This window comes from Streptococcus mitis ATCC 6249 (assembly GCF_000146585.1).
GTDB lineage: Bacteria > Bacillota > Bacilli > Lactobacillales > Streptococcaceae > Streptococcus > Streptococcus mitis_AZ.
In genome coordinates this window covers 825,279-1,055,964 of sequence record NZ_GL397179.1, presented here as the reverse complement: position 1 = coordinate 1,055,964, position 230,686 = coordinate 825,279, and the positions used below count along the sequence as shown (strand labels likewise).

At 40.2% G+C, this 230,686-nt stretch carries 226 protein-coding genes, 2 tRNA genes, 1 other RNA gene, 3 pseudogenes, 1 CRISPR repeat array and 2 other annotated features (2 of these 235 only partly in view); of the genes and pseudogenes, 50 read left to right on the top strand and 182 right to left on the bottom strand.

Going from position 1 to position 230,686, the window contains the following annotated elements; all coding sequences use genetic code 11:
* The 3 genes from HMPREF8571_RS06945 to HMPREF8571_RS06935 all read right to left on the bottom strand — a co-directional run.
* Positions 1 to 1,127, bottom strand: partial view of a pneumococcal-type histidine triad protein gene (locus HMPREF8571_RS06945; protein ID WP_000700237.1) — the 5' end (the start) only. 1,411 nt of this gene lie to the left of the window's left edge; only the first 1,127 of its 2,538 coding nucleotides appear in the window; it begins with the start codon at positions 1,125 to 1,127; its stop codon lies beyond the left edge, outside the window.
* A 245-nt stretch (positions 1,128 to 1,372) separates the two neighbouring features.
* A complete protein-coding gene (gene ptsP, locus HMPREF8571_RS06940) occupies positions 1,373 to 3,106 on the bottom strand; it encodes a phosphoenolpyruvate--protein phosphotransferase (protein ID WP_000138129.1) in 1,734 nt (577 codons plus the stop codon).
* Between the two features lie 5 nt (positions 3,107 to 3,111).
* On the bottom strand, positions 3,112 to 3,375 hold the full coding sequence (locus tag HMPREF8571_RS06935) for a phosphocarrier protein HPr (RefSeq protein ID WP_000146948.1): 264 nt from the start codon (positions 3,373 to 3,375) through the stop codon (positions 3,112 to 3,114).
* A gap of 362 nt (positions 3,376 to 3,737) precedes the next feature.
* Between HMPREF8571_RS06935 and nrdH the strand changes: the two genes are divergently transcribed.
* The 4 genes from nrdH (at position 3,738) to HMPREF8571_RS06915 (ending at position 8,262) form a co-directional block, all read left to right on the top strand.
* Positions 3,738 to 3,956: a glutaredoxin-like protein NrdH gene (gene nrdH, locus HMPREF8571_RS06930; protein WP_000259240.1), complete on the top strand. Its 219-nt coding sequence runs from the start codon at positions 3,738 to 3,740 to the stop codon at positions 3,954 to 3,956.
* Positions 3,957 to 4,036: 80 nt separating this feature from the next.
* Entirely contained in the window at positions 4,037 to 6,196 is a 2,160-nt protein-coding gene (gene nrdE, locus HMPREF8571_RS06925) for a class 1b ribonucleoside-diphosphate reductase subunit alpha (protein ID WP_000523264.1), read from the top strand.
* Between the two features lie 194 nt (positions 6,197 to 6,390).
* A complete protein-coding gene (gene nrdF, locus HMPREF8571_RS06920) occupies positions 6,391 to 7,353 on the top strand; it encodes a class 1b ribonucleoside-diphosphate reductase subunit beta (RefSeq protein ID WP_000451379.1) in 963 nt (320 codons plus the stop codon).
* A gap of 141 nt (positions 7,354 to 7,494) precedes the next feature.
* Entirely contained in the window at positions 7,495 to 8,262 is a 768-nt protein-coding gene (locus HMPREF8571_RS06915) for a DeoR/GlpR family DNA-binding transcription regulator (protein WP_000917577.1), read from the top strand.
* Positions 8,263 to 8,326: 64 nt separating this feature from the next.
* On the opposite strand, the gene lacD is transcribed toward HMPREF8571_RS06915, so the two are convergent.
* The 18 genes from lacD to efeO all read right to left on the bottom strand — a co-directional run bounded on the left by lacD (position 8,327) and on the right by efeO (position 24,254).
* Positions 8,327 to 9,307, bottom strand: coding sequence for a tagatose-bisphosphate aldolase (lacD, locus tag HMPREF8571_RS06910; RefSeq protein WP_000244538.1), 981 nt, complete (start codon positions 9,305 to 9,307; stop codon positions 8,327 to 8,329).
* Position 9,308: 1 nt separating this feature from the next.
* Complete coding sequence (locus HMPREF8571_RS06905) at positions 9,309 to 10,238, bottom strand: tagatose-6-phosphate kinase (protein ID WP_000604293.1); 930 nt, start codon at positions 10,236 to 10,238, stop codon at positions 9,309 to 9,311.
* Between the two features lie 10 nt (positions 10,239 to 10,248).
* Positions 10,249 to 10,764 (bottom strand): galactose-6-phosphate isomerase subunit LacB, encoded by a 516-nt coding sequence (gene lacB / locus HMPREF8571_RS06900; protein ID WP_001216924.1) that lies wholly within the window; start codon positions 10,762 to 10,764, stop codon positions 10,249 to 10,251.
* 30 nt (positions 10,765 to 10,794) lie between these two features.
* A complete protein-coding gene (gene lacA, locus HMPREF8571_RS06895; RefSeq protein ID WP_000029277.1) occupies positions 10,795 to 11,220 on the bottom strand; it encodes a galactose-6-phosphate isomerase subunit LacA in 426 nt (141 codons plus the stop codon).
* Positions 11,221 to 11,512: 292 nt separating this feature from the next.
* Positions 11,513 to 12,409, bottom strand: a complete 897-nt coding sequence (locus HMPREF8571_RS11105) for an aldose 1-epimerase family protein (RefSeq protein ID WP_000234237.1) — start codon at positions 12,407 to 12,409, stop codon at positions 11,513 to 11,515.
* Positions 12,410 to 12,516: 107 nt separating this feature from the next.
* The gene (locus HMPREF8571_RS06885; RefSeq protein WP_000382522.1) at positions 12,517 to 13,992 is read right to left on the bottom strand and encodes a PTS galactitol transporter subunit IIC; all 1,476 of its coding nucleotides are present in this window, start codon (positions 13,990 to 13,992) and stop codon (positions 12,517 to 12,519) included.
* 55 nt (positions 13,993 to 14,047) lie between these two features.
* Positions 14,048 to 14,353, bottom strand: coding sequence for a PTS sugar transporter subunit IIB (locus HMPREF8571_RS06880; RefSeq protein WP_000590577.1), 306 nt, complete (start codon positions 14,351 to 14,353; stop codon positions 14,048 to 14,050).
* A 37-nt stretch (positions 14,354 to 14,390) separates the two neighbouring features.
* Positions 14,391 to 14,867, bottom strand: coding sequence for a PTS sugar transporter subunit IIA (locus tag HMPREF8571_RS06875; RefSeq protein ID WP_000521966.1), 477 nt, complete (start codon positions 14,865 to 14,867; stop codon positions 14,391 to 14,393).
* A gap of 193 nt (positions 14,868 to 15,060) precedes the next feature.
* The gene (locus tag HMPREF8571_RS06870) at positions 15,061 to 15,750 is read right to left on the bottom strand and encodes a sugar phosphate nucleotidyltransferase (protein WP_000643955.1); all 690 of its coding nucleotides are present in this window, start codon (positions 15,748 to 15,750) and stop codon (positions 15,061 to 15,063) included.
* An 11-nt stretch (positions 15,751 to 15,761) separates the two neighbouring features.
* A complete protein-coding gene (locus tag HMPREF8571_RS06865) occupies positions 15,762 to 16,640 on the bottom strand; it encodes a DMT family transporter (RefSeq protein ID WP_000791833.1) in 879 nt (292 codons plus the stop codon).
* 1 nt (position 16,641) lies between these two features.
* Positions 16,642 to 17,499, bottom strand: coding sequence for a phosphotransferase family protein (locus tag HMPREF8571_RS06860; RefSeq protein ID WP_000413081.1), 858 nt, complete (start codon positions 17,497 to 17,499; stop codon positions 16,642 to 16,644).
* A gap of 16 nt (positions 17,500 to 17,515) precedes the next feature.
* Positions 17,516 to 18,538: a ribitol-5-phosphate dehydrogenase gene (locus HMPREF8571_RS06855; RefSeq protein ID WP_000609921.1), complete on the bottom strand. Its 1,023-nt coding sequence runs from the start codon at positions 18,536 to 18,538 to the stop codon at positions 17,516 to 17,518.
* A gap of 4 nt (positions 18,539 to 18,542) precedes the next feature.
* A complete protein-coding gene (locus tag HMPREF8571_RS06850; protein ID WP_000638522.1) occupies positions 18,543 to 19,250 on the bottom strand; it encodes a 2-C-methyl-D-erythritol 4-phosphate cytidylyltransferase in 708 nt (235 codons plus the stop codon).
* 362 nt (positions 19,251 to 19,612) lie between these two features.
* Positions 19,613 to 19,783: a twin-arginine translocase TatA/TatE family subunit gene (locus tag HMPREF8571_RS06845; RefSeq protein WP_000512108.1), complete on the bottom strand. Its 171-nt coding sequence runs from the start codon at positions 19,781 to 19,783 to the stop codon at positions 19,613 to 19,615.
* On the bottom strand, positions 19,767 to 20,498 hold the full coding sequence (tatC, locus tag HMPREF8571_RS06840) for a twin-arginine translocase subunit TatC (RefSeq protein WP_000379847.1): 732 nt from the start codon (positions 20,496 to 20,498) through the stop codon (positions 19,767 to 19,769). Before tatC ends, HMPREF8571_RS06845 begins: the two co-directional genes overlap by 17 nt.
* Entirely contained in the window at positions 20,499 to 22,187 is a 1,689-nt protein-coding gene (locus HMPREF8571_RS06835; RefSeq protein WP_000252112.1) for an FTR1 family protein, read from the bottom strand.
* On the bottom strand, positions 22,162 to 23,376 hold the full coding sequence (gene efeB, locus HMPREF8571_RS06830) for an iron uptake transporter deferrochelatase/peroxidase subunit (RefSeq protein ID WP_000161918.1): 1,215 nt from the start codon (positions 23,374 to 23,376) through the stop codon (positions 22,162 to 22,164). The genes HMPREF8571_RS06835 and efeB overlap by 26 nt, the downstream gene beginning before the upstream one ends.
* A gap of 5 nt (positions 23,377 to 23,381) precedes the next feature.
* A complete protein-coding gene (gene efeO, locus HMPREF8571_RS06825; RefSeq protein WP_000732984.1) occupies positions 23,382 to 24,254 on the bottom strand; it encodes an iron uptake system protein EfeO in 873 nt (290 codons plus the stop codon).
* Between the two features lie 420 nt (positions 24,255 to 24,674).
* Here efeO and HMPREF8571_RS06820 point away from each other — a divergent pair, with 420 nt between their 5' ends.
* The 11 genes from HMPREF8571_RS06820 to HMPREF8571_RS06770 all read left to right on the top strand — a co-directional run bounded on the left by HMPREF8571_RS06820 (position 24,675) and on the right by HMPREF8571_RS06770 (position 34,328).
* Entirely contained in the window at positions 24,675 to 25,280 is a 606-nt protein-coding gene (locus tag HMPREF8571_RS06820) for a recombinase family protein (protein WP_001268840.1), read from the top strand.
* 163 nt (positions 25,281 to 25,443) lie between these two features.
* The gene (locus HMPREF8571_RS06815; RefSeq protein WP_000851064.1) at positions 25,444 to 26,928 is read left to right on the top strand and encodes an LPXTG cell wall anchor domain-containing protein; all 1,485 of its coding nucleotides are present in this window, start codon (positions 25,444 to 25,446) and stop codon (positions 26,926 to 26,928) included.
* A gap of 15 nt (positions 26,929 to 26,943) precedes the next feature.
* The gene (locus HMPREF8571_RS06810) at positions 26,944 to 27,849 is read left to right on the top strand and encodes a hypothetical protein (protein WP_000823825.1); all 906 of its coding nucleotides are present in this window, start codon (positions 26,944 to 26,946) and stop codon (positions 27,847 to 27,849) included.
* Between the two features lie 64 nt (positions 27,850 to 27,913).
* A complete protein-coding gene (locus HMPREF8571_RS06805; RefSeq protein ID WP_000348049.1) occupies positions 27,914 to 29,026 on the top strand; it encodes a hypothetical protein in 1,113 nt (370 codons plus the stop codon).
* Positions 29,027 to 29,323: 297 nt separating this feature from the next.
* Positions 29,324 to 29,542, top strand: a complete 219-nt coding sequence (locus tag HMPREF8571_RS06800) for a hypothetical protein (RefSeq protein WP_141553701.1) — start codon at positions 29,324 to 29,326, stop codon at positions 29,540 to 29,542.
* Between the two features lie 3 nt (positions 29,543 to 29,545).
* On the top strand, positions 29,546 to 30,640 hold the full coding sequence (locus tag HMPREF8571_RS06795; RefSeq protein WP_000885339.1) for a hypothetical protein: 1,095 nt from the start codon (positions 29,546 to 29,548) through the stop codon (positions 30,638 to 30,640).
* A complete protein-coding gene (locus HMPREF8571_RS06790; protein ID WP_000789649.1) occupies positions 30,637 to 31,230 on the top strand; it encodes a hypothetical protein in 594 nt (197 codons plus the stop codon). The genes HMPREF8571_RS06795 and HMPREF8571_RS06790 overlap by 4 nt, the downstream gene beginning before the upstream one ends.
* A 152-nt stretch (positions 31,231 to 31,382) precedes the next feature.
* Complete coding sequence (locus tag HMPREF8571_RS06785) at positions 31,383 to 32,555, top strand: Rep family protein (protein ID WP_001029773.1); 1,173 nt, start codon at positions 31,383 to 31,385, stop codon at positions 32,553 to 32,555.
* Positions 32,556 to 32,804, top strand: coding sequence for a DUF3173 family protein (locus HMPREF8571_RS06780; protein WP_001158655.1), 249 nt, complete (start codon positions 32,556 to 32,558; stop codon positions 32,802 to 32,804). It abuts the gene before it with no gap.
* 1 nt (position 32,805) lies between these two features.
* Positions 32,806 to 33,957, top strand: coding sequence for a site-specific integrase (locus tag HMPREF8571_RS06775; protein ID WP_000114667.1), 1,152 nt, complete (start codon positions 32,806 to 32,808; stop codon positions 33,955 to 33,957).
* A gap of 71 nt (positions 33,958 to 34,028) precedes the next feature.
* A complete protein-coding gene (locus HMPREF8571_RS06770) occupies positions 34,029 to 34,328 on the top strand; it encodes a YbaB/EbfC family nucleoid-associated protein (RefSeq protein WP_000981514.1) in 300 nt (99 codons plus the stop codon).
* A 37-nt stretch (positions 34,329 to 34,365) separates the two neighbouring features.
* Here the strand turns inward: HMPREF8571_RS06770 and HMPREF8571_RS06765 are convergent, their stop codons facing one another.
* The 7 genes from HMPREF8571_RS06765 to glmU form a co-directional block, all read right to left on the bottom strand.
* The gene (locus HMPREF8571_RS06765) at positions 34,366 to 36,129 is read right to left on the bottom strand and encodes a glycerophosphoryl diester phosphodiesterase membrane domain-containing protein (protein ID WP_000801712.1); all 1,764 of its coding nucleotides are present in this window, start codon (positions 36,127 to 36,129) and stop codon (positions 34,366 to 34,368) included.
* Between the two features lie 8 nt (positions 36,130 to 36,137).
* A complete protein-coding gene (locus HMPREF8571_RS06760; protein ID WP_000413619.1) occupies positions 36,138 to 36,731 on the bottom strand; it encodes a 3'-5' exonuclease in 594 nt (197 codons plus the stop codon).
* Between the two features lie 80 nt (positions 36,732 to 36,811).
* Complete coding sequence (gene rocS / locus HMPREF8571_RS06755; RefSeq protein ID WP_000021248.1) at positions 36,812 to 37,306, bottom strand: chromosome segregation protein RocS; 495 nt, start codon at positions 37,304 to 37,306, stop codon at positions 36,812 to 36,814.
* Between the two features lie 76 nt (positions 37,307 to 37,382).
* Positions 37,383 to 38,075 (bottom strand): 5'-methylthioadenosine/adenosylhomocysteine nucleosidase, encoded by a 693-nt coding sequence (locus tag HMPREF8571_RS06750; protein WP_000689810.1) that lies wholly within the window; start codon positions 38,073 to 38,075, stop codon positions 37,383 to 37,385.
* A 15-nt stretch (positions 38,076 to 38,090) separates the two neighbouring features.
* Complete coding sequence (gene macP / locus HMPREF8571_RS06745) at positions 38,091 to 38,402, bottom strand: cell wall synthase accessory phosphoprotein MacP (RefSeq protein WP_000517868.1); 312 nt, start codon at positions 38,400 to 38,402, stop codon at positions 38,091 to 38,093.
* A gap of 11 nt (positions 38,403 to 38,413) precedes the next feature.
* A complete protein-coding gene (locus tag HMPREF8571_RS06740; protein WP_000393789.1) occupies positions 38,414 to 38,959 on the bottom strand; it encodes an NUDIX hydrolase in 546 nt (181 codons plus the stop codon).
* Between the two features lie 9 nt (positions 38,960 to 38,968).
* Positions 38,969 to 40,348, bottom strand: a complete 1,380-nt coding sequence (glmU, locus tag HMPREF8571_RS06735; RefSeq protein ID WP_000073759.1) for a bifunctional UDP-N-acetylglucosamine diphosphorylase/glucosamine-1-phosphate N-acetyltransferase GlmU — start codon at positions 40,346 to 40,348, stop codon at positions 38,969 to 38,971.
* 155 nt (positions 40,349 to 40,503) lie between these two features.
* Between glmU and HMPREF8571_RS06730 the strand changes: the two genes are divergently transcribed.
* The 5 genes from HMPREF8571_RS06730 to lysS all read left to right on the top strand — a co-directional run bounded on the left by HMPREF8571_RS06730 (position 40,504) and on the right by lysS (position 44,985).
* Complete coding sequence (locus tag HMPREF8571_RS06730; protein ID WP_001227569.1) at positions 40,504 to 41,304, top strand: glycoside hydrolase family 25 protein; 801 nt, start codon at positions 40,504 to 40,506, stop codon at positions 41,302 to 41,304.
* Between the two features lie 104 nt (positions 41,305 to 41,408).
* Positions 41,409 to 42,251 carry a DUF368 domain-containing protein gene (locus HMPREF8571_RS06725; RefSeq protein ID WP_000493305.1) on the top strand — a complete coding sequence of 281 codons (843 nt, stop codon included), beginning with the start codon at positions 41,409 to 41,411 and terminating at the stop codon, positions 42,249 to 42,251.
* Positions 42,251 to 42,736: an aminoacyl-tRNA deacylase gene (locus HMPREF8571_RS06720; RefSeq protein ID WP_001085905.1), complete on the top strand. Its 486-nt coding sequence runs from the start codon at positions 42,251 to 42,253 to the stop codon at positions 42,734 to 42,736. Before HMPREF8571_RS06725 ends, HMPREF8571_RS06720 begins: the two co-directional genes overlap by 1 nt.
* Positions 42,733 to 43,356, top strand: a complete 624-nt coding sequence (locus HMPREF8571_RS06715) for a histidine phosphatase family protein (RefSeq protein ID WP_000780802.1) — start codon at positions 42,733 to 42,735, stop codon at positions 43,354 to 43,356. Before HMPREF8571_RS06720 ends, HMPREF8571_RS06715 begins: the two co-directional genes overlap by 4 nt.
* A gap of 138 nt (positions 43,357 to 43,494) precedes the next feature.
* The gene (lysS, locus tag HMPREF8571_RS06710) at positions 43,495 to 44,985 is read left to right on the top strand and encodes a lysine--tRNA ligase (RefSeq protein ID WP_000102444.1); all 1,491 of its coding nucleotides are present in this window, start codon (positions 43,495 to 43,497) and stop codon (positions 44,983 to 44,985) included.
* A 121-nt stretch (positions 44,986 to 45,106) separates the two neighbouring features.
* On the opposite strand, the gene HMPREF8571_RS06705 is transcribed toward lysS, so the two are convergent.
* The 5 genes from HMPREF8571_RS06705 to HMPREF8571_RS06685 form a co-directional block, all read right to left on the bottom strand.
* A complete protein-coding gene (locus HMPREF8571_RS06705; RefSeq protein ID WP_000823409.1) occupies positions 45,107 to 45,898 on the bottom strand; it encodes an amino acid ABC transporter substrate-binding protein in 792 nt (263 codons plus the stop codon).
* A gap of 15 nt (positions 45,899 to 45,913) precedes the next feature.
* The gene (locus tag HMPREF8571_RS06700) at positions 45,914 to 46,543 is read right to left on the bottom strand and encodes an amino acid ABC transporter ATP-binding protein (protein ID WP_000891737.1); all 630 of its coding nucleotides are present in this window, start codon (positions 46,541 to 46,543) and stop codon (positions 45,914 to 45,916) included.
* Positions 46,544 to 46,553: 10 nt separating this feature from the next.
* Positions 46,554 to 47,195 (bottom strand): amino acid ABC transporter permease, encoded by a 642-nt coding sequence (locus tag HMPREF8571_RS06695; protein ID WP_000120357.1) that lies wholly within the window; start codon positions 47,193 to 47,195, stop codon positions 46,554 to 46,556.
* Positions 47,196 to 47,344: 149 nt separating this feature from the next.
* Positions 47,345 to 48,574 carry a tetratricopeptide repeat protein gene (locus tag HMPREF8571_RS06690; protein WP_001065974.1) on the bottom strand — a complete coding sequence of 410 codons (1,230 nt, stop codon included), beginning with the start codon at positions 48,572 to 48,574 and terminating at the stop codon, positions 47,345 to 47,347.
* Positions 48,564 to 49,730: an AI-2E family transporter gene (locus HMPREF8571_RS06685; RefSeq protein WP_004240074.1), complete on the bottom strand. Its 1,167-nt coding sequence runs from the start codon at positions 49,728 to 49,730 to the stop codon at positions 48,564 to 48,566. Before HMPREF8571_RS06685 ends, HMPREF8571_RS06690 begins: the two co-directional genes overlap by 11 nt.
* A 144-nt stretch (positions 49,731 to 49,874) precedes the next feature.
* Here HMPREF8571_RS06685 and HMPREF8571_RS06680 point away from each other — a divergent pair, with 144 nt between their 5' ends.
* The gene (locus HMPREF8571_RS06680) at positions 49,875 to 50,888 is read left to right on the top strand and encodes a lactonase family protein (RefSeq protein ID WP_000665596.1); all 1,014 of its coding nucleotides are present in this window, start codon (positions 49,875 to 49,877) and stop codon (positions 50,886 to 50,888) included.
* A 35-nt stretch (positions 50,889 to 50,923) separates the two neighbouring features.
* On the opposite strand, the gene HMPREF8571_RS06675 is transcribed toward HMPREF8571_RS06680, so the two are convergent.
* From HMPREF8571_RS06675 to HMPREF8571_RS06630, 11 genes are all read right to left on the bottom strand, one after another.
* Positions 50,924 to 51,343: a F0F1 ATP synthase subunit epsilon gene (locus HMPREF8571_RS06675; protein WP_000068035.1), complete on the bottom strand. Its 420-nt coding sequence runs from the start codon at positions 51,341 to 51,343 to the stop codon at positions 50,924 to 50,926.
* A gap of 10 nt (positions 51,344 to 51,353) precedes the next feature.
* Positions 51,354 to 52,760 (bottom strand): F0F1 ATP synthase subunit beta, encoded by a 1,407-nt coding sequence (gene atpD / locus HMPREF8571_RS06670; RefSeq protein ID WP_000094371.1) that lies wholly within the window; start codon positions 52,758 to 52,760, stop codon positions 51,354 to 51,356.
* Positions 52,761 to 52,952: 192 nt separating this feature from the next.
* Complete coding sequence (locus HMPREF8571_RS06665) at positions 52,953 to 53,831, bottom strand: F0F1 ATP synthase subunit gamma (protein WP_000301206.1); 879 nt, start codon at positions 53,829 to 53,831, stop codon at positions 52,953 to 52,955.
* A 15-nt stretch (positions 53,832 to 53,846) separates the two neighbouring features.
* A complete protein-coding gene (gene atpA, locus HMPREF8571_RS06660) occupies positions 53,847 to 55,352 on the bottom strand; it encodes a F0F1 ATP synthase subunit alpha (protein ID WP_000996623.1) in 1,506 nt (501 codons plus the stop codon).
* A gap of 14 nt (positions 55,353 to 55,366) precedes the next feature.
* Complete coding sequence (locus HMPREF8571_RS06655) at positions 55,367 to 55,903, bottom strand: F0F1 ATP synthase subunit delta (protein ID WP_000358977.1); 537 nt, start codon at positions 55,901 to 55,903, stop codon at positions 55,367 to 55,369.
* Positions 55,903 to 56,397: a F0F1 ATP synthase subunit B gene (atpF, locus tag HMPREF8571_RS06650; RefSeq protein WP_000558543.1), complete on the bottom strand. Its 495-nt coding sequence runs from the start codon at positions 56,395 to 56,397 to the stop codon at positions 55,903 to 55,905. The genes HMPREF8571_RS06655 and atpF overlap by 1 nt, the downstream gene beginning before the upstream one ends.
* Positions 56,398 to 56,410: 13 nt before the next feature.
* Positions 56,411 to 57,124 (bottom strand): F0F1 ATP synthase subunit A, encoded by a 714-nt coding sequence (gene atpB, locus HMPREF8571_RS06645; protein WP_000392868.1) that lies wholly within the window; start codon positions 57,122 to 57,124, stop codon positions 56,411 to 56,413.
* A 34-nt stretch (positions 57,125 to 57,158) separates the two neighbouring features.
* Positions 57,159 to 57,359, bottom strand: coding sequence for a F0F1 ATP synthase subunit C (locus tag HMPREF8571_RS06640; RefSeq protein ID WP_001054555.1), 201 nt, complete (start codon positions 57,357 to 57,359; stop codon positions 57,159 to 57,161).
* Between the two features lie 231 nt (positions 57,360 to 57,590).
* The gene (locus HMPREF8571_RS11100; protein WP_080542779.1) at positions 57,591 to 57,902 is read right to left on the bottom strand and encodes a CHY zinc finger protein; all 312 of its coding nucleotides are present in this window, start codon (positions 57,900 to 57,902) and stop codon (positions 57,591 to 57,593) included.
* A gap of 14 nt (positions 57,903 to 57,916) precedes the next feature.
* The gene (locus HMPREF8571_RS06635) at positions 57,917 to 59,203 is read right to left on the bottom strand and encodes a peptidase U32 family protein (RefSeq protein ID WP_000169102.1); all 1,287 of its coding nucleotides are present in this window, start codon (positions 59,201 to 59,203) and stop codon (positions 57,917 to 57,919) included.
* A gap of 136 nt (positions 59,204 to 59,339) precedes the next feature.
* Positions 59,340 to 60,038 (bottom strand): GntR family transcriptional regulator, encoded by a 699-nt coding sequence (locus tag HMPREF8571_RS06630; RefSeq protein ID WP_000936197.1) that lies wholly within the window; start codon positions 60,036 to 60,038, stop codon positions 59,340 to 59,342.
* 140 nt (positions 60,039 to 60,178) lie between these two features.
* On the opposite strand from HMPREF8571_RS06630, the gene guaA reads away from it, so the two are divergent.
* Positions 60,179 to 61,741, top strand: coding sequence for a glutamine-hydrolyzing GMP synthase (guaA, locus tag HMPREF8571_RS06625; RefSeq protein WP_000036614.1), 1,563 nt, complete (start codon positions 60,179 to 60,181; stop codon positions 61,739 to 61,741).
* A 211-nt stretch (positions 61,742 to 61,952) separates the two neighbouring features.
* Here the strand turns inward: guaA and HMPREF8571_RS06620 are convergent, their stop codons facing one another.
* From HMPREF8571_RS06620 to HMPREF8571_RS06610, 3 genes and pseudogenes are all read right to left on the bottom strand, one after another.
* Positions 61,953 to 63,074 (bottom strand): hypothetical protein, encoded by a 1,122-nt coding sequence (locus tag HMPREF8571_RS06620; RefSeq protein WP_000734884.1) that lies wholly within the window; start codon positions 63,072 to 63,074, stop codon positions 61,953 to 61,955.
* A gap of 2 nt (positions 63,075 to 63,076) precedes the next feature.
* Positions 63,077 to 63,301: pseudogene (locus HMPREF8571_RS06615) on the bottom strand (type IIL restriction-modification enzyme MmeI); the annotation flags it as partial.
* Between the two features lie 226 nt (positions 63,302 to 63,527).
* Positions 63,528 to 64,868, bottom strand: coding sequence for a hypothetical protein (locus HMPREF8571_RS06610; RefSeq protein ID WP_000669585.1), 1,341 nt, complete (start codon positions 64,866 to 64,868; stop codon positions 63,528 to 63,530).
* 283 nt (positions 64,869 to 65,151) lie between these two features.
* On the opposite strand from HMPREF8571_RS06610, the gene HMPREF8571_RS06605 reads away from it, so the two are divergent.
* The 7 genes and pseudogenes from HMPREF8571_RS06605 to HMPREF8571_RS06575 all read left to right on the top strand — a co-directional run bounded on the left by HMPREF8571_RS06605 (position 65,152) and on the right by HMPREF8571_RS06575 (position 69,973).
* Positions 65,152 to 65,637, top strand: coding sequence for a helix-turn-helix domain-containing protein (locus HMPREF8571_RS06605; protein ID WP_000909945.1), 486 nt, complete (start codon positions 65,152 to 65,154; stop codon positions 65,635 to 65,637).
* 146 nt (positions 65,638 to 65,783) lie between these two features.
* Positions 65,784 to 66,104: a hypothetical protein gene (locus HMPREF8571_RS06600; RefSeq protein WP_000985761.1), complete on the top strand. Its 321-nt coding sequence runs from the start codon at positions 65,784 to 65,786 to the stop codon at positions 66,102 to 66,104.
* Positions 66,104 to 67,189, top strand: coding sequence for an AAA family ATPase (locus HMPREF8571_RS06595; protein WP_000201451.1), 1,086 nt, complete (start codon positions 66,104 to 66,106; stop codon positions 67,187 to 67,189). The genes HMPREF8571_RS06600 and HMPREF8571_RS06595 overlap by 1 nt, the downstream gene beginning before the upstream one ends.
* On the top strand, positions 67,189 to 67,800 hold the full coding sequence (locus tag HMPREF8571_RS06590; protein ID WP_000592630.1) for a hypothetical protein: 612 nt from the start codon (positions 67,189 to 67,191) through the stop codon (positions 67,798 to 67,800). Before HMPREF8571_RS06595 ends, HMPREF8571_RS06590 begins: the two co-directional genes overlap by 1 nt.
* Before the next feature lie 130 nt (positions 67,801 to 67,930).
* Positions 67,931 to 68,527 (top strand): replication protein, encoded by a 597-nt coding sequence (locus tag HMPREF8571_RS06585; RefSeq protein WP_001040931.1) that lies wholly within the window; start codon positions 67,931 to 67,933, stop codon positions 68,525 to 68,527.
* Positions 68,520 to 68,723: a DUF3173 domain-containing protein gene (locus HMPREF8571_RS06580; protein ID WP_001086263.1), complete on the top strand. Its 204-nt coding sequence runs from the start codon at positions 68,520 to 68,522 to the stop codon at positions 68,721 to 68,723. The genes HMPREF8571_RS06585 and HMPREF8571_RS06580 overlap by 8 nt, the downstream gene beginning before the upstream one ends.
* 14 nt (positions 68,724 to 68,737) lie before the next feature.
* Positions 68,738 to 69,973 (top strand): annotated as a pseudogene (locus HMPREF8571_RS06575) (tyrosine-type recombinase/integrase).
* A 145-nt stretch (positions 69,974 to 70,118) separates the two neighbouring features.
* Here HMPREF8571_RS06575 and ffh read toward each other — a convergent pair.
* The 5 genes from ffh to HMPREF8571_RS06550 all read right to left on the bottom strand — a co-directional run bounded on the left by ffh (position 70,119) and on the right by HMPREF8571_RS06550 (position 74,943).
* Positions 70,119 to 71,690 carry a signal recognition particle protein gene (gene ffh, locus HMPREF8571_RS06570; protein ID WP_000863603.1) on the bottom strand — a complete coding sequence of 524 codons (1,572 nt, stop codon included), beginning with the start codon at positions 71,688 to 71,690 and terminating at the stop codon, positions 70,119 to 70,121.
* Positions 71,691 to 71,707: 17 nt separating this feature from the next.
* Complete coding sequence (locus tag HMPREF8571_RS11495; protein WP_004240067.1) at positions 71,708 to 71,923, bottom strand: hypothetical protein; 216 nt, start codon at positions 71,921 to 71,923, stop codon at positions 71,708 to 71,710.
* Positions 71,924 to 71,925: 2 nt separating this feature from the next.
* A complete protein-coding gene (locus HMPREF8571_RS06560) occupies positions 71,926 to 72,258 on the bottom strand; it encodes a putative DNA-binding protein (protein ID WP_000402070.1) in 333 nt (110 codons plus the stop codon).
* A 141-nt stretch (positions 72,259 to 72,399) separates the two neighbouring features.
* Positions 72,400 to 73,596, bottom strand: coding sequence for an elongation factor Tu (gene tuf, locus HMPREF8571_RS06555; protein ID WP_001040723.1), 1,197 nt, complete (start codon positions 73,594 to 73,596; stop codon positions 72,400 to 72,402).
* 237 nt (positions 73,597 to 73,833) lie between these two features.
* Positions 73,834 to 74,943, bottom strand: a complete 1,110-nt coding sequence (locus tag HMPREF8571_RS06550; protein WP_000489820.1) for an AI-2E family transporter — start codon at positions 74,941 to 74,943, stop codon at positions 73,834 to 73,836.
* Between the two features lie 105 nt (positions 74,944 to 75,048).
* Here HMPREF8571_RS06550 and pbp3 point away from each other — a divergent pair, with 105 nt between their 5' ends.
* A complete protein-coding gene (gene pbp3, locus HMPREF8571_RS06545; protein ID WP_000720263.1) occupies positions 75,049 to 76,290 on the top strand; it encodes a D-alanyl-D-alanine carboxypeptidase PBP3 in 1,242 nt (413 codons plus the stop codon).
* A gap of 40 nt (positions 76,291 to 76,330) precedes the next feature.
* Here the strand turns inward: pbp3 and sdbB are convergent, their stop codons facing one another.
* The 9 genes from sdbB to HMPREF8571_RS06500 all read right to left on the bottom strand — a co-directional run bounded on the left by sdbB (position 76,331) and on the right by HMPREF8571_RS06500 (position 87,628).
* On the bottom strand, positions 76,331 to 76,876 hold the full coding sequence (gene sdbB / locus HMPREF8571_RS06540; protein ID WP_000755587.1) for a thiol-disulfide oxidoreductase-associated lipoprotein SdbB: 546 nt from the start codon (positions 76,874 to 76,876) through the stop codon (positions 76,331 to 76,333).
* A 12-nt stretch (positions 76,877 to 76,888) separates the two neighbouring features.
* Complete coding sequence (ccdA2, locus tag HMPREF8571_RS06535; RefSeq protein ID WP_025168452.1) at positions 76,889 to 77,596, bottom strand: thiol-disulfide oxidoreductase-associated membrane protein CcdA2; 708 nt, start codon at positions 77,594 to 77,596, stop codon at positions 76,889 to 76,891.
* A 126-nt stretch (positions 77,597 to 77,722) separates the two neighbouring features.
* Positions 77,723 to 78,583 (bottom strand): methionyl aminopeptidase, encoded by an 861-nt coding sequence (locus HMPREF8571_RS06530; RefSeq protein ID WP_000631560.1) that lies wholly within the window; start codon positions 78,581 to 78,583, stop codon positions 77,723 to 77,725.
* 15 nt (positions 78,584 to 78,598) lie between these two features.
* Positions 78,599 to 79,876 carry a CBS-HotDog domain-containing transcription factor SpxR gene (gene spxR, locus HMPREF8571_RS06525; protein WP_000033811.1) on the bottom strand — a complete coding sequence of 426 codons (1,278 nt, stop codon included), beginning with the start codon at positions 79,874 to 79,876 and terminating at the stop codon, positions 78,599 to 78,601.
* Positions 79,869 to 80,420 carry a GNAT family N-acetyltransferase gene (locus HMPREF8571_RS06520; protein WP_001028738.1) on the bottom strand — a complete coding sequence of 184 codons (552 nt, stop codon included), beginning with the start codon at positions 80,418 to 80,420 and terminating at the stop codon, positions 79,869 to 79,871. The genes spxR and HMPREF8571_RS06520 overlap by 8 nt, the downstream gene beginning before the upstream one ends.
* Before the next feature lie 15 nt (positions 80,421 to 80,435).
* The gene (locus HMPREF8571_RS06515; protein WP_001227100.1) at positions 80,436 to 81,695 is read right to left on the bottom strand and encodes a UDP-N-acetylglucosamine 1-carboxyvinyltransferase; all 1,260 of its coding nucleotides are present in this window, start codon (positions 81,693 to 81,695) and stop codon (positions 80,436 to 80,438) included.
* A 171-nt stretch (positions 81,696 to 81,866) separates the two neighbouring features.
* The gene (gene pyk, locus HMPREF8571_RS06510; RefSeq protein ID WP_001042802.1) at positions 81,867 to 83,372 is read right to left on the bottom strand and encodes a pyruvate kinase; all 1,506 of its coding nucleotides are present in this window, start codon (positions 83,370 to 83,372) and stop codon (positions 81,867 to 81,869) included.
* A 66-nt stretch (positions 83,373 to 83,438) separates the two neighbouring features.
* Entirely contained in the window at positions 83,439 to 84,446 is a 1,008-nt protein-coding gene (gene pfkA, locus HMPREF8571_RS06505) for a 6-phosphofructokinase (protein ID WP_000820875.1), read from the bottom strand.
* 80 nt (positions 84,447 to 84,526) lie between these two features.
* A complete protein-coding gene (locus HMPREF8571_RS06500) occupies positions 84,527 to 87,628 on the bottom strand; it encodes a DNA polymerase III subunit alpha (RefSeq protein ID WP_000561552.1) in 3,102 nt (1,033 codons plus the stop codon).
* A gap of 411 nt (positions 87,629 to 88,039) precedes the next feature.
* On the opposite strand from HMPREF8571_RS06500, the gene HMPREF8571_RS06495 reads away from it, so the two are divergent.
* Positions 88,040 to 90,322 carry a Xaa-Pro dipeptidyl-peptidase gene (locus HMPREF8571_RS06495; RefSeq protein WP_001211998.1) on the top strand — a complete coding sequence of 761 codons (2,283 nt, stop codon included), beginning with the start codon at positions 88,040 to 88,042 and terminating at the stop codon, positions 90,320 to 90,322.
* A 516-nt stretch (positions 90,323 to 90,838) separates the two neighbouring features.
* Positions 90,839 to 91,309, top strand: a complete 471-nt coding sequence (locus HMPREF8571_RS06490) for an arginine repressor (RefSeq protein ID WP_001043022.1) — start codon at positions 90,839 to 90,841, stop codon at positions 91,307 to 91,309.
* A 33-nt stretch (positions 91,310 to 91,342) separates the two neighbouring features.
* Here the strand turns inward: HMPREF8571_RS06490 and HMPREF8571_RS11305 are convergent, their stop codons facing one another.
* The 30 genes from HMPREF8571_RS11305 to ybeY form a co-directional block, all read right to left on the bottom strand.
* The gene (locus HMPREF8571_RS11305) at positions 91,343 to 91,507 is read right to left on the bottom strand and encodes a hypothetical protein (RefSeq protein WP_000502575.1); all 165 of its coding nucleotides are present in this window, start codon (positions 91,505 to 91,507) and stop codon (positions 91,343 to 91,345) included.
* 9 nt (positions 91,508 to 91,516) lie between these two features.
* Positions 91,517 to 92,827, bottom strand: coding sequence for a GTPase ObgE (obgE, locus tag HMPREF8571_RS06480; RefSeq protein ID WP_004240053.1), 1,311 nt, complete (start codon positions 92,825 to 92,827; stop codon positions 91,517 to 91,519).
* Between the two features lie 69 nt (positions 92,828 to 92,896).
* A complete protein-coding gene (locus HMPREF8571_RS06475) occupies positions 92,897 to 93,031 on the bottom strand; it encodes a DUF4044 domain-containing protein (RefSeq protein WP_000863864.1) in 135 nt (44 codons plus the stop codon).
* Between the two features lie 30 nt (positions 93,032 to 93,061).
* Positions 93,062 to 93,253: a PspC domain-containing protein gene (locus tag HMPREF8571_RS06470; protein ID WP_001074500.1), complete on the bottom strand. Its 192-nt coding sequence runs from the start codon at positions 93,251 to 93,253 to the stop codon at positions 93,062 to 93,064.
* 27 nt (positions 93,254 to 93,280) lie between these two features.
* Entirely contained in the window at positions 93,281 to 94,597 is a 1,317-nt protein-coding gene (locus HMPREF8571_RS06465) for a glycosyltransferase family 4 protein (protein WP_001219454.1), read from the bottom strand.
* Between the two features lie 8 nt (positions 94,598 to 94,605).
* Entirely contained in the window at positions 94,606 to 95,658 is a 1,053-nt protein-coding gene (locus HMPREF8571_RS06460; protein ID WP_000677634.1) for a glycosyltransferase family 4 protein, read from the bottom strand.
* Between the two features lie 102 nt (positions 95,659 to 95,760).
* The gene (locus HMPREF8571_RS06455) at positions 95,761 to 96,090 is read right to left on the bottom strand and encodes a metal-sulfur cluster assembly factor (protein ID WP_025168449.1); all 330 of its coding nucleotides are present in this window, start codon (positions 96,088 to 96,090) and stop codon (positions 95,761 to 95,763) included.
* Positions 96,091 to 96,104: 14 nt separating this feature from the next.
* Complete coding sequence (rpoD, locus tag HMPREF8571_RS06450) at positions 96,105 to 97,214, bottom strand: RNA polymerase sigma factor RpoD (RefSeq protein ID WP_000201893.1); 1,110 nt, start codon at positions 97,212 to 97,214, stop codon at positions 96,105 to 96,107.
* Between the two features lie 2 nt (positions 97,215 to 97,216).
* On the bottom strand, positions 97,217 to 98,977 hold the full coding sequence (dnaG, locus tag HMPREF8571_RS06445) for a DNA primase (RefSeq protein ID WP_000227878.1): 1,761 nt from the start codon (positions 98,975 to 98,977) through the stop codon (positions 97,217 to 97,219).
* Between the two features lie 196 nt (positions 98,978 to 99,173).
* A complete protein-coding gene (locus HMPREF8571_RS06440) occupies positions 99,174 to 99,932 on the bottom strand; it encodes an ABC transporter ATP-binding protein (protein ID WP_000125425.1) in 759 nt (252 codons plus the stop codon).
* Positions 99,929 to 100,795 carry an ABC transporter permease gene (locus tag HMPREF8571_RS06435; RefSeq protein ID WP_000637251.1) on the bottom strand — a complete coding sequence of 289 codons (867 nt, stop codon included), beginning with the start codon at positions 100,793 to 100,795 and terminating at the stop codon, positions 99,929 to 99,931. Before HMPREF8571_RS06435 ends, HMPREF8571_RS06440 begins: the two co-directional genes overlap by 4 nt.
* Positions 100,796 to 100,860: 65 nt before the next feature.
* Positions 100,861 to 101,856: a tryptophan ABC transporter substrate-binding protein gene (trpX, locus tag HMPREF8571_RS06430; protein ID WP_000792173.1), complete on the bottom strand. Its 996-nt coding sequence runs from the start codon at positions 101,854 to 101,856 to the stop codon at positions 100,861 to 100,863.
* Positions 101,857 to 102,285: 429 nt separating this feature from the next.
* Positions 102,286 to 104,982: a phosphoenolpyruvate carboxylase gene (gene ppc, locus HMPREF8571_RS06425; protein WP_000058162.1), complete on the bottom strand. Its 2,697-nt coding sequence runs from the start codon at positions 104,980 to 104,982 to the stop codon at positions 102,286 to 102,288.
* Between the two features lie 23 nt (positions 104,983 to 105,005).
* Positions 105,006 to 106,229, bottom strand: a complete 1,224-nt coding sequence (gene ftsW / locus HMPREF8571_RS06420) for a cell division peptidoglycan polymerase FtsW (RefSeq protein WP_000703342.1) — start codon at positions 106,227 to 106,229, stop codon at positions 105,006 to 105,008.
* A 185-nt stretch (positions 106,230 to 106,414) separates the two neighbouring features.
* The gene (gene prsA, locus HMPREF8571_RS06415) at positions 106,415 to 107,356 is read right to left on the bottom strand and encodes a peptidylprolyl isomerase PrsA (RefSeq protein WP_000728077.1); all 942 of its coding nucleotides are present in this window, start codon (positions 107,354 to 107,356) and stop codon (positions 106,415 to 106,417) included.
* Between the two features lie 67 nt (positions 107,357 to 107,423).
* The gene (locus tag HMPREF8571_RS06410) at positions 107,424 to 108,137 is read right to left on the bottom strand and encodes an O-methyltransferase (RefSeq protein WP_000230410.1); all 714 of its coding nucleotides are present in this window, start codon (positions 108,135 to 108,137) and stop codon (positions 107,424 to 107,426) included.
* Between the two features lies 1 nt (position 108,138).
* The gene (gene pepF, locus HMPREF8571_RS06405) at positions 108,139 to 109,941 is read right to left on the bottom strand and encodes an oligoendopeptidase F (RefSeq protein ID WP_000244104.1); all 1,803 of its coding nucleotides are present in this window, start codon (positions 109,939 to 109,941) and stop codon (positions 108,139 to 108,141) included.
* Between the two features lie 18 nt (positions 109,942 to 109,959).
* Positions 109,960 to 110,916 carry a competence protein CoiA gene (locus tag HMPREF8571_RS06400; protein ID WP_000495885.1) on the bottom strand — a complete coding sequence of 319 codons (957 nt, stop codon included), beginning with the start codon at positions 110,914 to 110,916 and terminating at the stop codon, positions 109,960 to 109,962.
* Positions 110,917 to 110,992: 76 nt separating this feature from the next.
* On the bottom strand, positions 110,993 to 112,141 hold the full coding sequence (locus tag HMPREF8571_RS06395; RefSeq protein ID WP_025168447.1) for a DUF1887 family protein: 1,149 nt from the start codon (positions 112,139 to 112,141) through the stop codon (positions 110,993 to 110,995).
* Between the two features lie 176 nt (positions 112,142 to 112,317).
* Positions 112,318 to 113,178 (bottom strand): SAM-dependent methyltransferase TehB, encoded by an 861-nt coding sequence (gene tehB / locus HMPREF8571_RS06390; protein WP_000413055.1) that lies wholly within the window; start codon positions 113,176 to 113,178, stop codon positions 112,318 to 112,320.
* A gap of 14 nt (positions 113,179 to 113,192) precedes the next feature.
* Positions 113,193 to 113,660 (bottom strand): SsrA-binding protein SmpB, encoded by a 468-nt coding sequence (gene smpB / locus HMPREF8571_RS06385; RefSeq protein WP_001051742.1) that lies wholly within the window; start codon positions 113,658 to 113,660, stop codon positions 113,193 to 113,195.
* A complete protein-coding gene (rnr, locus tag HMPREF8571_RS06380) occupies positions 113,623 to 115,977 on the bottom strand; it encodes a ribonuclease R (RefSeq protein ID WP_000653280.1) in 2,355 nt (784 codons plus the stop codon). The genes smpB and rnr overlap by 38 nt, the downstream gene beginning before the upstream one ends.
* Before the next feature lie 95 nt (positions 115,978 to 116,072).
* Positions 116,073 to 116,306 carry a preprotein translocase subunit SecG gene (secG, locus tag HMPREF8571_RS06375; protein ID WP_000282514.1) on the bottom strand — a complete coding sequence of 78 codons (234 nt, stop codon included), beginning with the start codon at positions 116,304 to 116,306 and terminating at the stop codon, positions 116,073 to 116,075.
* 39 nt (positions 116,307 to 116,345) lie between these two features.
* Positions 116,346 to 116,495 (bottom strand): 50S ribosomal protein L33, encoded by a 150-nt coding sequence (rpmG, locus tag HMPREF8571_RS06370; RefSeq protein ID WP_007519517.1) that lies wholly within the window; start codon positions 116,493 to 116,495, stop codon positions 116,346 to 116,348.
* Positions 116,486 to 117,694: a multidrug efflux MFS transporter gene (locus HMPREF8571_RS06365; RefSeq protein WP_001156296.1), complete on the bottom strand. Its 1,209-nt coding sequence runs from the start codon at positions 117,692 to 117,694 to the stop codon at positions 116,486 to 116,488. The genes rpmG and HMPREF8571_RS06365 overlap by 10 nt, the downstream gene beginning before the upstream one ends.
* Positions 117,681 to 118,286, bottom strand: a complete 606-nt coding sequence (gene coaE / locus HMPREF8571_RS06360) for a dephospho-CoA kinase (protein WP_000516184.1) — start codon at positions 118,284 to 118,286, stop codon at positions 117,681 to 117,683. Before coaE ends, HMPREF8571_RS06365 begins: the two co-directional genes overlap by 14 nt.
* On the bottom strand, positions 118,286 to 119,110 hold the full coding sequence (gene mutM, locus HMPREF8571_RS06355) for a DNA-formamidopyrimidine glycosylase (protein ID WP_001114624.1): 825 nt from the start codon (positions 119,108 to 119,110) through the stop codon (positions 118,286 to 118,288). The genes coaE and mutM overlap by 1 nt, the downstream gene beginning before the upstream one ends.
* A gap of 48 nt (positions 119,111 to 119,158) precedes the next feature.
* A complete protein-coding gene (gene era, locus HMPREF8571_RS06350; RefSeq protein WP_000143274.1) occupies positions 119,159 to 120,058 on the bottom strand; it encodes a GTPase Era in 900 nt (299 codons plus the stop codon).
* Between the two features lie 16 nt (positions 120,059 to 120,074).
* Entirely contained in the window at positions 120,075 to 120,470 is a 396-nt protein-coding gene (locus HMPREF8571_RS06345) for a diacylglycerol kinase family protein (protein WP_000378184.1), read from the bottom strand.
* Complete coding sequence (ybeY, locus tag HMPREF8571_RS06340) at positions 120,451 to 120,948, bottom strand: rRNA maturation RNase YbeY (protein WP_000275173.1); 498 nt, start codon at positions 120,946 to 120,948, stop codon at positions 120,451 to 120,453. Before ybeY ends, HMPREF8571_RS06345 begins: the two co-directional genes overlap by 20 nt.
* A gap of 104 nt (positions 120,949 to 121,052) precedes the next feature.
* Here ybeY and pavA point away from each other — a divergent pair, with 104 nt between their 5' ends.
* A complete protein-coding gene (gene pavA, locus HMPREF8571_RS06335) occupies positions 121,053 to 122,708 on the top strand; it encodes an Rqc2 family fibronectin-binding protein PavA (protein WP_000006737.1) in 1,656 nt (551 codons plus the stop codon).
* 200 nt (positions 122,709 to 122,908) lie between these two features.
* On the opposite strand, the gene HMPREF8571_RS06330 is transcribed toward pavA, so the two are convergent.
* From HMPREF8571_RS06330 to HMPREF8571_RS06290, 9 genes and pseudogenes are all read right to left on the bottom strand, one after another.
* Positions 122,909 to 123,640 (bottom strand): NAD-dependent protein deacylase, encoded by a 732-nt coding sequence (locus HMPREF8571_RS06330; protein WP_000357684.1) that lies wholly within the window; start codon positions 123,638 to 123,640, stop codon positions 122,909 to 122,911.
* 153 nt (positions 123,641 to 123,793) lie between these two features.
* The gene (gene deoD / locus HMPREF8571_RS06325; RefSeq protein WP_000022099.1) at positions 123,794 to 124,504 is read right to left on the bottom strand and encodes a purine-nucleoside phosphorylase; all 711 of its coding nucleotides are present in this window, start codon (positions 124,502 to 124,504) and stop codon (positions 123,794 to 123,796) included.
* Positions 124,505 to 125,064: 560 nt separating this feature from the next.
* Complete coding sequence (locus HMPREF8571_RS06320) at positions 125,065 to 125,874, bottom strand: purine-nucleoside phosphorylase (RefSeq protein ID WP_000143452.1); 810 nt, start codon at positions 125,872 to 125,874, stop codon at positions 125,065 to 125,067.
* Positions 125,875 to 126,430 (bottom strand): annotated as a pseudogene (locus HMPREF8571_RS06315) (DUF1697 domain-containing protein); the annotation flags it as partial.
* Position 126,431: 1 nt separating this feature from the next.
* On the bottom strand, positions 126,432 to 127,643 hold the full coding sequence (locus tag HMPREF8571_RS06310) for a phosphopentomutase (protein ID WP_000033092.1): 1,212 nt from the start codon (positions 127,641 to 127,643) through the stop codon (positions 126,432 to 126,434).
* Positions 127,644 to 127,666: 23 nt separating this feature from the next.
* Positions 127,667 to 128,350, bottom strand: a complete 684-nt coding sequence (gene rpiA, locus HMPREF8571_RS06305) for a ribose-5-phosphate isomerase RpiA (protein WP_000429268.1) — start codon at positions 128,348 to 128,350, stop codon at positions 127,667 to 127,669.
* A 105-nt stretch (positions 128,351 to 128,455) separates the two neighbouring features.
* Positions 128,456 to 129,385, bottom strand: coding sequence for a peptidase U32 family protein (locus HMPREF8571_RS06300; protein ID WP_000411184.1), 930 nt, complete (start codon positions 129,383 to 129,385; stop codon positions 128,456 to 128,458).
* Positions 129,386 to 129,511: 126 nt separating this feature from the next.
* Positions 129,512 to 130,192: an ABC transporter ATP-binding protein gene (locus HMPREF8571_RS06295; protein ID WP_000125738.1), complete on the bottom strand. Its 681-nt coding sequence runs from the start codon at positions 130,190 to 130,192 to the stop codon at positions 129,512 to 129,514.
* A gap of 13 nt (positions 130,193 to 130,205) precedes the next feature.
* Positions 130,206 to 131,261 (bottom strand): ABC transporter permease, encoded by a 1,056-nt coding sequence (locus HMPREF8571_RS06290; protein WP_000280288.1) that lies wholly within the window; start codon positions 131,259 to 131,261, stop codon positions 130,206 to 130,208.
* A 384-nt stretch (positions 131,262 to 131,645) separates the two neighbouring features.
* On the opposite strand from HMPREF8571_RS06290, the gene HMPREF8571_RS06285 reads away from it, so the two are divergent.
* Positions 131,646 to 131,930 carry a DUF3270 domain-containing protein gene (locus HMPREF8571_RS06285; RefSeq protein ID WP_001276164.1) on the top strand — a complete coding sequence of 95 codons (285 nt, stop codon included), beginning with the start codon at positions 131,646 to 131,648 and terminating at the stop codon, positions 131,928 to 131,930.
* 64 nt (positions 131,931 to 131,994) lie between these two features.
* Here HMPREF8571_RS06285 and HMPREF8571_RS06280 read toward each other — a convergent pair whose 3' ends face one another.
* The 22 genes from HMPREF8571_RS06280 to HMPREF8571_RS06175 form a co-directional block, all read right to left on the bottom strand.
* Complete coding sequence (locus HMPREF8571_RS06280; protein WP_004240038.1) at positions 131,995 to 133,332, bottom strand: sensor histidine kinase; 1,338 nt, start codon at positions 133,330 to 133,332, stop codon at positions 131,995 to 131,997.
* Positions 133,322 to 133,996: a two-component system response regulator CiaR gene (gene ciaR, locus HMPREF8571_RS06275; protein ID WP_000590635.1), complete on the bottom strand. Its 675-nt coding sequence runs from the start codon at positions 133,994 to 133,996 to the stop codon at positions 133,322 to 133,324. The genes HMPREF8571_RS06280 and ciaR overlap by 11 nt, the downstream gene beginning before the upstream one ends.
* 110 nt (positions 133,997 to 134,106) lie before the next feature.
* Entirely contained in the window at positions 134,107 to 136,653 is a 2,547-nt protein-coding gene (locus HMPREF8571_RS06270) for a M1 family metallopeptidase (RefSeq protein ID WP_001149133.1), read from the bottom strand.
* A 121-nt stretch (positions 136,654 to 136,774) separates the two neighbouring features.
* The gene (locus tag HMPREF8571_RS06265) at positions 136,775 to 137,215 is read right to left on the bottom strand and encodes an ASCH domain-containing protein (RefSeq protein ID WP_000188821.1); all 441 of its coding nucleotides are present in this window, start codon (positions 137,213 to 137,215) and stop codon (positions 136,775 to 136,777) included.
* Positions 137,184 to 138,059 (bottom strand): putative PEP-binding protein, encoded by an 876-nt coding sequence (locus HMPREF8571_RS06260; RefSeq protein ID WP_001245837.1) that lies wholly within the window; start codon positions 138,057 to 138,059, stop codon positions 137,184 to 137,186. Before HMPREF8571_RS06260 ends, HMPREF8571_RS06265 begins: the two co-directional genes overlap by 32 nt.
* Positions 138,037 to 138,537, bottom strand: coding sequence for an NUDIX hydrolase (locus tag HMPREF8571_RS06255; RefSeq protein ID WP_000403332.1), 501 nt, complete (start codon positions 138,535 to 138,537; stop codon positions 138,037 to 138,039). Before HMPREF8571_RS06255 ends, HMPREF8571_RS06260 begins: the two co-directional genes overlap by 23 nt.
* Before the next feature lie 43 nt (positions 138,538 to 138,580).
* Positions 138,581 to 140,611, bottom strand: a complete 2,031-nt coding sequence (locus HMPREF8571_RS06250) for a hypothetical protein (protein WP_000717714.1) — start codon at positions 140,609 to 140,611, stop codon at positions 138,581 to 138,583.
* Between the two features lie 11 nt (positions 140,612 to 140,622).
* Positions 140,623 to 141,321 (bottom strand): 3-oxoacyl-ACP reductase, encoded by a 699-nt coding sequence (locus HMPREF8571_RS06245; protein ID WP_000198450.1) that lies wholly within the window; start codon positions 141,319 to 141,321, stop codon positions 140,623 to 140,625.
* Entirely contained in the window at positions 141,314 to 141,550 is a 237-nt protein-coding gene (locus tag HMPREF8571_RS06240) for a DUF2829 domain-containing protein (RefSeq protein WP_000141907.1), read from the bottom strand. Before HMPREF8571_RS06240 ends, HMPREF8571_RS06245 begins: the two co-directional genes overlap by 8 nt.
* Positions 141,551 to 141,659: 109 nt before the next feature.
* The gene (locus HMPREF8571_RS06235) at positions 141,660 to 142,478 is read right to left on the bottom strand and encodes a hypothetical protein (protein ID WP_000749423.1); all 819 of its coding nucleotides are present in this window, start codon (positions 142,476 to 142,478) and stop codon (positions 141,660 to 141,662) included.
* A 146-nt stretch (positions 142,479 to 142,624) separates the two neighbouring features.
* A complete protein-coding gene (locus tag HMPREF8571_RS06230; protein WP_000832913.1) occupies positions 142,625 to 144,877 on the bottom strand; it encodes a glucosaminidase domain-containing protein in 2,253 nt (750 codons plus the stop codon).
* Between the two features lie 110 nt (positions 144,878 to 144,987).
* Positions 144,988 to 145,974 (bottom strand): dihydroorotate dehydrogenase, encoded by a 987-nt coding sequence (locus HMPREF8571_RS06225; protein ID WP_004240035.1) that lies wholly within the window; start codon positions 145,972 to 145,974, stop codon positions 144,988 to 144,990.
* Complete coding sequence (locus HMPREF8571_RS06220; RefSeq protein ID WP_001070109.1) at positions 145,937 to 146,737, bottom strand: dihydroorotate dehydrogenase electron transfer subunit; 801 nt, start codon at positions 146,735 to 146,737, stop codon at positions 145,937 to 145,939. The genes HMPREF8571_RS06225 and HMPREF8571_RS06220 overlap by 38 nt, the downstream gene beginning before the upstream one ends.
* A gap of 246 nt (positions 146,738 to 146,983) precedes the next feature.
* Positions 146,984 to 147,364, bottom strand: coding sequence for a VOC family protein (locus HMPREF8571_RS06215; protein WP_000157142.1), 381 nt, complete (start codon positions 147,362 to 147,364; stop codon positions 146,984 to 146,986).
* 97 nt (positions 147,365 to 147,461) lie between these two features.
* Positions 147,462 to 150,233: a J domain-containing protein gene (locus tag HMPREF8571_RS06210; protein ID WP_001028663.1), complete on the bottom strand. Its 2,772-nt coding sequence runs from the start codon at positions 150,231 to 150,233 to the stop codon at positions 147,462 to 147,464.
* Between the two features lie 13 nt (positions 150,234 to 150,246).
* Positions 150,247 to 151,911 (bottom strand): molecular chaperone HscC, encoded by a 1,665-nt coding sequence (locus HMPREF8571_RS06205; RefSeq protein WP_000635027.1) that lies wholly within the window; start codon positions 151,909 to 151,911, stop codon positions 150,247 to 150,249.
* 174 nt (positions 151,912 to 152,085) lie between these two features.
* Entirely contained in the window at positions 152,086 to 152,445 is a 360-nt protein-coding gene (gene rplT, locus HMPREF8571_RS06200) for a 50S ribosomal protein L20 (protein WP_000124834.1), read from the bottom strand.
* Positions 152,446 to 152,496: 51 nt separating this feature from the next.
* Complete coding sequence (rpmI, locus tag HMPREF8571_RS06195; protein ID WP_001125942.1) at positions 152,497 to 152,697, bottom strand: 50S ribosomal protein L35; 201 nt, start codon at positions 152,695 to 152,697, stop codon at positions 152,497 to 152,499.
* A 32-nt stretch (positions 152,698 to 152,729) separates the two neighbouring features.
* Positions 152,730 to 153,260, bottom strand: a complete 531-nt coding sequence (infC, locus tag HMPREF8571_RS06190) for a translation initiation factor IF-3 (protein ID WP_000848184.1) — start codon at positions 153,258 to 153,260, stop codon at positions 152,730 to 152,732.
* A 15-nt stretch (positions 153,261 to 153,275) separates the two neighbouring features.
* Positions 153,276 to 153,407 (bottom strand) — a sequence feature (ribosomal protein L20 leader region).
* Between the two features lie 73 nt (positions 153,408 to 153,480).
* Positions 153,481 to 155,721 (bottom strand): DNA internalization-related competence protein ComEC/Rec2, encoded by a 2,241-nt coding sequence (locus HMPREF8571_RS06185; protein WP_000946971.1) that lies wholly within the window; start codon positions 155,719 to 155,721, stop codon positions 153,481 to 153,483.
* Positions 155,705 to 156,358: a helix-hairpin-helix domain-containing protein gene (locus tag HMPREF8571_RS06180; RefSeq protein ID WP_000387309.1), complete on the bottom strand. Its 654-nt coding sequence runs from the start codon at positions 156,356 to 156,358 to the stop codon at positions 155,705 to 155,707. Before HMPREF8571_RS06180 ends, HMPREF8571_RS06185 begins: the two co-directional genes overlap by 17 nt.
* Positions 156,359 to 156,424: 66 nt before the next feature.
* Positions 156,425 to 156,994 (bottom strand): GNAT family N-acetyltransferase, encoded by a 570-nt coding sequence (locus HMPREF8571_RS06175; protein ID WP_000443765.1) that lies wholly within the window; start codon positions 156,992 to 156,994, stop codon positions 156,425 to 156,427.
* Between the two features lie 176 nt (positions 156,995 to 157,170).
* Between HMPREF8571_RS06175 and ald the strand changes: the two genes are divergently transcribed.
* A complete protein-coding gene (gene ald / locus HMPREF8571_RS06170; protein ID WP_000904705.1) occupies positions 157,171 to 158,283 on the top strand; it encodes an alanine dehydrogenase in 1,113 nt (370 codons plus the stop codon).
* Between the two features lie 49 nt (positions 158,284 to 158,332).
* Here ald and HMPREF8571_RS06165 read toward each other — a convergent pair whose 3' ends face one another.
* The 21 genes from HMPREF8571_RS06165 to HMPREF8571_RS06065 form a co-directional block, all read right to left on the bottom strand.
* Entirely contained in the window at positions 158,333 to 159,319 is a 987-nt protein-coding gene (locus tag HMPREF8571_RS06165; protein WP_000658168.1) for a PhoH family protein, read from the bottom strand.
* 80 nt (positions 159,320 to 159,399) lie between these two features.
* The gene (locus HMPREF8571_RS06160; protein ID WP_001232084.1) at positions 159,400 to 159,615 is read right to left on the bottom strand and encodes a YozE family protein; all 216 of its coding nucleotides are present in this window, start codon (positions 159,613 to 159,615) and stop codon (positions 159,400 to 159,402) included.
* 23 nt (positions 159,616 to 159,638) lie between these two features.
* Positions 159,639 to 160,217 carry a GrpB family protein gene (locus HMPREF8571_RS06155; RefSeq protein WP_004240034.1) on the bottom strand — a complete coding sequence of 193 codons (579 nt, stop codon included), beginning with the start codon at positions 160,215 to 160,217 and terminating at the stop codon, positions 159,639 to 159,641.
* A gap of 11 nt (positions 160,218 to 160,228) precedes the next feature.
* Complete coding sequence (gene cvfB / locus HMPREF8571_RS06150) at positions 160,229 to 161,083, bottom strand: RNA-binding virulence regulatory protein CvfB (protein WP_001095455.1); 855 nt, start codon at positions 161,081 to 161,083, stop codon at positions 160,229 to 160,231.
* A gap of 59 nt (positions 161,084 to 161,142) precedes the next feature.
* The gene (gene frr / locus HMPREF8571_RS06145; RefSeq protein ID WP_001262235.1) at positions 161,143 to 161,700 is read right to left on the bottom strand and encodes a ribosome recycling factor; all 558 of its coding nucleotides are present in this window, start codon (positions 161,698 to 161,700) and stop codon (positions 161,143 to 161,145) included.
* Positions 161,701 to 161,707: 7 nt separating this feature from the next.
* The gene (gene pyrH, locus HMPREF8571_RS06140) at positions 161,708 to 162,445 is read right to left on the bottom strand and encodes a UMP kinase (RefSeq protein ID WP_000002989.1); all 738 of its coding nucleotides are present in this window, start codon (positions 162,443 to 162,445) and stop codon (positions 161,708 to 161,710) included.
* Between the two features lie 83 nt (positions 162,446 to 162,528).
* Positions 162,529 to 163,863: a methylenetetrahydrofolate--tRNA-(uracil(54)-C(5))-methyltransferase (FADH(2)-oxidizing) TrmFO gene (gene trmFO / locus HMPREF8571_RS06135; protein WP_000083694.1), complete on the bottom strand. Its 1,335-nt coding sequence runs from the start codon at positions 163,861 to 163,863 to the stop codon at positions 162,529 to 162,531.
* A gap of 133 nt (positions 163,864 to 163,996) precedes the next feature.
* A complete protein-coding gene (gene rsmI, locus HMPREF8571_RS06130) occupies positions 163,997 to 164,875 on the bottom strand; it encodes a 16S rRNA (cytidine(1402)-2'-O)-methyltransferase (RefSeq protein WP_001166863.1) in 879 nt (292 codons plus the stop codon).
* 2 nt (positions 164,876 to 164,877) lie between these two features.
* Positions 164,878 to 165,195, bottom strand: coding sequence for a DNA replication initiation control protein YabA (yabA, locus tag HMPREF8571_RS06125; protein WP_000358227.1), 318 nt, complete (start codon positions 165,193 to 165,195; stop codon positions 164,878 to 164,880).
* A gap of 36 nt (positions 165,196 to 165,231) precedes the next feature.
* A complete protein-coding gene (locus HMPREF8571_RS06120) occupies positions 165,232 to 166,122 on the bottom strand; it encodes a DNA polymerase III subunit delta' (protein ID WP_000808201.1) in 891 nt (296 codons plus the stop codon).
* Complete coding sequence (gene tmk / locus HMPREF8571_RS06115; RefSeq protein ID WP_000033377.1) at positions 166,119 to 166,757, bottom strand: dTMP kinase; 639 nt, start codon at positions 166,755 to 166,757, stop codon at positions 166,119 to 166,121. Before tmk ends, HMPREF8571_RS06120 begins: the two co-directional genes overlap by 4 nt.
* Before the next feature lie 120 nt (positions 166,758 to 166,877).
* Complete coding sequence (gene proC, locus HMPREF8571_RS06110) at positions 166,878 to 167,675, bottom strand: pyrroline-5-carboxylate reductase (RefSeq protein ID WP_000689666.1); 798 nt, start codon at positions 167,673 to 167,675, stop codon at positions 166,878 to 166,880.
* A gap of 3 nt (positions 167,676 to 167,678) precedes the next feature.
* Positions 167,679 to 168,941: a glutamate-5-semialdehyde dehydrogenase gene (locus HMPREF8571_RS06105; RefSeq protein WP_000252664.1), complete on the bottom strand. Its 1,263-nt coding sequence runs from the start codon at positions 168,939 to 168,941 to the stop codon at positions 167,679 to 167,681.
* Between the two features lie 9 nt (positions 168,942 to 168,950).
* Positions 168,951 to 170,060 carry a glutamate 5-kinase gene (gene proB / locus HMPREF8571_RS06100; RefSeq protein WP_000875759.1) on the bottom strand — a complete coding sequence of 370 codons (1,110 nt, stop codon included), beginning with the start codon at positions 170,058 to 170,060 and terminating at the stop codon, positions 168,951 to 168,953.
* Positions 170,061 to 170,159: 99 nt separating this feature from the next.
* The gene (locus tag HMPREF8571_RS06095) at positions 170,160 to 171,059 is read right to left on the bottom strand and encodes an RluA family pseudouridine synthase (protein ID WP_000403182.1); all 900 of its coding nucleotides are present in this window, start codon (positions 171,057 to 171,059) and stop codon (positions 170,160 to 170,162) included.
* Entirely contained in the window at positions 171,049 to 171,510 is a 462-nt protein-coding gene (lspA, locus tag HMPREF8571_RS06090) for a signal peptidase II (RefSeq protein ID WP_000745677.1), read from the bottom strand. The genes HMPREF8571_RS06095 and lspA overlap by 11 nt, the downstream gene beginning before the upstream one ends.
* Positions 171,507 to 172,415 (bottom strand): LysR family transcriptional regulator, encoded by a 909-nt coding sequence (locus tag HMPREF8571_RS06085; RefSeq protein ID WP_001025720.1) that lies wholly within the window; start codon positions 172,413 to 172,415, stop codon positions 171,507 to 171,509. The genes lspA and HMPREF8571_RS06085 overlap by 4 nt, the downstream gene beginning before the upstream one ends.
* A gap of 239 nt (positions 172,416 to 172,654) precedes the next feature.
* Positions 172,655 to 172,948: a 50S ribosomal protein L27 gene (rpmA, locus tag HMPREF8571_RS06080; RefSeq protein ID WP_000916509.1), complete on the bottom strand. Its 294-nt coding sequence runs from the start codon at positions 172,946 to 172,948 to the stop codon at positions 172,655 to 172,657.
* Positions 172,949 to 172,964: 16 nt separating this feature from the next.
* Positions 172,965 to 173,309 carry a ribosomal-processing cysteine protease Prp gene (locus HMPREF8571_RS06075; RefSeq protein WP_000613698.1) on the bottom strand — a complete coding sequence of 115 codons (345 nt, stop codon included), beginning with the start codon at positions 173,307 to 173,309 and terminating at the stop codon, positions 172,965 to 172,967.
* 15 nt (positions 173,310 to 173,324) lie between these two features.
* Positions 173,325 to 173,639 (bottom strand): 50S ribosomal protein L21, encoded by a 315-nt coding sequence (rplU, locus tag HMPREF8571_RS06070; protein ID WP_000109141.1) that lies wholly within the window; start codon positions 173,637 to 173,639, stop codon positions 173,325 to 173,327.
* A gap of 33 nt (positions 173,640 to 173,672) precedes the next feature.
* Positions 173,673 to 173,852: a sequence feature (ribosomal protein L21 leader region), on the bottom strand.
* Between the two features lie 64 nt (positions 173,853 to 173,916).
* Positions 173,917 to 174,615, bottom strand: a complete 699-nt coding sequence (locus tag HMPREF8571_RS06065; RefSeq protein WP_004240011.1) for a YoaK family protein — start codon at positions 174,613 to 174,615, stop codon at positions 173,917 to 173,919.
* A 144-nt stretch (positions 174,616 to 174,759) separates the two neighbouring features.
* Between HMPREF8571_RS06065 and HMPREF8571_RS06060 the strand changes: the two genes are divergently transcribed.
* Both HMPREF8571_RS06060 and HMPREF8571_RS06055 read left to right on the top strand, forming a co-directional pair.
* On the top strand, positions 174,760 to 175,737 hold the full coding sequence (locus HMPREF8571_RS06060; RefSeq protein ID WP_000915910.1) for a Gfo/Idh/MocA family protein: 978 nt from the start codon (positions 174,760 to 174,762) through the stop codon (positions 175,735 to 175,737).
* Positions 175,734 to 176,816 carry a DEAD/DEAH box helicase gene (locus tag HMPREF8571_RS06055; protein ID WP_000850599.1) on the top strand — a complete coding sequence of 361 codons (1,083 nt, stop codon included), beginning with the start codon at positions 175,734 to 175,736 and terminating at the stop codon, positions 176,814 to 176,816. The genes HMPREF8571_RS06060 and HMPREF8571_RS06055 overlap by 4 nt, the downstream gene beginning before the upstream one ends.
* 24 nt (positions 176,817 to 176,840) lie before the next feature.
* Here HMPREF8571_RS06055 and HMPREF8571_RS06050 read toward each other — a convergent pair whose 3' ends face one another.
* Positions 176,841 to 177,218 (bottom strand): DUF1934 domain-containing protein, encoded by a 378-nt coding sequence (locus tag HMPREF8571_RS06050; RefSeq protein ID WP_141553700.1) that lies wholly within the window; start codon positions 177,216 to 177,218, stop codon positions 176,841 to 176,843.
* Positions 177,219 to 177,289: 71 nt separating this feature from the next.
* Between HMPREF8571_RS06050 and HMPREF8571_RS06045 the strand changes: the two genes are divergently transcribed.
* The 3 genes from HMPREF8571_RS06045 (at position 177,290) to HMPREF8571_RS06035 (ending at position 179,864) form a co-directional block, all read left to right on the top strand.
* A complete protein-coding gene (locus HMPREF8571_RS06045) occupies positions 177,290 to 178,597 on the top strand; it encodes an HD domain-containing protein (RefSeq protein ID WP_001003531.1) in 1,308 nt (435 codons plus the stop codon).
* Positions 178,598 to 178,606: 9 nt separating this feature from the next.
* Entirely contained in the window at positions 178,607 to 179,413 is an 807-nt protein-coding gene (yidA, locus tag HMPREF8571_RS06040; RefSeq protein WP_000023496.1) for a sugar-phosphatase, read from the top strand.
* A gap of 271 nt (positions 179,414 to 179,684) precedes the next feature.
* Positions 179,685 to 179,864 (top strand): hypothetical protein, encoded by a 180-nt coding sequence (locus tag HMPREF8571_RS06035; protein WP_001233349.1) that lies wholly within the window; start codon positions 179,685 to 179,687, stop codon positions 179,862 to 179,864.
* A 186-nt stretch (positions 179,865 to 180,050) separates the two neighbouring features.
* Positions 180,051 to 183,189: a CRISPR direct-repeat array (repeat unit 36 nt; unit sequence GTTGTACAGTTACTTAAATCTTGAGAGTACAAAAAC).
* 71 nt (positions 183,190 to 183,260) lie between these two features.
* Here the strand turns inward: HMPREF8571_RS06035 and csn2-St are convergent.
* The 10 genes from csn2-St to HMPREF8571_RS05985 form a co-directional block, all read right to left on the bottom strand.
* The gene (gene csn2-St / locus HMPREF8571_RS06030; protein ID WP_000783365.1) at positions 183,261 to 184,304 is read right to left on the bottom strand and encodes a CRISPR-associated protein Csn2-St; all 1,044 of its coding nucleotides are present in this window, start codon (positions 184,302 to 184,304) and stop codon (positions 183,261 to 183,263) included.
* Positions 184,301 to 184,624 carry a CRISPR-associated endonuclease Cas2 gene (gene cas2, locus HMPREF8571_RS06025; protein WP_001268300.1) on the bottom strand — a complete coding sequence of 108 codons (324 nt, stop codon included), beginning with the start codon at positions 184,622 to 184,624 and terminating at the stop codon, positions 184,301 to 184,303. The genes csn2-St and cas2 overlap by 4 nt, the downstream gene beginning before the upstream one ends.
* A gap of 4 nt (positions 184,625 to 184,628) precedes the next feature.
* The gene (cas1, locus tag HMPREF8571_RS06020) at positions 184,629 to 185,537 is read right to left on the bottom strand and encodes a type II CRISPR-associated endonuclease Cas1 (protein WP_000220251.1); all 909 of its coding nucleotides are present in this window, start codon (positions 185,535 to 185,537) and stop codon (positions 184,629 to 184,631) included.
* Positions 185,538 to 185,714: 177 nt separating this feature from the next.
* The gene (cas9, locus tag HMPREF8571_RS06015) at positions 185,715 to 189,119 is read right to left on the bottom strand and encodes a type II CRISPR RNA-guided endonuclease Cas9 (RefSeq protein WP_001013908.1); all 3,405 of its coding nucleotides are present in this window, start codon (positions 189,117 to 189,119) and stop codon (positions 185,715 to 185,717) included.
* A 220-nt stretch (positions 189,120 to 189,339) separates the two neighbouring features.
* A tRNA-Arg gene (locus HMPREF8571_RS06010) sits at positions 189,340 to 189,411 on the bottom strand.
* A 42-nt stretch (positions 189,412 to 189,453) separates the two neighbouring features.
* Complete coding sequence (gene rplS / locus HMPREF8571_RS06005; RefSeq protein ID WP_001068670.1) at positions 189,454 to 189,801, bottom strand: 50S ribosomal protein L19; 348 nt, start codon at positions 189,799 to 189,801, stop codon at positions 189,454 to 189,456.
* Between the two features lie 118 nt (positions 189,802 to 189,919).
* A complete protein-coding gene (crcB, locus tag HMPREF8571_RS06000) occupies positions 189,920 to 190,249 on the bottom strand; it encodes a fluoride efflux transporter CrcB (protein WP_000261959.1) in 330 nt (109 codons plus the stop codon).
* The gene (gene crcB, locus HMPREF8571_RS05995; protein WP_000712118.1) at positions 190,243 to 190,617 is read right to left on the bottom strand and encodes a fluoride efflux transporter CrcB; all 375 of its coding nucleotides are present in this window, start codon (positions 190,615 to 190,617) and stop codon (positions 190,243 to 190,245) included. Before crcB (HMPREF8571_RS05995) ends, crcB (HMPREF8571_RS06000) begins: the two co-directional genes overlap by 7 nt.
* The gene (locus tag HMPREF8571_RS05990; protein WP_000362354.1) at positions 190,614 to 190,880 is read right to left on the bottom strand and encodes a chorismate mutase; all 267 of its coding nucleotides are present in this window, start codon (positions 190,878 to 190,880) and stop codon (positions 190,614 to 190,616) included. Before HMPREF8571_RS05990 ends, crcB (HMPREF8571_RS05995) begins: the two co-directional genes overlap by 4 nt.
* A 115-nt stretch (positions 190,881 to 190,995) precedes the next feature.
* On the bottom strand, positions 190,996 to 191,439 hold the full coding sequence (locus tag HMPREF8571_RS05985; protein WP_001162125.1) for a flavodoxin: 444 nt from the start codon (positions 191,437 to 191,439) through the stop codon (positions 190,996 to 190,998).
* Positions 191,440 to 191,542: 103 nt separating this feature from the next.
* Here HMPREF8571_RS05985 and HMPREF8571_RS05980 point away from each other — a divergent pair, with 103 nt between their 5' ends.
* From HMPREF8571_RS05980 to HMPREF8571_RS05970, 3 genes are all read left to right on the top strand, one after another.
* Positions 191,543 to 192,487 carry a DHH family phosphoesterase gene (locus tag HMPREF8571_RS05980; RefSeq protein ID WP_000401784.1) on the top strand — a complete coding sequence of 315 codons (945 nt, stop codon included), beginning with the start codon at positions 191,543 to 191,545 and terminating at the stop codon, positions 192,485 to 192,487.
* A 100-nt stretch (positions 192,488 to 192,587) separates the two neighbouring features.
* Complete coding sequence (locus HMPREF8571_RS05975) at positions 192,588 to 193,388, top strand: MFS transporter (RefSeq protein ID WP_000414492.1); 801 nt, start codon at positions 192,588 to 192,590, stop codon at positions 193,386 to 193,388.
* Positions 193,389 to 193,547: 159 nt separating this feature from the next.
* Complete coding sequence (locus HMPREF8571_RS05970) at positions 193,548 to 193,790, top strand: type B 50S ribosomal protein L31 (protein WP_000710762.1); 243 nt, start codon at positions 193,548 to 193,550, stop codon at positions 193,788 to 193,790.
* 44 nt (positions 193,791 to 193,834) lie between these two features.
* Here HMPREF8571_RS05970 and HMPREF8571_RS05965 read toward each other — a convergent pair whose 3' ends face one another.
* The 7 genes from HMPREF8571_RS05965 to HMPREF8571_RS05935 form a co-directional block, all read right to left on the bottom strand.
* Positions 193,835 to 194,155, bottom strand: coding sequence for a heavy metal-binding domain-containing protein (locus HMPREF8571_RS05965; RefSeq protein WP_000587312.1), 321 nt, complete (start codon positions 194,153 to 194,155; stop codon positions 193,835 to 193,837).
* Between the two features lie 126 nt (positions 194,156 to 194,281).
* Positions 194,282 to 197,458 (bottom strand): carbamoyl-phosphate synthase large subunit, encoded by a 3,177-nt coding sequence (carB, locus tag HMPREF8571_RS05960; protein ID WP_004240005.1) that lies wholly within the window; start codon positions 197,456 to 197,458, stop codon positions 194,282 to 194,284.
* Positions 197,459 to 197,900: 442 nt separating this feature from the next.
* A complete protein-coding gene (locus HMPREF8571_RS05955; protein WP_000166857.1) occupies positions 197,901 to 198,980 on the bottom strand; it encodes a carbamoyl phosphate synthase small subunit in 1,080 nt (359 codons plus the stop codon).
* Between the two features lie 48 nt (positions 198,981 to 199,028).
* Positions 199,029 to 199,952 (bottom strand): aspartate carbamoyltransferase catalytic subunit, encoded by a 924-nt coding sequence (locus HMPREF8571_RS05950; protein ID WP_001293857.1) that lies wholly within the window; start codon positions 199,950 to 199,952, stop codon positions 199,029 to 199,031.
* Positions 199,953 to 199,972: 20 nt separating this feature from the next.
* Positions 199,973 to 200,494: a bifunctional pyr operon transcriptional regulator/uracil phosphoribosyltransferase PyrR gene (gene pyrR / locus HMPREF8571_RS05945; protein ID WP_000644748.1), complete on the bottom strand. Its 522-nt coding sequence runs from the start codon at positions 200,492 to 200,494 to the stop codon at positions 199,973 to 199,975.
* Positions 200,495 to 200,704: 210 nt separating this feature from the next.
* The gene (gene nth / locus HMPREF8571_RS05940) at positions 200,705 to 201,334 is read right to left on the bottom strand and encodes an endonuclease III (protein ID WP_000244437.1); all 630 of its coding nucleotides are present in this window, start codon (positions 201,332 to 201,334) and stop codon (positions 200,705 to 200,707) included.
* Complete coding sequence (locus HMPREF8571_RS05935; protein ID WP_000773192.1) at positions 201,335 to 201,877, bottom strand: YceD family protein; 543 nt, start codon at positions 201,875 to 201,877, stop codon at positions 201,335 to 201,337.
* 168 nt (positions 201,878 to 202,045) lie between these two features.
* On the opposite strand from HMPREF8571_RS05935, the gene HMPREF8571_RS05930 reads away from it, so the two are divergent.
* Together HMPREF8571_RS05930 and HMPREF8571_RS05925 are read left to right on the top strand one after the other, a co-directional pair.
* Complete coding sequence (locus HMPREF8571_RS05930) at positions 202,046 to 202,375, top strand: hypothetical protein (protein WP_000389553.1); 330 nt, start codon at positions 202,046 to 202,048, stop codon at positions 202,373 to 202,375.
* A 436-nt stretch (positions 202,376 to 202,811) separates the two neighbouring features.
* On the top strand, positions 202,812 to 204,371 hold the full coding sequence (locus HMPREF8571_RS05925) for an ATP-binding cassette domain-containing protein (protein WP_004239995.1): 1,560 nt from the start codon (positions 202,812 to 202,814) through the stop codon (positions 204,369 to 204,371).
* A gap of 190 nt (positions 204,372 to 204,561) precedes the next feature.
* On the opposite strand, the gene HMPREF8571_RS05920 is transcribed toward HMPREF8571_RS05925, so the two are convergent.
* The 3 genes from HMPREF8571_RS05920 to HMPREF8571_RS05910 all read right to left on the bottom strand — a co-directional run bounded on the left by HMPREF8571_RS05920 (position 204,562) and on the right by HMPREF8571_RS05910 (position 206,732).
* A complete protein-coding gene (locus tag HMPREF8571_RS05920) occupies positions 204,562 to 205,158 on the bottom strand; it encodes a CPBP family intramembrane glutamic endopeptidase (protein ID WP_000278247.1) in 597 nt (198 codons plus the stop codon).
* Positions 205,159 to 205,270: 112 nt separating this feature from the next.
* The gene (gene htpX, locus HMPREF8571_RS05915; RefSeq protein ID WP_000895761.1) at positions 205,271 to 206,170 is read right to left on the bottom strand and encodes a zinc metalloprotease HtpX; all 900 of its coding nucleotides are present in this window, start codon (positions 206,168 to 206,170) and stop codon (positions 205,271 to 205,273) included.
* Position 206,171: 1 nt separating this feature from the next.
* On the bottom strand, positions 206,172 to 206,732 hold the full coding sequence (locus HMPREF8571_RS05910; protein WP_000219838.1) for a LemA family protein: 561 nt from the start codon (positions 206,730 to 206,732) through the stop codon (positions 206,172 to 206,174).
* Positions 206,733 to 206,825: 93 nt separating this feature from the next.
* On the opposite strand from HMPREF8571_RS05910, the gene rsmG reads away from it, so the two are divergent.
* Both rsmG and HMPREF8571_RS05900 read left to right on the top strand, forming a co-directional pair.
* Complete coding sequence (gene rsmG / locus HMPREF8571_RS05905; RefSeq protein WP_000801958.1) at positions 206,826 to 207,539, top strand: 16S rRNA (guanine(527)-N(7))-methyltransferase RsmG; 714 nt, start codon at positions 206,826 to 206,828, stop codon at positions 207,537 to 207,539.
* Between the two features lie 309 nt (positions 207,540 to 207,848).
* Entirely contained in the window at positions 207,849 to 209,132 is a 1,284-nt protein-coding gene (locus tag HMPREF8571_RS05900) for a uracil-xanthine permease family protein (protein ID WP_025168446.1), read from the top strand.
* A gap of 40 nt (positions 209,133 to 209,172) precedes the next feature.
* Here HMPREF8571_RS05900 and HMPREF8571_RS05895 read toward each other — a convergent pair whose 3' ends face one another.
* The 9 genes from HMPREF8571_RS05895 to HMPREF8571_RS05855 all read right to left on the bottom strand — a co-directional run bounded on the left by HMPREF8571_RS05895 (position 209,173) and on the right by HMPREF8571_RS05855 (position 218,149).
* Complete coding sequence (locus HMPREF8571_RS05895) at positions 209,173 to 210,078, bottom strand: DMT family transporter (protein ID WP_000047993.1); 906 nt, start codon at positions 210,076 to 210,078, stop codon at positions 209,173 to 209,175.
* 8 nt (positions 210,079 to 210,086) lie between these two features.
* Complete coding sequence (locus HMPREF8571_RS05890; protein ID WP_000872235.1) at positions 210,087 to 211,022, bottom strand: serine hydrolase domain-containing protein; 936 nt, start codon at positions 211,020 to 211,022, stop codon at positions 210,087 to 210,089.
* Complete coding sequence (locus HMPREF8571_RS05885; protein WP_000115586.1) at positions 211,019 to 211,744, bottom strand: CppA N-terminal domain-containing protein; 726 nt, start codon at positions 211,742 to 211,744, stop codon at positions 211,019 to 211,021. Before HMPREF8571_RS05885 ends, HMPREF8571_RS05890 begins: the two co-directional genes overlap by 4 nt.
* 110 nt (positions 211,745 to 211,854) lie before the next feature.
* Positions 211,855 to 212,724: an aquaglyceroporin Gla gene (gene gla / locus HMPREF8571_RS05880; protein WP_000348111.1), complete on the bottom strand. Its 870-nt coding sequence runs from the start codon at positions 212,722 to 212,724 to the stop codon at positions 211,855 to 211,857.
* A 157-nt stretch (positions 212,725 to 212,881) separates the two neighbouring features.
* Positions 212,882 to 214,048 (bottom strand): ATP-grasp domain-containing protein, encoded by a 1,167-nt coding sequence (locus HMPREF8571_RS05875; protein WP_001108595.1) that lies wholly within the window; start codon positions 214,046 to 214,048, stop codon positions 212,882 to 212,884.
* Positions 214,049 to 214,060: 12 nt separating this feature from the next.
* A complete protein-coding gene (locus HMPREF8571_RS05870; protein ID WP_000546807.1) occupies positions 214,061 to 214,801 on the bottom strand; it encodes an esterase family protein in 741 nt (246 codons plus the stop codon).
* Positions 214,802 to 214,821: 20 nt separating this feature from the next.
* A complete protein-coding gene (locus tag HMPREF8571_RS05865) occupies positions 214,822 to 215,646 on the bottom strand; it encodes an alpha/beta hydrolase (RefSeq protein WP_001016809.1) in 825 nt (274 codons plus the stop codon).
* Positions 215,647 to 215,783: 137 nt separating this feature from the next.
* On the bottom strand, positions 215,784 to 216,998 hold the full coding sequence (gene thiI, locus HMPREF8571_RS05860) for a tRNA uracil 4-sulfurtransferase ThiI (RefSeq protein ID WP_001200100.1): 1,215 nt from the start codon (positions 216,996 to 216,998) through the stop codon (positions 215,784 to 215,786).
* An 8-nt stretch (positions 216,999 to 217,006) separates the two neighbouring features.
* The gene (locus HMPREF8571_RS05855; RefSeq protein WP_000638937.1) at positions 217,007 to 218,149 is read right to left on the bottom strand and encodes a cysteine desulfurase family protein; all 1,143 of its coding nucleotides are present in this window, start codon (positions 218,147 to 218,149) and stop codon (positions 217,007 to 217,009) included.
* 137 nt (positions 218,150 to 218,286) lie between these two features.
* Between HMPREF8571_RS05855 and HMPREF8571_RS05850 the strand changes: the two genes are divergently transcribed.
* On the top strand, positions 218,287 to 218,712 hold the full coding sequence (locus HMPREF8571_RS05850; protein ID WP_000073920.1) for a DUF6556 family protein: 426 nt from the start codon (positions 218,287 to 218,289) through the stop codon (positions 218,710 to 218,712).
* 44 nt (positions 218,713 to 218,756) lie between these two features.
* On the opposite strand, the gene HMPREF8571_RS05845 is transcribed toward HMPREF8571_RS05850, so the two are convergent.
* From HMPREF8571_RS05845 to HMPREF8571_RS05830, 4 genes are all read right to left on the bottom strand, one after another.
* Entirely contained in the window at positions 218,757 to 221,063 is a 2,307-nt protein-coding gene (locus HMPREF8571_RS05845) for a DNA translocase FtsK (RefSeq protein ID WP_001284603.1), read from the bottom strand.
* A gap of 86 nt (positions 221,064 to 221,149) precedes the next feature.
* A complete protein-coding gene (locus HMPREF8571_RS05840) occupies positions 221,150 to 223,102 on the bottom strand; it encodes a PTS fructose transporter subunit IIABC (protein WP_000701481.1) in 1,953 nt (650 codons plus the stop codon).
* Positions 223,099 to 224,010, bottom strand: coding sequence for a 1-phosphofructokinase (gene pfkB / locus HMPREF8571_RS05835; RefSeq protein ID WP_000640772.1), 912 nt, complete (start codon positions 224,008 to 224,010; stop codon positions 223,099 to 223,101). The genes HMPREF8571_RS05840 and pfkB overlap by 4 nt, the downstream gene beginning before the upstream one ends.
* Positions 224,007 to 224,747 (bottom strand): DeoR/GlpR family DNA-binding transcription regulator, encoded by a 741-nt coding sequence (locus HMPREF8571_RS05830; protein WP_000920675.1) that lies wholly within the window; start codon positions 224,745 to 224,747, stop codon positions 224,007 to 224,009. The genes pfkB and HMPREF8571_RS05830 overlap by 4 nt, the downstream gene beginning before the upstream one ends.
* A 161-nt stretch (positions 224,748 to 224,908) precedes the next feature.
* On the opposite strand from HMPREF8571_RS05830, the gene HMPREF8571_RS05825 reads away from it, so the two are divergent.
* Positions 224,909 to 224,996: transfer RNA gene (locus HMPREF8571_RS05825), tRNA-Ser, on the top strand.
* Positions 224,997 to 225,074: 78 nt separating this feature from the next.
* Here the strand turns inward: HMPREF8571_RS05825 and HMPREF8571_RS05820 are convergent.
* The 5 genes from HMPREF8571_RS05820 to HMPREF8571_RS11090 form a co-directional block, all read right to left on the bottom strand.
* Positions 225,075 to 226,400, bottom strand: coding sequence for an Nramp family divalent metal transporter (locus HMPREF8571_RS05820; protein WP_029689547.1), 1,326 nt, complete (start codon positions 226,398 to 226,400; stop codon positions 225,075 to 225,077).
* 315 nt (positions 226,401 to 226,715) lie between these two features.
* Positions 226,716 to 227,063: a transfer-messenger RNA gene (gene ssrA / locus HMPREF8571_RS11095) on the bottom strand.
* 58 nt (positions 227,064 to 227,121) lie between these two features.
* On the bottom strand, positions 227,122 to 227,757 hold the full coding sequence (locus tag HMPREF8571_RS05815; RefSeq protein ID WP_000290623.1) for an SGNH/GDSL hydrolase family protein: 636 nt from the start codon (positions 227,755 to 227,757) through the stop codon (positions 227,122 to 227,124).
* Position 227,758: 1 nt separating this feature from the next.
* Positions 227,759 to 228,586: an HAD family hydrolase gene (locus tag HMPREF8571_RS05810; RefSeq protein WP_000152908.1), complete on the bottom strand. Its 828-nt coding sequence runs from the start codon at positions 228,584 to 228,586 to the stop codon at positions 227,759 to 227,761.
* A 23-nt stretch (positions 228,587 to 228,609) separates the two neighbouring features.
* Entirely contained in the window at positions 228,610 to 229,929 is a 1,320-nt protein-coding gene (locus HMPREF8571_RS11090; protein ID WP_000415554.1) for a CapA family protein, read from the bottom strand.
* A 155-nt stretch (positions 229,930 to 230,084) separates the two neighbouring features.
* Between HMPREF8571_RS11090 and def the strand changes: the two genes are divergently transcribed.
* Positions 230,085 to 230,686, top strand: the 5' portion of a protein-coding gene (def, locus tag HMPREF8571_RS05795) for a peptide deformylase (RefSeq protein ID WP_001272948.1). Its footprint extends 10 nt past the window's final position; the window shows 602 of its 612 coding nt (coding positions 1-602); it begins with the start codon at positions 230,085 to 230,087; its stop codon lies beyond the right edge, outside the window.

Genomic DNA, 230,686 nt, shown 5'->3' with positions numbered 1-230,686 from the left:
GGACTTGGTTCTTCTGGTCTTGAATCCGGCACCCTATGGTTCGAACTGTACTGTAGAGGAATAATACGAGCGATTCGTTCTTCCAATTCAGACATCTGTGAATAAGGGATGAAATGGTAATGGTTCCCATGAGGCATAGCAACTCCTCTAGCTGTTCGACTTGTAATCTGTGCTGGGTCGAAGACAAGGCCATCAGATTCTACGTGTCGTTGGCTGAGCGGCAAGGCGTAAAGTTGTTTCAGAAGGCTATCAATATCCTCATCACTCTGACTTGCTTGGTTATCGTCGCTACTGTTGTTAGCTGTGTTCCTGTTCGTATAGCTGTTGCTTTGGTTATTATAGGATGGGGTCCATCTATCTACATCGCTGCTAGCACTGTTGTTATTGCTACGGCGATAAGTAGGCGTATTTGATTGGCCACTTCTACCAGATAGAAAGGCTTCTGCTGCAGCCAATTCGCTAGCTGATAACTCGCTCTTAGGAATGTAATGGTAATGGTCACCATGAGGAACGATATAGGCATCACCTGTATCTTCTATGATATCAGAGGCATTAAAGATATAACCATCATCTGTGGTGTAGCGTCCCTGTGAACGCGCCAAGGCTACCGCACCATCGTTTGCTGAAGTTCCTCCTTCACGATGCTGACTATGCTCTTGTTTTTGTCGATTGATTTCTTCTTTTGTACGGACATTATCCGCGTGGGCAGCATCCTTAAGGTAAACATAGTATTTTCCATCTACCTTGATAACATATCCACCCTTAACCTCATTGACAATATCCTCATCTTTTAGCTTATAGTTTGAATCTTTCATGAGTAATTCTTCACTAAAAATCGCATCATAAGGAACCTTACCATTGTAATAATGATAGTGGTCGCCATGTGAAGTGACATAGCCTTGGTCTGTTATCTTGATGACGATTTGCTCCGCATTGATGCCTTCTTTCTTGCTAACCTCATCAGGAGTCAGATTCTCTGTTTTTTGCGCAGCCTGTTTTCCATCTATATAGGAAACACGATTATTTTCTTTGACTGTTCTGGCTTGATACAGTCCCAACTCGTAAGAACAAACACTTAAAATTAAAGCTGCCGCAGAACCAGCTAGGTATTTTTTATTAATTTTCATCGAAACTCTCTTTCTTTTTTAATATTTCTATTTGCAATTCATTTCTAAATTGCAGAAACTCCTCTCTATTAATTAACTGGTTAATAGTTTACTCCTAAATTTGCAACTTGTCAAGAATTTTATGAACCAGTTAAGTATTTTTTATTCTTCACCGCTACTTTCTCTAGAATGGACTTTATATAAAAAAGATTTTCTTGAAAATTATTTAAAAAAATCCCTGCAACTGGGTTGCAAGGACTTTTTGATTAATCAAAATTAACGTATTCTTTTTGAAGTTCAAGAACTTCTTCCATTGTTGAGCATTCTGTAAGTGCACGGTTTGCATACTCTTCCATCTTAGCTGTATCGAGTTTCTTCATCAAGCTACGTGTACGAAGTACAGATGTTGCTGACATAGAGAACTCATCCAAGCCCATTCCGACAAGAAGTGGAACAGCTTGTTGGTCACCAGCCATCTCACCACACATACCAGCCCATTTACCTTCAGCGTGAGCTGCTTTGATCACATTGTTGATCAAGCGTAGGATTGATGGGTTGTATGGTTGGTAAAGGTATGAAACTTGCTCGTTCATACGGTCTGCTGCCATTGTGTATTGGATCAAGTCGTTTGTACCAATTGAGAAGAAGTCAACTTCTTTGGCAAATTGGTCTGCAAGCATAGCTGCTGCAGGAATCTCGATCATGATACCAACTTGGATATTATCTGCAACTGCAACACCTTCAGCAAGAAGGTTTGCCTTTTCTTCGTCAAAGACTGCTTTCGCTGCACGGAATTCTTTCAAGAGCGCAACCATTGGGAACATGATACGCAATTGACCGTGAACAGACGCACGAAGAAGGGCACGGATTTGTGTGCGGAACATAGCATCTCCAGTCTCAGAGATAGAGATACGAAGAGCACGGAATCCAAGGAATGGGTTCATTTCGTGAGGCATATCGAAGTAAGGAAGTTCCTTATCTCCACCGATATCCATTGTACGAACGACAACAGGTTTACCGTTCATTCCTTCAAGTACAGCCTTGTATGCTTCGTACTGCTCGTCTTCTGTTGGGAAGTCTTGAGAATCCATGTACAAGAACTCTGTACGGTAAAGACCAACAGCTTCAGCACCGTTGTCATTGACACCTTCAACGTCTTTTGGAGTACCAATATTGGCAGCCAATTCAAAGTGTTTACCATCAGCAGTTACTGTTTTAGCGTCTTTCAAGAGCGCCCATTCAGCTTTTTGCTTCGCATAAGCTTCACCAGCAGCCTTGAATTCAGCCGCTTGCTCATCAGTTGGGTTGATAATAACCTCACCTGTGATACCGTTAACAGCGAGAATGTCACCGTCTTTAACGATTTCAGTGATGTTGTTTGTACCCAATACTGCTGCAATTTCAAGCGTACGCGCCATGATAGCTGAGTGGCTTGTACGTCCACCAATGTTGGTTACAAAAGCTTTTACAAAGTTTTTGTCCAATTGAGCTGTATCAGAAGGAGTCAAGTCATGTGCAATCACGATTACTTCTTCATTGATAGAAGCTGGGTTTGGCAATTTTTTACCAAGGAGGTTTGCCAATACACGTTTTGTCACGTCGCGGATATCCGCAGCGCGTTCTTGCATGTATGGGTTGTCTTCCATGCCTTCAAAGATAGTGATAAACATGTCTGTTACTTCTTTCAGACCCGCTTCTGCATTCACTTTCTTGGCACGGATTGTTTCCTTGATTTGGCTGATCATTTCTGGGTCAGCAAGAACCATTAAGTGAGCGTCAAAAACTTGAGCTGCTTCTTCACCGAGCGTACCTACTGCTTTCTCGCGAATAACAGAAAGCTCGTCTTGTGATGCCTGTAGAGCGGCATCAAGGCGAGCTTCTTCTGCGTTTGTATCTTCGACTGTAATAGTCTCAAATGACAAATCCGGTTGAACGAGTAGATATGCTTTTGCAACTGCAACACCGTCAGATGCTGCGATTCCTTTAAGCATTTCTGTCATTTTCCTTATGCCAATCCTTCTTTTTCCATAGTTTCAGTGATAGCAGCAATTGCGTCGTCAGCATCTGCACCTTCAGCTGAAATTGTAACGTCAGCACCTTGGCCAACACCAAGACTCATAACACCCATGATAGATTTAAGGTTTACTGATTTACCTTTGTATTCAAGAGTGATATCTGAAGCAAATTTGCTAGCTGTTTGAACCAACAATGTTGCTGGACGTGCGTGAATACCTGTTTCTGCCACTACGTGGAAATCTTTAGAAGCCATAGTTTGACTCTCCTTTAGTTATTTCTTTTTTGGATTATATGTGATAACCCTTACAAGACTGTATTATATCACCTTCTAGATTATTTTTCAAGTGTTTTATGGACTTTCTTCTATTTCCTTTCAGATAACTTGCTGAAAATCTTCTATTTATCTTACCAATATACAGTATATAGTTTTTTTGTTTTGATAAACTTTGATAGTTCAATGAAAACCCAATTTTACACTATGACAAAACACTATATATTGTGCTTTGTTTTTGAAACTGTAACTTTTTAGCACAAGATTTAGTTTAAAAAGTTTGACAAAGTTTTTTTTTCTGATATACTAAGAAAGTAATCTATTTTGAAAGAGGAGTTACGAAAATGGTAACCGTTTATTCTAAAAACAACTGTGTCCAATGTAAGATGACCAAACGTTTCTTGGACAGCAACAATGTCGCTTATCGTGAGATCAATCTCGACGAGCAACCAGAGTACATCGATCAAGTTAAAGAGCTCGGTTTCAGCGCTGCTCCTGTTATCCAAACACCAACTGAAGTCTTTTCAGGCTTCCAACCAGGAAAACTGAAACAATTAGCATAATCTTAGTACATCATCCAGAAGAGATTGCTTCTAGGGCTAACTTAGAGGCCTTTCTTTTGTAATTAGATAAAGGAAATTTTATGGGATTAAAACATCTTGAGGACGTAACATACTTCCGTCTCAATAACGAAATCAACCGTCCTGTCAATGGACAAATCATGCTTCATAAAGATAAGGAAGCCTTGGATGCTTTCTTTAAAGAAAATGTGGTTCCAAATACCATGGTTTTTGATTCAATTACTGATAAAATCGACTACCTCATTGAACACAACTACATTGAAACAGCATTTATCAAAAAATACCGCCCAGAATTCTTGGAAGAATTGTCTCAATTTATTAAAGACCAAAACTTCCAATTCAAGTCTTTCATGGCTGCCTATAAGTTTTACAATCAATATGCCTTGAAGACTAACGATGGGGAATACTATCTTGAAAGCATGGAAGACCGCGTCTTCTTTAACGCACTCTATTTCGCAGACGGTAATGAAGCCGTTGCGATTGATATTGCCAATGAAATCATCCACCAACGCTACCAACCTGCTACTCCTTCCTTCTTGAATGCTGGACGTGCTCGTCGTGGAGAATTGGTATCTTGCTTCTTGATCCAAGTGACGGATGATATGAACTCTATCGGACGTTCTATCAACTCTGCCCTTCAACTTTCTCGTATCGGGGGTGGTGTGGGAATTACCCTCAGCAACCTTCGTGAAGCGGGTGCACCTATCAAAGGTTATGAAGGAGCCGCTTCTGGTGTCGTTCCAGTTATGAAACTCTTCGAAGACAGTTTCTCTTACTCTAACCAATTGGGGCAACGTCAAGGGGCTGGTGTAGTATATCTCAACGTCTTTCACCCAGATATCATCGCCTTCCTTTCCACTAAGAAAGAAAATGCCGATGAAAAAGTTCGTGTGAAGACCCTCTCACTTGGAGTTGTGGTACCAGATAAATTCTACGAATTGGCTCGTAAAAATGAAGAAATGTACCTCTTCAGCCCTTACTCTGTAGAGCTTGAGTACGGTGTGCCATTCAACTATATCGACATCACTGAAAAATATGATGAATTAGTAGCAAATCCAAATATCCGCAAGACAAAAATCAAGGCGCGTGATTTGGAAACGGAAATCTCTAAATTGCAACAAGAATCTGGATACCCTTATGTAGTCAACATTGATACAGCTAACCGTGCAAATCCTGTTGATGGAAAGATTATCATGAGTAACTTGTGTTCTGAGATCCTTCAAGTTCAAGAACCAAGCTTGATCAACGATGCTCAAGAATTCCTTCAAATGGGAACAGACGTATCATGTAACCTTGGTTCAACCAACGTGGTCAACATGATGACTTCACCTGACTTTGGTCGTTCTATTCGCGCTATGGTTCGTGCTTTGACTTTCGTTACGGATAGTTCGCACATCGTAGCTGTTCCTACTATCGACCACGGAAACAGTTTGGCTCACACCTTTGGTCTTGGTGCCATGGGACTTCACAGCTACCTTGCCCAACAACTGATCGAATATGGATCAGCTGAGTCAGTTGAATTTACAAGCATCTACTTTATGCTTATGAATTACTGGACCTTGGTAGAATCTAATAACATCGCGCGTGAACGTGGTATCACCTTCCACAACTTTGAAAAATCAGACTATGCTAACGGAAGCTACTTCGACAAGTATGTGACAGGCGAATTTGTTCCAAAATCAGACCGTGTTAAAGAACTCTTTAGAGATGTCTTTATCCCAACTGCAGCTGACTGGGCTGAACTTCGAGAAAAGGTTCAAGCAAATGGTCTTTATCACCAAAACCGTCTAGCTGTTGCTCCAAATGGTTCGATCAGCTACATCAACGATGTTTCTGCTTCTATCCACCCGATTACACAACGTATTGAAGAACGCCAAGAGAAGAAAATCGGTAAGATCTACTATCCAGCTGCTGGTTTGTCAACAGATACTATCCCTTACTACACTTCTGCTTATGATATGGATATGCGTAAGGTGATTGATGTTTACGCTGCTGCGACAGAGCACGTGGACCAAGGGCTTTCACTCACTCTCTTCATGCGTAGCGACATTCCAAAAGGTCTTTACGAATGGAAGAAGGAAAATAAACAAACGACACGTGACCTATCTATCCTTCGTAACTATGCCTTTAACAAGGGCATCAAGTCTATCTACTACGTCCGTACCTTTACTGATGATGGTGGAGAAGTTGGTGCTAACCAATGTGAAAGCTGTGTGATTTAATTTTTATCTGAGGCAACCACATTTTCTCAGACTACTGATTAAGTTACCCACCAGAAAAAAACTTGACAAGTATCTAAAATACTAGGAAAAATGAAAAGTCGGTCTTCCGACTTTTTGTGCGATACTCTTCTCAGACTATGATAAAATAGAGAAGATTCGACAATCGCATTATTACATACAGAAAGAGATTTCAAATGGAAACTTACTACAAAGCCATTAACTGGAATGCCATCGAAGATGTCATCGACAAATCAACTTGGGAAAAGCTGACGGAGCAATTCTGGCTCGACACTCGTATCCCCTTGTCAAATGACCTTGACGACTGGAGAAAACTATCAAACAAGGAAAAAGACTTGGTAGGAAAAGTCTTTGGTGGTTTAACGCTTCTTGATACCATGCAATCAGAAACAGGGGTTCAGGCTCTTCGTTCTGACATCCGTACACCGCATGAGGAAGCTGTTTTCAACAACATCCAGTTTATGGAATCTGTCCACGCAAAATCTTACTCTTCTATCTTTTCAACCTTGAACACCAAGGCTGAAATTGAAGAAATCTTTGAATGGACCAACACCAACCCTTACCTTCAAAGAAAAGCTGAAATTATCAACGAAATCTACCTCAATGGTACGCCTCTTGAAAAGAAGGTTGCCAGCGTTTTCCTTGAAACCTTCCTCTTCTACTCTGGTTTCTTTACACCCCTCTACTATCTCGGTAACAACAAACTGGCCAATGTTGCGGAAATTATCAAGTTGATTATCCGTGATGAGTCTGTTCACGGAACCTACATCGGTTACAAATTCCAACTTGGTTTCAATGAATTACCTGAAGAAGAGCAAGAAAAACTCAAAGAATGGATGTACGACCTGCTCTACACTCTCTACGAAAACGAAGAGGGCTATACAGAAAGTCTCTATGACGGTGTTGGTTGGACTGAGGAAGTCAAAACCTTCCTTCGTTACAATGCCAATAAGGCCCTTATGAACCTAGGACAAGATCCACTCTTCCCAGACTCAGCAGATGATGTCAACCCAATCGTCATGAACGGTATTTCAACAGGAACTTCCAACCACGACTTCTTCTCTCAAGTCGGAAATGGTTACCTCCTTGGTGAAGTTGAAGCCATGCAAGACGAGGATTACAACTACGGTTTGGACTAATTTGGCCAATCATTCAAAATATCATGGTTTGTTTAAAACAACCATGATATTTTTGTTTTATTGTTTTATTTTGTTTTTTTCTATTTGATATATTGAGCGTTTTATGGTAAGATAATAATAGTAGAAACCGAGGTGATAAGGATGCTAAAGCAAGAGAAACTAGATAATATTCTAGAAACGGTAAATACAAAGGGAACTATTACTGTAAAAGAAATCATGACGCGTCTGGATGTATCAGATATGACAGCTCGTCGCTACTTACAAGAATTGGCAGATAAAGATTTACTGGTCCGTGTGCATGGTGGTGCTGAAAAACTTCGTACAGGTTCTCTCTTAAACAACGAACGGTCAAACGTTGAAAAACAAGGCTTACAGATTGCTGAAAAACAAGAAATTAGTCGTTTTGCAGGTCGTTTGATTGACGAAGGAGAAACCATTTTTATCGGTCCAGGAACAACCTTGGAGTGTTTTGCTCGTGAGCTCCCTATCGATAATATTCGTGTTGTAACAAACAGTCTTCCAGTTTTTCTCATCCTAAACGAACGAAAACTAACAGATTTGATCTTGATTGGTGGGAATTATCGCTCTATCACTGGGGCTTTTGTAGGGACACTCACCTTGCAGGATTTGACCAATCTTCAGTTCTCTAAGGCTTTTGTTAGTTGTAATGGTATCAAGGATAAGGCTATTGCCACCTTCAGTGAGGAAGAGGGCGAAGTACAACGAATCGCTTTGAATAATGCCAATAAAAAATATCTACTGGCAGACCACAGTAAGTTTAATAAGTTTGATTTTTACACTTTCTACAATATCTCAGAGATTGATACCATCGTTTCAGATTCCAAACTGAACAAAGAAACCTTCGACCAACTTTCGAAACAAACAAAAATCATTCTTTCTAAACCATAAAACTATCCCCACCGATTGGTGGGGATTTTTGTAAGTATTAAAATTTCAGTCTTTAATGGTTTTATTACACGCGTTCTTTCCATGAAGTCGCTGTGGTTTGGAGAACCTTGTTGAGTTCATCAATGTTCTCGAAACCTGTTGTACGCAACCATTCACGAGCTGCTACCTCACCGTCTTTGATGTAGGCTTCAACTGATCCAGCCCATGTCGCACGGCCGCAAAGAACTCCGTTGAAGTTTGCGCCTGATTCGTGGGCAAAGACAAGTGTTTCTTGGAAGAGTTTTGCTGATACACCCGCACTCAAGTAAATGTATGGCAAGTTAGTCGCTTCATCTTGTGCTTTGAAGAAGGCTGCTGCTTCTTCTCGAGTATGGACGATTTCTCCATCACCAAAGCCTTCAACGTATTTGACGTTGACTGGAACTTCCACTTTCAAGACATCGATGTTGAAGCGTGGGTCTGAGAAGACCTTCATGGCACCGATAACCTTGTGTGGTTTTACTTTTGCGTATTCTGCAGAGCCTGCGTCAGCGATTTTTTCATCGTAAGCAAGGATTTCAAGGAAGAATGGAATATCTTCCGCCACACACTCAGAACCGATGCGTTCGATGTAGGCTTGTTTTTCTTGGTTGAGTTCGTCAGCGCTGTCTACGTCATAGTAAAGCAAGAACTTCACAGCATCCGCGCCTTGTTCCTTGATGCGTTTTGCAGACCAAACATCCAAGCAGTCAGGCAAGCGTTTGGTGCTTGTTGTATCGTAACCAGTTTTTTCATAAGCAAGGAGAAGACCAGCATTGGCATCAAGCGCTTTTGTAGCTGGAAGACCATACTCAGGGTCAAGGAGCATAGATGATGCGTATTTTGTCAATTCATCTGCAACCAATACTTTAAGTTCTTCCATTTGAGCAACTGTTGGCTCTTCTGTTTGGTATTGAGCCATAAGGCGTTTCAAAGCGCCACGTTGGTCAAAGGCAAGAGCTGAGATAATGCCGTTCTCATCAGAGAGTTTTTGCAAGCAAGCACGTTTATTTTCTGTTAAAACCATTTTATACCTCTTTTACTATTAATTGATCATATAAAGCTTGATAGTTGGCCATATTGACATGACCTGTCATCTTTTCTTGGGCATTGAGCATACCAAGGACATTGGCCTTGATGAGGAGTTCTGCATCCGATTCCTTATGAAGAAGTCCTGATGAAATACCTGCAACAGTAGAATCTCCAGATCCGACAGGATTGACTACCTGAATTCTTGGAATATCTATCTTGTAGAAAGTGTCCCCATGTTTTGCAAAAGCACCATTTGCACCAAGTGACACGATAATCCACTCAATCCCTGCAAATAAAGGTTCTTGAAGAACTTCTTTTAATTCATCCAAATCTTCTGAAACTTCTTTTCCAAGAAGCTGAGACAATTCTTCGTTATTTGGTTTGATAACTGTTGGTTTGTGTGGTGATTCAAGAACCGCCTGAAGAGCTGCACCTGAGCAATCCAGAACAACTGGTTTCTCTGCTTTATTAGTAAGCTCTACCAAGTTTGCATAGTAGTCAACTGGAAGGCCAGCTGGAAGACTACCTGAAATGGCTACGACTTCTACAGTGTCAAGAAGATTCTCAAAATGAGCCAAGAAATCTTGCCCTTCTTGTTCCAGAACTTCGGGTCCTTTCTCAAGAATTTCTGTTTGGTTGTCTCCGTGGAGAATAGCAATACAGTTACGAGTTTCACCTTGAATAGAGAAGAAACGTTTCGTTACTTTATCATCGATATGCCCTACTAAAAACTCACCAAGTTTACCACCGACCAAACCAGTAGCAAGGACAGAATCACCAAATTCTGAAAGAACTCGCGTAACATTAAGACCTTTCCCACCAGCCGTTTTGGTTACATCCACCACACGATTGACAGTATCAATCTTCAACTCATCCAAGGGATAGGAAATATCAATGGACGGATTCATTGTGACTGTTAAAATCATAGGTCACCTCTTAGTCGTGGTATTCACCGCGATCCCATTTTTCAAGGAATTCTGTAAAGAAGTTTGCATCTGCTTGATGAGCATTGTGAGTTTCAACATGCTCAATTTTAGCGATCAATTTTTTGTTTTCTTCAGATGGCTTGTATTCAGCATTGATGAAAGCTTCAATGATATCACACATGAGCAATTCACCAGTAATCTTACCACCAAAACCGATAACGTTGGCATTAAGTTCTTCTTTAGCATAGAGTGCTGTTGTCATATCACGAACCAAGGCAGAGCGTACACCTGGAACTTTGTTAACAGCGTTATTGATACCAACACCTGTACCACAGATACATACCCCAAGATCAGCTTGTCCGCTAACAACTGCTTCCCCTACTTTTTTACCAAAAATTGGGTAGTGTGTTCGCGCATGATCGTAAGTACCAAAGTCAATGACTTCATGTCCTTTTGATTTCAAGAATTCAGAAACCGCCATTTTTTCATTTGTTACGATGTGGTCACATCCGATTGCAATTCTCATTTTTAACTTACCTCTCTTACTGTAATCTAATTAACACATTTTGTTCAACATGTCGACACGAATTTGGTGACGTCCACCGTCGTATTTACCATTAACAAAACCTTTAGCGATGTTTTTCGCCAATTCGTCACCAACAAGTTGTGCACCCATAGTGATCATACGTGAGTTGTTGTGTCCACGAGTCATATAAGCTGAACGTTCATCTGAAACTTCTGCAGCAACCATTCCTTTGATTTTAGTTGCGACCATGAAAGGACCAGCACCATAAGCATCAATCACGATACCAAGATTTTGTTCTTCTTTGTTTACTTCTGCAGCAACAGCAAGAGTCACATCGACAAAGTCTTGGCCTTCTGCTGTAACATCCACTACGTGGAAGTTTTCTTTTTCTAGGAAGTCTTTCACAACTTCTTTCAATCTCAAACCTGCAGCATCTGCACCGATAACAATAGACATATTGTATACTCCTTTTTATTTTTCTAGGCTAGTAAAGACTTTTATAGTTAGCAGTTTACCTACAAAAGACTTTCTAGCAGTTTAGTGACAAATTTGATTGAACGAGATGAATAACACCTTATCCAAGTCCAGGAAATCAAGTTCCTAGAAACAAACTTTCTCCTCGAAAGAGAATATAACAAGTGATTATTTGTTTGTTACAAACATCATTTGTTGCTCACAAACATAATATACTCCTATTTTACGTAAAAGTCAACAGAAAATGTTTGTTTTTGTGTTATATTTTTTAAAATTATAAGATTTCGATCTCAAAACCAATCTGATCAACTTGACCTGGTTCCAAGAGACGAACATTCTTCTTGTCTTCTAAAAAATTTCCTTCTTCAAGTGAAGTTGATAAGCCTGACCAGGGTTCAAAAGCGATGAAAGGCCCTTTATTTAGGGTAGACCAAATAATGAGATTTGAAAACTCTTGGAAGTGTACTTTTAATCCCTTCTCATGCTTACGAGAACGAAGAGCAATTGTTCTAGATTGCAACTCATCGAGTGTCACTGCATCAACACTGAACAAATCGTAGCTGAGATTCACTTCCTTTTGAGAATCCAACCATGGACTTCTATCTTGGAAGTCTAAGAGTCCAGTTTCTGGGAAAGGACGTGGAACAGAGCAAGTCTCTTCTTGCTCAAACTCTAAATAGTAATCTTCATAAGTTTCGCCTTCTAGCAGAGGACAGTTAAATCCTGGATGACCACCAATAAAGAATGGCATTACTTTATTCGTTTCTTTGTTAAAAACTTTGTATTGAGTACGAACAGTCTTGCCAGTCACTAGATATGTGATTTCAAGGCGGAAATGATAAGGATAATTTTGATAAGTATTCTCATCATCTTCGATAGCAAAGGTTACACTATTTTCTGTTTGATCAACTAATTCAAATTCATTTTTACGGACCAAACCATGACGCGGAATGCTTCCTTTAGTTTCCGTTCCATCTGCATGACTGTAGATTGCTGTATCCTCTCTCAAAGAACCACAGATTGGAAAAAGTACTGGAGCCTGTCCACTCCAGTAAGTGGCATCTCCTTGCCACAAATACTCAATGCCTTCTCGGTCCTTGATTGACGACAGAGCACCACCTAAGGTTTTAAACTTGACCGTTAACTGGTCTGATTTTACTTCAATTACCATTATATTCTCCAACTATTTTTAGATTTTTATATGAAAAACTAGGTTGCCACTCCCAACATTGGAAATAAACAACCTAGTTTTCACAATTTACATTTTATAGGAGCGAATTATTTAGCATTTGCTGCGTATTCTTCGTTACGTTTGATCATTTGTTTTCTATACCAAGCAAAGATACCTACATAGAATACAAGGAAGGCTGCTGCACCAAGGATCGCTTTAATATCACCTGTTGTAGCATTACCGATTGCCCAACCAAATAGTTTTTCGATTGGTCCTTCAAGAGTTGAGTGAGTGATCAATTGAGTTTGGCTCACACCTTCTGGGAAGGCACCTACACCTTTAGCAAGTTCAGTTGCGAATGGAGCGATAAGAGTACCTGAAAGAAGGAAGAGTGGCAACAAGAGTGTTCCGAAGATGATCATACGGAGCAATTTACCACGAGTAACAACCAAGAGAGCTGGAGTTACACCCATGGCGATGATACCTGCAAGAGGCAAGATACCATTTCCTACGTTTGAAAGAAGCACTGCTTCAATCAACATGATTGGTGCAAGTACGTTGGCACAAGCCCAGATTTCAGCACGACCAGCGATGAAAGGCCAGTCAAGACCGATGTTGAATTTACGTCCTTGAAGACGTTTGGTAGCAACGTTTGTGATACCTTGTGAAAGTGGTTCTACGGCTGCGATGAACCAAGATCCGATAAGTGAGAAGAGCTCCAAGCAGACACCGGCAGTCAAACCAAGGCTCAACCAACCTTTAATAACAAGTTCCCATGAAGATGCATCTTCTACACCAGCAACTGGATGTGGAGTTCCCATCAAACCAATAACAATACCAAGAATGAAACCGATGAAGAATTTAGATCCCCAGAAACCGATTTTCTTGTTCAATTTTGCAGCGTCAAAGTCATATTTATCAAGACCTGGCAAAACTTTATCAAAGATCTTATCCAAGACCATGATAACTGGGTTCATCATGTAGTTCATGTGTGTTGAAGTCATTGGTGATGAACTTGGTGCGTTAAGAAGGTCGTCGAAAGTTGGTTTCATCAAGTCAGAGTTGATGATCTTCAAAATACCTACAAGTACTACTGCTGCTGTCGCGATGAAGAGTGAAACCCCTTGGCTTACACCGTTGTTGTCAGCATACCATTTGATCAGAAGACCAGTGATTGACAAGTGCCAGATATCGAAGATATCGACGTCAAGTGTGTCCGTTTTCTTCATTGCAAGCATCACAACGTTGACAATCAACATTACAAGCAAGAAGTAAAGTGTCCAAGCAGATCCCCAAGTGATCGTAGCAAGTGGTGCCCAACCAACGTCAGTGATGTTCAATTGAATACCAGTGTTTTCAACGAATTTCGCAAGAGAAGCCGAGAAAGCTCCGTTGAGCATACCGATAATGGCACCGATACCTGTAAGGGCGATGGCAAGCTTGATACCACCTTCAAGCGCTTTGGAGAATTTAACTCCAAAAAGTAGGGCCAATACTGTCAAAATGATCAGCATGATGATAGGGCCACCCATAGCCAAGATAGGTTTAAAGATATCGTTGGCCAGATTGATAATGACATCCATAATAGTTCCTCCCGTTTTTCTAAGTTATATGAATGTTAACAAGATAAAGAATAAATTAGCTTAGTCCGTGTTCTTTAATAGCTGCTTCAATATTGTCAAATACTGGAGCGCTCATTGCAGGAATACGGAACAAGATTGGTCCAGCTTCGATTACTGGAATACCTGGTTCAAAACCAAGATCTGTTGCAGCGATTGGAGTAAAGATATCGTAACCTTTCATAAGGTCTTCGTTCACATCTTTAACCATGACTGCATCACAGTGAACGTCATACCCACGGCTTGAAAGTTCTTCTTCTAGAGCACTTTTAATTTGGTGACTTGAGTTAACACCTGCACCGCAGGCAGCAAGAATTTTAATCATTAGGATTTCCTCCGATTTAATAATTTTAATGTACGATTTAAGCTGTTGCTTCAGAAATGTAAGTGTAGAGAGCTTCTGGTTCAGAAATTTTTGCCAGATCTTCTAAGTGACCATTTCCAGTAAAGAAGTCCATCAACTGAGCAAGAATATTGGTTTGACTCGAACTTGAATTGTTAATGATAAAGAAGAGTAGGGATACTGCTACTTCCTTATCAGGAGCAATCATATTGTGAAAAGTTACTGGTTTTTCTAGTCGAACAACCACCACTTTCTCAGCTAGATTATGAACAATATCTGTATGAGGAATCGCTACATTTGGCAAATCCTTACCCAGAAATTCCATATCTAAGCCAGTTGGAAATGACTTTTCACGCGTGATCAAGGCTTCACGATAAGTTGGAGTTACAATTTCTCGTTCTTCCAACAGGGTTGCTACCTGATCAAAGAGTTGTTCTTGATTATCCGCTTCTAAGCAAAACACGAGGTCTTTGTCAAAGAAATGATCTAATCCCATAACATTTTCCCTTCTTTCAATTAACTTTTATGCTATAAGTATAACACTATATGAAATCGTTGTCAATAATTTTTTGTTTTATTTTGTTCATTTTTTTGTAATTTTTGTTTCATTTAAAGAATACAATCAATATCAAACATTCTTGTTATGAAATACACAAAAAAAAAGAAGGCCCAAGCCTTCTTCTCTTTCCTTACTTAATAGTAGATAAAATCTCTTCTAACTTATGGTAATCTTTTACACTATCAATTTCATAGATGCTATTTCCCTCTAATTCTTCGACATAGACATCTAATTCTTTGATATTATCCTTAACCATGTTGTCCCAGTAGAGATCAACAAATTCACCACTTTCGTAAGCTTTGTCAATAAAGCCAACAATCTTCTCAGCAGTTGGTGCATCCCAGAATGAAACTCCGCTCAAAATGCGACCAGCCTTGCTGTCAACAATAATGTCTTGAACCTTGTAGTCATCACCGTAAACCAAGAACCACTCGTTGGTACAGTCTTCACGATAAACGCTAAAATAGGTAGAACGTTTAAGATCGTTTCGAAACATATTTTTGAAAAGATAGTTATCTGCATCGATAACATAGCTGTTAGCCAAATCTTCTTTTACTAAATAAAGTGAGTAAAAGTTATTGTAATCAGCATACTTGTCGTTAAAGACCAAACGGACACCATATTTTCCTTTTAGGTAGTCAAATTGTTCTTTGAGATAGCCGACAACAATGATAATCTCATCAATTCCTCGCTCTTTCAAAAATTCAATTTGGTATTCTACCAAAGGTTTTTGGTTGACCTTAACCAAGGCTTTAGGGGTATTTTCAGTCATAGGGCGCAGACGAGTTCCCAACCCCGCTGCCAAGATAATTGCTTTCACGCTATTCTCCTTTATTCTTTAATAATAATATAAACACCAGCCATGACAACAAGCGATGTAATAATGGTCACCATATCGAGTGGTGTACCTAAAAGCATTGCTGAGAACAATACTGTCCATACGACATAGCTTACGTTCAATCCAGTTGCTTTTGCAGGTTGTAAACGGTTGATAGCAATATAGTAAGCTAAGTATGAAATCATATTACATGCTGCAAAGACTAACATCAAGCCGAGCAATTGCCCATCTGCTACTTCTGCAAATGAATGATGAGAAAAGAGGACAATGATAAGGTAGGACAAGAATGAGGTTACTTGGCGGATTAATAAGGCTTCAATTTCACTTAAATCACTTTCCATAGCATAGGAGCTGAGAACACTTTCACTCCCCCAGGCAATGGCACAAACTAATGCACAGAGAATTCCAATATAAAATGAATTAACCTGCTCAACTTTGTAAGTCTGGGCAATAATACCAGCAATAATCAACAAAATACCAAACACAGTATTCTTAGACACCTTGTGTTTCAAAATGAAGAAGGCTAGCAAAACTGAAACTGCTGGGTAAATAGCTGATACAGATGAAGCTAGAGAACTACCGATATATTTAACCGCATAAAGATTGGCCTGCATACCTATAGGTCCAGCTAGCAAGGCTCCGATAATAACACTGACATTTCGAATATTTAGAAAGATTGACAAGCGAACCTTCCCTTCTCTAATCAAGAGAAAAGCTAATAAAATAAAGATACTCAAAAAGTCATGTGCTGCTGCCACCACAAAGGGTGATAGATTGGTAAAAATTGAAAAGATATAAGCACTGATTGTTAGGCCTAATCCCCAGAAGATACCTGAGAGAAGACCGAAAGAAACACCATTTTTATTCTTCATCCTAACCTCCATAATAAGTCAAACCGTCAACAGCTCTTTGGTAACGACTCACACCATAATCTCCAAAGTCAGCACCTTGAGCCTCTTTGTACACTGTCCACAAACTCCAGATGGTATCTTGCAAAATTTTATAGATTCGAATCTTTTCACGAGATACTGGAGTTTTATCACTCTCATAATAAGCAAGGAAATCTTCTTCTTCCTGATTTGTAAAGTCAGACTCCAAAAAGAGAGCTGCCAAGTCCCACATTGGATCATTCATAGAAGAGTATTCCCAGTCAATCAAATACAAGCGACCTTGAGGTGACTCGATAAAGTTTTCTGGAACCAAATCGATATGACAAGACTTTCTGTCAACACCCAAATCAGCCAATCTTTTCTCTAGCAAGAATACTTCTTTTCTCACAACTTCATAGTTGGCGTAAGGGATATTTCCCTCAATCAGGGCTTCATATTTTTTGATTTCTTCAAAAGGTGCAAATTCCCCTCTTAGTTCTTTGCCTGATGCATGAATGGTCTGTAGAATCGGTGCAATCTTTTCAAATTTGGTCTTAATTGAAGTGGAATCAAGCGTTGTTGCAGAATCAATGTACTCATTTACCTTGATTCCTGACTCAATATCAAAAAGATAATTCTTGACATCGAGATTCAAATCTTTCAACAATTCAAGATTGTATTTTTCATCTTGACGATTGATGAGTTTTTCAGTCCCTTTACCAAAAAATTTCACAATATACTGTTTGTTGGTTGTTTTAACCAAATAGTTTTGGTTGGTCATGCCTCCCAACTGTTCAACGCTGAGGACTTCCTCTTCATCAGATAGTAAAGAAGAAATTTTTTCTTTGATGAGTTTCTCCACAATTAACCTCCATCTTCTACACTTCCCACTTAAATACTGTTTTAAAAGCAGTATTAAGGTCTGTAGCAAAGACACGGTGAATGTCCTTGATTTCTCTCACGGGTTCTTCAACATAAAGGATATTCTTCAGACGATTCGCAAACTTTTTGACTTCCATCATTTGAATAGCCTTCTCAAAATCGACGCGTCCTGAACGAGATGAGCCTACTAATAACAATCCTTTTTCCAAAGCATCTCGCGTATTGATATTAACCTTGTACTCGCTCACTCCCATCATGAGAATGGTTCCCTGAGGTCGAATGTAACGAATCAAATCATTGATAGCTGGGCCTGTACCATCACCACCACAACACTCAAATCCATGATCAAAGGTCAAATCTTCTGGAATATTATCAGTAATGTAGCACTCTTTTGCAAAAGAGAAGAGCTCCAATTTTTCCCAATGGCGACCAATTACGATAATCTCTGCTTCTGGTAGAGTGTAATTGATAATATTGGCAACCACAAAAGCCAAACTACCATCTCCAATAACAGTGATTCGCTCCCGTTTGCTGTGGGCAAGATTTAAGAAACGATCCATGGCATGCATACCCACACTCACAAACTCGGTAATGGCAGCAACTGTGTCCTCAATGTCATTATAAGACACAACACGATCTTTTGGTAGAGAGACAAATTCTCTCATAAAGCCATCATAACCACTAGATAGAAAGTAGGTTCCAGTCATGTAGTTTTCGTAGAACTCTTTGTCGCTCTGCATCGGCGGTTGATTTGGAATCATAACTACCTTTTGACCGACTTCATAAGTCCCAGTTGGATCTGAAATAACAGTTCCACAAGACTCGTGAATCATAGCCATAGGAAGTTTTTTAGCCAATATCTTTGGATCACGCTTCCCTTGATAGTAACGTTGATCCGCATGACAAACCGCCATATAATTTGGACGAATCAGGATATGATTCTCCTGATCAATGTCCTCTTCTTGGTATTTTACATTGATAAATTTTGATTTGGTCAGTTGATAAATTTGATTAATCATAGCCTTAGTCTTTCTCAATCATGCTTTTCGCGATTTTCAAGTCCGTCACAGTTGTGATTTTAAGGTTTGAATATTCCCCTTTAGCTAGGGCAACGTCTTTCCCTTTGATAACAAAAATCTTACATGCATCCGTCAGGATTTCCTTTTCTTGATCAGATAGGGAACCATACAAATCCATGAAATCCTTGCAGCGGAAGGTTTGAGGTGTTTGACCTTGATAAAGGTGAGCACGATTTGGAATATCCGTGATAAACTGACCATTGGTACTTTCAACAATGGTATCAACCGCTTCTACTACTGTGTCAACCGCATCATGATTTTGGGCGAGTTTGATATTGTCCTGAATCATGCGAAGCGTGATGAAGGGACGAACTGAGTCGTGGGTAATCACAATATCTTCTGGAGTAATTGGACGGTAGGCATCAATGGCTTCTATAATCTTCTCGATACTAGCATTGCGATCAGCACCACCCTTGGTAATGATGATGCGGTCCTTGTGGAGAGAAAGATACTTTTCAACCAAGTCCTCAGCATGAGACACCCAATCTCCATGAACTCCAACCACAACTTTTTCAATACTTGGTTCTAAGACAAATTTTTCAATTGTGTGGATCAAAATAGGTCGATCACCCAACTCCAAGAATTGTTTTGGTAAATTACTGATTCCCATGCGTGTGCCAGTTCCTCCGGCTAGGATTCCTGCATAGATCATTTATATTCTCCTTTGTTTATTCTAAAAAACTCATTACTATCTATTATATCACAATCTATCTTTATCATGAAGAAAAGATAGAGCGCCATTTAGCCGAGTTAACTCACTATTTTGACCAAAAAGTGAACAATAGCAGCTAAATCTGAAAAGTTCATAACAAATTAAGAAAGAAAAATAGATTATCCTCTATATTCTCCGTTTAACGTTCGGTTAATATACAGTTCTTTAGAATATAATACAAACCTTAAAGAAAACTTAAACACATTTTTCAGAGTACAAAAATAAGCTAGGAAACTGTTCAAATTTGTCTCGATAGCTACAGTTCCTAACTTTCTTGTTTTTATGTATGATGACGGAATAGTTTACTTTTCCTGATCTTGGTCACCAGCTCCTTTAACTGCCTTTTTAAATTCAGACAGCATTTTACCAATTGATTCACCCAATTCTGGTAAACGTTTTGGTCCAAATATTAAGAGTGCACCTAGAACAATGATAATCAATCCTGGAGCACCGATATCACGTAAGATTCCCATTCTTTTCTCCTTTCATTTTTTTCTTTATTATCCTCTTGCTAATTACAATGCTAAGCTCATAGAGCGAGATTAAAGGGATTGTCATGGCTAGATCGCTAATAAAATCAGCTGGTGTCAAAATAACAGCGAGTACCAATAAAATAAAGTAGGCATAACGTCTATAGGTAACTAAGAGCCCTGGTCCAATCAAGCCGATCGATGTTAAAAAAGCGATGATGACTGGCAATTCAAAGATGAATGCCAAAGGGATAGTTGTTTGAAAAACAAAGTCTAAGTAGTTCTGCGCTGTTAATTGAGTTTCAAATAGTCCTTCCCCAAGTCCTAAAAGCACTTGAAGTAAGGCAGGCGTTACAAAGTAGAATCCAAAGGCTAGTCCAAGTAGAAAGCAAATAAAACTAGCTGGAATATAGGTAAAGATTGCTCTTGCTTCTTCGATTTTCAACCCTGGTTTGACAAAACTCCATATCTGATAAACTGTAAAAGGAAGCGTAATAGTAAAGGACATTAGGCTCGCTAAGCGAAAATAAATCCACAAAATATCATTTGGACCTAATACAATCAACTTTTGATTAAAGGACTGAGTTAGATAGTAGTAAAGCTGATCTGCAAACAATAAAGCTCCACAGAAAACTATAAAAAAGCAGGCTATAACAACAATGAATCTCTTTCTAAATTCTACCAGATGTTCAATAATTGTCAATTCTTTTGTATCCATCTACTTTTCACCCTGTCTCAATGTGACAGCCAAAACAATTATCAAAAAGACTAGCTGACTTCCTAAACCTTCCCAACTTGGATAGATACCCAATAGGTCGATAGTAGGGAAACCTGGCAATAAGTGGTTAGGTGCCATATTGGTCAGCTGGAGAGCATGTAGGCTAACACCTAGCATCTTGAAGGCAAGAGCATAAATCATCCACGTCAGTAGGAAGAAGACCTTATGAGGTAGGAAGAATTGACTGGCCTTGTTCATCAGAAATGCAATAATCAGCAAGACTAACAAAGCTAGAGAAATTCCTAGGATAAACTCAAAACGAGATATTCTCGGTAAAATTCCTACGTAAAAAAGAATGGTCTCTGCCCCTTCACGAAAAACAGCTAGAAAACTTAGAGCAAACATGGAAATGAATGAACCTGTCTTGGTCACCGTTTTCATCTGGGAATCCATAAAATCATTCCATTTTTTGACCGAGGATTTACTGTGAAGCCAGATTCCGATCAAAATCATCATCACTACCGCAAAAATCCCAACAACTCCTTCGATGATTTCACGATTAGCCCCCGATGTTACAGCAGGAAAGGCAATTTGGAGTATAAATGCAATCACTAGACTCGCAGCTATTCCTGATAGTGCTCCACCATATACCCACTTGAGTCCTTTGCGCATCTTGGCTGCTTTTAGAGTTGTGACCAAGGCCATGACGATTAAGAGAGCCTCTACCCCTTCTCTCAGGAGAATGAGCATAGCATCAAAGGCATTGTAACGTGCGCTGGTATTAATTTGTGATAAATCTGCAATCAGTTTTTCTAATTTTTCTTGATATTCCTTCTCACTTCCCTTGACCATAATCACAGGGCTTTCACTTTCAACTCGTGTATAGAGGGAAGGATTGGTAGTGCTAACAGAACCCTCAATCGTTGGCCAGATAGTGATGAATTCCTTCATACTAACTGCTCCTGATGCTTGGTCACCAGCTTGGAATTGTTCCAAAGCCTTCTTCAAAAGGGCAATACCGTCTTTGAGACTTAAATCAGAAGATGCTTCTGCGACTTCTTTTCCAGTTACAAAATCATCAATAGCCTTTTTTAAGTCCTCAAAGGAAGTCTGGATGGAGTTAAAATCAGTAGGCTCAGTTTCTATGCTACTACGCAAGAAGGAGATAGCTGTTTCAACACGTCCATAATGGGCCGTACTATTGTCACGAACAACACTTTCATTGATGGTCCAAGTGGAATTCATCTTTTTATAGGCTTCTCGAATTTGCTCTATGTCTTTGGAAGAAATTGCTTTATCCAAAGTCTCAAAACGTGGTTTTAGTCGACTGACAAGTTTTTCTTTCTCCTCATTCAGATCTATTGGATTTTGTTCTTTTTCAAAAGCTAGAAGGGCAGAAGAGATTTGTGTCAGATTTTCTTCACTAATCTCTCCTGACAGAGCAAGTTTCTCTTTGACAACCTTTCCAGCATCCGAATCAGCATGTTCTACTGTTTCAAAATCCGTCGCCATTTCTCTAACTAGAGCCTTAGCTTGTTCCTGATTTCCATTTTTTATAGCCTGAGAGGCATCCGTAATCTTTACAAAATAAGAACTTAAACTTTCCTTAGCACTAACAGGAAAGATAGCTAACAAGAGAAAAGACAAAGTCAAGAAACAAATACTAGTCTTCCAATAATTTCTGACCAATATAGCCTCCTTTCTCTACTCCACCAAAGCAGGCAAAAAGACCACTACCGATGTGGGTTACATACTCATTCATCTTGTCTGTAGCTCCGAGGTTGGTTTGAACCTTGACAAAATGATCTGGATCCTTTTGGAAAGAAATAAAGAGTAAACCTGTGTCAAATTGTCCAGTCTTTTCATCAATGCCATCTGAGTATGAATAGGATCGTCGTAAGAGTGGCTTCTCTACCTCTTTGGCTAATCGAACATGCGAATCATCTGGTAAAAGACTTAAATCTACTTCATCAAATTCATTCTTCTTACCAAAGGGAGCCCCACTTTCCTTGTAGCGACCAAAGGTATTTTCTTGCTCTTCAAGATTGGTTCGATCCCAAGTATCGAGAAACATCTGGATGCGGCGAACGGCCATATAGGATCCATTTTCCATCCAGTCCTTGCTATCAGCCCAGACAACTCGGTCAAAATCCTTCTCTTTAGTTACATTAGCAGTTCCATCCTTGAAACCAAAAAGGTTACGCGGTGTCTCAAGACGATCTCCGATAGCAGCGAAACCAGATTGGCTCCAACGGAGGGTCACCGCATTTCTCCCTTTACGGATAAGGTTACGAATAGCATGAAAAGCAACTTGCTCGTCATCTGCACAGGCTTGGATAACAATATCTCCCCCAGTATATTTTTCACGTAGTTGCTCTTTTGGGAAGGGAGGTAAATCCTTAAAAAGTTGAGGACGTTTTTGCTCTAATTTCATCTTTTTCAGGAAACTAGCAGATACACCAAAAGTCAGCGTTAAACGATGAGGATTTAGCCCCACGGTTTCTCCAGTGTCACTAGGTGGCAAGAGGGCATTCTGACCATCTTTTTTAACCAATTCCCCCTCGACCAACTTGGCACTATAATCCGTCCAATCCTTGAACAACTGGATAATCTTATCCTTATCTGTCGTATGCAAGTCCAAAACGACAAAATAGATATTTTTTTGCATGGGCGTACTAATCCCAGCTTGATGCTTTCCATAAAAAGCAATTTTTTCATTTCCGTACGAGATTTTTTCTTGCTTGTCTAACCTAGGTGCTAAAAAAGCGGAGGCACCGGAGAGACCTAGTGCTAGTCCAGCACCTCCAATACCCGCTTTTTTTAGAAATTCTCGACGGTCCATTTTTTTCTCAAAAAAATTTTCGTCTTTCTTTGTCATACTACTTATTCTCCATCAAGAAACTTGCCCATTTGTGATAGAGGTTCACCAAGTTTTGTCACGGCTTCAGCCAATTCCTTGGTGTCTTCTTTTGTTAAGTCTGTATAAAGTTTGTAGTGCTCCTTGTCTGTCATATGTTTGTCCAACAAGCTATTAACAGATTTGAAATCTGCTTCCAATTCTTTAACTAAATCAGCATCTGATTTTTCTAGTAAAGGTTTAAAGAGTTGGAAAATCTTCTCAGCACCTTCAATATTGGCACGGAAGTCATACAAGTCTGTATGAGAATAAATTTCTTCTTCACCTGTAATCTTGCTTGTCGCTACTTCATTAAGCAAGTCAACTGCTCCAGTCAACATAACCTTGTAGTCCACATCCACAGTTGCAATCTTAGCCTTCAATTCTTTGATATCATTGACTAGTTGATCGCCATAACTTTCAGTTCCTTTAGTTGTATTTTCTTCCCAAAGGATACGCTCGATACGGTGGAAACCTGACCAACCTTCCTCTGTCTTGTTTTCGTCCATATAGTCTGCTAAACGGAAATCAATCTTGACATCTGACTCACCAAAACTTTCGGCAATCGGTTCTGAACGCTCATAAGACATACGAATCAGTGGATAAACCTTCTTAGCCTCTTCTAATTTGCCTTCTTTCAACAGTTTGACAAAGCCTTCCGTATCTGTCAAAAGTTTATCAATTTGCTCTTGTACAAAAGTCTTATAGTCAGCAGTAGCCTTATCAAGCATTTTTTGCTTGTCTTCAGACAAGGCTGTTACCTTAGAGGAATCACTTGTGTTGCTTGGCTTAGATTGATTATTAGCACAAGCAGTCAATAGCAAGGCTGAAGATAAAAGAACGAAACCTAGTTTTTTCATTGTATACTCCTATTGGTTCAGAAGACCTGAATTTATTTTACGTTTCATTATATCATGTCTTCTCTCATTTTTCAATAAATTGTCAGAAAATTTAATGATTCAAAAATTAACTATTATTAGACTTTTAATCCTAAAATTGTTAAAATAAAAAGGAAAATAATTATAAAAGGAAACTGTAAACCGCTATGATGAATATGCAAAAATTGAACATACTGTTTTTAATTTTTGTAAACATCAAAAAGGTTGATTTAAAAGGATTTTAAGTCCTTAGGATTTTTTATCCAACACTACTATTCACGCAAACAAGACAAAATCTTGGCAAAAAAATACAGTAGCAAAGAGTACAACAAACTACCACTCATTCTGGGCGGTAGTTTTCTTTTCGTCTAAAATAGAGATAAAAAGATAGGTGGTAGCCTTATGCGTTATGGTTATGTACGAGTATCCACTAAGGAGCAAAATATCGATAGACAAATGTCTGCTTTGGCATTAGAAAATATCCCCCAAAATCAAATTTTTATAGATAGGGCCTCTGGAAAAAATTTTGACAGGACGGAATACCAAAAATTGCTAACAGTCCTACAAGCAGATGATGAGATAGTTATTAAATCAATTGATAGACTCGGACGGAACTACGATGACATTTTAGAACAATGGCAGTTACTCACCAAGACAAAAAAGGTACATATCAGCGTTTTAGATTTTCCACTCTTAAATACTAAAAATACCAGCGATACAATCACTGGTAAACTAATTTCTGATTTGGTTTTACAAGTTCTATCCTATGTGTCGCAAATAGAAAGAGAGCAAATCAAGCAAAGACAACTAGAAGGAATTCGAGAAGCTCAAAAAAGAGGGAAGCAGTTCGGAAGACCGAAGATAAATGTTCCACCAAATTTTTATGATTTAGCAAAAAAATACAGACAAAAAGAAATAACTATTCGTGAAGGAGCAGAAATCTTAGGAGTTTCAAAAAGTACTTTTCATAATTGGCTAAAAAACTATAGTTTTTGTCAAAAAATGTAGGAAATTTTGGACAACTAGTATCTCACCATTTTTAATTCAAAATAATGAAAAATTTAGTATTTTGATGGGTTATATCTTCTTTATTCATTCTATCAATTTTGTCCATAAAAGTCTACATTATTGGACAAGGGATTTCTTCAAAAATAATAGGAGGTCTCTTTTAATGAAGACAAAATCTGCAATTAACCTTTTTGCAACTGCCATTCTTGCAATTGCAACGATTGGTTCTAACACCATTTACGCGGACGCTCAAATCAATCGAGATACTGCAAATGATTCAGTCGAGATTATTTCAGATCCATACAAAACTTATGAAGAAGCTGATAAAGCGCTCAATGACGTCAAGGATAAATATCTTGAAGAGTACGGAAGTTATCGTGCTGGAGTAGTACCAACAGAAGACTTGAAAAATTACGAAGTCTATGCAATCATCAGAAAAGTTTCATTGGATGAGACTGCTGAGAAGACGGTTCAAAACGTAGCTAAAGCCCTATCTAATTCTAAATCTACTGAACCTGTAAAGCCAGTGGAAGAGGAAAAACCTGTTACTCCTACTAAACCTGCGGAAGAGGTCAAACCTGAAACTCCTGCTAAACCTGTGGAAGAGGTCAAACCTGAAACTCCTGCTAAGCCTGTAGAAGATATTAAACCTGAAACTCCTACTAAACCTGCAGAAGAGGTAAAACCTGTTACCCCAGCTAAACCTGCGGAAGATACCAAACCTGTTACTCCTACTAAACCTGTAGAAGATATTAAACCTGAAACTCCTACTAAACCTGTAGAAGATATTAAGCCTGAAACTCCTACTAAACCTGCGGAAGATACCAAACCTGTAACACCTACTAACCCAGCAGATGAAGGAAAAACTTCTAATGACATCCAAGAAATTAAAGGTAAATTTACTGAGATAAAAACAACCTCTACAGGGTTAACATTTAAAGCGAAATTACCTGAAGCGGCTCCCCATGCTGGCCCGGTTCTTCCAAATATTCAAGCAACTTTAACAGATAAAGCAACAGGAAAAGAAGTTGCTAAAACTAGTGTCGTATTAGAAGGCTTGTCAGAAGAATTTAAAAAATCGGATGCTTTGTTATATTCTAACCTACTTGAAGGGACTATTTTTGAGCCATCACTTACCTCAGGAAACTACATTCTAACAGTTGAAGGGACTACAGGACCAACTTACGGACAAAATACTGATAAAAGAAAACGCCATTTTGTCTTTAGCACAGAGGTTACATTAACAGGAGAGGGTAATGCAACAACAACTACTCAACCTGAAAAACCAAAAGACAGTACTACAAAACCTAAGTCAGACCATACAACAAACAACGTTAATAACAATCAACAGCCAAACAATGACAAAAATAAACAAAGTACTAACAATAACACTGGCAAGCAAGATAAAAATGAATTAAGCACTAATAAAAATAGTGATACGAAGGCAGACAAACAAAATTCTGATAATACGCTATCACAAGAAAAACAACAAGCTACCAGCACTTCTACAACTAAACCAGAAAACAATAAAAACAACGATAAAAAGACTTTACCAAACACAGGTGAATCAAGATCTACTCTTGGAATTATCGGTACTGTCCTTTCAATTACTGTATTAGGATTTATCGTAAAACGTAAACGTGGGTAAGGAGGTACAAACTTTATGAAACGTAAACTCACTTTGGCAATACTTTTACTCTCAGGAATAGTTCTTGCTTCTTGCAGTTCTACAACTACTTCTTCACAAGCTAGTAATAGTACAACGAAAACAAACGTTACTAATAAAAATCCTGAGTTTGCTGATTATCTATCGAAGAACGAAACTATCATTTATGATTTAGAAAACTCTAAATCAATCTCAAAAGATAGTAAAATTAAATACCTTTTTGTAGTCAAAGACGATAAAATTACAACATACGATTTATATGGACCTGACGATAGTGAACGCTTAACTTTGGGAGGAGCTAGCAAACTAAGTGATAAAGAAGTTATTGAAAAGGCTACAGAGTTACACAAACAAAACATATCAGGATATTATAAAAAAATTATCGAAGAAATACAAACTCGAATAGATATTGACCAAAATGAAATTGATAAATATAATGAAAATGTAGCAAAATATTCAAAAAGTGCAACAGGGATAGCAAACGGAACTGTCGAAGAACACGAAAAAAGAATAGAAGATTATAAAAAAATAATCACAACCTTGAAAAACTCCACTAATCTAGATGATGTATCGCAACCAACTTCTAGTGTGTATTCTATTAATTTGAAAACTGATGATAGTGGTAATCAGACTGCTATTGAATACTTCACCTTTTCTTCTAAATTGTATAACAAAAATCCTAAAAATATTTCATTTTCAAATCCCCTACAAAGTTTTTTCCCTACAATAGATAAGAATGGATTTGGCATCATTCGCTTCTATTCTATGGACATTTATGATTCTACATTTAATATTGGTGTTAACAAAGACAATCAAAATACAATCGCAGTTAGAACGGATAAAAATACCATCTATAAATTAGATAGCCCAAAAACTAAAGTGAAGAATGTTATAGTAGAATAATATCAAATTATAAAATCAACTACAAAAACGCTTGTTTACGATTCTCTTAAATATGGAGGAAATCATGGATTTTACTAAATATCTATACGTCATGATAGGGTCACGTCTTGAGAAAAAAATTGATGAATTATACAAAACTAAAACAGAATTCTTGAAAAAATTAGATGACGATGACAAAAAGAAGAATAAAAGAGAGTATTCAGATTTACCTATAACCAATTCCGCATTATCTAATATCATTAGAGGAAAGACTGTAAATAGCCCTTACCTCATGTCTCAAAAACAATTTAATTTATTTTCAAAAGAGTTCAATCTGACATCTCAAGAATTAATTTTTGGTTCAGATAGCGAAATTATTAATTTCATCAAATTTTCATTTCTTTTAATTTTGTTCAACGACTCAGACATTAATCCTTACATGGATAATTTCTCTAGTGATGATTTTTTTAGTAATGAACTCAACAGAAAACTTTTTAAAGATTCATTAAACAATGATGAAATTCTGAGGCGTGCCTCCAATAAGCTACTTCTAAATATCATACTAGCTATAAATGATGAAAAGAAAATAGATTTTTACTTAGAGGTATTTAAACATCACTATAATGATTCTCTAGAATTTTCAATTGACTTTGCTAGATTCTTCTTTTCAAATAAATTAGATACAAATTTCTTATTCGATTATTTGTCCAGTAGTAAGTATAATTACCAAATTTTTGTAGAATCTTTCAATACTTTTATCGATACTAATAGAACTGCTCTCCTTGAATTTTATAATAAGAATATCGATAAAAAAATTAATGAGGAATGTAAAGGTAGTACACTCTCTAAAATCGACAATAACTACTTTATCAACTTATTTTCATCTTCGTTATTTTTAGACTTTCTAGATCAAACATTAAATGATGAGCAGTTCATCTTATTTCTGCAGAAAGCAACACAAGAGGGAAAGAAAATCTCCTTTTATAATAACAATCATAATCTTGGCTATTATGATAAGGAAAAATTGGAGGAAGATATAAAACAGCTTCAAATGTTCTATGGAGATAACCGAGATAACAACATTCATACTCCTGTTGAGTTAAATCTGCATATATTACACTTTCTTAATTTCAGAAAGATTCTAGAAAACCAACTTATTGAAGTAGATAAAGAAAATGATAGTAATTCTCAAAAATAATCTAAGACAGTCCAATTTTGTGACTGTCTTTTTATATTTTCAAAAATATAAAAATATACTTTCTAAATATATAAATACATTTTGATTGCGAGAGTATAAAATGATGATATAAACGTTAAGGCCTTACGTTTATGAAAATTTAAAAGGAAAAATCAGCAATATTCTAGATAGCTGATGAGGAATTAAAACATGAGTTTTAAATTTAAAAACAAATCTGGCTATTCTAGCCAACTATTTCAAGAAATTTTCGGAAACGAAAAAACTGCAATAGTATTATCACCCAAACCGAATATTCGAATGAAATACGTTGATAATAAACCGACAGACGAAATTGATTCGTATCGTTATTGGTTCGTCATTAAAGGAGAACAGCCTTTTGAGGTTAAATTCTCAGATCAACAAACAATCGAACAATTTGACGAGGTCGAATTGCATGGTGCAGAGGCCTGCAATGTCAAAGGGAACATCTATTTCCGAGCCAACTCAGTAACAGTATTAAATAAAGGAGGTAAATAACCAATGGCATTTCCGTTTATTCAATCAGAAAATAAACGGGAATTCGTAGTTGATACTGAATATCTAGCTCAGTGTGTAGAAATAGGGTTGAGAAACAGCTCTATTTCTTCAACTACAAATTCCTTCCAATTCATCTATGGTGACAATTATCTAGACTTTGTTCCTCGTTTTCCTTGTGCGTACATTTTGGATAATACTCTATACCAACAGATTTTTCAAATTTTATCCACAAGTGCCTATCCTATGTTGACATTTCTTAAACAGCCATCGGTCTATATAGTCAAACGTGATAGTGCAAGCATTAATACTAGTCGTGCTTTTAGGTTTCCATTCTTTAAGGGAATACCTGAAAGACTGATGTATCAAAAGCTATCTGATGTCTCTGTTCAAAACGAGAGTTTTGAACTCATGAAAAATTATCGAATTGATTTTAATCGCATCGTTCATTGTTTGATTGCTGGTTCTTCTGGTTCTGGAAAGAGTTACGCTTTGACCTATCTAATCTCTGTTATTAATCAATTTGCTCATGTAACAGTTGTAGACCCTAAATGCGATTCTATCTCTCGTTACTGCTTAAAACAGAACATACAAGTTCTTTATCAAGAGAAAGACTTCTCAGCTGATGAATTTGTTTCTAAGGTGAATACCCTGCTAAAAGTAGAACTAGACACTATCTATCAAAGACAATCAGAGCTTCTTGAAAATCCTTCTAAAAAATTTCAACATCGTTGTCTTGTGATTGATGAATTGCTTGCTTTAACATCTTTAACATCTAAAAATGTCAAAGATACATTTTTTGCACTATTATCTAATATTGCACTACTTGGACGAGCAACATCTGTCCATCTAATCCTAGTGAGTCAGCGGATGGATACAAACGCTTTACCGATTGCCGTTAGAGAACAGTGTAATTTCTTGATACAACTTGGGTTAATCAACAGAAAAACAACAACGTTTTTATTCCCAGACTTGGATTCAGAGACTGGAATTGTCATTCCTAACGGAAAAGGAACTGGTATTGTTCAAGTTATTGATGGTGTAACAGCACCTAATGTTATGCCATTGCTCGTACCAACATTTAAAGGAGAAAATATATGAAAAACATTAAAAATAGAATTATACGAAATAGCACTGTCATTACCGACAAACTCTACTACTTACTGCCTTTAGAGTTACTTTTGAGCTTTCTATGGAGTTTATCTCTAGCAGGTATATGGTTTATCAACCAAGTTAGCACCATTATCTCTTGGAACGTTTGGAGCCAAATTTTAGATAATTTTCAAATAGCACAATCTATACTACTTAAAGCAATGACTATCGTTCTTATCATCTATCTTTTAGCGCATATCCTTCTTTGCATCGTATGGATAAAAGAAGATAAGTTTTTGAACTTTTTCCAAACAGTAGATCTATTAAGGATAGTACGAAAACAAATGCTAAGTGAAACTAAAATGATTGATAGTGATGTTTTAAAAAAGTATAAGTCTGTCATTTACTCTATCAGATGTATTTTAACGAGTGACTATATTTATGTTTTTATACCACACGCACAAAGTCTTATGGTTGACGAAATTTTAAAAGATAAAGCAAAATTTTTGCGTAAAAATCTGATTAGTAAATATTCAGATTTATATAAATTCTCTAATCAACATGATTATTCGTATGATATAGAGGGAGAGAATCTCTAATGATTAAAATACCAGCGGAGCTTGCCGTTAGGCAAGAGCTCCGAGCTGGTTATGTTTCAATTCATTTGAGAGCTTTATTATACTGCTTCAGGGCTTGTTATTGAAGCAGTATAGTTTTGTTCCATTGTTCCAAAAAAAGAAAGGAGTTGAAAATGGCAAAAGCCAGAAATATTATGTTTGTTCAACAGATTGAGTATTTCCAATCTTCAAATTTACAAGATATCATCGAGTATATGACGAACATTCTAAAACCGATTCGTTTTGCGGGAATATTGCATGATAAGGATATTGGGCAAGATGGACACCTTGTCGCACCACATATACACCTTGTTTTACAGTTTGAAAGTGCTAGAAGTTTGAACAATCTTGCTAAGTTGACTAAACAACCAATACAGTGTTTTGAGCAATGGAGGGGTTCAGTAAACAATGCTTATTCATATCTCGTTCATCACACGGAGTCTAATCAAGATAAATACCAATATCCTCCTAAAGAAGTTATTGCGAATTTTGACTATTTACTCCTATTAGACACTATCGAAAAAAATGTAACCAAACGATATGAAATAAATGACACTATGATTATAGATAATCTACTGGATCTACTTTATACTGGTGATATTACAAAATCAGAAATTGAACAACGACTTACTGGTTCACAATATGCCAAAGCAAGGCAAAAAATAGAAACCGTCTATTTAAAACGACTAGAAACACAAGCTGAACTATGGAGACAGGAAATGATTGACAAGAATGAAATTGTTACAATTATTTGGCTTTTTGGAAAAGCGGGAACAGGGAAGACTCGTCTAGCACTTCAATACGCAGAACAGTATGACCCTAACTATTTTATTACGGGCTCAATCCGTGACCCTTTTCAACAATACAATTTAGAACACGTGATTATTTTAGACGAATTACGCCCCCATCAATTTGACTACTCAGACTTACTCAAAATGTTTGACCCTTACAATGTTAAAGCGATGGCAAGTAGTCGTTATTTTGATAAACCGTTACTAGCCAATATTTATATCATCACTAGCCCCTACTCCCCCTACGATTTCTTTTTAGAATTAACTAAGAAAAGAAAAACAAGTCATATAGATTCTTGGGGCCAGCTAATGCGAAGATTATCCTTGGTAGTCGAAGTCAAAGAAGAACATCTGCAATTTTACAAGTACGAACCAATAGACCAGATGTTTTATATAGACCATGGCAATAAATTACCAAATCCATTTAAAAATCAAACTGATACAGAAGAAACTATTCAAGATAAGTCGTACCAGTTATTTTTAGAATTGAATAAGAAAAAGGAAAGGAATGAATAAATGCAAGAAGTTCAGACAGTTACCTACATAGATATCGCTAATCAAGGATATCCAGAAGGCACGGCTAGACGTGTTATACGAGAGGGTAAAAAATTACTTGTCGAAAGAGGTTTCAAACTTTATAAAAACAAAAGGATTGGAAGAATACCAAAGACTATTGCCGAAGAAATTCTTGGATTCAAAATCATCTCAAAACATGATATAATAGATACTGTACTCTTCGCTACTGACATAGAAAGAGGAAAATGATATGTCAGTTCTAAAAGGATACAAGGGAAAATGGAAAGTAGATATCACCGATGGAATAGACCCATTGACTGGTGAAATCAAACGACATAGAAAGTCAGGATTTACCACTCGTAAAGAAGCTGTTCAATATGAGGCAGATTATCGCTTAAACAAACTTCACCAAGTTCAGATTAAAGATAAAATATCTGTCTCTCACCTTTACTCTTTAGTTCAACAAGAAGATGAACTCCGTGGGAATAAACGTGGCACCATTGATACACAGATATCCTACTATAACCAATATGTCTCTAAGTTTTTTGAGCATGCAGATATGTCTGCCATTACTATCCATGAAGTAAAAAAATTTAGAGATTGGTTGGTAAAACAACCAAGTGTTAAAGGTGGAACACTATCAAGTACGACTGTTAATCAGCAAATGATTTTTCTGCATAAAATGTTTGATGTTGCTGTTGCTAATCGTCTTAGACAAGATAATCCATGCAATGGACTAAGAAAACTTCCTGATAAACATAAGGAGATGTCTTATTTCACTCCTGAAGAATTCAAGCAATTTGATTCTCTGTTCACAAAAGATGAATACATGTTTCAGCTATTTTATCGAGTGCTAATGTTTACAGGTGTTCGAGTCGGCGAAGCATTAGCCTTAACTTGGAAACAGATTAATTTATCAGAGGGTTATATCGATATTAAGTATTCTGCTTACTTTCGTAATAACAAGGTCCATATCGGAACAGTAAAAACTACCCAATCTAATCGTCGAATTTACATTCATAAGGCATTCGTTCAAGAACTAACGGAATGGAAAGAAAAACAAGCTCACCTATTAGCAGAGTTTACGGACAATACAGAAGACTTACAAATCTTTCAAGACAGTCCTTTACAACTTACTGCTCCAATGGTTTCTAATCAAAAGATTAAATTGAAAAAAAGAATGCCTGCATCATTAAAAATGATTCGTAATCACGATTTCCGACATTCACATGCAGCGTTTCTAGTTTCAAAAGGACTCAGAAACGGTGAGGGAAAAGATTATATATTTTTTACACTTATGAAACGACTCGGACATAGTAGCATTAATACAACTATCAACATCTACTCGCATTTATTCCCAACTCAACAAAAAGAAGTCGCCAATGCTTTTGACAACTTCTAGGGCAAAAAATGGCAAAAAAATTTATTAAACAAGGCTCAAAGCCTTGATACGAAAGGAATCTTAAAAATCTTATGATGAATATGCAAAACATGATGCGTCAAGCACAAAAACTTCAAAAGCAAATGGAACAAAGTCAAGCAGAACTTGCTGCTATGGAATTTATTGGAAAATCTGCTCAAGACCTTGTCCAAGCAACCTTAACTGGTGATAAGAAAGTTGTAAGCATCAACTTTAACCCAGCCGTTGTTGACCCAGAAGACCTCGAAACTCTATCTGACATGACTGTTCAAGCTATCAATGCTGCGCTAGACCAAATCGACGAAACGACTAAGAAGAAACTTGGTGCTTTCGCTGGAAAATTGCCTTTCTAATCCATAAGAAAAGAGAAACGAATGTTTCTCTTTTTTCTTAGAAGTCAAAAAATCCCATGGCTTTCTTTAGAATCAAATCAGTATATTCAGGGTCATCCTGAGCCATCAATACCTGTGACTGTACCATTTCTAGGTCATCTGTTATCATACCGTTGGCTCCTAGACGAATAGCTTTATCGAAAGCGTCAGAACCATTTACGGTCCAAACGTAGAGACTCTGATCAGTAGTCCAGAGTTTATTGACAAAGTATTCATCCAAGGTTGAATATTCCATGGTATAACCAGTTGCCTTGGTTCTTGGGAAAATACTGTTATAGGGGAGAATGAAGTAAACTGGAATTTCAGAATCATAAGTCAACACTTTATCAATCACATGATAGTCTAGTGATTGCATCTGATGTCCATATTTCTTGATAGTCGCTCCATACTTTTCGAGGAAATGATCCATCATTTGCGGACTATCTTTTTTACTGGTTTTAATCTCAATCAGCAATTTTTGGTTTAATGCATTGGCGCGTTCCAGATAAGCATCGAAACTGGAAATCTTTGTCTGATAACCATTCTCGTAAATATCTGTATTTGTTAATTCATCTAGAGTCAAATCTTGCGGCGTAGCATTAATACCTGTTAAATTTTTGAGGTTGGCATCGTGCATCATTACAAACTGACCATCTTTGGTTTCCTGGACATCCATTTCAATCAAATCTGGTTTTAGTTGAGCTGTTTTCTCTAACGACTCGACTGTATTCTGAACTCCGTTTTTATTGGAAACTCCTCTGTGAGAAATAACCAAAGGGGTACTCGTGTCAGGAGACTCAAGATAGATATAACCCTCTAAAGCAAAAACGATACTAGCGTAGCCTATTACTCCCCATCTCATCAAATGGTCTTTCTTCCTTCTTGGCATGATTTCAAGTTCTTCACCAGTTAAAAATGAAACGAATTTAACGAGAAAATAAGTCAAGGTCATATAATGGAAGTTCTTTATCAAAACATAATTGATTACCCCTAGGACTAGGGATTCTTTATGAGTTAATTCATCCATTACAACTTGAGCAAACAATATGGGAATCAAGAGTAGAAAGAAAAAGAGGTAGGTTTTAATGATAATGAGAAGCAAGTTCCAAGCATAAAAGATAACGTGTTTTTTTGTCTTTTGCAGACTATATTTCACTCCCTCTCTCACTGTTTTCTTTTCAAAGAGAATCTTGGGAAGAGCAAACATGAAACGAACTGAAATATAGAGTAAAATCCAAGCAGAGGACAGAATCAGCAGACCAACTAGCCAATACTTATCTTCAAGGTAGGTAACGATAAAATCTGGAATAATAATCTTATTAAGGTAGTAGATTTTTAAAATTTTCCTGATGAAAGGAAAAAGCATAGCGACGTAAAAGAAGACAAAGGCCATTTTACAGATACTGAATCGTTTCATAAATAGAAAACTCTGTTGAAAGACTTTTCGACTATACTCGATCAAGGTTCTCTTTTCATGGTAGAGAAGGTGACGCGCCCCAATGAATAAAAGACAAATCTGAAAATAAGCGACCAAGAGATTGATTGCAATTAAGATGAGAAAGGCTAAACTGACAAAAGGTGAGCCTTGAATAATAGCAAGAAAGTTATTGTAAGAAATAAACAAATAACCTGTTTGTCTGAGCAACATCCCTGCAATCCAAGAATTCAATGGCAACCAGACAAACTCAACCATCATAAATATCAAGAAAAATAGAAATAAAATCTTATCTAGGTTATAGTATATCTTCCTAAAACCTAGCTTCTTAGGTTTTTCAGGTTTCATAGGCACTCCTAGTCTAAAAATTGGGATAAATCTAAGCTACCGAAAGGATTATTCATAGAAAAACTACTCTGGTCTTCTATTAATAGCTTTCCTTCATCCGATTCCAAAAAGGCTTCGTAGACACGCGCTGTCATACGCGCATCTTCTAAACTATTATGCGATTGTCCTTTAAACCCTAAAAAATTCGCCACAGTTTGCAATTTGAGATTGGCTATGCCGTGTAGATCAGAACTACGGCGTTCAAAAGCCTCATCATATAGGTCGACCTTATACTGGTCACGATAGTCCAAACCGTGCTCCAAGAGAATTGGTAAATCACTCTTAGCTGCATTGTAGCCAACGATTGGTGATTTGCCAACAAACGCCTGAAAATCTTTTAAAACTTGCTCTACTTTCGGCGCATCTTTCAAGGTTTCAGCTGTGATCCCAGTCAAACCATTGATAAAACTCTTCAATGGGGCTGTAGTATAAACATAAGAATCAAAAGCAGCACTTTCTTGTCCATCTTGAAAGCGGACTGCTGACACTTGAATTAAATGGGTAACCCCATCGTGTTGATTAAACTCTAAATCAAAGGCAATATAATCTCTTAATTTTTCCATTTTTCCCTCAATTTCGACTTGATTTTAACTATAAATAATAAAAGAAGCCATTAGGTTAGTGAATAACCCAAACAGCTTCTTTATTTTCCTCCAAACAGGCGAGCAAAAAAGCCTTTTTTAGTTGCTTGGACTTCTTCTTTTGCTTGGTCCAACTCTAGTTTCAAGGTTTCTTGATCCTTCATGGCTTGAAGAGTTAACTGTTGCTGTTGATCCAACTGTTTGTCCTTCTCTGCAATCTGACGGTCTTTGATGCGCATCTGCTCATCTTTTTCTGCCAACTGCTGGTCCTTGGCCTTGAGTTGCTCGTACAATCGAAGAATTTCAGCATTCTTCTCATCGACCAAGATTTCCATCAGTTCACGTTGTTTTACATCGTCACTGACTGGCTCATCTTCAAAAATCGTTTTTTTGTAGATTTCTTCTAGCTTGATCAAGCCACTTCGAGTAACTACAGTTACACCTTTGTCATTTTTTTTCGTGTCCTCTTCTGGAAGTTCTTTGACACGATTGTTGATTGCTTGACGAGATAGACCTAAGACCTCTGCAATCTCACTGACGGTCATTTCAATACTCATAATATCCTCTGAAACATTTTCTAGCTTTTCTTTATTTAAATCTTATCATAAGCTAGATAAACTGTCAAATTTCCGCTTAATCCAAAGCCTTTAAAAAGGCTAGTAAGACTTGGGCAGAACGACGTCCAGCTTCAATGATAAACTCATCAAATGAGATAGAGGCCTCGCGATTGGCATTGTCACTCATAGCTCGAATGACTAGGAAAGGTAAGCCAAGAGCCTGAGCTGCCTGAGCAATGGCCGCCCCTTCCATTTCAACTGCTAAAACATCTGGAAAGTGGGACTTGATACTAGCAATCTTATCTTCCCCAGCTATAAAACTGTCTCCTGTAGCAATCAAGCCTAGGTGCCATGTCTGCTCTAATTGAGATAAAATTGTTTGAATCCTAGTGATAAAGTTCTTATCGGATTCAAAGTAAAGAGGCTGACCAGCCATCTGACCATAAGCATAGCCAAAAGCAGTCACATCCACATCATGATAAGCTAGTTTATCCGCAATCACGACATCACCAACGGCAATCCCTTCGGCAAGAGCACCTGCTGATCCTGTATTGATGATGGCTTCTACTTGAAAATGGTCATCTAGAACAGCTACACTCATAGCCGACATGACCTTCCCAATCCCACTCTGAACTAGGACAACTTCTGTCTTGCCAATAGTGCCAGTATAGTAGGTATTTCCTAAGACTTGTACTTCTTGAGTTTTGTCCAAATTCTGAGTCAGATATACGAGCTCTTCCGGCATGGCAGCAATGATTCCAATTTTCATTTCATGTCCTTTCAATTACAAGAGTTTCATCGCCAAAATTAATAAAATCAAGAGTAGGATGACTGCAAATAAGATGCGATTGAGTTTCGAATTAAAAACATTTCTCTTCGTGTTCTCAATACGACGGCTCTTATGAATCGTTGGTTCTACTTCGATTGTAAGTGTATCTTGACTAAAACCGTGGTCTCTAGAACGTGAATAACCAAAATGTTGTGATGCAGTAGGCAGGATTTTGGTTTCCTCATCATCTTGAAGAGGTGGTCCTGAGATTTTCTCACCACGATTGGCACGTTCAATCATTTCATCTGTTAATAAAGGTTTTCCCATAGGTTGCTCCTCTATTTCTTTTGTAGTTCCCAGTACTGGATTGCCATGATAGTCTTAGCATCACAGATATGACCTGACTGGATCAGGTTCTTGGCCTCCTCTAGACTCACTTCTAGAACCTCCAAGGTTTCATCATCGTCTTGCGGACGAGGATTATCTACTTTAGTCAAATCACTTGCTAGGTAGAGTTTCAATTTTTCATTACAAAAACCAATCGCAGAATAGAAATCGTACAACAGTTCTAACTTAGCCGTGTAGGCAACTTCTTCTTCCAATTCACGAAGTGCAGCTGCCATTGGATCTGCATTTTCACCAGTTTCCAGTTTTCCTGCGGGAATCTCATAAGAAACAGCCTCGATGGCCTTCCTATATTGCTTAACGAGTACAATTTTATCCTCAGCTGTCACAGCTAGAACACAAACAGCTCCATTGTGAAAAATTAAATCACGTTGGGCAGTACCTTTGCCTTCTGGCAGTTCTACCTGATCTTGCACCAGTTTAAAGATAGGGCCATGATAGATTTCCTTCCGACTAATCGTTTTTTCTTCAAATTCCATGACAAACTCCTACTGGTTCTTTGGATGATGAGGTAGGCGAGTCGCATATTCATCTTTGTTGACCTGACGTCCACGGCCGATAGCAATGGCATCAGCAGGAACATTCTTGGTAATGGTTGAACCCGCTCCAACCAGAGAATTATCCCCAAGTTCTACAGGAGCAATAATAGTTGAGTTTGAGCCAACAAAGACATTATTGCCAATGACAGTTTTGTATTTATTTTTGCCATCGTAGTTGACTGTAATAGTTCCTGCACCGAAATTAACGTTGCTACCTACTTCACAGTTTCCAATATAAGTCAAATGACCCGCCTTGGTATTTTCACCGATTGAAGATCCTTTTACTTCAACAAAATTTCCAATGTGAACTTGAGCAGCCAGACTTGAACCTGGACGAATATGGGCATAAGGGCCAACAGTCACGCCGTCTGCAACTGTACTTTCCTCAATCATAGAGTTGGTAATCACAGCTCCAGCTCCGATAGTGCTATCCACTACATAAGTACCGTTTGTCAAAACAGTCTCAGCACCAATCTTCGTTTGACCTTTCAAAGTAACATTGGCTTCGATTTGGACTTCGGGAGCAATCTCAACATCAATGTCGATGTAAGTTGCTTCAGGATTGACAAAGCTAACACCATTAACCATATGCTTTTGGTTGATACGGCGACGCATCACTGATTCCGCAGTCGCAAGAGCTACACGGTCATTTACACCAAGGCTTTCATCAAAATCCTTGAGAGTATAGGCCCCAACCTTTTCACCAGCATTACGGAAAATACCAATCACGTCAGTAATATAGTACTCACCTTGGGCATTGTTGGTGTTGATGTTTTTAAGGGCTTCAAAAAGACGTTCATTGTCAAATACATAAGTTCCTGTATTGATTTCCTTAATTTGCTTTTCAAAGTCTGTAGCATCTTTCTGCTCCACAATGCGAAGAACTTCAGCATTATCATTGCGGACGATACGACCATATCCAAAAGGATCAGCTGCTTCAGCTGTTAAAATCGTCGCCACATTTTTGTGATTGATATGGAAATCCAAGAGGTTCTTCAAGCTTTCACCTGTGATCAGAGGAGTATCTCCAGCGATAACCAAGGTGTGGCCTGTACGATTTTGGAGAATAGGCTCTGCCATCATGACAGCATGCCCAGTTCCTAGTTGTTCTGATTGGGTAACAAAGTCTGTCTGACCGGCTAATACTTGCTCAACTAGCTCTGCCTTGTGACCAACTACAGTAACTGTTTTTTCAGGTTGAATAGCACCAACACTACGAAAAACATGTTCCAACATCGAAATTCCAGCTACTTTATGAAGTACCTTTGGAAGATCTGATTTCATGCGAGTACCTTTACCCGCTGCTAAAATAATGGCATAATTTGACATAATCTTCTCTTTTCTCTAGAAATTCCCTTATATTATACCATAATTTAGTTTCTTAGGAGTAAACAAACAGAGAAATAGGGAAAAGACGCCCATATATTCACTTTTTCCGATGTTTTCTTTGATTTTTTTATCTATTTACGTTAAACTATTTAAATATGAGAAAAAAGATTCATCCAGCTATTATTTTTACTTTATTTACTATATTTATAGCTATTTTGATCCTCAATAAACCAACTTATGAAGACCATCCTATCAAGTCAAAACCCAATGCAGTCCAGGTTGAAAATCAGGCCTTGCATAATCTTGACAAACCTATTATTGATGTCTCTGGTTGGCAAAGACCTGAGGAAATCAACTACGATACCTTGTCTCAAAATATTTCAGGTGTTATTGTTCGCGTCCATAATGGTGCACAACATACTGAAAAAAATGATGCTGCTTATGCTAATGGTATTGATAAAGCCTATAAAAGTCATATTACAGAATTTCAAAAGCGTAATGTCCCAGTTGGAGTCTATGCCTATCTAGCTAGCCCCAGCAAGGAAGAAATGGAAAAAGCTGCTGAAGTTTTCTATAATGCTGCTTCTCCTTACAACCCTAGTTACTATTGGTTGGACGTGGAAGAAAAAACAATGTCTGATATGAACGAAGGGGTTGAAGCCTTTCGTGCTAAACTGGAATCTTTAGGTGCTAAAAACATCGGCATCTATATTGGAGTTTACTTCATGCAAGAACACAGTATCAATACAGATAAATTCACTGCTATTTGGATTCCTTCTTACGGGACAGACTCTGGTTACTTTGAAACAACACCCAATACCAGTTTAGACTACGACCTCCATCAATACACTTCAAAAGGAAGAATTGCTGGATTTGAACATCATTTAGATATTAATCTGATTTCTACTTTGAAGGAAAAAGAAGAAACCTTCAGAAAGCTATTTTTAAGACCATAAAACAAGTGAAAATCGTAACTTTTTCACTTGTTTTTTCATTTTTTTGCCGTCTGTGTTATAATTGTTAGAATAGAGAAGAATTTTATGAAATTGAGGATTTTATTATGTTTTCATGGATTACACGAGTTATTAAAGGAATTGTCATTGCCCTTGGATTTATCTTGCCCGGAATTTCTGGAGGAGTTCTGGCCGCAATTTTGGGTATCTACGAGCGAATGATTTCTTTTCTGGCTCATCCCTTTAAGGATTTTAAAGAGAATGTCCTTTACTTTATCCCAGTAGCTATCGGGATGTTGCTCGGAATTGGGCTATTTTCATATCCAATCGAGTATCTGCTAGAAAATTACCAAGTCTATGTTTTATGGAGCTTTGCTGGGGCTATCATCGGTACAGTACCTAGCCTCCTTAAAGAATCTACTCGAGAATCTGATCGGGATAAGATTGACCTAGTCTGGTTCTGGACCACCTTTATCCTTTCAGGACTAGGGCTCTACGCGCTAAACTTTGTTGTTGGTTCTCTCAGTGCTAGTTTTGCTAGTTTCATCTTAGCGGGAGCTCTGTTGGCACTTGGTGTCTTGGTGCCTGGTTTAAGTCCGTCAAATCTACTCTTGATTTTAGGACTGTACGCTCCAATGCTAACTGGTTTTAAGACCTTTGATTTATTCGGTACCTTCCTTCCTATCGGCATTGGTGCAGGAGCAACTCTTATTATCTTTTCAAAATTGATGGACCATGCATTGAACAACTATCACTCCCGTGTTTATCACTTTATCATTGGGATTGTTCTTTCAAGTACTCTCTTAATTTTGATTCCAAATGCTGGAAATGCTGAAAGTATCCAATACACTGGACTTTCCATTGTGAGCTATGTTCTCGTTGCCTTCTTCTTTGCGCTTGGTATCTGGCTTGGTATCTGGATGAGTCAATTGGAGGATAAGTATAAATAATGGCAAAAAAAGTCAAGATTAAAAAAACCTTGGTCGAACAAATCTTGACCAAGGCAGGTATTGACCATACTGGTATTCAAATCAATGCGCTTGAAGGAGAACTTCCTCCTGAATATGACCGAAACCAAATCTTTAAAACCTTGGCTCTTTTGGGAGACAAGACAGGACCGATTATTGGAATTGTTCCCATAACAGAACATCTCGCCGAGAAAAAACTAGCAAAAGTTTCTGGCAATAAAAAAGTGAGCATGATTCCTCAAAAAGATCTGGAAAAAACGACAGGCTATATTCATGGGGCTAATAACCCCGTCGGCATTCGCCAAAAACACAATTATCCAATCTTTATTGATCAGACTGCCTTGGATTTAGACCAAATGATCGTCTCTTCTGGGGAAGTCGGACACAGTATTATCATCCGACCTCAAGACTTAGCCAGCTTTGTAAAAGCGGATTTTGCTGATATCTTGGAGGAAAATAAGTCGTGAAACTCTATTTTGTTCGTCATGGTCGCACCCTCTGGAATCTTGAAGGACGTTTTCAAGGTGCTAGTGGCGATTCGCCCCTTCTTCCGGAATCCATTGACATCCTAAAACAACTGGGGCAGTATCTTAAGGAAATTCATTTTGATACGATTTATTCTAGTGATTTACCCAGAGCAGTCAAATCTGCTGAAATTATCCAAAGTCAACTCCAGACCCCTTGTCCTTTAGAAAGTATTCCTGACCTGCGTGAATGGCAACTGGGCAAACTAGAGGGATTAAAAATCGCTACGCTCAATGCCATCTACCCACAACAAATCAAGGCCTTTCGCTCTAATCTAGCTCAGTTTGATACGAAGATGTTTGAAGCCGAATCTCTCTACTCTACGACTCAGCGAACCATTCAATTTATCAAATCTCTGAAGGGAAGTCCTGCTAAAAGAGTTCTGATAGTCGGGCATGGGGCAAATCTCACTGCTAGCCTTCGTACTCTCTTAGGCTATAAAGAGCCTCACCTCCGCAAAGATGGAGGCTTGGCCAATGCTAGTCTGACAGTTTTAGAAACTAATGATTTTGAAACCTTCACTCTGGAAAGATGGAATGACACTTCCTATCAAAGAAAATAATGGAACTTGATCTTAATAGTCAAGTTCTTTTTAGTTTTCAAAGAATATCCGTGAATTTCTCTGCTATTTATGATAAAATGGGAGTATCGCAAAAAATGACTCATCGTATCAAATTTTGAGTAAAATTAGGAGGAACCCATGTCTACAGAACATATGGAAGAACTAAATGACCAGCAGATCGTTCGCCGTGAAAAAATGGCTGCGCTCCGTGAACAAGGAATCGATCCCTTCGGAAAACGTTTTGAACGTACTGCTAACTCACAAGAGCTTAAAGATAAATTTGCAGAACTTGATAAAGAACAATTACATGAATTAAATGAAACTGCTACTATCGCTGGACGCTTAGTAACCAAACGTGGAAAAGGGAAAGTTGGCTTTGCCCATCTTCAAGACCGAGAAGGTCAAATCCAAATCTACGTTCGTAAAGACGAAGTTGGTGAACAAAATTACGAAATCTTCAAAAAGGCTGACCTCGGTGACTTCCTCGGTGTCGAAGGTGAAGTCATGCGTACAGATATGGGAGAACTTTCTATCAAGGCAACTCACATTACACACTTGTCTAAAGCACTTCGCCCACTTCCAGAGAAATTCCACGGTTTGACTGACGTTGAAACAATTTATCGTAAACGTTACCTGGACTTGATTTCGAATCGTGAAAGCTTTGATCGCTTTGTCACTCGCTCAAAAATCATCTCTGAAATCCGTCGTTACCTTGACCAAAAAGGATTCCTTGAAGTGGAAACACCTGTTCTCCACAACGAAGCTGGGGGCGCTGCTGCTCGTCCATTTATCACACACCACAATGCACAGAACATTGACATGGTGCTTCGTATCGCTACTGAGCTTCACTTAAAACGCCTTATCGTTGGGGGTATGGAACGTGTCTATGAAATTGGCCGTATCTTCCGTAACGAAGGAATGGACGCCACTCACAACCCTGAGTTCACTTCCATTGAAGTCTACCAAGCTTATGCGGACTTCCAAGATATCATGGACTTGACGGAAGATATTATCCAACACGCTGCTAAATCAGTTAAGGGTGATGGTCCAGTAAACTATCAAGGAACTGAAATCAAAATTAACGAACCTTTCAAACGTGTTCACATGGTGGATGCTATCAAAGAAATTACCGGTGTTGATTTCTGGCAAGACATGACTTTCGAAGAAGCTAAAGCTATCGCTGCTGAGAAAAAAGTTCCAGTTGAGAAACACTACACTGAGGTTGGTCACATTATCAATGCTTTCTTTGAAGAGTTTGTTGAAGAAACCTTGATCCAACCAACCTTTGTCTATGGACATCCAGTAGCTGTATCTCCACTTGCGAAGAAAAATCCTGAAGACGAACGCTTTACTGACCGCTTTGAGCTTTTCATCATGACTAAGGAGTACGGTAATGCCTTTACCGAGTTGAACGATCCAATCGATCAGCTTAGCCGTTTTGAAGCTCAAGCTAAAGCTAAAGAGCTTGGGGACGATGAAGCAACGGGTATCGACTACGACTACATTGAGGCTCTTGAATACGGTATGCCACCAACAGGTGGTTTGGGTATCGGTATCGACCGTCTCTGCATGCTCCTCACTGATACAACCACTATCCGTGATGTCTTGCTTTTCCCAACAATGAAATAAACTCTTATCCTCTGGCCCTTGTCAGAGGATTTTTAATACTAAAAGAGACTGAGATAAACTCAATCTCTTTTTCTTATTCTTGATTTTTAACTTGACTGGTGGCTACATCTTCCCCAAACCATTATTGGCTGATCTCTTGGAACTTTCCTTCTTTGTATAGTGCAACAAAGGCTTTGTTCAAGGCAACTAGCAACGTTTTATCAGCAGGTCTAACACCAACTGAAAAAGACTCACTTTCAAATCCTGCTGAAAAGACATTATAGTTATTTAAAATTCCTTCAGACTGAAGGTAGTAATTGGCATAGACACGGTCAATCAACAAGGCATCAATACGATCATTTTTCAAATCAATTAAGGCTTCATTGAAACTTTGGTATTGATTGGCCTTCTGGTCTTTCACTCGATTCTTGAGTGGTTCTGGTTGTCGTTCAAAATTCAAATAGCCAGAAGATCCTGCCTGGGCCCCTAAAGTTTTGTCAGTCATATCCTGAATTGAGTGGATATTTTGAGACTTTTTAGAGACCAAAACTTGTTGATTTTCCATGTAAGGGATGGTAAAAGAAACCTTCTCTTTCCGTTCATCTGTTGCAGAATAACCATTCCAGATGGCATCAATGGTACCGTTTTGTAGTTCGGTTTCTTTCATATCCCAGTCGATGGGTTGAAATTTAATCTGAATTCCTAGCTTCTCAGAAACAGCTTGGGCTAGGTCAATATCAAAGCCCGCATATTGGCCGTTCTTTTCCTCAAATCCCATGGGAACAAAGGTATTGTCAAAGCCAATAGTAATGCTACCCTGCTTTTGATATTTGGCCCAATTATCCTGCTTCGGATCACTTGCCTTCTGAGTACAAGCCGTCAGGAAGAAGCTAAAGAACAGAGCAAGTACAAGAGCAATTTTCTTTCTCTTCATAGGCACCTCCTAGTCCTACTTTGGATCAACCTTAAGGATCTGATCAGCAATGTTTTCCGCAAACTGAAGATCGTGGGTTACAACAATCTGGGTCATGCCACGCTCTTTATTTTGAAGGATAAGTTTTTCCACTTCTAATCGTAGCTCAGGATCTAAAGCTGATGTCGGCTCATCATATCCGATAATTTCAGGTTCAATCATCATGGCACGCGCTAAAGCAACACGCTGTTTTTGCCCACCTGAAAGTGAGAATGGGATGGCATCTGCATGTCTTGCTAAACCAAGTTGTTCTAACAAACCGCGCGCCTTCTTCTCAGCAGCTTCCTTATTCATGCCCAACGTTTTTATGGGCGACAAGGTTAAGTTTTCGAGAACTGACAAATGCGGAAAGAGTTGAAAGTCTTGGAAAACAAATCCTAGTAGATTACGCTTTTCTAGTTCGTCTATAGCTAGCGATTCGCCATTATAGTAAATCTCTCCAGAATCGATGGTTTCCAATCCAGCTAGCATACGTAATAAAGTAGTCTTTCCACCACCTGATGGACCTACGATTGCGAGGATTTGTTTTTCGGGAATTGTTAGGCTGAAATTGGTTAAGATTTGTTTACCAGCAAAGGCTTTATTGATGTTTCGTAATTCTAACATAGCAGTCCTCCTATCTGTAATAACTGTACTTCTTCTCAAGTTTTTTCGCTACAATGGTTACGAGACCAATCATAATCAAATAAATCGCTCCAGCTAAAAACATAGGAACAAGATTGGCATCTCGATTGGCTGCTGTCCGACTAGCCAAGATCAAATCTGAGATTCCAAGGGCATAAACCAAAGAGGTATCCTTGACTAAACTCATAATCTCATTAAAGACACTCGGTAAGACGATCTTTGTCACCTGAGGAAGTATGATATACCGAACTGTCGCAACTGGACTAAACTTCAACACTTTTGCAGCCTCATACTGTCCTTTCGGAATAGTCTCAATACCTCCACGAAAGATTTCTGCAAAGTAGGCTGCATAGTTTAATACAAAAGCGATCACGGCAGCAGGAAGACGATCCAAACGTATCCCAATGCTAGGGAGAACATAGTAAATAAAGATTAATTGCAAGAGCAAGGGAGTTCCTCGCATCACCCAAATATAAAGGTCAATCAGATAATGGAGGGGTTTCCAATGGATTTGCAAGGCAAAAGCGATGATAATCCCTAAAGGAATTGAAAAGATCAAGACTAGAGCAAAGACTTGAATTGTCATACTTGCACCGTTCAATAAACTTGGTAAAATCTCGAATATATAAGACATACTACACCTCCTAAAAATAATTATTCCTATTATAGCATAAATAAACAGTTTAGCAAGCGAAAATATGTGAAAATTTCTATTGTTTTCAGAAAATAAAAAACTGTATCTATCCAAAGTGATGAGATACAGTTTTATATTATAGGGAATTTTTAAAGCGTTTCTATGAGTTCTTGCATCTGAACATCATCTGGAATCAGTTTTAAATATGCTTTTGCTTGCATCTTAGCTTCTTCGAAATACCCCAATTCACGTAAGAGATAAGTATATTGCTCTAAAAACTCTGGATTGTCCTTGAGGTCAGATGACAATTCTTGATAGAGCTCATAGGCCTTATCTAAATCCTCGATTTCCTGGTAAGAACGGGCAATCATCCACTTAGTAAGGAGATTTTCAGGTTCTTGACTTTGAAGAGCAATAATATCCTCAAATCGCTCTTGTTCCATATAAATGGTTGCGAGTCGGAGGAAAATCTCCTCAAGATCTTCTGCATCTTCTTTTGCAGTAAGGAGAAAGTCCTCCGCTGCCTTAGCATCATGCAATTCATAAGAAAACTGAGAAGCCGCTAGCAAGAGCCGAGTTTCAAACGGATTTTTCTCCAAACCCTGTTTAGCGATACGAAGGGCTTCTTCCACCTGATGTTCCTTGTGCAAGGCTTGACTATAACCATACTCATATCCTTCAAAATCAGGTGAAATGGTATCAATCTGCTTAAAGTAAAGAACAGATTTTTGATACTCTTCTTGGTCAAAGTAAAGACTAGCCAGTTCAAAAGCAGTTTGATCATCGTATTCTAGTTCTAAGGCTTTTTTTAGGAATTCAGTTGCAGCTTCAAACTTGCCTAACTGAGCATATGCGTAGCCGATTCGTTGGTAGGTTGATACGCCCGTTTGTTCGTAAATATAGCGGTTGTCCAACTGAGCGTAGCCTTGAATGGCTTCCTGATAGTTTCCTAACTCACTATCCAACTCAGCCAAACCAAAAACTAATAAGGCATCATCTGAGTAATTTAAGGCTTCCAGTAACTTTTCGCGTGCTACATCCGTCAAACCTTCCAGCTGATAGAGGTCTGCTTTCAAGGCCAAGGCCGATACATACCAATCACTATCTGGTGTGATTTCTTCCAGATAGGCAAAGGCTTCCTCAACATTGCCATCCTCGCTAGCAATGGTTGCCAGGTTCAGATTCACTTCTGGAAATTCTGTCACAATTTTTAGATAGATTTCCTTGGCTTGGGGATAAAAGCCAATTCCCTCAAGATAATTTGCTAATTCATAGAGAACTTCGGTCGGATCAGTTTCAAGCGCTTTACGAAAATACTGATCTGCTTTACTTAAATCCTGTTCATCCAAAGCCTGGAGCATGCGTTGACTATTGTTCACTCTTGATTTCCTCCCCTTCTTCTTCATACAAACCGCTGACCTTTTTGTACCAGTTAAAGATAGCAGAGATAACCACCTTAGCAGAGGCATAGACAGGGATTCCCAGCAAGACTCCCCAAATACCAAACATAGAACCTGAAGTTAGGAGAACAAAGAGAACATTGATAGGATGAATATTGAGTTGACTACCTAGAATAAGAGGTGAAACGAAGCGACCTTCAATCGTTTGCTCTACTATAAAGACTATCACAACTTTCAATAGCATGACAGGTCCTGCTATTAAACCTAAAACAAGGGCAGGCAGCATGGCAAGGAAACTACCTAGATAAGGGACTAGATTTAGAATACCAGCCGTTACACCTAGAGTGACAGCGTAGCGTAGACCGATAATCTTAAAGAAGATAATAAACATAATAGCTACAATAATAGCTACTGTAACCTGTCCTCTAACATAGTTTGACAGTTGTTTATTGACATCTGATAGGACTTCACCCACAGGTTCTTTTAACTTGTTTGGGATGAATTTAGTTAGGTAATCTCGCAAGCCTTTCCCATCTCTCAAAAGATAAAAGAGCATGAAGGGTACGATAATAACCGCTACAATAACCTGAGAAGCTCCGCTGATAAAAGAACTGACCCAGTTAACAGCTTGAGAAGAGATTTTGCTAGCCCACATCGTCGCTTCTGTAGAAACATTTGCAAGTACTTGCTCTAACTGCGGTCTAAAATCATCTGGCAAGCGTTTGGTTACAAGATCATTGATAACACGGTCAGCATCTTCGAGGTAGCTAGGCACATTCTTTGCAAAATTTAAGACTTGACGTTGCAGATTAGGAATAGCGACTGCCAGCCCCCAAATGATAAAAATTCCAATAATGACAAAAACAATACTGATAGCAAGCACACGATTGATTTTGTGCTTCTCCATCCAGTCCACAATCGGATTGAGGAGGTAATAAAGTAAACCAGATAAAATAACTGGTAACATGACAATCCCTAAAAAGTCTAAAACGGGTAAAAAAATAAAACTAATCTTACTTAAAATGAAAATGTTTAACCCCAGTAACAAGGTTACTAAAAATACAGTGATAGCTTTGTTATCTAAAAACCACTTGAAGAACCAAGATAGGCTAAAATGTTTCTCTTTATGTTCCATAAATACATCCTTTCTGTCATTCTCTCATTATACCATTTTTAATCTAAAATAACTCTTTTTTAAAGTGCTTACATAAAGAAGACTGATGCATCATGGCAGTTATTTTGTGGTATAATGAACTTATCATTATTAAGAGGTATGGACATGAAAGAAACTGTTTATTTTGGAACTTACACTCGTCGCTTATCTAAAGGGATTTACAAGGCAGATTTTGATACAGAAACAGGCCAGCTTGCAAACCTTGAACTTTTTGCTGCTGAACCCAGTCCGACCTACCTTGCCTTTGACCAGAAACAACACTTATACACCGTAGGAAGTCAGGATGGCTTAGGTGGCATCGCTGCTTACAAAACCGATGGCACTTTGTTAAATCATGTAGTTGAAGAAGGCGCTCCTCATTGTTATGTGGCAGTGGATGAAAAGCGTAGCCTCGTATACGGTGCCAACTATCATAAAGGTCAAGTTCTAGTTTATAAACGTCAAGCGGATGGTAGCCTCATCCAAACGGATCTAGATCAGCATAGCGGACAAGGTCCTCATGAAAACCAAACTTCCCCACATGTACACTATACAGACCTAACACCTGATCAGTATCTCGTGACATGTGACCTTGGTACGGATGAAGTAACGACCTACGATGTTACTCTAGAAGGCAAACTAAGTAAACTCAATACTTATCAAAGCCAGCCTGGAGCAGGCGCTCGTCACATCGTTTTTCATCACCACTATAAGATTGCCTATCTCATCTGCGAACTGAATAGCACTATTGAGGTCTTGATTTATGATGGTGTTGGTGAGTTTGAACGCATGCAAGTTATTTCGACCGTGCCGGACGGGTATAGGGGCTTTAACGGCACTGCTGCTATACGTCTTTCAAAAGATGGTAAATACCTCTATGCTTCCAACCGAGGCCATGATTCCATTGCAGTCTATACAATCCTCGCTGATGGTAGTCTGGAATTATTAGAAATCGTTCCAAGTCACGGTAAAACACCACGTGATTTTGATATCACACCTGATCAGGAATTTTTGATTGCTGTTCACCAAGATTCTGATAATGCAACGGTCTTTAAGCGCAACCCTGAAACTGGTCGTCTTGCAGAGCTTTCTAACGACTTCCATGTCCCAGAAGCAGTTTGCATCAGTTTTTCTAACTAAGATAAAAAAATGAACTTGAGTTTCAAGTTCATTTTTTATAGTTTATTTCTAACATTAATACGGTTAATGGCACGTTGAAGAGCAATCTTAGCACGTCGTTCTTGGTCTATTAAGTGCTTTTCATGGGCTTCTTCGATTTCTCGTTCGGCGCGAAGTTTGGCACGTTCCGCACGACTGATATCGATATCACGAGCACGCTCTGCTGAGTCGGCTACAATGGTAATGATGTCATTGGCAATCTCGATAATCCCTCCGTTCACTGCAATCCAGTTTACATGAGTATCATCATCGATTCGCTTTACCTTTACTTCATCAACCGCTAAAACCGCAATCATATTTTCATGTCGTGGCAAGATCCCCATCTCACCATCCAGAGTTCGAACCGATACAAAGCTGGCATGGTGATCATAGACGAGGCCATCTGGTGTCACGATCTGGACAGTTAACTGAGCCATAGGTCACCTCTTAAAATCCCATTTTCTCTGCCTTAGCAATGACGTCTTCGATTGAACCGACACCACGGAAGGCATCTTCTGGTAGATGGTCATGTTTCCCTTCAAGGATTTCCTTAAAGCCGCGAACTGTTTCCGCTACTGGTACATACGAACCAGGTTGGCCAGTAAATTGCTCCGCAACATTGAAGTTTTGTGACAAGAAGAACTGGATACGACGGGCACGAGCAACCAAGGTTTTTTCTTCATCAGAGAGTTCATCCATACCAAGGATAGCAATGATATCTTGCAATTCATGGTAACGTTGAAGAACACGTTTGACTTCCGCAGCAACAGCATAGTGCTCCTCACCAACAATCTCAGGTGCCAAGGCACGAGAGCTTGAAGCAAGTGGGTCAACGGCTGGGTAAATCCCCAATTGAACCAATTTACGTTCCAAGTTAGTTGTTGAGTCCAAGTGAGCGAAGGCTGTTGCTGGCGCTGGGTCAGTATAGTCATCCGCTGGCACATAGATGGCCTGGATAGAGGTTACAGACCCCTTCTTGGTTGAAGTGATACGTTCTTGCAATTGACCCATTTCTGTTGCGAGGGTTGGCTGATAACCAACGGCTGATGGCATACGACCCAAAAGGGCAGATACTTCTGAACCAGCTTGTGTGAAACGGAAAATGTTATCAATGAAGAGAAGAACGTCTTGACCTTCTACATCACGGAAGTATTCAGCGATTGTCAAACCAGTAAGGGCAACACGCATACGTGCTCCTGGTGGTTCATTCATCTGACCAAATACCATGGCTGTTTTCTCGATAACGCCTGATTCTTTCATTTCCCAGTAGAGGTCGTTCCCCTCACGGGTACGTTCCCCAACACCAGTAAATACGGAAATCCCACCGTGTTCTTGGGCAATATTGTGAATCAATTCTTGGATCAATACGGTTTTACCAACTCCGGCACCACCGAAGAGTCCGACTTTCCCCCCTTTAAGGTATGGGGCAAGAAGGTCGATAACCTTAATCCCAGTTTCAAGAATTTCAGAAGAGGTAGACAACTCATCAAAAGTCGGAGCTTTTTTATGAATTGGCTGACGCTCAGCGTCTTCAGCAAAAGGAGCATCCAAGTCAATGGTATCTCCCAAAACATTGAAGACACGTCCCAAAGTTTCTTTACCTACTGGAACAGAGATTGGACGGCCTGTGTCCAAAACTTCCATTCCACGAGTCAAACCATCAGTTGATTCCATGGCGATCGTACGGACCATACCATCTCCCAACTCCAAGGCTACTTCAAGGACGATTTTTGTTTTTCTTTCGTCATTTTTGTAGACGACAAGTGCATTGTTAATCTCAGGAAGTGTTTCCCCTGCTGCAAACAAGACGTCTACAACGGGTCCGATAACCTGAGCAATTTTACCTGAACTCATCTCCTTCTCCTATTCTATATAAGATACTGTCGGTTCCTAGCTCAACTAGGTCCTAATACTCTTTGAAAATCAAATTCAAACCACGTCAGCGTCGCCTTACCGTACTCAAGTACAGCCTACAGCTAGCTTCCTAGTTTGCCCTTTGATTTTCATTGAGTATAAGTTCATTTTCATACGAGCTGGACTAAAGCCTTATTCTAAGGCGCTAGCACCTGCTACAATTTCTGTAATTTCTTGTGTAATCGCCGCCTGTCTGGCACGGTTATACTGGATTGTCAAATCATTGATGACTTTCTTGGCATTATCAGTCGCTGTCTGCATAGCTGTCATACCTGCGGCATTTTCAGCTGTCTTGGCATCGATAATAGCCCCGTAAATCATACTTTCTGCAAACTGTGGCAACAACTGCTCTAGAATCTCATCACGACTCGTTTCCAACTCAAAGGTCAAGCTATACTCTTCATCCGCTTCATTTGGATCTAAGTCAACGATTGGAAGCATTTGTTCTACACGCATTTGGCTGGTGAGCGTATTAACGTGGTGATTGTAGCAGACATAGAGTTCGTCAAAAAGTTCATTTTGATACATTTCAATCGTTTTTGAAATAATTTTACGAACTTCATCAAAACTAGGTTGGTCAGCTAAGCCTCGTAATTCATAGATTGGTTGAATGCCACGAGCCTTGAAAAAGTCAGCTCCCATACCACCAATACAGATGACTTCAAAGTCATCTCCATTTGGATGATATTCTTCTTTCAACTCCATAACAGTTTTAAGGATGGAAGCATTGTAGCCTCCAACCAAACCACGATCCGAAGTGATGACAATATAGCCTGTCTTTTTTACTGGACGACTAATCAACATAGGATTGTTCGAACCACCAGCTCCATTTCCGTGAAGGATATCTGTCAAGAGTTTACGAACCTTTTGAGAGTATATTTGAAAGTTTCGAGCTGCTTCTTCAGAGCGACCTAACTTAGCAGCTGATACCATTTGCATGGCATTGGTGATTTGACTAGTATTCTTGGTTGAGGCGATTTTTGTTTTAATATCATTTAGAGATACTGCCATCTGACACCTCTATTCTTATTGGAAGCTGGATTGATTGAGAAACTCGGTAATCGCAGCATCCAAGACTGCTTCTTCTGGCAAGTCTTTTGTTTCACGAATGGTTTCCAAAATCTCTGGATGTTGTGCATCAAAGAAGGCATGGAACTCTTCCTCAAAGCGAACAATGTCATTTACAGGAACTGTATCCAAGAATCCGTGTGTCAAAGCATACAGGATTGTCACTTGTTTCTCAACAGGCAAAGGCTTGTGAACAGGTTGTTTCAATACTTCTACCGTACGACGACCACGATTCAACTTAGCTTGAGTAGCCGCATCCAAGTCAGAACCAAACTTAGTGAAGGCTTCCAACTCACGGTATGAAGCAAGGTCGATACGAAGAGTACCAGCAACCTTCTTCATGGCTTTAATCTGAGCGGAACCACCTACACGTGATACAGATGAACCCGCATCAATAGCTGGGCGAATACCTGCGTTAAAGAGTCCATCTCCAAGGAAGATTTGTCCATCTGTGATTGAAATCACGTTGGTTGCGATATAGGCAGAGATATCTCCTGCTTGCGTCTCAATAAATGGTAGGGCTGTGATTGATCCACCACCAAGCTCGTCAGAAACTTTAGCTGAGCGCTCAAGCAAACGGCTGTGGAGGTAGAAAACATCCCCTGGGAAGGCTTCACGGCCTGGTGGACGACGAAGCAAGAGAGAAAGTTCACGGTAAGCTACCGCTTGTTTTGAAAGATCATCATATACAATCAAAACATGCTTGCCTTGGTACATAAACTCTTCAGCCATAGCAACACCAGCATAAGGAGCTAGGAAGAGTAATGGAGAAGGTTGTGAAGCAGAGGCTGTCACAACGATTGTGTAGTCCAAGGCACCGTACTGACGAAGTGTTTCAACTTGCGTACGAACAGTTGACTCTTTTTGTCCAATCGCTACATAGATACAGATCATATCTTGACCTTTTTGGTTCAAGATGGTATCGATTGCAATGGTTGTTTTCCCTGTCTGACGGTCACCGATAATCAACTCACGTTGACCACGACCAATCGGAACAAGGGCATCAATAGCTTTCAAACCTGTTTGCAATGGTTCTGATACAGACTTACGTTGCATAACGCCAGGAGCCGGCGCTTCTACCGGACGAGACTTATCAGTATGGATTTCTCCAAGACCGTCAACTGGACGACCAAGCGGGTCGACAACACGTCCAATAAGGCCCTCACCAACAGGAACTTCCATGATTTTACCTGTACGACGAATAGTATCGCCTTCACGGATATCTGTAAAGTCACCTAAGATGATAATCCCAACGTCTGTAGACTCCAAGTTTTGCGCCATCCCATAAGAGCCATTTTCAAAAATCAACAGCTCTCCACTCATGGCATTTTCAAGGCCGTGAGCACGCGCAATTCCGTCCCCGATATAGGTTACAACACCTGTTTCCGATACATCAAAATTGGGTTTGAAATTTTCAATTTGTTGCTTAATTAAAGCGCTGATTTCTTGTGCGTTAATTGCCAAAAGAACACCACTTTCTATTTCAAATTTTCTTTAACAACTCGAAGTTGTTGTTTAATACTCACATCAATTGTCTTGTGATTAGCAAAAATGACAAAACCACCAATGAGTCCTTCATCAATTTGTTCTTTGACGCTCCGCACTTTCAGAGACATTTTTTTCTCTATCAATGGGAGCAGACGTTCCTTCTGTTCATCTGTTAAAGGATGGGCTGAAGAAATCGTGACTACAAAACGATTGGTCTCTTTTTCAAGGCGATTCAAACAATCAACAATGATATCATAAAAAAGATTTGCTCTGTGATTGTAAATCAGAACCTGAAAAAAGTTTTGCATTAAAGGTGACACAGAGTCTTGAAAGAAACCAACTGTTTTTTCCTTATCAGACTCATCAACTGCCACCTGAGCTAAAAAAGAAGGTAAGCCCGTTTCTTCTGCGACTTGCTTGATTTGATCCAAGTCTGAAAAAATCCGATCTTCTTCTCCTTTTTCAATCACTAATTGGACAAAAGGTATGCTGTACTTTTCAATTACCTTTGCTGTTTTCTTGTCCATTAGGCTTCTCCTAGCTGATCGATATACTGATCAATGAGTTCCTTATGAGCATGACTGTCAAGGTTTTTTGAGATGATTTTACCAGCGAGACTAATCGTCAAATCTGCCACCTCGCCCTTAACACTTTGCAAAGCTTCAGCTTTATTCTGAGCAATTTCTTGATTCGCCTTCTCTTTTAAGCGACCTGCTTCTACTTTAGCATCTGCCAGAATATCTGCTTTACTCTTCTCAGCAGTCTCTTTAGCATTCTCAATGATTGTTTTGGCTTCGTTGCGACTACCAGCCAATTCATCTTCTCGTTTTTGGGCAAGAGTTTCTGCTTTTTGACGAGCCTGTTCAGCTCCATCAATATCAGCAGCAATTTTATTTGCCCTTTCTTCGAAGACACTTGTCAGGTTTGACCACGCATATTTCTTAACTAAGACAATCAAAAGGATAAAAGAGCCAGCGATTAAAATAAAGTTACCAATTAATTCACCTACTGTTACGTGCATCTGTTACTCCTTTCTACTCTCCATCATTAATTTTATTTCCTAGATACATAGAAGACAAGACTGTGAATACATAAGCCTGAACACAGGAAATAAACACAGAAAACGCCGTCCAGACTAGATTGGTAACAAATGCGACTGGATACCAATAAAGAGCCTGATGAGAAAGTGTGATCAGCAAACTAGCCATCACTTCTCCGGCAAAGATATTTCCGAATACCCGCAAAGCAAGTGATAGGAAATTCGTGACTTCTTCAAGGAGATTCATCGGTGTCATAAAACCTGGGGTAACAAAGCCTTTCAGATACTTTTTAACACCACGACGACGAATTCCTTCTATATGGGTCATCAGGATAATTCCAAATGACAAGGCCAAGTCAAACTGAAGATTGGCAGTTGGCGATGTCCAAAGGTTTGTCCCATCTGTAGTTTGAAGTTTAGCCATCAAACCAAGATTGTTTGCGATAACCATAAAAAGAAATAAACACAAGTAAAAGAGTGAGTAATCTTTCATGTACCGTGAGCCTACATTAGGTTCAGTAAATCCGACTACGAAGTCATAGAGATACTCCAGTACATTTTGCTTTCCTTTGGGTTTCACTGTCATATTCCGACTTGCCCAATAGATAAAGCCAAAAATAACGACTACTGACAGCAAGGTCAATACTGTCAAGGTCAAATCAAAGGTAACAGGACCAATATTGATGGTTGGATTGATACTTTCTTCCATCTAAAATCCTCCCTTTTCCATTTTATACTTCTCTTTATTTGATGATAAATGAAAATACGAGAGTTACAAAGAATGTTCCTTCAATAAAGGCAATCCCCATGATCATTAAGCTACGCAATTGTGGAATGATGTCTGGTTGGCGAGCAGCTGATTTGAACAAACCGTTCATCAACATACCTTCTGCAAGGGATACACCCATACAGGCAAGACAAAGACCGAAAAATGTTAAATTCATGATGAATTCTCCTTTTATTTAAAATTTACTTACTTAGTTTAGTCCTAAAATTTTGATTTGTCAACTTTTTACTTACGTTGAAAGCGTTTCAGATAATATATTTCTATTTTTGCTATTTTTACACTGTTTTATAGAAAGTTTTTCCATTTTAGATTGCGAGTTTTTCTTGATTTTACTATATTTTCTGAAACAAACTGAAAAATCCAAGTTTAGAACTTGAATAGATTCAGTTTATTTAAAATAGTAGGAATAGTGTTGTTTACAACCTGGATTAAATGGAGCACTGCAGTAAGGACAAGCTATCTGTTTTTGGTATTCTTGGAAAGTCATAGTCCTCTTACAAACCCCACATAAGATTGGTCGATCCTCAGAAAGCGCCAAGGGGTAGGGTGAAAAAACATGTGTCTCCATAGCATTGTGACACTGATAGCATGCGTAGTATTTTTTGCATTCATAACACTGGAGTGAAACAATATCCTTTTCACTATGATAATGAACACATCTGCTTTCATCATCTACCAATAAACCTTGAGCTTGTATCATTCCCTTTTCCTTATCTAGGCACGAACTGTAACACTTGTCCCGTCTTCCTTATAGAGGTTGATGAGCCCTTCTTTTAGAGCACGAACCATGTCACCTGCTTGAACAGGTTGTGGAACCTTGATTGTCAAGAGTTCCATTGGATTTGGAGCACGATCGATTTTATTTCCCTTTGCATCGTGAAGATCCTCAATATAGGTTTCAAAATGTCGGAAACCTGGTCCGTAAAACTCCACTTGGTCGCCTTCATTGATTACGTTGCGTTGACGAATAGTTGCTGTCTGGGTTGCTTCATCATAAGAAACGACTTCTGCGACAAACTTGTACTCAGGAATCTTACGACGAGCGCCAAATAACTGTTCGTTTTCTGTAGGTGTACCATAGTAGAAACCTGTTGCCAATTCACGTTGAGCAACCTTCCACATCTCGTCCACCAAGTCTTGTTTGATGGCTTCAAATTTCTCAGGACTTTCGAGATAAGCATCTACAGCCGCCTTGTAGCAGTTGGTTACAGTTGAAACATAGTGGATAGACTTCATACGACCTTCAATCTTGAGACTGTCTACACCGTTTTCGATCATATCTGGAATATGATCAATCATGGACATGTCAACGGCTGACATTGAAAATTCTTCTGGAATTTCACCTTTAAGACTCTTGCGTTCTTGACCAAATGGCATGTCGTAAAGATCGTATTTCCAACGGCAAGACTGTGAACAACCACCACGGTTGGCATCACGCATACTCATGTGGTTTGATAGCGTACAGCGACCTGAGTAAGAAATACACATGGCTCCGTGGACAAAGGCCTCAATCTCAACGTCTGTACGTTTGCGAATTTCTGCCAATTCTTCCATTGAAACTTCACGAGCCAAAACCACGCGAGTTAGACCAAGTTCTTTCCAGAACTCTAGAGTTTCATAGTTAGTGGCACTTGCTTGGGTAGAGAGGTGGATTTCTAAACCTGGTGCTTCTGTTGCTGCAATCATAATCAAGGCTGGATCTGACACGATAACTGCGGCAATCCCGATGTCACGCAACTTACGGAACCATTCTCCAGCACCAGCTTCGTTTCCTTCGTGCATTACCATGTTAGCAGCCACATAGACCTTGGCACCGTACTTTGCAGCAAACTGGACACCTTCTTCCATCTGTTCAAAGGTAAAGTTTCCTGCACGGCTACGAAGACCATAGGCCTGTCCACCGATGAAGACTGCGTCCGCACCATATTGAACAGCTACTTTCAGCTTCTCTAAAGTCCCTGCAGGTGATAAAACCTCAGGACGTTTTAATGTTTTTGTCATTTTTTCTCCTATTTGCAATATAAAAGTTTGACGTTTTTCCTTCTCATTTTATAGTAAATAATGAATAAAATCAAGCCTAGACAGATTGTTTTGACAATTCTAATCTTCTTAGAAACTAAAAACTAGTCTTTTAAGACTAGTTGTTTTCAAGATAAAATTCAAAACGTTCACCCACATACTGACTCTTGACATATTCAAAAGCCGTACCATCATCGAGATAGGAAACCTGAGTCAAGGCTAAAATGGCATGCCCTTTTTCGACTTCTAAGTAATGGGCAATCTTTTCCTTAGCCAATCTCGCATAAATAGTCTGTTGGGATTTTCCAATTCGGTAACCATGTTCTTGCAAGGTCTGAAAGAAATGACTGGTTACTTCTTCTTTTTTAAAATTCTTAATAAACTTTTCAGGGATAGAAGCTACTTCATAGACCAGTGGAACTTGATCGGCGTAACGCACCCGTTCCATACGGATGATATTTTCAGTTGGTGAAATACCTAGCTTTGCCACTTCCTGCTCATTGGGAATGGTTCTCCTGTAAGAAATGAGCTGACTAGAGGGAACTTTCCCTTGGGATTTGACAATCTCCGTAAAACTAGTGGTGCCCCGCATTTTTTCTTGAACCCGAGTGCTAGAAACAAAGGTTCCGCTTCCAACACGACGCTCCAAAACCCCCTCCTCAACCAAGAGAGAGATGGCTTGTCGCAAGGTCATTCGACTGACTTGAAACTGGTCTGCAAGATCCCGTTCACTTGGCAGTCTTTCTCCTATCATCCAACGATGCTCGTCGATATCTTTTTTTATCTGATCGTGGATTTTCATATAAGCTGGTAACATGCTTTTCACTTCTTTTCTTTGTTTTCTCTATTGTACCGTATTTAATTAGAAAAAGTCAAACTTTGCCTTGTTTAGTTGGTAATTCACCCCTATTTGTGATAAAATATTGAAAAAGATATTTCTTTTGAGAAAGGAAAAAGATGAGCAAGATTTCAACTGATTTGCAAGATGTCGAAAAAATCATCGTACTGGACTATGGTAGCCAATACAACCAGCTAATTTCACGCCGTATCCGTGAAATTGGTGTTTTTTCAGAGCTAAAAAGCCATAAGATTTCAGCAGCAGAGGTTCGTGCCATTAACCCTGTAGGAATCATTCTCTCAGGTGGACCAAATTCTGTTTATGAAGAGGGATCATTTGATATTGACCCAGAAATTTTTGAACTTGGTATTCCAATTTTGGGAATCTGCTATGGTATGCAACTTCTTACCCACAAACTTGGAGGTAAGGTTGTCCCAGCAGGTGATGCTGGAAACCGCGAGTATGGTCAATCCCCACTTACTCACACTCCTTCTGCCCTCTTTGAAGGGACTCCTGAAGAACAGATAGTTTTGATGAGCCATGGCGATGCTGTTACAGAGATTCCAGCTAATTTTGTTCGTACTGGAACTTCTGCTGACTGTCCTTATGCAGCTATTGAAAATCCTGACAAACATATCTACGGTATCCAATTCCATCCAGAGGTTCGCCATTCTGTCTATGGAAATGATATCCTTCGCAACTTTGCCCTTCATATCTGTAAGGCTAAAGGCGACTGGTCAATGGACAACTTCATCGAGATGCAGATTCAAAAAATCCGTGAAACTGTTGGAGACAAACGTGTCCTTCTCGGTCTATCTGGTGGTGTTGACTCTTCTGTCGTTGGCGTTCTTCTCCAGAAAGCAATCGGCGATCAATTGATCTGTATCTTTGTAGACCACGGTCTTCTTCGTAAAGGGGAAGCAGACCAAGTTATGGACATGCTTGGTGGTAAGTTTGGTTTGAATATCGTCAAAGCAGACGCTGCAAAACGCTTCCTTGACAAACTTGCTGGCATTTCTGACCCTGAACAAAAACGGAAGATCATCGGTAACGAATTTGTTTATGTCTTTGATGACGAAGCAAGCAAGCTCAAAGATGTGAAATTCCTTGCTCAGGGAACGCTTTACACTGACGTGATTGAGTCTGGAACTGATACAGCCCAAACCATCAAATCACACCACAACGTTGGTGGTCTTCCAGAAGACATGCAGTTTGAACTGATTGAACCATTGAACACTCTTTATAAAGACGAAGTCCGTGCCCTCGGTACAGAGCTTGGTATGCCAGACCACATCGTATGGCGCCAACCATTCCCAGGACCAGGACTTGCGATCCGTGTCATGGGTGAAATCACTGAAGAAAAACTTGAAACAGTCCGTGAATCAGACGCAATCCTTCGTGAAGAAATTGCCAAAGCTGGTCTTGACCGCGATATCTGGCAATATTTCACTGTCAACACAGGCGTTCGTTCAGTAGGTGTTATGGGTGATGGTCGTACTTATGATTACACAATCGCCATTCGTGCAATCACTTCTATCGATGGTATGACAGCTGACTTTGCCAAAATTCCTTGGGATGTCCTTCAAAAGATTTCTGTACGTATCGTAAACGAAGTGGATCACGTCAACCGTATCGTCTACGACATCACAAGTAAACCACCTGCAACTGTTGAGTGGGAGTAAAATATAAGAGTAACTTTGGCTACGAAACCTTAATTTAACAGCATTTGAATTGTTTTAATTGGTCTTAAAAATGGGGTGAATTCATTTGAATTGTCTCCAAAGTGTCTCCAAAAGAAGTTCGATTTATGAACTTCTTTTTTATTTCATTTTGATAGAGGTATACAAAAGGCAGGTATTTACACCCGCCTCGTTTTTTTATATAGCTTTAACATTAGTATTTATTCCCCGAGATAATTTCAAAAATATCTAATCCTTGTTCGATTTGCTCGTTTAATTTTTTTACTTTTTGTGTCGCAATTTGCTTATAGTCATCTAAAGGAATTTTTTCAAATGAAAAATCGTTATAAAAATAGTTGTCTAATTTTTCTTTTTGTTTATTGCTTAACTCTCTAGAAAATGTGATGTGAATCAAACAATCACCTTCTAGTCCAATTCTTTCCACTACACTATGTTTAATGTATTCTCCAGACTTAGAAATGTAAAAGTTATCAATTTCCTTCATTTCAATTTTTCTTATAGAACTACCAAATGCTGGGGCATCTTTTTTATAGTGAAAAATGTATATTGGTTGTGTAGGCATAGATTCCCAAGCTCTATTACTAGGCAGAGAAAGTAACTTTTTTTCTGATTTTTCAATAAGCTGTTTATAATAAACTATATCACTTTCACGCTCCTCAGCTTTTAGTATTATGCTGTTTCGAGGAAGAATTTGGCTAACATTTTTTTTTTGCTTCATTACTGAGTAATAGATGTCAATTCCTGCATTATACGCTTCTCTTGCATCACGTTCTCGATATATACTGAGTTTAATATCGTAATGTTTGTAATTGTCACAGCATAATGCCATTAAAATGTATGATGAAAGTGTATAAGTTGCTCCTCCATAGTGGTCTTGTTCATAAAAATATCCTAAATTCAAATCCTTAAGGAATACATCTATTTTCCCAAGATCTAATTCGTAAAGATTTTTTCCTTTATATTCAATGGGTACAAATTTATGAGAAGAAATTTTTATGTCTCTATCAGCTATAAGATAGTTGAGACTACCGCCATTTTTTAATAAATAAGTAATACTCTCATACGTTTGATAATCGTAACCTATGTTTTCTTTTCCATTGTCAACAAACAATATTGGAGAATCTGACATTTTAGTTAATGCAAGTTCCTTTACATTTGTATATGAAACGGATTCTAGTTTTTCTTTTTTCTGATTCAGTCTATCTTTAATCCAGTTGATTATGTACATTGTCCACCTCGCTACACTCCTTACCCCTAACCAGTAACCAGTATGTCCAGTCTTAGGGAAATTATTTTTCTTTAATAATTTCTTCATATTTGCTCAATCAAGACTTTAGTCTTTTCAATATAGCCATCAATGAAACTGGTATGGTCAAGCATAACCTTATATTCAAAAGTGATATACTCAGTTGGCTTTTCAATGCCATAAACTGACTGCAAAAGGTCAAGCCAAAAAGGCTGTGAATCTTGTCGTTCATTCCCTCTATCTTTCCAACGTGCAACAAACTCATTTGCTTGATTCTTCTGTTCCTTTAGTGTCATCACAGTCTTGTTAGACTGATCACTGTTCCCCTTATCTAACATCACATACCTCACATATTTCATCAGCAAAAGGGATTTAATAGTTATTTAGTATATTGTGTGAGCAATGCACTAAAGGGTACTCCTTTACCAATTTTTCATATTCACTCTATTATACCATTTAAGGATAAAAATTCAGTCTTCAATAATTTTTTAGACATATCCAAAAAACTTTGAGACATAAAACTCAAAGTTTTTTATTTCTCCTATCTCTAAACCATTCCATTTGCTCTCGTTCTTCTTTTGCTAAATAGCTATTAGGATGCTTTTTGATGTATAATCTCCTTCTAAGATGTTCGTTCCATCGGTCTGCTTGTTTTTCACTGTCTAGTATCAATGGCTTTAATTCAGCGGAGTCACCAGAGGAAAAATAAGCTAATATTTCATTCCCTTTTTGATATTTTTTGATATACCCAAGATAGTTACCACCCCAGTGATTACTGTCTTCATGTTTACTCTGTAAAACAGTCATTTCCTCAAAAACTCTGTCAATCAATTTGGATATCCTAGTAACATGGAGCAAATCCGAATATTCATCTGTTAGTTCTTCTTTTGCATTGAGAGCCTCAAGCTCGTCTAAAAAATTATCATCCCAAGAAGAGCTATAAATTCCTAATAATTTCGAAGATTCAAATTCAATAATTCTCTTCTTATATCCCTGAGCTTCTTTTTGAATAGCAACCATAGATTCAATACTATGATATTCAAATCCTTCTCTCTCATTTATAAATTGCTCAAACTTGTCTTTCAACACCTCCTCATAAAACAAAGATAAAACTCTTTCAATCTTTGCCAATCTATTCTCCCCCTCCTGCCTACTCGGGAAGGATGAATTATAAAAACTTACAAAGTATTCTATATCCAATGTAAAGATATCTTCAAAAGAATTCTCATGTGTACCAAATCTTTCACTGGCTCTAAAAATACCTGTCATAAGTAATTCCCAGTTATCCTTAACAAGAAGGCTATACACCTTTTTAGTATCTTTGACATTTTGCTTTATTTTCTCAAACACAATATTTAATGGGACATAACCTAAAACAATTCTCCATAAGTTTTCATCATATTTTTCATACAAAATATCTAGCATCAATGCTGTTGGAAAAAACGTCTCCATTGTACGCTGTTCCGACTCACTTCCGAAAAAAATTTCGTCATATGATTTGAACATCATATTTCGTTTTCTAAAATTGATTTGTTCTTCTTCATTTAATCCAAAGCCGGTATCGGTTGGACTAATTTTACAATTATTGTAAATTGCCCTAACTGCTGAATTGGTAAATAAATGAGGATTTTTTTTATTTATTTTTCCTCCTCGAATTTGTCCAATTAAAGGGGCATTTTTTGAATATATTTCTTCATTTGACAACTTGCTATATTTTGGATTCTGTTTTTTCTTTTTACCATGTTCCCAATAGTATTCCCGAGAAGATACTTCTTTACGTTCTCTATTTATCTCTCTCACTTTACAATCTAACCGAAGGGAAGCAATATCGAGCAAGTATTTCTTAGTATTCTTGAACTTCATACAAAACCTGGTATTTCTTTCATTAAAATAAATTATTTATGCCTAAATTATACCACGTTTTTTGACTTTATAATAATATCAGGGATATTTATATCTCAAAAAATAAAAAGTTCAAAAGCTGGCCAGCAAAGGACGGATCGAAACAATATGATTACTATGCGGTAAAGGTTTAGTTTTGCATATTACCGTTTCACCGTTTCTTTTTTGTGCCATTCTTGCATCTACTCGGTAACTGTAATAGCTCATTTGTTTCTTTCCGTCTGAGGACAGGAAAGGACAACTTATGCTAAAAGCTAAAGTTAAAACTCTCTATTGTGAATTACTTGGTCAAGCTATCAAACAAGAATTGATTGAGCAAGGTAAAGCTCAGAACAGTATCTTTTATTATAATTTTGATGAACCTATAGAAATCTCTGCTCCTGCCGTTAGTCAAATCCTAAGAGGTAAACGAAATATTACCTTAGACACTGTAGATGCCTTGCAAGAAACACTAAATCTTCCTAATGTAAAGAGTGTTTTCTTCCCTAGTATTGACTTTTGCAAGTTTCTCATTACTCAATTGACAGAACTTATTCTTTCTGAAGGACACGATTCCACAAAGCATCTTTTCAAATCAAAAAAGAAAGGTATTCAACAAAATCTCTCAACCTTGGCAACTGACTTATATGATTTCTTCCCTGATTTTCCAAAGGAAGAAACATCTTACCAAATTGCTGATAGCCTAGTTGAATGGTTAATCGAATTCGTCTCACTCGTAGCACAACTTTGAGTGCTACACTTTCAAAAATCTTGAAATCAAGAAAAGTCTAAAACGTCTATCATAGATATGTACTTAGCTAAGACAGTCCAGCTCACGACTCAAACTGAGCACGTCCCCCTAACAAAACAATTAAGCCATAAAGGAGGATAAAACCCATGGCAATTAAAACCAAACACAAGAAAGATGGCTACTCAGCCACAACTGCAACGGAATATGTCATTCCTACTAAACCGATTCACAGTTTAAGCACTGAGCTTGAACCCCAACAACTCTTTGAAGATGGAAAGCCAACCGGTGAGATTATCGCCTACAAGGCAACCTTTGTTCAAGAAGGGCTTGAACCTTTCCAAGTAAAATTTGAAGACAAGGTCAAACTTCCTGAATTTCTAAGCTTGATTGAATTTGAAAATCTCCAAGCCGTTGAGGTTCGCTACAATGTCTACTTCAAAGCTGACGGTATCAAGGAGGTCAAATAATGGCAACTAAAGCAGATACTGTCCTGCAATCTTACTTGCTCCAGAGCCTCAACATGGCTCTTGGGGCTCTGATGCAGGGGGAAACAAGCTACACCAATAGCTTCAATATTGTCATTCAAGAGGGTGGCTTCATCTTCATCCCTAGGCTTCCTTGTGCCTACATCCTAGATGATGAACTCTATAACAAAATCTTCTTGATTGCTAACGCTTCCTTGTACCCTCACTATACACTTCTGAAACAGAATGCCACTTACTTTATCCCTCTCAAGACAGATGACATTCATGTTCAGCGTGGACTCTTCTTCCCTTGGAAGGTGGGTATCTCAAAACGTTTGATCATCCCTGACCTTGACAAGTACACATCCAACCTACCAAAGAATCAGATTCCAATTATGGAAAATTTTACTCTCAATCTTGATAAGGTGAACCACATGGCTATCTGTGGAAACTCGGGCTCAGGGAAAAGTTATGCCCTTACCTACCTGCTCTCCGTTCTCAAAAATCAGAGCGACCTCATCATCGTAGACCCTAAGTTTGATTCCCCAAGTCGTTGGGCTCGCGAACACAAAATAGCAGTCATTCATCCCGTGGAGAACCGTTCTAAGTCTGATTTCGTTTCAGAGGTCAATGAGCGTTTAAGTCAATGCCTAAATCTGATTCAACAACGTCAAGCAATTCTATATGACAATCCCCGTCATGAATTCGCACATCTCACAATTGTCATAGACGAGGTACTGGCTCTTTCAGAGGGAGTCAATAAGGCAATCAAGGAATCTTTTTTCTCTCTTTTGTCACAAATTGCTCTACTTGGACGGGCTACAAAAATTCACTTGCTCTTAGTAAGCCAGCGATTTGACCACACCACGATTCCAGTATCAGTACGGGAACAGCTTAATGTTCTAATTCAGATTGGAAATATAAATAGCAAATCTGTTCAATTTTTGTTCCCTGACCTAAATCCTGAAGGTATTGTTATTCCGACTGGACACGGCACTGGCTTGATACAGGTCATTGACAATGAGCATCCCTATCAGGTACTCCCACTACTTTGTCCTACATACTACACAACGGAAGGTATTCTCTAATGATAAAAAAATCATTCTTCATGAGGACTTACAACCTCAACATCTACTTGATTCTCTTTTCACTTATAACAGGATTTCTTGGATGGTCATTAGACTTTCTAGCGAGCACTATTGCCCTAACGCTTCCTATCGCCCTTGACCTTTCGCAAGTCAGTAGCTATCTAACAATGGGAAGCCAATACTCTTATACGGTTATGAGCTACTTACTAGGTGCATTGTTTGCATCCGTTACGCTTGAAATCATGAATCGTGTTCGATTTGATAATCTTTTCAACTATTTCAAATCCATCTACCACACTTTCAAGCTCCGTAATTTCCTGACACAACGTGAAAAATCAGAGAAAGTCACAAAAATAGATAACCAAACCATTACAACCCACAACCCAATCAACGGCAGCTTCAATCGTTGTGCTCGTAAGAGTGTTGTAGACATCCAAAAAGATGAAGTCAGAGTATTCATTAAAGTCCCAAGAGACCAGCAGGGGCAAAAAGTCTTGAGTGATATGACTTCCCAACTAAAAGAGGAAGTATCTAGTCAGCATCCTGACTACTACTTCTCTGCACCTAATCGGGGTCGCAATAACCTTTGGTTAGTTGGTAAAAAACGGTAAAAGAGGGGGCTATGGCTTGCGTTTAGCAGTAGCCAAATAGCTCCCTTCTTTTCTATTGACCAAGATAAATGGGGGTTACTACGACCCCCCATTTATCCAATAATCAGTAATCACAGAAATGAGGTGAAAAATGGCAAAAGAACAACGTTCTAGCAAGTGGACATTCTTATTCTACAAAGAGAGCGCCCCTGCAGACTATCTTGTAATTCTTGAAGAATTGCATATTCCCTTTATCTTGAGCCCGTGGCACGATAAAGACATCAATCGCCAAACAGGAGAATTGAAAAAGGCTCACAAACACGGAGCATTCTTCTTCGATTCACTCAAGAGCTACAAACAAGTATCTGAACTAATCAAAGATAAGCTGAACGGCCCTTCTCACGTGGAAGTTGTCCAATCTCCAAAAGGACTCTTTGACTACTTTACCCACGCTGAGAATAAGGATAAAACGCAATATGATCTGAATGATATTGAGGTAGGCTGTGGATTTAACCTTGATAAGTTCCTTGTAGAGATGATCTCAGATGACTTCATGCAAGAGGTGGTGGATATCATTGAACAGAATGACTTCACTGAGTTTGAAGAGCTAGTATGGTATGCACATGCGAATCATACTCCCCTTCTTGGGCTCATCATTGAACGTACCTACTTCTTTGCTAAGTATCTTGATTCTCGGTGTTGCAATCCTCAGCGTAACAATATCAAGAAGGAGGAAGAAAATGAATAGTAAAAATCTGTTGACTATTACTTCTGATGATTTGGTTAAACTAGGCTACGCAAAAGCTACAGCTCAACAAATTATTAGACAAACTAAGTTGAATATGGTACAACAAGGGTATACCATTTACAACAATAGACGATTAGGAACTGTTCCAATCGAAGCTGTTGAGGAGATTCTTGGCTTTAAGTTACTGAACGAATAGAAAGTAGGTAATTTATGGCTAAAACAAACTTCCAAGATGTGTATATTGATGATAAAGGTCAATTCTACTATGAAGTTAGCCTAGGTAACGATAAAATCACTGGTAAACGTATCAAGAAAAAGTCTCGTAAAGACTCAAATGGTAAAAAATTCACTACTGCAAAAGAAGCCTATACAGAAGCGATTAGGGTCAAAAATGACTATCTTTAGTCAGATGGATACTCTAATTACGATATGACTTATGAGCAGTTCATGAATACAGTTTATTTACCTTACTATCAGTCAGAAGTAAGCGAACATACTTATGCAACACGTCAGCCGTCCTTAAAAATTGTTTTCAATCGATTTGGGAAGAAAAAACTCAAAGACATAACTGTTCGTGAAGTTCAGAACTTTAGAACATGGCTATTAGCTAAAAATTGTGGTAATTATTCGCAAGCCTATGCAGGTCTTACTTTTGGAACTTTTAGAAAGTCATTGGATTTCGCTGTTGATATGCAATATCTACAGAAGAATGTTTCAATGAAAGTAAAATCTATTCCAAAAGGGAAAAGTATCGCTGAGTATTGGACAAAAAACGACTTTGAAGAAGTTATTAGCAATATCTGCATTTCTGATTTCTATGAGCATTTATGCTTTGTTATGCTGTGGCTCTACTTCTGTACCGGGGTGCGTGTGAACGAAGGAACAGCAATCTGGTGGAACGATATTGATTTTGAGAAAAAAGAGCTCAGAGTGGCTCATATGCTGATTATGACTAATAAGAATAATTGGCAAAGACAGAACCACACTAAAACAGATGCTGGTCTCCGTATCGTTACTTTAGATGATGATACCATCCAAATCTTGAAAGCATGGAAAGAACGTCAATCTGAACTTGGAAAAGTAAATTTTGTTTTAAGTTACGATGGTAACCCTATGCTTAAATCAACCATTTCAAGAATCATTAAGCGTTATGCCAAATTAGCAAATGTCCCATTGATTCAAGCAAAAGGTTTACGACATTCTCACGCATCCTACCTTATTAACGAGCTTAACGCATCGGTGCTGATCGTTTCAAAACGACTAGGACACTCAAGTCCAGAGATCACTTTGAAGCACTATGCTCATATGTGGTCAGGAGTTGATAAGGAACTGGCTAATGAAATGACTGGATTAATCAATATACAACACGCTAAAAATACAAAAGTTAATTTCAATGGAAATCAAGCAATACTGAGAGAGTCTCCAAAACTGTCTTCAAAATCATAACCACACGCTAAAAACACTGTTATATAAACGATTTGACGACCTTATTTAGTCGTTGAGTGGGAATAAAACAATCAAACACAAAAGAACTCTGAATCGGATTCAGAGTTCTTTTTATTAATAAGGAAAGCACTTCTGCTTTCCTTTTTTATTTGCGTTTTTTCTTCGCTTTTTTCATTTTGTTGGCCATGCGTTTCATAGACTGTTTCATGGCGAATTCGCCAATTTTACCTTTAAGTCCGCCACCAAACATCTGGCTCATATCTGGCATTCCAGCTCCTCCAAGAGCTGACATATCTGGCATGCCGCCTTGTCCCATCATGCCTTCAAGGGCAGACATATCCATTCCTCCCATATTTGGCATATTTTTAGGAAGGTTATTGGAATTGATTCCCATTTGCTTCATCATCTTGTTCATATCACCAGACATGACCCCTTGCATGAGCTGTTTGGCCTGATTAAAGTCCTTGATGAATTTATTGACTTCGACAAAGGTATTTCCAGAACCTGCAGCGATACGACGGCGACGACTTGGATTTAACAAATCAGGATTTTCACGCTCTTCAGGAGTCATAGAAGACACGATGGCACGTTTACGCGCAATCTGGCGCTCATCCACCTTCATATTTTGAAGGGCAGGATTGTTAGCCATACCTGGAATCATCTTGAGTAAGTCTTCCATTGGCCCCATATTTTGCACTTGATCCAACTGATCGATGAAATCATTGAAATCAAAGGTGTTTTCACGCATCTTCTCAGCCATTTCAAGAGCTTTTTGCTCATCGTATTCCTGAGAAGCCTTCTCAATCAAGGTCAGCATATCTCCCATACCAAGGATACGGCTTGACATACGATCTGGGTGGAAGGTTTCGATATCTGTAATCTTTTCACCCGTACCAGTGAACTTGATTGGTTTTCCAGTGATGTGACGAACAGATAGGGCCGCACCACCACGAGTATCCCCATCAATCTTGGTAAGAATAACCCCAGTCACTTCTAACTGAGCATTAAACTCACGGGCAACATTGGCCGCTTCCTGACCGATCATGGCATCAATGACGAGCAGGATTTCATTTGGTTGAGCCAGTGCTTTAACATCACGAAGCTCATTCATCAAGAGCTCATCAATCTGCAAACGCCCTGCCGTATCAATCAAAACATAGTCGTTGTGGTTGGCCTGCGCTTGCTCCAAACCTTGGCGAACAATCTCAACAGCTGGTACTTCTGTTCCAAGAGCGAAAACAGGAACATCAATCTGTTGTCCAAGTGTCTTCAACTGGTCAATGGCAGCTGGGCGGTAAATATCCGCTGCAATCATCAAAGGACGGGCATTTTCTTCCTTCTTGAGTTTGTTAGCCAGCTTACCAGCAAATGTTGTTTTACCAGCCCCTTGCAAACCAACCATCATGATAATCGTAGGAATCTTTGGTGACTTGATAATTTCAGCTGTATCAGATCCTAAAATGGCTGTCAATTCCTCATCAACGATTTTGATAATCTGTTGTGCTGGATTAAGGGTATCAATAACCTCGTGTCCGACTGCGCGTTCACGAACCTTCTTGATAAAGTCCTTTACAACTGGCAAAGCAACGTCGGCTTCCAGCAAAGCCAAACGAATTTCTTTGGTTGCTTCTTGGACATCAGCCTCAGAGATTTTTCCTTTTTTACGTAGATTTTTAAAGACGTTCTGCAAACGTTCTGTTAAACTTTCAAATGCCATTTTTTTCTCCTATTTACTCAATTCAGTGGAAATCGTCCGAAATGTTGCAAACACTCAAGTTCTTCGGGTGTGATTTCTTTCATGATTTCATTTGGATATCCCCAACAGCTAAAACCTATTTGCATAGCTTTGGAGATATCATTGGGCGAGATAATCTGTAGTCGAGTAGGAAATGGTTCCTCTGCGGCTAATAGTTTACAAGGTAATCCTTGATAAATAACTACACTGCCCATGATTAATCCCGATTATCAATGCTTGTTAAAATTTCTATCTGCTCCTGAAGAAACTCATCCTTAGGATAGCGCTCCAAGATCTGGTCAAAAATCTGACTACGGACAATGTAGTCTGAATACATATGTAATTTCATCTCATAGTCTTCCAGAATCTTTTCTGTCCGCTTGATATTGTCATAAACAGCTTGGCGACTAACACCGAACTCTTCAGCAATCTCCGCAAGACTGTAATCATCTGCATAGTAGAGTTCAATATAATTCATCTGCTTATCTGTCAAAAGCGCAGCATAAAATTCAAAAAGCGCATTCATGCGATTGGTTTTTTCGATTTCCATAACTTTTATTATACCAAAAAATCTATCATATCGCTATACTAGAAGGCCTTCTTACAAAAATAGAACTAAAAAAGAACCTTGCAAAGCAAGATTCTTTTAGTGTCTGACTTAAATAATTGTTCTTCTGGGAACTAAATCGAATTAAGCTTCGATTTCTGTAACCATACCTGAACCAACAGTACGTCCACCCTCACGGATAGAGAATGTAGTACCTTGTTCTACGGCGATTGGGTGGATCAACTCAACGTCGATAGTCACGTTATCACCAGGCATTACCATTTCAGTACCTGCTGGAAGTTCGATTGAACCTGTAACGTCAGTAGTACGGAAGTAGAATTGTGGGCGGTAGTTGTTGAAGAATGGAGTGTGACGTCCACCTTCTTCTTTAGTAAGGATGTAGACTTCACCTTTGAATTTAGTGTGTGGGTTGATTGAACCTGGTTTAGCGATAACTTGTCCACGTTCGATTTCGTCACGTTGAACACCACGAAGAAGGACACCTACGTTATCTCCAGCAAGACCTTCGTCAAGTTGTTTACGGAACATTTCAACACCAGTAACAACTGCTTTTGAAGTTTCTTCTTTGATACCAACGATTTCGATTTCATCGTTGACACGAACAGTACCACGGTCGATACGTCCTGAAGCAACTGTACCACGTCCAGTGATTGAGAATACGTCCTCGACTGGAAGAAGCAATGGTTTGTCAGTGTCACGTTCTGGTTCTGGAATGTACTCGTCAACAGTGTTCATCAATTCCATGATGATGTCTTCGTATTTAGAGTCACCTTCAAGAGCTTTAAGAGCTGAACCTTGGATAACTGGAAGATCGTCACCTGGGAAGTCGTATTCTGACAAGAGGTCACGGATTTCCATTTCAACCAATTCAAGCAATTCTTCGTCGTCAACCAAGTCGATCTTGTTCATGAAGACGATAAGGTGTTTAACACCAACCTGACGTGAAAGAAGGATGTGCTCACGAGTTTGTGGCATTGGTCCGTCAGTTGAAGCTACTACAAGGATAGCTCCGTCCATTTGAGCGGCACCAGTGATCATGTTTTTAACGTAGTCCGCGTGTCCTGGAGCGTCGATGTGAGCGTAGTGACGTTTTTCAGTTTCGTACTCAACGTGCGCAGTGTTGATGGTGATACCGCGTTCGCGTTCTTCTGGAGCAGCATCGATAGACGCATAGTCTTTAGGTTGGTTAACTGATGAAGGCAAGCGACGTGCCAAAACAGTTGTGATAGCTGCAGTTAGGGTAGTTTTACCGTGGTCAACGTGTCCGATAGTACCAATGTTAACGTGTGGTTTACTACGATCGTATTTTTCTTTTGCCATTTGAGTAAAAGCCTCCAATAAAATATATTTTATAGATAGACAGTAGGCAATACAGTCTAACTTTCCTTACTATTTTATCAAATTTCAGCTAAATTGCAAGTGTTTTACACATATTTTGTTAATTAATCTAAATCTTATGGGATCCCTTTCTTCCGCTTCTTATCAAGATCCTCTTTTCTATGATATTTTAGTTTTAAAGCTTATTTATATAAGTAAAAAACCAGGTTTTCCTGATTTTTAAACTGATTCTGTTTTTTCTTGTTCTTTGGCTTCCTTATGATTTTCATACAATTTCGCAAAGAACTTAGTAATTTCTTTTAAGATAGAATAGCTAGGTACTGCTACTACCATGCCAATCACACCGTAGATATTACTTGATAGTAAGAGAAGGACTAAAATGGTGATTGGATGAACTTTCATAACCCCTCCAACGATACGAGGGTAGAGAATATTGCCATCAACCTGTTGAATAATCAGCATATAGACAACTGCAATTAACATTCGTTGAGGATCGGTGAATACATTTGCAATAATCATCGGAATCAAACCAATACTTGGACCAACATATGGAATCAGATTGGCAATGCCAGAAAAAATAGCAAAGACTAAGGCATACTTCAAACCAATAACACTGTAACCCACATAGGCCAAACATCCGATTATGACAGCATCAATCGCAATTCCACTGATATATCTTGCTACAGTTGCGTTCAAGTTTTTCAAGAGACTGGTTAGGTTCAGCTTGTCATGTTTGAGAACTGTTCGTTCCAACATCGGTAAAAATTTGTTGCCATCTAGTAGGAAATAGATCAAGAAGACCGGAGTCATAATTAGAATGAGGATTGTACTAAATAAAGCAGAAAGGACACTTCCTAAGCTATTGCTAACGCTATTAAGGATATTTTGGAGAATATCGACATAGGATAGATTTAACTGTTGAATGGTTTTTTGGATATCAATATTTTGGAAAATAGGATTCATTGATAAATCAATAACCAAATCCTGCAGTCTGCTGTAGATATTTTGGCTAGAGATAATCAAACTTGTCAGCTGGTTGATCAAAATAGGTAAGAGATAAACTACACCAACCACGATGGCTCCAATCAAGGCGCAAAGAGTGACCAAGACACCAATCAAACGATTGATCTTACATCTTTTCTCCAAGAAGGTTACGATTGGATTTGTCAGGTAGTAGAAAAATCCCCCCAATAAGAATGGAATCATAATCGTATTGATAACTGTGACAAAGGGAGTAATGATGGACCCCATCTCTCTCCAAAGATAAAAAATAATGGTTAATAGTAAGATTTCGGCTGTCCAAAAAAATAATTTGTTTCTACGGAACATAACTATCCTCCTTCTATCTATTTTACCATATTTCTAAAAAAAGATACGAAGGCTTCAGCATAAAAGCGAGAATATTTTTTCCCTTTATGATAAAATAAAGCTAATATGAAAAAAATAATTATATCCTTACTAACACTTCTTACTTTTGGTACAATCTCTACTATTTCAGCTCAAAGTTTTGATATAGCCGCTAAACACGCTATCGCAGTTGAAGCAACAACAGGAAAAGTTCTTTATGAAAAAGATGCGAGTCAGCCTGTCGAGATTGCTTCTATTACAAAACTTGTTACTGTCTATTTGGTCTATGAGGCCTTGGAACAAGGAACCATCAGCCTATCAACCCCTGTTGATATTTCAGACTATCCATACCATCTCACCACCAATTCAGAAGCAAGTAACGTCCCTATGGAAGCTCGAAATTATACTGTTGAACAACTATTAGAGGCTACAATGGTATCCAGTGCAAACAGTGCTGCAATTGCGCTAGCAGAAAAAATTGCCGGTTCTGAGAAAGACTTCGTTGACAAAATGAGGGCGAAACTTTTGGAATGGGGAATCCAGGATGCAACTATTGTAAACACAACTGGATTAAACAACGAGACTCTTGGAGATAACATCTATCCAGGTTCTAAGAAAGACGAAGAAAATAAACTTAGTGCTTACGATGTTGCCATCGTTGCTCGTAACCTCATCCGAGATTATCCGCAGGTTTTAGAAATTACCAAAAAAGCATCTTCTACTTTTGCTGGGCTTGAAATCCACTCAACTAACTCTATGTTGGAGGGGATGCCAGCCTACCGAGGAGGAATTGACGGTTTAAAGACAGGAACAACTGATAAGGCAGGAGCTTCTTTCGTTGGAACCACTGTCGAAAAAGGAATGCGTATCATTACAGTTGTTTTAAATGCCGATCAACAAGACGGCAATCCTTATGCACGATTTACAGCTACTTCTTCTCTTTTAGACTATATCTCTGCAAACTTTACCCTACAAACTGTTGTTAAAAAAGGTGAAACTTACAAAGATAGTAAGGTTACTGTCCTTGATGGAAAAGAAGACAGCGTGCCTGCAGTTGCTAAATCAGATATTGCTGTTGTCCAACGAGTTGGAAGCGGAACTACATCAGCTCTTCAATTCACACCAAAATCAACATCAGAAACTGCTCCTTTGGAAGAAGGAAAGGTTGTCGGTACCCTAACCTATGATGACCAGGATTTGATTGGTCAAGGCTACCTCACTTCTAAAAAACCATCTTTTGAAATGGTTTCTGAAAAAAAAGTTGAAAAAGCCTTCTTCTTAAAAGTTTGGTGGAACCAATTCATCCGCTTTATCAATGAAAAACTATAAAAAAATCGCGAACAATCGCGATTTTTTCGTATTCTTTAATTTATTTCATCTCTTTAAAAGCTGCTTCAGCATCTGCATTGCTAATAGCACCAAATTGGATTTTTCCAATTTTTCCTTGACTATCAATCAGGTATTCTGTTGGAATACTACGAATTTGGTAGGCTTGGAAGGTAGCTGCCTTGGTATCATATAGAACTGGTATATCCTTGTAGCCTTGTTCTTGGTACCATTTTGGAAACTCTTCAACTGTTTTTTCACCTTGTAGTCCTGGTGCAACGACACTTAGTATTTCAAAGTCCCGATCTTGTTTTGCAGCTAATTCCATCAACTCTGGCATACTCTTTCGACAAGGACCACACCAAGAGGCCCAGAATTTTAAATAGACTTTTTTACCCTTATAGTCTGATAACTTGACTTCTTTGCCATCCATAGACTGCAAGGTGAAGTCTGGGGCATCCTTTCCTACTGCGATTTGTTGTACAGCAGGCTGTTTGGGACTTTCTGATTGTTTGGTTTCTTTTTCGCCACAGGCAATCAACAAGAATAGAGACATGAGGCTCAATCCAGCAAAAATAACTTTTTTCATCTTTTTCTCCTTTTATCCAAGAATTCCTGACAAGGCATTTAACTGCCCTAGCATTAATAACAATCCCATCAAAATAATCAAAGCTCCCCCAATTTTCTTTAGTAGAATCATATGGGGTTTTAATTTACTAAAGTAGGGCATAATCCAACCCGAAGCCAAGGCCAAAACGATGAAAGGTAGGGCCATTCCCAATGTGTACACTAAGGTTAGTACAGCTCCTTGCCAAGCACCATTCCCTCCTGAAGCTGCAAGAGCCAAGACCGAACTTAAAACCGGTCCGATACAAGGGGTCCAACCAAAACTAAAGGTTATCCCAAGCAAAAATGCTGACAAATAGTGATTCGACTGTGATTTTTTGAAGGTGACTGTTTTTTGCACTTCCAGTTTATTGAAATGCAAAATTTCCATCTGGTGAAGGCCCAAGAGGATAATGACTGCTCCCATAAGATAACGAAACCAGTCAGCATAGAGCATATTTCCCAGGAAACCAGCTCCAAATCCCAAAATAAAGAAAATGAGGGAGATCCCAGCAATAAAGCACAAGGTCCGAATTAAGCCTGACCATGCAACGTCTCTTCCGAAAAATCGAAAGCTTTTCGAGTTCCTCTGATCATCCAGTAAAATACCAGCATAGACCGGTAGCAAAGGGAAGATGCAGGGTGAAAAGAAAGACAGAATGCCGGCTAAGAAAACCGATACTAAAAATATAATAGATTCCAACGAATTACCTACTTTCACAAAATTCTAATCCTATTTTACTACAAAAGAAAAAATTTGTGACAACTTTGCTACGCTTGTCTATTTTATCTAAACTGAATATAAAAAAGGAGCTATGCTCCTTTCGTTTTAATACGTTCCTTCTTCACCTTGACTTGTCAAGATAACAGGACCGTCTTTTGTAATCACAAACTGGTGTTCATATTGACAAGATAGGCCACCATCGATGGTTTTATGAGCCCAGCCAGTTTTCATATCTGTATCAATTTCCCAATCCCCAGTATTGATCATGGGTTCGATGGTCAACACCATTCCTTCACGGAGGCGGAGTCCACGGCCTGCAATACCGTAGTTAGGGACCATTGGTTCCTCGTGCATAGTTGGACCAACTCCATGACCAACCAAATCACGTACGACACCATAACCGCGACTTTCAGCGTATTCTTGAATGGCCGCACCGATATCACCGATACGATTGCCGACAACTGCTTGCTTAATCCCTATATACATAGCTTCCTTGGTCACGTCCATCAGGTTTTTCACTTCTTCAGACGGTGTACCAACCGCATAAGCCCAACATGAGTCTGCTAAACCACCAGTATAGCTTTGGGTGTATTTTTTCATTTGCTCAACATTGTTAAAGTTGAGTTTAGATACATTGAGGTCTGATTTGGAAATCGGACCACCAAGTACCATGTCTACCTTGAGCAAATCGCCATCTTTCAAGATGTAATGACGTGGAAAAGCATGAGCTACTTCGTCGTTGAGAGAGCAACAGGTGGCATAGGGGTAATCCATGACTGCCCCATCCACGCCAATCTGTAAAGGAAGGAAATTCTCCTCTTTACAACGACGACGAACATACTCTTCTACTTCCCACATATCCACGCCTGGCTTAATCAAATCACGTAAGCCGATATGGATACTAGCTAGGAAATCACCAGCCTTGTCCATGGCTTCGATTTCACGTGCTGATTTTAAAGTTATCATTTTTTCTCCTAGATTCTAATTGATTTTTACTGTAACATTTGCTTTTGAAACAATCTGATGACCATGATAAATATCATAATCAATAATAGCTGAGCGTCTCGTGTGGTGAATAATCCGAGCCTGAATCCGCAAAGTATCATCTATCTGCACAGCCTGCAAGAAATAAATCAACATCTGCTCTATGATGAGATTGCGCCCACTATTGACAACAAGGTCTTGGGTCATATGGTTGAGGATTTCAGCCAAGACTCCATTAGCAAGGACACCATTTTTCTCCAACATGAAGGGCTCAACAGTAATGATGACTTCATCATGATGATAAGAAAGTTTTTGCCCGATTTGCTCTGAAAAAGTCGGCAAAGCTGAAACCTGAGAACGGCTCATTTTTTCCATGACATCTCTTCGAGTTACGACCCCAAGTAGAGTCTGGTTACTTCGAACAACGGGAACCATCTCAAAGTCTTCAGCTATCATTCGTTGGCTGACATTGGCAATATTAGTTGCCAAACCCGTTACGAAGATACTTCGCGTCATCACCTTGTCAATCGTCGTACTAGGTGACTTATCTCCCGCGTCACGCATGGTAACAACTCCAACAACCACTTGGTGTTGGTTAATGACTGGGAAACGGCTACTTCTATTCTTACGTACCAAATCTAGATAGTCTTTGACTGTATCCGTTTCTCTCAAAAAGCCATACTCATGACTCGGACGATAGAGTTTTTCGACTGTTAAAATGTCAGTTTTAATCTGAACATTTGAGAGAGCTTTGTTAATCATGGTTGCAACTGTAAAGGTATCATGCTTACTTCTCAGAACAGGGATACCTTTTTTATTGGCAAGAGTCAATACATCATCTTGGACATGGAAACCTCCAGTCACAAGGACTGCATTTTCATTTTCCAGCGCTAAAAGTTGAATGCGAGTACGGTCACCTACAATCAAAAGGCCTCCATCATGGAGATAAGAGAGGATATTCTGCTCAGTCATGGCGCCAATAGAAAATTTACTAAATTCTCTCTCTAACCCTTCCTGACCTGCTAAAACCTCAGAGCTAGTCACTTCTGCGATTTCTGCATAGGTTAGCCGCTCAATAGCCACTTTTTGGGACTTGACCCGTATGGTTCCACTTCGTGGCCGAGTTTCAACGATGCCACGATTTTCAGCTTCTTTGATAGCCCGATAGGCTGTTCCATCACTAACACCTAGGTGATTTGAAATACTACGAACACTAACTCTCTTCCCAATTGGTAACTCTTCCAGATAAGACAAAATTTCCTGGTGTTTACTCATTGAATTCTCCTTTTATGTATCGAAATTCAAGATAGTCCCTCATTTTTCGTGTATAGCGATCGCTCCCCTTAAACTGTCGGAAGAGACTAAAGCCCGATTTTAAGGCTACTTTTTGGCTAGCTTGATTCTCCAGATGAGTGATGATGGATAATTGTTTTAAACCAAATTCTTCAAAGGAAAGTTGACAGAGTTTGCTAACAGCCTCTGTCATAAAACCTTGCGACCAAGCATCTTTTTTTAAGAAATAACCGATTTCTGCTTCTTTCTTGATTTCGTCGATTTTTTCAAATTTGATGGAACCAATCATTTCCTGATTGTCTTGATTACAAATTGCCCAGACACCTAGAGGAGCCTTCATAAAATAGTTGGCAAGAGCATATTGACTCTCCTCTAAACTTGCTTGGCTGGGAAAAATAAATTGCAGATTTTCTGGATCAGAAGCAATCTCATAAAAGGCTTTACTGTCACTAAAAAAGAAAGGACGCAAATACAAGCGCTCCGTTTCAAAGAAAGAAAACATTGCTAATTTGGTCCAAATATTCATAATCACCTCAATGGTTTAGTCTTCGACGAGTGTAATATCTGCTCCAAGACTACGTAATTTTTCAATGATATCTGAGTAGCCACGAAGGATAAACTCAATATTTGTAATTTCGGTCTGGCCTTGAGCCATCAATCCAGCAATCACAAGAGCGGCACCTGCTCGCAAATCTGTAGCTTTAACACTTGCTCCATGCAAGGTACGACCACCTTTATAGATAATGTGATCATTCGTAGTCGTAATATCCGCATCCATTTTTGCTAACTCAAAGACATGGTTGACACGTTTTTCATAAATGGTATCAATAATCGTTCCACGGCCTTGAGTTGTTAATAAAAGTGGCGTGATAGGCTGTTGCAAATCAGTTGCAAAACCAGGATAAGGAGCAGTTTTAATGCTGATTGCCTTCAGGTCTGACTGCTCTTCAACAAAGATACTATCCTCAGAGACCGTCATACGAACGCCCATTTCCTCTAGTTTGGCGATAAAGCCTTCAAGATGCTCATAAAGAACGTTGTTAATACGAATTCCTTTACCAACCGCAGCAGCAAGTGAAATATAAGTTCCAGCTTCAATACGGTCTGGAATGACTTGGTGACGAGTCCCATGAAGCGTCTCAACACCATCAATAATGATAATATCAGTCCCGGCACCACGAATGTGTGCCCCCATGTTGTTCAAAAGGGTAGCCACATCAATGATTTCTGGTTCACGGGCCGCATTTTCAATGACAGTACGTCCCTTTGCTTTAACCGCGGCAATCATGGTGTTAATCGTTGCACCAACGCTAACGGTGTCCATGTAAATACTTGCTCCATGAAGACCCTTAGCTTGGGCAGATAAATTCATATTATCTCCCTCGTAGCTGACCTTAGCCCCCATAGCTTCAAAGGCTTTTAAGTGAAGGTCAATCGGGCGAGGACCCAAATCACATCCACCAGGAAGTCCTACCGTAGCTTCGCCAAAGCGCCCTAAAAGACTTCCGTAAAAATAATAAGAAGCACGCAAGCTATTAATCTTGCCATACGGCATTGGAATGTTTTGAACGCCTCTTGGATCAATCTCCAAAACATCGTCATAACGCTTAACAGACGCCCCCATGATCTCCATGATTTCGACAAGACTAGCAACGTCTGAAATATCTGGAACACAATCTAAAGTGACAATATCATCTGCTAAGATAATAGCTGGAATAAGCGCAACGACACTATTTTTTGCACCACTAATGGTGATCTCACCTTGCAATGGACGTCCACCATTGATGACAATTTTTCTCATGTTATACTCTTTCAAAATTTACTAAAAAGGTCTTTTCATTCTATTATACCATAATTTTCAATTTTTTCCCATTACTCTTGATTATTTCCTGCCTCTTTTTTGTTTTTGTTCACAAAAAAAGACCCATCACACAAGCTTTGGAGCTTGATATGATAGGCTTTAAAAGTTAGATTAACGTACTGTACGGATACGCATTGTGTTTGTACGAGCAGCTTCTCCAAGTGGCACACCAGCAACGATAACGATATCGTCGCCAGATTCAACCAAGCCTTGTTCAACTGCAATCTTTTCAGCAAGATCAAACATATCGTCAGTATTTGAAGGACGTTCAGTTGTTACTGGAATAACACCCCAGTTCAACATCAATCCACGTTCAGTCAATTCATCGAAAGTGATTGCCAAAATGTCAGCATTTGGACGGTATTTAGAAATCAAACGTGCTGTGTGACCAGTCTTAGTAAGTGTAACAACCAATTTGATGTTCATTGAGTTAGTGGCATCTTTAACAGCTGAAGCCATAACTTCTGTCTTAGAGTTACGCTCGAATGCATCTGAGTTCAAACGACCATATTCATTAAGAAGAGTTTGAGCGTTCTTGTCGATTGTAGCCATTGTTGTTACTGATTCAAGTGGGTATTTACCGTTTGCAGACTCACCTGAAAGCATTGTTGCGTCAGTTCCGTCGATAACAGCGTTGAATACGTCTGATACTTCTGAACGAGTCGCACGTGGTTTTTCAGTCATTGTTTCAAGCATGTTTGTTGCAGTGATAACAACTTTACCAGCAGCATTCACTTTAGTAATGATCATTTTTTGGTAAACTGGAACCATTTCGAATGGTACTTCGATACCCATGTCACCACGAGCGATCATGATACCATCAGCTGCTTCGATGATCTCATCCAAGTTATCGATACCTTGTTGGTTTTCGATTTTCGCGAACAATTGAACATGTCCGTTTCCAGTTTCTTCACAGATTGCACGAACTTCATTCACGTCTTTAGCAGTACGTACGAATGAGATCGCGATGAAGTTGATACCTTGCTCAAGACCGAAGCGGATGTCGTCGTTATCACGTTCTGCAAGAGCTGGGAAAGGAATTTTAGTGTTAGGGATGTTTACACCTTTTTGTTTTGCAACAACGCCATCATTTTCAACTTCTACTTCAAATTCACGAGTTGCATCGTCTTTAGCGATAACACGAAGACCAAGTTTACCATCGTCAACCAAAACTTGATGACCAACTTCAACGTCATCATAGATGTCAAGAGCGCCAGCAACGTTCAAAGCAATCACTTCACGAGTTGATTTGATACCTTGTTTGGTTGCAACACGGATTTTTTCACCAGTTTTATAAGAGTACTCTTTTGCATCGCCTTCGAACAATTCAGTACGGATTTCAGGACCTTTTGTATCCAGAAGGAAACCAACTTTTTTACCTGCAAGTTTTTCAGCAAGTTTAACAGTTGCCATACGGTCACCTTGTTCTTGGTGGTCACCGTGTGAGAAGTTGAAACGGAAAGTGTTTGCTCCAGCTTCAATCAATTTCGCAATATTTTTTGCTGATGATTCAACGTCAAGTTTTTCTCCCCAGTATCCGTCATCACCGAATTTTTTACCACCACGGATTTCTACCGCAGGACCCAAGGTTGCAACGATTTTTACACGTTTGTTCATGATTTTTTGTGACTCCTTTATATAATTCGACCTTTTTGGTCATTTTACTAGATTAATAAAAGTTGATTAGGACAAGCTCTTGTTCAAGTCAGAGAGTTCAAGATCAGCTTTGTGTGGGTTGTTAACAACAATCTTACCATCTTCAGTCAAGCTAAACAAAGCTCCCTCTTCTGCTGTTCCAAGAATTGGGTTTTCAACCATTTTCTCGTTACGGATACCAACAGCGACACCACCGATTCCTTGTTTAAGAAGTTTAACAGCGTGTGCACCCATGCGTGATGCTAATACACGGTCACGAGCGGTTGGTGATCCACCACGTTGGATGTGCCCAAGTTCAGTTACACGAAGGTCACTAGTGTCTCCAGCTTCCTTGAGTTTTTTACCAAACTCATCGGCAGACATAACTCCCTCAGCCAAAACAATGATGTTGTGTTTCTTACCACATTCATAACCAGCTTTGATGCTTGCAACGATATCTTCCATCTTGAAGTCTTCTTCAGGGATGATGATTTCGTCAGCACCAGTTGCGATACCTGCCCAAAGAGCGATATCACCAGCGTTACGTCCCATTACCTCAATAACAAAGGTACGACGGTGACTTGATGAAGTATCGCGAATCTTGTCAATCGCGTCCATAGCAGTTGTAACTGCTGTATCAAATCCGATTGTGAAGTCCGTACCAACGATATCATTATCAATTGTTCCTGGAAGACCAATAGCAGGGAATCCATGCTCAGTCAAGCGCATAGCTCCGTGATAAGAACCGTCACCACCGATAACTACGACACCTTCAATACCGTGTTTTTTCAATTGCTCAATCCCTTTAAGTTGACCTTCGAGTTGTGCAAACTCAGGGTAACGAGCAGAGTGAAGGAAAGTACCACCACGTGAAATGATGTCTCCTACTGAAGCAGCATCAAGTGGATAGATTTCACCGGCAACCATACCTGCGTATCCATCATAGATACCAAATACTTCCATTCCTTCTGAGATTGCTTGACGAACTACCGCACGGATGGCAGCATTCATACCAGGGGCGTCTCCACCACTGGTCAAAACAGCAATACGTTTCATTTGGTTATGCTCCTTTTTCTTTTAACATTCTTACTGATTATACCACATTTAATTGGAAAATTCTTCTATTTTCCGTATTTTTAGCGATAAATCGTTTTCATAACAATTCCATCTAATTTTTCCTGTAAAACTGGGTCTTTTTTTACAAAATGTTGGGAGGAAACAATTGTCTTTTCTTCCTCAACATACCTGATAATAACAGGAATAGAGCCTTTATGTTGTTCTAAGATAGTTGAAATTTCTTTATCGTTGTCGTGGTTTTTAACTTGAATCCAGAATCGTTCCGCCACTGCTTCTTTCAAATCTTGTGCAATCATTTGCAGACGACCATCTCGGGATTGAACTTTGCCATTGATGTAGTAGAATTTTCCTTCAGATAAGATGGAAGCGAATTTTCGATACTGATCTGAAAATACAGTCACATCCAGTTTAGACTTACTGTCGTGAACCTGTAGAAAAGCCATATTCTCGCCTTTCTTAGTTCGAATGACTTTTATTTTTTGCACTTCAACTAGAAGGGTTACATGACTCCCTTCAGTGAGAGTAGCAATGGGCGTTGTCGAATAAAGGGCCTGTTTGGCAAGTGTTTGCAAAGGATGAGCGCTGATACCAACCCCGATCAGTTCCTGCTCCTTGTAAAATTTCTCTGCTTCCGTAAAATCATCCGCCTCAGTCCAGCTATAGCTTGCATCTGCAAAGAGACCACCCAACTCCTCAACAAAAACAAATAGGTTTGGTAGGTTGACTAGGATTTTCTGGCGGTTCTTGTCAAAGTCATCAAAGAGCCCCAGTTCAACCAAAGGAGACAAAAGCGATAGTTTCTTGTAATTCTTAGGAAGACGTGTGACGAAATCTTCAACACTTGAAAAAGGACGGTTTTCAATAATCCAATAAGAAAAATCTCTCGGCATCCCCTTAATGGTTTTCAAACCAAGATAGATTTTCTTCTGAGCAATTTTATCATGATAGGGAATGCTGTTGATGGCTAAAGGCGCTACATCAAATCCCATCTGAAGAGCATCTACAATATAATCACTGCTCGAATAATTCAACATGACTTGAAAGAAAATAGCAGGATAATGGGTTTTAAAATAAGCAAGTTGGAAAGCCAGGGATGAGTAGGCATAGGCGTGGGATCTGTTAAATCCATAGCCAGCAAACTTTTCCATCACTGCAAAAACTTGATTGGCTTTCTCTTCTGAATGACCGAGTTTTACTGCACCAGCGATAAAATCTTCCTTCATCAAATGCATTTCTTTAGCATTTTTCTTACCCATGGCACGTCTGAGAATGTCGGCTTTACCAAGACTGAATCCTCCAAAGCGCTGAGCTACCTGCATGACTTGCTCTTGATAGAGCATAATACCGTAGGTTGATGACAGGATGTCTTCCAATGTAGGATCCAGCACCGTCACCTTTTCTTTGCCATGCTTTCGAGCTACAAAGTTATCGATATAATCACTTGCACCTGGTCTGTTAAGGGATGTCGTTGCTACCACTTCTTCGAAGACTTGTGGTTTCACCCGTTTCAAGAGTCGGATGGCTCCTGGTTGTTCAAATTGGAAAATCCCCTTGGTATTTCCAGCTGAAAATAGGGCTAAAGTTTCACTGTCTTCCAGGTCAATCTCTTCAATTTTTAGATGAACACCCTCTGACTCCGCAAGCAATTCCTGCATTTTTTGTACGAAAGTCAGGTTACGTAAACCGAGGAAATCCATTTTTAGAAGTCCATTGGCTTCAACACCATGAGCATCATACTGGGTGATCAGCATATCCTCACCATATTTTAGAGGAATATAGTCCGTCAAGTCTTGGTCACTCATAACGACTCCGGCCGCATGGATAGAGGTCTGACGAGGATACCCTTCAATCTTTCGAGCAATCTCAAAAGCTTTTTGATATTCAATCTTGCTATTGATGACCTGTCTAAATTGCAAATTCTTTTCATAGGCCGTCGTTAGTGTATCTCGGAAACTGATTTTTTTCGTAATATTTGTTAATTCGTACTCTGGAACACCATAGCGTTTGAAAACATCACGAATTGCCTGTTTTGCTCCAAAGGTCGAATAAGTGACAATCTGCGCCACATGTTGACTGCCATACCGATCACGAACATAACGAATGAACTCTGGTCTATATAGGTCAGGAATGTCGATATCGATATCGGGCATGGTGTACCGCTCACGATTTAAAAAGCGCTCGAAAATCAAGTTTTTCTCAACTGGATCAATCCCTGTGATGTCAAGTGAGTAGGCGACCAAACTACCCACAGCAGAACCGCGCCCCATTCCCATATAGTAGCCTTGGGAACGTCCAAAACGCAACAAATCCCAAACAACTAGGAAATAGTCATCAAAGCCCATATCATGAATAACAGCCAACTCTTCATTTAGCCGCTCTTGATAGAGAACTGAGGTTAACTCCTTGGCTATCAAGCCTTGTTCAGCCCTCTCTCTAAGTTCTTCTACTGCCGGCCTTTCAGGGTTAAAGCGAGGGAGTTTTAAACTTGGATCAAGTTGGTAGCTAACATTCTCTATCAAATCTTGAAGATTGGCAAGTGACTGTGGAAAGCGATTTTTAAATCTTGCTTCTAAGTCTGAGGCTGGTAGAAAGATCCCTTGCTGTGAATGCACATCCACTTCTCTCAGACTGACATTATCCTTGACCGCCGATAAGATTTGCAAAACCTGTATGTCTTCTTTCTCAAAGGAGTTGACCTGATACAGTGGAAGAATAGGTTTGGTAAAGACTTCTTGGTGAGTATCGGGACTAACCCCAATAAAATAATCATGACCTAAATCCAGCTGATCGATTCCATCATAATAAGGAACAATAACAGCAACATCCTCAAGGTGACTGGTAAAGTCAGACCAATTTTTTCGTCCAGTCATTTTTAAAGTGGATAACTTCATCAACTCTTGGTAACCTTTAGTAGATAGAGCTAGAAAACGGAAAGAGATCGCCTTCTCGTCTATAATCAAGGTTATTTCGAGACCAATTAAAGGTTGGATTCCATATTTTCGAGTCACCTCTAAAAAGTGATAGGCTCCATAAAGATTATCCACATCCATGATAGCAAGGTGAGAATAGCCATAATCTTTAGCTGTATGTACATATTTTTCAATCGAAACCACACTTTCCATAAAACTGTAAACAGTCTTGGTATCGAGCTGTGCAATCATTCCATCTCCTCCTTGCTTTAAATATAGTACTATTATACCATTTTAAGTTCCATAATGAACTGGCTCAGACTCTTTCTTTCAAAACCTCTTTGAATTTTTTTTTAACTGTTCATCCTTTATGTTTCTTGAAAATGAAAATTAAGAAGAATAAAATATCTATATCTTATAATAGTTTTAATGGTAATTTTGGACATTTTTATGCTAAGTGACGAATATTGAAATAAAATCCCTTATGCAAATTAACATATAAATATCTTTAAGGTGGCTTTTAATTAGAAGATTTATTCAATATTTTATAATAACTTGCTTAAAGTTCATTCCTATTTTTTAAATTTATTTCATTTGAGTTTATTTATTCCATTTTTCCTCTTTTTTTGATATAATAAATTTATCACTTCAAAGGAGAGCGCCATGCGTTTTAATCAATTCAGCTACTTGCCCACTCCTCGTTCTCAACTATTAGATGAATTAGAGAGTCTTGGCTTGAAGCTATCATCTAAACTGCCTATAAAAAGACAGTTTGAAGACTTCATTCGTTGGAGTTTCTTCACCTATACTAATACCGATTACGCTCTATCTACCCTAGCTGCAGATAGAGAAACGGATCTACTGACCTTCTTTCAGTCTGATAAAGAGCAGACAGCTGATATTTTCTATACCGTAGTTTTTCAACTTTTAGGCTTCAATTATCTTATTGACTTTGAGGATGCTGAACAATTCCGTAAAGAAACTGGATTTCCTATTATTTATGGAGATTTGATTGAAAATCTCTACCATTTGCTCAATACTCGAACCAAAAAGGGAAATATGCTCATCGACCAACTTGTTAGTGATGGACTTATTGCAGAAGACAATCACTACCACTACTTTAACGGTAAGAGCTTGGCAACCTTTTCTAGTCACGATATCATTCGTGAAGTTGTCTATGTAGAGAGTCGTGTGGATACTGATAAAGACGGTCTACCTGATTTAGTCAAGGTTAGCATTATTCGTCCTCGCTATGATGGACAAATCCCTGCAGTTATGACAGCAAGTCCTTATCACCAAGGGACCAACGACAAAGCCAGCGACAAGGCTCTCTACAAGATGGAAGGAGACTTGGAGGTCAAACCTGCCCATATTATTGAACTTGAGAAGCCTGAGGTTGATTTTGTCGAGCCTCTTGGTCAAGCCGAACTCGTCTCTGAGTCTGAAGAAAAGCTAACTCACATCAATAGTTCTTACACTCTCAACGATTACTTCCTCCCTCGAGGATTTGCCAATCTTTATGTGTCTGGTGTTGGCACCAAAGATTCCCAAGGTCTCATGACTAACGGTGACTACCAGCAGATTGAGGCCTATAAAAATGTCATTGATTGGCTTAACGGTCGTTGTCGTGCCTTTACTGATCACACGCGCAAGCGTGAGGTCAAGGCTGATTGGTCCAATGGAAAAGTTGCCACAACTGGCCTTTCTTATCTAGGTACCATGTCCAATGGTCTTGCGACAACAGGTGTTGATGGCTTAGAAGTGATTATCGCTGAAGCAGGTATTTCCTCTTGGTACAACTACTATCGTGAAAATGGCCTGGTGACCAGTCCTGGAGGTTATCCAGGTGAGGATTTTGACTCACTTGCTGAATTGACCTACTCCCGCAATCTCTTAGCCGGTGACTATATCCGTGCTAATGAAGCCCACAAAGCAGATTTAGAAAAGGTAAAAGAACAATTAGATCGCAAGACTGGTGACTACAATCAGTTTTGGCATGACCGCAACTATCTGCTCAATGCTCATAAGGTTCAAGCTGAGGTCGTCTTTACACATGGTTCCCAGGATTGGAATGTCAAACCACTTCATGTTTATCAAATGTTTCATGCTCTTCCAGATCATATCAACAAGCACCTCTTTTTTCATCATGGTGCCCATGTTTATATGAATAACTGGCAGTCGATTGACTTCCGCGAGTCCATGAATGCCTTGTTAAGTAAGAAATTGTTAGGACTTGCAACAGACTATCAGCTTCCTACTGTCATCTGGCAGGACAATTCCGCACCGCAAACATGGCAGAGTCTTGATGACTTTGGCAAGCAAGATAAATTACATACTTTCTCACTTGGAACTGAAGAAAAAGTGATTCAGAACCACTATGAACAAGAAGATTTTGAGCGTTATGGCAAGACTTACCAGACTTTCAACACAGAACTTTACCAAGGAAAAGCCAATCAGATCACCATTGACCTTCCAGTAAGTCAAGACATTCATTTAAATGGTCGAGTTGAGCTGAAACTTCGTCTCAAATCAAGTACAAACAAGGGGCTCTTATCAGCCCAACTGCTCGAACTTGGGCAAAAGAAATATCTACAGCCTTATCCAGCGGTTTTAAGTGCTAGAACCATTGACAACGGTCGCTACCACATGTTAGAAAATCTCTGTGAACTACCATTCAATCCAAGTGCCCAACGTGTCCTCACCAAAGGCTACCTCAATCTTCAAAATCGAACCAATCTTTTGACGGTTGAAGAAATCCAACCCAATAAATGGATGGACTTCAAGCTAGAGCTTCAACCAACTATCTACAAACTTAAAGAAGGAAATACTCTCCGTTTGGTTCTCTACACGACTGACTTTGAGATTACAATTCGAGATAATACAGACTATCACCTGACTGTCGATCTTGAACACTCTACTCTCATTCTACCTTGTCAAAAGGTATAACATCCCAGACTTTCAATATGGAAATCCTTGGTTATAGGAAGTCAAATTGCCCATTTAACTTCCTATAACCAAGGATTTCCACTTGAACAGTCCAACTAAACATAAACTTCGTATCAAATCCAGTTCAAATAAGAGATTTTAATAAGCCTCTAGATAAACCTTGGACAAAAGATACTCCCCCCAATCAACATGTGTCACCATTTATCATACACGCTACTAGACCACATGTTGGAAAATCTCTGTGAATTGACATTTAGAGGAAATTCACAACAAGCCGTGACAAAATGCTAACCTAATTGGATGATTCACTGTCATTAAAGAACATCAATGGTGATGGACGGATCGATATATCATTCATCTGCCCTCTACTAGTGACAAGTTAAAAGAAGGAGATTCTCTCCGTCTAGTTCTTTATACTACTGACTTTGACATCATCATACGTGACAATACCGCCTACCACCCGACTGACATTTTCGTTCAGTCCACGCTGTACCTTTTAAAAGGAGTACTTACTTTATGAACAAATCAGAACATCGACACCAACTTATCCGCGCCCTCGTTTCAAAAAATAAAATTCATACCCAAGCAGAATTACAAGCCTTGCTAGCCGAGAATGATATCCAAGTCACACAAGCAACTTTATCTCGTGATATCAAGACTATGAACCTTTCGAAAGTTCGGGAAGAAGATCAGTCCTACTATGTACTAAATACTGGTTCTATTTCTAAATGGGAGAAACGTTTGGAAAACTATATGGAAGATGCTCTTGTCATGTTACGTCCTGTCCAGCACCAAGTCATTCTAAAGACTCTTCCAGGTTTGGCCCAGTCATTTGGAGCTGTCATTGATGCCCTTGATTTCAAAGATGTTGTTGCTACACTATGCGGAGACGATGTCTGCATGATCATCTGTGAAGATGCTACAAAAGCACAAGCATGTTTTGAAAATCTTAAAAAATATGCCCCACCATTTTTCTTTAGTGAATAAACAAATCCCGTGATTAAAAATCACGGGATTTGTTTATTCATTTGAAAGTGTTTCTTCTTTCTTCATACGTGCCAATCTAAGAGCACGTTTGGGATTGAGACGATTAAACAATTCTTCTAGTTTCTTTTCATTCCATACGTCTGCTGCAGAAACAAAATTTCCATCTGCATCTCGGAATGATATCGGTTTATCTCCCATATCAATCTCCTAGTCTACAAATTCAAATTCAAATTTACCGATGCGGACCAAGTCGCCATCTTTGGCACCACGTGCACGAAGGGCTTCGTCAACCCCCATACCACGAAGCTGACGGGCAAACTTCATGACTGATTCGTCACGGTCAAAGTTGGTCATGTTAAAGAGTTTCATGAGTTTTTCACCAGAAAGTACCCATGTCGCATCATCATCACGACTAATCTCAAAGGCTTTTTCTTCCTCGTCAAAGCCATAGTAAGCCTCTTCTTCCATATCGGATTCATCATAGATTGGGAATTCTGGAGTCTTGTCCAACAATTCAGCTGTCGCATCCAAAAGGGTAGCCAACCCTTGCTTGGTTAAACCAGAAATCGGGAAGATGGCTGGTAGTTCTTCAAACTCGTCGTAGTTAGCTGCCAATTTCTTCTTGAAGGTTTCAAGATTTTCCTGACTTTCGGGCATGTCCATCTTGTTAGCCACGATGATCTGCGGACGTTCCATCAGACGAAGGTTGTATGATTCCAATTCTTTATTGATAGCAAGGTAGTCCTCATAAGGATCACGCCCTTCGCTGGCCGACATATCGATGATATGAAGGATAACTCGAGTGCGTTCAATATGTCGAAGGAACTGAGTTCCCAAGCCAACACCTTGACTAGCTCCCTCAATCAAACCTGGAAGATCTGCAACAGCAAAGGATTCACCTGACTGCGTACGAACCATACCCAAATTAGGAACAATTGTCGTAAAGTGGTAGGCACCGATTTTTGGCTTAGCTGAAGTGATGACACTAAGCAAAGTTGACTTTCCGACAGATGGGAAACCAACTAAGCCAACATCCGCCAAGATTTTTAATTCCAGTTGCAACTCACGTTCCTGACCCGGCTCTCCATTCTCAGAGATTTCAGGTGCAGGATTTTTTGGTGTTGCAAAGCGGATATTTCCACGACCACCTCGACCGCCATGTGCCACGATAAACTCTTGACCGTGCTCAATCAAGTCTGTAATGACTTTCCCTGTCTCAGCATCACGTACAGTCGTTCCTTGGGGTACGCGAACACGAAGGTCTTCTGCACCACGCCCATGCATTCCTTTTGTCATCCCTTTTTCACCAGATTCGGCCTTGAAATGACGGTTATAGCGAAAATCCATCAAGGTACGTAAGCCTTCGTCTACTACGAAAACGACGTTCCCTCCACGTCCACCATCACCGCCCCATGGTCCACCATTAGGGACATATTTTTCACGGCGAAAGGCAACCATGCCATCACCACCATTACCAGCCTTGACTTTGATCTTGGCTGTATCTAAAAACATACTCATATTTTTTCTCACTTTAAAAAGGCTGGGAAATCCCAGTCATTAGTTATTGTTTCTGTCTAAACAACTTGCTTAGAATCTGCTAAAAGCTCCAAGCGCTGTTGCAAAGATACCAGCAAGGGTTACAAACAACATGATAAGCACAACAACAAGTGTCACCTTTTCAAACATTGTTTTTTTACGGTTACCGTTATCTCCAAAAGCCATAGTTTCTCCTTTTCACTCTATAATTTTAATTTAGTATTCTGTAGAAACAGGTGCAATTGCCCACAAAATCAAGTAAGCAAGAACCCCTGCTCCATAACAAAAGGCTAGAACTCCCCAAATCACACGGATAATCGTCGGATCAATATCAAAATAGTGGGCAACACCTGCGCAAACGCCTCCAATTTTTTGATCTTTCCCACTTCTCATAAATTTTTTCGCCATCTTTTATTCCTCCTTTTTTACTTTATGTCAATCTTTCCAGTAGTCTCGCATACTGGACAACTGTTTTTTAGACGCTTTCAGAATGCGTTTAGATTCTTTTACCGGGACGCTGACTGCTTGTTGAGGGAGATATAAAATAGTTTTTAGAAAACGTTGACTCATAGGTTCTCCATCGAGAAATTCTTGTTCAAAATTATTTGAAATAATGGCATCAAGGTAAAACTCATGAACTCGTTTCCCAAAATTCTCAGCCGAAATCTCATACAACTTGTCAGCCAACTTTTGCTCATCCATATCTGGAGTGGCAATCAAAGCCTCCAAGATGCCACCTGCAAGGTCCTGTTCTCCATAGTAGAGGGTTCCAAACATCCTATCACTGATCAGATTATCCAGATAAGGATTGCCATGAGCGATGACAGGCGTTCCACTAGCTAGACTCTCTAGATAAGTCAACCCTTGGGTTTCACTAGTGGATGCAGAGATAAAGAAGTCTGCCGTCTTATAGTACAAGGCTGTTTCACTTGGAGCGATCATACCAGTAAAAATCACCTGATTTTGAATTTGCAACTGGACGGCTTGTTCTTTCAGACTGTCCAGATAAGGACCATCACCAGCAACAACCAGTTTCACCTTGTCTTCTTCTTTCAAAACCTGCGCAAAAGCGGCTAGAACCGCTTGGATATTCTTCTCATAGGAGATACGAGAAAGACTCAGTAACATTTTCTCGTCTTTTTTAATCCCAAGTTTAGATCGAAGGGCAGCTAAATTCTCTTCCTTAATCTCAGGCCGTTCAAATTTAGCTAACTCAATACCAGTTGGAATGACCCGCTTTTCAACCTTGACCTTGTACTTAGAGAGAAGGTCCCGAACAATCTCACTAGGACAAATCACTCCATCAACATCGTGAAGAAAGCCCCGTACCAGATATTTTACCATACTTGGACGAATCAGCATACCCTTCGCAATATAATGCACATAATCTTCGTACTGGGTATGGTAGGTATGGATAACAGGAATTTTTAACTCTCTTGCAATCCAAATCCCTAACAAACCTAGTGAAAACTCTGTTTGAGTATGAATGATATCTAGCTGATACTGTTTAGCAATTTCAAGCGCCTTTGTAAAGCCACGATAAGCAAAACGTCGATCCTTAAATGCAAAGAAGGGAACACTCGGTATTCGGATAATTTGCCAATCTTCGTATCGGTTCACGTCTTTATCAGTCGTTGTAAAGATAAAAACTGCATGTCCTTGCTTCTCAAGCTCTGTCTTTAAGGTTCGAATACTGGTCGCAACCCCAGAAACCTGAGGAAAATAAGTGTCTGTAAATAAACCAATTCGCATAAATTACCTCACTTTTTGCCCAAAGACGCCTGCTCCCGATAGAACTTCAACCAGATTTCCAGTAAATGTTCCTCGGAATACTCTTTAGAAATCTCTCTAGCTTTTTCTTTCAAGTCTTTCAACTTTTCAGGATGATTTTTGTATTCGAGAATAGCTTCTCTCATCTCTGAAACATCACTTGTTGCACGATAATTCCCTTCGAGAATGACCTTGTATAGATCTAAATCCCTTAGCATAATCGGTGCTTCACAACTAGCTGCCTCTAAGATGGTCATAGGGAATAATTCATTGTAACTTGGTAGCAAGAAGAGATCCGCTACAGCATAGAGCTCTCGCATTCGCTCTGGAGGAACAATACCTGGAAAAATTAGATTTTTAGGTGGATTGTCCATGATTTTTTTATAGCGTTCATAACCATCTGTCATCCCACCAAATGAAAAACCACCAGCCCAAATAAAAGTAATTTCTGGCAATTCCTCAGCAAGACGGATAAAGTCATCAATCCCTTTACGTTTCTGAACCTGACCTGCACCTACAACAACAAACTGATCCTCAGCTAAATCCATTTCTTGACGAAGTTTTGCTACTTGGTCAGCTGGCAGTGGATGCCATTTTTCCTTATTTACAAAGTTTGGAATATAAGTTACTTTTTCACGTGGAATACCAGCTGCCACCAAATCCTCGATAAACATGGGATTAACCACCACCAAGTGTTCCATTCGGTTGTAAAATGAAAAAACATAACGTTTGATAATTCCCTTTAAGAAAAATGGAATTTTCAAACTCCCCTCAAGCGTATCAGGCAAAAAATGCACATAGCCAATTTTTCTCCCAGATCGCTTCTTTTGAAATGTAGATAAATAATAAGGGAAATCAATGGTATGAAAGTGAGTTACATCTGCCTCAACAGGAAGATTCTCCGTAACAATTAACTGATCTTGGGCATCGCGATGTAGGAGACGTACCAACTCACGGTAGGCTCCTGATACTCCTTGACCAGCCACTTTTTCACTTGAACTTAGCATATTAATACGCAATTTTTCGTTTTCCATACCTTTCATTATACCATTTTATTTCTAGAAAATCAGCAAAAGAAAGAGAGACCAGAGGAAAAAGGAGGAATTTATCCTATTTTCCAATCGTCTCTCATATTTTTCTACTGTTTATTTAATTCCTAGGGCGATACGTGCATAGCGACTCATTTTCTCAACAGTCCAAGCTGGATACCAGACCAATTTAACTTCGGTATTGGTTACCTCAGGAACATCTGTCATCGCATCGTGAATCTGGTCCGTCAAGAGATCTGCCAATGGGCAGCCCATAGTTGTCAAGGTCATATCAATTTCAGTGTGACCAGTTTCACCATCAAAACGAATTTCATAAATCAAACCTAGGTTGACAATATCAATTCCCAATTCAGGGTCAATTACTTCTTCTAGGGCATTTAAAATGCGGGTTTTGATAACCTCAATTTGCTCTTCTGTATAAGCCATGTTCATCCTCACTCTTAATCTTCAATAAAATCACGAAGCGGTTTGCTGCGACTTGGTTGACGTAGTTTTCTCAAAGCCTTGGCCTCGATCTGACGGATACGTTCACGAGTTACGTTAAAGACTTTACCAACATCTTCAAGGGTACGCATTTTCCCATCGTCCAGCCCGAAACGAAGGCGCAGAACGTTTTCTTCACGGTCTGTGAGAGTATCCAAGACTTCATCCAACTGCTCACGTAAAACGATACGAGTTGTGTAGTCCACTGGATTTTCAATCACTTCGTCTTCGATAAAGTCCCCAAGATGGCTATCGTCCTCTTCACCAATCGGTGTTTCAAGTGACACTGGCTCTTGGGCGATTTTCAAGATTTCACGCACCTTGTCAGGTGTCATATCCATACGTTCAGCGATTTGTTCAGGAGTTGGATCTTGACCCAGTTCTTGAAGGAGATTCCGCTGTTCACGGACAAGCTTGTTAATGGTTTCAACCATGTGAACTGGGATACGAATGGTACGAGCCTGATCAGCAATGGCACGAGTAATCGCCTGACGAATCCACCAAGTTGCATAAGTAGAAAACTTAAAACCTTTTGAATAGTCAAACTTGTCAACAGCTTTCATCAAGCCCATGTTTCCTTCTTGGATCAAGTCAAGAAACTGCATGCCACGCCCTACGTAGCGCTTAGCAATCGAAACCACCAAACGAAGGTTGGCTTCTGCAAGACGCTGTTTGGCTTCGATATCACCAGCTTCAACAGCTAGGGCCAATTCTTTTTCTTCTTCATTGGTCAAGAGAGGAACAACCCCAATTTCCTTCAAATACATACGGACAGGGTCATTAACCTTAGCAGAGGTTGAGCCAATCAAGTCCTCATCACTAAGTTCAGGCTCTTCCTCTGTACTAAGGACACGTGCACTTGGATTCCCTTCGTTATCCGTGATAGAAATTCCAGCATCCTGAATCCGTTGCAAAAGGTCTTCAATGCCATCTGCATCAAGGGTAAAAGGAATAACCAGACTTGAATTGATCTCGTCGTCTGTTGCTGTTCCTGTTTTTTTGTGGTTACGGATAAAGTCTGCTACTTGCACATCAAATGTGGTTACTTCTTTTTGTTTTGTTGCCATTATTACTCCATTCTTCTCTTTTGGGAAATCAATCGTTGCAATTCTTCCAAGGCTGTGTCTGTATCTCCTAGATGACTAGCTTCCTGCACTTTCTTTTTAATTCGTAAGTTGTCCTTGCTGAGGAGAGCACGGTTTCGAGTCGCCTCGACTTCCATTAGCTCTTGAGGCGACATCTCAGCTGGCAAATCTAGACCAAGAACATGGTACCAGGCATTTTCAACCTCAGGAGTCTGATGAGACAGTTCCTCTGATCTGATTTCTCCCTCTACACTTAATAATTCGTAAAGAATCTGAAATTCTGGGGTATCAAAGAAAAAATCTTCTCTTAATCGATAGTCATTTAACACAACTGGATTCTCAGCCATCCTATAAAGGAGATGAGCCTCTGCTCTCATAACTGCTGTCAGTTGCCGCGTCACAGGCAAACTAATCGCTACTGGCCTAGGATGCTCCTTGACCCTCTCCTGTCTTTGAACAATCCGACTTTCATTTACAATCTGTTCTACTTGCTGGTAATCAAAGGAAGGTAGGTTATCCGCCAGAATGTGGATGTAAGAATTCTGGGCAGTAATAGACTTTTCTTTGGCGATTAAGGGCGCAATCTTTTCAATGAACTCGATTTGCGCTTGCAAGTTATCACTATTCTCAGGTTTGAGTTGGTGAATATAGAACTCTATGGGACTGATACGAGTCTTGGTTAAGAGGTAGGCCAAATCTTCTGGAGAATTCTTTTGTAAATACTCATCTGGGTCCATGGCATCAGGTACTCGGACAACTTCCACTGAGAAATCTTTTAATTCTTCCAGAGCTTTGGCTGTCGCTGCCTGTCCTGCCTTGTCACCATCATAGCTGAGAACTATCTTTTTGGTGAAGCGTTTGAGGTGGTCAACATGCTCCTTGCTCAGCGCTGTCCCCATAGAAGCGACAGCATTTTCTATACCAGCACGGTAAGCCGCGATCACATCCATGAAACCTTCCATCAGATAGAGTTCTGTAATCTTACCTGTTCCCTTTTTTGCCTTATCCAAATGATACAATTCGTAACTCTTGTTAAAAATTGCAGTCGAGCGACTATTTTTATATTTGGCAGTCTGTCCATCAGTTTCTTGCCAGATACGACCTGAAAAGGCAATAACCTGCCCCTTGTCATTGGTCAAAGGAAAGACAATACGTCCGAAAAAGGTATCAAAGAACTGATTGTCATCTGACAAATAAAACAAGCCCGAATCCAATAAATCCTTTTCTTCAAACTTACCAGATAAACGTTGGTAAAGATAGTTTCTCTCGACTGGAGCTAGTCCAATTTGGAAATGCTTCAGAACATCATCCGTCAATCCACGCTTGTAGAGATAAGCCCTTGCTGCTTCTCCCATCTTGGTCGTCATGAGAATTGCATGGTAAAAGCGTGCAGCTTCTTCATGCATATCATATAGAGCTTGATGAGGAGAAAGCTGTTGAGGACGAGACTGGATAGGCATGGCTAGTTGAATACCGACACGCTCACCTAAGAGCTGAACGGCTTCCATAAAGGACACACCTTGGTATTCTTCGATGAACTTAAAAACATCTCCTGAACGCCCACATCCAAAACAGTGGTAAAACTGCTTGTCTTCAACAACGTTGAAAGAGGGGGTCTTTTCACCATGAAAAGGACAGAGCCCTAAATAGTTCCGTCCAGCCTTTTGTAAAGAAATCACGTCACCTATGACTTCCACAATGTTGGCATTGTTTTTGATTTCTTCAATGACTTGTTTGTCAACCATACGCAATACCTCCATCTTATCATAGTTTCACGTTATCTAGTATAGCTTATTTCTGAAAAAAAGTAAACCATTTCATACACTTTCCGTAATTCTCTTTGCCTTATTTTTCTTGATAGAATGGGAAGATAAAAAACTCAGAAACACTTCCATGTTTCTAAGTTTTACTTCTCTATTTTTTGACGAAAAAATCTCTACTTTATTCAAATAATTGATAGTAGTCTGAAATCTTCATTTTTGCTTTTTCTTCTTTGTTCAAATCTTGGATGATACGACCTTCTTTCATGACAATCAGACGATTTCCATACTTCAACGCATCCTCCATATGGTGGGTAATCATGAGGGCAGTCAGCTTATCTTTTGTGACAAAGTCATCTGTTAACTCCATCAAAGCAACACTGGTCTTTGGGTCGAGAGCTGCTGTGTGTTCATCCAACAAGAGCAACTCTGGTCGCTTCAAGGTTGCCATCAAGAGACTCAAGGCCTGACGTTGACCACCTGATAGAAATTCAATCGGAGTGTCGAGATGTTTTTCAAGACCATTTCCAACCTTTTCAATGGTAGTCTGGAACTCTTCTCTGTGACTTGAAAGTCTCCTAGGAAGGAGTCCTCTCTTCTCACCACGAAACTTGGCAATCAAGAGATTTTCCGCCACCGTCATACGAGGAGCCGTACCCATCTTAGGATCCTGAAAGACACGAGACAAATACTTAGCCCGCTTTTCAGGTGAAAAATGCGTCACGTCCTCGCCCATGATACGGATACTTCCACTTGTTAAAGGTAAGGTACCTGCAATCGTGTTAAAAAGCGTTGACTTCCCAGCTCCATTTCCCCCTAGGATGGTAATGAAATCATGTTCGAAAATTTCAAGAGAAACATCATTCAGAATGATTTTTTCCTCATCAAAGCCATTCGTGATGACTTTGGTAGCATTTTTTAATTCTACAATTGCTGTCATTTGCTAAACTTGACTCCTTTCAGGTATTTGCTTTTGAAGGTTGGAATCATGAGACAAACTGCCAAAATCAAGGCGCTGTACAAACGAAGATAACTTGTATTAAACCCAAGAGCAATCACTCCCCAGACGAGGAACTGATAAGCAATAGACCCCACGACAATGGTCATGAGTCGCTCCGCTAGGGTCAAACTCTTGAACAAAACCTCACCAATAATCAAGCTAGCAAGCCCTACGACAATCACTCCAATTCCTCGAGAAACATCTGCATATCCTTCTTGTTGAGCAATCAAGGCCCCTGCAAGCGCGATAATTCCATTTGAAAGAACCAAGCCCATGAGTTCCATACGATCCGTATGAATTCCAAAACTACGAGCCATATCAGGATTATCACCAGTAGCGATGTAAGCCTGACCTAGTTTGGTATCTAGGAAAAAGAGCATGAGACCAATAACAAGGGCAACAAAGATAAAACCAGTCAGGAGTTGGTTAAGGTCTGAATCGAAAGGCAAGACATCCTGAATTTGCTTGGTTCCAAGAAGACCCAGATTGGCACGCCCCATAATCATGAGCATGATGGAATGGCAAGAAGTCATAACCAAAATCCCTGATAAGAGAGTTGGTATTTTACCTTTGGTGTATAAAAGACCCGTTGCCATACCAGCTAGGCAGCCCGCTCCTACTGCAGCCAAGGTCGCTAAAAATGGATTAACCCCTTGTGTTATCAAGGTTACAGCTACTGCTCCCCCTAGAGGAAAAGAGCCCTCAGTCGTCATATCCGGGAAATTCAAAATTCGAAAGGTCATAAAGATTCCCAAACCTAAAATCGCCCACACCATTCCCTGAGAAATAATGGATACTATCATAATCTTTCACTCATTTCTTTCTTTAGTAAAAATGGGAGGAGATGTCCCCAACTCCTCCTTTATCTTTATTCAATCACTTGTCCTGCTTCTTTTAGAACAGACTCAGGGATTGTGATACCAAGTTCTTGCGCTAGTTTTTTATTGATAACCGACTTACCAGTTGAAAAGACATTAACTGGCGTATCAGCTGGTTTTTCACCCTTCAAAACTTTAGCAATCATTTTACCAGTAGCCACTCCAAGATCGTGTTGGTCAACTACTACAGATGCTAATCCACCTGCTTCTACCATGGCAGTAGCACTTGGATAGATTGGCTTTTTAGCTGTTTGGTTGCTTGAAACAACTGTTGAGAATGCTGATGCGATGGTGTTGTCAATTGGAACCCAGATAGCGTCGACCTTGCTGGTCATGACATTAACTGTTGAAGCAATTTCATTTGTTGATGGAACAGCAAAGGTTTCGACTGTCAAACCTGCTTTTTCAGCATAAGCCTTGAATTCTTCTACTTGTGATTTTGAGTTATCCTCGCTACTTGAGTAGAGAGCGCCGATTGTTTTGACATTTGGTGTCAAAGTTTTAATCAATTCCACTTGTTGTTCAGCGGGGTTGTGGTCTGATACTCCTGTGATGTTGCCACCTGGTTTTTTCAAATCTTTGACCAAGTTAGCACCGATTGGGTCTGTAATAGCAGCCATGATAACAGGTAGGTCTTTTGTAGCACTAGCAAGTCCTTGAGCAGCTGGTGTTGCAATCCCAACAACAACGTCATTTCCATTTGCTACCAATTGTTTACTCATGGTTGCAACCTTGCTCTGATCACCTTCAGAGTTCATAAAGTCGATTTTTACTTGGTCGTCCTTATAGCCTTCTTCAGCTAGTCCATCTTGAATTCCTTGGTAAATCAAGTCCAAGGATGGATGACTAACAAATTGAAGGACACCAACCTTAGCGACCTTTTGCTCTTCCTTAGCTGCTGGCTTGTTCATTGATGAATAAATCAAGCTAGCCACTACCAATACTGCTAATCCAGCGATAATTCCAATCAAACGTTTATTTTTCATTTTTCTTTCTCCTTAATCCTTTTACCTTAACTTTTTAAATCACATCATCAAGCGATGCCATCGTTTAAATTCCATCATCATCCTCCTAATAGAAAAAGTCCTCACACAAAAAACTTGTGTGAGGACGTCGATGCGCGGTGCCACCTCAATTATAGGGACTATCCCTATCGCTCTTTCTCGCATTCACGAGTTGCACTGTAAGGTGTGCTCACCGAATTCTTATGATTTCAAATTCTTTATAACATTCAGCCCAATTTTCATCACTTTCATCTATCTGTTTCCACCAAGCACAGACTCTCTAAAAAATGAGCATGATTACTTTCTGAATGTTTAAATTATATCATTTTTCAAATACTTGTCAAGACTATTTTTAGAATTTTTTAAACAATTCAAAAACTTCCCCTAGAAAAAGAGGAAGTTTAGAAAATATCAACCTGAATTACGCAAACCTGTTGCAATTCCGTTAATGGTTGTATGAATCAATCTTTCTTCGTCTGCTGACAATTCACCACGACGTTGACGTTTAATCAACTCCAACTGGATATAGTTGAGGATATTAAAGTAAGGCATACGATAGTTTAGACTGTCTTTTAGGTAAGAGTTTTCTGCCAAGAGTTCGTCATAACCTTCAATAGCTAAAATAACATCCTTGGTCAATTGCCATTCATCTAAAATAGTGTAGTAGATAGCTTGCACTTCTTCGTCTTCACAGAGCTTAGCATATTCAAAAGCAATGTTCATGTTAGACTTAGATAAGACCATGTCCACATTGGAAAGAAGAGATTGGAAGAAAGGCCAGTTCTGGTACATATCACGAAGGAACTCGATATTCTTTGGATTTTGATCTATAAACTCTTTAAAGCTTGATCCCACACCATACCATCCAGGGAACATGACACGACTTTGTGACCATGAGAAGACCCAAGGAATGGCACGCAAACCGCCGATTTCAGTGATGGTCTTACGAGCTGCTGGACGCGAACCGATATTGAAGCTTGAAATAGCCTTGATTGGACTGGATTCAAAGAAGTAGTCATAGAAATGTTCATTTCCAAAGACCAAGTCACGGTAGATATCGTAGCTACGATCCACTACTTGGTCCATGATGGCTTCGTAACGGTTTGATGTGTTGGTATCACTCTTCTTCTTGGTAATCATACGGTTAATGGCTGCAGAAACCAACATCTCAAGGTTGTAATAAGCAGCGTCTTTGTTACCGTATTTGTTTCCAATCACTTCTCCTTGCTCAGTCAGACGGATACGGTCCTTGATAGACTTGAGTGGTTGGGATGTAATAGCTTCATAAGTTGGTCCACCACCACGACCTACAGTACCACCACGACCATGGAAGAAAGTGACCTTAACGCCAAATTCATCCCCAATAGCAGTTAGTTGTTGTTGCGCCTTGTACAGGGTCCAACATGAGGACAGGTAACCACCATCCTTGTTGCTATCAGAGTAACCGAGCATGATTTCCTGATAGTTATCTTTTGAAGCAATCCATTTTTTAGCCAAAGGAAGAGAGAAATATCTTCTCATGGTTTCTTCCGAATGGTCTAAGTCCTCGATAGTTTCAAACAGGGGAACAATCTGAACTCGTGCTTTTTGGGCATCAACCAAGCCTACTTCCTTGAGCATAATTGCTAGCTCTAGCATATCGGATACACTTGTTGCATGTGAGATAATGGTTTGACGAATGACATTTTCACCCAGTTTATCCTTCAACTTGCGGGCAGCTTTAAAGATAGATAGTTCCTTCTCAAGAAGTTCTGACTTTTCAGCATGAGTGGCTGAGAGGATACGAGGGTCTTCTTCCAACTCTTTTAAGAGAAGGGCGCATTTTTCGTCTTCAGAAAGGTCGCTATAGTGATCATTGATACCAGCAGATTCAAGCAATTCTGCTACACAGGCTTCATGAACACTAGAATCTTGGCGCATATCAATAGAAGCAAGGTAGAAACCAAAAATTTCGACAGCTTGCATCAACTCGACAAATTCTCCTGAAATCAGGTATTCCCCTTTGTTTTCAAGGAGAGAATCGCGAATGGCCAACAAATCTTGATAAAATTCATCTGCAGTGGCATATCTTGGCTGAAGATCCTTGTCTTCAATGAGATAAGCCTTGGTAGCCTGCATCTTAGCTTGGATGTCAAAAAGAGCACGACGATAGAGTTCTTTTTCACGATAAATCGAGTTGTCTTGTGACTTCAGCGCCATCTCACGAACCTTGTCGCTGACATTCACAATACTGGTTGAGAGTGAGAATTCACGATAGAGGTTATAAATCTTCTCATCGTAGTAATTCATAATGACTTCACACTGAGTCAAGGCTGATTTGTTGAGGGTTTCAGCAGTTACGAAAGGATTGCCATCACGGTCCCCTCCGATCCACATCCCCATGGTAATCGGTTTTGGATGTTGGAGTTCGATACCTTGTGACTTAGCTAGTTTCTTATACTCAGCCGTCAAACGTGGAACAGCATTCAAGAAAGAACTTTGATAGTACTCCATCACGTTGGTGATTTCGTTGGTTACTTTCAATTTCTTCTCACGAATCATGTCCGTTTGCATGATAATCTCAATATAACGACGGAGATCCGTGTGCCATTTTTCTTTGTTAATCAAACCTAGTTTGACATCACGGTACTTACGCAAAAGATTATGGATGTGATTTGTCAAATCCAACATACTCTTGCGTTGTACTTGCGTTGGATGGGCGGTCAAGACAGGAACGACATTTAACTTTTCTAAAATATCGGCTGCATTTTCTTTTTCAGCTACCATCTTAATCGTTGTAGATAGTTTCCCTAGATAGTCTTGGTCCACATTGTTTTGGTGATTGATTTCATAGGCCAAATCCACATCCTCAGAGATATTAATCAAAAGTGGAAGGATAGAGAAATAGCGTGAAATGTAAATCATTTCTTCATTCGAAAGACTGGTCACTAGATCATTGAGCCCTTGATAATTCTCACTAGTTGATAATTCCTTCAACTGGATAATCTTTTCAAAGGTTTCTGGCGCCAGCATATTTTTTGTGATATCTTCTAATAGCTCCGTCAAAATCAAGACTTCTTCTTGGACGACTGCTTTATTACTATAGTTTTCTAATTTTTGAAGAGACATATACTTTCCTTTCCATTCAATCCTTACAGATTTTCATCGGTTTGATTCTCGTATTCTCTGATAAGTTTGGCACGTTTTTCGCTTGCATCAATGTTCAGTACAAGCGCGATGGCTACTGATAATACCAGGAGACTGTTCCCACCTTGTGAAAGGAAGGGGAAGGTTACCCCTGTAGAAGGAATCAACCCTGAAATCCCACCGATATTGACAAAGACCTGAACAAGGATCATGCCTCCGACACCGATAGCAACCATAGAATTAAAAGGATCTTTAGCTCGAATTCCGACTAAGATAATTCGCAAAATCAAGAAGAAGAGTAAAGCCAAAATCATACTGGCTCCTACGAATCCAAACTCTTCGATGACAATCGAAAAGACAAAATCCGTATGGGCTTCTGGCAGATAACCACGCTTCTCGATAGAATTCCCCAGTCCCAGTCCGAACCAGCCTCCATTTACCATGGCATAGTAGGAATTTGCGAGCTGGTGTCCTGCACCTGCTAGGTCGTTAAAGGGATTAAAGAAGGCACTAAAACGTTTAGCAACGTAACCAAATACAGGAATTTGAGAGAACTTTTCAACCCCAACAAAGCGAATGACAGACAAGACTAACATTGAACTTCCTGCCAAGAGAGCTAGAATGGTCGAGAACCAACGATAGGCAATCCCACTAACCGTATACATGATGAGCGCCACTAAGACCAAGATGGTCGCATTTCCCAAGTCTGGGAAAATTCCCAAACTACCAATCAGAACTAGCAGAACAAAACGCCAGTCGTTAAAAGCTCGAGGCAGCCACTGATTCTGTGTCAAAACCTGGAAGTCATAAACCGCAATCTCATCTTGTTGTTTTGAAAATCGATGTGCCAGGTACCAGATGATGATAATCTTAAGGTATTCAGCTGGCTGAATCGTTACAGGTCCTACAGAAATCCATCCGTAAGCTCCATTGACAGGTGTACCAACCAAACGCGCCAGAGCTAAGAGAACCATCTCAACAATCATTACGATAAAAATGAGACGTCCGTTTCTCAGGAAACCTAATTTTAATTTGTAGATTAAGGCAATCAGAATCAAACTAGCTATCCAGAAGATCCCCTGGTTTCGCACCAATTGAAAGGCACTTTTCCCTTCCTCAATCAAGGTTGCACTCGTTGTCGAGTAAACTACAATCAACCCCAAAATCGACAAAAGGAAGTAAGGAATCAAAATGGAATAGTTTAGTAGGTGCCTTTTACTAATTTTCATATTTCACCACTCTAATAGGAACAGACGCTTCTGTTCCCAATTCCGTTTTATTTTCTAGTTTTGATTGCTATTATACCATTTTTTCAGAAAGAAAAAAACTCTTATCCTTTAATCCTTCGAATTTTACTCATTTTCTAGTTCAAGCAAAAAATACAAACCTCTCTTGAGATTTGTATTTTAAGTTCTTAGTTAGATGAAGAGCTGCTACTTGAGCTTGAGTCACCACCACCGATGTATTGGGTGAAGATGTTTTGGAAGGCTTGGTCTTTGACTTTGATGTTTGCAGCTTGCAATTCTTTACCAATTACTCCTTGAACAAAGGCTGAATCATTTTGTTTTTGAGTCAAGATGATGGTCTTCAATTTTTCTTTATAATCCTCTATATTAGAAGATTTTTCTGTTTTCTTCGTTACTTTGATGATGTAGAACTGATTGCTGTATGCTTGTGTTCCAGTAGCTGTAATCACATCAGAAATACCATTCACATCCAAGGCAAAGGCTGCTTTTTTGACTTGTTCTGGAAGTTCTGTAGAAGCAGAGTCAAAAGTGATTTCGCCTCCATTTTCTTTTGTTTTATCGTCGTTAGAGTATTCTTTAGCAAGCTGGGCAAAATCCGCTCCTTCTGCTTTAGCTTTCTCAAGCACTTCTTTTGCCTTGTCTTCATTATCCAATCGGATGATTTGAGCCGTTACATCTGGTGTGTAAGACTCAAAAGCTTTTTGGTAAGCTTCGTCTGTCAATTCGCTCTCAGCAGCCTTCTTAACTGCCAATTCAACCAATTTGCTGGTGCGAATTTGAGCTTTACGAGTTTCAGGAGTCATACCTGCACGTTGAAGGACGCTGTTGTAGCTATCACCGTATTTCTTTTGTTCTTCAGCAACGGCGTCATCCACATCTTTATCCGTTACCTCTGATCCATATTGTTGTTCAAATACTTTTTGGATGGTCATATTTAGCAAGACTTGTTGAGCAGTTGGATTGTTCTTTACTTCGTCAAAGAATTGATGTTCTGTAATCACATCGCCCTTCATGCTGATCAAATCTTTTCCTTCAGAACTGTTTGAACAAGCTGCAAGTGTTGCTACTGATAAAAGTGTGATGGCTCCTGCCATAAGTTTTTTCTTCATGTTTACTCCTTTTACGGTAAGTATTACCTTATCTATTTTACTATAATTTCTTAAATTTTTCTGAAAATCATTCGCTCTCAGGAAGCTCTACTTCTGCTACATTCTTTCGTAGCATGAGAATGCCGTCTCCAAGTGGAACTAAAGTTGCTGTTAGACCTGGATTGTCCAAAGTTGCGTCGAACAGTCTTTGCAAACCACGGTAAATGGTTCGTTGACCACGGCGGACTTCCATGATGTCCTTAGCAACATCGCCTCCTTGGAAAATATCATCCAAGACCACTACTCCACCGACTTCCAAGTGTTTGAGGATTTCTGGTAAAAAGACGATGTACTTGGACTTGGCCGAGTCCATAAAGACAAAATCATAAGTTTCTGTCAGACTAGATAAAACATCGACTGCATCTCCCTCTAAGAGGGTGATTTGCTTGCGGCTATCAAACTGAGAAAAGTTTTCCTTGGCAAAGCCGATCATCTCAGGATTACGGTCAATGGTTGTAATCTTAGCATCTGGCGCATGCTCCGCCATCAGGAGGGCAGAAAAGCCAATTGCCGTCCCAATCTCTAGAATGTTCTTGGGCTGTATGGTCTCCATGAGAAATCGAAAATACGCGACCGTTTCATGGGGAATAATGGGAATGTTTTCCTTGCGAGCGAAGGTCTCCAATTCTTTCAAAGAACCTGTCACCTGTTTTTGACGCTGGCGCATGAGTTCTACGATTTCTTCCTTGACGACAGGCCGGCGCATATTGTGATTGGCATTTTTACTATAAGACTCTACCATCTTAAGCTAGTCCCAATTTTTCAACAAGGGCTTCAAACTCGTTCAAGCGACGTTCAAAGACTGCAAAGGCATCGTTGAGATAGTCTTCTTTTTCCATATCAACACCCGCTTTTCTCATAACATTGAGTGGATAGTCTGACTTACCTGCCTTGAGGTAGTCGATATAGCGGTCACGGTCTTCTTGACTACCATGGACAATCTTCTCAGCCAAGGCTGAAGCAGCTGCAAAACCAGTTGAATACTGATAAACATAGTAGTTATAGTAGAAGTGTGGAATGCGTGCCCACTCGTATTGGATTTGAGGATTGTCTTCCTTGCTGAGTCCATAGTACTCTTGGTTCAAGTCAGCGTAGAGTTTATTGAGGAAATCACTTGTCAAGACTTCTCCATTTTGATCTGCTTGGTGGATGGCGTGTTCAAACTCAGCGAATTGAGTTTGACGAAAGACCGTTCCACGGAAACCGTCCAAGAAGTTATTGAGGATAGCAAAGCGTGTTGCATCGTCTTCCACTTCTTCCAGTAATTTCTCCGTCAAGATATTTTCATTGGTCGTTGAGGCAATCTCAGCCAAGAAAATGGAGTAATCTCCGTAAACATAAGGTTGGGTTTCACGAGTATAGCTTGAGTGCATACTGTGACCTGTTTCATGGACAAGGGTAAAGAGATTGTCTAAATTGTCCTGCCAGTTGAGAAGCATGAAGGCATTGGTGTCATAGGAACCACCAGAATAGGCACCTGAACGCTTGCCTTGATTTTCATAGACATCAATCCAACGCTCGCTAAAGGCACGTTTGACACGACTCAAGTAATCGTCACCCAAGACCGCCAAGGCCTCTTCTGCCTTTTTCAAGGCTTCTTCGTAGGTAAAGCTGTATTCTACTGAAGATAGCGGTGTGTAGACATCGTACATCTTCAGATTAGAAATACCCAAGATTTTTGAACGAAGCTCGAGGTAACGATGCAAGAGTGGCAAGTGCTTGCGAACTGCTGCTACTAGATTGTCATAGACACTCTCTGGGACAAAGTTTGCTGCGAGGGCTGCATGGCGAGCACTCTTATAGTTGCGAACTTTTGCGCGGTAGTTTTGCACCTTAACATTTGTCTGCAAGGTCTTAGCGTAAGTGTGTTGGAATTGCTCGTAAGTCGCATAAAGGGCTTCATAGGCACCACGACGCACTTCACGGTTTTTAGACTCCATCAAACGGATGTAAGTACCGTGTGAGAGTTGCACTTCATTGCCTTCATCATCATGGACGTATGGGAAGCTAATATCCGCATTGTCCAAAATAGCGAAGGTTTCGCTAGCAGCGCCAAAGATTTCTCCTGCTCCAGCAAGCAATTCTTCCTCACGTTGCGAAAGAACATGGTCTTTCTTTTGCAAGAGCTTGTCAAAAAAGTGCTTATAAACTTGGAGTTTTGGTTGAGCTTCTAGGAAGGCCGCATACTGCTCCTCACTAATCTCCATAAACTCAGGTTCATAGAATGAAAAGGCTTGTTCTAACTGACTGTAAAGGGTCATTGCCTTAGCATAGTACTCCTGATACTTGGCTTCGCGCGTGTCTTGGTCATTTTTCATGTGAGCATAGACATAAAGCTTTTCAACTTGGCGTTCCAAGTCAAGTGAGAATTCTGTGATCTCAAGCAAACTGTCTGCGCTATCCAAGAGATGCCCCTCATACCGAGATGCTGTTTGTACTTTTTCAGTTAAATCTTTCAAGGCTTCTTCCCAAGCCTGGTCTGTTGGGTAGATTGTTGAAAGATCCCATGTATCTTTTTCATTTATTTCATGTCGTTGTAATACCATAAGATTCCTCCATCCTTTCTATTTTACCACATTTTTTGAGAAATATAAGTGATAAAAGGCTGGTGGATAGAGCTTTTGGCAATTATTTTTCGGTTTTTTTTGATAGTAAGCCTGAAAATTTCTATAATAGCTAGTCAAATCCGTTTCAATCTGCAAAAAATCACCTGATTCTATCGGTCTGACCTGAGGATACCAGTCGTCCAGTTGACGGTTTAATAGATTGTCTCCTTGTTGATAAGCCCCCTCCTGTTTTTTCATCCAGTAAGGCGTTTGGTAGTACAACTGCTGGCGAATGTAGTGACAGATAGTGGAATCTTGCACAACTGCAAAACGAGGCAGTTTTTGTTTTTGATAAGGAAATCGTAGAATTTCCAAGAGATTTCCTTGTCCATAGCCAAATTCCTTGACCTGAAAATGAAGCTTGCCACGTAGGTCCTGATGCAAAAGGTATTTGAGTCTCAAAACTTGCTTTTTGAAATCTAGTTCCCAAGCATAGAAACCCATATTTTGACTATAATAGAGAAATCCCCTTTGCAGTTGTGTTAATCGCTCCTTTAACCAGAGTTTTTCTCCCAGTAGCCAGATAACTTGGCAGCCCTGACTGCGGTATCCTTGGCTTCTATCTCCTAAAAGCTTTTGAGACAAGGGGCTGCACTGAACCTCCAGAGCTAGTTTCTCATTGACAAGAACATCCGCTATCTGCTGGATCTCGGGCAGACTGTATTCTAAGGCGACTTGATTGTCCTTCTTGGCCCAGTGATAAAGGGCCTCTTTGTTGCCCAAGTGTTCTGGACTTTCATTTTCAAAAATGGCCATACAATCTCTTAAAGATTCATGGGCAAAGTGCGTTCGAATGCTCTGTCCTTGGCGTAACCGTAGTCTGCCTCCACAGGCTGGACAAGTATAAGCTTGCCTGGTAACATCTTTTTCGAGGGCATTCACCAAACTCCCCTTAGCATCTCTGGCTACAAACATGGTCTACCTCCTTTTCTCATTTATTCGAAAAAGAAGTAAAAAAGACTGGATTTCCAGCCTTTCATGATATTATTTCTTATCTTTTTTGTCTCTTAGAATACTTTTTTAGCATGGGAATGAGATTGGGAATCTGCTCACTTCTAATGACCAGCACCCCGTATTCCTGGCAGCGATTGGCATAAGCTGGATTGATTTTTCCAGTACAAACAATCAACTTGAGGCAACTCTCCCCAGCAAAATGATTGGCATAGACTTCTAGCTCATTGATGGCTTCAACTGATAAATCTGTCATTTTGCAAGAGATAAAGGTAATCGAGCGCCCCTTTCTCAGAATGACATCAATCTCATTTTGAACATTGTCTGCCTCTGGAAAGATACCATTCCAATCAATCTCACCACCTATCATGCATTCATCAAATAGTTGAGATTCGAGCGCTAAGAGATAGAGATATACCTCTAAAATATGCCCCTTGTTGCGGCAAAAGACTTGAGCTTCTTGACTTGGAAAGCTGTAGCTTACTCGCTCCTTGTCCTCGCTTTCAATACGAAGCATTCCCGCTTCCACAAGTAAAGGAATAAGGGATTCTGGATAGTAATAATACTTGCCGTTGTTTTCCAGTATTTTTTCGGTTTCCGCATGGAGGTCATTGGTCTTAGCTAGAGAGAAAAATTGGGTTACTTGGTACCAATGGGCGGGATTGGCAATGGCAGAGCTGGCTAGCTTTTTGATGGCTGCAATTTGCTGGGCTGAGTGGATAGGGTGTTTTGATTTGAGCATTTTTCCACCACGCAAGGCTATCAGCTGTTGGATGCTTAGGGTTGGAATGTCCAAATCTTCTTTTTCCAGCTGACCAGCTACCCACTTGTATTGTTTTCCTCGTTCAACATCCATGGCAACGATGGGGAGGTGGCGATCCAAGCCATATTGATAGAGAGATAAGGCTAGTAGTGAATCTCCGCCAAAAACATCGAGAAGGACTTGGTCATAGCCTGCAAGGCAATAATCTAACTGATCAGACAGTTGTTCTAAAGATAACTGACGATAGGTCACACGGTGGATATGGGGGACCTCTTCCATGATAAACTGACGGAGAGAAACTTTCTCTTCATTGCTTATTTTCGTCAAAGAAAGGAAGAGAATCTCGTCACAATCACTGACGAAGGCTTGGTAGACATTTTTTTCCAATACATGCCGATCATACAATTCCACCAAAAGACTCGTCATTCGACCACCTCCATCATAAAGACTTTCTTTCGCTGAGAGTGTCATCAATACAGTTCTACTGCTCTGATTTCCTACTTCTAGTATAGCATAAAACCTGCTCGTCCCAATCAACCAACGCAAACAAAAACGAATAGAAACCTTGCAAAGTGGTTTCTATTCGCTGAGTTAAGTTTGATTTACTTGATTTTCTTGGCTAGCATGGTCGCAAATCGGAGTTGAATGCGATTGCCATTTTCATCACGACGGTGCAGGTGTCCTGGATTTTCATTGTACTTGACCAACTCCCAATCCTTGTAGTAGTCAGCCAATTCCCCTTCTTTAAAGGTGAATGGGAAGTTAACCGAGCAAGGATAATCCTCTGTGTCCATAGCACAGACGATGAGGTTGTAGCCCCCAACACTAGTTTGCTCCTGCATATTATGGATAATAGCTGGAATACGGTCTGCTTGTAGAAACATGAGAACAACTGTCGATACGATAAAATCATAGACTTGGCTAATGCTGGCTGAATTGATATCATAAAGTCCAACAGGCATATCTAGATCCTCTTGCTCTACGATGCTTTGCAAGATTTCCAGAGATAGTTCATTTTGATCCACAGCTGTCACATCAAAACCTTGTTGTGCTAAGAAGAGAGAGTTACGTCCTTGACCACAACCCAAATCCAAGGCTCTTCCAGGTTTTACCGTCTGCATGGCCTCTAGGACCTCTGAATGGACTGGATTGGTCTGGTATTTCTTAGGGAAATAATCCTCAGGTTTACAATAAAATTCTAAGTACCATTCTACATCGTCTGTTGCCGCCTCTACTCGGTGCCAGGCTTGCGGTTGCGCCATAGGGTTGTCTGCACCTACCTCAAAGAGGTGCTCAGCTAGAACCTCACCATCTTCAGTCAACTCAATAAACTTGAGTGCCCCCTTCAAGACAGTAATTTTTCCCCAAGTACCGACTTTAGTATTGTGCTTTTGCTGAACAGCATCAGGCATGGTCTGTTTATTCCACAAGGGCATCCGTTTATAGGCAATTAATTTTTCCATTTTACTTCCTCTTCTTAACGCTGGTTGACAGCTTTCATCACACGCGCGATGTCGCGGTTTTGTTCACGTCGCTTGATCGACTCCCGTTTGTCATAGTCATGCTTCCCTTTGGCAAGTCCTAAAAGAAGCTTGGCGTAACCATCTTTGATATAGACTTTGAGGGGTACAAGGGTCATTCCTGTCCCTTTGGTCTCTTGTTCCAATTTTTGAATTTGCTTCTTATGGAGCAAGAGTTTGCGACGGCGTTCAGGTTCTTGGTTCCAGATATTGCCCTCTTCGTAAGGGGCGATATGAACATTGCTCAGCCAGACTTCCCCATTTTTTACTTGAGCAAAGCCGTCCTTAAGATTGATTCGAGCCGCTCGTACACTCTTTATCTCCGTTCCTGTCAGGACCATTCCTGCTTCAAGCGTATCTACGATTGTATAGTCATGGTGCGCCTTTTTATTTTGTGCGACGACCTTTCCCTCGCCCTTTGCCATGCTTGGCTCCTTTCTTAGCTACTTCCTTATAAAAAGGTTTCTTGCCTTTTTTCTTTTTATCTTTTTGTGAATGCTTGTGCTTATCATTTGAGCGTCCTGATTTTCTCTTGTCTTCCTTCTTATCCGAACGACGACTTGAACCACGACCCCTGTCTCTGCGACCAGCTTGTTTCAAGCCCTTTTCGATGACATCAAACTCACTTGGGATATAAGAGAAATCAATCTCACCTGTCATTTTATCCGCTCTTTCTACGCGAATACGAATCTGTTGTCCCACACGGAAAGTTATGCCCGATTTCTCTCCACGGAGTGTCAAATCACGCTCGTTAAAATGATAAAACTCAGGCAGATTGGTGATGTGAATCAAGCCTTCAACTGTATTTGGCAATTCGACAAAAAGACCAAACTTGACGATGCTGGATACAACTGCATCGTACTCTTCGCCCACGTATTCTTCCATATATTCAGCTTTTTTCATGGCTTCGACTTCACGCTCCGCCTCGATGGCACGACGCTCACGGTTGGAAGACTGGGTCGCAATCTCTGGAATCACTTGTTCAAAATGCTCGGCTATTTCCTTAGAACGCCCATAGTCTCGAATCATGCGGTGAACAAGGAGGTCTGGATAACGGCGAATGGGGCTGGTAAAGTGAGTATAATAGTTAGCAGCAAGACCATAGTGACCGTGATTATGCTCTGAATAACGAGCCTGTTGCATCGAACGGAGAAGCATCATGGACAATACATCCGCATAGGGTTCTCCCTCAACCGCACGCATGATGTCTTGAAGGGCCTCCTGGCTAATCTCACTAGCAGTCCCATAAATTCGCAAGCCAAAGCTCGAAGCGTAATCAATAAACTTCTGAACTTTTTCAGCCTTGGGCTCCTCGTGAATCCGATAGATAAAAGGTAGGTCCAGCTTGCTGAAGTGCTCGGCAACTGTTTCGTTGGCTATCAACATGAAGGACTCGATCATCCGCTCAGCAACGCCGCGTTGACGGAGGACAATATCCACAGGCTTGCCTTTTTTATCCACCAAAATCTTAGCTTCGCTGGTATCAAAATTAAGGGCACCACGTTTCTCACGCATGTTTTCTAGCCTTTCATGAAGCTTGGCCATGAGTTCGATACTTGGAACAATTTTCTTAAACTCTTGTCTCTTTTCCTCATCGCCAGCTAGGATGTCATTGACAGCGCTATAGGTCATACGGAAGCTCGTCTTGATAACTGTTTGGGTAATGGTGTAATGAGCCACACGACCATGTTTATCAATTTCCATAATAGCAGACTGGGTCAAGCGATCTACTTGAGGATTGAGCGAGCAGATACCATTTGACAGACGCTCTGGAAGCATTGGAACCACTCGGTCTGTTACATAGACAGAAGTCGCGCGGTTAAGGGCTTCCTTGTCAAGGGCAGAACCCTCAGTCACGTAGTAGGAAACATCCGCGATGTGAACTCCGAGTTCGATATTGCCATTTTTCAAAGGCTTAATGTGAACTGCATCGTCCAAGTCCTTGGCATCCGCGCCGTCAATGGTAAAGGTAAGCTCATCTCTTAAATCAAGACGCCCTTCCATATCCTTTTGAGACGGAGCATCTGGTACACTTTCTGCCTCCTTGAGAACAGCTTCTGGAAATTCTGAAACAATATCCATGGATTCCAAGACTTCAAGAACGTCAATCCCAGCATCAGTCGAGTGCCCCACCACGTCTAGCACACTAGCGACAAAGAAATCATGTTTCTTACTTGGGTATTTGTCGATAAAGACCTTGAGAACCTCTGTCCCTTCAAGTTTGAGGGCTGGTTTCTTAACATAGATTGGTTGGCTGATTTTCTGATTTTTTGAACGGATGTAGCCCGCATACTTGGGCTTTTCCTGATCCAAAACGATTTGCCCAACAACTGTCGTCAGGCTATGCTCTAAGATATCGATAATTTTTGCTTCTGCAGCAGTTCCCTTGTTACGGTCAGCGACTTTCTTAATCACGACCTCAACGGTATCACCATCAATGGCATAGTTGACATCGTTTTTTCCTACAAAAAGATCGTCCTCTTCGCCTTCTAGACTGACAAAGCCAAAGCCGTTTTTATGGGCATGAAAAATCCCTTTGAGGGTAATTTCATGTTTCTTCTTTTGGTCCAGACATAAACTACCATCATCTTCAAAACGAATCTGGTGCTTTCTTTCCATCAGAGACAGGGTTTTAATCAACTCACGGAAATCCTTGGACCCATCCTTTCCGAGAGCCTGAGCAAGGTCATTTACCGTCACTCGCCCCTTCTCTTGCAAATATTCTTTAATTTTATCTTTCATGTTTTCTTTCTAGATTTTTAAAATTTTTATGAGTGATAACTTTAGTAAACATCATTCAAAATAAAAATAGGCTAAGACCTAGTCTCGCCCATTTCTTATCTACTTGATAATACCGTCAATGCTAAGGCAATGGCTAGCCAGAAAAAGACTAAAATACCTGTCAAACGTTGCATCACAGCTTCAAAACCTCGAGCTTTACTACGTTCAAACAAATCGCCTGCGCTGGCATCAAATACATTGCTGGATTGGTTCTTGGTTGGTTGCATGAAAATCGCAATCACAATCACAACAGATAATACTAATAAAATGGTTAATAATAGGTTATACATATCAAACTCCTTAAAATCCCTATTATTTTACCATAAATTCTACTTAGATTCAAGATGTAAAGTTACTTTTCTTTCCTTTGGACAATATTTTAGAACTTCAATCTTGTCTGGATGGGTTTTTGAGTTCTTACTAGTTAGATAATTCATGCTACCACAAGAGGAGCATTTGAGATTAATTTTTACTCGCACGAGATTTCCTTTACTTTTAATAATGATCTAAATTGAACTAAGTTACATAAACAGCTGAAAGCAACACATACAGCCGTCGCATAAAAAACCGAGTGGTAGCCATATTGCCCCGCGACTGCTGAACCAGTCATAGGGCCAACAACACCTCCAAGGTAGAAAAAGACTTGGTTAAAGGCAAAAATCCTTGAAATGCCAGCTTTGGGAGTCATTTTGCTAAGCAAGGCATTGATACCTGGTATCAGAGCGCCCGTTCCTAAACCAAAGATAAAACGATACAAACCGAGTTCAAGAGGACTGGTCGCACTGGCACACAGAATGTAGATGATGACTGAATACATCTGAGCCAGAATAAGAAGTCGATGATTCCCTAGCTTATCACCAAGCTTTCCCATCACTCCAGCGCTCATCATACTAGAAAATCCCATACTAGATACAATCAAGCCTGAGACGAAGAGGAGATTTTCGTTCTGCCCTAAGTCCCGCACATAGAGAGCCAGAATGGGACCAATGGATTGAGCTGAAAATTGTATGACAAAGGTAGTCAAAAATAAACTAATCAAAAGATGAGAGTGCTTGATTGAACCGAGCAATTCTTTTGTTGGTATTGCTTTCTCCTTAGCTATTGGCTGAAAATCCTCCTTGATAAAGAAAATGGTTAAGAGTGCAGCTAAAAACAAGAAGGCACCAATCAACAGAAAAACATTTCGAATACCAAAAATTTCAGCAACCAGGCCCCCAACAAAGGGGCCCGTTAGGGTTCCAGCTACTACTCCCGTTGATAAAGTCCCCAAAGCATAGCCAGACTTATCCTTAGGAACTTGACTGGCTATTAAAGCCGTCGCATTTGGAACGAAACCTGTAAATACACCATTTAGTAATCTAAGAAAGATTAGCCAATAGATATTCGGCACGAAGGCCAAACCTCCCATAGTAATGGTCATGGCAAGGCCTGCTCGAATCATCATGGGTTTTCGACCGTACTTGTCAGCAAGAATGCCCCAGATGGGAGAAACTAAAGCTGCGGAAACAGCCGAAACTGAGATGGCTAATCCAGCATAAAAAGCAACTTGGTCTCCTTCAATTCCCAACTGCTCCACAAAGATAGGCATGAAAGGAACGACCAAGGAAATGCTGGCGCCCGTTAGAAAACTACCGAACCAGGCGACACGAAGATTCTCTTTCCAACTAATCTCTTGCACAGCTATCGCCTCCTTCAAGTAACTTCACTACTTGAGCCACAAGCTGATCACGACTGCCATTATTGTCTAATATATGGCTCGCCAATTTTTTCTTTTCTTCTAAAGACCATTGGGCGGCCAAACGGGACTCTGCTACTTCCTTAGAAAGATGATCCCGTTTCATGAAACGTTCCACCTGAACATCACGGTCTACATAGACCAGCCACGTTTCATCAAACCAGGTGGCATAGTCCTGTTCAAAAAGCAGGGGAATATCCATGAAAAAAATCGCTTCTGTCTGAATCAACTGGTCTCGCAATGCAGCCAATTCCTCACGAATAATCTCCCCTTGGGTTTGCTTAGACCATTCTTGCTCCTCAGGATTTGAAAAGATGAGACTAGCCAGAAGAAGGCGATTAAGTTCTCCATTTTCAAGTATGATTTTCTGTCCAAAATGCTGGACTAAAACCTGATAAAGACGAGCCCCGGGTTTTTGTAGATCATGGACGACTGCGTCAGCATCGACCACTTGGAAGCCTTTTTGTCTTAGAAAATTTGTCACAGTTGACTTACCAGAGGCAATTCCTCCTGTGATTCCGATGATTTTTCCCATCAGCCCCTCCTTTGACACTGAGGACAAAAATGAGTTCCCCGTCCACCGAGCTGGAATTTCTCAATCACTGTCCCACAGCGCGAACATGCCTGACCAGTCTTATCATAGACCTGATGAAAATCCTGCATGGTTCCGTCTTCCCCAAAGGCATTGGTATAGGTTCGAATAGTTGAGCCGCCTTTTTCAACAGCCTGACCCAAAACAGCAATAGTCTGGTCATGAATAGCTGACGCTTCTTCTGCCGTCAAAGTCTGGGAAGGTCTTGCTGGATGAACCTGAGCTCGCCAGAGAACCTCATCCACATAGATATTGCCAAGACCAGCTACCAAGGTCTGATCTAGAAGGTGGGATTTGATAGGCTTTTTAGATTTGGCTAGGGCAGCTTGGAAGGACTGCAAATCAAAGTCCTGTTCTCTTGGCTCAGGACCTAGTTTCTTAGAAATAAAGTAGGCATCCAATAGGTCGGGTGCCAGCAGTTCCATAGTACCAAACTTGCGTACGTCCTCATATACAAGAGTGCCACCATCCTCAAAATGAAAGAAAACATGGGCGTGCTTGCGTTCAGGAACCTGGTCCGAATAGTAAAAATACTTGCCCTCCATCCGCAGATGGGAAATCAAGACCTTGTCTGTCAAGTAGTAAAGCAGATATTTTCCACGGCGTCCCATGGACTCAATTACTTGACCAGCTAGTTCTTTTTGAAACTCTTCCAAATCTGTCTTGATCATCTTGGGATAACGAATGTCTACACTCGAAATTTTCTTTCCCAAAATTAATTTCTCTAAGCCACGACGAACGGTTTCAACCTCAGGTAATTCAGGCATAAATCCTCCTTCTGTAAAAACAAGAAGCAGGCATGAGCCCACCTCTACTTAGTATTCTTTTTCATTATAGCCAAAGTCAGCCAAATCTAGCTTTTTATCACGCCAGTTTTTCTTGACCTTGACCCAAGTTTCTAGGAAAACCTTGTCCCCTAGCATGAGTTCGATATCACGACGGGCCATGGTCCCAATTTTCTTAAGCATGGCGCCACCTTTACCGATGATAATACCTTTTTGACTATCACGCTCGACCATGATGGTTGCCCGGATATGAACCTTGTCGGTCTCCTCATCACGCTTCATAGAGTCCACTACAACTGCAACTGAGTGAGGAATCTCTTCTCTAGTTAGGTGTAGGACTTTCTCACGGATCATTTCAGAAACCAAGAAACGCTCTGGGTGGTCTGTGATTTGATCAGCTGGGAAATACTGGAAACCTTCCTCAAGATTTTCACTGAGGATGTCAATTAGACGAGAAACGTTATTTCCCTGAAGGGCTGAGATCGGAACAATCTCCTTAAAGTCCATTTGATTACGGAAGTCATCAATCTGAGCCAAAAGCTGATCTGGGTGGACCTTGTCAATCTTATTGACCACCAAAATAACTGGAACCTTGGCAGCCTTCAGACGCTCGATAATCATATCGTCACCCTTGCCACGTGGCTCATCAGCTGGCACCATGAAAAGAACGGTATCCACTTCACGAAGGGTGCTGTAGGCAGATTCTACCATGAAATCTCCAAGAGCCGTCTTAGGCTTATGAATCCCCGGCGTGTCGATAAAGACGATTTGTTCCTTATCCGTGGTGTAAATCCCCATGATTTTATTGCGCGTTGTTTGCGCCTTATCACTCATGATAGCAATCTTTTGCCCCATGACGTGATTCAAAAACGTTGACTTCCCAACATTGGGACGTCCTAAAATGGCTACAAAGCCTGATTTAAATGTCATAATTTCCTCTTAATCTTTAAAATAATAAATCCCAAATGCGTGGGAGAAAGATAAGTGCACCAATCACCGCGGCAAGAAGGGAAACCACAAGCACGGCACCTGCTGCCATGTCCTTGGCTTTCTTTGCCAACATAGAAAAGTGATAGTGACTGGCTAGATCCACCACATTTTCGATAGCGGAGTTAATAATTTCAAATGCTACTACCAAAAAAATGCTCATTAGGAGAAAGAGCCATTCGATCCGTGACACCTGAAAAATAAAACCTGCAAGGATGACCACTAGAGCCGTCACTGCATGTTTTCGCATATTGCGTTCTTCCTTGATGGCAGTCAGAATTCCTGTCAGGGCAAATTCTAAACTGGATACAAGGTCACGATTTTTCCATTTTCGTTTATTGTCTTGTGAGTCCATAGGCTGTCAAAATTTCTTCTTGTAAACCGAACATCTCCGCTTCTTCTTCCGGAGTGTAGTGATCGTAGCCGTTGATATGTAAAAAGCCGTGTACTGCCAAGAAGCCCATCTCACGCTCAAAGCTGTGGCCATATTCCTCAGCCTGCTCATGCGCTTTATCGATAGAGATGAAAAGTTCCCCAATATAGGCATCAAACTCGGACATCATTTCTGCTAATTCAGGGTTTTCAAGCAGATCTTCCTCATCAAAGGAAATGTCCAATTCCGGTTTATATTCAAGGCTGATGACATCTGTCGGACGATCTGTACCACGGTACTCGAGGTTGAGTTCGTGGCTACGCTCATTGGTCACAAAAGTAACTGCCATCTCCTTGTCTTCTTTTCCTATTTTTTGGGCAGCAAATTCCAAAATCTCTTGGGTTTGTTGCAAGATTTCTTGTGAAACTTGACCAGTTTCATCTACCATTTCAATATACATGTACTTCTCGATTCTCTTTACTTGGCTTTATTATACCATATTTCCATGATTTTATTCTACCTTTTTGATATAATACTATGGAATACAATCACAAGGAGAGAACGATGTCATTTGACGGATTTTTTTTACACCACATGATTGAGGAATTGCGAAGAGAGTTAGTCAATGGTCGCATTCAGAAAATCAATCAACCTTTTGAACAAGAGTTGGTCTTGCAAATCCGCAGCAATCGCCAAAGCCATCGCCTGCTCCTCTCTGCTCATCCCGTTTTTGGACGCATTCAGCTGACCCAAACGACTTTTGAAAATCCAGCCCAACCTTCTACCTTTATCATGGTGTTGAGGAAGTATTTACAAGGTGCCGTGATTGAGTCCATCGAGCAAATCGAAAATGACCGCATTGTGGAGATCACGGTTTCCAATAAAAACGAGATTGGAGATCATATCCAGGCGACTCTGATTATCGAGATCATGGGCAAACACAGCAATATTCTCCTGGTGGATAAAAGTAGCCATAAAATCCTCGAAGTCATCAAACATGTCGGCTTTTCACAAAATAGCTACCGCACCTTGCTCCCCGGATCGACCTATATCGCTCCACCAAGTACTGAGTCTCTCAATCCTTTTACAGTCAAGGATGAGAAACTCTTTGAAATCTTGCAAACCCAAGAACTAACTGCAAAAAATCTTCAAAGTATCTTTCAAGGGCTAGGACGCGATACGGCAAATGAATTGGAAAGTCTGTTGGTTAGTGATAAACTATCCACTTTCCGTAACTTTTTCAGTCAAGAAACCAAGCCATGCTTAACAGAGACTTCCTTCAGTCCAGTTCCTTTTGCCAATCGTATAGGAGAGCCTTTTGCCAGTCTTTCGGATCTCTTAGATACCTATTATAAGGATAAAGCCGAGCGCGACCGCGTCAAACAGCAAGCTAGCGAACTCATTCGCCGTGTTGAAAATGAACTTCAGAAAAATCGCCATAAACTCAAAAAGCAAGAAAAAGAATTGCTGGCGACAGACAATGCTGAGGAGTTTCGCCAAAAAGGAGAATTGTTGACAACCTTCCTTCATCAAGTACCTAATGACCAAGATCAGGTTACCTTGGACAACTACTACACCAATCAGCCTATCACCATCACACTTGATAAGGCTTTGACTCCCAGCCAGAATGCCCAGCGCTACTTTAAACGCTATCAGAAACTCAAAGAAGCTGTCAAATACCTTACTGAGCTAATTGAGGAAACCAAGGCAACCATTCTCTATCTTGAAAGCGTCGAAACGGTTCTCAACCAAGCTGGACTGGAGGAAATCGCTGAAATCCGTGAAGAATTAATCCAAACAGGCTTTATCCGTAGAAGACAGCGGGAGAAAATCCAGAAACGCAAAAAACCAGAACAGTATCTGGCGAGCGATTGCAAGACCATCATCTATGTCGGACGAAACAACCTGCAAAATGAGGAATTGACCTTTAAAATGGCCCGCAAGGAGGAACTTTGGTTCCATGCCAAGGACATTCCTGGAAGCCACGTCGTCATCTCAGGAAATCTTGACCCTTCTGATGAAGTTAAGACAGATGCGGCCGAACTAGCTGCCTACTTCTCCAAGGGACGTCTGTCAAATCTGGTGCAGGTTGACATGATAGAAGTCAAAAAACTCAACAAACCAACAGGTGGCAAACCCGGCTTTGTGACCTATACTGGACAAAAGACCCTCCGTGTTACACCAGACCCAGAAAAAATCGCATCCATGAAAAAATCCTGATTTCAAATGAAATCAGGATTTTCTATTACAAATTTACTCTGTAATCAAGGTTTCCAAACCAACCTTCATCATATTTATGAAGGTGTTTTGATTTTCTCAGCCAGTTTTTAATAACTCTCAAAGAGCGATATAGTGGTCAGTAAATGAGATAGTTTTCTCTTTCAAGTAACAAGATTTTGTTGCTATCTTCTAAAATCCTTCTATTGTCTCAATTTCGAAAAGACTTCCCCAATCTTGCCTTCAATGACCAATGTAGCTTGGCTGTCTTGTGGAATACTGGTTTTATTGATAAGGACCAGATTTGTCCCAGAAAAATAGTTTACTAGGCTAGCTGCAGGATAAACAACCAAGGAAGTCCCACCAATAATCAGCAAGTCTGCTTGCCGAATAGCTTGTGCAGCTTGGCTAAAGACATCCATATCAAGTGATTCTTCATACAAAGTCACGTCAGGCTTGACCACCTTACCACAGTCTAAGCAGTGGGGAACAGGTCCCTCGAGGGCCAGAAAGGCAGTTAAGTCATAGAAACGATGACAACCTAGGCAGTAATTTCGGTCCGCACTCCCATGCAATTTAAAGACCTTCTGGGAGCCAGCCATTTCATGAAGACTATCGATGTTTTGTGTCACAACAGCCTTTAGCTTACCTGTCTTTTCCAAAGCAGCTAGATAAGTATGAGCAGCATTAGGCTTGGCTTCTGGATAAATCAGGTATTTCTTATAAAAGTCAAAAAAATCTTCTGGATAGCGCTCAAACATGGTCCGAGAAACGAGTTGCTCTGCCGTAAAATGACGGCCTAACTGATAACTATAGACACCATCTGAACTACGAAAATCTGGGATATTGGACTCGGTTGACACTCCTGCTCCTCCGAAGAAAACAATCCGTTGGCTTTGATCTATCAAGTCTTGTAATTGTTCAATTTTATCCATCACATTTCTCCTTAAGCTGGGTTCTAAAAAAGTTGAAAACCAATAGCTCCAGCAATCTGATTTTCAACTCTTTCTTTATTATTACTGATATATTTGAGATTAAAGCATTTGAATCAATCTTAGAAATAACCTTATCTCAAAGTAATACGATGTTTACTCTGCAATCAAGGTTTCCAAGCCGACCTTCATCATATCGGTGAAAGTGTTTTGGCGTTCTTCAGCTGTTGTGTCTTCATCTGGATTAACCAAGCTATCAGAAATGGTCATGATAGCAAGTGCATCAACGTGGTGTTGGGCAGCAAGATAATAAAGAGCTGCTGCTTCCATTTCCACAGCTTTAACTCCCCATTTACCAAGCTCGATGTTCTTTTCAAAATAGTTTGAGTAAAAGACATCTGACGACAAAACGTTCCCAACGTGGGTTGTCATACCGTGTTCTTTTGCAATATGGTAGGCCTTATCTAGCAAATCAAAGCTAGCAATTTGTGGGAAATCGTACTGTGGCCAGTCGTTGCGGATGATGTTTGAGTTAGTCGCAGCTGCTTGTGCCAAGACCAATTCACGGACGTGAACATCTTGATTCAAAGAACCAGCAGTTCCCACACGAATCAATTTCTTCACACCGTAATCCACAATCAACTCACGGGCATAGATCGAAATGGATGGCATTCCCATCCCAGTTCCCATGACAGATACACGGTGACCCTTGTAAGTACCAGTGTAGCCAAACATGTTACGCACTTCGTTAAAACAAACAGCATCTTCAAGGAAGTTCTCCGCAATAAATTTCGCACGAAGAGGATCCCCCGGAAGAAGAATTTTATCAGCAATTTCACCCTGCTGAGCAGCAATATGGATAGACATAATTTATGATACAAAGAGCGACAAGAAAACGACTGAAAATTAGGAATCTGACGAGAAATCCTGATTTCTCAATCAGATTATCTATTTTCCGAGTTTTCCGCTCGTGTTCAAATTAGAACACCTTGCTCTACCTTTCTTTATTGTATATTTAGGATAGCGACAGAGAACAAAGTAAAAATAGGAAACTGACGAAGCATCGCAGATGTTAGACAGTTTATCTTTTTTACACAGTTCTCCGCCCGTATTCAGTTCAGCAAATACGGTTTACCCATCCTTTCTTTAATTTATATTTGATATTTAGAAAGATACCAAACCCGTCAAAAAGCAAAGGGAAAATAGGAGTTGGGTGCAGTGAGCGATGCTCGCTAGACCAACTGTCTTTTTCTCACTGCTTTTAGGGTGGGTTCAATTCCTTTCTTTCTTAATTTTTATGATATAGAAGAGAACAGCTCAGGTTCAATGCAAATCCGAACTCCCCTTCCTTTCTGAGTCTCTAGAAAAGCTTTCCGCTCGTGTTCAAATCAGAACACTTCACCCTACCTTTCTATGGTAAGTATTCATTACAATTCAGCAAGAATCGCTTTAAGCAAGCCTTTGAAGTCACCTTTGACACGTTCAGTCACTTCTACAACTTCTTCGTGATTGAGTTCTTCTTGGAAACCAGCAGCATGGTTAGTAATACATGAAATACCGAGAACTTTCAAGCCTGAGTGTGCTGCAACAATAACTTCAGGAACAGTAGACATACCAACTGCATCTGCTCCCAATGTCTTATAGGCACGAATTTCTGCTGGGGTTTCATAAGTCGGACCTGTTACACCAATATAGACACCTTCATCTAGCTTGATACCAAGTTTTTTGGCCACTTCATGGGCAGTAGCACGATATTCTGGAGTGTAGGCTTTAGACATATCCGGGAAACGTGGACCAAAATCATCCAAATTTTCACCCATCAATGGGTTTTGCCCCGTCATATTGATATGGTCTGAGATAGCCATCAAAGTACCAGGACCGTAGCCGATACCTCCTGCAGCATTGGTTACAATGACACCTTCACATCCGAGAACTTTCATCACACGCACTGGGAAAGTCACGACTTCAAGAGGATTTCCTTCGTAGAAATGGAAACGACCTTGAAGAGCCAAGACCTTGCGACCTGCAAGTTCTCCATATACCAATTTACCAGCGTGTCCGACTACTGTCGAACGGCCCCAGTTTGGAATATCTGCATAGTCTACTACAACTGGATTTTCGATTTCTTCTGCCAATTCTCCCAGACCTGATCCAAGGATTAGACCGAACTCAGGTGCTTGGATTCCCTTGTATTTCAGGAAGGCAGCTGTTTCCTTGATCTTATTTAAAAACGTCATTGTGTCTCCTTTATTAATTTTTTAGCATTTGACCGATTTTGTCAAAAGTTTTAGCATTGCGAATGGTGATGTTGCGATAAAAAGGCATCTTGAGCAAGTACTTATGATAGGCAGTTGCATAGTAGGATTCTTCAGAGAATTTCCCCCAGAAAATCCCAAGTCTTCCAAAATGAACGACTTCATCTTCCAGTTCCAAACTGTTCACTTTCTCGATCACTTGAGCCACATCCAAGCCCTCTGTGTAAAAGAGGACATCCTTTCGTGCCAAATCTTTGGTCCACCAATCAGGAAGATTATTCAGCTCTTCTTCATAATCATCCTGACTCAGTAAAGAAAAGCTCTGAATAAATGGATAATGGACTTCAAAGAAAGCCTTTAACTTTTCAACCAATTGGGCTTTGGGAGCTGTAGAAGTAAAGAAAATATTGCCACTGTTGATGTAGGTCTCAACCTTTTCCAGTCCCAACTCTGTCAGTTCTTGACGAAGTTGCGCCATGACAACTTTATTTTTCCCACCGACATTAATGCCCCGAACAAGTAAAGCATATCGCGTCATCTTACACCAATTTATCTAAGAAACTTTCCCCAATCATGGCAGTTTCAACACCAAAGTTATCCGCAACTGTCGCTGAGATATCTGCAAAATGTCCAACTGGAATGACACCGTTTCCTTTAAAGGCAGGACTGTAAGCCAAAAGTGGAATGTATTCACGAGTGTGGTCTGTTCCTGCATAGGTTGGGTCATTTCCATGGTCCGCAGTAATCAAAAGAAGATCATTCTCTCTCATGGCAGCGATAATTTCGGGCAAGCGTTCATCAAACTCATGCAAGCAATCACGGTAACCATGAGCATTGCGGCGGTGGCCGTAAAGGGCATCAAAGTCAACTAAGTTTGTGAAGGAGAATCCTTTTTCAAACTCAGCAAGTCCAATGGTCTTCAATAATGTATCAATTCCGTGGCTGTTTGACTTGTTGTGCCCCATGTCATGATTGATACCAGCTCCGTTAAAGATATCGTTGATTTTACCAACAGCGTAAGTATCGATACCAGCTTCATTGAGTTTATCGAGAACAGTCGGTGCAAATGGAGAAACGGCCAAGTCACGACGATTTGCTGTACGAGTGAAGTTACCTGGTTCACCCACATAAGGACGAGCAATGATACGACCTAGAAGAGCAGGACGCTCAAGGGTAATCGAACGAGCGTATTCACAAATACGATACAATTCATCCAAAGGAATGATATCTTCATGGGCAGCAATTTGCAAAACAGGGTCAGCTGAAGTATAGATAATCAACTCCCCAGTTTCCATTTGACGTGGTCCAAAGTCATCTATAACAGCTGTTCCTGAATACGGTTTGTTAGCTTCACGAATGACCTTGCGTCCTGAGAATTCTTCAATTTTCGTCAAAATTTCTTCTGGGAATCCGTTCCAGAAAGTATCGAAAGGCTCGGTAATGTTGAGTCCCATGATTTCCCAGTGTCCAGTCATAGTATCCTTACCAAGAGATACTTCTTCCAATTTTGTTACATAACCTGTTGGATTGCTTTCAGCTGGTACAGTCTTCAGCGGTGTTTCGCGAGGAATATTTCCTAGACCGATTTTAGCCATGTTTGGCACATTCAAACCAACAGCTTTTGAGATATGCCCCAGTGTGTCAGAAGCACCATCTGGAACCCCTGCATTGACAAAGTTATTAGCATCTGGTGCTGCACCGATTCCCACGGAATCCAGTACCACCAAGTGAATCCGATTAAATTTTGACATAGTGTATCTCCTTATTATGTTGATTAGTTTGCTTTTGTTGAAGTTAAAATCTGAACTCCGTCTCGTCCAGCAACGATGACCTTATCCACCATTTGGTTGAACAAGCCATGCTCTACGACACCAACGATATGGTCCAATTCTTGTCCGAAGGCAATTGGATCTTCAATGACATCCAAGGCTAGGTCAATGATAAAGTTCTGCATATCGGTCACAAAATGTTGGCCATCTTTTTCACGGAAACTTGGTTTATAGCCAGCTCGCTCAAACCGACGAAAGACCTGTTCTGCACCATACTGAACCACTTCTACAGGCAATTTAAAAGCACCTAGTTTCTCTACCAGTTTGCTTTCGTCAACCACCCAAATGTATTCTTTTGAGGGCGTTGCGACAACCTTCTCCATCAGAAGGGCACCACCACCACCTTTGATCCCGTTGAACTGGCTATCTACTTCATCCGCCCCGTCAACCGTCACATCGACAAAGTCCACTTGATCAATCGACTTGAGCGGGATATTAAGACCTTCGGCCTGTTTACTAGTAACACTGGAAGTCGTTACAGCAGTAATCTGCAAACCTTCTTCCTTAATCCGACGACCGATTTCTTCTACGAAATAGTAGGCAGTAGAACCAGTTCCCAGACCGACTACCATGCCATCCTTGACAAACTCAGCAGCCTTGATACCTGCCATTTTCTTCAGATTTTCCACTCAAACACCTCCATTAAAGAGCTATTTTTATTATAACATGTATCCGTTTTTATTTCATGGATACACTGGAAAAACCCGAACATTTTTATTTCGGGTTTTTATGTCCTATTTAACCATATCAGGATCGTAATCATAGAATCCTGTGTCGAGGAAACGGTTTTTAGGGTGTAACTTGCGCACTTCCTCATCTAACAAGAAGGCTTGGTCATGACTGAAATTCCCCTCTTGAATCAAGCTGCGTGCTTGGACAAAGAGTTTAGCAATTTCTACAAAATTCTGACCAGGTGTATAGAGCCCCTCTAGCTTCCAGTGAGTGAAACCATGCTCAACCAACTCAGTCAATTTGGTCATCAAATCAAGGTCATTGTTAGCAAAGATATGGGTACCATGATTATCTTCAAAGATGGAATAATGGCTTTCTGGGTCACTTGGTTCTGCCAAGAAGAGGTCACGTTTACGCGTCTTTTCATCATCGATATGCGTAAAATTATAGTAGTTTTGTAAGAGCGGACGCTTAGAATGGTGAATGACACTAGCACCATAAACCAATACTTCAGCAGGAATTTCCAAAATCTCTGGCATCTTAAAGAGTTCGGCAGATGGAATTTCACGCGCCAAAACCGCCTCAGAAGCACCCGCCTTTTGACCCCAGAAGTTAATCTGACGACTGCTAGTCACCATAGTTGAAGCATCGTAAATAGTCTTGAAGGAATAGCCATCACGGTTGACTACGTAAAAGACACCTGCATCTCCTACTGTAATATAGTCTGTCTTGATTTCTTCCAAGAAGTCTAGGAAGGGCTTGATACGGTCCATCATATCTTGATGCATGAGGGCATTAACCGCGACAATCAATTCCTTGCCTGCTTCATGAACCAACTTAGCAATCTCACGCAATTGGTCATGACTAAAAGTCGTTGGCAGACGAAGGCCAAAATCTTTCTCACCAACATAGATACGATCTACGCCAACTTCGAGTAACTGTTCAACTTGTTCAATACTTTCAGCAGTTGCTGTAATGATAATCTTTTCCATAAGGAAAATTATACCACAATTCTCAAAAATCAGCTATGAATACAAGGAGTTTTATAAAAAGTCAAAGTCATTTTTAAAGCTTTCAATAAAAAGATGAACAGTAACTAGTACCGTCCACTTTCTTTTTTATACATGTGTTTTTTCAACTAGGTGGCCATCATTCATAACATAAATACGGTCAACCTTATCAAGAAGGCGTGTATCATGTGTAATCATGACAACTCCTCTACCTTGTTCGTGGGCAATGGCAGCCAACATCTCCGTTACTTGGTAGGCACGCTGGGTATCCAGACTGGCTGTCGGCTCATCTGCAAGTACGATGCTTGGATTGTTATAGAGCGCTCTAGCTATTGCCGCACGCTGACGTTCGCCACCCGATAGGGCCTTGGGATAATGATCTTTTACTTTTTCCAAATCCAACAGGTCAAAGAGCTCTTTTCGGTCACTTTTACTATTTTTTCCCTTATCCAGTCTGTCTATCAAGTCCAGCTGTTCCTTGACTGTTAGAAAAGGAATTAGGTTTGAAGCCTGGAGAATGAAACCAAACTCTCTAAAACGGAGATCTGTTTTCTCCTTCTCCGTCAAACTGCCTGTTTCCTTCCCCTTTACTAGAATCTTTCCACTCGATGCTTCCTGAAGTTGTCCTAGAGTTGTTAAAAAGGTTGTCTTGCCAGAGCCAGAAGGCCCGACGATAGCCACGAACTCTCCCGCATTTAGCTGAAAATTCGTCTCATGCAGAGCTACGACTTTCATCTTTCCTTCCCCGTATGTTTTTGTCACTTGAGTCATTTCAATCAATGCTGTCATACTATTCTCCTTATCACTCTGCAATTGCAGTAATCGGGTCCACCTTTAGCAAGCGTGGAAGTGAAATGACACCACCTAGAAGGGCCATCAAGGAAATTACCAAGCTTAGGACAGAGTAAGCTATCCAGCTTGGGTAGAAAAAGAAGGTAGCTGGTAAGACTAAAATCACTCCACCAATAGCCAGCAAGGCTAATCCAATCCCCATACCAGCTAGGAGGAAGATTTGACAGAATAAAGACCATACAATGGTTTTGATCTGTATCCCTTGGGCTCGCATTATTCCATAAAGACCTAGTTTTTGGATGGTAATGATATAAACAAAAATACCCACAATCAAGCCTGTGATGACAATCATAGCAAGAATCATTCCTGAAAATACATTCACCTGAGGTGTGTAACCAGGAATTTTCGAAATCATTTTTGGAATAGAAATCTGTTTCAGTCCGTCCCCAGCCACTTCTATGTCATTTTTCAATACCAAGGCAGAGATAGAACGATTGGCTTTCACCGTTCCTTGTAAGGTCCAATAAGTTGTCAGACTCGTAAAGACAACAGGCTCAGTGAAAAATTTATTTCCTTGAGTCAAGCCTACGATCTTGTAACTTGAATCGCTTCCATTGAGCTGAATGGCATCGCCTAGCTTCATCCCATAGTTCTCAAAGGACTGATCCACGACAACCTCATCATCTCCTTCAGGATAACGACCCTCCGTCAAACTCGGAGAGATAAAAGAATTCCACTCTTGAGCAAAGATGGAAACATTGACCTTTTCACTACCATCGACTAGATTGGTTACAGCAAACATATAGCCCAATGGAGCAGTCTCTTCAGAACTCTTATCCTTGTAGTCCTTTTCAGGAATAAAAGATGCCGTCAAATTATCATTTGCGTAGTCAGATAAAACCACCCCCGTCGCTTGCCAGTTATCAATAGCGGCTCGGTTGTTCCGCACAAGACCAAGAGCCAAACTAGTCATAAAAAAGACCATGAAAGCGATAAGAAAAATGGTAGTTAAAATCAAACTATATCGAAGTTTGTTTCGTACTATTTCTTTGATAGCAAGATACATGCTTATCTCCTTTAACATTTCCCAGAGGTAGTTTAAAAGCCACCCAGACCAATAGACAGAATCGCTGTCCTTCCATCCATTCAAAACAACTCCTACCAATACTCTTCAAAAGTATCCAGGTAGCAACTCAACAAATCATCTTAGGAAAAAGCCTCAGCTTGCTATCAATTTATATAAGTTATCCTTACCTTTCTCAGTATATTTATAAAAGAGAAAGTCAGGTCATCTGTTTTAAGTGTAACATCCATGCTACCATTTTCCCTTGTAGGTGTCAAGAGAGCGACTTAGAAGTTGATAAGAGACTTTAGTAGTTTTGTAACAATTCTGTAATAATTCTCTGCATAAAAAATGATAAAATAGTTATGTACTGTTAAGGAGAGAATCATGTCCGCAAGAAAACTAGAAGCTTATGAGTTTGAACAAGCTCCCGAATCGAAACAAACTCCGCTTTATCAAGATTACACACCTGAAGCCCCAGTCGGCCCTAACCTAAAAGAGATTTTATTTTTTGTAAATATTGCTTGTTTTTGTATTTTTATGGTGCTTTTTAGCTTTATCTTTTTAGCCTTAAAATTAAATACAGCTTTATCATTTATCGCTGCTATTGCAACAAGCTTCGCACTTTTACAACTTCAAAGAAAGATAATGAAACGAAAATTTTCAAAATAAAGGTTGGTAGTGGTACCAACCTCTTTTCTAGTTATCTAAAAAGACAGTTATCTAACTGTCTTTTTTATTTATTCTTTCGTTTTGAAGGAGATTGAATAGCAATCTTAACTTCAAAAATTGTTCCTCTAGGTTTGTTATCTTTTACGCTAATCGTTCCTCGTAAGGCATCAACAATCTGCTTAGCCAAAGAAAGTCCCAAACCAAAGCCACCTTTCTGACGAGTTCTTGCCTTGTCTACACGGTAAAAGCGGTCAAAGATTTTCTTCTTGTCAGCAGCTGAAATTCCAATTCCGTTATCCGTTACTGTAAGATAGAGGTGGCGATCTGTAGCATAGACTACAAACTCAATTTTCCCATCTTCTTCGGTATACTTGATGGCATTGTCAAATAAAATGGTCATGAGTTGTTTTAGGAGCAACTGATCGGTCAAGAAGGGACGATAAATTCGATTTTCATAGTTGAAAACACGATCATTTTCAGAAGCAATCAACTCATAGTTGGCAAAAGTTGTTTTAAAGAATTGTGGAGAAACTTCTGCTATTTCTGGTTTGATTCCATCATCTCGACGTGCAAGGTTGAGAAGATTGGTCGTGAGGAAGCGCATGTTGCGAACTTCTTCAAGACTGGAAGCGATACTTTCGCTGGATTCCATGATTGTTGCCTCTGGTTTTCGAAAGAGATTCTCTAAGCGATTTTGTAAAACGGCTAAAGGCGTTCTCAGTTCGTGACTGGCATTTTCAACAAAGGATTTCTGCTTTTGCATACTTTCCAATAGCGGTTTGACACTGACACGTGCCAGGTAAACACTGGCAATTAAAGACAGGAGCCAGAAACTAGCCATGACTACAACAATTAAATGCTCGTGTTTTTGGCTGATTTGCTCAAGCTGGCTGGTATTGATTAGAACCGCCGCATATTTGACATTACTTGATACGGTGGAAGAGTTGGTTTCCATCAAGACCATTCGATAGGTTTCTTCCAGACCATAGCTGTTGACAACTTGGATTTGGCGAATATGATTTAACTCTTTCTTGTCCAGCTTGATCTTGTCCAAGCCTAAAAAGCGATTACCCAGTAAGAGTTGGTTAAAATCCTTGTCAAAAAGCAAAACTTCTGTATTGGAGCTAACATTGGGCTTGATTTCAGCCTTGCTGGCATCCGCAGTTGCGGGTTGAATATCCTTGACTTCCTCAGTTGCCCGATTCAGGGCTAACTGAATGACCGCTTGAGGACTACTACTAAGGGCTTGTAGTTTTTCATCTACAGAAGTATAGAGACTGGAGTGCATGACCTGTAGGATAATCAAGGTCATAGCAGAGAAGATTAGGGTGAACACTCCAAAGTTTCGAATGAAATAGCTGAAATCATCCGCATACCATGTTTTTTTTAGTTTATTGAACATCTTTTAAAATATACCCGACACTACGCAAGGTTTGAAGATTTTCAGCAAAGGCTGTTCCCTTCAGTTTCTTACGAACTTTTGAAACATAGACTTCTACAACGGAAATAGTCGTATCGCTATCAAATCCCCATAGACGGTCAAAAATCTGTGTCTTGGGAAGAATCACATTTTGATTTTGAAGGAAGTAAACCAATAACTCAAACTCTTTTCCGAGCAGTTCCACAGGAGTATCTTCCACTTTTACTTCATTCGTTGAAAGGTTCACGACAACATCCCCATAGGTCAAGGTATTTTCGTTAAACTTGCCTGAACGTTTGAGAAGGGCTTGGATCCGCATTTTGAGTTCTTCTAGGTAGAAAGGTTTGGTGAGGTAGTCATCCGCTCCCAACTCAAAACCATGTCCCTTGTCATCTAAACTTTCCTTAGCAGTCATGATAAGAACTGGTGTCGTAATTCCCTTTTCGCGCAATTCTTTCAAGACTTGGAAACCATTTTTTTCAGGCAACATCAGGTCAAGCAGAATCAAGTCATAAACGCCACTTTCTGCTTCGTAGAGACCTTCTTCTCCATCAAAGACCTGCATGACATCTGCAAAATCATCTAAAAAGTCAAATACTGAGTTTGACAGACCTAGGTCATCTTCTACTAATAAGATTTTTATCATCAGAAACTCCTCCTTGTCATGATTATTATACCAAAATTGCCTTAAAAAAAACTCAACTCTCTCTTGTTTTTAGAGAGAAAGTTGAGTTTTTTATTTACATTTCGAATGAATTAAGCTTTAGCATATTGGGCTACAACAGCTTCTACTGCTGCTTTCTCACGTTTAATCAAGTCAACACGCGCTGCGATATCCTTGATCCCCATACGAATGTTGCGGCTAAGCGCAAGGTCAGAGAGTTGTGGTTCAAAGAAGGCCTTGTACTCTGCCAAGCGTTGCTCTGTTTTAAAGATATGCGATGGGAAGATAACAAAGCTATCAAAGCTCATATCCCCACCAAGAGCTGCCTTAATCCAATCCCAATTTTCACGCGCCCATACCCAAACAGTTTCTTGGGTAGCTTGGTGTCCGAGGAATTGGAGGTACCATGAAGAAAGGTCTTGTGGTTTCACTACAAATTTATCCTTCCATGAGCCAATCAGGGTTTGGATATTGTCGGCATCTGTACTATATGCAATAGCTCCTGCCAACTGGCGTTTAAAGACCGCATCCGTCGCATGAGTATATAGGTCCAGATAAGTTGCGACCAAATCCTTGGTCTCATGGTCTTTCATTTCATTGATGAGAACTTGAGCACGGATTGCTGCTGGAAGTCCTGCAAGATTTTCCTTGTGAGCTGCAAAGATTTGGCTAGCAACTTGACTAGCTTCTGCATCATTGGAACGAATCATCATAGAAACAGCCAACTGACGAACCAATTCATCCTCATCTGATTCTCCATCTTTGGCTTCAAAACCAAGACGGTCATAGTTGTGACGAGCCAATTTAGCAACGAGTGTATTAAAGGCTTTCTCAGTTGCTGTTCCTTCATCGATAAAGCGCTCAAGGGCAGCAATCACTTGAGATACAGCTGAAACTACCAAGTAAGACTCTTCCTTAGCTAGTTTATCAAGGACTGGGAGCAAATCAGCATAAGAAATATGACCTGCCTCAGCCAACAAACGACGTTCTTGAACAATTTGCAGTTTGCTTGTGTTATCAAGTGTCTCTAGCTCAGCAAGAACAGCTTCTAACAAGTCTCCTTGATAGTCGGTAATGTAGTGGGCTGTATTTTCAGTGTTGAGACGAAGAGCTCCTTCATTTTCAGCAAGAAGAGCGGCGTAGCCAGAGATTTCGATACTTTCAGTTTCGAGTGTATCTGGCAAGCCTTTCCAGTTGCTATTCAGTGGTACAACCCAGAGACGGTTCTTGTCTTCGTGCTCACCGATGAAGAATTGTTTTTGTGAAATCTTTAAGACATCATTTTCAACTTTGACAGTGAGAACTGGATAACCAGGTTGTTCCAACCAAGAATCCATGAAGGCTGCGACATCACGCCCTGATGCTTGTCCAAGGGCATTCCATAAGTCACGACCAATGGTATTTCCATATTGGTGCTTTTCAAAGTAAGCATGCAAACCTTTAGCAAAATCAGCATCACCTAGCCAACGACGAAGCATGTGCATGAGACGGCTTCCTTTGGCATAGACGATAGCTCCGTCAAAGAGGGTATTGATTTCGTCTGGGTGTTTAACTTCGACGTGGACAGACTGAACGCCATCAGTCGCATCACGTTTAAGTGCTCCCGGCACACCACCTGTTTGGAAGTCTTCAAAGATATTCCAACTTGGCTCGATGGCGTCGACACAGACGTATTCCATCATGTTGGCGAAGCTTTCATTAAGCCAAAGGTCATCCCACCATTTCATAGTCACGAGGTTTCCAAACCATTGGTGAGCAAGCTCGTGGGCGATGACAAGGGCAACTTGTTGACGGCTAGCAAAGGTTGAGTTCTCATCCACAACCAAGTAAACTTCACGGTAGGTCACCAGACCCCAGTTTTCCATTGCACCTGCTGAGAAGTCAGGAAGAGCGATATGAAGAGATTGAGGGATTGGGTACTTGACTCCGTAGTAATCTTCGTAAAACTCGATTGAGCGAACGGCGATGTCCAATGAGAAATCAAGATTAGATAATGGGTGAGCTTTGGTTGAATAGACACCTACGAGGGTACCATTCTTGGTTTTAGCAGTCACCCCTTGCAAGTCACCAGCAACAAAAGCCAACAAGTAAGATGACATGCGAGGTGTTGTCGCAAACTTCCAGATACCTGTTTCCTTGCGGTTATCCACATCAATCTCAGGCATGTTTGACAAGGCCAACTCACCTGCTGCTTGGTCAAAGCGAAGAGCGAGATCAAAGGTTGCTTTGGCTTCTGGCTCATCTACACATGGGAAGGCTTCACGCGCAAAGTGGCTTTCAAACTGTGTAGACAAGACTTCCTTCTTGACACCATCCACTGTATAGTACGAAGGGTAAATCCCTGTCATGTTGTCTGTGATTTTTCCTGAAAATGCGACAACCAATTCAGCTTGACCTGGCTCAGCCAGCTCGATATGAAGGGCTTCATTGTCATGGTCAACTGTAAATGGACGAGTTTGACCCGCAACTTCTACAGAAGCAATTTCCAAGTCCTTTTGGTGAAGGGAAATACGGTCACTCTTGGCTTGACCAGTGATGGTCACCTTCCCAGAAAAGGTCTTGGTCTCACGACTCAAGTCTAAGAATAAATCATAATGTTCAGGAACAAATTGCGTAATAAAATGTTCAACTGCTTGCATAGTTTTCTCCTATTCTAAGTTTAAGAGTTTTACTCTTATTCAAACAAACTTATTATATCATGTTTTGCTTAAGAAAAAAGGATTGGACGGTGATTTCCAAAACTTTCTTCCTCCTAGCGTTCTATAGAGGGTAGACTTTACGAAATTCTTCTAATACAACTTTGCTGTCAGGTGTAAAAGTTAGTCCTGCCTCTCTCAGCCACTCGGCGAAACAGTCCTCATGAACCTGACGCCAATAGGCGAGGGATTTGTCACCTTCCCCTTCCTTAAAGGCATGTTCAGCAGAAACTTGATTAAAGGATTCGACAGAAACCTTTGTAATTTCGACAATGCAGACAGCCTGATTTTGACTGTCTAAAATGACATCGAAGGTCCCTTCTCGCGGAAGGGGTTCGTTATCGACTGCATAAAGATCATAGGCTGATGCAGTTGCCGTCTTTTCACCTTTTAAAACCAAATCTGCCAAGAGATCAGCTTCCACTCCAAAAGCCCAGGCGTCTATCTCATCACCGATAAAGGGGTTGATTCGCTTATAGGCATTCCACATTTCTTGCGGTGTCATGGGTTGCTCCTTTGTAATTTTTTACTTCTTCTTTTACACGTTTGAGGTGGTCTGGATGGTTAATTTCTAAATCAAAAATCTCTGGAATAGAACTGTAGTGGATAATGCACTTGATACCCAACTGATTCATTTTTTCTATGAAAGAAACATTCAGATAGCCTGCTACAGCAAAGTCAATCTTTTTTATCCTTGCTTTATCCTGCATCTGTCTTAGCATATCTAACATTATTGGACTTTCCATATCATGCCATTGACTGTTTCTCACAGTCGCAAAAACAAAAGAAGTCAAATCATTCATTCCAACTATAATCTTTGAAATACCCGTTTCCAGTATCCTGTCCAAGTCAAAATAAGCTGAAGGTAATTCAATCATTGTGCCGACTTTTCCAGTAAAACCATGCTGACGTAATACCCTTATAGCTTGCTTTAACTGCTTAGCATCATTGACAAAAGGAAAGATAACAGACAGATTGGGATTGGTTTGATAAACTTCTGTAACGACATGTGCTTCAGCCTGAAATTCATCAGGACACGCCAGCAAGCGCCTAGTTCCTCTATAACCAAACAAGGGATGATTTTCATCAAAATGCTCTTTAGTCCCCTCTAAACAATTAGCTTCTGTATTTGTTAACTCTGAAAAACGATACCAAACCTCTTCATCTGAGTACAAGGAGCAAATGGTGTCTAGATAATCTTTTACAAATTGCTGACAACTTGATAAGAGAATATTTTGATTGAGCTCTCTCAGTAAGTATTCTCCACGAATTATGCCAACATGATGCAATAGTTGTGGGTAAACTTTTGCAACAATTTGTTCGCCACTAAGGGCAAGTTGGTTTCTCATTATTCACCTTCCAATTCATGTAAGAAGTCTTGTCCAGTTCCGGAAATCCTAATAATTCAGACTTAACCTTCAAGACTAATGGCGATGCATTTTCTTCTGTGATTTTTTGAATATCCATCCAAACATATCCAAGTGAATCATTCGCACCATCAGACACAGCTTCCGAAATCGTAACTTGAGCTTCCTTCTTGTTTATCTCAATATCATAAAATGCCATGATATGGTGAACAGTAAAATTTGTTAACTCTTCCCTGACGAAAACATTGTAGATTCGAGGATTGGAATAGCTTCTAACAGTAAATCCTGTCTCTTCCATAACTTCTCTAATCAGCGTTTCCGTCAATCCTTCACCAAGTTGCTGACTGCCTCCGGGCAAATCATAACGATGTTGATAAGGGCCCCTCGTTTTTTCAATGCAGAGTAACTTCCCATTTTCAAAGCAAACAGCATAGACTCCAAAGTGTTTTTTGATTTCCATATCCTAATCCCATTTAATTCGTGATGAAACAATACTAATTGTTCTACTTAGAAATATCTACATTTAACTGCAATAAAATCTTTTCCAGATCATGATAATTGACGCTCTGTATAAAATTTATCGAAGCTATAAAATCATTTTCCACGATAATCAAATACTTTATTTTCTTCATACTAGAATCATTATAAATAGTAAATCTAGTTAAGCTCCCTAAAGTTTTTTTGCTATAACATACTCCTTCATCTTCAAAATTCTTTATTATATCATCGATATCTGAGGTAATTTGAATATGGGTGTATATAAAACTATTATTAAAACCATTAAGTTTAAATTTAACAAAAAACACATCTTTTAAACTACCATAAAAAATTGGATCAATTAAATCTTGATTTATAAAAATTTTATCATTCGAAATTCCTGATACTTTTAAAGCCCCATATAAATTACTACAACGATCAACATATAAATAGGAGGTATCATTAAAATTTAATATTTTTTTATCACTGTAATAAGTTATTTTATCTTTGTACGAATCTTTATATATATTAAAATCATACGGTATACTATGATCTTGATTAACATACAATCTATCATTTTTTATCATTATTTGATCATTTTCAAAAGAAAATGTAGATTCTTTCATCTTATAATAGTATCCTTCAACATATGACTTTTCAACAATCGAATTAAGATGTAAGAAACCTGAAACTAAAACAACTATCAACATTAAATATATGAAAATACCCATCATCAAATCTTTTAAATTATTATTTTTCCCCTTTTTAACATCGAAATATTTTGACGAGTTATACTTTACTAAGCTTTTTAGATAGTTATTCAAAGAAATTTTATAACTATCCAATACATCTTGTTTAGAAAATAATTTAGCCTGCTTTCCTTTGACAAAGTAAATATTATTCCCAATAACTATAATAGTAGGATGACTGGCAATTTTTCCTTTACTAATTCCATAATAATAGCCGCTGTTCCTAATATATTTCAAACTTTTAAATTTTTTAGATAGGACGAAAGTAAGTAATTTCTGAGCTATATATTCTGCAAAAACAAATATAAGAATAAAAGACACAAACTTTAATATGAATTGAATAGAATATTGATTTCTTAATGGCGAAGCTGGTGAATTAAAAATTTTATGTTGTTCAACTTTTTCTATAAAAGACAAAAATATGTAAATTAATGGTAAAAACAATAAAAATATTGTATAGTTTTTTAATTTTTTGTATTCTTTCCAACTAAACTTATCATAGTTTAAAAATTCGGTAATAGTTTTGATTTCTCTCCTATCAAAAATAAAAAGTCCAAAACTTGAAAGTGTGGTAATAGCAACCCATGAAATCATTGAGTTTTGTGATATCCCAGTATTCGCTATAAGATAAATAATAGGGATTTCAGGAAGTATTATAGTAAATATATTTGTTTCATCTCTTCTATCAAAATACCTATTTGCAGCTAACGATATTAGAGTTACTATATATAAAGAGAGTATCAGAATATAAATATTTTGAAAATCCGCTCTGATATCCTCTGAATTTAGCATATAATCTCCCACTATTATGGCATAGAATATAAGACTTATAATATATATTACGACAAATAAATAATTTTTATTCTTTTTAGAATACTGGTTTTTTTTATAATCTATCCATGTCCTTCTGAATAATTCCAGAAATAATTGATTACTATTTAAAATTTCTTTTTTTCTACCAGCTAAAAAATATGACTGTAAAATCGTGTAAAATAATATCCCTGCTAAATATATAATGTTATAGCTACTCAAATAACTCCTTGTTGGGAAAAAATTTATTATCAATAATAAAGAAAAATTAATCTCATATAATATTTCTATTATGGTAGCAGTCCAACTATAATATTTTTTACAAAGAAATATATTTATAATAAAAATCACAAGAAATAAAATGATTCCTATGGTAATATTAAAAAAAACACACATTCCACATATTGTAAATAATATTATAAATGAAAAATAAAACTTGTTTTTAGCTAGATAAGAGGTAAGGGACTTTAATCTAGTTATAAAATCTATCTTTTTCAATAAATCTCCTCCTACTTCAAAGACCAGCCACCATCCACTGTCAGGATTTGTCCTTGCATGGCGTTTGCTTTTCCGCTTGCTAGAAAAAGTGTAAGATCTGCTATTTCCTCTGGCTCAATCCAGCGCTTGATAGGCGTTTCACTAGCCACCCAGTCCGCTAAGCCACCTGGTTCAAAGTCGGCAGCAGTCATGCTCGTCTTGACAGCACCTGGAGCAATCCCAAAGACCTGAATTCCAGCTTCAGCATAGTCTAGAGCCAACTGCTTGGTAAATCCAGCCAAGGCATGCTTAGAGGAAGTATAGGCGTGTCCACCACCTCCTGCTAGGTTTGAAGCAATAGAACACATATTGATAATGATTCCCTTTTTTCTTTCCAGCATTTGCGTCAAATAATGTCGTGTCATCTCAACTGGAGTCACATAGTTGATTTCAAAAATCTCTTGAATTTCCTGTGCTGATTGTTCCAAAAGCGGTTTATAATCATCCAAAACTCCAGCAGTATTGCACAAAACATCCACCTGAGGGCACCAGTCAAAAACAGGTTTCAAGTCTAATGTCAAATCCCTCTGTAAAAAGTGGAAATCGCCCTGAAAAAGTGGATTTTCACCTTGGTCAACTCCATAAACTTGATAGCCATTCTCTAAAAAGTGGCGAGCTTGAGCCAGTCCAATACCTGAACTCACTCCTGTAATCAATACACGTCTAGTCATGCACTTCTACCCAATCCGTCGCCAAAACATCACAAGGTGTCGGACTCCACATGGAAAAACCTTCCCCTTCTCCTGACACGTTGATGAGGAAATAAGGCGTCACTTCAAGTGCAACCCCGTTTTGCTCGATAGTGTCAAAGAGTTGCACATAGTTTTCAGCCCCTCCCCAACCAATTCGTACATATTTTTTCTTGGCCTTTAATCCAGGCAGGATTTCTTCAAAAGTCATGATGTTCTCCTTTAATTCTAAATTCTTAGTTTAATTATAACAAAAAACCGTTTTCCAACGGCTTTTTGACTGTATCTTACTTCAATAAAACAAATAGCTATCCAATTATTTAATTATTCAGTTCAATTAGTTTATTGTAGATTTTCTCGGTCAGTTCTTTCTGTTGCGTTCCTGTTAAATGGTGAGAAGTGCGAATTAATACAGTTCCATAAACATAGTGTGATCCGGGATTTAAAGCAGTTCCATCAAAAGCACTGATATAAGTATTGCGTTTTTCTGCATCTTCTTTTGTCTTATAAACCTCTATATTTCCTCCAACATCATTGCCTTTTTGAACAATATCTGAACCTTCTACAGATTCAGTCACTTGCTTGTCAACAAAATATACAGACGCTGTATACCCACCTTGTTTATTTAATTTTTTATTAGGGTCATTATCCTCCGTAACAGATTGTACTCCAGTAATTGAATCAATTTCTTTGAGCCTTTCTTCAATAAAAGAACTTGAAGGATTTGTAATTTGTTTTAATTGAAGAATGCTATTTTGATAATGAGTCTGTTTGTCAGATAAATTCTTTTTTGTTTCACTATAATCTAATGGTTGACTTAATTCTTCAATTTGTTTTTCAATTTGCTCAGTTTGTTTTTCAATATCTGGTATTTTACGAAGTGAATCTTTGCTATCCTTTATAGTTGATTTCAATTCTTCCAATGTCTTAGAATCAAGAGGTTCTTCATCATTATCAATAATCTTTTCAGCCTCAGCTATTTGATCTTCAACTTCTTTATTCTTTTCATTTAAATCCTTTACTACATCTTCAAACTTAGTTACAGCAGCTTGATGAGGCGCATAAGATAAGAAATAGTATCCTGTTGCCAAACCTAAAGCAATAAAAATGATAAGCCCGACTATCATTGATTTCTTCATTTTAAACTCCTTGAATTATAAATAATTTATTTTATATTTTAATATATTGTTTGATAAATTTCAAGTTTGTAAAGCTATTCAATCAACTCATTGTCTATTAAAAAAACGATAACCACTTTGCAGCAGTTATCGTTGATTTCTTTTGATTAGTCTTTCCCACCAAGTTTGCTATTGATGGTCATCATGATGCTAGCTATCTTCTCACCCCAGTATGGATCGGAAGCATAGCGAACATTCATTCCAGTTGCTTTATTTCCAAGGTGGTCTCTGCCATAGTCGATGTAGTTCTCACGAATCCACTTGGCCGCTCCAAGGATTCCTTTATCCACATTATCAAAGCTCTTGGCTGAGAGATATGGGCTCGTATCATAAGCGGCAATACCAAAGAAGTTGTTCTTATCTCTGGCAATTTGACTGCGTCCCCAAGCACTTTCAAGGGCACTATGTGCCATCAAGTAAAGGGCATTGACACCGTAGCGTTCCTCAGCTTCTTTGAAAGTCGCTCCTTTACCTGCGAGAGGACTATCCTGCAAGTTCATCATCGAATACAGTTTATCCAACTCAGCTGCACTATAATTACTTGGTTCTCTCAAGTTTTTATAGAGGAAAGGATTTTTAATGGTAAAGCCATCAAAATGCTCCCCGTCAGTTGAGTAGTACTTCTTACCAATAACCATAGCAGAAGTGTGTGGAGCTACTTTGATACTCGTATAAGGAGAGAGTTCATGGTAGAGGAATTTCCCATCACTAGTATAATGTGGGATAAACTCGCTTCCTTCATCTACTGCTGTCAAATCACTTTGATTCATATAGCCAGACAAGCCAGAAATCGAAACTGCAAGTCTGCCTCCTTTACGGGTCGAGCTGTCCAGTGAAACGATGCTTCCTTGGTTAATGTAACTCAAAATTTCTCCAGATGCACTATAGACATAAGCTGTGATAGGTTTTACCTTATAATACTTGGTTTTATCCGCAACATGCCATTTACCTGAGGCATCCAAGGTATGACCATCTACAGTTTCATTTTGTGCCATATAGCCACCTGATTTGAGATAGTACCAAGCTTGGTTAACTGAATCATAAATCAGCTCTTTTTCTGCCATCTTCCCATTCGACTTGAGGTAGAACCAATTATTCTTGTACCAAACCCACTCACTTGTGGCCATGTAGCCGCCTGATTTTAGATAATAGTAGCCATTATCCCAGAGCCATTCTTTATTGGCGTAATTTCCATCAGCCTTAATATAGAACCAAGAGTTATATTTCTTATCAAAGAGCCAGCCCTTTCCTGCTTTTGCTCCGCTGGTCGTCACATAACTGCGGTCAATCCAAGTTTCTGTAGAAAGGTAGCCGCCTGATTTGAAATGGTAATCCTTGCCTTTAATGGTTTTCCAACCTTTTTCAGCATAGGTTCCGTCCTCTTTCAGGTAGAACCAAGACTGGTAATTCTTATCAAAAAACCACTCTGATTTTAGTTTGGCACCACTCTTAGCAACATAGAAGCGGTCAATCCAACTTTCTGTAGAAAGATAGCCACCTGATTTGAAATGGTAATCTTTTCCATCAATTGTTTGCCAGCCTTTTTCTACATAGTCGCCTTCGGCATTGAGATAGAACCATGATTCGTAATTTTTATCAAAAATCCAGCTTGTTTTCGCCTTATGGCCACTTGAAGTTACATAAGATTTTCCAAGCCAGGTATTTGTAGCCAGATAACCACCCTGTTTGAAGTAATAATCTTTCCCTTTAACTGTTTGCCAACCGTTTTCTGCGTAGTTGCCATCCGCTTTCAGGTAGAACCAACTGCTATAATTAGCATCATAGATCCAAGCCTGTTTTACCTTATTTCCTTTATCAGATAGGTAGTGAGAGCCAAGCCAGGTATTTTTTAAGATTTTCCCTTGAGAATTGACATAGTACTGGTCTTCACCTTGAGTGATCCACTCATCTTTGGCCATTTTCCCATCTTCTTTAAGGTAATATTTTTCCTGACCTTGTTGAATCCACTCATTTTGAGCTTTCTGACCATCAGACTTGAGATAATACCATGATTCTTGTTCCTGATTAAATACCCACTGTTCCTTGGCTTTAGCACCACTTTCAGTCACATAGTACTGGCCAACCCACGTTTTCGTAGCTAATTTTCCAGCTTCATTAAAATAGTAATCCTTATCACCAACTGTCAACCAACCGTTTTCTGCACGTTGACCATCTTCTTTAAGATAAAACCACTTCTGATGCGTTTGGTCAAAAAGCCATTGCTTGGTTGCTGGTTTCCCGTCTGCTTTGAGATATGTCTTTCCTTGCCAAGTACCTTCTTCGGCTTTTGCTGTCTCCACTACAGTAAAAAAACACCCCAATAAGCTAGCACTTACTAGGGCCACTTTCCATCGTTTCATTTAAATGCTCCAATAACGTTTTCTAAACCCTATTGTAACATAGTTAATAGACGGAAATATTACAAATTGATGAAGATTCTATGTCTTGTTGACGATAAGGAAGACCTAGCTTATCTCAGACTGCCTTTGACTTCCTGACGGAGATCTTCCAAACTGCTAATGCCATATTTATCCATGACTTTTGGTAGATGTTCGATGATATCAGGACAGGCATAAGGATTGGTAAAGTTGGCTGTTCCAACTCCGATGGCAGAGGCACCAGCCAGATACATTTCTAGCGCAGCTTCAGCAGAATCCACTCCCCCCATTCCAATGATGGGGAGGTCTGTGGTTTGGGCGACTTGACGAATGAGTTTGAGGGCGACCGGAAAAACTGCTGGGCCTGACATTCCACCTGTACCATTGGCTAGGATTGGTTTTCTAGTTTTGAGGTCAAAGCGCATACCGACAAGGGTATTGATCATGGTTAACCCACTTGCTCCTGCATCTTCTGCGGCTTTAGCAATGGTTACAACATCTGTTACACTAGGGGTTAACTTAACATAAACTGGTACATCAGAGGCTTCCACAGCTGCTTTTACCACTTCATAAGCTAGATCCGGATCTTGCCCAATCAAAAGTCCGTGATTGCCGTGATCCACATTAGGACAAGAGATATTGAGCTCGATAGCTTTTACATTTGCAGCCTTAGAAATTCCTCGAGAAACGGCAGCGTACTCTTGTTTTGAAAAGCCTGCTACATTGGCGATGATGGGAAGCGTAGGATACTCTCTTTCCAGCCAAGGCAACTTTTCAGCTAAAACAGCTTCTAAACCTGGATTTTGCAAGCCGATTGCATTGAGCATACCAGCAGGCGTCTCTGCTACTCTAGGAGTTGGATTGCCAAAACGGGGTTCAAGTGTTGTCGCCTTGATCATAATAGAGCCTAAAAGGTCTAAATCATAGTACTTGGCATACTCTTGGCCAAAACCAAAACAGCCTGATGCTGGTATGATGGGGTTTTTCAAGTCCAAGCCCGGTAGAGAAACTTGTAAACGTTTGTTAGTCATGACTTTCTCCTTATAATACAACTGTTCCTGTACGGAAAACAGGGCCATCTTCACAGACGCGTTGACTGACAGTCTCACTATCTGGCACTTTTAGAACGCAGGCATAGCAGGCCCCCATCCCGCAAGCCATACGAGATTCTAGAGATAGATAGGCTCTTGGGTGGTCATAAAACCTTTGATTGATGTACTTCATCATTCCTGGAGCTCCACATGAGTAAACAGCATCAAATTGACTGTCTAAGTCATTAATGACGACTGACACATTTCCCTTGATACCATAAGAACCATCATCTGTCGTAACAAAGACCTGACCATATTGGGCCAATTCCTTTTCGAGTATGACAGCATCCTTATTAGCAAAACCAAGAACTGTTACTAGTTTCACCCCCCGCGCATGCAATTCCTTGGCTACCTCGAGCAAGGGTGGAACACCAATCCCACCACCAACGAGGAGAACTTGACTCTGATTGTCTAAATCAGACAAGTCAAAACCATTTCCCTGAGGTCCCATTACATCAAGAGTATCTCCCTGACTTAATGTTGAAAAAATAGCGGTCCCAGCACCTTCAATCCGATAAATGAGGCGACACTGCTTCTTAGCCTTGTCAATAGACGAAATTGAAATCGGACGGCGCAAGAGATGGGCATCATCAGGCACGCGTAGATGGAGAAATTGGCCTGCTCGCATGGCTTCAACCATTTCCCCTTCTAGGACTAATTCAAAGATTGCTGGCGCGATTTCCTCCTGTGCAACCACCTTCATGGTTTCCAAACGAATGGCACCCATACGCTTCTTACATGTGGGATTCATGATTTTCCTCCTTAAATTTTAAGGGGACCAGATAAAGAAAAGACCTTGCTATTGCAAGGTCTCAGTCGAGATAGGATAGAACTCATGCGCACACCTAAAAAGTCTCCCCAGAGAGTTCTCTATCCCTTTTATCTGACACCTTGTGAGTCTCTCTGGACTCCCCTTAAAGGTTAAATTTGTATTAGTATACTCTTTCAAAGTAAAAAAGTCAAGTAGAAAACGAACATTCTACTTGACTGTACTTGATTATTTTTCACGAATCACTTCGACCTTGTAACCATCAGGATCCTTGACAAAGTAATAGTTTGGTGGGTTTCCAGGTAGGCCTTTTGGCTCTGTAACCTCATAGCCTTTGTTACTGTGTTCTTGGTAAAGTGCCTCAAGGTCTGGTGTACTGAGGGCGATATGAGCAAAGCCGTCTCCTACCACATAAGGTCCGTGGTCATAGTTATAGGTCAATTCCAACTCGTAGTCATCACCATCAAGTCCTAGATAGACAATCGTGAAAGCATAATCTGGAAAATCCTTACGACGCAACTCTTTAAAACCAAAAGCATCTTGATAGAATGCGATTGATTTTTCAAGATTTTCTACTCGCAAGCAAGTGTGTAGCATTTTTGAAGCCATTTTCATTACCTCTTTCATTTGAATAGTTCCATTATACCTTTATTCAGAAAAATTTACTAGGAACTTGAACTAGAGTCCTCTTCTCTAGGATTTCATTCTATGCAGAACTTTTGCGATTTTCCTTGCGTATATTGCGAATAAGGAAAAGCATGATAAGGACAAAGAGTCCCTCGAGGAAGTAGAAAGCAAATTCGCTATTCAAGATTAACAGGTCTTTTTCAAAATAAACTTTGCTAAAATCAGGTATAAGTTTGAATAGGATTCGCAACAGTCTTCTTAGGAAAATAAAGATTTGCAATCCATAAATCATAAAGACCTTCTTCACACCAATCATGAAACCTTGTTCCTTTGTAAAATAAGACAAGGCAATTCCATTTAACAAGAGGACAACCGTTATGGTCAGAGTCTCATTTCGTAGAATATACGGATTAAAGATGTCTAAACGGTTATGAATGTAAGGCAACATTTGAAAGAGTAGAATTCCCAAGATTGCTGGAAGGAGAATTTTTTTCAGAGATGTTGGAAATCCGGGACTAAATCGTGTAAAAGACAAGCAAATCACAAGGATTGCAAAAATATGGAAGTACATCATTGCAACTCCGGAAATGATCTGGCTTCGATTTACCAAAGCAGATAAGAAGCCAGCAGAAAGAAAGATACCGATAGGAATCAGCTTATCCAAAGAATAATCCCACTTCAGCCCTTGACTCACCTGGAAGCCATCGATAAGACAGAAAAATGTAATGAACATAAGGGCCCCAATGAGACCAAACGGTAAGAATGGAAGGACGAGGAGCAATAGCAAGATGAATAGGAACCATGGATGGGGACTATGGTAGAATTTTCGTTTTGAACCCCTAGCTGTCACTCCTTCCTCAATCGGTGTTTGCCTTAGTTTTAGCATATAGACGTAAAAGAGAGACAACATACCAGCATGAACCCATGAATTATAACCAGGTTCCTCTAGAACACTGAGTATCAGACTCACAATCGTAAAGAGGTTAAAGAATATCTGAAGAAACTTATTTTTAAAGACCTGTCTTTTTTTCCAATCCGAATAAGATAACTTGACCTTTGGATGACAAAGTTCATAGGCATAGGCTGTCATCTCTTCTAGTTTCTGGTCTGTCTCTTCCGTCATCATTTGGCTAGCCATTTTAGAGGTCGGAAAAGGAGTTAAAACATATCTCAAGAGCTCTCCGTCTGTAAACCGATGGTACTCCTTATAGATCTGTTGAAGCAAAACCGTTAGAATGCGTGGTCTTCCTTTAAAGTAGCTTTTCCACTTCTCCCAATCATTGATATCTTCATCACTCTTGGCAAGCTTATCAATATAGAGATAACCTTCATTGTACCAGTAGTCAAAATTTTCTTTTTTATCTAGTGCGTACTCCTCCACCACTGAAGGATAAGACTGGACACTCTTCCAGAAGTGAAGCTTTTTCAGATATGGATTTGATTCCTCATCACTGTAACGCTCTACAAATTGGAGAACGAGGGCTAACACTTTCGCATTGGTTAAAGGATAGACGTCCACTTTTTCTAACAAATAAAGTAGGAGAGTATGATCTTTGACTGATTCAAAAAGATATTGCCAATCACGTAAAAGCTTGTATTCGTCTTGATAGCGAGCATGGAGCAGTTCATAAAAGGCCGCCTCAACTTCATCTGGATTATCTAGAGAGTAGTGACTAAAGTCAACATTTTCCCCGAATTCTTCTTTTAGTTGCTCTAAGTAATGAGCCAAGTCATCCAAGAGTGGATAATCCTCTTCATACATGACTTGTCGGTTTTTTTCAAGAATATAGGTTAAAACAGGAACACTCTTGATTATTTGACGATTCTGATTTACTTGATCTAAGACCATAAAGCTCAGATAGGGGTGCTTGAAAAACTCTATCCAAGAGCTCAATTGATTTGCTTGGTTAGAATCTTGGAGAATTTTTTGGCAAAGTTGATAAGAATAATAGAATTCTTCAGTGGCTTCATGTGCGCTTTCAAGCGAACTGCCTTCCTCTTCTGCTATATCTCTTTTAACTTTCCAATACTTCAGTTTATAGTAATAGCCCCAGTACTTAAAGTCAGGTATATAGTCTTCCAGCAAGGGAATAAGGATAGAGAATTGCTCCGGTTTGTTAAAAATATAAACATCCATTTCCTCTAAAACGGATTGAACAATGTCCATATCATATTGATACTGATGAAAGAACTGACGCCATAGATGCTCTTGTTCTTCTGGACTGTAATCATCATTTTTAACAATACTTTCAATCGCATTTCGGATCAGATAAGTTTCTTCATTATAACCGCTAAAGTCAAGAGTAGACCTTGTTAATCCTTCTTGCCCACGGTTCTCTTCGTCACCAAACGTTTCAAAGTTGAGGGTATTCTTAGCTCTTTCTTCAGAATCTCCATTTAGCTGAACTTCCTCATCATAGTCACTAAAGTCAAGGGTGGACTTTTGCTCATCCTCTTCCGCTTTAAAGGTTTCAAAGTTAAAGGAATCGCTGGTTTTATCAGTTGATTGCTGATAATCACTGAAATCAAGACTAGATCTTTCGGACTCTTCGTTCTCAGTCTTCGTTTCTTCAGTCAAGTTTTCAAAGTTGAGACTAGAGTTAGGTTTTTCATCTTCCTCTTCTTCAAGTTCAGTAGCTTCTTGAGAGTCACTCGCTTTTCTTAGACTATTTTCTGGTCTTGTGTTTCTAGACCTCGCATAAGTCAAGGCTTTTTGGTAAGCTTCAACAATTTCTTGGTAAATTTCTGGTTGGTCTTCTGGGTGATAGAGCCGAACCAATTCAGCATAACGCCTTCTAATAAGCTTGACGTCAGTCGTTGGCTCTATCCCTAAAGTTTCCCATATATTCATAAGGTCTCCTCTTTTACAGTCCTCGCTCTAGGAAGTCTAGATAGTTTGAAAATGATTGATAGAGTTTTGGCAAATGATACACAGATGCTTGGCTAACCTCTTCTTCAAATCGTCTAGTTTCAGCCATTAGCTCATCTCTTCTTCTCCCCAAGAGCATACTGTATACACGATTCGCTTTTTCAATCAAGAAACGATAAACCTCTGTTTCTTGAGCATTGATCTTATAGCGAGACAATTCTGCTTGCTTAACCTTGATTTCCTTTTCTGTCAGGGTAATGCTATCTTGGAGAATAACATGACTAAAGACTTCCTGCGTGGAATCAATTTTTACTTCTACATCCAAAATTCCATTTAAATCATAGGTAAACCGAACTGTGAAACTTTCATTTACTCGAGTATTAACAGGGACGGGAACTTCTAATTCTCCTAGGAACAGGTTTTGTGATGCTTTCATCATCTCACCTTGATAGACCTTTATCTTGACTTGACTCTGTCCCAATTCAGCCGTATAGTACTGCTCGATGCGTGAAGCAGGTAGGGTAGAATTTCGCTCAATAATCGGCGAAAAACGGTCTCCAACTATCTCAATCCCTAGTGTAAAAGGACAAATATCAGACAGCAGCAAATCTCGTATCTCACCCTTCCGTTCTTTTATTCCTGCTAAAAGAGCACAACCTCTCGCAATCATCCGATCAGGATCATCCGATACCTGAACCATTTGATTGATACAGTAGGATAAAAAGTCCTGAACCAAGCGGAGTTTCGAAGTCCCCCCAACAAGAACAAAGTTATCAGATGATACATAGCTATAACGTGCATCCATTAAGGCACGGTCCAAAACGGCCTTAACACGGGCTAGCAGAGGTTGACAAAGCTCATAAAAGCGCTGGTAACTCAAGTCTAAAAAGTATTCCTGATCTTGGTCCATCACTGTCATCTTCACTTCTTCTTTATCATTCAGTTCCAGCTTTGTCTTTTCAGCCTGTACCAGAATTTTGCTATAAAATTCTCGGGAAATCGTATCCTTGGTTAATTGATTGGAGACTAAAAATTCCTCAGCTATAGCCGCAGTAAAATCTTCTCCTCCCAAACGATTGTCCCCTGCAATCGACACAATTTCGACTATGTTATCAAAAAGCTCCACAACTGAAATATCAAGAGTACCACCACCAAAATCGACCACAATAAAAGATTGGTCTTCTTGGTTTACCATAGATCTTTTAGCAAGAGCTGCTGCGGAAGGTTCATTGATAATCCGATCAATCTGAACTCCAGCAAATTTTCCTGCTAGTTTGGTCGCATAGCGTTGAGCATCGTTGAAATAGGCTGGAACACTGACAATCACTTCCTCGACCTTTTCTCCAAGATAGGTCTCTGCATCGTCTACCAACTTTCGAATGATAAAAGAGCTCAATTCTTCAGCCTTATATGCTCGATTTCCTAGCGTCAACTCATGTTTGGTCCCCATAAAACGCTTGAACTGTGAAACTGTCTTATCTGGGTGGGTCACCAAGCGTTCCTTGGCAATTTTTCCAACTATAATCTCATCATTGTCATCCAAAGCCACAACAGAAGGCGTCAAATACTCACCAAAAGCATTGGGAATCAGCTTAACCTGGCCATCTTGGTATACCCCTACTAAAGAATTAGTCGTTCCTAAATCAATACCAACTATCATCTTCTTCTAACTCCAAATCTTTTTAGATATTCCTATTATACAAGAAATATCCTATTTTCTTTGAAAAAATCTGTGATTTGCTCTCTAAAATAGAAAATCATTTAAAGAAAACAAAAAAGTTTCACCTTACTCCTGCGGTAAAAACCACAAGAGTAAGAATGAAACAGTTTGTTATTATTTACCAAGTTTTGCTTTCGCTGCATCTGCAAGAGCTGTGAAAGCTGCTGCATCGTTAACAGCCAAGTCAGCAAGCATTTTACGGTTTACTTCAATCTCAGCCAATTTCAAACCATGCATCAATTGTGAGTATGAAAGTCCGTTCATACGAGCTGCCGCATTGATACGAGTGATCCACAATTTGCGGAAGTCACGTTTCTTTTGACGACGGTCACGGTATGCATAGTAGTAAGAGTTCATTACTTGTTCTTTTGCAGTACGGAACAAGATGTGTTTAGCTCCATAGTAACCTTTTGCTAATTTAAGAATACGTTTACGACGTTTGCGTGATACAACGCCACCTTTAACACGTGCCATGTTTTATTTCCTCCAAATATTTCCTAGAATTGTTTACTTACTGTTAGGCTATTATTTCAAGCGAGTAAGCATTGCTTTGATACGTTTGAAATCTCCTGAATGCACCATAGATGCTTTACGAAGATGACGACGTTGTTTCTTAGTTTTTCCGTGGAAACGGTGAGAAGTGTAAGCACGGAAACGTTTAAGTCCACCAGAACCTGTACGTTTGAAACGTTTAGCTGATGCGCGGTGTGTTTTTTGTTTTGGCATGATTTTTTCTCCTTTGTTTAACTTACTGACACTTATTTTTTGTCAGTTGCTGGCGCCAACTGCATGAACATTTGGCGTCCATCCATCTTAGCTCGTTGTTCGATGATCGCAATATCTTGTGTTGCTTCAGCAAACTCGGCTAAAACTTTTGCACCAATCTCTTTATGGGTGATCATACGCCCTTTAAAGCGAATGGATACCTTAACTTTATTTCCTTTTTCAAGGAACTTGCGTGCATTGCGAAGTTTTGTGTCAAAGTCACCCTTGTCAATAGTTGGACTCAGACGAACCTCTTTCACAGTAACAACACTTTGTTTTTTACGTTGTTCTTTTTGCTTTTTCTGATACTCAAATTTGAACTTACCGTAGTCCATAATTTTAGCAACAGGCGGTTTTGCTTGGGGTTGAATCAATACTAAGTCAACATTTGCACTATCAGCCAATGCTTGCGCTTCGCTGAGTGGCTTGATGCCTAGCTGTTCTCCCTCAAGACCGATCAAGCGAACTTCACGTACACGAATTTCATCATTGATGAATAAGTCTTGCTTTGCTATGGTTTTCACCTCTTTTTTATTATTAGAGAAAAACAAGAGCGGGCCCGTAATAATACAAGCCCGCACGTTATGATAGCGTTTCTTAGAAACTTTTCATCCGTAGGGCCAGGCAACTTGATGTCACAAGGCGAGAAGCTCTCACTTCTGCTTTTCTCAACTTTTATATGATACCAAGTTTTCTATCCCTTGTCAAGATAAAAAGTCATTTTTTCGAAAAAGTTTATCTATTTTATCGCACTGTTTCCATTCTCCAACTATTCCATCCTTTAAAGCGAATGGCTCCTTGCTGGTCTGTTCGGTAAATCTTACTCTTAATAGTTTCTAGTCGTGTCAAGGTTTCCTGATGGGGAAGTTTGGCACGATTGCTCTTTCCAACTGAAATGAGAGTAATGTGCGGTTTGAGCTTCTCTAAAAAAGCTGGACTAGATGAAATCTTTGAACCATGTTGGCTTGCTTTCAAGACATCCACCTCTAGGTCAGGATAATGCTTCAGCAAGTCCTTCTCTCCCTTCTCTTTCAAATTTCCTGTGAAGAGAAAGTGCTTATCCAAAAGTTTCCCATAAAGAATCAGGGAAGCATCACGATCCTCATCTTCAATCTTCCTTGGAGATAGGACTTCTAAGTAACTGCCAAAAATCGGTAAATTCTCCCCTGCTGTCACACTGCGTACCTTGGTTTGACTTGCTTCTAGTTCTGCCACAAATTCCTTCTGTGTCAGACTTCCTTTTGATACTAAAATTTCTCCGACATGGAAAGCCTTGGTCACCTCTAGTAAATCTCCAACATGCTCTTTCTCTGTGTTAGTCAAAATCAGCTGATCAATCTTATCTACTCCTCGACTTTTCAGATAGGGAATCAAGGTTCGCTGGGCATTGCTAGCCGTCGACTTTTCTTGCCAATCCTCTATTTTCTTATCAGATTCTGCCTTTCCGCCCACATCTATAAGAATGGTTTTACCAGTTACATCCCGTAGAAAAATACTTTCTCCCTGCCCTACATCCAGCATGGTAATTTCATTTTCCAGAGGATGCTTGGTTAAGAAAAAGAGCCCTACGATAAAGAGACTGAATCCTGCTAGTCTTTTGACATTTTTCCTCAAATCATACAATATTGCCAAGGAAATTAACAATAAGATTAAAAGCCATGCGTTGGGTTGTCCAAAGATCAAGGGCCTACTTGCCATCTGCGATACCAAGTGAATGATGCTCTCCAACCATTCAAAGGCAAGATTAAGCTGAGTGACTGGGTAAACAAAAGACAGAATGAATAAGATAGACAAAAGTGGTAAGAAAACCAAGTCAAAAAGAAAGGAAAAGACAAATGTTAAAAGAATTGACCAAGGCTGAAATTCTGCAAAATAAAAGGACAAAATGGGCAATATTCCCAAGGAAATGATCAGACTTTCTCTGGCAACAGCCTTGAGCCCCTCCCCTTCTTTGCTTGTCATAGTCAAGATAAAAGCGTAGGCACAGGACAAGACACCTCCTGCTGTCAGGAAAAAGTTGGGCATGATGATAAAGAGGACAAGAACCGTTAAGGCAAAATTATCCAATCCCTTGTAGCCATGTTGGGCTAGTAATTTTTGTAAGAGACTACGAATGACCGAAGCTGAGAATCCTGTCAGACCTGCATAGATAAGGGAAAAAGGGTAGATCAGCCACTTCAACTTTTCTTGAGTCAAGCCTAATCGTAAGAGGAGTTTCTTAAAACCATCCATAAAGAAGCCAACCTGCATACCCGACAGGGCAAAAAGATGGATAATTCCTAGACTGGAATAAAGCTCATTCATCTCCTCAAAGTCTGTGTCCAAATGTCCTAGCAAGAGCCCCGTCATATAGTTGCGCATAGGATTTGGAAAGTGCGTCTTGATCCAAACTACAGCCTTTCGACGTAAACAGGACAGATTTTCTCCTATATCCCAACTGCTTACCTTTTTAACTGACTGGATGCTCTTGATAGTCAAAGTCTGGTAAATCCCTTGAGTCTTTAGATAGGCTTGGTAGTCAAAGCCACCAAAATTCCTCTGGCCTTCTGGTTCCGAAAGTTTTCCTTCTAGTTCTATCTCATAGAGCTCTGGTAAGGCTTGAAATTGCTCTTTCTCCTCCTCGGACTGGAGTTTATAGTAAACTTGGAAGGTGCGACCGTCAGTCTTACCCCGAAAAGATAGACTATCTCCATTAACCTTAATAGTATCTGGTAAAATTCTCACCTTCTCTACAGACGCAACTAAGTCTTGACTAGCTTGTGTCTGTTGCCAGTTTTGAAACAGAAACCAAGTCCCAAATACGCTACAAATCGCTAAAGCTTTACCAGCCGATTTCCAAGGAAATTGAAGAAAGAGACAGATGAGTAGAAAAACAAAGCCTAGTAAAGCAAGATAGGACGCTCCAAAAATGGCGTAGTAAAGCCAAAGCAACAGAAAACTCAGATAGATTAGGGGAATAGGGAAGTTCTTAATCCACCGTAACATAGTCTTTTAGCTTTTCTATGGTCTTAGCCCCAATGCCAGAGACTTTCTTGAGTTCATCTACCGACTTGAATTTGCCATTTGCCTCACGATGGTCAATAATATCCTGGGCTCGTTTCCCTCCCAAGCCTTTGACCTGCTTGAGTTCTTCCAGACTAGCTTTATTGAGATTGACCTTCTTTTCTTTACTTGACGAAGGAGTCGTTCCAGAGGCAGTCTGCTGACTAGTTGCTTCTTCTCCCTTACTCGGGACGTAGACCAGAGCCTCGTCGCTGACTTTCTGAGCGAGATTGAGCGACTTGCTATCTGCTTCTTCTGTTAATCCACCCGCCTTCTGAACCGCATCATGGACCCGACTACCGACTGGCAAGTCATAAATTCCTGGTGATTTGACAGCACCTTTGACATCTACTGTAATCAAATCTTGTCCAGGGGACTCTTCCTTTTCTTCCTCCTTCTTCACTTCTTTTTCAGACGATGAATCCTTTGAAATAGCAGCAACCTCAGCCGGTAAATTTGTTTCTTTCACAGATGTTTGTGAACTTGGCTTTAGCAGGAAAAAACCGCCTAAGGCCAAACCCAAACAAGCACAGATGACAATGATTTTATACTCTTTGATTTTCTCGATAATTGCTTCCATATTTTCTCCTCTCTTAAGTTATTCGTAAGAGGAAGAAAAAAACAGCTGAAAAATCTTTTCAACTGCTTATTTATTTGCCAAATAGTCTTCCTTAGTCAAGACATAATGAACTCTTGTGACGATTCTACCTGGTTCTTTATTATCCATTCTGGCATAGGGTTCTTCGTGGGAAAAACGCATGCCTGATTTCTCCATGACCTTGCCAGATGCAGGATTTTCCTTATCGTGAAGAGAGGTCAACTTATTCATTCCAATCTTTTCAAAAGCCAGTTCAATCACGGCTCGATTGGCTTCTGTTGTCAATCCTTGATTCCAATACTTTTTATTGATAATGTAACCAATAGCTGCCTTCTTAAGAACAGTATCAATCTTGTGCAAATCAATGGTACCGATAAACTGACCATTGCTTTTTAGTTCTATTCCCCACCGTCCTAAGGGATTGGCCAAGTAAAACTGAGCAATGTTATTCTTGGTTTCTTCCAAGCTTTGATTGGTTGGAAAAGTGTAGCGCGTATTTTCTCTGTCCGAGGCATACTCAAACATAGCTTCTGCATCGTCCAAGGTTACAGGTCGGAGCAATAAACGCTCCGTTTCTATAGTTGGATACTTGGAAAATTTCACAAATATTGATTCCATACTTTTCCCTCCATTAGAACTTGATTCTCACTAGTCTAGCATAAATAAATTTGAATGACAAGTTTTTCTTGATTTTTGAAGCGGTTTCATATACAATAAAACCATCACATTTTTGATTTATGAACTGGAATGTGACAACCAAAACAAGACCGTCAATTGAAAGGTAGGTTATCTCTATGTTAATCGGAATTCCAAAAGAAATTAAAAATAACGAAAACCGTGTCGCCCTCACACCTGCTGGTGTCCATAGCTTAGTTTCTCGTGGACATCGCGTCCTCATCGAAACAAATGCTGGTCTTGGTTCAGGATTTACTGATGCTGACTATCAAAAGCAAGGAGCTGAGATTGTCGCTACTGCTGGTGAAGCCTGGGCAGCAGAGTTAGTCGTGAAAGTAAAAGAACCTCTAGCTTCTGAATACGGATACTTGCGCGATGATCTTCTCCTCTTCACTTACTTGCACATGGCCGCTGCTCCAGAATTAGCAGATGCTATGTTAGCAGCAAAAACAACAGGAATTGCCTATGAAACTGTTCGTGATAATCAAGGACAACTACCACTCCTCGTTCCTATGAGTGAGGTTGCTGGTCGTATGGCGGTTCAAATCGGAGCTCACTTCCTTACCAAACAAGCTGGTGGCTCTGGTGTACTACTTGGTGGTGTACCAGGTGTTCCAAAAGGAAAAGTAACCATTATCGGTGGTGGTGTCGTCGGGACACATGCTGCCCGCATCGCCCTTGGACTTGGTGCTCAAGTGACTATTTTAGATATCAGTGCCAAACGTCTCTCAGTTCTAGAAGAAGTCTTTGGAAACCAAATTCAAACTCTTATGTCTAATTCATTCAACATCAAAGCAAGTGTGAGAGATGCTGATGTGGTGATTGGTGCAGTTCTCATCCCTGGTGCCAAAGCACCGAAATTGGTGACAGATGAGATGGTCAAACAAATGCGTCCAGGCTCTGTCATCGTTGACGTAGCCGTTGACCAAGGTGGCGTTATCGAGACAGCTGACCGTGTGACCACGCACGATGAGCCTGTTTATGAAAAACACGGTGTTCTCCACTATGCCGTTGCCAATATCCCTGGTGCGGTTGCTCGCACTTCAACCATCGCCCTAACCAATGTCACTCTTCCTTATATCGAAGCTTTGGCTGGCAAAGGATTCGCACAAGCAATTGCTGAAGATGAGGGCTTGCGTCAAGGTGTGACCACTTATCAAGGTTACTTGACCAGCCTCCCAGTTGCTCAAGGGCTCGATAAAGATCATACGTCTATCGACGAACTTCTTTAAAGCTAGACACTCATTAAAAAAAGCAGTTCACATCTGAACTGCTTTTTTGCTATTCTGTTTCTTGGTTCTTTTCTTCAACCTTAACTGGAGCTGGTTCATAAGCTCGGATAATCTGAGCGACAACTGGATGGCGAACCACATCCTTGGCTGAAAAATGAACAAAGTCGATTTGGTGAATGTTCTTAAGCTTTTCTTGGGCATCAATCAAACCAGACTTGACATTACGCGGAAGGTCAATCTGGCTAATATCTCCATTAACAATCATCTTAGAATTAAAACCTAAACGCGTCAAGAACATCTTCATCTGCATGATAGTCGTATTTTGTGCCTCATCGAGAATGACAAAAGCATCGTCCAAGGTCCGACCACGCATGTAAGCAAGGGGCGCAATTTCGATAATCTCACGCTCCATAAGACGAGTCGTTTGGTCTTTGCCGAGAATCTGATACAAGGCATCATAAACTGGTCGAAGGTAAGGATCCACCTTTTCCTTGAGATCACCCGGAAGAAATCCAAGACTCTCACCAGCTTCCACTGCTGGACGAGTCAGGATAATCCGCTTGACCTGCCCACGTTTAAGGGCTGTCACTGCCAAGGTCACTGCAAGAAAGGTCTTCCCAGTCCCTGCAGGTCCGATTCCAAAGGTCACATCATGCTGTTTGACACTGTCCACATAAAGCTTTTGACCCAGTGTTTTGACACGGATAGGCTTCCCTGTATTGTCCTTGATGATTTCTTCTTCGTAAAGGGCAACAAACTTATCAATTTCATCGTTTTTGACCATGCTAATAGCCGTCACCACATCTGGCGTCCCAACTGTCATTCCACGATTCACCAAAACCATCAAAGCTTGGATAACCTGACGAGCTTCCTCACAGGCAGACTCTTCTCCGATAACCTGGACAATTTCCGTACGAGCATGAATGACCACATCAAGCTCTTCTTCCATCAAACGAAGATGGCGCTCATTGGAACCAAAAAGATGAAACAGGTCATCTGGATGACTCAGTTGAATGTCTATTGAATGTTCCTTCAAATAAAGAACCTCTCTAATCCTTTTATTTCTTTTTATTATAGCAAAGAGAACAATAAAATACTAGCCTCATCTCATTGTCTCTAGTGTTCTAAGTATTCTTGCCAGATGGCGTCAAAGTCTCCTAGGTTAAAAGAGAAACTGGCATGTTCTTCCAAAAAGCGACTCACCTCATCAAAATCATCCGTGTGTTTTGGAAAAGCTGACTCCTCAAAAGCGAGGTCTGCCAAGATGGCTTTGGGGCTATTACTTTTAGGATTGCGCTCGGTCATGAGCCAAGTGTAAAATGATTTTCTCAATTCTTTCTCCTATCAAGAGTTTTTTAATGACACTTTTCTGATTCTTGAAAATTACTGGACTTAGCCTTTGATACGTAGTGGTTTATAAAATCCGTTTTCGCATCTGTATAGGCGTCTCGGTTGTGTTCAAATTTTTTCCACAAACTTAGTTTTAATTCCTGATACGCTTGGGCAATATCTGGATGCTGGCAGAGATAATCTCTAAAATAAATCTCGTCATGATCTCCCGCCATTCGCAAATGTAAATGAAAAACTTTCTCAGCAAATCCCTGCTCTGTGTATCCTTTATTTAGCGAAATCCTGTTAGGACTCTCCGACATCACTAGCCAACCATTCTTCACCAATAAATCCCTAACTCTTGCTAAATCCTCTATTCTACCTACTTCTAGCAGAATATCAACGATATTTTTGGCCCAAATATTAGGAATAGCAGTGCTACCGATATGTTCTATTCTTTTAATAACATTTGCATCTAATATTTTTTCCAAATTTGTTTTTTCCAATTCATACCAGTCTTTCCACTCTGACTTATGCTCTACTAGAAAAATAGGAAAAAGTTGCCAGAGTTCCTCTAAACTCATTTCTTCAAGTTTCTTTTTCATGTCTATAAGACCTAAATCAACTCTGTCCCAAAATGGTCTTGCTTGATTTTGCCAGCCTTCATCAAGCCACCGAGCGCTTTCTTGAACTGACCTTTAGAAATGCCAAAGGTTGCCTTGATGTCATCAGGAGATGACTTATCATTTAAGGTCATGAAACCGCCATTGCTTTCCAAGTAGGTCAAAATCATCTGAGCATCATTTTCCAACATTTCAAAGGAACGTGGTTTGAGGGATAGGTTCAAGGTACGGTCCACTTCACGGAAACCGATGACACGCGCATCTAACACTTGCCCCAAACGTGGCTCTGCGTAACGTTCGCTGGGATGGATAAAACCAAGCATGTTATTCTCTGGTAGGTATACAAAAGTTCCTGATAGCTTGAGGCGGTAAACAATGGCTGGCCAGTTTTGGTTCTGCATGTTGTTGTAGGCAGGACGAGCCAGACGTTGGAAGTCTTCTTGATAAGCCAAGAGTCCCCATATTCGGTCTTTCTTGTCCACTTCAAGGCGGATGTAGAGTTTGTCACCCTTCTTAGGCCAAAGTTCTTTGAGCTCAGGGAGGATATCGAGTGACACAACGATTTCCTTATCAGGTAGACCGGTATCAACAAAAACACCCAAGTCCTTACGAACTTCCGTTACGGTTCCCCAGCCAAATTGGTCCTGAGTGGCAGTCACTTCTAGAGTGGTCAAGCGGAGTTTTTGCTTCATATCTGTATAGGCAAAACCTTTGACCGTATCCCCTACTGTATGTTGACCTTCTTCCTTGGCAAGAGCATAGGTCTGACCATCCTTTTGCACAAAGTAAAAACGGTCATTTTCATCGATGATGAGTCCAACGATAAAACTTGCAAGATTTGTATTCATATTTCCTTCTTTCGAATAAAACTCAGCCAGCAATGCCAACTGAGTTTTTCTGTTTATTTTTAGACTTCCAAGATTTCTTTTTCTTTATTGGCAGTCATGTCGTCGATGTGTTTCACAGCGTCGTCTGTTACTTTTTGAATATCTTTTTCAAGAGTTTTCAATTCGTCTTCAGTGATTTCTTTTGCTTTTTCTTGTTTCTTTGCTTCATCCATAGCGTCGCGGCGGATGTTGCGAACAGCCACTTTAGCATTTTCACCGACCTTCTTCACTTCTTTAGCAAGGTCACGACGAGTCTCTTCTGTAAGAGCAGGGATAACCAAGCGGATCACAGAGCCGTCATTAGCTGGTGTAATACCAAGATCAGAAGCGTTCAAGGCACGTTCGATGTCTTTCAATGAAGACTTGTCAAATGGCGTTACCAACAAGACACGCGCTTCTGGAATGGTAATTGAAGCGATTTGGTTAAGAGGAGTTTCGACTCCATAGTATTCTACGTGGATACGGTCTAGTAAGCTTGCGTTGGCACGACCGGCGCGGATACCACCGAATTCACGAGCAAGTGATTGGTGAGACTGGGTCATTCTCTCTTTAGCTTTTTCTACAATTGCATTAGCCATAATTTTCTTATTCCTTTTCTTCGATATTGTTTGAAACTGTTGTTCCGATATTTTCACCAAATACGACACGTTTGATGTTGCCTGGTTGGTTCATGTTAAAGACAACCAAGTCAATGTCGTTGTCCATAGAGAGGGTTGAAGCAGTTGAGTCCATGATACGAAGACCTTTATTGATAACATCACGGTGGGTCAATTCTTCAAACTTAACAGCAGTCTTGTCTTTCTTAGGATCGGCATTGTAAACACCATCTACGCCATTTTTAGCCATAAGGATGGCATCTGCTTCGATTTCAGCTGCACGAAGGGCCGCTGTTGTATCGGTTGAGAAGTAAGGTGAACCAATCCCAGCACCAAAGATAACAATACGGCCTTTTTCAAGGTGGCGAAGGGCACGTCCACGTACATAAGGTTCTGCAACTTGTTGCATAGCAATGGCAGTTTGCACACGCGTATCGACGCCAACTTGTTGCAATGAATCTGCCATTACAAGAGCATTCATAACAGTCCCAAGCATTCCAGTGTAATCTGCCTGAACACGGTCCATTCCTGCTTCTGCAGCAGGTTCTCCACGCCAGAGATTTCCTCCACCAATAACAAGGGCAATTTCGATCCCTAGACTATGAACTTCTTGAATCTCTTTTGCAATTTTTTGAACTGTTTGGATATCAATCCCTACGCCACGTTCACCAGCAAGGGCTTCACCTGATAACTTGATTAAAATACGTTTATACTTAGGGTTCGCCATTTTTACTCTCCTTTTTTTATCCTACCTATTTTATCACAATTTCTAAGATTTTTATAGTATCATGAGCAATTCTTTGAAAAAAATTAGACAGTTAAAAATTCCTCTAAGTCGGTAAGAGCACGCTCTGCAATTTTTTCATAACGAGCCTTCTTATCACGGATACGCTCGCCATCCAATTCCTTGATAATCCCAAAATTGACATTCATCGGTTGGAAATGTTTGCTATCAGCGTGAGTGATGTAATGAGCAAGACTTCCGATCGCTGTGGTCTCTGGGAAGATAGCTTCACTTTCACCCTTGAAGAGACGAGCAGCATTTATCCCAGCAACCAATCCTGAAGCTGCTGACTCAACATAGCCTTCCACACCCGTCATCTGACCAGCAAAGAAGAGGTTGGGCTGTTTCTTAGAACGGTAAGTCTGTTCAAGGAGATTAGGTGAATCCATGTAAGAATTGCGGTGCATAACACCATAACGAACAAACTCCGCATTTTCAAGACCTGGAATCATTTGGAAGACACGTTTTTGTTCTCCCCATTTGAGGTGGGTCTGGAAACCAACGATATTGTAGAGACTACCCGCAGCATTGTCTTGACGAAGCTGGACAACAGCATACGGTGTTTTGAACTCCCCATCACGAGGTCCTGTGTAGTCATCTGGATACTTCAGACCGACTGGTTTCATAGGACCATAAAGCATGGTTTTAATGCCACGTTTTGCCATGGCTTCGATAGGCATACAACCTTCAAAGTACTTTTCTTTTTCAAAAGAATTGAGCGGAGCTTCCTCCGCATTGACCAAGGCTTCATGGAAATCCATAAATTCTTGCTTGGTCATGGGAGCGTTGAGATAGGCTGCTTCTCCCTTATCGTATCGAGACTTGAGATAGACCTTGCTCATATCAATGGTGTTGACATCGATGATAGGTGCTGCAGCATCATAGAAATAAAAACCGTCTCCGCCATTAAGAGCATGAATCTTTTCAGCTAGGGTATCACTAGTCAAAGGACCAGTAGCGACAACCGTAATAACATCTGACGGCAATTCTGTAATTTCATCACGGACTACTTCAATCAGAGGGTGGTTGGCTACTTTTTCGGTCACCATTTGGGAGAAACCGTCACGGTCCACTGCAAGAGCTCCACCAGCAGGAACTCGTGTTGCCTCAGCAGATTCCAAGATAACAGAACCCAAACGACGCATTTCTTCCTTGAGAAGCCCAACAGCATTGGTCAGAGCATCTCCACGCAAGGAATTGGAACAAACCAACTCAGCAAAATTGTCTGTTTTGTGCTGGGGCGTTGATTTGACCCCACGCATTTCATAGAGTTTAACTGGAATACCACGTTCTGCGATTTGGTAGGCAGCTTCAGACCCCGCTAAACCTGCTCCGATAACATTGATATAAGATTGAGACACGACACTAATACCTCTTTGGGTGGAACCTCAGTCCATATCCAAACAAGCCCCTGGATTGTTTGACACCCACAAATCTTTCTAATTTTTCTTTTACTAGTATAACAAAAAAAGGGAAGAAGGCAAACTTCCCTGTTTAGTCATTTTCTAGATTGTCTTCCCAATCGTGGTAGGCAGCGTAGAGCTGGCTTTTATTCCACTGGTAGTGTTTCGCAACTTCCTTAATGGCTTGATTTTTCTTCATTCCTTGCTGGATACGTGCTTTGATTTCTAAGAACAAGTCCTCCTCGTCCTTTTCCTCCACATCCTGACTGGCACCTTCAACGATGAGAAGGCACTCGCCCTTGAGCGGCGTTTCAGCTATGCTTTCTAATAACTCAGAAATGGTGCCTCGTTGGTATTCTTCATAGATTTTAGTCAATTCTCTGACCAAGACTACCGAGCGATTTCCGTAAACTGCTAGCATATTTTCCAGGGTATCTGCTACACGGTGGGGCGATTCATAGAAAATCTGAGTTTCTGGATAATCTTTTTTCAAGTCGAAAAATTGCTTTTGCTGGCCTGATTTTCTTGGTAAAAAGCCATAAAAGATATGTGGCTGTGGCGCCAATCCGCTAGCAATCAAGGCAGAAATACCTGCAGAGGCGCCTGGAACTGTGACAACTACAATCTCTTCTTCGATGGCTGCCTTGACTAAATCGTGACCAGGATCCGAGATGCTAGGCAAACCTGCATCAGAAACCTGAGCAATACTTTGTCCCGCCTTCAGAAAATCAATCAAATCAGGAATTTTTTCCTTGGCATTGTGCTCGTGAAAACTGATCTGCTTGGTCGAAATGTCAAAATGCTTGAGCAAAAGTCCTGTATTGCGCGTGTCCTCAGCTGCAATCCAGTCCACTTCTTTCAAGGTCTGAATGGCACGAAAGGTCATGTCATCTAGATTGCCAATCGGCGTTGCTACTAGGTAAAGCTTGCCATAGGGAGATTGTCCCTTAAAACTTTTTTGAATCTGCATGCCTACTCCCTGTACAACAACTCGTCACAGAACATACATTCCTCGTCCTGCTCTCGGCGTTGTCCGTAAAAATCATTACATACGTGAAACCCGTCCTTATAGATTCGACGGACGCTTTCACGAACATGCTTGGCCTTGACGGGAGCATCTGCTTCCACCTCACCTAAGCGTTCGCGCAACTTACTATTTTCTAAACGAAGAGCTGTATTTTCTTCTACCAAGCTCTTGAGATTTTTCTTGATGGCTTCCACATCGGCCAAGGTCACCAATAACTGTTGGGAAAAATCGTCCAGCGCATCAAATAATTCTTTCTTGTCCATAAACCAGCCCTTTCCTTTCTTTATCCTTCATTTAGTTTATATTTCTTTCAAGACCAGATATTCCATGGCATTTTGAAAGCTGACATTAGCTAGCCACATTTTTCTAGCTTCTAGCAAATTTTGTAAAATCTGTCGTATTCTTGCTTGCAAGAGATCCTGACCACAGAGGACTTCGAGGATTCGCAAGACCTGATCTTGTTTTTCCTTGTCATCTGCCAAGCTGGCTAATTTCGCAACTTGCAAATAACTCTCTTTTTTCTTGGCTACTAACCAAGTCAGCAGTCGTTCGCTCTCATCAACCAAGGTCCAAAAACTTGCCTGATTGACCAACTTTTCAGCTTCAGCTCGTGATTGACAGAACTGGGCTAAGAGAGTCGCTTTTTTCTTGACCAGACCTGCTTGTTCTAATTGATGGATGAGCTTTTCTTCTTGCTTTTTAAAGTTGAAAATCTGGGTCCGACTACGGATTGTCGGCAAGATTTTTTCCTCATCGCTGGTCAAGAAGAAAATGTAAACTTCACTCTGGGGTTCTTCGATGACCTTGAGCAGAGAGTTGGCTGCGTTGGGATGCATTTTTTCCGCCTGCTCGATAATAAAGACCTGTTGCTGGCTTTCAATCCCTGCTTGGGAAAACTGAGCCACCAATTCCCGAATCCGTTCTGTCTTGATGACCTGATTGACTGGCTTGATTAAAGTAACATCGGGAAATTCTTCCTGTTCAATCAGCTTGCAGTTTCGGCATTTCTCACATGGTAAAACGCCTACTTTATCCGTACAAAAGAGGCTCTTAGCCAAAAACTGCGCCATTTCCAAGCTTCCAAAGAATCCTGAAAAAAGATAGGCATGATTGAGCTGATCTTGTTCTAGGATACGGACAAAGCGGTCAAACTGGTCTGGCTGCCAAGCTTTTAGTTGTTCTTGTTTCATTTAGCCAAGCCCATTCTGTCAAATAAGACAGCCTTGGTCGTTTCCACAACTTGCTCCAAAGGAAGACTCGCATCAATCTTGACCATGCGATTTCCTTCTTTGTCCAGAAGAGAAAGGTAGCCTTGACGGACTTTCTTGTGCAAATCCAAGCCTTCCAAGTCCAAACGATTGACCTCCCGATCACTATTAGCAGCAATGCGAGCCAGTCCTTCTTCCACCTCAATGTCAAAATAGAGTGTCAAGTCGGGTTTGAGGCCATCTGTCGCAAAGTGATTGAGCCAATCAATGGCATCAATATCCAATCCACGGCCAAATCCCTGATAAGCAACGGAACTATCGATGAAGCGGTCCATAATGACCAACTTACCAGCTTCAAGAGCAGGGAGAACTTTTTCCACCAAGTGCTGTCTGCGACTTGCGATATAGAGAAGGAGCTCTGTTTTAGGATCCATCTGTGTATGACTTGGGTCCAAAATCACTTGACGAATCTTCTCCCCAATCAAGACTCCACCTGGCTCACGGGTCGTCAGCACCTCTACTCCTTTTTCCTCTAAAATTGGGAGCAGAGCCTCTAAAACGCTGGTCTTTCCTGCTCCCTCTGGTCCCTCAAGAGAGACTAAAAATCCTTTTGACATGTCTAACTCATTTCTTTTTTTCTACCTTCTATTCTATCAAAAAAATAGGTTTTTGTGACAATCTTTTTGTTTCTTCTCTATTCAATCGACCATAAAAGAGGTTGGGAGTTATCCAACCTCTTAATTACCTAGTTCTTGTGTTCGTTTATAAGCTTGATGAACTGCGTCCATGACTGTACCTCTAAAGGCATGTTCTTCCAGACTTGCTACACCCGCGATAGTCGAACCTCCTGGACTGCAAACTTGGTCTTTCAATACTCCAGGATGTTGTTGACTTTCGAGGACCATTTGCCCAGCGCCGACTACTGTTTGGGCTGCCATTTTCAAGGCCATTTCTCTTGGCAATCCTGTCTGTACACCCGCATCTGCCAAAGCCTCGATAAAAAGATAGACAAAGGCCGGCCCACAACCTGCAAGACCTGTCGCAGCGTCGATTAAGCCATCAGCCAGTTCAACCAAGAGACCAGCCTTGGCCAATAACTGACAAAAGAGTTCACCGTCCTCAGCAAGACAGTTTGCTGACATGGCATAACTAATCACTCCTTGGCCGATAGCTACTGGAGTATTGGGCATGATGCGAATGATTCGGTGGTGACTTGGCAGAAGACTCGCTAGTTTTTCCAAGGTCAATCCAGCCGCCATGGAAATCAAAAGAAGACTCTCCCGCTTTTCAAGGATGGTCTGATATTGAGCAAGCAGTTCAGAAAACTGAGCAGGCTTAACTCCTAGAAAAATCACATCTGCTTCTGCAAAAATTTCCTCATTGCTGGAAGCCTGACCGCCAAAATTGGCGATGAAAGCATCTACTTTTGCTTGACTGCGATTGGCAAGGAGAATCTGAGCACCCGTCTTAGCCTGGAAAACAGCCTTAGCCAAGCTAGCTCCCATATTTCCCAAACCGATAAATCCAATCTTCATCTCTTACTCCCTTATCTGTCCGTCACCAGTAACCACATACTTGTAGCTGGTCAACTCTTTCAAGCCCATAGGCCCACGCGCATGCAGTTTCTGAGTAGAAATTCCCATCTCACATCCAAGACCAAACTGCCCACCATCAGTGAAACGCGTTGAGGCATTGACATAAACCGCGGCAGAGTCCACTTGCTCTGTAAAGAAAGCTGCAACTTCAGCATTTTCCGTCACAATGGCATCCGAATGATGGGTACTGTGAGCTTCAATATGCGCAACCGCTTCTTCTAAACTGCTCACAACCTTAACCGCTAGGATATAATCTAAAAATTCGGTATCAAAGTCTTGGACCTCGGCTACTCGACCTGAAACAAACTGACTTGCTTTGCTATCCAGACGGAATTGAATTGGTTCCAGTCCAGCTTCTTTTCGATCTGCAACCAGCACTTGCTCCAAGCGAGGAAGGAAGCTTGCTGCCTTGTCTTCATGAACCAGCAAAACCTCCATAGCATTGCAGACAGAAGGACGACTAGTTTTAGCATTGTTGATGATCGATAGAGCCTTGTCTTCGTCTGCATCCTTATCTACATAGACATGGACAATTCCAGTTCCTGTCTCGATAACGGGTACGATAGCATTTTCAACCACAGCATTGATCAAACCAGCACCTCCACGAGGAATAAGAAGGTCTAGATAACCCTTAGCCTTCATCATGGCATAGCTACTTTCTCGACTGGTATCTTCTACTAGTTGAATCACATCTGGGTGAATAGTAGTCGTCTCCAAGCCCTTCTTCAAGGCTGTGACAATAGCATGGGCTGTTTGGTAGGCGTCCTTGCCACTACGAAGAACAACCGCATTGCCACTCTTGAGAGCCAAGGCAGCCGCATCAGACGTCACATTTGGACGGCTTTCATAGATAATACCGATAACCCCCATAGCCACACGTTTCTTGGTAATAAGCAAGCCATTATCAAGATGACTTGTCTCTAGGACTTCACCAATGGGATCTGGTAATGTAACCACTTCACGAATACCAGCTGCCATCGCTTCTATACGTCCCGCATCCAAATAAAGACGATCCAGCATGACATCTGAAATTTTCCCCTTGGCTGCTGCCATATCAAGGGCATTGGCCGCTAGAATCTCCTCAGTAGCTGCCAATAAGTGATCAGCCATAGCTAGCAAGGCCTGGTTTTTCACTGTTTCACTAGCAGTGTTGATTGACTTTTTAACAGCCTGTACTTGTTCAAATTGTTCTTGTGTCCTTACCATTTTTCACCTCTAAAATTCTGTAAAGAGCAGCTGGATTTCAGGAGTGATGGAAATCCAGTCATCACGGTGAATCAAGACTCCCTTAGCTTTTTGAGAACGGAGCATATCTTCTAGGGCTGAGACACCAAATTGAACACGTCCCTTTCCAAGAGATTGACCTGTTTCTTTATCTGCTACTGTGACAATATCATGGTAAGAGAAGTTCCCTTCCACTTCTACCACACCTGATAAAAGGAGACTTTTTCTGTTTTTTGAAAGTGCTTCTGCAGCTCCACCATCTACCCAAATCGTTCCTTGACTTTGAGCATAAAAAGCCAACCATTGTTTCTGGGTACGAAGGCCTTTCTCTTGCGCAACAAAGAAAGAACCATCCTTGGTCTCGTCCGCTGCCTCAATCAGGGCATCTGATTTCAGGGACGAGCAAATATAGACTGGTACCCCTGACTCCGTTGCGATCGTAGCCGCCTTGATCTTAGTCAACATCCCACCTGTCCCATTAGACGAACCTGCTCCACCAGCCATATCAATAATCTCACGATTGATGGTCTCGATTTTCTCAAGACGTTTAGCTCTTGGATCTGAGTTGGGATTTCCAGTATAGAGACCGTCTACATCCGTCAAGAGAACCAAAAGGTCTGCTTGCACCATAGCCGCTACCTGAGCACTCAGGGTATCATTGTCCCCCACCTTGAGCTCATCAATAACGACACTGTCATTCTCGTTGATGATAGGAATGGCACCCCGATGAAGCAATACAGACAAGGCCTGATGGGCGTTCTTATAACGACGTTTATCTACAAAATCATCCTGAGTCAGCAAGATTTGCGCAGAGACGATTTGACGCATGAGGAGGTTGATTGTGTATTCTTCTAGGAGCAAACCTTGTCCTACTGCAGCCGAAGCCTGCTTATCTGCAATCTTGGTCGGCCGTTTTTTAAAGCCCAAAGCTCCAAACCCTGCCGCTACTGCCCCAGATGACACCAAAATCAACTCATGTCCAGCTTCATGCAACATAGCCAATTGCTGGGTAATTACCTTTACTTTACTTCTTGATAAACTCCCGTCTTCATTTGTTAAGGAAGATGTCCCTACCTTAAAGACGATTCGTTTGTACTTCATATTCTCACTCCGATTCTTCATATTTATCCATTATAACATGAATGCTTTAAAATAGAAAAGACTTGAAATAAAAAGGTTGAGACAGTCATCTCAACTCTTTTATCTATTCTCAGCTTTCCGCAATCTTTCCAGCGTTTCCTTAAAAATCTCTGGAATATCTGCTGTAAATTCCAAGGTTTCACCTGTTCTCGGATGGGTAAAGCCTAGAGTCTTGGCATGGAGAAATTGTCCATGTCCTTTCAAAGTCTTACGAGGACCATAGACTTCATCACCAGCGACTGGATGGCCAATATAAGCCATATGAACACGGATTTGGTGGGTACGCCCTGTTTCCAGTTGCAACTCTAGCAAACTATAATCTCCAAAGCGTTCCAAGACTTGAAAACGAGTCACTGCTGGCTTCCCTTTAGCAGTCACTGCCTGTTTCTTACGATCTTTTTCACTACGACCAATCGGCGCTTCAATGACACCACGATCATTGGGAAGATTGCCGTGAACAATTGCCCAGTATTTGCGGAGAGACTTCTTGTCCTTGAGTTCTTGGGCAAGTGCTAAGTGGGCCTCATCATTTTTCGCAATCATGAGGAGACCAGACGTGTCCTTGTCAATGCGGTGAACGATTCCTGGGCGGAGAACCCCATTGATACCTGACAAGTCTTTTATATGGTACATGAGGGCATTGACCAAGGTTCCACTGGTATGACCGGCGCTGGGATGAACCACCATACCCTGTGGTTTGTTGACAACGGCGACGTCCTCATCTTGGTAGATAATTTCCAGAGGAAGGTCCTCGGCAACATACTCCAAAACTTCTGGTTCTGGCACATGGTAGGTGACGATATCCCCCTCTTGGACAGTGTATTTTGCTTTCTTGGCTTGCCCATTAACCAAAACTTGTCCTACTTTGATTTGTTCATTAGCGAGACTGCGTGACAATTCTGTCAAATCTGACAGAGCCTTGTCTAAGCGGAGTCCGCCTCTTTCAATTTTAATTTCCATTTACTTCCTCTTTCAGCATTGCAATCAATAAAACGATGACACCAACTGTCAAATAGCTGTCAGCCACGTTGAAAATCGCAAAGTTGATAAAGTCTAGGTGAAACATATCCACGACAAAACCTTGACTCATTCTGTCAATAAAGTTGCCTAGACCTCCCGCGATAATCAGAGTCAGTCCAAAAACCATCCAGAGAGAGTCCTCCATGTGCTTATGTAGATACCATAGGGCACCTGCCATGACAACCAAGGTAATGATAGCAAAAAACCACTGCTGGTCTTGTAACATAGAGAAGGCTGCTCCTCTATTCTGCAGGTAGGTCAAGCTAACAAGATTGGGTATCCAAGACCGGACCTCTCCCAAAGGTATCTGTTGGATGACATAGGCTTTAACCCACTGATCCAGTGCAATTAAGAGCAGTACAATCACTGCCACTATTCCTCTTTTTTTCATGATTTCCTCTTCTGATCAAAATATTCTTGCATAACCTCAACGAAAAGTGTCCCAGCTTGGCTAAGCTCCACTTCTTCCCGTTTGACATAGACCATGCGGTTATCTAGATTGTCCTTGAGACGAATGACTGTAATCCCATTAACACTGTCACTATCTAAAAATCCAGATCCAGTCGCATAGGCATCTGTCCGCTCCAAAATACCATTCAAAGTAGCACGGTCGGTCACATTGAACATCTGGGAGCTAGCGCTGGTATCGACAAAGTTCTCTGAATAGTAAAGATACTCGTCCTTTTCTTGAGTGAAACGAACTGTTGGTAAGTCAGCTAAATCCTCCATGACCAGTTCTTCTTTTTCCGCCAAAGGATGCCCTTCACGCAGATAGATGTGGGTATGAAAAGGAATCAGATCAATGACTTCGAGACCTAACTTTTCAACTCGTTGTAGAATTCCCTTTTGATTTTGATTGTTGAGGTAGATAATCCCAATCTCACTGTGCCCCTGAGCTACTTCATCTAAGATTTGAACTGTAGTAGACTCAAAAATACGGAAATTCTTGTAGTCAGGATAGCGCTCTGAAAAAGCCGTAATGGTTGGTGGCAAGAAGTCATAGTGCTGGCTAGCAATAGAGAATTCATCTTTTTCTTCTTCAGGATTGGCATATTGATTTTGAAAAACATCAAATCCTTTGACCAATTCCTGCGCTTTCTCATAAAATTCCATACCACGACGGGTCAAGAAAGTCCCCGAACTCGTCCGACGGAAAATCTTAAACCCCAGCTCTTTTTCCAAATCGCGTACAGAAATTGACAGACTGGGCTGACTGACATACATCTTTTCAGCAGCTTCACGGAAAGTACCACTGTTGGCAATAGCCACAACATAGCGTAATTGTTGAATATTCATCTTCTACCCCCAACTTCTCTATCTGTTCATTATACCATAATTCAGAAGTTTTCCACAAAGGAAAAAGAATATCCATGATAAAATCCAACTACACAAGACTTAAAAAATATGGGTATCAGCGTGGGTACCAAAACAAAAAATAGGCTCTCCGAAAACTCGGAAAGCCTTATTTTATGCTACTTCTAGCTTCCTCGCCTTTTCATTTCAAGGCTCGGGATAAAAAGGTTCACTGGACCTTTTTATTTAGCGATTGGGTAAACAGAAACTTGTTTTTTATCGCGACCTTTACGTTCAAAGCGTACTACGCCTTCAACTTTAGCGAACAAAGTATCGTCTCCACCACGTCCAACGTTTACACCTGGATAGATGTGTGTACCACGTTGACGGTAAAGGATTGATCCACCTGTTACAGTTTGTCCGTCAGCTGCTTTAGCTCCAAGACGTTTCGCTTGTGAATCACGTCCGTTTGATGTAGAACCTCCACCTTTTTTGTGGGCGAAAAGTTGCAAGTTGTTAAGAGTCATTTTTAACATAATGTTTTCCTCCGTGTTAGTTTTCTGTGATAACTCTGGTTTGGACGAACTCAGATGAGTCCTCCGATAAGTTTGCCATACCCAAGAAAAATGATTCGAAGAATAACTGCGTCATTTCTCTCTGGTGAGAAGGAAGATCTTTTGGTATTTCCACCATCAGATAGCCACCTTCATCTTCGTTTAATTCTAGGATTGGTTCATAGCCTGCAAATTTCTCAATAGAATTGATAAAGTTAATGGCAAGCGTAGAAACCGATGCACACACGACATCTAAGCCGTATTCGCCACTCTCGGCGTGTCCAGTAATTTCCGCACTCCTCAGCTCGCCATCTTCGGCTCTCTCAAAGACTGCCTGTATCATGTGTTCTCCTTAAAATTAAGCGTTGATTGCGTTGATGACAACTTTTGTATATGGTTGACGGTGACCTTGTTTACGGTGGCTACCTTTTTTAGGTTTGTACTTGTAAGTAACAACTTTCTTTTGTTTTCCTTGTTTTTCAACAGTTCCAACTACAGTAGCTCCAGCAACAAGTGGAGTTCCGACAACAGTGTTTTCACCACCAACAAGAACAACTTCGTTAAAAGTAACTTCTTGACCAGCTTCAACGTTCAATTTTTCAACGTAAACTGCTTGACCAACTTCAACTTTAACTTGTTTTCCGCCAGTTTTGATAATTGCGTATGTGCTCATTATGCACCTCCTATGATTTTTTGGGTTTCCCCGTATTTTGTGAAGACTCGCCTAGCATCGTGGGACGAACCACTTAGTATATGAGCTCTAAGTATAACAAAGAGTAAACTAGGAATTACGCCGATTACATAACTTGTGTTAGGCAAGGCGATAATGACGAAGTTTAAATTTGTTATACGACGAGCAACGATGTTCGTGCGGTTGCACAGGACTGTGCATAGTCAACTCTTCAAGTATAGCATATCTTCTTTTTTCTTACAAGCGAAATCAATCAAAATTAAGCTTTTTCTTTCCCTTTTTTCCTCCAAGAAGCAAAAAGCATACTAAGGTAAAAGATACACATCATAATAGGAATACCTAGAATGGTCTTCTCCTGATAGTAAATCGTCAAATAAGCTGAAAAGACAACTCCAAAGACAAAACTACTAAGTAAGCTAACAAAAATCAAGCCCTCTCGTAGAAATGGCGTATGCTTGGTCCGGAAATAATCCCCAAAAGCCAACATGGTTCGTTTAATATTCCCTGTCATAAAGGCATTGTTATAGGCAATTCCTGACACTTCTCCAAAGGCTGTTGTCACCAAGCCCATACAAAAGGCTAAAGGTGGAACTAGATAGATATTATCAACTGTTTGCGGTACAAAGCCAATAATTAGGGACAGGACTGCAAGTGGTATCAGGGACAAAATTGGCTTTTTCACAATTCTCAATTTTTCCTTATAAACTGTTAGTAAAAAGACCCCCATCATGAAAGCTAGTAAAGTGAGGACCTTGTCCCTAACATCTGAAACATTGTCTTGGATTAATTCAACTGATAGAAAAACCACATTCCCTGTTTGGCCTGCTACTAGGGTATTCCCTCGCACGATGAAGGTATAGGCATCGACATATCCTGCACAAAAGGTCAAAAAAAGCGCTAGTCTTTTAGACTGACGAGATATTTTTCTTATTGGTAATAATCTCATTTTCTCTCCCATTTCAGTTTCATTTAGTCATTTCAATATTGTACCACTTTCTTTAAGAAAAGCGTAGTCCATTTGAAAATTTTTACCATCTGTTGGATAGTCCTTCTTTTCTATGTTATAATGAAGGAAAGATTTAAAGTCGGAAAAGGAGTATCTATGCTGAAATTAGGTGTTATCGGAACAGGCGCTATCAGCCATCATTTCATAGAAGCAGCCCATACCAGTGGCCAATACCAGCTGGTTGCTGTCTACTCTAGAAAGTTAGAAACTGCCGCAACCTTTGCTTCTCGTTATCAAGATATCCAACTCTTTGATCAATTAGAAGACTTCTTTAAGTCTTCCTTTGATGTGATTTATATCGCCAGTCCAAACTCCTTGCATTTTGTTCAAGCCAAGACTGCCTTGTCTTTTGGCAAGCATGTCATTCTTGAAAAGCCAGCTGTCACCCAGCCACAAGAATGGCTAGATTTGAAACAAACAGCTGAGAAAAACCACTGTTTTATCTTTGAGGCAGCTCGTAATTACCACGAGGAATCTTTTACTACTATCAAAAACTTTTTAGCAGACAAGCAAGTATTGGGAGCTGATTTCAACTATGCCAAGTATTCTTCCAAGATGCCGGACTTGTTGGCTGGGCAGACGCCAAATGTCTTTTCAGATCGTTTTGCTGGTGGAGCACTTATGGATTTGGGGATTTATCCTCTCTATGCTGCTATTCGCCTCTTTGGAAAGGCTCAGGACGCGACTTATCAGGCTCAACAGCTTGACAATAGCATTGACCTAAATGGCGATGGTATCCTCTTCTACCCTGACTTTCAAGTTCATATCAAGGCTGGAAAAAACATCACTTCCAATCTTCCTTGCGAGATTTATACAGCAGATGGTACCTTGACCCTTAACACGATTGAGCATGTCCGCTCAGCTATTTTTACCGACCACCGAGGAAATCAAGTTCAACTCCCTATCCAACAGGCTCCTCATACGATGACTGAGGAAGTTGCAGCATTTGCACACATGATCCAGCAACCAGACCAGACACTTTACCAGAACTGGCTGGATGATGCAGGCTCTGTTCATGATTTACTCTATACCATTCGCCAGACTGCTGGCATTAGATTTGAGGCAGAAAAATGAAAACCAAACTACCGACTGAATGGCAGAAATTGAGCGACCAGCTCGGTTTCCAAGAATTTACCCCCATTCAAACTCAACTATTTGAACCCATCCTTGCTGGAGAAAACCTACTGGGAGTGAGCCCAACAGGAACTGGTAAGACGCTAGCTTACCTCCTGCCAAGTCTTCTCAGACTACAAAAGAAAAAAGCCCAACAACTCTTGATTCTAGCGCCAAATACAGAACTAGCTGGACAGATTTTTGACGTATGTAAAACGTGGGCTGAAGCTATCGGCTTGACTGCTCAGCTCTTCCTATCAGGCTCAAGTCAGAAACGCCAGATTGAACGCCTCAAAAAAGGACCAGAAATTCTCATCGGAACTCCTGGCCGTATCTTTGAGTTGATTAAATTGAAAAAAATCAAGATGATGAATGTGGAAACCATCATTCTGGATGAATTTGACCAATTGCTCGATCATTCTCAGATTCACTTTGTCGAGAAAATCACTCACTACGCACCTCGTGACCACCAACTCATCTACATGAGTGCGACGACTAAGTTTGACCAAGAGAAGATTGCTCCAAACACGCGCACCATCGACCTTTCTGACCAAAAGTTGGACAACATCCAACACTTCTACATGCAGGTGGACCAACGCCATCGTGTGGATATGCTACGAAAACTGGCTCATGTAGAGGATTTTCGTGGTCTGGTCTTCTTTAATAGTTTGTCAGACCTTGGAGGTGCAGAAGAAAAGCTACAGTATCGGGATATCTTGGCTGTTTCCCTCGCTAGCGATGTCAATGTTAAATTTCGAAAAGTCATCTTAGAAAAGTTCAAAGACAAGCAGCTAACCCTGCTCCTTGCAACTGACCTTTTGGCACGTGGGATTGATATTGATAGCCTAGAATGTGTTGTCAACTTCGACGTCCCTAGAGACATGGAAACCTATACCCACCGTGCTGGCCGTACAGGTCGCATGGGCAAAGAGGGCTATGTTATCACTCTCGTAACCCATCCAGAAGACCTTAAAAAACTCAAGAAATTCGCAAGTGTTCGTGAAATTGTCCTAAAAAATCAAGAACTCTATATCAAATAAGGTTGGCTTCCGCCAACCTTTTTCTTATCCCCAAGTAATTTCTAATTGATAGCTTGCAAAGTGGTGTCCCTCTTGGTTTTGCAGTTGATAGGCGAGCTCAATCTTTTGCCCATCCAGTTTGTAGTGACTTGTTTGAATGATAAACTCCTGCATCCCCATCGGAGTCGGAATATAGGCTAAACTATCACTATCCTTTAGAAAACGCATGATGGTTTTGGGACTCGAGAAACGGGTCATCACTAGTTCTTCTTCATGAAACTTGAGAACCACTTTTTCCTTTTCCTCATTATAGAAAAGCAAATAACGATAATCTCCCTTTTCATGCACCTCCACGTCATAGAGTTGGTCAATGACTTCCAATTGTTCATCAAACTGAATCCTATTTCGCATCCGAATCTTCACATCAAATCCTCTTTCTTGTCTCTTGTCCTACTATTTTACCAAAAAGAGCAGGATTTTGCTATAATGGTCATATGAACGAAAAAGTATTCCGTGACCCAGTTCACAACTACATCCATGTAAACAATCAGGTCATATACGACTTGATCAATACAAAAGAATTTCAACGTCTGCGTCGTATCAAACAGCTAGGGACTTCCAGCTATACCTTCCATGGTGGGGAGCACAGTCGCTTTTCCCACTGTTTGGGAGTCTATGAGATCGCTCGTCGTATCACGGAGATTTTTGAAGAAAAATATCCTGAAGAATGGGATCCTACTGAGTCTCTCTTGACCATGACTGCTGCGCTCCTTCATGACCTCGGGCATGGTGCCTACTCCCATACTTTCGAAAATCTCTTTGATACAGATCATGAGGCCATTACTCAGGAAATCATCCAAAGTCCTGAGACAGAGATTCACCAAGTCCTGCTTCAAGTAGCACCCGATTTTCCGGAAAAGGTAGCCAGTGTCATCGACCATACCTATCCTAACAAGCAGGTCGTACAGCTCATTTCCAGTCAGATTGATGCAGACCGTATGGACTATCTCTTGCGCGACTCCTATTTTACAGGAGCATCTTATGGGGAATTTGACCTGACTCGAATTCTCCGGGTCATTCGACCTATCGAAAATGGCATCGCCTTTCAGCGCAACGGTATGCACGCCATCGAAGACTATGTTCTCAGTCGCTACCAGATGTATATGCAGGTTTATTTCCACCCAGCAACACGCGCCATGGAAGTTCTCCTACAGAATCTTCTCAAGCGCGCCAAAGAACTCTATCCTGAGGACAAGGACTTCTTTTCACGAACTTCTCCACATCTCCTTCCTTTCTTTGAAAAAAATGTGACCTTGTCTGACTATCTGGCTCTGGATGATGGCGTGATGAATACCTACTTCCAGCTTTGGATGACCAGTCCTGATAAGATTCTCGCAGACTTGTCGCAACGTTTTGTCAACCGCAAGGTCTTTAAATCCATTACCTTTTCACAAGAAGACCAAGACCAACTCGCAACCATGAGACAACTGGTTGAAGAAATCGGTTTTGATCCAGACTACTACACAGCTATTCATAAGAACTTTGACCTCCCTTATGATATCTATCGTCCCGAATCTGAAAATCCACGGACTCAGATTGAAATTTTACAAAAAAATGGTGAACTGGCGGAACTCTCTAGCCTGTCTCCTATCGTCCAATCCCTTGCTGGCAGTCGCCACGGAGATAATCGTTTCTATTTCCCAAAAGAAATGTTGGACCAAAACAGCATCTTCGCAAGCATTACCCAGCAATTTTTACACTTGATTGAGAACGATCATTTTACCCCAAATAAGAACGAATAGAGGAAATATATGAGTATTAAACTAATCGCCGTCGATATCGATGGTACCCTGGTTAACAGTAAAAAGGAAATCACTCCTCAAGTCTTTTCTGCCATCCAAGATGCCAAACAAGCTGGCGTCAAGGTCGTCATTGCAACGGGCCGACCTATCGCAGGCGTTGCCAAACTTCTGGACGACTTACAGTTGAGAGACGAGGGTGACTATGTTGTGACCTTCAACGGTGCCCTTGTCCAAGAGACTGCTACTGGCCATGAGATTATCAGCGAATCCTTGACCTATGAGGATTATCTGGATATGGAATTCCTCAGTCGCAAGCTCGGTGTCCACATGCACGCCATTACCAAGGACGGTATCTATACTGCCAATCGCAATATCGGAAAATACACGGTGCACGAATCAACCCTCGTCAGCATGCCTATTTTCTACCGCACACCTGAAGAAATGGCTGGCAAGGAAATCGTCAAGTGTATGTTTATCGATGAACCTGAGATTCTCGATGCTGCGATTGAAAAAATTCCAGCAGAATTTTACGAGCGCTACTCTATCAACAAATCAGCTCCCTTCTACCTCGAACTCCTTAAAAAGAATGTAGACAAGGGTTCAGCTATTACCCATCTAGCTGAAAAACTAGGATTGACCACAGATGAAACCATGGCGATCGGGGACGAAGAAAATGACCGTGCCATGCTGGAAGTCGTTGGAAATCCTGTAGTCATGGAAAATGGAAATCCAGAACTCAAAAAAATCGCCAAATACATCACCAAAACAAATGATGAATCCGGCGTCGCCCATGCTATCCGTACGTGGGTATTGTAGCAAAAGGTAAGAATAGACGAAAACCGCTCAGCAGAGCGGTTTTTTACACTGTTTATATGCCCCCTGCAAACATAATAATATATATCAGTCTTTCTGGTTTGTTGTTATTCATGGTTTTTAAAAAAAGAAAAACTATTAAAAAATATAAAAAAATAAGTTTTTGGGGGCAAGTTTGGGGCGAAAATATTTAGAAATAATTTATCAAAACGCTTGACATCTCGGTTCTCCGTTATATAATATGATTAAGATAAAAATTGAGGTAAAGAAAAATATGAGAAAAGTTATTCAAGAATTACTTAATAGTTCTATTTCTACATCTGATATTTCACAAGGTGCCGGTGTGCCATGGACTACCGTTTCTGACCTCAGAAAAGGAAAAACAAGCATGGACAAAATGGCACTTCTCACAGCAGAAAAACTTTATGAATTTGCTACAGCTGATAAGCAGTGATTTCCGTCACTGCTTTTATTGTTGCAAACAAAAAAGCCCGCAAGCCTGAGCCTGCGGTTACAATTCGAACAATATTTTAGAAAATTTCCTTTCTATTTTTAAAAAATTATTTTGTAGTGATCAATCCGTCAGGCTCGATGTTGAAACTTTCTTTTTCAGCCAATCGGCCATCTTCAAGCATGAGGTGTTGTACAGTTACTTAAATCTTGAGAGTACAAAAACAGGCAAGAGTACAGACATCGGAATGAGAATGTTGTACAGTTACTTAAATCTTGAGAGTACAAAAACCAAAACAAGAAAGCCATACTTCTGTCTCTTGTTGTACAGTTACTTAAATCTTGAGAGTACAAAAACATTTTCATGGTAAAAAGAAAGAGATTACTAGTTGTACAGTTACTTAAATCTTGAGAGTACAAAAACACGGACCAGCAATCAGCATCTTGTGACCTTGTTGTACAGTTACTTAAATCTTGAGAGTACAAAAACCGATACCTACTCAGGGAACACAAAGACAGGGTTGTACAGTTACTTAAATCTTGAGAGTACAAAAACGTATCCATGCGCGCTCAAAAGTACGCTCATGTTGTACAGTTACTTAAATCTTGAGAGTACAAAAACATTTAATGAATTGGTTTGAAACCATTTCACGTTGTACAGTTACTTAAATCTTGAGAGTACAAAAACCAATGGTTCGTACTATGATTTTGTCATTCGTTGTACAGTTACTTAAATCTTGAGAGTACAAAAACAGGATTGGATTTCTTGTCTGAGCTGGTTGTGTTGTACAGTTACTTAAATCTTGAGAGTACAAAAACACTTGGCTTTCGTTGCAGAATAAGAATCAGGTTGTACAGTTACTTAAATCTTGAGAGTACAAAAACCTTTGGCAGCGTTAAGACCATCTGTGAATTGTTGTACAGTTACTTAAATCTTGAGAGTACAAAAACTATCATCTGGTTCTAGACTTTCAAGCAACGGTTGTACAGTTACTTAAATCTTGAGAGTACAAAAACCGTCCAGATAGGCTAGTTTCTTAACAGATAGTTGTACAGTTACTTAAATCTTGAGAGTACAAAAACAACAAAATTCTTGCCGTTGATTTGGAAGATGTTGTACAGTTACTTAAATCTTGAGAGTACAAAAACCAACTCGATTAAATCGATTGATGGGCTAAAGTTGTACAGTTACTTAAATCTTGAGAGTACAAAAACGAGACGCTTCAGCAGCTTTCTTTCCGATTTGTTGTACAGTTACTTAAATCTTGAGAGTACAAAAACAATCTATTCTTGGTAATGACGTAAAAGGCGGTTGTACAGTTACTTAAATCTTGAGAGTACAAAAACTCTCAGCTAAGAAGTTGAATGCATCATCTGGTTGTACAGTTACTTAAATCTTGAGAGTACAAAAACTGTAGGAACCTGTTACATCACTAAATTCCTGTTGTACAGTTACTTAAATCTTGAGAGTACAAAAACTGAATTAAAGAATTTAAAGAAAGAATTAGAGTTGTACAGTTACTTAAATCTTGAGAGTACAAAAACTCGCTAGATTAGATGTTGCTTTTGTAGCTGGTTGTACAGTTACTTAAATCTTGAGAGTACAAAAACAAACAATCTGACCCATGAACTGAATTATAAGTTGTACAGTTACTTAAATCTTGAGAGTACAAAAACTATATCCGTTGCTGTCAAAGCAATACCAAAGTTGTACAGTTACTTAAATCTTGAGAGTACAAAAACTATAACGAAGAGCTGGTTTAACTTTATCAAGTTGTACAGTTACTTAAATCTTGAGAGTACAAAAACCTTACAATATAATTAGGATCTTCTTTTACCGTTGTACAGTTACTTAAATCTTGAGAGTACAAAAACCGCTGCGTTGTTCATAATATTCCTTTCTAGGTTGTACAGTTACTTAAATCTTGAGAGTACAAAAACCTTTCTGTTTGTTTAGGTAGACAACTGGCTGTTGTACAGTTACTTAAATCTTGAGAGTACAAAAACCCAGTCGCTTATCAATTTGTCTAAACGTTTGTTGTACAGTTACTTAAATCTTGAGAGTACAAAAACTGGATATTGCAGTCGGTAATGTATTAGGTAGTTGTACAGTTACTTAAATCTTGAGAGTACAAAAACGACCATCATTACCAGCAAACGCACCATGTCGTTGTACAGTTACTTAAATCTTGAGAGTACAAAAACTAAAACCATCCAAATTGGACGTTTTAGAGAGTTGTACAGTTACTTAAATCTTGAGAGTACAAAAACATCCGTTCAATCAATTCCTGCTTATTCATCGTTGTACAGTTACTTAAATCTTGAGAGTACAAAAACCTATATCTATATCTCCGTTGCAAGTTGTTGGTTGTACAGTTACTTAAATCTTGAGAGTACAAAAACATTTGGCGATGCTAAAGACTTGGTTGTTAAGTTGTACAGTTACTTAAATCTTGAGAGTACAAAAACCTTAAAAGGAGTACTACTTTAAGGTCTATTGTTGTACAGTTACTTAAATCTTGAGAGTACAAAAACTTTTCGGACGAATAATCCGAAGACCATGGAGTTGTACAGTTACTTAAATCTTGAGAGTACAAAAACAGTTACGCCCAGCGCTGTCCTTGAAACCTTCGTTGTACAGTTACTTAAATCTTGAGAGTACAAAAACCATCTTCGAACGACATTCATTTCTAAATCGGTTGTACAGTTACTTAAATCTTGAGAGTACAAAAACTCTTCCGTGAAGATTTCATAGTAGGTACATGTTGTACAGTTACTTAAATCTTGAGAGTACAAAAACAACAAGGCGCAAGTGACTTGGCTTGTTTAGGTTGTACAGTTACTTAAATCTTGAGAGTACAAAAACGAACATTTTCAACGACGTTCGACCTATAATGTTGTACAGTTACTTAAATCTTGAGAGTACAAAAACTTGTACCTATTTTATCAAAAAAGGGGTACAAGTTGTACAGTTACTTAAATCTTGAGAGTACAAAAACTTTATCATCATTCGATATCTTATCAAGACTGTTGTACAGTTACTTAAATCTTGAGAGTACAAAAACTTTTTTCTTCTGCTTGTGATATTCGCTATCGTTGTACAGTTACTTAAATCTTGAGAGTACAAAAACAACACTCAGATCAATATTGTTAAGAAATGTGTTGTACAGTTACTTAAATCTTGAGAGTACAAAAACAAAAAATGCGCAGTACATTTTCCAGGAAGAGTTGTACAGTTACTTAAATCTTGAGAGTACAAAAACTCCTAATACGTCCTTAATTTGCGCATCATTGTTGTACAGTTACTTAAATCTTGAGAGTACAAAAACCTCAAATTCGTCAATTTTGATTTTTGCTCCCCTCAAAAATATTATAAATTCTTAAATTCCACTCGTCAATACTATTCTTCCAAATATTTCAATAACATTGGATTGATTGATTCAATACGGAATTTTGTTTTCATTTCATACTGATACAAATTATTCAAAATTTTTAATGCCACTTGATCTTCTACAGATAGACTCATGTGGAGAATGTCCGAGCTAAATAAATAGGATCCAATTTTTCTTAAAGACGTTAAAAATTCTTGTTCATCAGGTATTTGATTTATTGGATACTGATTGGTAAAGCGATTATACATGAATTCTAGCGAATAAAAATGATCAACATAATCGGAAACAATATTGATTTCCTCTAAAACTTCTTTCGTGACATGAAGATAACCCTCATTTGAAGGAAACAAAACAATATATAACGAATCATTATGATTAGTAAGAAATTCCATTTTCTCACAACATTCAACAAAATCACTATAGGATAGAAAATCATCCAAATTTCGTAAGACAAGTAAAAATTTTTCAGAACTGTTCGTCGCCATGACTTCTAACATGGAAAGAAATAATAAAAACTTTGTCTTATTGTCTACAAATTCAAAGGATATATTTTTATCATTTTCCCCAAAGTATGGTAAAAAATTTTTTTGAATTAATTGATCCGTATTAAAATATTTTGCTTCAGTATGATAGACAATATCATCTATTTGAAGATTCAACTTCTGATTCAATAGAAGTGAAATCCTATCTAGATTGTCATTGATATTTTCAATTTGCTCCATTATCTCTATAGAATTAATCTTTTTCTTTATATAATCATAGGCTACTGTTCCTTTTTTATATTCCATTTGTTCAATTAAATCATTGATATTGGACACTTGAATAACACTGAATTCTGACCGGGAAACCATTATATCGTCTATTAGTATTTTAGGCTCATTTTGTTCAAATAGAACTAAATCTTCCTCACTATATTTTTTTCCTCCAAAATACCATAATAGTATCTGCCAAATATAATATTTTAATTGCTGATCTTGACCTACAATTTGAGTAAATTGGCCAAAACTTAATGAAATTTTATCCTTGTATGGATGACTAATGTTCATTTTCATATAACTACCAACTTATTATCACTGACTACTTCTTCTTGCTTTGTTTTTCCACCAATTATTAAAACCATTTCAGAAAATTGTTTCTCTGTTACTGCAAGTAAACGGACATTCCCACTTGGTAAATTACTCTGACTTAATTTTTTATAGAATTTACTTGCAAAACTTCGATTAGGACAGGTTCGATAATAAACAGAAAACTGCAACATTTCAAAACCATTGGCAATTAAATCTTTCCGAAAGTTACGATAGACCCTTTTTTCTTGATTAGTTTCCATTGGTAAATCAAAAAAACACAATAATCTCAATGCTTCATACCTCATTTCTTTAACTCCATTCTACACTCGAAACCACCGGACAGTAAAATTTACTAGTATCCTTATCAGAGATACATTTTAGAAAACCTTTGACATATTTATCCATTGCTACCGTTACAGAACACGTTTCTTTCCCATAACGAATCTTCGCATTTAGTGTATCCGTCAACGCAAGACGAAATTCATATTTCAAATACTCTTCATCTCGTAAATTTTGATAGACCCAGACATCGATAATCTGCCGAAAAGGTTCCATTAGATCATCAACCAGGTTAAATTGGTTATATTCATTCTTATGAAAAATTCCTATTAAGGGATTTAACCCATATCCAGAAATAATACGTGCCATCTGCGCTCTCATGATTGCATAACCATAATTTAGGCCAGCATTGATGACATCCGTTTCCTGTTGTGTAAGACGTACGAATTTTTTTCCAAAGAGTTCGTTAAAATAGACTTTTGCAGCATGGCCTTCACGATTGGTTTTATCTCCATATTCAATATGATCTTTATAGTCTGCTAATAATTGAATGCAATCAATATTTTTCTCAAACATTGCAAGAACATCTTGCTGATTGTTTATTTTGAAATAGGTTACTATTTGCCATAATTTATCTTTTTGCTCCTGCGTCCACAATAATTGCTCCTGTAATTTTTTATAGGCCCTAAAATGGCCATTTTGAGAATGATAAATTCCAGTAGGCAAGTGCTCATTATCACAGACAATCAAGGCAATATTGTACTTACTTAAAGCACTTAATAACCTTAAAGTTACAACAGTCTCCCCTCCTTCTGCTACAATTATCGAAATATCACTCAGTGGAATAACATAGTCTTGACCCATTTTCTTAATTAAAAGGTTATCCAACTTCAATTGCATTTTTTCACTCTGACAGACATGCACAATTCTCCAAGTCATCGTATTTCCCTCTTTCACAAAACGAAAACACCCCGCCATAAATGACAGGGTGTTGAATTCGGCATGAAGCCTTATCTTTGTAGCTTCTGCAAGATTTAAGTAACTGTGCAAGGCGTCCCTTACAGTTACTATTATAATACATTGTACAAGCGTTTGCAACTCTTTTTTAAAAATATTTTAAAATTTGAGTTTTGGTTTGTCACCCTCTTTTTTGATAAAATGTTTATTACCCAAAACATCTGTTTTTACTTTGTAAATAGAAAGATTTTCTATCTGCATATTTTTTTGTAATTGATTAGAGGAAGGTGGCACCTTTCCTAATACCTCCAGTTCTTCACCTTTCTCAAATCTTGCTTTTTCATAAGGTTTCAATTCTATTTTATGTTTTTCAAAACTTTTTGGATTATCTTTCCCAGTACGAGACCAAAATCTAAAAATTTGTTGACAATTCGTTTCAGTATCTTTGATTAAAATTAAATCATTTTTATATAGAGTAAACTTAAATTCAGAATTTTTACCAATTCCCTCTTTCTCTCTTAATTCATTATACGTCTCTGTAGAAATACCATAAGCACCACCTTCTTCAAAAGGCAAATCTGCATACTTTAATCCTAAAAATTCATATTTTTTAGTTTCCATATTGTAATACACATCTGTTCTCCAAGGATTTAAAGATAACAAAGCTACAGTATTTCGACTCCCTTCAGGAGTTATATTTTTGTGTTTACCTAATAAAATATCGTAATATTTCAGACTTTTAATTTCTGGACCATTGCCTTTTTTACTGTACTTACGGATTGGTTCATTTTCTTGTCTATATTTCTCAAATGGATTAAAATCGACTAATTTTCCAGTTTTATCGTATTCTTTAAATGGTCGATATTGTTCCATTATCTTCTCGATTACTTCATCCCAAGTTTTTCTATCTTTCTGAAACATTAAGAATTGGGATTTATCCTTATTGTATAAATCTAAAAACTTATAGAACCCAGTTTTAGAAGGGGTTTTAGTCCCTAAAGAATAGATATCTTTAATTTTTCCCAAAGTATAAGTGTATTCTTTTTTCTCTTTATCCAACTTTGCTTTTCTTGTTGCATAAATTGTAGCATCTGAAATTTTTCGATTAAATTTTGAATCTACTTGATAAGAAAATAGAATACTATCCTCAAATGTCTTGCTACTTAATGTATCAACAAAATGGTCATAAGGCGCTTTAAACACTAACTCTTTATATTCATCATCAGTTAACGAAATAATTTCTCCAGTCTGTGAATCAACAAACTGTCCTTCTTTATAAGTAATCAGAGGATTATTCTGTTTTTTCCATAATCTTAATTGACTAGAAGCGGCAATAATTAAGGCATCCACAGCATGATGATGGTAGGTTTCACGAGACTTTTCAAGCCCCCACTTTCTTCTTAGCTGAGAAGTAAATTGTCCACGTACCACCGAAATAGTTGTATCAAATTGATGGCTCTTATAAAAATCTTGTAAGGCATTTAAAACAACGCGAGAGGAATATCGAGTGTCAACCAAGTTTCGTTCGATAAATTTCTGTTTTACTTCAATTTTACTAATGTCTTCTTCTGTCAAAAGATAATCTTTCTTTTTATTACTTAGCGATTTTAAATCTTTTACATATGATTTAAACTCACGGTAGGACCAGGCATCATCCATACTGTCTAAAGCCTGAAACGGTGTTCGCTGGCCCTTCTCCTGGTTTGCTGTAGCTAGAGCCAATACCTTATTAGATAGACTATCATCAAACGATAAAGAAAGAGGTAAAATATGGTCAATTTCGTACTTGTACTGATTGTAAATTAAATCTGAAATTGGAATGGTCTTCCCAGTATAGAGACACTTTTCTCCCTGTTGATGCCATAAACGAATCTTAGTAGCTAATTCCTTATGCCCATGAAAAATGTTATCCGGCAGCTCTTTTTTCCCATTGTATTGAAACGCCGCTTTTTCCATAGCTGCATTTTTCTCATCTTGGTTTGCCTTTTGACGTTTTATATAATCTTTCTTAGCGTCTTCTTCGTTATTTTCACGCGCCATTTCGATAACGATATTATCAAAGATACCATGTTTTTTAGTTGCTTCGTTGATTATTTTTATAGCTTGTCTGACAGATTTTGCTACTACAGGGTTATAAATTTCTTCTGTTAATTCTTTTTCATCAATATACTTGGTTCTTTTTGATGTTTCTTTAGATTTTTGTTTCCCCAATCGTGTTAGAATTGTCATTTGCTCTTCTGAAGTTTCATAGAGTTCTGGTATCAATTCCATCATGAGTTTAAGAGAAAAATTATGCCATCCCTTACTAAATAGACTGCTATTATTTTTTCTAAATTGAACCAATTCAAGTACTTGATCTTGACTAAAAGAATCCTTTAACTTTGTGTTAATCGCTTCTTCCATACCTTCTCGTTCAGTATTTAGAGTTAAAATATGGGCAAGCTCATCTAGAACATTTCTAGACAATTCCCCAACTGAAATTGTTTCTAACGATTGCATTTTTCGATATACTTCAAAAGTATGCATTTCAGGTTTATTGTTTACATCAACTCGATAACCACGTATCTGATCTACTGAAGCATCAATCATTTTAGCAATGTACTTCAATAAGGTTGAGGCTCCTAAGGTTTTAGCTTCCTTAGCATATTCAACAATAACTTTCTTTTGTTCCTCACTAAGTTTCTTCGTTTCTGTAGGAACTGTTAAATTATTTAAATCATTTAGTAAGTTAAACTCTTGAGCAGTATAGGAAGCTTTAGAGGCTCTGTATTCCTCAGGATAAAATGTACATTTACCGATTAAAATACCAAAAATATTATCTAAGGTAGTACCATCTGTTCGAAAACGTCCATAATCCGTCCGTGATTTTTCATTACCTGGTCCATGATAGTATTTTCTTTTACCTGTAAGGATTTTTAGATAATCCTCTATAAATTCATCCGTAATCTGATTATTAAATTCTTGCTGTTTTCTTAAAATTCTTTCAGCTTCTTTTTTATATGCAGATGTTGAAAAAACATTGATCAATCGGAGTTTTTCACCATTTTCCACAACAGTAAAATCTCCTCTTACCTGACCATATTTTTCAAAACGCTCTAGTTGGATTTGACCTGGTGTTTGTTCAGCAAGTAATTTTCTATTTTCCTCAACGGCCTTGCCATAATCTGAAGATACTGCACCCCCATCCTCAGAAGCATCATCTAAATAGCTAATACCACGTCTCTTAACAATGTTCTTTAAAGCTATGAACAGCTCTTCATTCGTTAGTTGCTGATTCAAGCCATCTACACGAAGTCGATATGGATTAAGATTAATGGATACCTTAGAAAAATCAGTTAACAAACCATAGTCTTCAAATAAATCTTGAAAGCGAACACCACGGTGTTTTTTCCGACGATTTAATCGTCTAGCCTGTCTATTTTTTCTTCTCTCAACATTATTATCAGCTGTTGCAGCTGGAAAAAGTCGTGAATTCGCATGAATAATCTTTCCAGAATTTTTTTCTAGAATTCCCACTCCTTCAGATGCAATACCAATATCCAATCCTAAAACTAAACCGTTCATAGTCAATCTCCTAACTAGTTATCATATCAACTAAATTTTACTCTTTCCTTCCTAAAAAATCAAATAATTATAAGCAATTACTTAAAATCTTTTACTATATATAATTATATTCAAATTCTCCCACTTCCATCATTCATCACAAACAAAAAAGCGTGGTCTCACGCTTTTAGATTTCTATTTTAACTTGAGTGATTTCTACATAAAAAATCAATAGTTTATATGCCCCCTGCAGGAATCGAACCTGCAACTACTCCTTAGGAGGGAGTTGTTATATCCATTGAACTAAGGGAGCTAGAGAAAAACCCTGCTGGGTAAGCAGAGTTTTTTAGTCGAATTAACGACGGATTTCTTTGATACGAGCTGCCTTACCTTGAAGTGCACGCAAGTAGTACAATTTCGCACGACGTACTTTACCGTAACGAACAACTTCGATCTTTTCAACACGTGGAGTGTGGATTGGGAAGATACGCTCAACACCTACACCGTTAGAGATTTTACGAACTGTGTAGTTTTCTGAGATGCCAGCACCTTTACGTGCGATAACAACACCTTCAAAGATCTGAACACGTTCACGGTTACCTTCGACAACTTTCGCGTGTACACGAACAGTGTCACCAGGACGGAATGATGGGATATCTGTACGAAGTTGACCTTCAGTCAAGCTTTGGATTAATGGATTCATTTTATTCTCCTATCTTTGTCAATCTTGAGGAACTTTCCTCAGCGGATAAACTGTATTTTTGTGCGTCCATTACACACAAGATACAGTTTACCAAATTTCCACCTAAAAGTAAAGAAATTTATAGCAGAATTCCTAAAAAAATCGCTAGAAAACCGCCTATATAAGTTAAGAGAAAATAGCTATAAAATACCTTCTTGTCGCTTAACAGCCTTTGCAGCTCGTCATTCAAGGTTGAAAAGGTCGTCAACCCACCACAAAAACCTGTCGCGAGGATAGCATAGACTTCCTTGGACTCCACATGATTGTAGAGTAGACCAATTAAAAAACATCCTAGAAGATTGGCTATGAGAGTTCCTAGGGGCAATTTTGAAGCTTGATTATAGCGAGAAAAGAAATACCGCACTAGGGCTCCGAAGCCACAGGCGATTGCAAGATAAACGACTACCATTTCTTCCTCCCTAGAATATAAGCCAAGAGCAGACCTCCACCAATGCTCAAAAATAAGTAGATGCCTAAACTAAGATAATGCCCGGTATCGAGCAGTTTTACTGCATCAAGCATTAGGCTAGAAAAAGTTGTCAAGCCACCACAAAATCCTGTCCCCAGTGCTAAAACCAAGCCTTTACTAGTTCCCTTATAGACCAGATAGCCTTTCACCAGATAGACCAGGCAGATAATGCCCAGATAGTTAACAAGGAGGGTGCCCCAAGGAAATTCTGGACTAGCTGGTAACCAAGTGGAAACTAGATAGCGGACAAGTCCACCCACCATTGCAGCTAGAAAAATCCCTAGCGGATAAAATTGTTCTTTTTTCATTTGATGTTTTGATCCTGATAATCACGCGAACGTTTGAGAATATCTGAAAAAGTCGCAACAATGGTCTCCTGATAGCGCTTATCTTCTACTCGATTTCTGACTTTATCAAAAATAACTTCTTCTCTCTTAGTATCTAAGATTGGCTTACCAGATGCTTTCTTATAGGCAACTACACCCTCAACCAAATGCATTCGTTCTTCCAAGAGATTAACGATTTGGTCGTCGATTTGATCAATTTCTTGCCGAATACTAGCTAAATCCATAGTGTCTCCTCCTTTATTTGAATTATTGTATCAAAAAGCCACCAAATAGGCTAGTAAAATCTAGTTTAACTACTAAAAACTGCACTGACTCCTTCCAGTCAGCGCAGTTTGTTTCTTATCCTACTTTTGCAGCCAATTCTTCTGCGAATTGTTCCAAGCGTTCAATATCTTCTTCTTCGGCAGAAAGGTCTACTTTAACGCACTCTGAACCTTTTTCAGCTCCTGTCGCTACAAAAACACGATCAAAGTCATCGACAGCCTTACAGAATTCGTCGTAGAAGGTGTCACCTGAACCAACAACTCCGTAGATTTTACCATTCAAGTTGAGATCAGCTAGGTCTTCGTAGAAGTCCATCATCTCATCCGGCAATTCTCCATCGCCATAAGTATAGGTCGCAACGATTGCGATATCCGCTTCCAAGAAGTCTGAAGCGTCAACAGTCGTACATTCATCAACATCGACATCCAAGCCCAAGTCACGCAATTTATCTGCTACAATATCTGCAATCTCTTCGGTATTACCGGTCATACTGGCAAATACAATTTTTGCTAATGCCATATCGTCCTCCTCAATTTATCTTTCTCCATTATATCATATCTTTTTCATTTTAAAAATAAAAATTCTTGTGCTACAATGAAATGAGAAAGAATTGAGGTTATTTATGGAAATTTGCCAGCAAATTTTAGAGAAAATCAAAGAATACGATACCATTATCATTCATCGTCATATGAAACCAGACCCTGATGCCTTAGGGAGTCAAGTGGGCTTGAAAGCTCTTCTCATACACCATTTTCCAGAAAAGACCATTAAAGCAGTCGGTTATAACGAACCAACTCTAACCTGGATGGCAGAAATGGATACTGTTCAAGATAGTGACTACCAAGGAGCTCTTGTCATTGTCTGCGATACAGCCAATACTGCTCGTATCGATGATAAACGCTACGAACAAGCTGCTTTCACCATCAAAATCGATCACCATCCAAATGATGATATCTATGGTGACCTATCTTGGGTGGATACAAGTTCAAGCAGCGCGAGTGAGATGATCGCTATTTTTGCCGAAGAAAACAATCTTGAACTATCAGATAACGCAGCTTATCTTTTAACTGCCGGAATCATTGGTGATACTGGTCGCTTCCTCTATCCTTCAACTTCTGCGCGTACGCTTCGTATCGCTTCTTCCTTGAGAGAGTATAACTTTGACTTTGCTAGTTTGACACGCAAGATGGATACCATGAGCTTCAAGATTGCAAAATTGCAAGGGTATGTTTATGATCACTTAGAAGTTGATGAAAACGGAGCTGCTCGCGTTCTTCTCAGTCAAGAAATCTTGAAAGAGTATAATGTTACTGACGCTGAAACCGCAGCGATTGTCGGTGCACCAGGAAGAATCGACAGCGTCAGTCTCTGGGGGATTTTTGTCGAGCAAGCTGACGGACATTACCGCGTTCGTTTACGTAGTAAAATCCATCCAATCAATCAGGTCGCCAAAGAACATGACGGTGGCGGCCATCCGTTAGCAAGTGGAGCCAATTCTTATAGTTTAGAGGAAAATGAACAAATATACGGGAAGCTTCAAGAAGTCGCAAGAACAAATCAAGGCTAAGATTCATTCTTAGCCTTTTCCCATTCTTTTTTCTTGAAAATATACGGTTTCTTTGTCACTCACTTTATGGTATAATAAACCAAAGAAAAGGAGATTTATTATGGAAAAAAATCGTTTGTTTATTCTTATTTCTGCTGGAGTAGCCATTCTAGGTTCACTCTTACCCTGGGCTAGTTTAAATGCAGGTGCTTTTGGCTCCTATAGTGTGCACGGTTTTAACGGAGATGGCTGGTTTGTTATCATCGCGGCTATCGTCTCTATTGTTCTGACATGCTTGAATAATGTCAATAAACCAATGCCTAAAGGTTTTGCCATTGGTGTCATTGTTGCAGGTGCAATTTCTACCCTCGTCACTCTTGTTAATTTATTCAGCATAAACAAGTATGTAACTCATATTGGTGGATACGGCGTTTCAATCGGTTTTGGTTTGATTCTTTCCCTTCTTGCTAGTATTGCCCTTGTAGTGACTGGTCTCTTGGCAATGTCAGGTGGTAAAATCACAAAAGACTCATTAGCTGAATTAGCTGAATCAGGAAAAGATTTTGCTCAAACAGTCGGACGCGTAACAAGTACTACCGTAAAAACTGCAGTTGAGGAAATCAAAAAAGAATCTCAAGAACATAAAAAAGAAGAAGCTACAGCTGAAAAAACAGAGACAGTTAAAGAGGAAACCGAGCAAAAAGAAGAAGCTACAGAACCAGCTCATGTCAAAGCTGAAACTGAAAATGAAGAACCTGTTAAAGAAGAACCAGTTGAAACTGAACTAGCTGAAGAAGAAACTACTGAAAATAAGACTGTTGAAGAAAGTGAAACAGTAAAAGAAACAGCTGAAGAAGAATCAACTGAATTTAAAAATGAAGAGAAAGAAGAACAAAAAGATCCAAGTCAGGCGGACCAATAATTCTTCTCCCTATCACCTCAGTAAAAACTGGGGTGATTTTTATCGATATTTTTAATAAAATCAGGGAAAAGACTTGCCAAACTTACCAGAATCTGATAGACTAGTAAGGTAACAATCTATGGCTCGCAAAGAGACCATGGCAGAAAGGAAATATTGAAAATGAAAAAAGATATCCATCCAGAATATCGCCCAGTTGTCTTCATGGACACAACTACTGGTTACAAATTCCTTAGCGGTTCAACAAAACGCTCTAACGAAACTGTTGAGTTCGAAGGCGAAACCTACCCATTGATCCGTGTGGAAATTTCATCAGACTCACACCCATTCTACACTGGACGTCAAAAGTTCACTCAAGCAGATGGACGCGTGGATCGTTTCAACAAAAAATACGGTCTCAAATAAGAATAAAAAGAACAGTTTCATCTGTTCTTTTTTCTTTCTTCAAATCAGGGCTCAAGCACCACTGCTGTTCCGCTACAGGTAACCATCAGCATACCATTCTCAGCACCTAAGGTTTCATAGTCCATCTTAACCCCAATGATAGCATTTGCGCCACGTTCACTTGCACGCGCCATCATTTCTGCTAGAGCTTCTTCTCTCGCTTGGGTTAATTCGCCTTCATAACTACTAGCACGACCGCCAAAAATATTACGGAAACCAGCCGCCATATCTTTGAACATATTAACCCCAGCAACCACTTCGCCAAAGACTATTCCTTTGTATTCTAGGATTTTCTTTCCTTCAATCCCCGTAGTTGAAATAATCATCTTTAGGTCCTCCTTGCTTCTTTTAGAACATTGTAAACCCCTTTATTGTCTTTGTCAAGAAATTCCTTATTATTTTTATGCTCCCATCAAAAAAGAGAAGACTTGGAGTCTTCTCTTTTTTCTTAGTTAAATTGCTTCTGTGACAAAACTACGACTTTCTAGCACCTTGAGCATGGCATTTGCTGTGTCTAGTGCTGTAAAGAGTGGCACACCGTGTTCAATGGCTGAACGGCGGATTTGCTCACCATCTTCGTCAGCAGTTCGCTTGGTTCCGACAGTATTGATGATCGCTTGGATTTTCCCTTTGCGGACAAAGCTTGGGATATCCTGTTCATCATCACCAATCTTACCAACAGGTTGGGCTTCGAGTCCATAACTGGCAAAGAAGGCTGCTGTCCCTTCTGTCGCGAGGATACCGTAGCCGATATTTTGGAAACGACGAGCCAAGTCCAAGGCTTCATCTTTGGAATCATCAGCAATGGTAAAGACCACATTCCCAAAGGTTGGCAAATGGAGGTAAGAAGCTTCAAAGGCTTTATAGAGAGCTTTTTCTAGAGTAGCATCAGAGCCCATGACTTCCCCTGTTGACTTCATTTCAGGACCAAGTAAGCTATCTACCTTAGCTAACTTGGTGAAGGAGAAGACTGGAGCCTTGATATGAACACGAGTGCTTTCAGGGTAAAGACCATCTTGATAACCAAGTTCTCCAAGGTTTTGACCAAGAATGAGCTTGGTCGCTACTTGAGCCATAGGGATATTGGTTACTTTTGAAAGGAATGGAACCGTACGGCTGGCACGTGGATTAACCTCAATAACGTAGACTTTTTCATCCTTGATAACAAACTGGATGTTCATCATACCAAGACAGTTAAGACCAATTGCTAGACGTTTTGTATAGTCTGCGATGGTTTCCTGCACCTTTTGAGACAAGGTTTGTGGTGGGTAAACGGCCATGGAGTCACCTGAGTGGACACCGGCACGTTCGATATGCTCCATGATACCAGGGATGAGGACATTTTCCCCGTCTGAGATGGCATCAACTTCACACTCCTGACCAACGATGTAAGAGTCAACAAGAACAGGGTGATCTGGACTAGCCTTAACAGCGGTACGCATGTAAGAACGGAGGTCTTCCTCATTTTCCACGATTTCCATAGCGCGTCCACCCAAGACATAAGAAGGACGAACGAGAACTGGGAAACCAATTTTGCGAGCTGCAAGCACAGCTTCTTCTTCATTAGTTGCTGTTTGACCAGGTGGCTGTGGAATATCCAAGTCTTTAAGGGCTTGCTCGAAGAGGTCACGGTCTTCGGCACGGTCTAGGTCAGCGACTTGCGTACCAAGGATGGTCACACCTGCTTTTGCCAATGGCTCCGCAAGGTTGATAGCTGTTTGACCACCAAACTGAACGATAACGCCTTTTGGTTGCTCCAAGTCGATAACATTCATCACATCTTCGAAAGTTAATGGTTCAAAGTAGAGCTTGTCAGATACCGAGAAGTCTGTAGAAACGGTCTCTGGGTTTGAGTTCATGATAATAGCTTCATAGCCAGCAGCCTGAATAGCCTTAACAGAGTGAACAGTTGCGTAGTCAAACTCAACCCCTTGCCCGATACGGATTGGACCTGAACCTAGGACTAGGACGGATTCCTTATCAGACTTGATAGATTCATTTTCCCATCCATAGGTTGAATAAAAATATGGGGTTTCAGAGTCGAACTCTGCCGCACAAGTATCGACCATCTTGTAGACTGGGACAATCTTGTTTTCCAAGCGAAGTTGACGAACTTGGTCAGCTGTTGTTTTCCAGAGTTCAGCAATCTTACGGTCTGAGAAACCATTGAGTTTAGCTGTTTTCAAGACTTCTAGATCTTGTGGATGAGCACCCAATTCCTGCTCGATTTCAAAGATATGCAAGAGTTTGTCAAGGTAGAAGATATCAATCTTGGTCAACTCAGCAATTTCTTCTGGTGTGTAACCACGGCGAATGGCTTCTGAAACGTAGAAGAGACGGTCATCTTGGGCTTTGACAACCTTTTCAATCAAGGCATCATCTGAAACCGTTGCAAGCTCAGGCATTTCATTGTGATGGACACCAATTTCTAGAGAGCGACAAGCTTTAAGGAGAGATTCCTCGATGTTTCGACCGATGGCCATAACTTCTCCAGTTGCCTTCATCTGGGTACCAAGACGACGTTCCCCTTTTTCAAACTTGTCGAATGGGAAACGAGGAATCTTAGCAACCACATAGTCGAGGGCTGGCTCAAACATGGCATAGGTTGATCCTGTAACTGGGTTGATGACCTCATCCAAGGTCAAACCGACGGCAATCTTAGCTGCCAATTTAGCAATCGGATAACCTGTCGCCTTAGAAGCAAGGGCTGACGAACGCGATACACGAGGGTTTACTTCGATAACATAGTACTTGAAGCTATGGGGATCAAGGGCTAGCTGAACATTACATCCACCTTCAATCTTGAGGGCACGAATGATGCTCAAGCTGGCATCTCGAAGCATTTGGTTTTCATAGTCTGACATGGTTTGCGCAGGGGCAAATACAATGGAGTCCCCTGTGTGAATCCCAACTGGGTCAAAGTTTTCCATGTTACAAACAACTAGGGCATTGTCAGCCGAGTCACGCATAACTTCGTACTCGATTTCCTTGAAACCTGCAATGGAACGCTCAATCAAACATTGGGTAACAGGTGACAGTTTCAAACCATTTTCAGCGATTTCACGCAATTCTTCCTCGTTGGCACACATACCACCACCAGTACCACCTAGGGTAAAGGCTGGACGAACGATGACTGGGTAGCCAATTGTCGCTGCAAAGGTAACTGCTTCTTCTACTGTGTTGACAATTTCAGATTCAGGGATGGGTTGCTCAAGCTCTTCCATCAATTGTTTAAAGAGGTCACGGTCCTCAGCTTGGTCAATAGCAGATAGTTTAGTACCCAGAAGTTCAACACCAAGTTCATCTAAAATACCATTTTTAGACAATTCCATGGCCATATTGAGACCTGTCTGACCACCGAGAGTTGGGAGCAAGGCATCTGGAAGTTCCTTACGGAGAATACGCGTCACAAACTCAAGTGTAATCGGTTCGATGTAGACTTTGTCTGCAATTTCTTTATCCGTCATGATGGTTGCAGGGTTCGAGTTTACCAAGACAACCTCATACCCTTCTTCTTTCAAAGACAAGCAGGCCTGGGTTCCAGCATAGTCAAACTCAGCAGCCTGACCAATAATAATCGGACCAGAACCAATCACCATAATTTTTTGAATATCAGTACGTTTAGGCATTTATAAGATATTAAGGGCGTCAAGCGGACAAAGCTAAAATAGGAGTTATGACGAAGAACTGTCAGTTCTAGGAATAACTATCTTTTTAGCAATGTCCGTAGCCCGTATTCAGTTCAGCAAATACGGATTGCCCTTCTCCTTTCTATTCGTCGCCTCACAGAGCGACATTAAATAAATTCTCCGACGATTTTTTAGAGAAACGATTATTTTCGATAAAAAAACTAGTGCAGGGAGTTTTTAGTTCGCCCAATAGCGACTAAAAGAAACGACCTGCCTTTCTATTCGCCGCCTCACAGAGCGACATTAAATAAGATACAAAGGACGATAAGAAAGTGACTGAATTTTGGAAACCAAGGATAGAAATTCTTCCTTGGTTTCTCTAAATTCCGAGCTTTCCGTCCGTGTTCAATTCCATAAATTCTCCGACGAGTCTTACTTGTTCTTAGTTGGCTTGTTTAAAAGCTTCCATCATCTCGATAAACTCGTCAAAGAGGTAGCTAGCGTCGTGTGGCCCAGGAGCTGCGTCTGGGTGGAATTGTACAGAGAAACCTGGTTGGTATCTGTGACGCACACCTTCAACTGACTTGTCATTGATTTCTTCGTGGGTAATAATCAAATGCTCTGGCAAGTCCTCACGGCTAACTGCATAACCATGGTTCTGGCTAGTAAAGTCTACTCGTCCTGTTGCGATTTCACGGACCGCGTGGTTAAATCCACGGTGACCAAATTTCATCTTATAGGTCTTGGCACCATTTGCCATGGCAAAAAGTTGGTGACCCATACAGATACCAAAGATTGGAATCTTCCCTTGCACACCACGAATCATATCGATGGCCTGGGGAACATCTTCTGGGTTTCCTGGACCGTTTGACAACATGACGCCGTCAGGGTTGAGATGGAGAATTTCTTCTGCTGTAGTTGTGTATGGAACCACGGTCACGTTACAGTTCCGTTTCGAAAGTTCGCGTAAAATGGAATGTTTGAGACCAAAGTCTACCAGAACGACACTCAATCCAACTCCAGGAGCAGGATAAGCTGTCTTAGTAGAGACTTGCTTGATATTATCTGTCGGCAAGACTGTTGCTTGGAGCTGGTCTGCGATATGGTCCATGGTATCACCAACATGCGTAAGGGTTGCCCTCATAGTACCATGCTTACGGATAATCTTTGTAAGCGCACGAGTATCAATTCCTGAGATACCAGGGATTTTCTTAGCTTTCAAGAATTCGTCCAAGGTCATTTGATTGCGCCAGTTGCTGGCTCTACGCGCTTCTTCAAAAACTACTACTCCCTTACAGGTAGGACTGATGGATTCGTAGTCATCACGGTTAATCCCATAGTTTCCTACCAACGGGTATGTGAAAGTCAAGATTTGTCCATTATAAGACTGGTCTGTAATGGATTCTTGATAGCCGGTCATCCCTGTATTAAAGACGATTTCACCTGTTACATCAATATCTGCTCCGAAGGCCTTGCCTTCAAAAACTGTGCCATCTTCTAATACTAGAAGTCGTTTTGTCATATAGTCACCTCTCGTGGACGCTCTCAGGCGTCTTTTAACGTCTTGTGTTTATTTTGCTTTTCTGTATGCCAGAACAGATTCTAAGATTGCCATTCTGACAAATACACCATTGGTCATTTGTTGGACAATGCGTGATTTTGGCGCTTCAACTAAATGGTCTGCGATTTCGACATCACGGTTGACTGGGGCAGGGTGCATGAGAATTGCTTTTTCTTTCAAGCGATCATAACGCTCTTGCGTCAAACCATGTTGCGCATGGTAGCCTTCTTTTGAAAAGACCACTCCACTATCATGACGTTCATGCTGGACGCGAAGGAACATCATGACATCCACCTGATCAATAATCTCGTCAATGCTTACAAACTGACCATAGTCTGCGAATTCCTGACTTCTCCATTCCTCAGGACCTGCAAAGTAAAGCTCTGCGCCTAAACGTTTCAAAATTTGCATATTTGATTTGGCTACACGTGAGTGGTCCAGATCCCCAGCGATAGCGACCTTAAGCCCCTCAAAATGGCCAAATTCTTCATATATTGTCATCAAATCAAGCAAGCTCTGACTTGGATGTTGCCCTGAACCATCTCCGCCATTGATAATGGAAGTCGTAATGGTTGGACTGGCAATCAACTCTCTGTAGTAGTCGACTTCTGGGTGACGGATAACACAGGCATCCACTCCAAGTGCAGACAGTGTCAAGATTGTGTCATAGAGTGTTTCACCCTTGTTAACTGAACTTGTCTTCACATCGAAATCGAGTAGATTCAGTCCCAGCTTAATCTCTGCTACTTCAAAGGACTTATGTGTACGAGTCGAACTTTCAAAGAAAAGGTTGGAAACGATATGCTGGTCCTCATAGGAAGCCTGCTCTCCATTCTTAAATTCGATTCCTCGTTTGATCAATTTCATGACCTGATCTACAGTAAGGTCTTCCATAGAGACCACATGTTGCAAAGCTTGTTGATTTTCTGACATGGTTAACTCCTTTTTGCTATCTAGGCTTCTTCGGTAATAAGAACTCTATCTTGTCCATCTAGTTCTGCCATCTCTACGATGATCTCTTCAGAGCGACTAGTTGGAATATTTTTCCCAACATAGTCTGGACGGATTGGAAGTTCTCTATGTCCGCGATCCACTAGAACTGCTAAACTCACACGAGCAGGGCGACCATGGCTGACGACGTTGTCAATAGCTGCACGAATGGTACGACCTGTATAGAGCACATCGTCCACCAAGATGACTTCCCGGTCTGTCACATCAACAGAGATTAAAGAAGTATCTTCACCACTTTTAACATCGTCACGGAAAGGTTTGGTGTCCAGCTCTACTACTGGAACTGAAAGAGATTCTAACTGTTCCAAGCGTTCTTGGATACGGCGAGCAATAAAGACACCTCGCGTTTTAATACCAGCCAAAACGATTTTGTTCAAATCTTTGTTTCGCTCAATAATCTCGTAAGTGATTCGAGTAATCGCGCGTTTGACGGTCAATTCGTCTACAACTTCTTTTGCCTTCATGACAAACCTCCAAAAAGAAAAGTCTCCTTCTACAAGGAGACTTGAAATGTATAGTCAAGCGAGCCCAACTGTAAACAGTATAGACTTCACCCTTCTACTTTATCGCGCTCCTTGCCTGCCTCACGGGACAGGTTTAAAGGACTATTTAGTTATCATTTACTATAGCACAAAGCACCCTTAAAATCAAGCAAAAACTTTTTCAGAGTCCCCTTAAACATTACTAAAATCATATAATTGGGGATAGTGGTCACATTCTGGATTTTTGGGATGGCAGATAGCTCGTCCAAAGTAAATCATGGCCTGGTGGGCTGCTAACCATTCTTCTGGTGGCAGAACGTCCATGACACGTTTTTCTACTTCAAGTGGCGTAGCTGATTTTTTAACGATATCGTGATGCTTACAGATACGCTCCACATGGGTGTCCACTGCAAAAGCTGGAATTCCAAAGCCCACGCTCATGACGACATTTGCTGTCTTGCGACCAACACCAGCTAGACTTTCTAATTCCTCTCGAGTCTGAGGCACTTGACCATCAAAATCATCTAGTAATTGTTGAGCACATTTTTTAAGGAATTTAGCCTTATTTCGATACAGTCCCAGACGAGAAATGTGTGAAGCAATTTCACTTTCAGTCGCGACAGACATGGCTTGTGGTGTCGGAAAGGCAGCGAAGAGACCTGGTGTGGCCTTATTTACCGCTGCATCTGTCGTCTGAGCTGACAACATCACCGCAACCAAGAGTTCAAAATGATTGGTAAAATCAAGACTAGGCTTAGCATCTGGAAAAAGGGCAATAATTTCCTCTATGACATGACGGGCACGTTTCTTGGATAAAACCATCTACTCGTCTCCATTAAATAGTCCTTGTAAACCTGCAAAAGGACTATTTTCTTCTTTCTTGACTGCTTGTTGGGCCTGGTATTCTTCCTCAGTCATGATTTGCCAGTCATTCCCTGACACAAAACCTTGGCCCGCCTCTTCTTCTGCCGTCAAGACCTTGATTGGAATATTGAGCAAGATATTATCTGCTACGCTCTCAGCAAGGTCGATTTCACCATTTTCGATAGGCAGGACCAAGTCATCGTCTAAAACTTCTTGGTCCAATTGGTTGGTTGCGCCTTCCATGAAAACCTCTGTCACTGGATAAGACTCTGCCAACTCAACTGGCTCCATACTGCGACTTGAAGCTAGAACAATAGTATAAGACAACTGATAGTCTAAGAAATACAGACGGTCTTCGTACTGCACCTTCCCAACAGCAAGGATATCTTTGACATCTAAAATCTCTTGATTTCGTTTACGCAAGTCTGCGGCAAGGTCTAAAGCTTGTTCAAAATGCAGGCCTTCAGGTTGCTTACGAATTTCTTGAATATTTAACTTCATATTTCCTCCATAAAGATGTACTCACTTGATTATACCATGAAAAGGCTATAAGTCAGCCTCCCAAACTTTGATATTAAAACCTCATTTTTTAACATATTTACTATGACATATTTTCTATTTAGTGCTATACTATAGGCAAGAATACACCAGAGCAGGGAGGATGCTCATATGGAAGACAAAGCACTCATCACTGAAGCTTACCAACTACTTTCCGAGTTAAATAAAAGCTACCAAAGCTGTAAACAAGGTACAACCGATGATTTCCGTCTACAAGAACTGCTAAACACCACTCTTAAGGAACTTAAAAAAGCGGAAAAGATTGACAACAGTATCTTAATCGACCTCGAGAAATTTTACCAACGTACCAGTCTATTGATTGGACTTGGTAGTCTAAAACTAAACGATCAAGCACGCACCGCTTGGCGCAACTATGACAAGTTCCATTACCAGCATGTCAAACACGTACTGGCTCTCTATGGACCTGTTTTCGGATTCTGATACTCTTCGAAAATCTCTTCAAACCACGTCAGCTTCGCCTTGCCGTACCCAAGTATAGCCTTCGGATCGCTTCCTAGTTTGCCCTTTGATTTTCATTGAGTATAAAAACTAGAATTTCCTGTTTTCTATTGACAAAATTTCCTGAAAAGTATAGGATAGAGGTACTAATACTCGGAGGTAAGGGAGACATGAACAACTAATCTATCAAATAAAGAACCTTTATTTAGTAGATCTTGTTTTTGTCTCTTTTTGTGTGCTCTTTTTATACTAGGTTTTCTAGTATCTTGTCCTCATTGAAAATCGAAAAACTAGAAAGCTATGCTCCTCTTGGGTTAGGTTAGGCAGCTCCAAGCTAGTTTGACAAGTTTTTCAACGAGGATAATAGAGTTTTGGACAGTGACTTTGGGCTCTGCTAGATAAAGTAGAGCTTTTTGTTATGCACTATCGACATTCTAGAAAGGGCAACAATATGATAAAAATCAATCATCTGACCATCACGCAAAACAAAGATCTACGAGATCTTGTATCTGACCTAACCATGACTATCCAAGACGGGGAAAAGGTTGCTATTATTGGTGAAGAAGGAAATGGCAAATCAACCTTGCTACGAGCTTTAATGGGGGAAGCATTACCTGATTTTACTATCAAGGGCGACATCCAGTCTGACCTTCAATCACTGGCCTACATTCCTCAAAAGTTACCTGAGGAGTTAAAAAATAGGACTCTACACGATTACTTCTTTTTAGATCCCGCTGATTTAGACTACAGCATTCTTTATCGTTTGGCGGAGGAGTTGCACTTTGATAGCGACCGTTTTGCTAGCGACCAAGAAATTGGCAGTCTATCAGGTGGCGAAGCTTTGAAAATTCAGCTCATCCATGAGTTAGCAAAACCTCTTGAGATTCTTTTTTTAGACGAACCTTCAAATGATCTGGATCTTGAGACAGTTGATTGGCTAAAAAGTCAGATACAAAAGATGAGGCAAACCGTTATTTTCATTTCCCATGATGAAGACTTTCTTTCTCGTACGGCTGATACTATTGTCCACCTGCGACTGGTCAAGCACCGGAAAGAAGCGGAAACACTAGTAGAGCATTTAGACTACGATAGCTATAGTGAGCAGAGAAAGGCTAGTTTTGCCAGACAAAGTCAGCAAGCTGCTAACGACCAGAGAGCCTATGACAAAACCATGGAAAAGCATCGCCGCGTCAAGCAAAATGTAGAAACTGCCTTGCGTAACACTAAAAACGATGTTGCTGGGCGCTTACTGGCTAAAAAGATGAAAAATGTTCTCTCTCAAGAAAAACGCTTTGAAAAGGTAGCTCAGTCTATGACTCAAAAACCACTTGAAGAAGAACAAATTCAACTATTCTTCTCAGACATCCAACCATTACCGGCTTCTAAAGTCTTAATCCAACTGGAAAAAGAAAATTTATCCATTGGCAAGCGCATTTTAGCTCAGGAGTTACGACTAACGGTCCGTGGCCAAGATAAAATCGGTATCATCGGGCCAAATGGTACTGGGAAATCAACTCTGTTAGCCAAGTTGCAACAACTGCTCAGTGCCAAAAGAGAGATTTCGCTTGGTTTTATGCCACAAGATTACCATAAAAAACTGCAATTGGATTTATCTCCAGTAGCCTACCTCAGCCACACTGGACAAAAAGAAGAACTACAGAAAATCCAATCTCACCTAGCCAGTCTCAATTTCAGCTATCCAGAGATGCACCACCAAATCCGCTCCCTATCTGGTGGGCAACAAGGTAAACTCCTACTTTTGGATTTAGTGTTGCGCAAACCAAACTTTCTCCTTCTGGATGAGCCTACACGTAATTTTTCTCCCACTTCTCAACCCGAAATCAGAAAACTCTTTGCCTCCTATCCAGGCGGTCTAATCACTGTTTCGCATGACAGACGCTTCTTAAAAGAGGTCTGTACGAGTATCTATCGTTTGACAGAAAATGGTTTGGAAGTCGTTGATTTACAAGATTTATAAATGTTGAACATAGCAAAAATCCAGAGACGATCTCTGGATTTTGTTTACACACGTCTTTCTTAGAATCATTGGTGCACAGAGCGCTGCTGGCATCATCTACGTGACAGATTATGGTCTGGCTTTTGTTTAAATTGTATAAGCTAGAAATCATTTTTTACTATCTTACAGCTCAAAGCATTCTAATGTAGCATTATCTCATATACAAAAAGCAAAATGCAACCAGATTATTGAAGACATGCAAAAGAATGGAATTCCATAGGTTGTCAGAAGTCTTATACCTTATCCCAAATGCAAATCCCATACCTAAATAGGTAATAAAGCTAGGAATAGTATAGGGACCATGCAGATAAGCAAAAAGAAGCGACGTGGCAAACAAGCCAAAATAGGTATTCTTAAATACTATCCCCTGTAACATACCTCGCATAAAGATTTCTTCCGTGACAGGTGCCAAAACACAGAGATCCACAAAAAGTACAGACCATGAAAGTGATAAACTTTGCACAGTTTGAGTTGTGTCTGATTGGGTAGGGCCTAAAAAATTGACCAAAATATAAAACAGGAAAAGAAAGGCGTATGAAAGAAAACATTTAAGAATATCTTTTAGGCAGATTTTCCCAATGTGAAACAAGTCATACTTTTTTCCTACATATAAAAATATTGCAAGTTCAACAAGGGTAAAAAGGATGGATAGCGTTAATGAATTTATTCGCATGATTTTCTCTGCTATACTCAAATGAATTGGCATAAAAATCAAAATCAAGAAAAATGTCATCCAGCGCTTATACATCATTCACCTCAATTATATAGAATTACATATATTATACTATTTTTTGGTAAGATAACAAGTTAAAAGCGAGATACTAAAAGCAAAAATCCAGAGAGATTTCTCTGGATTTTGTTTACATTTGTTTCAAGCGTTCGATTCGTTCTGAGATAGGTGGGTGGGTATAAAAGAGTTTTTGAAGTCCGCCACTTTTCTTAGGATCATTGATATAAAGAGCGCTGCTGGCATCATCGACATGGTGATGCATCGGCTCGCTATCCTCCAACTTACGCAAGGCATTGATCATCCCTTGAGGATTGCGAGTCAGCTCCACACTGGATGCATCCGCTAGAAATTCTCGCTGACGAGAGATAGCTAGTTGTACCAAGGTTGCTGCAAGAGGTGCTAGAACAATGGCTAAGAGAGAGATAACAAGCATGATAATCTCTAGACCATTTCCATCGCGATCATTATCACTCCGTCTGCGGCCTGCGCCACCCCACCACATCATCCGACCAGCCATACTAGATAGCAGTGTAATAGCACTAGCAAGTGCAACAGCAATGGTCGAAATGCGGATATCGTAGTTCCGAATGTGACTGACTTCATGACCCATGACCGCTTCTAGCTCCTCACGATTCATGATGGCTAGGAGACCCGAAGTGGCTGCAACTGCCGCATTCTGCGGATTCGAACCTGTTGCAAAGGCATTTAAAGAAGAATCCTCAATGATGAAAACACGTGGCATGGGGATCTGAGCGACCATGGCCATATCTTCCACAACATGGTAGAGGTCTGGCGCCGTTTGCTCATCAACCTCACGCGCCCCATTCATAGACATGACAATCTCTGTTGATTGAAAGATCATGGTCAAAGCATAGACAAAACCGATGATTAGGGCTATGATCATACCCCCAAGACCTGAGCGCATGAAGAGATAACCAACCGCATAACCAACCAAGGTCAAGAGTAGGAAGAAAACCAGCAATAAAATCCAAGTTTTTCGTTTATTACTCGCAATTTGATCAAACAACATCTTAGTCACCTAAACCGCTAAAGTCAACTTTAGGAACTGCCTTTTCCTCTTCAGGTGTTTGAAGGAAGTCTGCAGCTTTAAAGCCAAATAGTCCTGCGATGATGTTACTTGGGAAGCTTTCAAGTTTTACATTGTAGTTGCTGACAACACTGTTGTAGAGTTGGCGTGAGTAGGAAATTTTATTTTCTGTATTGGTCAACTCTTCTTGCAATTTGATAAAGTTAGCACTAGCTTTCAAGTCTGGGTAATTCTCTGCTACTGCAAAGATACCAGAAATCTGGCGTGTAAGGGCATCACTGGCCTTCATCGCTTCAGCTGGTGAGGTTGCTGCAGCTACTTGTCTACGAAGTTCTGTCACTTTTTCCAAGGTAGAACCTTCATATTTGGCATAGCCTTTGACTGTTTCAATCAAGTTAGGGAGGAGATCATTACGACGCTTCAACTGAACATCGATCTGGCTCCAAGCCTCCTTTGTTTGCATACGATTTTTCACCAAACCGTTATAGCTAACAATCACAAAAATAACAATCAGAGCCAATACTCCAAGAATAATCCAAGTCATAATCTTATTCCTTTCTGCTTTTAGATTAATACCAGTATATCAAAATTTTAATGAATATGGTAAAATAAGATGATACTAGAGAAGGAAACGACTATGAAACCAGAAACATTTTACAGCTTGCTCGTCGAGCAAAATCTCCCCCTTTCTGACCAGCAAAAGAACCAATTTGAACGCTATTTTGAACTCTTGGTCGAGTGGAATGAAAAGATTAACCTGACCGCTATTACAGACAAAGAAGAAGTCTACCTCAAACACTTTTATGATTCGATTGCACCAATCCTACAAGGCTTGATTTCAAATGAAACTATCAAACTTCTTGATATCGGGGCTGGGGCAGGATTTCCTAGTCTTCCTATGAAAATCCTCTATCCTCAGTTAGATGTAACCATCATTGATTCGCTAAATAAACGCATCAACTTCCTCCAACTATTGGCCCAAGAGCTGAATTTGGACGGAGTTCACTTCTATCATGGACGGGCAGAAGACTTTGCTCAAGACAAGAACTTCCGTGCTCAGTTTGATATGGTGACAGCTCGTGCTGTTGCCCGTATGCAAGTCTTATCTGAATTGACCATTCCCTATCTTAAAGTTGGTGGAAAACTCTTGGCACTCAAGGCCAGCAATGCCCCCGAAGAGTTGCTAGAAGCCAAGAATGCCCTCAACCTCCTCTTTAGCAAGGTTGAGGATAATCTCAGCTACGCCCTACCAAATGGAGATCCACGATACATCACTGTGGTAGAAAAGAAAAAAGAAACCCCAAACAAATATCCACGTAAGGCTGGCATGCCCAATAAACGCCCGCTTTAATTTTTTTAGTAAAAAAATGTTTACAAAGTTCGCCTCGCTTTTTTATTTCTTGGCTCGGGAAAAAATGATTTACAAAATCAAACCTCGCTCTCACATTTCTGGGCTCGGGAAAAATTCGTTTACAAAACGAATTTTTTCTGCTATACTATCCTAAGCAAAGGTTTTTAATGTCATCCTGTGAGGTGACGAAGACACAGAAATATATGAAATTCTTTAATGAGATACTCCTCTCTTTAAAGAAGTCTTACTCTGAGAGCCTGTTGCTGTAAAATAATGGGCTCTTTTTTGATGCCCAAAAGTGAGGTTTATATGAAACAAGAATCAACTGTTGATTTGTTACTAGACGTTGATCAACGTCCTTCAGCTGGGAAAGGTATCCTCCTCAGCTTCCAGCACGTTTTTGCTATGTTTGGAGCGACCATCCTAGTTCCTTTGATTTTGGGAATGCCTGTATCCGTTGCCCTCTTTGCATCTGGTATCGGAACCCTGATTTATATGGTTTCAACTGGCTTTAAAGTTCCAGTCTATCTCGGATCATCCTTCGCCTTTATCACAGCCATGTCCCTTGCTATGAAAGAAATGGGTGGCGACGTCTCTGCTGCTCAAACAGGGGTTATCCTAACTGGTTTGATTTATGTCATTGTCGCAACAAGTGTTCGCTTTGCTGGTACGAAATGGATTGACAAACTCTTGCCTCCTATCGTTATCGGACCTATGATTATCGTTATCGGTCTTGGTCTTGCAGGCTCAGCCGTGACCAATGCTGGTCTTGTAGCTGATGGAAACTGGAAAAATGCCCTTGTTGCTGTCGTAACCTTCCTCATTGCTGCCTTCATCAATACAAAAGGAAAAGGGTTCCTTCGTATCATTCCTTTCCTCTTTGCCATCATCGGTGGGTACATTTTCGCAATGCTTCTTGGTTTGGTTGACTTTACCCCAGTCCTTCAAGCCAACTGGTTTGAAATTCCTGGTTTCTACTTGCCATTTAGTACAGGTGGAGCCTTTAAAGAGTATAACTTATACTTCGGTCCTGAAACAATCGCAATCTTGCCAATCGCAATCGTAACAATTTCAGAACACATCGGAGACCACACAGTTTTGAGCCAAATCTGTGGCCGTCAATTCCTGAAAGAACCAGGACTTCACCGTACGCTTCTCGGTGATGGTATCGCGACATCTGTATCTGCCTTCCTAGGTGGACCAGCTAATACGACTTACGGCGAAAATACTGGGGTTATCGGGATGACTCGTATCGCTTCTGTCTCTGTTATCCGTAACGCAGCCTTTATCGCCATTGCTCTTAGCTTCCTAGGTAAATTCACTGCCTTGATTTCAACCATTCCAAATGCTGTGCTTGGTGGCATGTCCATCCTTCTCTACGGAGTTATTGCAAGTAATGGTTTGAAAGTCTTAATCAAAGAACGTGTAGACTTCGGTCAAATGCGTAACCTCATCATCGCAAGTGCTATGCTGGTACTTGGACTTGGTGGAGCCATCCTTAAACTCGGTCCAGTAACCCTTTCAGGTACTGCCCTATCAGCGATGACAGGTATCATTTTGAATCTGATCTTGCCATACGAAAACAAAGACTAATCTTATAGATAGCAAAAATCCACTCAGTTGAGTGGATTTTTTATTTATGCTTACTTTCCAGCAGTAAATCTTTCAAAGAAATGATAGTCACTGCAAGCAGAATCATGGCCATACCAACAAAATCAATCGCATAGAATTGCTCCTTCATAATTAAAAAGGCAAAGAAAACAGCTGAAATGGGCTCTATGGAAGCCAATAAACTGGATTTAACTGGTCCTATTAGACTAGCTCCTTTTAGAAAAGCTGTGTAGGCAAATACTGTTCCAATGATGATAATGCCAGCAAATGCAAAGAGAAAATCCAAGCTAGTCGGTATACTGGCCTGCAAAACTCCTGTGAAGGGAATAGCCCCGACACCAGAAATAACCATTCCTACACCAATCACCAACATACTTCCCCACTTCTTAATCAAACCGATAGGAAGGATAATATAGAGGGCGTAGGTCAAGGCAGAAAAGAGTCCCCAGAAAAGACCCGCAGGTGTGACCGACAGCTGGTCAAGTTCCCCATGCGTAGCAATAAGAAAAGTTCCTCCAATTGCTAGACAAATTGAAATAATCTCAGCCAGAGTCGGTGCTACCTTGTCCTTGATACAAGTATAAATCAAGATCCCAACAGGACAAACATACTGGAGAACCGTCGCCGTTCCAGCATTGGTTTCCTGAATGGCAGAAAGATAGGCAAACTGGTTTAAGAAAAGTCCAAATAAGGCAAATAACAAGAGAGAAAAAAGGCTTTTCCTGTCTTTTAAAAAAGCAAGGAGTTTATCCTTTGCGGTAGCATAAGTTAAAAATACTAGAGCTAATCCAGCAATAATGAGCCGCAGATTGGTCAAGACTAGAGCGGAAATCCCATGTGCCATCAGGTATTGGCCACTGGTTCCAGACAAGCCCCAAGCAATCCCTGCAACTACTGTAAATAGAGTTCCTTTTACGGTCTTTGACATTCTTCCCCCTACTCTTCTTGGCGAATCATTTCCATGACTTGGTTTCGATCGATTATCCACTGGGCACGTTCATCCTTCTCATACGTTCGATTGGATAAAAAGATGGCGGCTTCCTGTTTCTTTCGATTCCACATGATGAAGGTACCTGTATAGCCCGTATGATCAAGCCAGTCTCCTTCCAGGTTCCAAGCTAGCGAACGCTCTTTATCCTCTATGGGAGAGTAATTTCGACTTAAGTTTTCAGCAAAATCATCTTTCAAGTAATGTTCCAGAAAGATTTGCAAATCCTTAACAGTTGAAAATAAACCAGCACTCCCAGCATGTTTGCCCAAAAGACGAGCTTTGGGATCGTGGATACTACCTGCCGCTACTCCTCTAACTGTTGGTACAGCAAACTCAACGGGACCAAACATTGTTTCCTTCATCCCCCATGGGTTCAAAACTTGTTCTTCTAAAATCTGATCCAAGTCTTGGTTAAAGATTTTCTCCAAAAGAAAGCCCAAGAGTAAAAAGTGAACATCTGAGTATAGAAAAGCAGGCTGATTTCGTCTATTGAGGTGAAACATGGCTTCTCTTAATTCCTCATAACCTAACTGGTCCCTATTGGGAATAAAGGGATCCAGATCTGTAGCATGGGTCAGAAGCTGCCGTATAGTGATATCAGGATAATCACACTCCGATAAAAAATCCGCCACTGGTCGATCAATGTCTAGTTTCTCCTGTTGCCACAAGAAGGTCAAGACTGTCCCGACTCCCACAACCTTACTCACACTGGCTAAGTCATAGACTAGCCCTGACTCTGTTTTCAAACCTTTCTCAGGATCACTCAAGCCTAGGTAGAATTCTCTCCATTCTCCATCCTTAAAATACGCAAAAGAGGCCCCGGGATAGACCCCTGCCTCGATTTGATCTTCTATTTTTTTTAGAATTTTTGTCCACTTCATGCTTCTTCAAACCATAATTCGATGTTATTGGTATCTTTACCAAGGAAGAATTTCTCAGACTTTGGAATAAAATAGTCTGTGCCCTCAAATTTCTGACGAAGACTAGTCAACTCTAGATTCTTTACCAAAAATTTCAGCATAGACAAATCCCAGGTAACATTGTTTTCAACAGCCAAATCTGGACCTTTCTCTTGAGTAAAGGTAATGGCATTAGTCGCCAATTCTGAAGCAAGTAAACTCTCCCTGTCCTCAGGGAGACGGAGCTCGACGGAAACCTCAAATTGACTCAAGTATTTTATACTTTTATTTGAATAAAATTCCGTAATCGTATCTAGCGGAACTAAGTCTTCAATATGATTTTCTGCATGAACAAGGATCACATCCTGTTCAGGAGAAACAATCTCAAAAGCATAACCACAGCTTCCTTTAAATAGACGAGGAAGGGACTTCATCTGTGAAAGGATGCCTTCGATTTCAGAAGGATTCTCAACTTTTACCACGAGTCTAGCAAGTTTCTTAAGCCCTTCAACTCTGCGTGTTCTCATGCTCGGAGCTTCTTCTAAAATCAATCTTTCAGTACCTGTCTGATCTCCCAAGGAGAGAAAGGCAGACTCTTCTAACAAGGGTTTCATCCCTAAGGTTTCAATGTAAAATTTTTCATTTAATTTTCGGTTATTAACTTTCACAGTCGGAATGATCCGAACTATCTCATTCACACTCATAAATTCCTCCAACTCTTCTATTTTAAAGGATTTTCGAATATTTTACAAGCCATATCTGTTTTATTTAAAAATTTTATAGCAAAAAAACTGGGTTCCCCCAGTTTCTTTTATTATAGATAAAGTAGTTTGAATACTGCTACTGCTGCAATAGCCGCTGCAATTGGAGCTACAACTGGTACCCATGCATACCACCATTTTGAATCACCCTTGTGTTGACCAAGAACTGATTTTGGAAGGAGTTCGTGAAGAAGACGTGGTCCAAAGTCACGAGCTGGGTTCAAGCCAGGTCCAGAAGGTCCACCAAGTGAAGTTACCAAAGCCATAACTAGGAAACCAAGGGCCAAGTGCGCAACTGAAAGTCCAGCCGCTGTGTGAGGTGCTACTTGAGCTTTCACTGCCATTTCACTTAAATCAACAGTTTGTCCAGCTTGAGTAGCCATTTGTTTCATGTATTGAAGAACCTCAGCACCGAAGAAGTTTTTAGTCAAACCAAGTGCTGCAAAGAAAAGAACAAATGAACCTACAAACTCATTTAGGAAACCATTAACAGTAGCTGCAAAACGTGATTCTTTTGTTCCATGGTCCAAACTTGAGATAGTTGAGAAAGTTCCCAAGATGTTGTTTGGATTTTCTGTTTTCAAATAGTAAGGACGGTGAGTCGCTACAACCATAGCTTGACCAAAGATTGCTCCCAAAACTTGTGCTAGGATGTAAAATGGTACTTGATCCCAAGAGAAAAGACCACTAACTGCAAGTCCAAGAGTAAAAGCTGGGTTGATGTGGTTTCCTGATACGTTACCGAACATCAAGGCTGGGATCATAACCCCCATACCATAACCAACCGCGATAACGAGCCAGCCACTTTGGTGACCTTTCGTACCTTTAAGTTCAACGTTAGCAACTGCACCATTACCAAGAATGATCAAAATAGCAGTTCCCAAGAATTCTGTGGCATATTTAATAGCCCATGTAAAATCCATTTGATAGATTCTCCTTCAATTTTTTTAGACAATCCTTATTCTATCAATTTTTAGGCCTTTTAGCAACAGATTTTCTAAAAGAATCTCTGGAAAACGCTTTATTTAACTTATCTTTAAGAAAAGGACAAAAGGAGTCAAACTCCTTTCATCCTTTTTATTAGTCTTGACGTTGACCAAAGTCTGCAATCATCTGCTCCATCTCTTGACGACTTGGAGTTGTCAGCATATAAAGGTAATCCCCTTGTAGTTCTGCAAAAGCTGCTGGCATGATTTTTTTGACCTTGAATTGTTGGCTATACTTGGCAAGCAAGTCTTCTTCTGAATACACATAGTTGACATTGGCACGACGTGAAGTTGCCAAGCAATACTGGGGCTCAAACTCTGAACTTGGAAACTCTTCTCCTGCGACAATAGCTGCGTAGCCTCTATAAAGGTCCAAGGAATGAGCAAAGTTATAAACATCTATGGTAAAACCACCTGCAGGACGGTTATTGTACTCGATGGCAATGTAGTCGTCCCCGTCACGGAAGAACTCGATATGGAAAAAGCGTTCTCTCATTCCAAATTCCTTGACAATGGCCTCACCATACTTGCGCAGTTTGGGATCCATATCCTTGAGGACATAGTAGGAATTGTCCATCTTATAAATCATGAGATCAAGTGGTGTATGAGCATAATCGAAAGTCGTTGAAAAGACGATATTGCCATCCTTGTCCACAAGCCCGTCAAAGGTACAGATTTCGCTTGAAGTGACAAATTTCTCAAAGAAATAAGCGGTTGAATGATCCCATGCTTGCTTGAAGTGATTGATATCGTCTTCTGTCTCAAGCTTAAAGGTTGCTGCCGCTCCCACTCCATTATCAGGTTTGGCAATCATTGGTAGGCCAATCGTCTCGACTGCTTGGTCTACATCTGCTTCTGTCTGGATAACAGCGCCTGGTACAACAGGTACGCCTGCCTTCTGGAAGAGTTTCTTCATCTCAGACTTAAACTTGGTCTTTTTGAGATCCTCCGATTTGGCACCAAAAACATTGAATTGTTCTCTGAGTATTGCGTCCAGCTCAAGCCAGTATTCATTGTGGGACTCAATGCGGTCGATAGGACCATGCTTGTAGAAAAGAAAGGCAACCGCACGCTTGACTTCATCTATATTTTCAAGATTATCCACACGGAAATACTCGGTTAGGCTATTACGCAAAGGCTCATCCAGTTGCTCGTAGGGTTCTTGACCAATTCCCAAGACTGTAATGCCTTTACTAGCTAGTTCGATAGAAAACTGTTGAAAATTTTGTGGATAGTAGGGAGAAATAACAAGGTAATTCATAGGCAACTCCTTTTATAGATACAGGTGTCCAAGAAAATAGGGCATTTGTTTACGCCACCATTCCCAGTCGTGGGCAACATCGTGCCCCCATTCAGCAAACCAGGCTGGAATTTGTTTCTGGTCAAAGGCTTCTTTGAGCTTGTAGAAAGATGGTAGACCGTCTTGTTCCCAAGCACCGAGACCTGTACAGACGACAATCTCAGCCTGACGGTAACGATCGATAAACCATCCGTCATTCTGATTCCAGATATAATCTACAGGTGAGTTTTGGTAAATGGCATCGTCATTGTAGTAATCACCAACGAAGAAACGTGCGTCATAAACACCGCTGAGAGCAATCACCTTGGTAAAGACATCTGGATGCTGGAGAAAGAAATTGAGTGCATGGTAGGCTCCCATGGAGCAACCAGTTGTCAGCATGCCATCAAACCAACCTGTCTTATGCTTGATAAAAGGAATGGCCTCCTCAATCACATAACGTTCGTAAGCTCGATGCATCTCCGCTTGGTCATGACTATTTTTCCAAGTGGCCAACCAGCTTTCACTGTCAACACTAGATAGGGTAAAGAATTGAACACGACCTTCTTCGATAAAGGAAGAACAGGCATCAATCATGCCAAAATCATAGTATTCATTGTGACTGCCACCAGATGAAGCAAAAACCACAACTGGAATCCCAGCATGTCCATAACGGTTGAGGTACATTTCACGGTTGAGGTGGCCACTCCAGTGGCTAAGGTTTTCAATATGCATTGGCTTTCTCCTTTCCTAACTTACCATTTCTCTGCAAAAAAACGGAGACAGTCTGGCAAATTTTCCGACCAAGGGATTTCACTATGGATGGCACCAGACTGAACTTTCAAAACAAGATTATCCAAGTGTATTCCACCTGCAATCAAATCATGATAATAGCGAAGAGATGAGTCGATATAGGCTTGCTTGATATTGCCAGCCATCAGAGTCTTGTCCGTATCATCCGCTTCTTCCGTTCCAACATAGATAAAAATGCGCTGTTCAGGCGACAATTTCTTGCGCTCAATATAGCGGTTAAAGGCTTCTTGGTGAAGCCAGTTAGCAGATGAGAAGACACCTAGACAACCAATTCGGTCTTGGTACTCTAGTCCGATAAACTGGGTAATATTGCCTCCTAGCGATGAACCAATCATAGCCGTGTGCTGGCGATCAGCTTTGGTACGATAGGTCTCATCGATAAAAGGCTTGACCACCTCCATGACAAACTCGGCATACTCCACACCCTTACCGCCAAACTGCTGGCCTGGGATAGGAGATTCTTGAAACTTCCAAGCCGCATACTCATGCATCCGCCCCAAACCATCATTGTCGATGGCTACAACAATCATGCGACTGATATCAGGGTTTCGCTTAATGGCTGGAATAATTTTCCAAGAGTGTCCGATATAGGACTCCTTGCTGTAAAAGACATTTTGCCCGTCATGAAAGTAAACAACAGGGTAAAAACGGTCTGTGTCTTTCTCATAATCCTTTGGCAGGAGCACACGCACACGACGCTCTTTTCCTGTATAAGGAACCTTGAGTTTGTGTTCTTTCATTTTTAAGTAAAAGTAGGAATGATTCATTGTCAGAAAACTCTCTATATTCAAAATTTTATCTCATTATACCATAAAAATAGAAAAAAAAGTCAGTAATTGTCCATTTTAAGGATAAATAACTAACTTTTTTCATTTAATATTCTAAATTCTTCTGGATTTTCTGATTAGAGGAGATTATCAATTAACTCATCGACAGCGTCTTTTTCAGCTTGAGGTGTGATCTTAGTGATCATAATACCTGCCACTGCTCGCTCAACCAAACCTTCAACATCCATCCGTTTTTCATACTGCTCAGCATTCTCTATCTTAGGATTGGTCTTAGGACGATCAGGCGCAAAAATAGTACAGCAGTCTTCAAAAGGTTGGATTGAAATTTCAAAGGTATCGATTTCCTGAGCAATATCAATGATTTCCAACTTGTCCATGGTAACCACGGGACGAATGATAGGAGTGCTGGTCACAGCGTTGATAGTCTGCATGCTTTCCAAAGTTTGGCTAGCTACTTGGCCAAGACTTTCCCCATTGATGATAACTAAACCATTTCGTACCTCACGGATACGGTCGGTAATGCGCATCATAAAACGACGCGTCAAGGTCATGAGGTAGGCTTCTGGCGCCTTAGCCTTGATTTCTTCTTGAATCTCTGTGAAAGGTACTTCGATAAACTGGATATTTCCACCAAACTTGGTCAATTTTCGAGTCAAATCGTGGGCTTTCTTGAGGGCACCAGGACTTGTGTATGGCGGGCTAGCAAAGTGGACGGCTTCAATATCTACCCCACGTTTAAGAGCTAGATAACCTGCTACAGGTGAGTCAATCCCTCCTGACAACATGAGCATGCCTTTACCAGAACTTCCCACAGGTAATCCTCCTGCTCCACGAAAGGTTTCATAGGAAAGATAGGCAGCCTCCTCACGAATCTCAACCTGAAGATTAATATCTGGATTTTTCATCTGAGCTTGCACGTTTGGAATAGCCTCGAAAACAGCACCACCAAGAGTTTGATTGAGTTCACGACTATCCAATTCGAAGTTGTGGTCGCTTCGCTTGCTAGTGAGTTTAAAGGTCATCCCTTCCTTATAGATTTCCTTCATAATCTCTTGGACAGCAGACTTCAGAACTTCCACTGACTTTTCAACCTTATAAACGGGAGAAAAGTTTTGGATCCCAAAGACTTGTTTGAGCGATTCTACTACTGCTGTATAATCAGCTCCATTGAGGTAAGCGTGGGCACGGTCGCGATCTGCGGTTACCTTAACTTGAGGATAGATGGACAAAACGTCCGAAATATTATTACGAAGTTTATTGATGAAACGCATACGATTTTTGTGTTTGGTTGACAATTCTCCATAGCGAATCATAATTTCTGAATACTGCATAAATGCTCCTATCTTACTTTTCTAGTTTGATTGTAAATTAATTTTAGCTTGGTCAAGAACTGCTCGACCTGACTCATGTCATTTTCCAAGTCTAGGCTTAGACGCACAGCTGACTGGGCCTTATCTTTGTCCACTCCCATGGCAATCAAGGTCCCCGCAGGTTTTCCTGCCTTGGACGAACAAGCAGAGGTTGTGGAAATGAAAATGTCATAGTCTTCAAAAGCGTGAACAATGACTTCACCACGAACACCTTTAATCCCAAAAGTCAGGATATGAGGGGCAAAGTCTTCATCATCTGAAAAGACAAAAATATCCGGATAATCCAGAAGGGCTTGGCGAATGACTGCCTTCATCTGCCCTGTCTTACTAGCAAAGATAGCTAACTTTTCCATAGCCAAACGGAGAGCCTTGGCTGTCGCTGCAATTCCTGCTACATTTTCAGTTGTCGAACGATAGTCTCCCTCTTGACCGCCACCTGTTAAAAGAGGCATGATCCTCTTACCAGACTTGATATAGACAAAGCCAACACCTCGGACACCATGAAACTTATGACTCGAAAAGGTTGCGAAATCCACTCGATCTGTCAGATAGTTTTCAGTCGGAATCTTAGCGAGTGCCTGAACCGCATCAACATGGAAGGAAATGGTCGGCTTATCTGCCAAGAGTTTCGAAATAGCCTCAATAGGTTGGATAGAGCCAATTTCGTTGTTAACTGCCATGATGGAGACGAGAGTCGTATCAGGTCGTATCAAATTCGCTAGAGCCTCAACATCCACAAATCCTCTGCTATCAACTGGGGCAATATCCACCTCAAAACCTTGACTTTTAAGCCAAAGGGCTGATTCCTTGACTGCTGGATGTTCAATAGCTGACACAATAATGTGCTTGCCAAACTGGGCTTTTTCAAAGGCCACACCCTTGATGACCCAGTTATCTCCTTCTGTTCCACCTGAGGTAAAGAAGATTTCATCACTTTTCTTCCCAATCAAATCTGCAATTTGCTGCCGGGAAGCATCTAAAATTCGTGTTGCCTGATCTCCCAAACGATGGAGACTAGACGGATTTCCTACAATTTTTGAAGCGACCTGCATGTAAGTTTCAAGTGCTTCAGGATAAGGCTTGGTCGTTGCCGAATTATCAAAGTAGATCATGTTTTCTCACGCTTTCTAAAATCACTCCTTCTATTGTATCACGAAAAGAGACCTGCGACAAGAAAGGGAGGTTTCTCTTTTTTTAAGATTTTTTTAAAGAAATGAGGTATAATAAATCATAATTAAAGGAGAGTATCATGTCTAACTATCGTAGAACTTCAAAACCAAAAACAGAACACATCAAAAAGGGATTTACTGTCTTTCAAAAAACGATTGCTACCATCGGTAGTATCCTTGGCCTAATCACCGCTACTATCACCATTATGAACGCCATGGATAATAACAAAAACAACAAAAAAGAACCGACGACAACCCAAACAACTGTTGTCAAGGAGATTCAAAAGGAATCCCCTCAGGAAAATACTACACCTAACAGGGACAACACTTCCACTAAAGAAAATACCACGCAAGAAGAAACTTCTCAATCCAATAAAAAAGAGGAGAAAAAAGAAGAGCAGAAAACAACAACTCAGGACTCTTCTACACCAGATACAAATAAAGAAACAAGCGATAATGGAACACAGTCAAATACGACGAGTTCTGAAACTAAAACGAACCAGTAATCACCAAAATAGCTTCTTTCCAAATTTGGAAAGAAGCTATTTTTTTATTGTTGCAATACTTTTCGTGGTTTGGTTCCCTCAGCTGGACCGATGACACCTGCCATTTCGAGTTCTTCCATAAGGCGGGTCGCACGATTAAATCCAACCGACAAACGACGCTGAATCATCGAAGCGCTAGCTTTCTGGGTTTCGATAACCAAAGCCTTAGCTTCTTCAAAAAGCGGATCGCCACCAGCTTCACCATCAGAGACATCTCCTTCATTTTCAGGAACATCTCCTGGGTCAAAGCTGTCATCGTAGTCCGCATCAGCCTGAGCCTTGATGAAGTTTACGATACGTTCAACATCATCATCCGAGATAAAGGAGCCTTGCAGACGGACTGGGTGATTTTCATCAATTGGTTTAAAGAGCATATCTCCTCGACCAAGCAATTTTTCAGCTCCATTTTCATCCAAGATGGTTCGTGAATCTGTACCTGATGAAACTGCAAAAGCCACACGAGATGGGACATTGGCCTTGATAAGGCCAGAGATGACATCAACCGATGGGCGCTGTGTTGCGAGAATCATGTGAATCCCTGCGGCACGCGCCTTCTGTCCGAGACGAATGATGGCATCTTCTACTTCCTTGCTAGCCACCATCATGAGGTCTGCCAACTCATCTACAATGACAACAATCAAAGGCAGCGGTACTTGTTTGTACTCAGATTGGCTATTAAATTCCTCAACCTTGGCATTGTAACCAGCGATATTTCGTACTCCAACCTTAGCAAAGAGTTCGTAACGATTTTCCATCTCATCCACAACCTTTTGCAGAGCCTTGCTGGCCTTGCGTGGATTTGTCACAACTGGAATCAAAAGGTGAGGAATGTCATTGTAAACGGATAACTCAACCATCTTTGGATCCACCATCATAAACTTGACCTGATCTGGTCTTGCTTTCATGAGAATGCTGGCGATAATACCGTTAACTGCAACTGATTTCCCTGATCCCGTCGAACCTGCAACAAGTAGGTGGGGCATCTTGGAAAGGTCAAAGGTGCGAGCAGTTCCATTGACAGCCTTACCTAGAGGAATTTCGAGGAGATTTTCTGGTTTAGTCTGAGACTGTTCCCAGAGTTCACGGAAGGAAACGGTCGCAATCTCAGAGTTAGGGACCTCAATTCCGACTAAGGATTTACCAGGGATCGGAGCCTCAATCCGAACATCCTTGGCCGCCAGAGCCAGCGCTAAGTCGTCTGCCAGATTGGAAATGCGGTTAACCCGTACACCAACTGCTGGCTTGACTTCATACTTGGTAACTGATGGCCCAATTTCAGCCCGTTCCACCGTCACCTTGATACCAAAGCTAGCAAAGGTTTCTTCTAGGATTTTGATATTTTCTCGAACAATCTTCTTTTCCTTGGACTGATCTTTGGGTTTATCTGGCGCAAAGAGTTGCAAGCTTGGCAGTTTGTATTCAAGGGCTTCTTTGGCAGAAAAATCAACCTGCACCTCTTCATCCTCAAAGTCTTCTTCCACATCTGGAACTTCAAAGTCAGCTTGAGGAAGGATAATCTCCGGTTCAATCCATTCTTCCTCAGGAATTGAGGGGAGATCGTAGACTGGTACTTCTGATAAGATTTCTCCAGTTTCAGGATCTACAGGAGGAAGCGGTAGTGCATCCTGCTCTTCTTGTTCTCTCTGAATTCTGGCTGCTTCTTCAGCTTCTTGACGAGCCTTCTCTTCTTCTCTCTTGATGAAGCGTTCCTGTTTTCTCTGTTCCTGTTTTTCCATGAAGGATCTGAACAGCGCTCCAATAAAGGCTGCAACATCATAAATAGACCAAGGACTAATCAGGAGAATCCCAACTAAAATCAAGAGAACCCCAATAAAGTACGATCCGATATTTGAAAAAAGAAAGGCAATGGGGATATAAAGTCCGACACCAAGCAGGCCTCCACCAGCAAAACTAGTCACCCGCATGCCAGTCAGGTCCGTCATAACTTGAGACAAGGTCCCTTTTAGAACTGCCTGCTCCAAACCAAATTTCCAGACAAGATAAGCCTCAAAAATTAAGAGTAAGCCAGCGAAGATACAGAGAAATCCTGACAGAAGTCCTTCTTGCTTACGGATCCATTTAAATAGAAAAAGATAAATGAGGAGGGCACCAATGGCCACATAGGCCAAACTTCCGACCACCAGTCGAATGAGATTGTAAAGAGTGATACCCGCCGCACCAAGCTTGAGGGCTGCAATAATCAATAATAAGGCAATCCCTAAGGAAATCAACATCCTCTGAATAGCCTGTTTTCTTTCGAGTTCTGCTTTAGACTGTCTCCGTCTTGTTTTTGTAGTATTCTTGTTTGCCATTCTTCTATTATACCATATTTCACAGCCATTTCGAACAGAGAAAAAGATTGCACCAAATGGTAACAATCTTTCTATTCTAATACTTTTTATGCTTGTGGTTTGCGTAGGGAACCATAAACCACACCACTTACAATTGCACCAACCAAAACAAAGGCAAGATAAAGAAGAGCATTTGAAGTTAGAGCGATGACGAAGATTCCTCCGTGTGGTGCCATGAGTTTGATACCTGCAAGACCAACGAGTCCTCCTGCTACTGCTGAACCAAGGATAAAGCTTGGGATCGCACGAGCTGGGTCAGCTGCACCAAATGGAATTGCTCCCTCAGTGATAAATGACAAGCCCATGATGATGTTTGTCAAACCAGAGTTACGTTCTTCTTTGGTAAATTTATCTTTGAAAAGAAGGGTTGCGACAAAGATAGCAAGTGGTGGAACCATTCCTCCCGCCATAACTGCTGCCATAGCTACAGAACCACCTGAAGAAACAGTCGCTGCAAGCGTACCTGTACCAAAGACATAGGCTGCTTTATTGACAGGTCCACCCATATCGACAGCCATCATACCACCAAGAACGATACCAAGAAGGACAGCTGATCCTCCCCCAAGACCGCCTAGGAAGTCATTCATAGCAGTGTTGATTGCTGCCATCGGGATGTTAACAGCCAACATAACAAATCCCGTTAAGATTGTTCCAAGAAGTGGCAAGAGAAGAATTGACTTAGCACCTTCAAGAGAACGAGGAACTTTAACGTATTTCTTAATAGCAAGAACTAAGGCACCTGCGATAAATCCACCAACAAGGGCACCGAGGAAACCAGATGAGACACCTGCAAGAGTTGAAGTTGCTTCACCACCTGCTGCATAAGGGATTTTACCAAAGGCAAAACCTTCTTTGGCTATTGCACCAGCAACAAAACCTGCTACCAAACCTGGTTTTTCAGCGATAGAGTAGGCAACGTATCCTGCAAAGACAGGGAGCATCAAGCCAAAGGCAGCGCCACCGATTTTCATGAACATTGAAGCTAGCTCATGGTAGGATCCGAGATTGCCAAGGCTATCTTGTGGCACACCAAAAGCTCCGTCGATTAAGAAAGCAAGGGCAATCATGATACCACCACCGATAACGAATGGCAACATTTGAGATACACCACTCATCAAGTGTTTGTAGAAAGCACCACCGATACTTTGTTTTTCATTAGATGCTGCTGTAGCTTTTGCTCCATTAGCAGCACGATAAACTTCAGCATCTCCAGAAAGAGCCAAGTTGATCAGCTCTTCTGTCTTACGGATACCGTCTGCAACTGGACGGTTAACCAAAGGTTTGCCATCGAAACGATCCATTTCAACGGCCTTGTCTGCTGCGATGATAACAGCTTTAGCCTTGAGAATGTCTTCTGCAGTCAATTGATTCCCAACACCGCTAGCACCGTTGGTTTCAACCTTGATCCCAACACCCATTTCAGCAGCCACTTTTTGAAGAGCTTCTTGGGCCATGTAAGTATGAGCAATCCCTGTCGTACAAGCTGTAACAGCTACGATAAAGTCGCCAGAGTCATTAGCAGGTACTGGGATAGGCTCCTCAGCTTTTTCTGAAGCTTGGTCAAAAAGTTCGATAACTTGATCAGCTGATGTTACTTGACGAAGTTTGTCAGCAAAACCGTCTTTCATCAAGTATTGAGATAATTCTGCCAAGGCTGCCAAGTGGGTATCATTGGCACCTTCTGGAGCCGCAATCATAAAGAAAAGGTCGGTAGGTTGCCCATCCAAGCTTTCATAGTCAACACCCTTGTTTGACTTAGCAAAGAGAACGGTTGCTTCTTTGACAGCAGAGTTCTTACTGTGAGGCATAGCAATTCCGTCACCCAAACCAGTGGAAGTGAGAGCTTCACGCGCCAAAATTCCTTCTTTAAAGGTTTCAAAATCCGCCACATAACCGTGATCTACCAAACTTTTAATCATCTCTTCAATGACAGCAGTTTTTTCAGTTGCCTGCAAATCCAGCATCATAACGTCTTTTCTCAATAGGTCTTGAATTTTCATCGTTTTTCTACCTCAACTTTTTCATATGTTTCTTTAATAAATTCTGCCGTTGCCAAGTCATCTGAGAAAGTAGTTGCTGTACCACAAGCAACTCCCCATTTGAAGGCTTCTATTGCGTCTTTTGATTTGACAAATTCACCTGTAAATCCAGCCACCATAGAGTCACCAGCTCCCACTGAATTTTTCACTGTTCCCTTGATGGGTTTAGCAAAGTAAGCTCCCTCAGATGTGACAAGAAGTGCACCGTCCCCAGCCATGGAGATAATAACGTTTTGAGCTCCTTTGACCAGTAACTGACGAGCATAGTTCTCGATTTCATCTAAACTGTCGAGTTTCACTCCAAAGATAGCTCCCAGTTCGTGATTGTTTGGTTTAACCAATAGTGGCTGGTAGTCCAAACTATCAATCAAGGTCTGTCCTTCAAAGTCACAAACGACTTGCGCACCAGTCTGACGGGTCAAGGCAATCAAATCCTTGTAGATAACATTTCCTAGATTTTTAGCACTTGAACCCGCAAACACCACCGTATCATCTGCTGTCAGACTAGAAAGAATGGCTTTTAACTCTTCAAGTTGTTCGGGCTCAACATTTGGACCTGTCCCATTGATTTCAGTTTCTTGGTCGGCTTTAATCTTAACATTGATACGAGTATCTTCAGCTACTTGGACAAAACGAGTTTCGATTTCTTCCTCTGTAAGGGTATCTGTAATAAATTTACCAGTAAAGCCTCCAATAAATCCGGTCGCTGTATTGGGAATACCCAAACGTTTCAAGACACGACTGACATTGATTCCTTTCCCACCAGCAAACTTATCATCACTGTCCATTCGATTGACACTGCCGACTTCTACTTTGTCTAAGCGAACGATATAGTCAATGGATGGATTGAGTGTGACTGTATAAATCATACTTCAATTACCTCCGTTTTCTCCTTAATAGCCTGTAAGAGCTCATGCCCTTGACTTGTGATAACGATAGCGCGTTTGAGTGGTGCTACCTTGGCAAAACAAGTTTGACCAATCTTTGACGAATCGACCAAGACGTAGGTCTGTTTGGCATTCTCTAAAATAGCACGCTTAACAGCTCCCTCCTCCATATCAGGAGTCGAATAATAACCATCGTCTACACCATTCATTCCGATAAAGGCACGGTCAAAGTGCAATTGGTTAATCTGGTTAAGAGCAACGCCCCCGATGCTAGCATCTGTCGTCATCTTGACGCCACCTCCAACCATGACAGTTGGAATCTGCTTTTCAACCAGCTGAACTGCATGGTGAATGGAGTTGGTCACAACGGTGATCTCCTTATTAACCAATTCCTTGATCAAAAAAGCAGTTGTTGTTCCAGCATCGATAAAGATAACATCTTTTTCCTTGATAAAAGATGCTGCTTTCTGAGCAAGCAATCTCTTTTCTTGAAGGTTTTTGATAGATTTTTCTTGAATGGTTTCTTCTTCCTGCAAGGAGTGGGGCAATTCTGCTCCACCATGCACACGACGAAGCTTATTCTCTGCTTCTAACTCATCTAAATCCCTTCGAACCGTTGATTCTGAAGTCTCTAACAAACTAACTAACTTTTCTAAAGAAACCACTTGATGCTGATTAAGTTCCTCTAAAATCAGTTGTTTTCTCTCTGTTTTTAACACCAAAACACCTCCTGTTATCGTTTACACTATTTATTCTAGCACAATTTCTGGCAAAGTCAAGCAATTTTTGTCATTTTCTTTCAAATTCTATCATTTTTCTTATTTCCAACATTTTTATTGCAAGATAAGTGGCTTTATGGTAGACTATTTGAGTAAGTATTGGAAGATTACTCAAGAGGCTTAAGAGGCCGTGTTGGAAACGCGGTAGGCGTGTAACAGCGTGCGTGGGTTCGAATCCCATGTCTTCCGTTTATTTTAAAAAAGATACCCAAGAAATCTTGGGTATCTTTTTTCTTATATGCTTGTTTTATAACTCGGGTGAATTTCTTAGAAAATATCAAATAACAATTTCACATTGAGAATTGTTAAGATAATGGAAACGATATAGCCAAGGATGGTATTCCATTTGGCATTGGTAAATTCTCCCATCAGTGATTTCTTAGAAGTTAGATAAATCAGTGGGAAGATTGAAAATGGAAGAGCAATCGAAAGAAAGACTTGTGAATAAACCAATAACTGATCTAATGTTTTTTCCTGATGACCAAACAGAACCGCTACAATCATGACAGGCAACAAGGCAAAGAGACGAGTTGCCAAACGAATGAACCATTGAGGTAATCTCATATGCAAGAAACCTTCCATAACGATTTGTCCAGTCAAGGTACCCGTAATTGTCGAATTTTGACCACTGGCTAATAAAGCCAAGGCAAACAAGGTTGATAAGGTCGAGCTAGCTATAGCTCCTGCAATAGTAGAATCCTGCAAGGCATTATACATTTGAGAGAAGGCAGAAATCTCAGATGCATGGCCGAAAAAGAGAGCCGCCCCGAGAATTAATAGAAGGGAGTTAACCACAAAGGCCAAGGATAATTGGAGATTTGAATCCCAGGTCATAAAGCGCACGGCTTTTCGAACATCATTCTTGTCCTTGTGATTGATTTTCCGAGTTTGTGACAAGGAAGAATGCAAATAGAGGTTATGGGGCATAACCGTTGCTCCCACGATCCCTAGTGCCAAGGTTAATTGACTTTCATGCCCTGGCAAGGGACTTTCAAATAAGGTTGCATTCGGTAGATAACCCTCAACGATTCCTTGGAAGCTTGGATGTGACAAAGCTACCAGATAGGTAAAAATTGCTAGAATGGTTAAAATCAGTGTTGTCACAATAGCTTCAATCTTCTTAAAGCCAAATTTCATCAGAAGCAATAAGAGAAAAACATCCAACACGGTCAAGAGAATTGCTATCATAATCGGAATCTTAAAGAGAAGATTGAGAGCAATCGCTGAACCTAGAACTTCTGCCAGATCTGTCGCCATCAAGGCTAATTCTAAAATCACCCATAGACTATAACGAAGCCATTTAGGTGAATGATGAGCCGTTGCTTGAGCCAGGTCCATCTGGGTTACAATACCAAGCTTTCCTGCCATCTGCTGAAGTTGCATGGCAATGAGAGATGAAATCAAGATAACAAACAAGAGACTATACTTATAGGAAGCACCACCGACTACACTGGTAATCCAGTTTCCTGGATCCATATAACCAACTGCGACAAGAGCACCCGGACCTAAAAAGGCATTTAAATTTTGCCAGAAATGATTGTTATTTGGAGTATCGATAGATTGATTAATCTCAGAGAGTGACACTTTTTTTATGAGAAGACATAGATACTTACCTCTTTCTAAACCTACTTTTTCATTATTTTCTATTAGAGAAAAATAAGATTGACTTTAAACTATTAAAACAATGAAAACTATATGAAAAACATTTAGTTTTTTCATTATTTTTCTTAAGGCACCTTAATTATAACAGAAAATATGATAAAAACTTAAGAAAATTCAGGACTTGATTTAATATTTAGGATACAACAAAATGTTGTATTCTTTTTTTGCAAAAGAATACCAAAGAATAAAATAAAAAACGTTGTAAAAACAACGTTTTAGAAAGATTTACAAAACAATGTAAATTATCAATGGAGCCGGTGGGAGTCGAACCCACGTCCAAACACCTGCCAACATATTTGTCTACAACCATAGGTTATGTATTGTTTTAACAGCTCCTCGACACATAACTCAAGCCTAGGAACTGCGAGTCTATCAATCTCCTATCAAACCACTAGACAAGGCTTGATCGTATCTCGCTAATCATAAGACCTGTCATTGAACACGAGCAATCCAAATCGGGTCACGCCTGCTGGTTTTTAGGCAGCTAGAGCGTAAGAAGTGTTATTTTTTGCAGTTATATTTAACTGAGCGTTTACGTCGCCACACGGGTTGCAAAATATGCCTCATAATGCCTGTCGAATCCGTAACGACCCCAGGATGTTAGAACTATTATAACCTATCTTCATAAAAAATGCAAAATCAAGCCAATTCTTTAGAAAAGATACGTTTTCAAAGCATGCGATAAAGCTTGATAACCTGCTACACTCAGATGGAGACCATCCGTTGTATAGGCTGATTGAAGTTGTCCTTCTGAATCTGTCAAACTATCATAAATTGGTAGAAAATCTACTTGCATATAGGCGGAGGCTAGAGCCTCATAGGCTTGATTCCATTCTCTGATTTTTTCATTGGTACGAATATATACTGTCTGCTTGTATTCTTCTCCTTCATTGACTGGCAGAATAGAAACAAGCTTTATTTGTGACAGCGGATAATCTCGGTTGAGCGATTGAATCACACCTTCAAGATTATCCAAGGCTTCATTCATGGGAATATCTTTTCCGATATCGTTTGTCCCAATTAAGAGAACAATTTGATCGACAGCATCACCATAAAGATGGGCATCCAGATTGTCTAGTAGAAGCCCCGTCTGGTAACCTCGGATGCCTCGATTAACAATCGTCTTGGCAGTTCCGAGTAACTCTTGCAAAGGGTAGTATTCTACAATCGAATCGCCGATAAAAATCATATCGGGTTCTAAAAGAGAAATCTGATTGAGTTCACGATACTTGGTTTGAATTTTTGCTTGCTCTTTTAGGAGCCAATTTTCTAATAACTGTACTGCCACCTTATCCCTCTTTCTCTAACCAATTTTCTAGGACCTGATAAACGCCCCCTTGGCTGTTAGCTGGAGCTAGGGCAGTTGCAACTGCCTTGGCCTCATCATCAGCATTTTCCATAGCATAGGCAATTCCAGCCATCTCCAACATCTCAACATCATTTTCGCTATCACCAAAAGCCATGATTTGTTCCGATGTCAAATCCCAGCGCTTGAGTAATTCTTCCAATCCCCAAGCCTTGTGAACCCCAGCTTGCAGGATATCGATACAGCCATAACCGCTAGAAACAGCTCTTACACGACCATCAAAGAGGTCATTGATTTCCTGCAAAACTGAACTAGAGCGTTCCTCACCAACGACCATGCTCATCTTTAGGACTCCTCCAAAGAGGTCTGAGTTTAGCTCATCCACAAAATTGGTCCTTTGGTAAAGTTTTTCAATCATCTCTGGAGTCATAAATTTTTCCAGGTCTGTAAAAACCGTTCCTTCCTTGACAAAACTCCCGTTCATACTAGTGACGACGAACTGATCACGACACTCTCTCCCTTTAAAATGAAGGAGAGCCTTGTCAACCATAGCATCATCCCAAGTCTGAGCCTGAAGTAATGTATCATACTCAAATATCCGAGCACCGTTAGCAACAACCAGGACTACTCGACTCGCCAAGTGTTCTAATAATTGCCTCATTCGATGGACTTCATTCCCCGTTGCAATGACAAAACGGATACCTCGTTCATCTAATTTGTCTAAAATCTTTTCTAAACGTGGCAAGTCCAGTTGCCCTCTTGGATCCAGCAAGGTTCCATCCATATCTGTTGCAATTAATTTAATCGTCATCTCGTCTCCTTTAGGGCGAGTACCTACCACTTCAACCCTACATGTTCATTCATTTCTTTATAGGCTGTGTCAATTCGTTCCTTGGTCGTCTCATCCAACCGCTCTCGGTAACGTCCCCCTTCAATGAAGTCCTCCAAGATATAGGTCTGATAGAGGAAGAGAGGATATCCTTCTGAGGAGTAAGTCCCTTTGGGTGTCCGATTGACCCAAGTAGGATGCGCTTGGGCGGTTTCAATCCTTGTCTTTCCATCTTTTTTCTTAATGGTCACATCCATAAGAACACCACGCTCTGTCCACTTGGCATTTCCCTCGTCTTGCATGGTTTCAATGCGCTGGTTTGAAAGGAAATTTCCCATGGAATAGATAATCAGTTTTTTGTCACCATCTTTTTCAATCGTTTCGGCAGGTTCAACGACGTGAGGATGCCCTCCAAAGATAATATCGGCTCCCCAGTCAATCATCTTGTGGTACAGTGTCTTTTGTTCTTCCGTTGGTTCCAACTGGTACTCAATTCCCATCTGAGGCATAACAACAGTGATATCCGCTTCTTTCTCGGCACGCTCGATTTCCGCCTTCATCTTTTCTTCGTCTAAGTCAGAAAGATAGCGATTATAATCCTCTTGAGAGATATACTGCTCAATGCCATTAAAGCCATAGGAATAAGCCAAGAGAGCTACCTTGATACCATTGACTTCCTTAATAACAAGGGGAGACTTATCCCTTGGTTCCTTTGTGTAAACTCCGATGGGCGTCATTCCTGCCTTTTCAATAGCTTGAGCTGTTGAGATCACTCCCTCTATCTGAGAATCTAGGATGTGATTGTGGGCCAAGTCTAGAACTTGGTAGCCTGCATCCTTGATCGCGTCCATGACTTCTCCAGGTGCATTAAAAAGAGGATAACCTGCCAAATAGTGGTCCTTGTTCACAGTTCCTTCAAAGTCACCAATTACCAAGTCCGCTTGTTTGAGCCAGGGCTTTACATACTCAAAATTTTCATGAAAATCATAGGTCCCATCTTCTTTAAGAGCTGTTCGGTAAATAGGGATATGATAGAGGAGGTCACCATTTGCCATGATACGTGCCGTCGTTTCACCAGATTGATTTTCCTTGGATTGACTGGAAGTACTTGCAGAATCAAGAGTTTGACTACTAGGACTCGTTCCCTTACTACCTTGTACTGCTCGAACTAATAAGTTCCCCCCCATGGACAAGGCAACTGCAAGCAATAACACAATAATAAACTGGGCATTGGTCCAGGACTTATAATTCCGAAAGAAACCAATACTTCTCTCCAACAATCCATCAATAGGTCCATGAGACCGTCTATTTTGTCGCTTTTCCATCTGTATTCTCCCTTGCTCTCTTTTGCAAGTCTTTTCTTTTATTATACCACAGCCAAAAGAGGAATACCGTTTATTATATTATTTTTTAGCAACTTCTGTGACTTTCTTTCTGATCTATTTTGTGTTATCATGTAGAGGTAATGAAAGGAGAGAAAATGTCTGCTATAGAACGTATTACAAAAGCTGCTCATTTGATTGATATGAATGATATTATCCGTGAGGGAAATCCAACTCTACGTGCGGTTGCTGAGGAAGTGACTTTTCCATTGAGTGATCAAGATATCATCCTTGGCGAAAAAATGATGCAATTCCTCAAACATTCTCAGGATCCTGTTATGGCTGAGAAAATGGGACTTCGTGGTGGTGTTGGCCTTGCTGCTCCCCAGCTGGATATCTCAAAACGCATTATCGCTGTTTTAGTGCCAAATATTGTGGAAGAAGGTGAAACTCCAGAGGAAGCCTACGATTTGCAAGCCATTATGTACAATCCGAAAATCGTATCCCACTCTGTTCAGAATGCTGCCCTTGGCGAAGGAGAAGGTTGCCTATCTGTTGACCGTAACGTACCAGGCTATGTTGTCCGCCATGCCCGTGTCACTGTTGATTACTTTGACAAGGACGGCGAAAAACACCGCATCAAGCTCAAAGGTTACAACTCCATCGTTGTCCAACATGAAATTGATCATATAAATGGAATCATGTTTTACGATCGTATCAATGAAAAAGACCCATTTGCAGTTAAAGATGGTTTACTGAT

Coding starts and splice junctions, on each gene's coding strand:
- HMPREF8571_RS06885 (WP_000382522.1), bottom strand. CDS start 13,992: ATGGATGTCATTATCAATCTGGCCAACGATATCTTTAAACCTATCTTG.
- HMPREF8571_RS06185 (WP_000946971.1), bottom strand. CDS start 155,721: ATGTTACGGTGGATTAAGAACTTCCCTATTCCCCTAATCTATCTGAGT.
- sdbB (WP_000755587.1), bottom strand. CDS start 76,876: ATGAAAAAAGTTATTTTTGCTGGATTGAGCCTCATGTCTCTATTCTTG.
- HMPREF8571_RS06915 (WP_000917577.1), top strand. CDS start 7,495: ATGCTAAAGCAAGAGAAACTAGATAATATTCTAGAAACGGTAAATACA.
- smpB (WP_001051742.1), bottom strand. CDS start 113,660: ATGGCAAAGGGCGAGGGAAAGGTCGTCGCACAAAATAAAAAGGCGCAC.
- HMPREF8571_RS06580 (WP_001086263.1), top strand. CDS start 68,520: ATGAATAGTAAAAATCTGTTGACTATTACTTCTGATGATTTGGTTAAA.
- HMPREF8571_RS06720 (WP_001085905.1), top strand. CDS start 42,251: ATGGCAAAAAAAGTCAAGATTAAAAAAACCTTGGTCGAACAAATCTTG.
- obgE (WP_004240053.1), bottom strand. CDS start 92,827: ATGAGTATGTTTTTAGATACAGCCAAGATCAAAGTCAAGGCTGGTAAT.
- coaE (WP_000516184.1), bottom strand. CDS start 118,286: ATGGGAAAAATCATCGGAATCACAGGAGGAATTGCCTCTGGTAAGTCA.
- nrdH (WP_000259240.1), top strand. CDS start 3,738: ATGGTAACCGTTTATTCTAAAAACAACTGTGTCCAATGTAAGATGACC.
- ald (WP_000904705.1), top strand. CDS start 157,171: ATGTTAATCGGAATTCCAAAAGAAATTAAAAATAACGAAAACCGTGTC.
- HMPREF8571_RS06035 (WP_001233349.1), top strand. CDS start 179,685: ATGAGAAAAGTTATTCAAGAATTACTTAATAGTTCTATTTCTACATCT.
- HMPREF8571_RS06560 (WP_000402070.1), bottom strand. CDS start 72,258: ATGGAAATCGAAAAAACCAATCGCATGAATGCGCTTTTTGAATTTTAT.
- HMPREF8571_RS06850 (WP_000638522.1), bottom strand. CDS start 19,250: ATGATCTATGCAGGAATCCTAGCCGGAGGAACTGGCACACGCATGGGA.
- secG (WP_000282514.1), bottom strand. CDS start 116,306: ATGTATAACCTATTATTAACCATTTTATTAGTATTATCTGTTGTGATT.
- atpF (WP_000558543.1), bottom strand. CDS start 56,397: ATGCACGTAACAGTAGGTGAATTAATTGGTAACTTTATTTTAATCGCT.
- HMPREF8571_RS06500 (WP_000561552.1), bottom strand. CDS start 87,628: ATGATTGCACAGCTCGATACCAAGACTGTTTACAGTTTTATGGAAAGT.
- HMPREF8571_RS06260 (WP_001245837.1), bottom strand. CDS start 138,059: ATGAGAAACCAACTTGCCCTTAGTGGCGAACAAATTGTTGCAAAAGTT.
- HMPREF8571_RS06855 (WP_000609921.1), bottom strand. CDS start 18,538: ATGATTAATCAAATTTATCAACTGACCAAATCAAAATTTATCAATGTA.
- ptsP (WP_000138129.1), bottom strand. CDS start 3,106: ATGACAGAAATGCTTAAAGGAATCGCAGCATCTGACGGTGTTGCAGTT.
- HMPREF8571_RS05965 (WP_000587312.1), bottom strand. CDS start 194,155: ATGATTATTTCAACTACGGGGATTGAAGGAAAGAAAATCCTAGAATAC.
- HMPREF8571_RS06800 (WP_141553701.1), top strand. CDS start 29,324: ATGAAATACGTTGATAATAAACCGACAGACGAAATTGATTCGTATCGT.
- yabA (WP_000358227.1), bottom strand. CDS start 165,195: ATGGACAAGAAAGAATTATTTGATGCGCTGGACGATTTTTCCCAACAG.
- tmk (WP_000033377.1), bottom strand. CDS start 166,757: ATGTCAAAAGGATTTTTAGTCTCTCTTGAGGGACCAGAGGGAGCAGGA.
- pyrH (WP_000002989.1), bottom strand. CDS start 162,445: ATGGCGAACCCTAAGTATAAACGTATTTTAATCAAGTTATCAGGTGAA.
- HMPREF8571_RS06685 (WP_004240074.1), bottom strand. CDS start 49,730: ATGGAACATAAAGAGAAACATTTTAGCCTATCTTGGTTCTTCAAGTGG.
- ffh (WP_000863603.1), bottom strand. CDS start 71,690: ATGGCATTTGAAAGTTTAACAGAACGTTTGCAGAACGTCTTTAAAAAT.
- rpoD (WP_000201893.1), bottom strand. CDS start 97,214: ATGGCAACAAAACAAAAAGAAGTAACCACATTTGATGTGCAAGTAGCA.
- HMPREF8571_RS05920 (WP_000278247.1), bottom strand. CDS start 205,158: ATGTATAAGCGCTGGATGACATTTTTCTTGATTTTGATTTTTATGCCA.
- HMPREF8571_RS06740 (WP_000393789.1), bottom strand. CDS start 38,959: ATGGAATTTGAAGAAAAAACGATTAGTCGGAAGGAAATCTATCATGGC.
- HMPREF8571_RS06780 (WP_001158655.1), top strand. CDS start 32,556: ATGCAAGAAGTTCAGACAGTTACCTACATAGATATCGCTAATCAAGGA.
- ftsW (WP_000703342.1), bottom strand. CDS start 106,229: ATGAAAATTAGTAAAAGGCACCTACTAAACTATTCCATTTTGATTCCT.
- ciaR (WP_000590635.1), bottom strand. CDS start 133,996: ATGATAAAAATCTTATTAGTAGAAGATGACCTAGGTCTGTCAAACTCA.
- pyk (WP_001042802.1), bottom strand. CDS start 83,372: ATGAACAAACGTGTAAAAATCGTTGCAACCTTGGGTCCTGCGGTAGAA.
- HMPREF8571_RS06600 (WP_000985761.1), top strand. CDS start 65,784: ATGGCAATTAAAACCAAACACAAGAAAGATGGCTACTCAGCCACAACT.
- HMPREF8571_RS06640 (WP_001054555.1), bottom strand. CDS start 57,359: ATGAATTTAACATTTTTCGGTCTTTGTCTTGCCTGTATGGGTGTATCC.
- HMPREF8571_RS06905 (WP_000604293.1), bottom strand. CDS start 10,238: ATGATTTTAACAGTCACAATGAATCCGTCCATTGATATTTCCTATCCC.
- HMPREF8571_RS06215 (WP_000157142.1), bottom strand. CDS start 147,364: ATGGCTTCAAAAATGCTACACACTTGCTTGCGAGTAGAAAATCTTGAA.
- HMPREF8571_RS05975 (WP_000414492.1), top strand. CDS start 192,588: ATGGAAAAAAATCGTTTGTTTATTCTTATTTCTGCTGGAGTAGCCATT.
- HMPREF8571_RS05890 (WP_000872235.1), bottom strand. CDS start 211,022: ATGAAGTGGACAAAAATTCTAAAAAAAATAGAAGATCAAATCGAGGCA.
- rsmI (WP_001166863.1), bottom strand. CDS start 164,875: ATGCAGATTCAAAAAAGTTTTAAGGGACAATCTCCCTATGGCAAGCTT.
- HMPREF8571_RS06095 (WP_000403182.1), bottom strand. CDS start 171,059: ATGGAAATTAAAATTGAAAGAGGCGGACTCCGCTTAGACAAGGCTCTG.
- HMPREF8571_RS05810 (WP_000152908.1), bottom strand. CDS start 228,586: ATGACGATTAAATTAATTGCAACAGATATGGATGGAACCTTGCTGGAT.
- HMPREF8571_RS06520 (WP_001028738.1), bottom strand. CDS start 80,420: ATGAATATTTGGACCAAATTAGCAATGTTTTCTTTCTTTGAAACGGAG.
- HMPREF8571_RS06680 (WP_000665596.1), top strand. CDS start 49,875: ATGAAAGAAACTGTTTATTTTGGAACTTACACTCGTCGCTTATCTAAA.
- nth (WP_000244437.1), bottom strand. CDS start 201,334: ATGGTTTTATCCAAGAAACGTGCCCGTCATGTCATAGAGGAAATTATT.
- HMPREF8571_RS11090 (WP_000415554.1), bottom strand. CDS start 229,929: ATGGAAAAGCGACAAAATAGACGGTCTCATGGACCTATTGATGGATTG.
- HMPREF8571_RS05980 (WP_000401784.1), top strand. CDS start 191,543: ATGGAAATTTGCCAGCAAATTTTAGAGAAAATCAAAGAATACGATACC.
- era (WP_000143274.1), bottom strand. CDS start 120,058: ATGACATTTAAATCAGGCTTTGTAGCCATTTTAGGACGTCCCAATGTT.
- HMPREF8571_RS06630 (WP_000936197.1), bottom strand. CDS start 60,038: ATGTTACCAGCTTATATGAAAATCCACGATCAGATAAAAAAAGATATC.
- HMPREF8571_RS06865 (WP_000791833.1), bottom strand. CDS start 16,640: ATGAAGAATAAAAATGGTGTTTCTTTCGGTCTTCTCTCAGGTATCTTC.
- ybeY (WP_000275173.1), bottom strand. CDS start 120,948: ATGTATATTGAAATGGTAGATGAAACTGGTCAAGTTTCACAAGAAATC.
- HMPREF8571_RS06470 (WP_001074500.1), bottom strand. CDS start 93,253: ATGGCGAAAAAATTTATGAGAAGTGGGAAAGATCAAAAAATTGGAGGC.
- HMPREF8571_RS05935 (WP_000773192.1), bottom strand. CDS start 201,877: ATGAAGTTAAATATTCAAGAAATTCGTAAGCAACCTGAAGGCCTGCAT.
- HMPREF8571_RS06205 (WP_000635027.1), bottom strand. CDS start 151,911: ATGATAGTTGGTATTGATTTAGGAACGACTAATTCTTTAGTAGGGGTA.
- HMPREF8571_RS06105 (WP_000252664.1), bottom strand. CDS start 168,941: ATGGTAAGGACACAAGAACAATTTGAACAAGTACAGGCTGTTAAAAAG.
- HMPREF8571_RS06180 (WP_000387309.1), bottom strand. CDS start 156,358: ATGGAAGCAATTATCGAGAAAATCAAAGAGTATAAAATCATTGTCATC.
- lacA (WP_000029277.1), bottom strand. CDS start 11,220: ATGTCTATTGTTATCGGTGCAGATGCTGCAGGTTTGAGATTGAAAGAA.
- HMPREF8571_RS05930 (WP_000389553.1), top strand. CDS start 202,046: ATGGAAGACAAAGCACTCATCACTGAAGCTTACCAACTACTTTCCGAG.
- mutM (WP_001114624.1), bottom strand. CDS start 119,110: ATGCCTGAATTACCTGAGGTTGAAACCGTTCGTCGTGGCTTAGAGAAA.
- HMPREF8571_RS06730 (WP_001227569.1), top strand. CDS start 40,504: ATGAGAAAAAAGATTCATCCAGCTATTATTTTTACTTTATTTACTATA.
- HMPREF8571_RS06440 (WP_000125425.1), bottom strand. CDS start 99,932: ATGACAGCAATTGTAGAATTAAAAAATGCTACCAAAGTCATCACGAAT.
- lspA (WP_000745677.1), bottom strand. CDS start 171,510: ATGAAAAAAAGAGGAATAGTGGCAGTGATTGTACTGCTCTTAATTGCA.
- HMPREF8571_RS06075 (WP_000613698.1), bottom strand. CDS start 173,309: ATGATACAGGCAGTCTTTGAGAGAGCCGAAGATGGCGAGCTGAGGAGT.
- glmU (WP_000073759.1), bottom strand. CDS start 40,348: ATGTCAAATTATGCCATTATTTTAGCAGCGGGTAAAGGTACTCGCATG.
- HMPREF8571_RS06770 (WP_000981514.1), top strand. CDS start 34,029: ATGATGAATATGCAAAACATGATGCGTCAAGCACAAAAACTTCAAAAG.
- HMPREF8571_RS06490 (WP_001043022.1), top strand. CDS start 90,839: ATGAACAAATCAGAACATCGACACCAACTTATCCGCGCCCTCGTTTCA.
- HMPREF8571_RS05870 (WP_000546807.1), bottom strand. CDS start 214,801: ATGCATATTGAAAACCTTAGCCACTGGAGTGGCCACCTCAACCGTGAA.
- proB (WP_000875759.1), bottom strand. CDS start 170,060: ATGAAGTACAAACGAATCGTCTTTAAGGTAGGGACATCTTCCTTAACA.
- rsmG (WP_000801958.1), top strand. CDS start 206,826: ATGAAACCAGAAACATTTTACAGCTTGCTCGTCGAGCAAAATCTCCCC.
- HMPREF8571_RS06750 (WP_000689810.1), bottom strand. CDS start 38,075: ATGAAAATTGGAATCATTGCTGCCATGCCGGAAGAGCTCGTATATCTG.
- lacD (WP_000244538.1), bottom strand. CDS start 9,307: ATGGTTTTAACAGAAAATAAACGTGCTTGCTTGCAAAAACTCTCTGAT.
- HMPREF8571_RS06395 (WP_025168447.1), bottom strand. CDS start 112,141: ATGACGAGTCTTTTGGTGGAATTGTATGATCGGCATGTATTGGAAAAA.
- rnr (WP_000653280.1), bottom strand. CDS start 115,977: ATGAAAGATAAAATTAAAGAATATTTGCAAGAGAAGGGGCGAGTGACG.
- HMPREF8571_RS06495 (WP_001211998.1), top strand. CDS start 88,040: ATGCGTTTTAATCAATTCAGCTACTTGCCCACTCCTCGTTCTCAACTA.
- HMPREF8571_RS06620 (WP_000734884.1), bottom strand. CDS start 63,074: ATGAAGAAATTATTAAAGAAAAATAATTTCCCTAAGACTGGACATACT.
- gla (WP_000348111.1), bottom strand. CDS start 212,724: ATGGATTTTACATGGGCTATTAAATATGCCACAGAATTCTTGGGAACT.
- frr (WP_001262235.1), bottom strand. CDS start 161,700: ATGGCTAATGCAATTGTAGAAAAAGCTAAAGAGAGAATGACCCAGTCT.
- HMPREF8571_RS06435 (WP_000637251.1), bottom strand. CDS start 100,795: ATGATAGTATCCATTATTTCTCAGGGAATGGTGTGGGCGATTTTAGGT.
- HMPREF8571_RS06820 (WP_001268840.1), top strand. CDS start 24,675: ATGCGTTATGGTTATGTACGAGTATCCACTAAGGAGCAAAATATCGAT.
- HMPREF8571_RS06455 (WP_025168449.1), bottom strand. CDS start 96,090: ATGGCTTATACAGAAGAGCAAATTGAGGTTATCAAAACCCGCATTTTA.
- HMPREF8571_RS06285 (WP_001276164.1), top strand. CDS start 131,646: ATGTCCGCAAGAAAACTAGAAGCTTATGAGTTTGAACAAGCTCCCGAA.
- HMPREF8571_RS06065 (WP_004240011.1), bottom strand. CDS start 174,615: ATGGGAGAGAAAATGAGATTATTACCAATAAGAAAAATATCTCGTCAG.
- atpD (WP_000094371.1), bottom strand. CDS start 52,760: ATGAGTTCAGGTAAAATTGCTCAGGTTATCGGACCCGTTGTAGACGTC.
- HMPREF8571_RS06935 (WP_000146948.1), bottom strand. CDS start 3,375: ATGGCTTCTAAAGATTTCCACGTAGTGGCAGAAACAGGTATTCACGCA.
- HMPREF8571_RS06475 (WP_000863864.1), bottom strand. CDS start 93,031: ATGGCTTTTGGAGATAACGGTAACCGTAAAAAAACAATGTTTGAAAAG.
- tatC (WP_000379847.1), bottom strand. CDS start 20,498: ATGGATACAAAAGAATTGACAATTATTGAACATCTGGTAGAATTTAGA.
- HMPREF8571_RS06410 (WP_000230410.1), bottom strand. CDS start 108,137: ATGGTAGAGTCTTATAGTAAAAATGCCAATCACAATATGCGCCGGCCT.
- HMPREF8571_RS06280 (WP_004240038.1), bottom strand. CDS start 133,332: ATGTTCAATAAACTAAAAAAAACATGGTATGCGGATGATTTCAGCTAT.
- guaA (WP_000036614.1), top strand. CDS start 60,179: ATGAGCAAGATTTCAACTGATTTGCAAGATGTCGAAAAAATCATCGTA.
- HMPREF8571_RS06290 (WP_000280288.1), bottom strand. CDS start 131,261: ATGTATCTTGCTATCAAAGAAATAGTACGAAACAAACTTCGATATAGT.
- HMPREF8571_RS06610 (WP_000669585.1), bottom strand. CDS start 64,868: ATGAAGTTCAAGAATACTAAGAAATACTTGCTCGATATTGCTTCCCTT.
- HMPREF8571_RS06240 (WP_000141907.1), bottom strand. CDS start 141,550: ATGACTTTTGAAGAAATCCTGCCTGGATTAAAGGCCAAGAAAAAATAT.
- HMPREF8571_RS05885 (WP_000115586.1), bottom strand. CDS start 211,744: ATGAGTGTGAATGAGATAGTTCGGATCATTCCGACTGTGAAAGTTAAT.
- HMPREF8571_RS06875 (WP_000521966.1), bottom strand. CDS start 14,867: ATGGGATTAGATCATTTCTTTGACAAAGACCTCGTGTTTTGCTTAGAA.
- HMPREF8571_RS06465 (WP_001219454.1), bottom strand. CDS start 94,597: ATGCGAATTGGTTTATTTACAGACACTTATTTTCCTCAGGTTTCTGGG.
- HMPREF8571_RS05985 (WP_001162125.1), bottom strand. CDS start 191,439: ATGGCATTAGCAAAAATTGTATTTGCCAGTATGACCGGTAATACCGAA.
- HMPREF8571_RS06295 (WP_000125738.1), bottom strand. CDS start 130,192: ATGACAGCATTGATTGAAATGACTCAAGTGACAAAAACATACGGGGAA.
- HMPREF8571_RS06705 (WP_000823409.1), bottom strand. CDS start 45,898: ATGAAGAGAAAGAAAATTGCTCTTGTACTTGCTCTGTTCTTTAGCTTC.
- HMPREF8571_RS06530 (WP_000631560.1), bottom strand. CDS start 78,583: ATGATAACTTTAAAATCAGCACGTGAAATCGAAGCCATGGACAAGGCT.
- ppc (WP_000058162.1), bottom strand. CDS start 104,982: ATGTCTCTTCAAAAATTAGAAAACTATAGTAATAAAGCAGTCGTCCAA.
- HMPREF8571_RS06785 (WP_001029773.1), top strand. CDS start 31,383: ATGGCAAAAGCCAGAAATATTATGTTTGTTCAACAGATTGAGTATTTC.
- HMPREF8571_RS06585 (WP_001040931.1), top strand. CDS start 67,931: ATGGCAAAAGAACAACGTTCTAGCAAGTGGACATTCTTATTCTACAAA.
- htpX (WP_000895761.1), bottom strand. CDS start 206,170: ATGTTGTTTGATCAAATTGCGAGTAATAAACGAAAAACTTGGATTTTA.
- HMPREF8571_RS06175 (WP_000443765.1), bottom strand. CDS start 156,994: ATGGAATCAATATTTGTGAAATTTTCCAAGTATCCAACTATAGAAACG.
- HMPREF8571_RS06605 (WP_000909945.1), top strand. CDS start 65,152: ATGCTAAAAGCTAAAGTTAAAACTCTCTATTGTGAATTACTTGGTCAA.
- HMPREF8571_RS06235 (WP_000749423.1), bottom strand. CDS start 142,478: ATGAAGAAATCAATGATAGTCGGGCTTATCATTTTTATTGCTTTAGGT.
- HMPREF8571_RS05875 (WP_001108595.1), bottom strand. CDS start 214,048: ATGAATTACCTTGTTATTTCTCCCTACTATCCACAAAATTTTCAACAG.
- HMPREF8571_RS05895 (WP_000047993.1), bottom strand. CDS start 210,078: ATGTCAAAGACCGTAAAAGGAACTCTATTTACAGTAGTTGCAGGGATT.
- rpmA (WP_000916509.1), bottom strand. CDS start 172,948: ATGTTAAAAATGACTCTTAACAACTTGCAACTTTTCGCCCACAAAAAA.
- rocS (WP_000021248.1), bottom strand. CDS start 37,306: ATGAGTATTGAAATGACCGTCAGTGAGATTGCAGAGGTCTTAGGTCTA.
- atpB (WP_000392868.1), bottom strand. CDS start 57,124: ATGGAAGAAAGTATCAATCCAACCATCAATATTGGTCCTGTTACCTTT.
- HMPREF8571_RS06045 (WP_001003531.1), top strand. CDS start 177,290: ATGAACGAAAAAGTATTCCGTGACCCAGTTCACAACTACATCCATGTA.
- HMPREF8571_RS06515 (WP_001227100.1), bottom strand. CDS start 81,695: ATGAGAAAAATTGTCATCAATGGTGGACGTCCATTGCAAGGTGAGATC.
- HMPREF8571_RS06810 (WP_000823825.1), top strand. CDS start 26,944: ATGAAACGTAAACTCACTTTGGCAATACTTTTACTCTCAGGAATAGTT.
- HMPREF8571_RS05850 (WP_000073920.1), top strand. CDS start 218,287: ATGTCTAACTATCGTAGAACTTCAAAACCAAAAACAGAACACATCAAA.
- HMPREF8571_RS06635 (WP_000169102.1), bottom strand. CDS start 59,203: ATGACAAAAACATTAAAACGTCCTGAGGTTTTATCACCTGCAGGGACT.
- dnaG (WP_000227878.1), bottom strand. CDS start 98,977: ATGGTTGACAAACAAGTCATTGAAGAAATCAAAAACAATGCCAACATT.
- tehB (WP_000413055.1), bottom strand. CDS start 113,178: ATGGAAAAATTAATTGCCTATAAACGGATGCCCTTGTGGAATAAACAG.
- HMPREF8571_RS06330 (WP_000357684.1), bottom strand. CDS start 123,640: ATGGATAAAATTGAACAATTACAAGACTTGATAGATCAAAGCCAACGG.
- nrdF (WP_000451379.1), top strand. CDS start 6,391: ATGGAAACTTACTACAAAGCCATTAACTGGAATGCCATCGAAGATGTC.
- nrdE (WP_000523264.1), top strand. CDS start 4,037: ATGGGATTAAAACATCTTGAGGACGTAACATACTTCCGTCTCAATAAC.
- lacB (WP_001216924.1), bottom strand. CDS start 10,764: ATGAGAATTGCAATCGGATGTGACCACATCGTAACAAATGAAAAAATG.
- HMPREF8571_RS05925 (WP_004239995.1), top strand. CDS start 202,812: ATGCACTATCGACATTCTAGAAAGGGCAACAATATGATAAAAATCAAT.
- rplU (WP_000109141.1), bottom strand. CDS start 173,639: ATGAGCACATACGCAATTATCAAAACTGGCGGAAAACAAGTTAAAGTT.
- rpmI (WP_001125942.1), bottom strand. CDS start 152,697: ATGCCAAAACAAAAAACACACCGCGCATCAGCTAAACGTTTCAAACGT.
- HMPREF8571_RS11105 (WP_000234237.1), bottom strand. CDS start 12,409: ATGGTAATTGAAGTAAAATCAGACCAGTTAACGGTCAAGTTTAAAACC.
- HMPREF8571_RS05865 (WP_001016809.1), bottom strand. CDS start 215,646: ATGAATCATTCCTACTTTTACTTAAAAATGAAAGAACACAAACTCAAG.
- pfkB (WP_000640772.1), bottom strand. CDS start 224,010: ATGATTTATACAGTCACACTCAATCCATCCATTGACTATATCGTTCGC.
- prsA (WP_000728077.1), bottom strand. CDS start 107,356: ATGAAGAAAAAACTTATGGCAGGAGCCATCACACTTTTATCAGTAGCA.
- trpX (WP_000792173.1), bottom strand. CDS start 101,856: ATGAAAAATAAACGTTTGATTGGAATTATCGCTGGATTAGCAGTATTG.
- HMPREF8571_RS06675 (WP_000068035.1), bottom strand. CDS start 51,343: ATGGCTCAGTTAACTGTCCAGATCGTGACACCAGATGGCCTCGTCTAT.
- HMPREF8571_RS06880 (WP_000590577.1), bottom strand. CDS start 14,353: ATGATTAAAATTCTTGCTGCCTGCGGTGCAGGTGTTAACTCAAGTCAC.
- HMPREF8571_RS05990 (WP_000362354.1), bottom strand. CDS start 190,880: ATGGATTTAGCTAGTATTCGGCAAGAAATTGATCAAATCGACGACCAA.
- HMPREF8571_RS05840 (WP_000701481.1), bottom strand. CDS start 223,102: ATGAAAATTCAAGACCTATTGAGAAAAGACGTTATGATGCTGGATTTG.
- HMPREF8571_RS06595 (WP_000201451.1), top strand. CDS start 66,104: ATGGCAACTAAAGCAGATACTGTCCTGCAATCTTACTTGCTCCAGAGC.
- spxR (WP_000033811.1), bottom strand. CDS start 79,876: ATGAGTAAACACCAGGAAATTTTGTCTTATCTGGAAGAGTTACCAATT.
- thiI (WP_001200100.1), bottom strand. CDS start 216,998: ATGCAGTATTCAGAAATTATGATTCGCTATGGAGAATTGTCAACCAAA.
- HMPREF8571_RS06815 (WP_000851064.1), top strand. CDS start 25,444: ATGAAGACAAAATCTGCAATTAACCTTTTTGCAACTGCCATTCTTGCA.
- tuf (WP_001040723.1), bottom strand. CDS start 73,596: ATGGCAAAAGAAAAATACGATCGTAGTAAACCACACGTTAACATTGGT.
- HMPREF8571_RS05970 (WP_000710762.1), top strand. CDS start 193,548: ATGAAAAAAGATATCCATCCAGAATATCGCCCAGTTGTCTTCATGGAC.
- HMPREF8571_RS06845 (WP_000512108.1), bottom strand. CDS start 19,783: ATGGGAATCTTACGTGATATCGGTGCTCCAGGATTGATTATCATTGTT.
- HMPREF8571_RS11305 (WP_000502575.1), bottom strand. CDS start 91,507: ATGGGAGATAAACCGATATCATTCCGAGATGCAGATGGAAATTTTGTT.
- HMPREF8571_RS06225 (WP_004240035.1), bottom strand. CDS start 145,974: ATGGCCCTGTTTTCCGTACAGGAACAGTTGTATTATAAGGAGAAAGTC.
- HMPREF8571_RS06805 (WP_000348049.1), top strand. CDS start 27,914: ATGGATTTTACTAAATATCTATACGTCATGATAGGGTCACGTCTTGAG.
- HMPREF8571_RS06665 (WP_000301206.1), bottom strand. CDS start 53,831: ATGGCAGTATCTCTAAATGATATTAAAACAAAAATCGCCTCAACCAAG.
- carB (WP_004240005.1), bottom strand. CDS start 197,458: ATGCCTAAACGTACTGATATTCAAAAAATTATGGTGATTGGTTCTGGT.
- HMPREF8571_RS06060 (WP_000915910.1), top strand. CDS start 174,760: ATGCTGAAATTAGGTGTTATCGGAACAGGCGCTATCAGCCATCATTTC.
- HMPREF8571_RS06795 (WP_000885339.1), top strand. CDS start 29,546: ATGGCATTTCCGTTTATTCAATCAGAAAATAAACGGGAATTCGTAGTT.
- rplT (WP_000124834.1), bottom strand. CDS start 152,445: ATGGCACGTGTTAAAGGTGGCGTTGTATCACGCAAACGTCGTAAACGT.
- HMPREF8571_RS06760 (WP_000413619.1), bottom strand. CDS start 36,731: ATGGAAAAATTAAGAGATTATATTGCCTTTGATTTAGAGTTTAATCAA.
- cas1 (WP_000220251.1), bottom strand. CDS start 185,537: ATGACTTGGAGAATTGTGCATGTCTGTCAGAGTGAAAAAATGCAATTG.
- HMPREF8571_RS05900 (WP_025168446.1), top strand. CDS start 207,849: ATGAAACAAGAATCAACTGTTGATTTGTTACTAGACGTTGATCAACGT.
- HMPREF8571_RS06155 (WP_004240034.1), bottom strand. CDS start 160,217: ATGAAAAAGAAACTTGAAGAAATGAGTTTAGAGGAACTCTGGCAACTT.
- HMPREF8571_RS06255 (WP_000403332.1), bottom strand. CDS start 138,537: ATGGAAATCAAAAAACACTTTGGAGTCTATGCTGTTTGCTTTGAAAAT.
- csn2-St (WP_000783365.1), bottom strand. CDS start 184,304: ATGAAAATGAACATTAGTCATCCATACAAGGATAAAATTTCATTAAGT.
- HMPREF8571_RS05950 (WP_001293857.1), bottom strand. CDS start 199,952: ATGTCAGAAAATCAACAAGCTTTGCAACATGTGGTCTCTATGGAAGAC.
- HMPREF8571_RS06700 (WP_000891737.1), bottom strand. CDS start 46,543: ATGTTAGAATTACGAAACATCAATAAAGCCTTTGCTGGTAAACAAATC.
- HMPREF8571_RS06320 (WP_000143452.1), bottom strand. CDS start 125,874: ATGACGTTTTTAAATAAGATCAAGGAAACAGCTGCCTTCCTGAAATAC.
- efeO (WP_000732984.1), bottom strand. CDS start 24,254: ATGAAAAAACTAGGTTTCGTTCTTTTATCTTCAGCCTTGCTATTGACT.
- lysS (WP_000102444.1), top strand. CDS start 43,495: ATGTCTACAGAACATATGGAAGAACTAAATGACCAGCAGATCGTTCGC.
- HMPREF8571_RS06310 (WP_000033092.1), bottom strand. CDS start 127,643: ATGTCAAAATTTAATCGGATTCACTTGGTGGTACTGGATTCCGTGGGA.
- HMPREF8571_RS06055 (WP_000850599.1), top strand. CDS start 175,734: ATGAAAACCAAACTACCGACTGAATGGCAGAAATTGAGCGACCAGCTC.
- cas2 (WP_001268300.1), bottom strand. CDS start 184,624: ATGAGGTATGAAGCATTGAGATTATTGTGTTTTTTTGATTTACCAATG.
- cas9 (WP_001013908.1), bottom strand. CDS start 189,119: ATGAACGGTTTAGTTTTAGGATTGGATATTGGTATTGCATCTGAAGGA.
- pfkA (WP_000820875.1), bottom strand. CDS start 84,446: ATGAAACGTATTGCTGTTTTGACCAGTGGTGGAGACGCCCCTGGTATG.
- HMPREF8571_RS06210 (WP_001028663.1), bottom strand. CDS start 150,233: ATGAATATATGGGAAACTTTAGGGATAGAGCCAACGACTGACGTCAAG.
- HMPREF8571_RS06230 (WP_000832913.1), bottom strand. CDS start 144,877: ATGAAACGATGGAAAGTGGCCCTAGTAAGTGCTAGCTTATTGGGGTGT.
- HMPREF8571_RS06120 (WP_000808201.1), bottom strand. CDS start 166,122: ATGAAACAAGAACAACTAAAAGCTTGGCAGCCAGACCAGTTTGACCGC.
- HMPREF8571_RS06245 (WP_000198450.1), bottom strand. CDS start 141,321: ATGACTAGACGTGTATTGATTACAGGAGTGAGTTCAGGTATTGGACTG.
- HMPREF8571_RS06775 (WP_000114667.1), top strand. CDS start 32,806: ATGTCAGTTCTAAAAGGATACAAGGGAAAATGGAAAGTAGATATCACC.
- crcB (WP_000712118.1), bottom strand. CDS start 190,617: ATGAAAAAAGAACAATTTTATCCGCTAGGGATTTTTCTAGCTGCAATG.
- pavA (WP_000006737.1), top strand. CDS start 121,053: ATGTCATTTGACGGATTTTTTTTACACCACATGATTGAGGAATTGCGA.
- HMPREF8571_RS06400 (WP_000495885.1), bottom strand. CDS start 110,916: ATGTTTGTAGCCAGAGATGCTAAGGGGAGTTTGGTGAATGCCCTCGAA.
- HMPREF8571_RS06270 (WP_001149133.1), bottom strand. CDS start 136,653: ATGCAAGCAGTTGAACATTTTATTACGCAATTTGTTCCTGAACATTAT.
- HMPREF8571_RS05955 (WP_000166857.1), bottom strand. CDS start 198,980: ATGACAAAACGACTTCTAGTATTAGAAGATGGCACAGTTTTTGAAGGC.
- HMPREF8571_RS06265 (WP_000188821.1), bottom strand. CDS start 137,215: ATGACACCGCAAGAAATGTGGAATGCCTATAAGCGAATCAACCCCTTT.
- HMPREF8571_RS06790 (WP_000789649.1), top strand. CDS start 30,637: ATGAAAAACATTAAAAATAGAATTATACGAAATAGCACTGTCATTACC.
- HMPREF8571_RS11495 (WP_004240067.1), bottom strand. CDS start 71,923: ATGGGCAGTGTAGTTATTTATCAAGGATTACCTTGTAAACTATTAGCC.
- HMPREF8571_RS06220 (WP_001070109.1), bottom strand. CDS start 146,737: ATGAATCCCACATGTAAGAAGCGTATGGGTGCCATTCGTTTGGAAACC.
- HMPREF8571_RS06765 (WP_000801712.1), bottom strand. CDS start 36,129: ATGAAACCTGAAAAACCTAAGAAGCTAGGTTTTAGGAAGATATACTAT.
- deoD (WP_000022099.1), bottom strand. CDS start 124,504: ATGTCTATCCATATTGCTGCTCAGCAGGGTGAAATTGCTGATAAAATT.
- pepF (WP_000244104.1), bottom strand. CDS start 109,941: ATGGTATTACAACGACATGAAATAAATGAAAAAGATACATGGGATCTT.
- cvfB (WP_001095455.1), bottom strand. CDS start 161,083: ATGAATACAAATCTTGCAAGTTTTATCGTTGGACTCATCATCGATGAA.
- HMPREF8571_RS11100 (WP_080542779.1), bottom strand. CDS start 57,902: ATGATACAAGCTCAAGGTTTATTGGTAGATGATGAAAGCAGATGTGTT.
- HMPREF8571_RS06695 (WP_000120357.1), bottom strand. CDS start 47,195: ATGTCTTATATATTCGAGATTTTACCAAGTTTATTGAACGGTGCAAGT.
- HMPREF8571_RS06300 (WP_000411184.1), bottom strand. CDS start 129,385: ATGGAAAAGATTATCATTACAGCAACTGCTGAAAGTATTGAACAAGTT.
- HMPREF8571_RS06085 (WP_001025720.1), bottom strand. CDS start 172,415: ATGAATATTCAACAATTACGCTATGTTGTGGCTATTGCCAACAGTGGT.
- yidA (WP_000023496.1), top strand. CDS start 178,607: ATGAGTATTAAACTAATCGCCGTCGATATCGATGGTACCCTGGTTAAC.
- HMPREF8571_RS06550 (WP_000489820.1), bottom strand. CDS start 74,943: ATGTTCCGTAGAAACAAATTATTTTTTTGGACAGCCGAAATCTTACTA.
- efeB (WP_000161918.1), bottom strand. CDS start 23,376: ATGACAAAGAAAGACGAAAATTTTTTTGAGAAAAAAATGGACCGTCGA.
- rplS (WP_001068670.1), bottom strand. CDS start 189,801: ATGAATCCATTAATCCAAAGCTTGACTGAAGGTCAACTTCGTACAGAT.
- HMPREF8571_RS06345 (WP_000378184.1), bottom strand. CDS start 120,470: ATGGACTCACAAGACAATAAACGAAAATGGAAAAATCGTGACCTTGTA.
- HMPREF8571_RS06655 (WP_000358977.1), bottom strand. CDS start 55,903: ATGGACAAGAAAACAGCAAAGGTAATTGAAAAGTACAGCATACCTTTT.
- HMPREF8571_RS06590 (WP_000592630.1), top strand. CDS start 67,189: ATGATAAAAAAATCATTCTTCATGAGGACTTACAACCTCAACATCTAC.
- HMPREF8571_RS05845 (WP_001284603.1), bottom strand. CDS start 221,063: ATGGCAAACAAGAATACTACAAAAACAAGACGGAGACAGTCTAAAGCA.
- proC (WP_000689666.1), bottom strand. CDS start 167,675: ATGAAGATTGGATTTATCGGTTTGGGAAATATGGGAGCTAGCTTGGCT.
- pyrR (WP_000644748.1), bottom strand. CDS start 200,494: ATGAAGGCAAAAGAAGTTGTAGACGAATTGACCGTCAAACGCGCGATT.
- pbp3 (WP_000720263.1), top strand. CDS start 75,049: ATGAAAAAAATAATTATATCCTTACTAACACTTCTTACTTTTGGTACA.
- HMPREF8571_RS05910 (WP_000219838.1), bottom strand. CDS start 206,732: ATGACTTGGATTATTCTTGGAGTATTGGCTCTGATTGTTATTTTTGTG.
- HMPREF8571_RS06725 (WP_000493305.1), top strand. CDS start 41,409: ATGTTTTCATGGATTACACGAGTTATTAAAGGAATTGTCATTGCCCTT.
- HMPREF8571_RS05855 (WP_000638937.1), bottom strand. CDS start 218,149: ATGATCTACTTTGATAATTCGGCAACGACCAAGCCTTATCCTGAAGCA.
- macP (WP_000517868.1), bottom strand. CDS start 38,402: ATGGGAAAACCTTTATTAACAGATGAAATGATTGAACGTGCCAATCGT.
- crcB (WP_000261959.1), bottom strand. CDS start 190,249: ATGGTAGTCGTTTATCTTGCAATCGCCTGTGGCTTCGGAGCCCTAGTG.
- HMPREF8571_RS06460 (WP_000677634.1), bottom strand. CDS start 95,658: ATGAAAGGTATGGAAAACGAAAAATTGCGTATTAATATGCTAAGTTCA.